Consider the following 230686-nt stretch of genomic DNA (forward strand, 5'->3'; position numbering starts at 1 on the left):
GTTGTCAGATCATTCAATGCCCTCTTTAGAGGGCCACCACTAGAGAAAGACCCTTATAGGGTCAGAGCAAACCACCCGTTCTACGGGTGGTTATGATTTGTGGGGACTCTACCCATTATGAAATGTAGTGAGGATGTTATCCGTTAAGAACTGGCCTCACGCTACTCTATTAAGTCGTTGATTTTTTGCTGTAGTGGTAGATAGTGGTTTTTAACAGCTAGTTTGGTTCTATAGTCGAACATATGTATTGATGAAAGAAGGAGAAAAATAGAGATTAAATAAGAAAAATATAAAAAAGTGGGTTAAAAATGGAAAATTTGTTGTTAAAGGTGGGGAATTGTGGTAGAATTTACCATATAGTGGTGGATAAGGAATAGTAAAGGGCGGTGATACGTATGTTCATGGGAGAATATAATCACACCATTGATACAAAAGGGCGGATGATTATACCTGCCAAAATACGTGAACAACTAGGCGATTTGTGCATTGTCACAAAGGGCTTAGATGACTGCTTAGCTATTTACACCCAAGAGGCGTGGAAGAAAATTTCTGATGCCTTACAATCACAATCCTCCACTAAAGCTAGCGTACGTGCCTTAAAACGTTTTGTTTTCGGTAGTGCTGCTGAGCTTGAATATGATAAACAAGGTCGTGTCCTCATTCCTGTACCACTACGTGAATATGCAAGCCTTGATAAACAGGCCGTTATTGTCGGTGCTGGGGATCACGTTGAAATTTGGAGCCGCGAAAAATACGATTACTATGATGATCAAGTGGCTGAAAGTATGGAAGAATTAGTCGAAGGGCTTGAAGGGATTATGTTATAGGAGGCTATGATGGAATTTAATCATACCAGCGTACTTTTACGTGAAACGGTGGACTCCGTCGTAACTAATCCAAAAGGCATTTATGTGGACTGTACCCTTGGTGGGGCAGGTCATGCTCATGCAGTGGGCGAAATGCTTGACCCAGAAGGCATGATAATCGGTTTAGATCAAGATGAGGACGCATTGAGTGTAGCTCGACAGCGATTGTCTGATTTAAATTGTCAGGTATTAACAATACCAACAAACTTTTCTAACTTAAAAGAAGCCCTGCAGAATGCGGGCATCTATGAAGTAGATGGTTTTATATTTGATCTTGGCGTATCAAGTTATCAGCTAGATACCCCAGAGCGTGGTTTTTCATATATGAATGATGGACCACTCGATATGCGCATGGATAAAGATGCACCACTTACAGCAGAGGAAATTGTCAATGAGTACGATGCTGAGCAATTGCTGCAAATCATTCGCGATTATGGGGAAGAACGATGGGCTAAGCGCATTGTTGAATTTATCGTTAATGCGCGTCAAGAAAATCGAATTACCACTACTGGTGAGTTAGTTAGAATTATTAAGCAAGCAATACCTGCGAAGGCGCGTCAAGATGGGCCACATCCGGCGAAACGGACGTTCCAAGCCATTCGCATTGAAGTAAATAGAGAATTAGCTATCTTGCATGATAGTTTTGTAGATGCTGTATCTATGTTGAAACCAAAGGGGAAAATTGGGGTTATCACATTCCACTCATTGGAAGATCGAATTACGAAACAAACTTTCAAAGAGTTAAGTACAGCGTGTATATGTCCTCCAGAATTGCCGATGTGTGTATGTAATCATAAAGCAGTTGTGAAGGCAAAGAATAAGGCTATAGAGCCAAGTGCAGGGGAGATTGAGGTTAATCCGAGAGCTAGAAGCGCGAAGTTACGCGTAGCCGTCAAGTTGTAGAATTGGAAGGGGTTAGTGTTTATGTTAGCGAGAAAGGCTGTTGTGGGCCAAGTAAAAGGCGATATGTTGGTCGCTACACAAGGGAGAAAACGTAGTGCAAATGTGGCTCTAGATTTGAGCCCTATGATGTGGCAAGTTGTATATGGTATTGCCGCATTAGTTGCATTTTTGCTTATCATGATGGTTATGAATGCATACAGCACAAAATTAGGCTACGAGGTAGTTAAAACACAGCAAGCTGTAGTACAATTAACAAAAGATAATGATGCATTGGATGTAGAGGTAGCTTCCTTGAAGTCTCCTGTTCGTATCCAACAGATCGCAGAAGAACAACTAGGGATGGTTTTGCCTGATTCTTTTGTTTATAGCACAAAAAGCGCTGTTACTGAACGTAATGTGCAAGAGAAACAGCAAATTATAGACTAGCAGGCAAAGCAGCTCGTATTGGGCTGCTTTCCTTTGCGTGTAAAGGAGATTGTATATGAAACAATTACAAGATATAGTGAAAACCTTGCAAGCGCCGCAAGTAACAGGTAATGCAGCTGTTGAAATTTTAGACATTACAGCGGACTCTCGTGCTGTTAAAGCCGGTAGTTTATTTATTGCTTTAGATGGTGCTACTGTAGATGGTCATAACTATGTAAATAAAGCTATCGAAGCAGGTGCAGTAGCTGTACTTGTGTCTAAACCAGTGGAGGTTAGTGGTGATATTTGTGTTATCACTGTTGAAGATACGCGCACTGCTATGATGTCTTGTGTGCCATATTTCTTCGACTATCCAGCAAATTCCATGCGCATGATTGGCGTTACTGGTACGAATGGTAAAACAACAACGAGCCATATGATTCGTCATATTTTAAAAGCCAAAGGTTATAAAGTAGGTGTTATTGGCACTGTTCATATTATGATTGGAGATACTTCGTATCCAATTCATAATACGACACCTGATGTAGTAGATTTGCAACATATTCTTCATCAAATGGTAGAGGAAGGTGTTACACATTGTGTAATGGAGGTTTCTTCTCATGCTTTAGCGCTAGGTCGAGTATCTGGTGTTGAATATGATACAGCAGTATTTACTAACTTGACGCAAGATCATTTAGACTTCCACAAAACCTTTGAGAACTATTTGGAAGCTAAATGTAAATTATTTGAACAAGTAAGTGAACCTGACCAAACTAAATCTGGTAAGGGCGCTATTATCAATATCGATGACGCCTATGGTCATCGGGTTGTTGAAAAAACTAAAGCACCTATCATTACCTATAGTATTGATGGGAACGGCACATTGAATGCTCACGATGTTGATATGACTCCTAAATCTAGCCGTTATACTGTATCTTATGATGGTCATGACTATACGGTGGCTATGAATACAACAGGTTTATTTAATGTATATAACACATTAGCAGCTATCGGTGCTTGTTTGTTAGAAGGTATCTCCATGGAAGATATCGATAAAGCATTAAAAACATTTAGTGCTGTACCTGGTCGCTTTGAGTTAATCGAAGAAGGTCAACCATTTGCAGTTGTTGTAGACTATGCACATACACCGGATGGTTTAGAAAATATTTTACAAACTGCAAAAGCTATTCAAGAAAATCGTATTATCGTAGTCTTTGGCTGTGGTGGTGACCGAGACGCTACTAAACGTCCTATTATGGGCCGCATTGCTGCACAATATGGTGATGTGGTGTACGTTACATCTGATAATCCACGTACAGAAGATCCTGTACAAATTGTTAAAGATGTGGAAGCAGGCGTTAAAGAAGGCCTTCGTGAAGGCTCTCATTATGAAGTTATTGTTGATCGTCGGGAAGCGATTCAACATGCAATACAAAATGCAAAACCTGGGGATATTGTACTGATTGCAGGTAAGGGGCATGAGGATTACCAAATCTTAAAGGATAAAACGATTCATTTCGATGATCGTGAAGAGGCGCGAGCAGCCCTCAAGGAGATCTAATATGGCAGAATTTACATTGTCTCAAGTGGTTGAAGCCACTGCGGGGACGAGTGCACATACCGACAATATTAAGTTTTTAGATGTGTCTACTGATACAAGAACTATTGAATCAGGATTTTTATTTGTAGCCTTAAAAGGCGATACCTTTGACGGTCATGATTTTATCAATACGGCCATTGAAAAGGGTGCTACAGGTGCTATTGTAGAAAAAGGTCGTGCCGTAGAAGGTATTGTTTGTATTGAGGTAGAAAATACCTTGGTAGCATACCAAAACTTGGCACGTTACCATCGTCGCCGTTTCGATATTCCTGTAGTAGCTATTACTGGTTCCTCTGGTAAAACTACGACAAAGGAAATGGTAGCAGCTGTACTAGGTACAGAATTTAACGTTTTAAAAACAGAGAAAAACTTTAATAATGAAATTGGCTTGCCAAAAACATTGTTGCGTTTAACTGCAGAACATGAAGCTTGTGTAGTAGAAATGGGGATGCGTGGTCTTGGTCAAATTGAAGAGCTCGCATTAATCGCTGAACCAACTATGGGTATTATTACGAATGTTGGTACGAGCCATATCGAGCTATTAGGATCTCGTGAAGCCATTGCAGAAGCAAAGGGTGAGTTAATTCGTTGCTTGCCAGAAAATAGTGTGGCGATTCTCAATGAAGATGATCCATATGTTAAGGCTATGGATAGCCTGGCTAAAGGTAAAACTATTACCTATGGCATTGAACGTAATGCTACATGTATTGGCAGTCATTTGCGCTATAAAAAAGACGGTATCAAGTTTACTTGCAAATGTTATGACGAAGTCTTCGATATTTTCTTGCCTATGATTGGTGAACACAATGTTTATGATGCATTGGCAGCCATTGTAGCAGGCCGTGTGTTGGGGATTAAATCCAATACAATTCGTAAAGGCTTAAGCGAGTTTACAGGCACTCCTATGCGCCAAGAAATCGTACCATTTGAAGATATCGTTATCTTGAATGACGCATATAATGCAAATCCTTCCTCAATGGCTGAAGCAATTAAAGCTTTGGGGCAATTAGAAGGAAAACGTAAGATTGCTATGCTCGGAGATATGCTTGAACTTGGCGATTTCTCTGAGGATGCACATCGTGAAATCGGTCAATTATTGGCTGAAGAGGGGTATAGTGTAGTATTCACCTTCGGTGATGCAGCTGCTTTTATAGCTAAAGAAGCAAAAAAAGCAGGATTAACTACATTCCGTTGTAATAGCCATTTAGAAATGGCCAATGCCTATAGCGATATTCGTGAAAAAGGGGATGTTATCCTTGTAAAAGGTTCCCGTGGTTTGCGAATGGAGCGCGTTGTTGAAGAATTAAAAGATCGAGAATAAAAGGTAACGGCTAGTTGTATCTAGCCGTCATCTGTTTATTAATAAGTAGAGGATTCATATGATATATCATATTCTGTTAGCCTTTGTAGTGACCTTTATCATTACAGTCGTGCTAGGTAAAATCGGTATTCCTATGTTGCGTTCTTTGCACGCACAACAAAGTATTCGTGAAGAAGGTCCTGAAAGCCATCAAGCAAAAGCTGGTACACCGACAATGGGTGGTGCTTTCATGATGATTGCTTTAGTTCTTGGTGTCGCTATTTTTGCACCTTGGAATGTAGGCACAGGGATGTTATTATTCCTAACATTAGGTCATAGTTTATTAGGTTTCTTTGACGATTTTGTAAAAGCCGTTAAAAAACGTAATCTTGGTTTAACAGCTAAGCAAAAATTATTGGGCCAATTTATTTTGGCAGCTGTATTCTGTTACTGCATTACTGAAATTATGGTTGTTCCTACCACATTGTGGATTCCTGTAGCAGATGTACAACTTCAATTAGGTTGGGGTTACTATGTATTGGCGTTCTTAATTATTGTAGGTGCTACCAATGCTGTAAATCTTACCGATGGCCTTGATGGTCTTGCAAGCGGTACATCCGCAGTGGCGGCGATTGCCTTCTCCGTTATTGGTCTTATGGCTGCATCTATGACGAATTCTATCGGCGCTGAAAGCGTTGCTTACTTTGGTGCTATTGTAGCCGCTGTATGCCTTGGCTTCTTAGTATATAATGTAAATCCTGCTAAAGTATTTATGGGCGATACAGGTTCATTAGCATTAGGTGGTGCTTTTGCAGCAATGGCTATTTTAACTAAAACAGAATTGTTACTTGTTGTAATCGGTGGCATTTTTGTTATGGAAGCATTATCTGTTATTATCCAAGTTATTTCCTTTAAGACTCGCGGTGTACGCGTATTTAAAATGAGCCCTATTCATCATCATTTTGAATTGTCTGGATGGGCAGAACAAACCGTAGTTAACCGCTTCTGGTTCGCTGGTGCAGTATTAGCCGTTATTGGTGTAGTATTAGCGACCATAACTTTATAAGATAATACTTAACGGAACCCGTAAATAATGGTATGCTTATAGGATAGGAATACATTATTTTGTAGATAATTTAGGTGAAACAGATGGAATACGGAGATAAACATATACTTGTACTTGGCGCTGGTGCCAGCGGTATAGGCGCATCCTGGGTATTAGCCCAAGTGGGTGCTCATGTTGTGTTAAATGATTATAAGCCTGTAACGTTGCCTGCTACGGAGGAAGGACGTTTAGTTTCTGCTGGGGTAGAAATTATTACAGGTCGTCAAGATGAATCCTTGCTAGATGGCGTGGGTCGCATTGTTATTTCTCCAGGTATTTCTTTAGATATTCCCATTGTAAAAGCAGCTCAAGCTCGCGGCATTGATGTGGTTAGTGAAGTAGAGTTAGCTTACGAAATATCTAAATCACCTATCGTAGCCGTTACTGGTACAAATGGTAAGACTACGACTACAACCTTATTAACTAAAGTGCTAGAAGGTTCTGGAAAGCCAGTTCGCGTTGGTGGGAACATTGGTGACTCTCTAAGTGAAGTGGCCTATTCCATGCCAGCAGGTGGTTTTTTAGTTGCCGAACTATCTAGTTATCAATTAGAGACAATCAAGCATTTTAGACCGATTGGGGCTATTATGCTCAATATTACGCCAGATCATTTGGCGCGTCATAAGACGATGGAAAACTATATTGCGGCTAAGGAACGTATCTTTGAAAACCAATTGGAATCTGATTTCTTGGTTCTCAACATTGATGATTCTGTAGTAGCTGATATGGAGCATCGTGCGCCTAGTCACATTCTACAAATTAGCCAAAAACAATCTGTTGAGAATGGTGCATATTATGCTAATGGTCAGTGCTATGTAGTAAAAGATGGCGTAGAGATCGCTGTTATTGGCGATGAAGATATCCATATCCCAGGTAGTCATAATATCGAAAATATCCTAACGGTTATTGCTTTAACGTATGCGTTAGGCGTACCTGTAGAGGAAATCCATCGCATTATTAGCGAATTTCACGGTGTAGAACATCGGTTGGAACGGGTTAAAACAATCGATGGGATTACATTCTATAATGACTCTAAGGCGACCAATGTTGATTCTGTAGTTAAAGCTTTGGAATCTTTTGATAAACCAGTTATTCTGCTGGCTGGTGGTCATGATAAAATGACACCTTTAGAAGAGTTTATGCAGCTTGTTAAAGAAAAGACAAAAGCTGTCATTTTCATGGGAGAAGCAGCAGAACGATTTGAAGCGGCTGCAAAAGAGGCTGGTGTAGAACCTATTTACCGTGCTTCGTCTATGAAAGAAGCTGTAGAACAAGGTTATAAATTAGCTGAGTCTGGTGATATTGTATTACTATCTCCAGCTTGTGCAAGCTTTGATTGGTACAGCTGTTTTGAAGAGCGCGGTGACGACTTTAAAGCTTGTGTTCAGATGTTGCAAGAAGGGGGACACCATTAATGAAAAGAATCATAATTTCTGGTGGTGGCACTGGTGGACATATATATCCAGCAATAACTATATATAAGGAAATCATGAAACAACACCCTGATGCAAAGGTATTATATGTAGGGACAAAGCAAGGCTTAGAAGCTACATTAGTTCCTAAAGAGGGTATTGAGTTCACTACGATTCCTGTACAAGGGTTGCAACGTCAATTATCATTGGGTACATTAGTCACATTAGGTAAAACTGCGTTAGGCATAGTTAAAGCTAATGCTATTATTTGTAAATTTAGACCTGATGTGGTAATTGGTACGGGTGGTTATGTATGTGGTCCTATTCTCATGGCAGCTGCATTACATAACATTCCAACCTTAATTCAAGAGCAGAATGTCATTGCAGGCATTACTAATAAAATTTTGAGCCGTTTTGTTGATGTTGTAGCGATGGGCTATAAGGATGCAGCAGCATCTTTTTCTAAAGCAAAACGCGTAGTGTATACTGGTAATCCAGTTCGTCCTGAGGTGTTAGTTGACTCAAGAACAGCGGGGCGCAATTATTTCAACCTAAGTGATGATACTTTTACAGTCCTCATAGCAGGTGGTTCTCGGGGGGCGCGAACCATCAATAATGCCATGATTGATGTACATAAACATTTCCAAGGTAAGGAAGGGATTAAATTAATCCATATTACAGGCGATGGAGAGTATGAATCTGTACTATCTCAATTGGGCATTACCGATGGGGAAGGCTTGGGTGAATCATCTTTAATTTTGCCGTATTTACATGATATGCCTAAGGCTTTGGCTGCTGCTGATTTAGCTGTGTTTAGGTCTGGTGCCATAGGCCTTGCTGAATTGGCAGTTCGTGGCATTCCATCTGTCTTGATTCCGTATCCATATGCAGCGGAAGATCATCAGACGTATAATGCGCGTATCTTTGTACAAGAAGGGGCAGCTCACATGATTGTTGATAAAATGTTGAGTGCTCACGACTTAATCGGGGAAATTGAGATGTTTATGGCCAACCGTGATTTGTTGGCACAAATGGGAGAACGAGCATTGCAGTTGGGCAAACCAAATGCAGCTCATGATATTGCAAAACTTGCATTATCTATTGCAAAGTAACAAGGAGAGCTTTTATGTTAGACGGTATTCACAAGATTCACCTCATTGGTATTGGTGGATCTGGCATGCGTGCTATAGCGAATATTTTAATTCAAAAAGGTTATGACGTATCTGGTTCAGACGTAGCTGAATCTGCCGTTATTTCTAAGTTTAGAGAAATGGGTGCTACGGTTCATATCGGTCATAATAAAGAATATGTAAATGGTGTAGATGCAGTAGTTCGTTCTACAGCGATTCGTGAGGATAATCCGGAAATCGTTGCCGCTAAAGAACAAGGGATTACTATTTTACATCGCTCTGATATTGTAAAAGCTGTGTTAGACGTAACGGATGGCATCGCAGTAGCCGGTGCACACGGTAAGACATCTACTACATCTATGATTGGCCAAATTCTAGTAGAGGCTGATGCAGACCCTACGGTAATCATCGGTGGTGAAGTTGATTATCTTAAAGGCAGTAGCTGTCTTGGTAAAGGCCACTTCTCCGTAGTTGAAGCGGACGAAAGTGATGGGTCTTTCTTGAAATTACGTCCACATACTATCGTTATTACTAATATTGAAGATGATCATATGGATCACTACAAAACGATGGAGAATTTGCTTAATGCGTTCTGTGAGTTCGTAGAAACATTACCAGAAAATGGCAAGGCTATCGTATGTGGTGATAATGAAAGTATTCGCTATGTCATGAGTCGCGTAAAACGCAACTTTATTACTTATGGCTTAGATGATAGTAATGATTATGTAGCTAAAAATATTCATTATGTAGATTCTACGTTGGTATACGATATATATCATAAAGGTATTAATATTGAGCGCGTTCGTTTGCGTGTACCTGGTGACCACAACGTATTGAATTCTTTAGCAGCATTTATTGTGGCTCATGATTGTTGTGGCGTAGAAGCACGTGTTATTACTAAAGGCTTAGGCAAATTTATAGGCGCAAAACGCCGTTTTGAAACGAAAGGCCATGTAGCTGGCGTGTGGGTTGTAGATGATTATGCTCATCATCCTACAGAAATTAAAGCTACTTTGAAAGCAGCAAAAGAACTTGAGAAACATCGTGTCATCTGTGTATTCCAGCCACATCGCTTTACTCGCACAAGCTTGTTAAAGGATGAATTTGCTACTGCTTTCACAAGCGCTGATGAAGTATATATGACAGATATTTATAGCTCAGGTGAAGATCCAATCCCTGGTATTGATGGGACTACGATTCCAAATGCCATCAAAGAGGCTACCGGTCAAGACGTAAATTATGTACCATCTGTTGATGATTTACCTGAAGTATTGGCAAAAGTAGTAAGACCAAATGACTTGGTTATTACAATGGGCGCTGGTTCTATCAATCAATATGGCCCAAAATTATTAGCGATATTGGAGGAAGGCTTACAATGAAAGATAAACAAATAATCGTATTGATGGGTGGTCCTTCCGAAGAAGCTGAAGTATCTCGTCGCACAGGCGCTGCTATTGCAGAAGCACTTGTGAGCAAAGGGTATAAGGCTCAAACATTAGAACTTAATCCTCGTACTGTATTGGAAGATATCGATTCCTTAGGCGGTGAAGTCGTATTTAATGCTATTCATGGTCGCTATGGTGAAGATGGTGCTTTGCAAGGCCTTTTAGAAATGGCAGAAATCCCATATACTGGCTCCGGCATCATGGCTCATGCTGTGGGCATGAATAAAAAAGTAAGTAAAGACGTATTTAAAGGCGCTAATATTCCAACTGCAAGATCTGAATCCTATAATGGTAATCTTGAATCTGCAGAGGCAATTATCGATCATATTCGTAAAGAATTTACTATTCCTGTAGTTGTTAAGTCTGCTACGCAAGGCTCCAGCATTGGCGTTACAATCGTTCGTGAGGAATCACAATTAGAAGCAGCAGTAACAGAGGCTCTTAAATATGATCCAATTCTCGTAGTAGAACAATTCCTTGATGGTCGTGAGTTTACGGTGGCTGTTTTGGATGGTAAAGCATTGTCAGTCATTGAAATTCGTCCACATTCTGGCGAATATGACTACAAGAGCAAATACACTGTAGGTGCTACAGAATACTTGGTACCAGCACCTATTAGCGACGAAATGACTGCTGAAATGCAACGCATTGGGGAACTTGTGTATCGCGAGGTGCAAGGCAGTGGGGTTATTCGTGTAGATATTATGACAGATCATGCAGATAAAATGTATGTTCTTGAGTACAATACCGTTCCTGGTATGACGGCAACGTCTTTAGTACCAAAAGCAGCTAATGAAATGGGAATTGATTTCCCTACATTATGTGAAAAAATTCTATTAACAGCTAGTATAGGGAAATTTTAAAAGCTAAATAGAACAGAAGGAGTTATCTATGGATGATAAGCAGAACCATCCATCCAGCTCTGGGGAGATGCAGTCTTCTACACCTGTTCAAGACGAACGGGCTGTATTTAGAAAACGAGTGTTAAAAATCGGTGGTGCAGTTACTCTCGTGTTGGTGGGGTTGTTTACACTACCTATTCCTTTTGGATCCTTAAAGATTACGGGTTCGGATAAGGTAACTGTACAAGATGTAATGGTGGCAGGTGATATACATGAACCTGTCAATATTTTGCAAATTAGTACAGAAAAATTGAAATCTAGATTGGCAAAGGATTTACGGGTTGAAGAGGCCCAAATACGATATCAATTGCCACTGACTATGGAGGTTCACATTGTAGAACGTAAGGCCGTTGCTGTAGTACCGGCCCAGTTCGGATACTTAACTATTGATAGTAAAGGTCAAGTTATCGCATCAGAACCAGCTATACAAGACACATCTGTACCAATGATTTCTGGTGTGAAAGCTGGAAATATTTTATTAGGCGATACAGTTGTAGATAAGCCGATTCTAGCGGCTCTTGAGTATTTGAATTCTCTTGATGAAAATACGTTCAAGAATATTGCAGAGGTTAATATTGGTGATCCTGATGCGATTATGGCTTATACCGTATCTGGTGTACAGATTCGCTTAGGTGATGGTAAAGACTTACCTAAAAAGGCAGAGCTAACACAGTCGATGTTACAAGATATTAAGAAAACTCATGGTAATGTACAGTATATAGATGTTAATATTTCATCACCGTACATTAAGACTGATGTAATTCCTGAAGGAAAGAAACATCAAAATGGGGCACCGACTACGGAAACTTCATCTACTAAGAAAGATGATACAAAACAAGATAAACAAGGTCATGTTGAAGATAAAAGGTAGATGATTGTCGTGAGACACGAACGGTGGGCAATAGCCTTAGTCAGTTGTATATTAGGGTTTATGGTTGTAACTCAATATAAAATGACACAAGATAATATAGAAGAAAACATTCGCTTGCAACGGGCTGGTGATTTAGCCGTTCAACTACGTGAAGCCCAAAGCGAGCGGGATGCTTTATTGAAGCAAATAGAAACGCTTAAACAAAATGGTACTACTACAGACGTTAAAGTTGATGAACAGCTCATGATGAGAGCGGCCTTAACAAATGTTAAAGGTTCTGGAGTTAGCGTGTTGATCGAAGATAGTTTAAAACCAATTCAAAGTGGTGAAAATCCTAACTTATTTGTAATTCATGATGAAGATATTTTACGTATCGTTAATGAGTTACGCGCTGGTGGGGCTGAGGCGATAGCTATTAATGATCAACGGTTGATTGGTACATCAGAAATACGTTGTTCCGGTCCTACTATTACAGTTAATGGGAAAGTCTTTGGGGCTCCCTTCGTTGTAAAAGCTATTGGTGATCCTAAAACGTTAAACTCTGCGCTTACTATGCGTGGTGGCGTAGTCGATTCGCTTAAACATTGGGGGATTAAAGTAACTATCAAGGAAGAGAATGAGATAGCTATCCCAGCTTTTACAGGAACCTTCCGAGAAGAACATATGAAGCCTAATGAGTTAGGAGGTAAAGAATGAATATTTATATCTTTGCCATCGCTGGGCTCATTGTAGGGGCTATATTAGGTTGGATAGCACCATTTCATATTCCTATCAGTTACGCGAACTATACATCTGTAGCGGTTCTGGCAGCGTTGGATGCAGTGTTTGGCGGTAGTCGAGCTGCATTGGAACGAATTTTTGATCTTAGTAATTTTGTGATTGGGTTCTTTTCAAATGTAGTTTTAGCTGTTATTCTTGTATATGTAGGCGACCTAATAGGTATTAATTTATATTATGTAGCTCTCATTGGGTTTGGGTTGCGAGTATTTATTAATGTAGGTGCTATACGCAAGATTATTATGACTAAGCGATTCTAATAAATCACATTCTATATAGTGGAAAGTTTTCAAATTTTAGTGTAAAATAAATGTAATTGTTATAAGATAGTCAGTATATAAATCGATACATTGGGACGTATATTGATACGATAAATAACGATAAGAGGAGGAAGTTCAATGTCTGATTTTGCAAATATTAAAGTTATCGGTGTTGGTGGCGGTGGTAACAACGCTGTTAATCGCATGGTAGATAACCAAATTAAAGGTGTTCAATTCTTAGCAGTTAATACGGAAAACCAAGTGCTTGAATTGTCTAAAGCAGATGTAACAATTCAAATTGGTGAAAAAGTAACTAAAGGTCTTGGCGCGGGTGCTAATCCACAAGTTGGTGAAGAAGCTGCTCAAGAAAGTCGCGAAGAAATCATCAAAGCTCTTGAAGGTGCTGACATGGTATTCGTAACTGCAGGTATGGGTGGTGGTACTGGTACTGGTGCTGCTCCAATCGTTGCAGAATGTGCTAAAGAAGTTGGTGCATTAACTGTAGGCGTAGTGACTAAACCTTTCGCGTTCGAAGGTAAACGCCGTCGTGCTGCCGCAGAAAAAGGTATTGAGTTCTTGACTCAAAAAGTCGATACAATTATCGTTATCCCTAATGACAAACTACTACAAGTTGTTGATAAAAAATGTACTATTACTGATGCATTCAGTAAAGCCGATGATGTTCTTCGCCAAGGTATTAAAGGTATTTCTGACTTGATTCAAATTCCTGGTTTGATTAACCTTGACTTTGCTGACGTTAAAACTATCATGACGGAACAAGGCGAAGCTTTGATGGGGATTGGTGTTGGTGAAGGTGAAAACCGCGCTGTTGATGCTGCTAAAATGGCTATTAACAGCCCATTGTTGGAAACTTCTATCGATGGTGCAAAAGGCATTTTGCTTAATATTTCTGGTAGCTCCGATTTGAGCATCTTTGAAGTTAATGAAGCAGCTGAAATTATTTCTGAAGCAGCAGATCCTGATGCTAATATTATCTTCGGTTCTGTTATCGATGAAAGCTTGGGCGATAAAGTACAAATTACAGTTGTTGCAACTGGCTTCAATTCTAGTGCAAAAAGTGTACCAGAATTCGGTAAAACAACGACTACATCTCGTCCAGCATCCACTACAAATTCTAACAGTGGTATCCCTGATATCCCTGTTTTCATGAAACGCTAATTTATAGAGTGTATAACTATAACATCTGTAAATAGTAACTTAGTAAGACATACTAGTAGGTATGTGTATAGGAGGTACAAATGAAAAAATTAGTATTATTAACTCTAGCAGCAACAGTTGTAGCAGGAAGCGCATTTGCTGCAGCACCTGTAACAAAAATTAGCGATGGTTCCACTAAGGTACAAGCTGATTATGCATTTAAACAACATGTATCCAAAGGTGGCGGTCACAGCAACGATGGTTTCGGTGTTTCTTTGCAACATGATCTTTCCGATAAAACGGCAGTACAATATTCTTACGATAAAGTAAATGCAAAAAATGGTGATATCAAAGATCATCAATTAGCATTAGTTTACAAAGTGCATCCAAACGTAAACATTTATGGTGCAGGTACTGCAATTCGTACGCATGACACTGAATTGGGCTTCCAAGCTGGTGTTATCGGTCATGTACCTTTAACAGAAAAAGTAAATGGCTTTGCTAAAGCTGGTTGGGGCAACGATATTAAGCAAACTTACCAAGTAGGTGCTCAATACGAAGTACGTCCTGATATCGACTTAAATCTATACTATGGCTATGATAAATATAGCGTAGATAGCAATGATAAAACTGCAAAAGGTTTACACGCAGGTGTAGGCTACTCCTTCTAAGGAACTGGGGGACCACTCTTATGAGTGGTCCTTTTTTGTTATAAATTTACTGTTTTTTGTATATTATTAATTTTGAATCCTTTGTATAGGATATTTGATATATTCTATACAAAGCTTATTTAATGATTAAATTGATTGTAATTAGTAAAATTTCTTATGTATACAATATATTTTATGAATACACGTTGTATAATTAAAGCAGTTTAGGTATTATAAATGTGTAATATTCATTTTAGATAGGATGGTGTAAGTTATGACAAGTGTTGCTGCAAAGCATGCAAAAGGGAAAAAATTAAAAGACGTGATCTTTGTTACTGCTGGACAAGCATTAGCTGATGCTAAAGAAAATGGTCGCGAGAACGTTGTAAACGGTACTTTAGGTGCTATTCATGATGAAGATGGCAAATTAGTTTTTCTCAAAACCGTTAAAGAAGAATATTTGGGTCTTTCTGACACTGAACATATTGGTTATGCTCCAATTGCAGGTGTTCCAGAGTTTTTAGCAGCTGCTGAGAAAGAATGTTTTGGTAATTCTCGTCCAGAAGGTCACATCCGTAGCATCGCTACAGCTGGTGGCACTGGCGGTATCCATCACTTAATTCATAACTATACTGAGCCTGGTGATGAAGTGTTAACTGCTGACTGGTACTGGGGTGCTTATAAAGTAATTTGTAGCGACATTGGTCGTACACTTGTAACGTACTCTTTATTTGATGAGCAAAATAACTTTAATCACGAAGCATTCAAAAATCGTGTAAACGAATTAGCCGCAAGACAAACAAATGTAGTAATCTTGTTTAACACACCTGGTAATAACCCAACTGGTTACTCTATTGAAGACAAAGATTGGGACTCCATCCTTAATTTCTTGAAAGAACTTGTTGCGATTGGTCGTAATAATGTCATCATTGGTATTGATGTGGCATATCTTGACTTCTCTGGTGATAGAGAGGAAGTACGTGGATTCTTTAGCAAATTTGGTCACTTGCCAAAAGCTATCCTTACATGTGTGTGCTATAGCTTGTCTAAAGGCTTTACTATGTACGGTCAACGTGTAGGTGCTATGATTGGTATTTCTGATGACGAAGAAATCGCTGATGAATTCTTAGAAATCAACAAAAATACTAGCCGTGCAACATGGTCTAATATTTGTCGTCCCGCAATGCGGACAATGGCAAATATTGTGGCAGATCCTGTTAAATTTAAAGCCTATGAAGAGGAGCGTAATAGCTATTACCAATTGATTCGCGATCGTGCTGACATCTTCAAACAAGAAGCCGCACAAGTAGGCCTTCCTATGTTGCCTTACCGCGGTGGTTTCTTCATTACAATTCCTACAGATTCTGCTAATGCTATCTGCGAAGAATTGAAGAAAGAACATGTTTATGTTATTGCTTTAGCTAAGGGTATTCGTGTGGCTGCCTGTGGTATTCCTAAATTCCAAATGACTGGTTTAGCTACGAAAATCTATAATGTCATGAAACGTCTCGGCAAATTATAATAGATAATTAAAACTTATACAAAAATCCACTTGATACTTGTATCAAGTGGATTTTTCTTATATTAGTGAATATCTTTATGTTCTTTTATGTCTTTGTCAGCTTGTTTAGCCAAGTTTTCGAGCGCTTGTTTAGGAGCTGTTCGTTCACCTGTTTCAGGATCTACGAATTCAACACGGTCCAATGTATCTGTAATTTGGCCTCGAATAAAACTTAAGTAAATTTCATAAAGTTCTTTTTTTTCTGCTAATTCCTCTGGCGTTAATTCTTGACCGGATTTTTTCTTTGCTGCTAGTTCATTTATGCGTTTTAATGTATCGTTAATGTTACTCATATTGACCTCCTGTATTCTATATTAGAATAATATCATTTATTATAACATAGAACAAAATGAATACGTATGGTAAGATATAAGTTGTACGCGTCTGTACTTTCACAAGTGAGAAAGGAGAGCTGTATGCGTGTAACAAAAGCAATAAAGGCAGAGCAATTAAAACTATTACAAGAGCATTATTTTGATGCAAAACCTGCCCTTGAGTATACAAATGAATTTGAATTATTAGTAGCTGTTGTTTTGTCCGCTCAATGTACGGATGAACGGGTAAATATCGTAACTAAACGATTGTTCCCTGAGTTAAATCATCCGGCTAAGATGTTGGCTATTGGCGTCACTAAGCTAGAAACTCTTATTAAGGATTGTGGTCTTTATAAATCGAAGGCTAAAAACTTGATTGCTACATGCCAGATTTTAGTTGACCAATATCATGGAGAGGTACCTCGTGAGTTTGATCAACTCGTTGAATTGCCTGGTGTAGGTCGCAAGACAGCGAATGTGGTAGTATCAGTACTGTTTGGTACACCAGCCATTGCGGTGGATACTCATGTCTTTCGTGTATCAAATCGACTAAAACTAGGTATTGCAAAGACGCCAGAAGAGATGGAGTTAAAATTGCAAAAGGCTATTCCAAAAGAGGATTGGGCTGCTGCACATCACTGGTTAATTTATCATGGTCGTAAAGTATGTAAGGCTCGCAAGCCTTTATGTGACGACTGTTTCTTAAATCATCTATGTCCTTCTGCAGGAAAGGTTTAATATGAAAGCAAATAACGAAGAATTTATTACCCTTTGTGCCGCTAATGGTATTGAAGGTATCGATATTGTAAATGAATTAATGCGTTTCAATGTATTAGATCAATTGATTTCTAGCAATGCTAGTTCCCGTGAGTGGGGCGTTACACCAGAGGATTTATATGCCTTAGCTGAGAAATCTACAGTGGAGTCCTTTGGTCCTGTGCCATATGATTTGAATACACTCCAAAATCTATATGGTCCTTCTTTTAAGGTTGAACTCTTTGATTTTATCAGTGATACCGGCATTTTGGATGGTCTAGATGTAGGCACTATTTGGGAAACTCCTGTTCGTGAAAGTATTGAAGCTCATAGCAAAACAGGGGAGCTTGTTCTATATGCCTATGTAGAAGAATATGCTGGTATGGTAGAAGAAATTCTTCAATCTTATGAAGATAAAAAGGTTGTTCTCTACACAGCATCTCCAGTATGCTATAGCATCTTATCTCGTCTGTATCCAATGGCTCAAATCATTAATCATTGGCCACATCGCAGTTACTTTGACCATATCTTTACAGGTACTGTGGGTATGTTCCAATCTTCTGAAGATATTGTAGAAGAAGTGGCTAATGGTTTACATAACTTGGTACCAGAAGGGACTGCGCAATTGTTCTTACCTGCTACGATGGCACAAAATCAATTGGGCTTAAATAATATGGCCTTACAATTCTTTTTGAACCAAAAACGTGTGGAAGTTATTCGCGAGTGGACTCCTTTAGGCGCCTATGAAATTGTATACGGTAAATATGATGTTAAAAAAATGCGTGTTGGACTTCGTGAACGTGTAGGTGATGAGTGGAAGGCGATTAATTATATTCCATTACCTCATGGTGTATTTGCTCAATTACCAGTATTTACAGTGTTGAATTATGGCTTATCTTTGCGCTCTATTTCATTGCCGGGTGGTCAAACCGATGTGGCGTTAGGTCAAGATGGTATTTACTGTATCGATAGTCGAGTATCTGAATTAGGTCGCAATGCTCTAGTTGAAAGTGGAGCATACTTCCTTACTTTCAAACGTCATACTGATCATGTAGACGTAGATATTACGACAGATGCACCTACAGATGATGTATACTGGATGTTCCCTGATGCAGAACTTGCTTATATGTGGTATGCGTACTTCTGCAGTACCATTGGTCAAACATTGATTCAAGAAATTTCTATGCTTGTGCAAACAGCAGAATCCTTCGGCTATATGCTTAGCAGCGTACGTCGTCGCGTTTTAGATGTAAAAGATGAAGCTCAATTAATTGAATCTGTTCAGGCTGCAGATGAAGCGTATATTAACGCTGTCACAGTAGCAACAGAGAACTGGAGAGAATCAGTGGATACATTAGGGGCTCAAGTTATGCCTCCTACAACATCTATTGATATTGAAGATTACAGCGATTATAAAAACTAATTGTAAAACTTAAGCTTTTAGTTTAAAATATATCGTATCCTAAAAAATATGAACTACTAAATATAGTAGGTAAGAAACATACTACACGCATGTGTAAGAAAGGAGGCACCATGGCAGTTATCAATTTTGAAATCTTCAAAGTTATCGGCACTTTGTCTGAAGATAAAGATGGTTGGAAAAAACAATTAACATGTACTAGCTGGGGCAAATACAATCCTAAGTTTGATCTTCGCGCTTGGGATAGTGAATATACAAGCATGAAAAAGGGTATTACTCTGTCTTTAGAAGAGCTTATTGCGTTGCGCGATATCCTCAACGAAAGCGACTTGGAGACTATCCTAGCTGAGTCTATTGAAGAAAAACAAGCATCCAAGGAATAGTATTGGCAACTTGCATTTGTACAAGTGTCATGCTATAATCTATAAGAATAATATTGATTGTCGGAAAGAGGTGTATAGAATGAAACAAGGTATTCATCCAGACTATAAAGAAGCTACAGTAACTTGCGGTTGTGGCAACACATTCAAAACTGGCTCTGTAAAAGAAGACCTTCGTGTAGACGTTTGCTCCAAATGCCATCCGTTCTTCACTGGTCAACAACGCGCAGCTCAAGCTCGTGGTCGTATTGAACAATTTAACAAACGTTACGGCAAATAATTTGTCATGTAATGTAGCATCTATTGGCAGGGCTATGGGCTCTGCCTCTATTTGTTTATGAGAGGAGCTCTTGTGAACACAGAACGTATTAAAAAGTTTGTCGGTGGACAAGCTGTGATCGAAGGTGTCATGATGAGAGGCCCTGGCTATACGGCAACAGCTGTACGTGAGCCAGCAGGCACTATTGTAGTTCAAAAAGAGGCTACAAAATCTATTGCTGACACATATCCAATTTTGAAAAAACCATTTCTTCGTGGCTGTGTAGCTCTCTATGAATCTCTAGTGATTGGCATGAAGGCATTGTCCTTCTCTGCCAAGGCAGCTGGTGATGAAGAGGAGGAAATGTCTAATAGTGAAATTGCCATTACCATGGTTATTTCCACAGTCTTTGCGATAGCTGTATTTTTGGCTTTGCCAACATTTATCGTAAAATTTATTCCTGGTGTACAGGATAATCATGTAGTATTAAATCTCATTGAAGGTGTCATTCGTTTAGTGCTATTCTTGCTCTACATTTGGGGGATTGGACTTACGAAGGATATTCAACGAGTTTTCCAATATCATGGGGCAGAGCATAAAACAATTCATACTTATGAATTAGATTTGCCTCTTACCGTAGAAAACGTTCGTAAACAAAGTCGGTTACATGCCCGATGTGGTACAAACTTCTTACTCATCGTTATGGTGGTGAGTATCTTTGTATTTGCTTTTTTAGGATGGCCTAATTTGCTAGAACGTATTCTGAGCCGCATACTGCTTATGCCCGTAGTAGCAGGTATTGCGTACGAGGTCATTCGTCTTGCTGGACGCAGTGAGCATTCCTTTGTGAAAGCCATTATTAAACCAGGTCTTGTATTACAATACATGACCACACGTGAACCAGAAGATGATCAAATTGAAGTAGCTATACGTGCTCTTGAAGAGGTTCGTCCTCCTGAGAGTGATGCATATGAAGAGGAATAAACATGTTAGTAGATAAATTACAAGTTATTGAAGATAAATTTATGGACCTTGAGCAGCGCATCAGTGACCCTGAAATCATTGCTCGCCAAGATGAATGGCGTAAATTGACACGTCAACATTCCCAATTATCTGAAACAGTTGAAACATTCCGTACTTATAAAAAAGTATTAGCTGGCCTTGATGAAGCTATGGAAGTTATCGAAGATAAATCTTTGGATGAAGAATTCCGCGAAATGGCTCAAGAGGAATTAAAAGAGTTAAAACCTCAAAAAGAGGAATTAGAAGAGAAGTTACAAATCCTATTATTGCCTAAGGATCCTAATGACGATAAGAATATTATCATTGAGATTCGCGGTGGTGCTGGCGGTGACGAAGCAGCCTTATTCGCAGGAGATTTGTTCCGTATGTACACAAAATATGCGGAAAGCCAAGGGTGGCGTTGCGAGATTATCGATGCGAATGAACCTGAACTAGGTGGCTTTAAAGAGGTTGTTTTCTCTGTAGAAGGCGAGAATGTATACTCTAAAATGAAGTTTGAATCTGGTGTACATCGTGTACAACGTGTACCTGCTACAGAAACACAAGGTCGTGTACATACGTCTACAGTTACAGTAGCTGTATTACCAGAGATGGAAGATGTCGATATTGAAGTTAATGAAAAAGATTTAAAAATCGACACTTACCGTGCCAGTGGTGCAGGCGGTCAGCACATTAATAAAACTGAGTCTGCTGTTCGTATTACTCACTTACCAACTGGTATTGTTGTAGCATGCCAAGACCAACGTTCTCAGCTTAAAAATAGAGATAAAGCGATGCGCGTATTGCGTGCTAAATTACAAGACCAAGCTGAACAAGAGGCGCAAGCTAGTATGGCGGCAGATCGTAAGAGCCAAGTTGGCACTGGTGACCGTAGTGAACGTATTCGTACGTACAACTACCCACAAGGTCGCGTAACAGATCACCGCATTAACTTAACACTTTATAAACTAGACGCTGTATTAAATGGCGATCTTGATGAAGTAATTCAAGCCTTAAATGCGGCAGACCAAGCGGCAAAAATGCAGGAGGCTAATACAAATGCATAAGGAGATTTGGACAATCGGTCGTATTCTCCAGTGGACAGAGCAGTACTTTCAAAGCAAGGAGATGGATACACCTCGACTTGATGGGGAAGTACTGCTTTCTCACGTTTTAGGTAAAGATCGTATTTATCTATATACTCACTATGACCAACCTCTAATTCAAGAGGAGCTAGATGCCTTTAGACCGCTTGTACAACAAAGAGCTAAGGGATATAGTGTAGCATCTATTACGGGGCAAAAGGACTTTATGGGCCTTACCTTTAAGGTGAACGATAAAGTTTTAATTCCACGACCTGATACGGAATCATTGATTGAACATGTACTAGATACGTATTCTGAAGATTGCAATATACGCATTCTTGATATATGTACTGGTCCAGGGACGATATTGCTAAGTTTATTACATTATTTGCCAAATGCAGTAGGTGTAGGTTTAGATATCTCTACAGATGCTTTGCCACTAGCTAGAGAGAATGCAGACTCCTTTAAGTTAACTGAACGAGTTGAATTTAAAGACTCTGATATGTTTTCAGCTTTGTGTGGAACGGATGAGAAATTTGACCTCATCGTTTCTAATCCTCCATATATTCGTACTGGTGATGCAAAGATGTTGTCTCAAGATGTGTTAAATGAGCCTCATATTGCGTTATTTGGTGGAGAGGATGGACTGGTATTCTATCGTATTCTCGCCAGAGAATGTGGTGCTTATTTAGAAACTAATGGTCGCGTAGCCTTTGAGGTTGGCTATGACCAAGCTGAGACGGTAAGAAAACTATTAGAAGCAACCGGTCAATATTCTAATATTCAATTTATAGCTGATCTAGGTGGACATAATCGCGTAGTTACAGCTGTGTATGAGGGCTAATATGGATACTAAAATTATTACAAATCCATCTGAACAAGATATAGATATGTTAGCTCGTGCATTACGCAATGGTGAATTGGTATCTATACCGACAGAAACCGTATACGGTTTGGGTGCCAATGGTCTTGATCCAGAGGCGATGGATAAAATCTATGCTGCCAAAGGCCGTCCATCAGATAATCCATTGATTTTGCATATTCCCAATAGTGAAAGTATTAAACCATTAGTCACTGAAGTTTCTACAACGGCTCAAACCTTGATGGATAATTTTTGGCCAGGACCTTTAACGATTACACTACCTAAGTCTGATTTAGTGCCAGACCGTGCAACAGGTGGATTACCTCGTGTAGCGCTTCGCTGTCCTGATCATGATGGATGTCGCGTGTTGTTACAGCGTGCAGGTATACCTATAGCAGCGCCAAGTGCAAATATTTCAGGCCGTCCCAGTCCAACTACGGCTCAAGATGTATATAACGATATGAATGGTCGCATTTCTTATATTTTAGATGCTGGTCCTTGCACAATCGGAGTAGAGTCTACCGTAGTAGAAGTGCATGACGATAAAGTTATTATTTTACGTCCAGGTGGTATTACAAAGGCACAGCTAGAAACTGTTGTTTCCAATGTCGAATACGATACAGCCTTAGTGAGTGCTGAAACTAAACCTAAGGCGCCTGGTATGAAGTATACACATTATGCTCCTGATGCACCTATGACTGTTGTCGTTGGTACTCCAGAATCTGTAGCTAATACGTTTAATGAACTTTCTAAAGGTATAGAAGGGCCTATTGGCTGTTTAGTTAGTCATGAGACCTATGAGCTCATTAAAGACGATTCGCATTTCATGTGCCATTGTTTTGGACATCATGGAGATGCACTAGCATTAGGCCATGACTTTTACAAAAGCCTATTACATTTTAACGAAAATCATGTTACCCTAATCTTAGCAGAAGGTGTGAATGATGACGGTTTTGGTGTTGCCATTATGAATCGAATGGAAAAAGCATCCGGTCATCATATCATTTATAAGTAAATTTTCTAACATTATAAATGTCCACTGATAATAGAAATATGTCTTTACATATTGGATATTTTTGCTATAATGTATAAAGTAATCACAAAATGTGATTAAGTAAGGATGTTATTATGAATATTTTATTTGTATGTACCGGTAATACTTGCCGTAGTCCTATGGCAGAAGGAATTACACGGGCCCTTGCAGCGGAGCAACATAAGGATGTAACGACTGTATCAGCTGGTCTATTTGCCGCTTATGGAGCAAAGCCAACTGAACAAGCCGTTGTAGCTGTCCGTTCCATTGCTGATATTTCTGACCATGAATCGAGACCTTTAACTATGGAGCTCGTCAATGCAGCAGATCTAATCATCGGTATGACGAAAGATCATAAATCTGTACTACTTCGCCAATTCCCGTTTGAGGAAGGTAAAATCAAAACGATTTCCGAGTGGGGTGGTCAAGATGGTGATGTTACTGACCCATATGGCGCTGATCAAACCATATATAATCAATGTGCGGAGCAAATTTATCATTTAGTTGAGGAAGGCCTTAAAACAGCCCCTCAGAAAGCATAGGAGATGATATTATGAAGGTTGCAATCGGTTGTGATCATGGCGGATTGAATTTAAAAGCATCCGTTAAAGAAGTATTAAGTACATTGGGACATGAAGTAGAAGATTTTGGCTGTCATACAGCGGAATCTTGCGATTATCCAGATATTGCCGTACCTGTAGCAAATGCAGTCGTGTCTGGTAAAGCAGATCGCGGTATTCTAATTTGTGGTACTGGCATCGGTATTGGTATTGCAGCAAATAAGATAGCGGGCATTCGAGCTGCTCTTTGTCATGATACATTCTCTGCGCACGCATGTCGTGAACACAATAATGCAAATATCCTTACAATGGGGGAACGCGTTATTGGTCCTGGCCTTGCTAAAGATATCGTTACTATTTGGATGGCAACGGAATTTGAAGGTGGTCGTCACGAACGCCGTGTAGAGAAAATTAAAGCATTAGAGAAATAATACATCATTACCTATAGATATTCGTTTTGTACGAGGAGGATACTCATGAGTTTCTTAGAAAAACAAGACCCTAATATTCAAGCTGTTATCAATCAAGAATTGGCACGTCAACGCGATAAATTAGAAATGATCGCTTCTGAAAACTTTGTTTCTCAAGCAGTAATGGAAGCTCAAGGCAGCGTATTAACTAACAAATATGCAGAAGGGTATCCTGGCAAACGCTATTATGGCGGTTGTGAAAATGTTGACGTTATCGAAACATTGGCTATCGAACGTGCAAAACGCTTGTTTGGCGCTGAACATGCTAACGTACAACCTCATTCTGGCTCCCAAGCTAACTTTGGTGTGTACTTTGCATTATTGCAACCTGGCGACACTATCGTGGGTATGAACTTGTCCCACGGTGGTCATTTGACTCATGGTTCTCCAGTTAACGTATCTGGTACATATTTCAATGTAGTACCTTACGGTGTAGATGCAGAAACACAACAAATCGACTATGATGAATTCCGTAGAATTGTATTAGAAGCAAAACCTAAATTGATTATCGCTGGTGGCAGTGCATATAGCCGTCAAATCGACTTCAAGAAAATGGCTGAAGTAGCTCACGAAGTAGACGCTATCTTTATGGTAGATATGGCTCACTTTGCAGGTCTTGTAGCTGCGGGCTTACATCCAAATCCTGTAGAATATGCTGATATCGTAACTACTACAACTCATAAAACATTGCGTGGGCCTCGTGGTGGTTTGATTCTTTGCAAAGAAAAATATGCTAAAGCAATCGATAAATCTATCTTCCCTGGTATCCAAGGTGGTCCTTTGATGCATGTTATCGCTGCTAAAGCTGTTGCCTTAGGCGAAGCATTACAACCTGAATTCAAAGTATATGCGCAACAAATTATCGACAATGCAAAAGCATTGGCTGCAGCATTGCAAGATAAAGGCTTAACAATCGTTTCCGGTGGTACAGATACTCACGTTATGCTTGTAGATGTTCGTAGCACTGGCTTAACAGGTAAAGAAGCAGAACACTTACTCGATGAAGTAGGTATTACATGTAACAAAAATACAATCCCATTCGATCCAGCTAGCCCATTTGTAACAAGCGGTATCCGTCTTGGTACGCCAGCGCTTACAACTCGTGGTTTACAAGTGAAAGATATGGAAGAAATTGCTGATATTATTGCAGCAGTTCTTAACAATCCTGAAGATAAAGCTGTTCATGAAGAAGCTAGCAAACGCGTAGCTGCACTTTGTGAAGCGTATCCATTGTACTAATCTAATAGATTAATGACAGTCATTACATATTCATAGGCCTACAAGTCTATAAGTAATATAAAAGGGATGTGCCTTGTCACATCCCTTTTAATATTTTTATGGCACTATTTTACATTCTATGATAGAGTTAATATGATAGTTAAATTGCTACAAAGAGATACGTATATTGTTTTATAGGAGGACAGTCATGAAAGTTAATGTTATGACACATCCGTTGATTCAACACAAAGTTACATTGATGCGTGATGTACAAACAGGGTCAAAAGACTTCAGACAACTACTTGATGAAATTACTATGTTGATGGGGTATGAAATTACACGCAACTTACCACTTGAGGATGTAGAGGTAGAAACACCATTAATGAAAATGACTGGTAAACGTATTGCAGGTAAAAAATTAGGTATTATTCCAATTCTTCGTGCTGGCCTTGGCATGGTAAATGGTATGCTTAGCTTAATTCCAACTGCAAAGGTTGGTCATATCGGCTTATACCGTGATCCTGAAACTTTAAAACCAGTAGAATACTACTGCAAATTGCCAACTGATGTAAGCGAACGCGATTTCATCGTAACTGACCCAATGCTGGCAACTGGTGGTAGCGCAGCAGCAGCTATTACTTTGTTAAAAGAAAAAGGTGCTCAACACATCAAATTGATGTGTCTCGTAGCGGCTCCAGAAGGCGTTGAAGTTGTAAATAAAGAACATCCTGATGTGCCTATTTACGTAGCAGCACTTGATGAAAAACTCAATGATCATGGTTACATCTTGCCTGGTTTAGGCGATGCTGGTGACCGTATCTTCGGTACAAAATAAATTAAAATAAACGACATACTTTTAGGCATAAAACTTGTATTAAATTGCCTCAAAAGTATGTCGTTTTCTGCTATTTAGGGTTGAATAAAATTCACATAGGGTATAAAATAAATGTGTAAAGGTATTTTTTTATTTTAGGTGGGACGAATTTTGTTCACATGGGACGAAAAACGATTCATACAATCCCAACGGGTAAAGGAGGGACCCGATGAACGAGTTTCTAATGATATGTGAACGTATTGTTCCTGAAATCGTTAGCGTATTAAAGGAGCGATACAAGATACTAAACCACCTTGTTTATGAAGAGCCTATAGGCCGCAGGACATTAGCTACAGCGACGGACCTTCCAGAGCGAACCGTACGAAGTCATATTGAGTTGATGCGTGCAAATGGTCTAGTAGACATTTATAAACCGGGGATTTTTCTCACTGACGAAGGACAATCAATTGTTCCGAAGTTACGAAATTTTTTAAACGAACTAGATCGTATTAACGAACTAGAAAGCCGATTGACGGAAGCACTTTCCATCGATAGGGTTATCATTACACCTACAGAAGGAACGTTAATGGTTAAAAAGCTGGGCTTCGCTGCGGCAAAACTGTTACAGGAGTTATTAGAGCCTGATTCAGTAGTGGCTATTAGTGGTGGTAGTACCATGGCAGCGGTAGCGGAAGAAATGCCGATTTTACCATTTAATCCTACTGTAGTACCAGCTCGTGGTGGTGTTGGGGCGGTAGTGGAATACCAAGCTAATGTCATCGCTTCTGTACTGGCTGAACGACTTCGTGGGACTTACAAGATGCTTCATTTACCAGATGGGCTTTCACAAGACTCATTGCATATGCTCATGACTTGTGAACCGCAAATCAAGGAAATTAGCGACCTCATTAGTAGGACTGACGTATTGTTATTTGGCATTGGTACAGCCATGCGCATGGCCGATCAGCGTCACATTGCTGATGAGGTACGCAAGCAATTGGTAGATAATCATGCTGTAGGCGAGGCGCTGGGACAATATTGTGATATGGATGGCAAGTTGATTTATTCCACTAATAATATTGGTTTATCCTTGCCTGATGTAGCAAAGGTGCCAAATGTCATTGCTGTAGCAGGTGGACAAGAGAAGGCGAGCGCAATTATAGGTGTCATGCGAGCTTGCCAGAAAGGTATACTCATCATTGATGAGCAAGCCGCCGAAGGCATGCGTCAATTGTTACAAATTTCTGCCTTATAGGCGAATGAGTAGTTATAAATTTTAGTTTGAATTTGGTTAGAATTTTTGTTATTAGGAGGATCTAACAATGGCAGTAAAAGTTGGTATTAACGGTTTTGGTCGTATCGGTAAATGTGTAGTTCGCGCAGCGATTAATAATCCTAACGTAGAAGTTGTGGCGATTAATGCAACTGGTGATAATGAAGGTACTGCATTATTATTAAAATACGACTCTGTACATGGTACAATTCCTAACGAAGTAACATTTGATGAAGACAACATTTATGTTGATGGTAAAAAAATCCGCGTATTCCACGACCGCGATGCATCCAAATTGCCTTGGTCTGAAGAAGGCGTAGAAATCGTAATTGAATGTACAGGTAAATACCGCGATGCAGAAGAAGCAAAAGTTCATTTAGAACAACCTACAGTTAAAAAAGTATTGATTTCTGCTCCTGGTAAAAACGAAGACTTGACTATGGTTATGGGTGTTAACCAAGATATGTACGATCCTGCAAAACACCACATCATCTCCAATGCATCTTGCACAACTAACTGTTTGGCTCCATTCGCTAAAGTATTGTGCGATGAATTCGGTATCAAACGCGGTATGATGACTACAATTCATTCCTATACAAATGACCAAAAAATTCTTGATGCACGTCATAAAGACCCTCGCCGTGCTCGTGCAGCAGCTATGTCCATCATCCCTACAACTACTGGTGCAGCTAAAGCTGTAGCTTTGGTATTGCCTCAATTGAAAGGTAAACTTGATGGTTTTGCATTGCGCGTTCCTACTCCAGACGTATCTGCTACAGACCTCGTTTGCGAACTTGAAAAACCAGCTACTAAAGAAGAAATCAACGAAGCATTCCGGAAAGCAGCAGCTGGCGAATTAAAAGGTATTCTTGGCGTATCCGATGTGCCATTAGTATCTTGTGACTTCGGTTCTGATCCTCGTAGCTCCATTGTTGACGCTGATTTAACAATGGTTATGGACGGCAACATGGTTAAAATCGTTTCTTGGTATGACAACGAATGGGGTTACTCCGAACGTCTTATCGACATGGCAGCATTCGTAGCAAGCAAAGGCTTATAATCGGGAGGCTTTGATGAAACAAACAATCGAAGGTTTACAAGTAGCTAATAAAACAGTTTTTGTTCGTGTTGATTTTAATGTTCCTATGAAAGACGGTGTCATCACTGATGACACTCGTATTCGTAGTGCTTTACCTACTATTAACTATTTAGTAGAACAAGGTGCAAAGGTTATCCTTGCTTCTCACTTTGGTCGTCCAAAAGGGGAACGCAAGCCTGAAATGTCTTTAGCCCCATGTGCTAAGCATTTATCTGAACTTATCAACAAACCTACAGGATTTGTTGAACATTTATCTGCGCTTATCAACAAACCTGTAGGATTTGTTGATGACTGCATTGGTCCTAAGGTTGAAGAAGCTGTAAAAGCATTGCAACCTGGCGATGTATTAATGCTTGAAAACTTACGTTATCACAACGAAGAAACTAAGAACGATCCTGAGTTTGCTAAACAATTGGCCTCTCTTGCGGACGTAGCCATCAACGATGCATTTGGTGTATCTCACCGTAATGCAGCATCCGTAGTTGGTATTGCTGATTATATCCCTATGGCGGCAGGCTTCTTGCTCAAAAAAGAAATTGATGCATTAAGTGCAGCTGTTGTACATCCTAAAACACCTATGGCGGCAATCATTGGCGGTGCAAAAGTAACAGATAAAATTTCTGTTATTTCTAATCTTTTGCCTAAAGTTGATGTAATGATCATCGGTGGCGGTATGGCAAATGCTTTCATTAAAGCACAAGGTTGCAACATTGGTAGCTCCTTATTTGAAGAAGGTCAAGAAGCTATCGCTACAGATCTAGTTATGGAAGCTCGTGTGGCAGGTGCTAAATTATTAACACCTATCGATGCTGTAGTAGCAGATGCTTTCAGCAATGATGCTAATACTAAAATCGTTGACGTCGATCAAATTGAAGACGGCTGGATGGTATTAGATATTGGTCCTAAAACTCGTGAACTTTACGTAGAAGCATTGGTGCCAATGAAGACTATTATTTGGAATGGTCCTATGGGCGTATTTGAAATGGAAAACTTTGCAGCTGGTACGAATGCAGTAGCGAAAGCTGTAGCTGAATCTGATGCGATGACTATCGTTGGCGGCGGCGACTCTGTAGCAGCCATTGAAAAAAGTGGCTTGGCAGATAAAATTAGCCATATCTCCACAGGTGGTGGTGCATCTTTAGAATTCCTAGAAGGCAAAATCCTACCAGGTATTGCTGCATTGTCTGAGGCATAATATGAGAAAACCTATTATTGCAGGAAATTGGAAAATGAATGGCACCATTGCGTCTGGATCAATTCTGATCGAAGCGTTTAACAGCGTGTTACAAGATATGGAATTATCCTGTGATGTAGTTGTTTGCCCGCCTTTCACAGCTATTGAGCGTGCTGTAGCGCTAACGCGTAACACAGCGATTGAGGTAGGCGCACAAACTATGGATTATCATGATGCTGGTGCGTTCACTGGTGAAATTTCACCACTTATGCTTACTGAGGTAGGCGTTAATTATGTCATTATCGGTCATTCTGAGCGCCGCGAATATTATGGCGAAACAGATGAGACGGTAAATGCCAAAATTAAGAGTGCATTCCATCATAATTTAAACCCTATTGTCTGTGTTGGTGAAAGTTTAGAACAACGTGAAGCCGGTCATACTCTTGATTGGATTACATCTCAACTAAAAGGGGCATTGGCTGATATTCCTAAAGAACAAGTGAGTCAACTCATTATTGCGTACGAACCAATTTGGGCTATTGGTACTGGCAAGACCGCAACAGCTGAACAAGCTGAAGAGGTGTGTAAAGCAATTCGCGATTACATTCGTTCTTTATATGATGATGACGCCGCTGATGCCGTGCGTATCCAGTATGGCGGTAGCGTTAAATCTGAAAATGCACTAGAAATTCTAGGAGAACCAAATATTGACGGTGCTCTTGTAGGCGGTGCATCCCTAGTAGTTGATGAATTTATTGATATTATTAAAGCGGCGAATCAAGTAAGCGCTTAATATGAGGTTAGAAATGGCTAAATTAGAGGCTCCCGTAATGCTAGTCATCTTAGATGGCTTTGGCATGGGGGATCAATCAGATACAACCAATGCTGTAGTACAGGCGAAGCCGCTCTGTTTTAATCAATTATGGGATACGTATCCACATACAAAATTGGAAGCATCAGGGCTTGCGGTAGGCCTTCCAGATGGTCAAATGGGGAACTCTGAAGTCGGCCATTTAAATCTTGGCTCTGGGCGTATCGTGTATCAAGATTTAACTCGTATTACTAAAGACGTTGAATCTGGCGAGTTTTATAATCGCCCTGTTATGAAGGAACTATACGAAGTTGCTAAAAAACAAAGCTTACATCTTATCGGTCTAGTATCTGATGGCAATGTACATTGCTCCTTAGATCACATTAAGGCAGTCATTAAAGGGTCTCATGATCATGGTATTGAGCACGTTTATGTACATGCCTTGCTCGATGGTCGTGACGTAGCTCCTCAATGTGCGCAAGGTTATTTAGAGGACTTAGAAGCATATATGGCCGAGCTACACTGTGGCAAGATCGCTACTGTGAGCGGTCGATACTATGCAATGGATCGCGATAATCGATGGGACCGTGTTGAGTTAGCATATAATGCTATTGTACATGGTCAAGGTGAAACGGCAGATTCTGCTTGCGAAGCAGTGCAACAGTCCTACGACAAAGATGCAGCTGATGAGTTTGTTCTTCCTACAGTTATTGATGCTGAAGGGACTATCAAAGATGGAGATGCTGTTATCTTTTGTAATTTCCGTCCAGACCGTGGGCGTGAGCTTACAAAAGCCTTAGTGTTGCCTGACTTTGATGGTTTTAAACGAGAGCAACTGTCCTTGTATATGGCGACTATGACCAAGTATGAAGATGGGTTACCAGTACATATTGTATACGAAAAAGATACCTTGTCTCATACATTAGGCGAAGTGCTAAGCACTGGTGGTTATCGTCAATTGCGCATTGCTGAAACAGAGAAATACGCTCATGTTACGTATTTCTTCAACGGTGGTAAAGAGGAGCCATTTGAAGGTGAGGACCGCATACTTGTGAAATCTCCGCAAGTGGCAACCTATGATTTACAACCTGAAATGAGTGCTTATGAGGTAACTGATAAGGTCGTAGAAGCCATTCAAGATGAAACGTATGATATGATTATCTTGAACTTTGCAAATCCAGATATGGTGGGGCATACAGGTAGCTTTGAAGCAGCTGTTAAAGCAATTCAAGCAGTTGATACTTGCTTAGGTCGTATTGTTGAGGCTATACGCAGTAAGAATGGTCACTTGTTAATTACGGCAGACCATGGTAATGCTGAGCTCATGGTTAATCATGAAACTGGTAAGGTTCATACGGCGCATACTACAAACTTAGTTCCTTTAATTTTAATGAGTGACACACTAAAAACAGCTACATTAGAAGCTGGTAAATTATGTGATATTGCTCCTACATTATTAGACTTGGCTGGCATAGAACAACCAAGTGCCATGACAGGACATAGTTTAGTACATAAAGCATAATTTTGAGGTCTAACTTTCACTATAGTTAGACCTAATCGATACATAGCGGTGGAAGATTTTTAATAACTCCACATTAGATTTATGAGGTGATAAAATGGCAGTAATTGAACAAGTCATTGCAAGAGAAATTTTAGATTCCCGCGGTAACCCAACTGTTGAAGTTGAAGTATGTTTAGAAGATGGCACTATTGCTACAGCAGCTGTTCCATCTGGTGCTTCTACTGGTATGTTTGAAGCCGTAGAATTGCGCGATGGCGATAAATCCCGTTACCTTGGTAAAGGTGTTTTAAAAGCTATCGACAATGTAAATGCTAAAATCGGCCCTGCACTTATCGGTTATGATGCTACAGAACAAGTGGCAATCGATAACTTAATGTTGAAATTAGATGGCACAGATAATAAATCTAACCTTGGTGCTAACGCAATCCTTGGTGTATCTATGGCAGTTGCTCGTGCAGCAGCTGAATCCTTAGATTTGCCATTGTTTGCATACCTTGGTGGTTTCAACGCAAAAGAATTGCCAGTTCCTATGATGAATATCTTGAACGGTGGTGCACATGCGGATAACAACGTAGATATTCAAGAGTTTATGATCATGCCTGTAGGCGCTGAATCCTTTGCAGAAGCTCTTCGCAGCTGTGCAGAGGTATATCATACATTGAAATCCGTACTTCATAGCAAAGGTCTAAGCACTGCAGTAGGTGACGAAGGTGGCTTCGCTCCTAACTTAGCATCCAACGAAGAAGCATTGGAAGTAATTTGTGAAGCTATTAAAGCGGCAGGTTATGAACCTGGTAAAGACTTTAAATTAGCTCTTGATTCTGCATCTTCTGAATTCTATGAAGATGGTAAATACAATTTAGCTGGCGAAGGTAAAGTTAAAACAGCTGCTGAAATGGTAGACTTCTACGAATACTTAGTAGGTAAATACCCAATCGTATCCATCGAAGATGGTCTTGCTGAAGAAGATTGGGAAGGCTGGAAAGTATTAACAGATCGTCTTGGCGACCGCGTACAACTCGTTGGTGACGATTTATTCGTAACTAACACAAAACGCTTAGCTCGTGGTATTGAGCTTGGTGTAGGTAACTCTATTCTTGTAAAAGTTAACCAAATTGGTACCCTCACTGAAGCTTTCGATGCTATGGAACTTGCTAAACGCGCTGGTTACACTTGCGTAGTATCTCATCGCTCTGGCGAAACAGAAGATACATTCATCGCTGACATTGCTGTAGCTGTAAATGCTGGTCAAATTAAGACTGGTGCACCAGCTCGCTCCGAACGTGTAGCAAAATACAACCAATTGCTTCGCATTGAAGAAATGTTATACGAAACAGCTCAATATAAAGGTAATGACGTATTCTACAACTTAAAATAAGATACGTTATATCTAATAGTCCAATAAGGGCGCCCTTTGGGGCGCCTTTTTTGTATGCTCAAAAATAGAAAAGTTTTCGCTTCGTGGATTTTTAAAAATAAAAAAGGAATTTTGGGGATGATGTCGAAACCTATAACGCCATACGCTAGTGTGAGGTAAAAACATACCGCAAGGTATTGGAGGTGACCATGTATGTAGACGTGACATTAGACGATATTATTTTGTATGCCTTAGAACATCATGTGAGCGATATTCACTTTGATCCTGTTAAAAGTGGTGTGCATGTTCGACTACGACAAGATGGACTGTTACAAAATTACATGACAGTATCTAATGAAGATGCGGAGCTTATTATTAATCGCATCAAGGTTTGTAGTTCATTAGATATTAGCGAGAAAAGATTGCCTCAAGACGGACGTTGGGCTTGGAGTCATAAAGATAAAGCCATAACAATGCGTGTATCTACTTTGCCCAGCTTATACGGCGAGACTTTAGTCTGTCGCCTTATGGGTAATGAGGGCAGTCATAAAGACCTTAAAGCTTTAGGCATGCGTACAGATATTTTTGAACACATCGGGCAATTACTAAAACGTCCTTATGGCTTATTGCTCATCTGTGGGCCTACGGGCAGTGGCAAGACGGCTACTCTATATGCCATGCTCCGCATGTTAAATTTAAAGGAAACAAAGCTCATATGTCTAGAGGACCCCGTAGAGGCTGAAATCAAAGGGGCCATCCAAATTGGTATCAATGAGAAGATTGGCTTTACCTTTGCAAAAGGCCTTAGATCTGTACTACGCCAAGATCCCGATACGATTATGATTGGTGAGATTAGGGATAAGGAGACTGCGGAGCTCGCTGTTAAAGCTGCTTTAACGGGACATCGCGTATTGTCTACCATTCACACAAATACTGCTATGGGCGTAGTAACGCGGCTCATGGATATGGGGGTAGAACCATATTTAATTCGAGCTACCTTAATGGGGGCTATTGCACAACGGTTAGTTAGAAAATTCGATGGTACAGCGTACCATGGGCGGACAGCACTCTTTGAATTTTTAGAGATTCCAGCTAATTCGGCCTGTTGGGACCAATTAGAAACACATCTATTACTATCATTAGAGGATTCTGCCCGTGAGGCCGTATCTCAGCATGTTACATCTATTGAGGAGGTGCATCGTTGTGGACTCATGCTGTAATAGTGAAAGTTTAGAAACTATTGTAGAACAAGCAATACAGTTATCATCAACAGATATTCATCTACAATGTGGACAGCCTATATACTTGCGACATGGTGATGGATTGAAGGCTACTAGCTTTGTGTGTACGACAGACTTAATCGAAGATATTTTACGGCGATGTGGTATAGCCTCCTACGAATGGCAATCCATTGATGAAGCATGCTCTTGTTGTGGTGTGCGCATTCGCGTTCATCTATATCGGGCTAATCAAACCATATGTGGTACCTTGCGCTTACTCTGTCATCAACAACTTTCACTAGATGATAACAGTGAAGGGCAACTGCTACAAAAATTATGTGAGGCCCATGATGGTTTATTGCTCGTCTGTGGTCCTACGGGCAGTGGTAAAAGCTTCACCTTAGCTTGTTGTATTGATTATATTAATCAGACAATGGAGCGTCATATCATAACCTTAGAAGACCCTATCGAGTTTGAATTTAAGCCTAAAAGATCTTTAATTCATCAAAGGCAATTAGGTGCCGATATTAAGTCTATGTCTGACGGTATTCGAGATGCCTTGCGGGAGGACCCAGATGTCATTATGGTAGGAGAACTTCGTGATCGCGAAACCTTGGAAGCTGCACTTCATGCGGCAGAGACGGGGCATCTTGTGATGGCTACTATGCATACACAAAGGGCTGTAATGGCTGTTCATCGTATGATATCTCTTTTCCCAGGAGAGCAACAAGAAGAGGTACGTAGTCAAATATCTCAAGTGTTACGTGCCGTTATATGTCAGCGACTACTAAGGTGGAATAAGAAGTTCATTACGATTCGTGATATTTTACTAAATACCCATGCAGTAGCAAATTTAATTCGCACTCGTAAGGAACCTCAAATTATTTCCATTCAAGAAACACAATTACCTATGAAAACACTAGAAATGGCTGTGAGAGATGTGAAGGCACAATATGGCTCTCAACAACAACTACATACGCTATTAGATCAACAATTATCGTAGGTGAATACATGGAGGCTTATGAATATGTCGTAAAAAATGAGAATAATGAAACAGAAAAAGGGGTGATGTGGGGCGATTCAGAACAGGAGATTGCAACACGGCTAAAACGCGATGGATACAAGATTTATAAAATATCTTTACAAGTAGAAAAGAAGAAACATAAATGGAATCATGCTATGGTGGTCGATGTAACCTATCAACTAGGATTACTGATAGAGTCTGGTGTGCCTTTACGAAGGGCTTTACAGTTACTCTGTCAGGGAAAACGAGGTTTGCTATATACGGCCTTGTATGAATCGATTGATAGAGGCCAAACCTTATCGCAAGCATTACGTAGTGAAGGTTGTCCTGCTATAGCCTTAGCACTACTAGAAAGTGGAGAGGCAGCAGGCACTTTAGGTGAAAGCTTACAATACATTTCACGTCACTACGATTGGGAACGACAACTCCGACAAAAGGTTATGAGTGCTATTTCTTATCCTATATTTCTTCTTCTCATGATGAACGTATTCTTTCTCGTTACCATCCTGTTTATCATTCCATCCTTTGAAAAGGTTTTTACTACCATGCATATTACATTACCATTGATGACGCGAGCCCTCTTTGCATTAGGACAAGGGTTAAAGGAACATCCTTTGATGGTAATAGGTATACATAGTGTTGTAATAGGTTCAATAGTATTTGCTTATAAGCAGCATAGTATGAGATGTAAAGTACATCGTTGGCTTTGGCAGTTGGCTCACCGATACCAATGGAGTACTTGTGTGTACTATACGAGCATGTTGAAGGTGTGGGCTCTGTTGCTAGACTCAGGGATTTCGATTATTCATACCATGAACATTACTCGTCCCTTATGGGGCAATCTATATGGCACTAAATGTAGTGAGCAGGTGGAGGCAAAACTATTAACTGGCCATTCTTTTGAAGAAAGTTTACGCAATGGTCATATAGGGAATGATTTTATATGGCAAATGGTTTCTATTGGGGAAGAAAGCGGTGAGTTAGTAAAGATGTTAAACCATTGTGGTCACTACTATGAGTCTATACTTTCAAAATATATTGCTCGCTTAGAGCGATTATTAGAACCTATATTATTAACCGTCATGGGCATTGGTGTAGCCGTATTAGTCGTTTCTGTTATGTATCCCTTATTTACGTCTATCGCCAAACTAGGAGGCCAATAGACATCGTTTTACAAGTAGTATATAGCATCGAATTGTAGTAAATAATGTAAAAGGAGGATATTATGAGTTCCGTTATACATATGGTTCATGGGTTAAATCATCGATTAGAAATGTGCGGACAATGGATAGTAGATCGATTACATATATGTCGTGTTCGAGAAGGACTTAACAAGTCGAGAAAAGGTGGTTTTACCCTTGTGGAATTAATGGTTGTCGTTGCAGTTATCGCTATTTTAGCAGCCATTGCGATGCCGCAGTTCTTATCTGCCGCAGATAGAGCGCGATCTGCAAAAGAAACGGCAGATATTCAAATTATTAAAAATGCCACCCAGCTCTACATGATTGATAAGAATGTAGATACTCCACCAACAGTAGAAAATCTTTACAAAGAAGGCTATCTCACTGAACATGTTAAGACAGCAAAAGGTAAAGAATATACCATTACCTATGAAGCTGTTAGCGGTGGTACTGCAAAAGCTGTAGTTGTAACAGCACCTAGTGTACCTTAATCGATAGGTATGTATTATTTAATGGGCATATTGTTTATTAGGTACATAGTGTTTAATTTAATCGACATATAGTGTTTATTAGGCACATACATATTGATTGCCTGGTATTGGCATCGATTAAAGGTACTTAATATATGGAAGGACAAGGTATGAAAGGGACTAGTTATGTAATAGGACTCATCGTATATATAGCATCGGTAGTATTACCTATTCTATTATCATTGAAGGCAATATCCTTTATTCACGTTGCTTTGTATGCTGCGTTTTCACTCATCATCATAGCAGGTGCTACCATCGATATGCATTACTATATATTGCCCGATGAAGGGGCTATGGCCCTTGTACTAGGTGGAATTATATATAGCTATATAAATGATAAATCTATGTTAATAACCCTATTAAGTGTTATGAGTGTAGGGGCTATTACATATGGACTACGTCTAATGAGTCATAAAGGCTTTGGACTTGGTGATGTGAAATGGTTTTCTGCCATTGCCACATGGCTTACGCCATGGGAGATTGTATGTTTCTTTTACGTATCATTTTGTGTTGGTTCTCTCTATCTCTTACTAACAGGTTATCGTAATCGATACATTCCATTTGGTCCCTTTCTATGCTTTGGAGGTTGGTGCGCCTTGCATGGTGGTCTATATATGGAGGTAATATACCAATGGCTAAGGTACAACCTATAAATGGCCAGTTAGGCTCCTTACTAGCTGAGTGGATGATTACCATAAGTTTAGTATTACTTCTCATATCTATTGCCTTACCCCTTGTGACAACACCTAGTCGGTATACCTTAAATGGAGCTACTCAAGAGGTTGTGTATATGCTAAAAAAGGTTCAGCTTTGGTCCATGCTTGGACATAAGTCGAATGGGAAAGGTAGAATGCTCTTCATATTAAATAAGGATAGTTACACTATTGAAGAAGACGCCAATCATCATACGGTAAACATATCATTACCTCCTAATATTGAGAATACAAAATCTATGACTGTTATTTCCTTTTCAGCTCTTGGTTTACCTTATGACGGAACAGAAATTGTTCTGACAGATCGTGAAAGTGGTGAGAAAAATCGCATATGGGTATCGGTACAAACGGGGCGTATCAGATGGGAAGAAGTACACTGAAGGGTTTATGTATGGCGATGCTTTAATCTCGGCAGCTATTATTATGTTTATGTTACCTATTGTATTATCTGTGTTCTGGATGGCGACGATAACGATATATAAGGCTTATTATTGGGACCATATATTGCAAGATACTATAACGTATGTAGAGGAAGGTAAAGCAGCATATTATGAAACGGGAACACTTCAAACAGGCGTACATAACTCACAATTTATTATGAGTCCTAGTGAGGCTATTACGTATAAAACATATGTGGAGCCCGTAGTAGTGCAGGGCATTTCACTACAACGTTTAACGGTAGAGGCCATAGATAATGAAACGGTTGTCTATTCACTATCCATTGATTTGGAGGAAATACGATGAATAGTAAAGGTAATCATGAAGGCTTTATATTGTACTCGACCCTTATTAGTATGACGATTTCTGTTATCGTCCTTACCTTGCTCTTAGGCATTGTATTCTATGCGGTTATGTGGGACGCCAAATTACTAGATAGCGTAGCGATGATGGAGGATGGTCGTTATACACGGCGTATGGTGGTAGCTCAAATGATATGGAATCCTGTAGAGGTTACCGTAGAAGATAAGAATATAAGCTTATATATTCATGATACAAAGCGTACGACCTTGACCGTACAAAGACATGCTCTTTACAGAAAACTCACGGATGGTAGCCTACAACCCGTAAGTGGTAGTCGCATCATAGGAACAAGAGACAAGCGTAATGTAGGGTATACGCAGGAACACCCATTTAGTCTAGATAATAATAAAACAGTTCATCTGCGATGGTACATTAACAATCGCTTTACTAATAATAAGCTCTATACTAGCGGATATGGTGGATTAGCTCTGTATGAGGTCGCTATAGGGCAGAGTACTGTTTATGATTGGTATAAAGATAATGAGGAGACAAGCCATGAACGGAGGAGCCCATAATGCGGGCTTTATTACATATGTAGCTATACTTACGATGTCCTTATTATTGCTCTTAGCCTTTATGGGGCTTCGTATTAGTCAAATTTGTGAAAGCAATGCCGTCGATGAAATCCATTTAGAAGAGGCTCATTATGCAGCTCAAAGAGGGGCTCATTGGTTTGTAGGGTATTGTAAGGCAGGTAATACTTGGGACTTTCAACAAAAACTAATAGTGTCAGATGAGGGGGATGTAGAAATTACCATTGAACCGGATCGTTCTATGGATAATCCTCGTCATGTTATGAGTTATGGGAAATTAAAAAATCGGGAAATAGTGAGCCGCGTTCATATGTATGTCACAGTAGATCAAGATAAGCGTATGCATGTGGTAAAGGTAAAACCTTATTGAGGTGAGGCTATGAAACGTAAAAAGAAAATTCATTCTGGTGTTTGTATTACGGATGAGCGTATTGTATGTGTTACAGCTCATATTGAAAATAAAACAATGGTCATTACCGATGCATTAGAGATGAAACGGAGTGGACTCATTGATGAAGACGTTACTAGATTTATAGAAACCTATGATTTAGACGAAGGGGCCTATAGCATTGTAGCTAATATAGATACGCAAATGCGTGTAGCACCTTATGATCCTCACGATTTTGATATGAAGGAATTTATTAAGTGGAATGTAGAGGATTACTTTAACTTTGATGGAGATAGTTTCCAAATGGATGCGTGTCGTCGAGAATATCCAAGACATAGTTATCATATGTTTATGGTAGCCGTAGATCGTCATTCTCTCGAGCTGTTAAAACAAGGCATACGAGATACGTATGCGCCAGTAGATGTTATCGATTTTTGGCCCATTCCTATTTGTTACTGCTTGATGCGGCGTAGTGGGACGGTAACTGGTGTTGTTGAAGAAGGGGCTATGCATCTATGGCTATGGTGGAATGATATTTGTATTGAGGAATGTATGGTTCCAATTACCGGTAGTGATGTATCGGAAGCAATGGAAAAGTTAGAAGCTAGATTGCAAACATTTGGTATCGATGAGATTCAAGGTATACGCATGTATGGTTTAGATACCTTATCTGATGAAGAGCGAAATGATATGGAAGAAATTATTTCTATGTATGGTGAAAACGAATATATTCCGTTATTGTTCTTAGGTCGTGGTCGCAATCGTTGCAAAAAGGGCCAATTAGATTGGGATATGGCAATTGGTATGGCCGCAAGGGGGCTTAAGTGGATTGGCTTGGGATGGTAAAGATAAATGTATAAATTTAATGCCTCGTTCTTTACGATGGCATAGTCTATGGCATACATATCGGTACTATCTGTATGGTATAAGTCTTATATATTTTATGGTAGGCTTAGTATCTATATATATGTGCTGGACTAGTTACGGTGTATATGATCGGCAAAAGGTAAAATATCTAAATGTACGAGCAAATCCTCAGTATCAAGTAGTTGAGCAAAAATATAGTGAGTTAATGGCTATTAAACATAAAATTCTCAAGAATACATCTGATAGTAATAAAGCTAATATCTATCAAAATAGTATAGTTCTATATATTCTTGATACGGCTATGGACCAACATATTAGTTTACAGCGTCTAAGTATAAAAAATGGTCATGTAAGTATTGATGGTATCGGTGTTAGCGATGAAGCATGTCGTAAATTTATAGCTGTTTTGCAGCAGAGATTATCGGGAATGGAGTGTCATGGAACAGTTAAAGCAGATAAAGGGGTTTATTCATTCCATGTGGATGGATCTAAGAGAGAGCACCACTCAACCAATCAACAAGATACTAATGACCATAGTCCTGTGGGGGATAGTAACTAGTCTTTCCGTATATGGACATGTACATTTGAGTCAAAAAACTAGTCTCCTACAAGAACAGCAAGAGACTTTTGTTATACAAATGAATGCGGAGTCAGATTATATAGTATCTAAGGAAGCTAAATTATTAGAGACTTTCAGGGAGAACAAGAATTCCCAAAACAGCCATACAAGTATCTTTGATTCCTTACAAGGAGAACCATTAATGATTGTCAGTACTGATGAGCATGAAGGCATATTAGAATTAACATTACTAGGTAGTACGGAGCGACTCATAAACTGGATTAATACTGTTGATGAAAAAGAGTCTTCACGACATATAGAAATAGAAGATATAGAGCGCAAGGGCAATGTAGTTTACGTACATTGTGCTGTGAAATCAAGGATATAGGTACAGTAGAAATATTGCGTTCTTTATAGGGACAGATTATAGATATTATGTCTATAGTCTGTCTTTGTTTTTGAGCCATTTTATAGTACAATGAAGGATATGAAATAATAAGGGGCACATAATAAATGATAATTAAACGCAATATTATGCTCATCGGATCTATGGGAAGTGGTAAAAGTCACTTCGGCCGAAATCTTGCAGAACGTAAAGGATGGCAATTTGTAGATACCGATCGCGTATTAGAAAGTCGTTTTGGGTTGCCCATTGCTGAAATATTTAAAAAGATAGGGGAAAAAGCATTTCGTCGTGCTGAAATGGATGTACTAAAAAAGGTATGCTTGTATCATGAAGCCGTTATTTCTGTAGGTGGCAATTTCCCTATTGAACATCGCACATTAAAGGTATTGAAAAAATATTCCTATATCATTGGTATTCGAGCAGCACAATTCCGTATAGTGAGTCGTGTCAATCGCCGTATTGGGAAGCGGCCTACCATGGATTATACTAATGTTAATGCCTTTGTACACGCTATGATACAGTCTTGGAAGCCAGTGTATAAGCAGTGCGATTTTGTACTGGACACAACAAATGGTCGGACCTATGATTTTATGCAGCGTATTGAGGACGAATTAGAGGCCTCAGATGTGCAATTTAAAGCAAGACGTCAACCCAATGAAACAGACGAAGTAGATGCTACAGTAGCATCTAGAGATACACAATTTAATAATCATCAACGTAGAAGAATAGAGGATACCAAATTAATATCCCCTAAAGCTAGCTCTAGTATAGGAATGTTCAATAAGGGAGATTCTAATAAGGTATCATCTAAAAAAGTCCGTTATGATAAACGTCGCAATCAAAAGGCGTCTAATGTAGGAAACAAGAATCGAAAGACTGAGACTATATCCAATCAACGTACACCACAAGGGGGTAATGGATATGAGAAGAATCGCAATACTAACAAGCGGCGGAGACGCACCTGGAATGAACGCCGCCATAAGAGCCCTAACTAGAAAAGCCATACATGAAGGTTTTGAAGTATTTGGCATTGAACGAGGCTATTTAGGAATCATTGAGGAAAAAATATTTCCTTTATCTAACCGTGATGTAGGTGGCATTATTACCCAAGGTGGGACGATGCTAAAAACGGCTCGCTTTCCTGAGTTTCAAAATGAAGAGGTTCAGAAAAAGGCCTATGATATTTTAAAAGCTCATGATATAGATCATCTTATCGTTATTGGTGGCGATGGTTCTATGCGTGGCGCTACAAGTTTGGCAAAACTCGGTATGTCTACCATGACTATTCCTTGTACCATTGATAATGATATGGGGGGGACTCAATATACATTAGGTTTTGATACGGCTTTAAACACTGTAGTTGATGCGGTTGGTCGTATTCGCGATACATCTAACTCGCATGAGCGGGTAGCCATTGTAGAGGTGATGGGGCGTAAAGCTGGTCATATTGCACTTAAAGCTGGTCTTGCGTGTGGTGCAGAAATCGTATTGGTTCCTGAAAATCCTATGCCTTTACATGATGTATGTCGACATTTAAAGGAAACACAAATTCGTGGTAAAGAATATAGTGTGATTCTCGTAGCGGAAGGTGCTTATAATAGTGGTGACGTAAAAGCCTTTATTAAGGAACATACGGAGTTTGATCCAAGCTTGACCGTATTGGGATATTTACAACGCGGTGGCGGGCCATCTGCATTTGATGCAATTTTAGCAGCCCGTATGAGTGAAGTATGTCTTAATCTATTGATGAATGGCGTGGATAATCGATTATTGGGCTATATAGATGGTCATATCCGTCCTATTTCTTATCAAGAGGCAGAACTCTTAGATTTCCCTATTAATGAAAAAGACTACACCCTATTATCAATATTGAGTAGTTAATTTATATAATAAAATGGCCTGTTAGGGGCCATTTTCTATATATGTTATAATTTATCGTTAATGAAATTATATTGCATAAAAGTAATTGGTGCTGTATAATTTAAAAATACTATATGTGTTGATATAGAATACTGTCTCTTTTACATATATCTTCATCTTTATTTAAGGAGATCATAATGAAAGAATTTTTCCAAAAGCATCGTAAACGCATAGTAGCGGGTGCCGTTGCTCTTTGTGTTCTTGGTGGTGGTACGTATTACTACATGGATAGCCAAAATGCTAGCCAAACACAAAATTTATATACTACTGGTAAAGTAGAAAAAGGTGATGTAAAAACGAGTATTAGTGCGACGGGTACTATTAACCCTGTAAACTATGTAGATGTATCTACAAATGTAGCAGGTAAACTTGAAAGAGTTTTGGTAAAAGAAAATGATCACGTTACAGAGGGACAAGTTATCGCTTATATTGATACGCGACAACTACAGGCTTCCGTTGATGATGCTCGCGCAGCGTTATCTAAGGCTGAGCTCGATATGAATCGCTACAAAGCTTTGGCTGCCCAAAATGCTATTGCGCAACAAACCTATGATGATGCGGTAACATCTTATGAACGTGCTTTATCTACGTTTAATCGTGTATCTGCCGATCTAAGTGATGCTACGATTACTGCACCTATGTCGGGTACTGTTGTAGGTACGCCACTAAAAGCTGGTCAAACGATTAGTACTGGTATTTCTACCCAAATGATTATTGCCACAATTGCGGACCTAAATAATCTAGAAATTTATCTTACTGTAGACGAGACAGATATTGGTAGCATTAAACAAGGGGCTAAAGTAGAATTTACTGTAGACTCTAAGCCTGGTGAAACTTTCACAGGTTACGTATCTGAAATTGCAAAAGGTACAAAAGGTAACATGGGTGCTACGAGTAATAGCGTAGTGTACTATACAGTTAAAGTTCAAATTCCTGAAAATATTGCAGGTAATTTCTTACCATCTATGACGGCTCGTGCTACTATCTTTGGTGAAGATATTAAAAACACCTTAGTAGTTCCTCTTACTGCAGTACGTACAGATAAACAAGGTGAATACGTATATGTAATGAAAGACGGTCAACCAGTTCGTACAGCTGTTTCTACAGGCGTAACTGGAGATACTAATGTACAAATTCTAAAAGGTTTATCTGAAGGTGATGAAATCATCGTAAGTGGTGATGTCACTGCTCCTAAGAATAATAGCCGTGGACCATTCTAATAGTAGGTGAATATGAATCAAACAGTAATCGATATACAAGGGATTACGAAGACCTATGTAAATGGTAAATTATCGGTGCCTGTATTGTATGGTATCGACTTACAGGTCAATAAAGGCGAATTCGTATCTATCATGGGTCCTTCTGGCTCAGGTAAATCTACCTTTATGAACATTCTTGGTTGTTTAGATCGGCCAACGACAGGTTCCTATCGTCTAAATGGAGATGAGGTAGCTACTTTATCTGATGATGAATTGGCCTTTGTACGAAATAAACAAATAGGCTTTGTATTCCAAAGTTTTAACTTATTAACAAAATTAACGGCTGTAGAAAATGTAGCGCTTCCTATGATTTACGCAGGGATGGATAAAAAAACACGTAATGAACGTGCTGCGGCCTTATTAGCGTCTGTTGGTCTTGGTGACCGCATGGATCACTTGCCATCCGAGTTATCTGGTGGTCAGCGGCAACGTGTAGCCATAGCTCGTGCATTGGCAAACAATCCAGCCATCATTATGGCCGATGAACCGACAGGTAATCTTGATTCTAAGTCTACTATCGACGTTATGAACATCTTCAGAGGGCTTTATGACGAGGGCCGTACAATTATTCTCGTTACTCATGAGCCTGAGATTGCTACGTATGCAAGTCGCAACGTAGTATTACGAGATGGGTTAATTGTAGAGGACTCCCAGAATCATAATATGACACCTGTACAGGAGGTGACTCATGTATAAAGAGAGTTTCTTGATGGCATGGGCATCCCTCATTGCTAATAAAATGCGTTCCATTTTAACCATGCTAGGTATTATTATCGGTGTAGCTGCTGTAATTGCTTTAGTATCTATTGGTAATGGTGTAAAGCAAGATATTCAAAACTCCATTTCTAGCTTAGGTTCAAATTTATTGATGGTTATGCCAGGTGCGCCGCGTACTCCAGGGGTACGACCATCGCCAGGATCTATGAAATCCTTAAAGGTAGCTGACTACGAAGCGATTGCAAAACTAGATGGCGTTAAAGCTGCAAGTCCAATGACAAATGGCGGATATGTAGTTATTTATCAAAATAAAAACTGGACTACTTCAGTATCTGGTGTTAATGCTAATTATTTAGATGTTAATAACTGGACCATGAAGTCTGGTCGATTCTTATCTGAAAAAAATGTACAGAATCGTGAGCGCGTAGCTGTAGTGGGTAAAACAGTTGTTAAAAATTTATTTGGTGATGAAGATCCTGTAGGTAAAGAGATACGTGTTAAGAATATTCCATTCCGCATTATTGGGGTACTCAATAGTAAAGGTAGTGGCGCTATGGGTAATGACCAAGATGACATGGTGATTATTCCTTACACAACAGCTATGGAACGGGTAGACGGCATTGATTATTTACGAATGATATATGTGGTAGGCAAAGATGAAAATGGTATCGATCGCTTGCAGTCCGATATTGAAAACTTATTACGTGTACGACATGGTATCAAAGATACAAATCTTGATGACTTTAACATTCAAAATATGAACTCCATTATGGAAACTATGGAAGAAACAACGGGGACATTGACATTGTTCCTAGGTGCTGTAGCGGCTATTTCTCTCGTAGTTGGTGGCATCGGTATTATGAATATCATGCTTGTATCCGTTACTGAACGGACTCGAGAAATCGGTGTGCGTAAAGCATTAGGTGCAACTTATAATGTCATTGTCACACAGTTTCTTATCGAAGCTATTGTAATCAGTTTGATGGGTGGTATCATAGGTATTATTCTCGGCGTTGGGTCTTCTAAGTTAATTGGTATGGCCTCGGGGATGAGTACTGTTATTTCTATTCCAACCATCGTAATGTCCTTTGCCTTCTCCGTGGCAATCGGTTTGGTATTTGGTATTTATCCTGCCCGTAAAGCAGCAAAACTTAATCCAATCGATGCATTACATTATGAATAGTTTTGAACTTGGGATAGTGTTTTGTTAAGAACATGTCATATAATTAGATAGAGTTGTTCGCATATGGTGCGTTGCATGATACAATATGTATGATGTAACGCACTATTTTTGTATGTTTTATATAAAATATCCATGGGATGTGTAAGTATATTGATTGGAGAAACACATGGCTACAACATTATTAGAATATTTCAACGAATTACGAAATCAGAATCCATTTTCTTGGGTAAAAGATTCTGAAATTACAGCAGTTGAAGCAGGTCATGCAGAAATGACTTTACAAACAAATGATACAGAGTATTGTAATTTCCGAGGGGATTTACATGGTGCCGTTTGTATTGGTTTAGCAGATAGTGTAATGGGGACCGCTTGTTTTACATTGGGCAAATCTGTTAGCACTATTGATCTTAATGGCAACTATGTGAAAGCTGTTAAGGGTGGTACTGTATTGCGTGGTGTAGCCAATGTAGAACATAATGGTAAAACAACTATGGTTGCTACTGCACGTATATATAATGAATTAGGTGAACTTGTCCACTTGGCACGTGGTACATTTTTTGTACTAGAAGAGAAGTCATTACCTGATTTACCATGGCGTTTTATTGAAGAAGACAACCCTGATTTGGTATAATATAGTTTAGACTTTTAACTATAGGAGGATGCTTGAATGGAACAAGAATTACAACGTATTAAGGCAGAAGCCCTTGATGCCATCAAAGGCGCTGCTGATCAACAAGCGTTGCAAGATATACGTGTTAAATATTTAGGTAAAAAAGGTGAGGTAACGGCATTATTAAAAGGTCTTGGTAAATTATCTCCAGAAGAACGTCCTAAGGCTGGCGCCCTCGTTAATGCTGTTCGTGAAGCATTAGAAGCCGAAATTGATACGGTTAAAGTTCGTATGGAAACGGCAGAGTTAAACGCTCGTTTAGAGCAAGAACGCATCGATATTACATTGCCTGGTCGTGCACCAAAAACTGGCCATATTCATCCATTAACAAAGGTTAATGAAATGATTGACGACTTCTTTATGAAAATGGGTTATACCGTTGAAGAAGGTCCAGAAGTAGAGCAAGATTACTATAACTTTGAGTGCTTAAACTTGCCTAAAGATCATCCAGCACGCGATATGCAAGATTCCTTCTATATTACAGAAAACTTCTTGTTACGTACACATACATCTCCAGTACAAGCTCGTACTATGCAACGTCATGAGCCTAACAGCCCAATTCGTATGATTGCGCCTGGTAAGGTTTATCGTTGGGACTATGATGCGACACATTCCCCAGTATTCCATCAAGTGGAAGGTCTCATCATCGACGAGCACATTACATTTGCTGATTTGAAAGGTACATTAGAGTCCTTCTTGCGTCACATGTATGGTGATGAAACTAAGGTGCGTTTCCGCACGAGCTTCTTCCCATTCACAGAACCATCTGCAGAGGTAGATATTTCTTGTGTAATGTGTGGTGGTGATGGTTGTCGTGTATGCTCTCATACAGGTTGGCTTGAAATCTTAGGCTGCGGCATGGTTCATCCTGACGTATTGCGCATTAATGGGTATGATCCTGAAAAGGTTAAAGGCTTTGCCTTTGGCATGGGCGTAGAACGTATTGCAATGCTATTATACGGTATTAACGATTTACGTCTATTCTTTGAAGATGATGTACGATTCTTGGAACAATTTTAGGAGGAACTCATGAAAGCAAGCTTACAGTGGATGAATGAATACGTGCCTGTAGATATGAATCGTCCTGCTCAAGAATTGGCCGATGAATTAACACAAGCTGGTATTCCTGTAGAAGATGTCATTCCTATGGATAATGGCATTAAGAAAATTTATACTGGTAAAATCGTAGAAATTACGAAACATCCAGATGCAGATAAATTACAAGTATGCCAAGTAGAATGTCTTACTGAAGAAGGTGAGCCTGTTACTAAGCAAATCGTAACGGCTGCTACTAATCTTGCAGTAGGTCAAATTGTGCCTGTAGCGTACCATAAATCTCGCTTAGCGGATGGCACAGAAATTAAAAAAGGTAAATTGCGCGGTGTAGCTTCTGAAGGCATGTTCTGTTCCGTAGCAGAATTCGGTATCTCTAGTGATTTAGTGTTACCAGAGGAAGCGCAAGGTATTTACATTTTCCCTGAAAATACTCCAATTGGTCTTGATGTAAAAGACGTATTGGGTATGAACGATACTGTATATGAATTCGAACTCACGGCTAACCGTGCAGATTGCTTCTCTATGGTTGGCTTATCCCGTGAATTCGGCATGATGACAAATCTAAAAGCTCTATTCCCGGTTATCATGGTCAACGAAAATGGTGAGTCTATCGAAGGCAAAGCATCTGTAGAGATTGAGGCAGATGATCTTTGTACTCGTTTCACTGCTCGTGTAGTAACTGATGTTAAGGTAGAACCATCTCCATTATGGATGCAAAACCGTTTGCGCAACAGTGGCATTCGTCCTATCAATAATGTAGTAGACGTTACAAACTACGTTATGTTAGAGCTAGGACAACCTATGCATGCATACGACTATGACCATGTAAAAGGTCATAAGTTAGTGGCAAGACGTGCCAAAAATGGCGAAGTACTTGTAACACTCGATGGTTCTGAACGGGAATTAAATGATTCTATGCTTATCATTGCCGATGCAGAACGTCCTGTAGGCGTAGCTGGTATTATGGGCGGTTTTGACAGCGAAGTAACGAATGAAACGACTACAGTTATGTTTGAGGCTGCTGTATTTAATGGTCCATCCATTCGCCGTACTGCAAAAGCTCTTGGCATGCGTTCCGAAGCGTCTGGTCGTTTTGAACGTGGTGTAAACCATAAATATACTGCCTATGCTATCGATCGAGCAGCTCAATTATTACAACAAATCTGTCCTAGTTGTAAAGTTGATGTAGGCGTTATCGATGTATATAAAAACCCTGTAGAACAACATACTGTAACTTTCACAGCGGAACAAATCAATGATTACTTGGGTACTAATATCGAAAAAGACGAAATGGTTCGTATTTTGACTGCTCTTGAATTCGTTGTAACAGAAGAAGGGGATAGATTATCTGCCCTCGTTCCAACATGGCGCGGTGACGTAACAGTAATGCCTGATATTGCTGAAGAGGTAGCTCGTATTTATAACTACGATAATATCGCTCCAACAATTCCTGTAGCCGTATTATCCTCTGGTGGTATGACTCCTAAAAAAGCTCTTACTAAACAGGTAACACATGCATTGGCTAAACTTGGTATGACTCAAATCATTACCTTTAGCTTTATGCATAAAGATGGTCTTACAAATATGATGCTTCCTGAAGGGGATAGCCGTTATACTGCCATTCCAATTTTGAATCCTATTTCCGAAGAGTTCCCTTATATGCGTACTACATTGGTGCCAGCTGTTATCGATGCAGCAAAACGAAATATTGCGCAACAAAATAAGGATCTTTGGTTATTTGAAACAGCTAATGTATATGAACCTAAAGCATTGCCTTTAACAGAAGTGCCTCATGAGCGCCCTATGGCTTGTGGTATCTTGATGGGCAAGGTAAATCAAGCTGGTTGGAACCAAGCAGAGCGTACAACTGACTTCTATGATGTAAAAGGCATCGTAGATGCATTGTTGGCGGAACTTGGCGTTACAGGTTACGATATTAATCGTGGCACTGAACCATACTTCCACCCAGGTGTAAGCGCTCAATACGTTGTAGATGGCAACATAATTGCTCAATACGGTGAATTACATCCACAAGTGAGCAAAAACTTTGACTTGCCTGGTAAAGTATATATGTTTGAAATCGATTTGGAAGCAGTATTATCCTTGACGATTCCAGCATTCCGCTATACATCTTTCAGTAAATTCCCAGGCACTAGCCGTGACCTTGCTATCGTAGCACCTGTATCTGTGGCTAGCGATGAAATTTTATCTATCATTAAAAAGCATGGTGGAGAATATTTAGAAAATGCATCTATCTTCGACGTTTACGAAGGTGAACATATCGAAGCTGGTTATCGCAGTCTTGCGTACAACTTACAATTCCGCTCTATGGAAGGTACGTTGAACGATGAAGATATTGACGGTAATATTAAAGCTATTATCGATGCATTAGCAGAAATTAACTGCAGATTACGTTAATCTCAAGCAGTATATTGAAAGGGTTTACCGTATGGTAAACCCTTTTAGTACTATAGTTATACCTTTAGTTAGGTAGAAAGGATTGTCCATGGAATTATTGGCTCCTGCCGGTACGATGGAAAACTTTATGGCCGCTTTAGAATCTGGAGCGGATGCGATTTACCTCGGCGGTAAAGGATTTAATGCCCGAGCTCATGCAGCAAACTTTGGTATTGAAGAATTGGCTGAGGCTATTCGATTGGCTCATATTCTAGATGTGTCCGTATATGTAACAGTAAATATCCTCATAGGTGACTCTGAACTAACGGCTCTCGAGGTGTATTTAAAGGACTTAGAACGAATTGGTGTGGATGCTATTATCGTTCAAGACTTAGCAGTTGCTAAATTGGCGCAACGAGTGGCTCCAAAATTGCATTTACATGGTAGTACGCAAATGACGGCTGCTACTCTTGATGCAGTTCGTTTTTATGAAAGCCTCGGTTTTACCCGTGTTGTATTGGCTCGTGAATTGAGCCTCCCTGAAATCGAACATATTTGTAAGAACTGTACAGCTGAAATTGAAGTCTTTGTACATGGCGCCTTATGCGTATGCTATTCTGGTCAATGCTTGATGAGTTCCTTCATTGGTGGTCGTAGTGGTAACCGTGGTGCTTGTGCACAACCTTGCCGTTTACCTTATGAATTACTAGATTCATCGGGTACTAGTTTACTACCTAAACACGAAGCTTATTTATTGAGCCCTAAAGATCTTAACTATAGTGAGCATATGAATGAGCTCGTAGCAGCTGGCGTAAAATCCTTTAAGGTAGAAGGGCGTATGAAGAAGGTTTCCTATGTACGCCAAGTTATTGGGACCTATCGCCATATTTTAGATACGGCTCATATGGATGCTGCTGATGCCGCTGCATTGGCGTCTGGCTTTAATCGTGGCTTCTCTACAGATTACTTAACAGATCATGTAGGGAAATCCATGATGACCGTGGTGGCCCCAAATAATCAGGGAAAACCAATTGGTAAGGCAGAGGTTAAAAAAGGACAAGTTCATTTATTCCTAACAGAACCAATTGAAAAAGGATCACTTTTAAAGGTAATGCAAGCCTCTGGTAGTATTACTTACTATCAGATTGATCAGAACTGGTCTACCCTTGATGATAAACATTTTGTAGGTAATCCCGATGAAGGCTTTGCAGCGGGACAAGTATTCCTTGCATCACCACCTAAAGCTCAAAAGCAACGAGGCTTACAAGATTTCACTGCTAAATTAGAGGTACATGGTTATCTATCTATTAATACAGACCGAGAACAACCTTGCACAGACCTTACCTTTGTATTGAATGATGGTCGTACTGTGACAGTATCTAATGAGTTTGAACCTGTTTATGCGAATAATAAACCGACTACATTAGAGAAGGTTACAGACCAAGTAGGTAGATTAGGAAATACATTGTTTACGCTTGGCTCTATGTCTATTCCTGATGGGCCTTATATGTGGCCAGCTAGTGTGTTAAATGCATTGCGCCGCGATGCTGTAGAGGCACTAGAAAACTTGTTGATTACAGACCATGAAACGGCTTGGGCTGAGCTAGCTGCAGAGCCTCAAGATATGTCATCTATGGTTGCTAAGGGTAAGCTTCAATATTCTGAGCCTATGGTGAGTGCTCGCGTTGATGAGCTAGAGGCTGTGAAAGCAGCCATTGAAGGGGGCGCTAAGAAGATTATCTTCGGTGGTGACCGTTTACAACGTAAGCCTTATGAACTTAGCATCTACGAGCAGGTAGCTAAGCTTTGCAAAGACCATAATGTACTTTGTGCATTTGCTACCCCTCGGGTTGTGAAAGATGATGAAGTAAAGGCGTATATGAATACCCTTAAGGCCATAGTTGAGGCGAAACCAGATAGCATTTCTATTCACGTCCCACAATCATTATTGTGGCTTCGTGACTTAGGGTATACAGGTGCTATTGAAGCTGATACAGGTCTTAACATATTTAACGGCTTTGCCTTACAAGTATGGGAAGATTTACATATGAGCAGCGTAGCACCGTCCCTAGAGTTAACATTGGCGCAACTCGTAAGCTTACAAAAGTCTACTAATTTGCCATTAGAGATCATGGTTCATGGTTATACGGAAATGATGATTTCTGAATACTGTGCCATCGCTAGCTTTGTAGGGACCGGTAAAAAGGAAAACTGTCCAATGCCGTGCGTAACAGAAGATTACGCATTAAAGGATCGTAAAGGGGAAGTATTCCCGCTTCGCACAGATCCATATTGCCGCATGCACATCATGAACAGTCATGAAATGGATATGCGTGCTTACGTACCAGAGTTACATCGAAAAGGGCTACATATTTTGCGCATCGATGGACGTCATATGGATCCAAAGAGATTACGTACTATCGTAGCAGATTATGTATCCATTCAAAATGGAACAAAAGAGGCTCCACCAAAGAGTGTAGGCAAAGATGATACGCCTATTACAAGGGGCCACTATTTTAGAGGTATTTTATAAAAGAGGTAGTACATTGTTTAACGAAGATGTATTAGACTTTCACCATATAAAAGAACAATTACAACAGCATTGTAGTTCTGCTATAGCTAAAGAATTGGCTATGACCATTGAGCCTATGATTGATTCAAAACAAATTCAAGAGCATCTTGATGAAACGGCAGAGGCAATGCGGTCATTGCAAACAGAGGTAGAACAACCGCTAGGTGGAACACGAGATATTCGTGAGTCCTGTAAAAAGAGTCGCAAAGACTTTGTCCTTACTCGTGAAGCATTGTGGGATATTTATTTAACCATTGGTGCCTATAAGCGGATGACAAAGTTCTTTAGAACGAAATATATGGAATATCCATTGCTATCCTTATGGGTACAGGATATGCCAAATACAGATCGCATTGAAAACCGATTTAAACGCGTCTTTGATGATAAAGGGGAATTGCTTGATACAGCATCTCCTAAGTTGGCGAGCCTTAGAAATACGATTATCAAAACTCGGGAAAAGATTAAAAATGATATTCAAGCTATCTTACACGACAAGGATAATCAGAAGTATTTCCAAGAAACAATTATTACACAGCGTAACAATCGCTATGTAATCCCTGTAAAACAGGAATATCGCCAATATTTTGATGGTCTTATTCACGACCGTTCTGCAACGGGTCAAACACTCTATATTGAACCGATGCGTTTGGTGAATCTAAATAATGAATTACAAGAGGCTTTGATTGGTGAAGAGCAAGAGGTATTGCGTATTTACCGTGAATTGTCTGCCCTTGTTAAACAGCATAGTAATGATTTGATGGATGCTTGTGAAAAGGTGTCCCATATCGAATTTGTATATGGTAAGGCGAGCCTTGCTATTTCTTATAAGGGTGTACCAGCTATCTTGAGTACTGATAGAACAGTTAATCTCATGAGAGCTCGTCATCCATTAATTCCACCGAATGTGGTGGTGCCTACCAACATTTTATTAGGCACATCATATCGGATTCTATTGATTACTGGTTCTAATACAGGTGGTAAAACAGTATCCCTTAAAACATTAGGGTTATTGAGTTTAATGAACCAATGTGGTCTATTTATCCCTGCTGATCACGGTTCAATGTTGCCAGTATTCCATAATATCTTTGCTGACATTGGGGATGAACAAAGTATTGAGGCTAGCCTTAGTACGTTCTCTGCTCATATGACGCAAGTAATTTCCATCATTAAACATTGTGGTCCTAATGATTTGGTATTACTAGATGAGCTTGGTTCTGGTACTGATCCAGAGGAAGGTAGTGCATTAGCGGTATCTATCCTTGAATTCTTCCGTAAAAAGGGCGCTCTTATGATGGTAAGTACTCATTATAATGAGCTTAAAAATTATGCGTACCATACGGAAGGTATTGAAAATGGCCATGTAGAATTTGATGAGCGCACCTTAAAACCAACATATCGACTTCATATCGGTGTAGCTGGTAGTAGCCATGCATTGAGCATTGCGGCCCGTCTAGGCTTGCCAAAAGATATCGTAACGCGCGCGGCAGAGTATAAATCTCAATTTGGTAGCCATGAAATGGAAGAAGTTCTTTCAGATTTGAATGAGCAACTTCGTAAAGCGTCTGAACGGGAAAGAGCCTTAAAGAAAGAGCTCGATGAAACACGTCGCATGCGTGGTCAATTAGAGAAGGAAAAGAAACAGTTTAACGAAAAACGCAAACAAATCTTAGCTAAAGCTCAAGCTGATGCTGAAGCTATGAAGCGCAGTTTACGTGTTGAAGGGGAAGCGATTATCAAGCAATTGAAGTCGCAATTCTCTGAAACGAATAAGGATAAACGTCAGTCTGCTATCAATGTGGCGCGTAAAGGCATCTCTAATGTTCATGTGCCAGATGCACCAGTCGATGATGATCGTAAGACATTAACTGCGGATGAAGTTAAGGTTGGACAAGTTGTATTCGTAACGACCTTACGTTCTTTAGGTACCGTATTATCTATGAAGGGTAATCGTGTAAATGTAGACATTAATGGCTTAACTGCAACAGTTAAGGTTAATGAATTGCAATCTACCACACGTGAAGAGGGCAATAAATTAGAACGTGAACAAAAAGCGGCTATGCCTAAAACACGAAAACGTATGGGTGGTTCTGCTGTACAACGTCAAAAAGAGGTTCGTACAGAAATCAATATTCTTGGTCAAACAGTAGACGAAGCAACTGTATCTGTCGGTAGATTTATCGATCAAGCCTTGCTAGGTGGCGTAAACCAAGTGCGTATCATTCATGGTAAGGGAACAGGTGCATTGCGTGAAGGGGTTCACCAATATTTGCGTACCTTGCCTCATGTAGCCCACTTTGAAACAGCAGGCTATGATGAAGGTGGTGCAGGGGCTACCAACGTAGTGCTTAAGTAACAAATAAGTCACTTGTACAATATAATAATAAGATCATATTTAGAATGGTATTTGAATATGGAACAAAAAAGGTAGTAAGTTCAAAAGAACTTACTACCTTTTTTAGACGTCGCTATTAGTATTAACGGTCTTTTTTAGATTTTTTGTTTTTCGATGAATTAGATTTTGGTTCAGATACTTCTTCCTTAGAAGATTGATCTTCTTCTTTTACTTTTTCATCTTTTTGTTTATCTTTGTCGTCTTTTTTATCTGCTTTATCGTCCTTTTTGTCGTCTTTTTTAGGTTGTACTTTCACAGGATTGAAATAACCTTCAGCGATTGCTGATTGAGCACTAGAAGGAACAGGGAAGTCAGAAGCAGGGGTATTGGCAAGCGCATTTGCCATGAATTGGCCCCACATAATAGCAGGTGTGTCACCACCGGTCATGCCTCGTAATGTTTCCGAGCCATAGTCATCACCAATCCAAACGGCAGCTACTAAATCAGGCGTGTAACCAACGAACCAAGCATCCTTGGAATCATCTGTTGTACCAGTTTTACCTGCTGCAGGACGACCGATTGCGGCATTACCACCAGTACCGCCATTTATAACGGATTCTAGCATATTTGTAATGATTGCTGCATCTTTTTCGTCTACAACGCGTTTTTCTTGGATGGAGTGTTCCTCCACAACTTGACCGTTGCGATCTACAATTTTAAGGATTGCCGTAGGTTGAACTTTGATACCGCCATTAGCGAGAACGCCGTAAGCTTGTACCATTTCAAGAGGGGTAACACCATGTGTTAAACCACCAAGTGCTGTAGACAAGTTGTAATCTTGATCAGTTAGAGTAGAGATACCCATTTCTTTAGCAAGTTTAATAACCTTAGTCATACCCACTTCGTCAGCAATTTTTACTGCTGCTACGTTACGAGAATGTTGTAATGCGTAGCGGTATGTCATGCTACCTTCGTAGTCATTTTCATAGTTTTTAGGGCTCCAGCTACCGAAGCTAACAGGACTGTCTTCAACGATAGAACCAGGAGTTTTACCAGACTGAATAGCCGCCAAGTAAACGAAAGGTTTCATAGCGGAACCTGGTTGACGTTCTGCTTGTGTAGCACGGTTGAAAGCGTCATCACCGCGACCGCCTACCATGGCTACGATGTAACCATTGTGAGGGTTCATTGCTACGATAGCACCTTGCGGTTGGTGCAAACCATTTTTATCAGTATAGAAGTCTGGTAAGTTTTGCATCGCTGCAACTGCAGCATTTTGAGCATCCATATCGAGAGTTGTATAGATTTTCAAACCATCTTTATAGATTGCATCATCGCCATATTTCTCAGAAACTTGAGCAATTACGTAATTGATGAAGTAAGATGCATTAGATTTTTCGTGGGTTTGTTCTTGTTTAGCCACTAAGCCTAAATCTGCTTGGCGTGCTTCATCAGCTTGCTCTTGTGTAATGTAACCGTATTTTACCATTTGGCCTAACACGACTGATTGACGTTTTTTACTAGCTTCCAAATCGTTGAATGGGGAGTAGTAGTTAGGACTTTGAGGTAAACCAGCGATGAGAGCTGCTTGAGCAAGTGTCAATTGACTGGCATCTTTACCGAAGTATACGTGAGATGCAGATTGTACACCATAAGCACCTTGACCAAAGTAAATTTGGTTCATGTACATTTCAAGGATTTCATCCTTTGTGTAATGCTGTTCAATTTTAAGTGCTAATAAGGCTTCAGAAATTTTACGTTTAAATGTTCTATCTTGTGATAGGAACGCATTACGAGCTAACTGTTGAGTGATTGTGGAACCACCTTCAGATACGCCGCTATGTACGATGTTTACCCATATAGCACGCAAGATACCAATTGGGTCGATACCATGATGTGTATAGAAACGAGAGTCCTCTGTAGCTACAAAGGCGTTCTGTAAATCTTTTGGCACATCCTTCAATGGAATTGGTAATCGATTTTCAGAGGAATGAACCGTCGTAATGAGATTGCCGTGCACGTCATAAATTTGAGACGATGCAGAAGGTCGTACATTAGATACATCTGGTAGATTAGATAACGTGGCACTTATGAATCCACAGCCACCACCGGTTACGATGAGTATAAAGAGAAGAGCACAAATCCAAAATAGACGCTTAGGACTCGTTTTCTTCGGTGTAGAACCATTGCCGTTTGAGCGGCGATTGGATCTCGAATTTGAGTTACTACTCATAGAGTCACCTCTTTTTTCTTTTAGTAAATATAACGTAAATTCTATTACGCAGTTATAAATATTATATCATAAATGGCTTAAAACCAATACTATATATATAATTGTGAAAGTTTTTAGATAATGGTATACTAGATAAATAGTATTTCTAGGAGGATTATCATGATTAGTGCTCAAGAACAAGTGCGCCAAATTAAACACGGCGTAGCAGATTTAATTAACGAACAAGATCTTGTAAAAAAAATAGAGAAATCCATTAAGGAAAATAAACCGTTAGTTATAAAGCTAGGTTTGGACCCAACGGCTCCAGATATTCATTTAGGTCATACAGTACCACTTCGTAAGCTACGCTTATTCCAAGAATTCGGCCATCAAGTAGTGATCGTTATCGGTGGTTTTACAGCACGTATTGGTGATCCGACTGGTAAAAGTGTAACTCGTCCACCACTTACAAAAGAAGAAGTATTGAAGAATGCTGAAACGTATAAAACACAAATTTTCAAAGTGTTAGATCCTGAAAAAACAATCGTCCGCGACAATAGTGAATGGCTAGAATCTATGAATTTTGCTGATGTACTACGTTTAGCAAGTTCTTACACTGTAGCACGTATGATGGAACGCGATGATTTTAGTAAACGTTTCAAAGAAGGTCGTCCTATCGGCGTACATGAATTCATGTATCCGTTGATGCAAGGTCATGACTCCGTAGCATTACAGGCTGATGTAGAATTTGGTGGTACGGATCAAACTTTCAACTTGTTAATGGGCCGTCATTTACAAGAATTAGAAGGTCAAGAACCACAAGTAGTTATTACAATGCCATTATTGGAAGGCCTTGATGGCGTTCAAAAAATGAGTAAGTCTTTAGGCAACTACATCGGTATCGATGAAGAGCCAAAAGAAATGTATGGTAAAGCAATGTCTATTCCTGATGAATTGATGATGCGCTACTTCATGCTCGTTACAGATATGCCAATCGAAGAGCAAGAGGACATGGAAAAACGTCTTGAAAGTGGTGAATTACATCCACGTGATGCAAAAATGCAATTGGCTCGTACCATCGTTCGTTTGTACCATGGCGAAGAAGCTGCTCTCGAAGCGGAAGAAGAATTCAAACGCGTATTCCAACAACGCGCGTTGCCTACAGACATTCCCGAGTATGCTATGGATGCGCCAACTGAACCAATCTTTGTACCACAATTCTGTACAGATGCTGGTTTAACTGCCTCTAATGGTGAAGCACGTCGCTCTATTAAAGCTGGTGCTTTCAAAGTAAATGGTGAAAAATATACAGAAGAAAACCTTACCCTTGAAGAGGGCATGATTGTTCAAGTAGGTAAACGTAAATTTGTAAAAATTAAATTTAACTAATATAAAACTGTGATGGGGTGCAGAACCTCGTCACAGTTTTTTCTGTCTATTTTCCTTATAAGATTTTCCTCTATTGTATCTATTAATAGTAACTTCAAAATTGACGTACAAGTTAATGTATAATGAATATAAAAGATAAATATAAAATACAAATTTGATACATAAAACATTTATACACATATCGTATACATTTTACTATAAAATAAGAGGACCATATATGGACAAGAAACTATCTAATTTCCTAGAAAAACGAGAACATACTGTTCTTACAGATATCGATGTTATAACTGCGGCAGTAGCGGTTCCATTATTAGAAATCGATGGGGAAGATCATGTCGTGTTTACTGTACGCAGTAACAAACTCCGCCGTCAACCCGGTGAAATTAGCTTTCCTGGTGGACACTGTGAACCTAATGATAAAAGCAGTGCTCATGCTGCCATGCGTGAATGCTCTGAAGAACTTGGAATTAATCTAAATCAAATTGAATTACTTGGTAATTTAGATTGTCTCGTATCTGCGATAGGTGTCAAATTATATGCTGTAGCAGTACGATTACATACAAGCGATTTAAAACCAAATCCTGATGAAGTAGGAGAAGTGTTTACCGTACCTTTACAATATCTGCTAAATATGGAACCTACCGTAGGTCATCTAGATATAGCTACAAGACCATTAAAGGACTTTCCATTCTATTTACTAGAAGGCTACAATATCGATTGGAAAATTAGACAAAACTACTCGGTCTATTTCTATCCCTATGAACAATACACCATATGGGGACTAACGGGGCGAGTGCTGAAAAACTTTTTAGACATATATAAGGTGGTTAAATGAAACCTGAATTTGTTCCATGGTTATGGATTATTTATGTGGCTTATGTTTTATATAAGAGACATAAAGAAAATAGTCGTTTAGAAAACTATGAAATCATATTTGCTATTATTAGTTTATTTATTGTTAGTGGCGGATTTTTACTTTTAACGTTTTCTAATCTTACGGCTGATTCTCAGTTTATTATAAATATCTTAATTGCCATAGTATTACTTGTCATGAAAACATTATATGGAGTGTAATAGATGGAAATAATAAAATTTCTTGGTTATATAATGATTCCTTTAAGTGTTGTGATTTCAATTGCATTAATGATATTGGGAAAAATTAAACATATAAAATATTTAGATCCTAAAGTGCCATTAGGCCGATTGTTTTATTTTTTTGGTAATGCATTTTCATTTATGTGTTGTGTTTTACTAATTAACTTTTTTAGTTATGCAATGCAGTCTAAAGATATTATTGAAGGTATTAAATACTTAATCTTGGGATATTCTTTTGGGATTTATGGATTTACATTCTTTTTTATGACTGGCATGAGAAGAGCCTATGATATAGGGTTTCCATATTGGGTATACCCTATTTTTATAATAATTACTTTATTAAGTAGCCTCATAAATGAAGAGCTTTCTGAGTTTCTTGGTTTAGGTATGTATATATTCTTATTGCAACCAGGAGAAACAAGAGAGCAATCTAAGGTAGAGTAATCGAAAGAGTTAATTTTTATGAAAAAATCTTTACATTTATTAATATTTAAACCTATTTCAACTGGTGCAAATTACATAATGGAAAATGAAACTATTAAGTCTTTATTTTCTTTTTTTTGTGTGCTATGGTTTATAAATCGACTATTACTGATGCTTGCTGGTGGAAATGTTAAATATTGGGGTGCCGTATATTCATTATCTATTGATCAATATATTGGATTTAATTTATTTCCATATATTCTTGACTTTATTAGTCTTATTTTAATTAGTTTTTTTATAGCTTGTCTCTGCTGGGCTAATTTTATTCTTTGGACAGAGGTAAGTTTTATTAAACTATTTAAGATATCATTAATAATATCTTGTTTACAGCAAATCCCTGGTTTTATAAGATTAATCTTATTATATCCAATGCAGTTTTTATATTTGTCCAAACCATTTTTGGCACAGATTATATATGATTCTTTAAATTTTATAGCCAATTTATCAGAGATTTATATTGTATTTCTCTTCATTGTATTGTTATATAAGCAAACAAAAGTTAATAGATTGGGTATCGCTATTTTTGTTATTGTAGTACTTTTATGTGTTACAGAACTTCAAAATATTTTTATTCAGTCAATCTCTTAACTCCACTTTGAAAGGAATTATAATGATACAAACCTTTATTAATCTCTTTATATATCCTCGATCTGTTGGAATTAGTCAAGTAATTGAAGCTACAACTTTCAAAAGTGCTTTAGGTTTATATACTTTAACTTGGGTGCTGTTACGACTTGTTTTGGGTGATATAGGTGTTGATGTTCTTCATATAGCACCATTTATTAATGATGTTGAGATACTTTCATACTTTAGTACTATAGTTATTTTTGGTATTGATTATATATATCTTTTACTGAGATTAATCATAGCCGTTGTATTATTATGGATTTTGTATCGATTCTGGTGTACCATATCCCTGAAAAAACTTATAATAATATCACTTTACTTTATGGGGCTATGCTATTTATTTGCTAGCATTAAACTTAATTTACAGTCTTATTTTTTTAGTTTAGATTATCTTGATGATGGTAATTGGAGCTTTCTCATCTGGAATGTTGTGGGCTTATTAGGGAATATAGTAATATTTTATACTGGCATATTACATTTTATGACCTTATATCGTTTAACTAATATAAACAAATTCATATTTTTAGTTATCACTATGATAATATTTATTTTATACTCTACATTAGAGATTACTATTACATTTTAATCACTATATTTCAAAAGATGATTGTCTATTATTAGGCAATCATCTTTTTTAGTTTGTATTCAGTTTAATTAGCATATTAATGCCTATAAAAATTGACAGATTTTAAATTAAGGTATACTATTTATGTGTAAAAGGTTTAATGTGTTGCACTAATTGACTAGGAGGTTCTCACATGAATCGCGAAACAGCATACGTACTTTGGTTTGATGAATTACAACGTGAAGATGTTAATTTAGTAGGTGGTAAGTCTTCTTCCTTAGGGGAATTGACGTCCTCCACTAATGTACCTGTTCCTTATGGCTTTGCTACAACTGCTCATGGTTATCGTGAGTTTATGAAAGCTACAGGTTTAGAAGATAAAATCCGCGCTGAGCTTGATGCATTAGATGATGTAGAAAATTCTGCATTATTGCGCGAAGTGTGTGCTAAGATTCGCCGTATGATTTGTCAGGAAGAAATGCCACAAGCTTTGGCAGATGCTATCCGTCATGCTTATGAAGAACTTGGTAAAAAAGTAAACGAAGAAAATCCGTTCGTAGCGGTTCGTTCTAGTGCAACAGCAGAAGACTTGCCAGACGCAAGCTTTGCAGGCCAACAAGATACGTATTTAAATGTACGTGGTGCTGATGTTATCATCGAGAAAGTAAAAGAATGTTATGCATCTACTTTCACAGACCGTGCCACATATTACCGTGTAAAACAAGGTTTCGATCATATGACAGTAGCATTGAGTGCTGCCGTTCAAATGATGGTATTCTCTAAAGCCGCTGGCGTAATGTTCACTGTTGACCTTGTAACAGGCAATGATAACAACATCCTTATTGAAGGTTCTTGGGGCCTTGGTGAGTATGTTGTACAAGGTACAGTTACACCAGATAATTTCCATGTAGATAAAGATAAAATGGAAATTACTGATCGTATGATTAATGACAAACATATCCGTTTAGTTCGCAAAGCTGATGGAGACTGCGTTGAAGAAGTTGTTCCAGCAGATGAAGCTAAAAAACAAGTTATTACAGATGCTCAGGTTTTAGAATTAGCTAAATATGCAAAAGCAATCGAAAAACATTATGGTTGTTACATGGATATGGAATGGGGCGTAGATGAGCGAGATGATAAGATTTGGATTTTACAAGCTCGTCCAGAAACAGTATGGTCTCGTAAAGAAAAATCAGAAACAACTGAGAAAGCTAACACTTTAGATACTGGCAATCGTGAAATTATTGTAAAAGGTTTACCAGCTTCTCCTGGTAATGCAGCCGGTAAAGCTCACGTTATCATCAACCCTGAGGATATTGATGAGTTCAAAGAAGGCGAAATCCTTGTCACTGCTATGACTGCTCCTGACTGGGTACCAGCTATGAAAAAGGCTAAAGCTATTGTTACTGATGCTGGTGGTATGACTTGTCATGCGTCCATCGTTAGCCGTGAGCTTGGTATTCCTTGTATCGTAGGTACTAAGAGCCGTAGCCATGAAGCAACAACATCCATTAAAGATGGTCAAATGATTACTGTTGATGCTACAAATGGCATCGTATACGATGGCGTATTAGAAGATATCGTTAAAAAACCAGAAGCACAAGCTACTGCAGGCGTTGTTGCTGAATCTGTTCCTGTAACAGGCACTAAAATTTACATGAACTTAGGCGATCCTGATTTGGCTGAAAAACATGGCGTGTTGCCATGTGATGGTATTGGTCTAATGCGTGAAGAGTTCATTTGGACTACTTTCATTCACGAGCATCCATTACACCTTATCGAAACAGGCCGCAGTGATTTTGCTGTAAATACATTGGCTGAAGGTATGCGTAAAGTGTGCCAAGCCTTAGCTCCTCGCCAAGTAGTAGTTCGCTTGAGCGACTTCAAATCTAGCGAATACCGCGATCTTAAAGGTGGCGACAAATACGAACCACATGAATCCAGTGCATTACTTGGCTGGCGTGGTGCATCCCGTTACTATGATCCAAAATACACACCTGCTTTCAAATTAGAATTAGAAGCAATCAAAAAAGTACGCAATGAATTTGGTTTCAAAAACTTACAAGTTATGATTCCATTCTGCCGTACTGTAGAGGAAGCTGAATTAGTAACTAATTTAATGGCTCAAGAAGGTCTTGCTCGCAGTAAAGACTTCAAAGTATGGCTAATGGCTGAGATTCCATCTAACATCATCTTAGCTGATCAATTCAATAAATACGTAGATGGTTATTCCATCGGTTCTAACGACTTGACTATGCTCGTTCTCGGTTGTGACCGTGATAACGAAACAGTTCAACATATCTATGATGAACGTAATCTAGCAGTTCGCAGAGCAATTCGTCATCTCATTGAAGTGGCGCATAAAGATGGCAAAACTGTATCCATCTGTGGCCAAGCACCAAGCGTGTACCCTGAACTTTGCGAATTCCTCGTGAAGAGCGGTATCGACTCCATTTCTGTTAACCCAGATGCGGTTGTGAGCACTAAGAAAATGGTGGCTCAAATCGAACAAAGAATTATGCTCGATGCTATGACTGGTCGTGGTCGTCAAGAATCTGACGAACTAAATTGGTAATAATATAGTTATGGTGAAAGAGGAGGCCCGTAGGTCTCCTCTTTTTCTGAATGGTAACTTAGGATATAATACAAACAGAGATGAAAGGGGGTTACCGTGTGAAACTGTCGAAACGACAAGAACAAATTGCTCAAATCGTTCGTGAAGAAGGACCTGTGACAGGCAGTGCCATTGCTGAACATTTAGAGGTTACACGATCTGCATTGCGTTCAGATTTATCTGTATTAACTATGTTAGGTGTGCTAGATGCGCGACCAAATGTAGGTTATTACTACGTAGGACTTTCAAAGGAAACACAAACGGCTGAGCGATTAAAGTCATTTCTGGTAAGTGATGTATTATCTCAAGCAGTCGTGGTTAGTGGGGAAACTAGTTTATATGACACGATTGTTACTATATTTACAGAGGATGTAGGTACGATTTTAGTGTGTGACGACTCGTATTTAGTAGGTGTCGTATCTCGAAAAGATTTACTGCGCGCCTCTATGGGACAAACAGATTCGCACGCCATGCCTATATCTATGATCATGACCCCTGTTAGTAAGGTTATAACTGTGGAGCCTACCGATACGTTAGTAGAGGCGGCACAGAAGATGATAGATTATGAAGTAGATTGTTTACCTGTTGTCGTTCGCGAGGACGTAGGGAACAAGAAACGCTTAAAGGTCGTGGGCCGCGTGTCAAAAACGACGGTAGCAAAAGTATTTTTAGAATGTAGCATACATTGAGGTTGATAGAATGGCAGAAAAAATTATTTATGCAATATCGGATTCTCTAGGGGAAACCGCAGAGGCTGTAGCGCGAGCTACGGCGAGTCAATATGATAAGGAACAAATTGAAATTGTGCGCATTCCTTATATCGATAGTGAAAGCCAAATCGACGAAATCGTAGACGATGCAAAACGAGGTCATCACGTTATTTGTCATACTATCGTGTCCGAGTCTTTGCGCAAATATCTCCATGAGAAGGTAGCAGAGTACAACATTCCTGCTGTAGACATCATGGGGCCTGTACTCGATGCAGTAGGCACTGTGGCGACTACAAAACCACGTATGACAGCAGGCATGGTTCATAAGCTTGACCAAGAGTATTTTAAAAAGGTGGAAGCCATTGAATTTGCCGTAAAATATGACGATGGTAAAAATCCATCTGGTTTTGAAAAGGCCGATGTAGTTATTATTGGTGTATCTAGAACTAGTAAGACTCCATTATCTATGTTCTTGGCGTATAAAAAAGTTAAAGCTGCTAATTTGCCGTTGGTACCTGAAGTACCATTGCCAGAGGAGTTATTCAAAATTCCAGCAAAAAAAATTGTAGGCCTTATTATTGACCCATTCAAATTAAATAATATTCGTAGTGAACGTTTACGCGCTATCGGTCTTGAAGACGAAGCAAACTATGCATCCATTGAGCGTATTCAGGCTGAACTAGAATATGCGAAAGCTATTATGCGCCGTTTGCACTGCCAAGTATTAGATGTTTCTAATAAATCCATTGAAGAAACAGCTTCTCTTGTGATGCAGTTAATCGATAAAAACCGCGCATCGGAGGGTAGATGAATATACGAGAACAAATAGAGGAACGGGAGGCTTTGCTCCTGTCCCCCTATGCAGCTAAAAGCCGCGATGCCATCCGTGATGTAGAGGAAGCTCCCGATCCACTTAGAACAGCGTTCCAACGCGATCGGGACCGCATTATTCACAGTAAATGTTTTAGACGGTTAAAGCATAAGACACAGGTGTATATTGCACCAGGCGACCATTATCGGACGCGTATGACTCATACCCTTGAGGTAGGTCAAATTGGGCGCACTGTGGCACGTGCATTGCGTTTAAACGAAGATCTTGTAGAGGCTATTGCCATGGGCCACGATGTGGGACATACGCCATTTGGTCACGTCGGTGAATATGCATTGCGCGACATGGTGGGGCACTTTAATCATAATGAGCAAAGCTTGCGTATGGTTGAAGTCTTAGAAAAGCATGGCGACCACCAAGGTCTTAATTTAACGACTGCTGTACGTGATGGTATTGTAGGTCATACAGGGGCACATATCCCTGATACTTTGGAAGGTCAAATCATTCGTATCGTAGACCGCATTGCTTATTTGTGTCATGATTTTGACGATGCACAACGGGCAGGTATGTTGACCGCTGAGGAGTTACCTTTTGAAGTGCGCGAGCATTTCGGTATGACTCCATCTAGTATGATTACAGCCATGGTAGAGGATATGGTACGAGAATCCTTAGACAAGCCAGCCATATCTATGTCCAGTGATGTGGAAATGACTATGAATCTATTCCGCCAATTTATGTTTAAAAACGTTTACTTGGCACCAGCGTTAATTCCTGATCGTAAAAAGGCATCCCATGTAGTAAAAAATTTATTTACTCACTTTATGGAGCACCCAGATGATATGGAAGGGTGTGAAAGTGGTAAGGAATTTTATTCTACACTCGATGTAGTAGACTATGTAGCAGGCTTAACAGATCAATATGCTATTAAGCTCTTTAAACAATACTATATTCCAAATATTACCTTATAAATAACAAAAAAAGCAGTTAGTTCAAATTGAACTAACTGCTTTTTTTGGGGCTCTAGAACCCCAAAGAGTACATGTACTTTTTATTTTACGCGCGTGTAACTTTATTAGAACGAAGGCAGCGAGTGCATACGTTTACTTTTTTAGTAGCACCGTCTACAACCGCCCGTACTCTTTGAATGTTCGGTTTCCAAGTTTTTCTTGTGCGAATGTGAGAATGACTCACGTTCATACCGCTAGATGTGGATTTGCCACATACTTCGCAAAGGTTTGCCATAGTTTCCACCTCCAAGCTTAATCTATAACATAACAAAAGTATATTATCATAAAGAGTAGGTTAAAGCAAGTATTTTTATCGTACATATTGCTCTTTTTATGAAATATACTACAATATAAGGTATACTATATATCATATTCTATGATATGAGTGGGCTTTTACACAAGGATATACAGAAATTGGATATATCTCATGTGTTTATCGTATATTTAAAGGAGTTTCTATGGATGAACGGTTGACGACCATAAAGGGGATTGGTCCTGGTCGAGAGAAACAATTACATAAGTTGGGAGTTACCAATATAACATCCTTGTTAACGTATTTCCCAAGAACCTATGAAGACCGCCGTACGATTTATAGAATTGGTGATTTAAAATCTGGCATGACTGGTGGAGTAGTAGGTACTGTTATAGCAGTTCAAGAGAAACGTCCTCGCCCTCGATTGTCTATTTTAGAGGTAGTCATTGCAGATGGTACAGGTCCTTTAAAGATTGTGCTATTTAACCAAGGCTATAAGAAGAACTTTTACAAAAAAGGGCAGCGTTTATATGCATATGGCAAAGCGGAATTTCAATATGGCTCTATGCAGATGAATACGCCACAAATAGAAAACTTGGGAGATGGTGGGGAGCCTGATCGAGGTATCGTTCCTATTTATGCGTTGGCTGATGGGGTATCTCAATTTGTTGTGCGTTCGTCGGTACGAAATTGGTTTGCCGCTAATCATGATTTACCTGAGATTTTACCTAAAGAGGTTCGGGAGGCTCACCATTATATGAGTCGGTATGATGCATTTAAGATGATGCATTTCCCCGATTCCTCTGAGCGTTACGAAGAGGCTCGTCATCAACTCGCTTATGAAGAGTTATTTGTCATGCAAGCGGGCTTAGCGTTGTTGCGTAATAAAGAGCAGTGCCATAGAGGTCCGAAGATGGGACCTAATGGAGAGTTAATGGCTAAATGCATTGAAAATCTACCATTTTCGTTGACCGGTGATCAACAGCGTGCATTAGAGGATATTCGTATCGATATGGAAGATGAACGTCCTATGCAACGGTTATTACAAGGTGATGTAGGCTCTGGTAAAACTGTTGTAGCTACGTTGAGTTTATTGAAAGCCATTGAAAATGGGTACCAAGGGGCGTTAATGGCTCCAACGGAGATTTTGGCGGCACAACATTACGAAGGTATAACAGAAGTGTGTGGTAATTTGGGGATTACCATAGAGCTGTTAACGGGCTCTACTACAAAAAAAGAAAAAGAACGTATCTATGAAGGGTTAGCTGATGGATCGATTCATATGATTATTGGCACCCATGCTCTTATTCAAGAAGGTGTTAACTTTCACAACTTAGGACTTGTTATCATTGATGAACAACATCGCTTTGGTGTAGAACAACGGGCTCGGTTGCAACAGAAGGGTACGTATCCTCACGTGCTTATCATGACGGCTACACCGATTCCTCGAACCATGACATTATCTGTGTATGGTGATTTGGCAGTATCCTTGATTAAAGAGATGCCACCAGGTCGTAAGCCTGTAAAAACCTATGCTGTAGATAGTTCTTATAAAGATCGACTACGGGCTTTCTTTGGTAAGGAGATGGCGGAAGGGCGCCAAGTCTACGTAGTATGTCCACTCGTTGAAGAGTCAGAAAAATTAGACTTGCAAGCTGCAGAAGAATTGTATTTAGAACTAAAAGAGTACTTTTACAAGGCCTATGAAGTGGGACTCGTTCATGGTCGAATGAAACCTAGTGAAAAGGATGAAGTAATGAATGCATTTCACAATGGAAACATTTCATTACTAGTTTCCACTACGGTTATCGAGGTTGGTGTCAATGTACCTAATGCGACCATCATGTGTATTGAAGGGGCTGAGCGATTTGGCTTGTCTCAATTGCATCAGTTGCGTGGCCGTGTAGGTCGGGGTTCTCATCAGTCCTACTGTATCCTCGTAAGTGATTCAAAAAATGACGTAAGTCAAGAGCGTTTGAAGCTGATGGAACAAACTCAAGATGGTTTTGAACTAGCGGAGCAAGATTTATTGCTTCGCGGATCAGGTCAATTATTTGGATTAGCTCAATCGGGCTTACCTGATTTACGGGTTGCTAATATCATTAAAGATATTGAAATTCTAGTGGAGGCGCGCAAGGATGTACTAGACTTTGCAAGTCAATTTGGTATGGAAACATTAGAATCTGTCATGAAAGAAGAATTAGAAAAAAGATTTGGTGAAAAATTCCTAAGAATATTGTATAATTAAGAGGTAGGAATAATAAGTACATAAGTATCGATAATATTAGATTTTATCTGGCTTTTTCCCTTGTGTATATGTTCCTCATACCGTATAATAGAACAAACAATTTATTTCATTTTTTCATCTATGGAGGTTAATATGCCAATTATCCATGTAGAGCTCGTTGAAGGGCGCACAAAAGAACAAAAGAAACAATTAGGTGAAGCTATCACTAAAGCTGCGGTTGATATCGTGAATGTTCCTGCTGATGCAGTAAAAGTTATCTTCGTAGATATGAAAAAAGATGATTATATGGAAGGCGGCATTTTGCGGTCTGAACGCTAAGCTACGACTGACCGCCTAGTCCATAGGGACTAGGCGGGTCGTAGTTTTGTTTTATTATACGGAAAGGAATTAAATAATGAGAGACGATAAATTCGGTATGCGTGGACTCACTTTTGATGATGTATTATTAGTACCAGCGGCTTCTGATGTGCTGCCAAGTCAAGTAGAGTTGAAAACTCAACTGACTCGCGACATAACGTTAAATATCCCGATGATTAGTTCTGGGATGGATACGGTTACTGAATCTCGTATGGCTATTGCTATGGCTCGTGAAGGGGGCCTTGGTGTTATCCATAAGAATATGTCTATTGAAGAACAAGCCCATGAAGTTGACAAGGTAAAGCGCTCTGAACATGGTGTTATCGTTGATCCTATTTTCTTAAGCCCTCAAAATTTACTATCTGATGCAGCAGAAATTATGGAAAAATATAAAATTTCTGGTGTACCTATCACAGAACATGGTAAACTAGTAGGGATCATTACAAATCGCGATATGCGTTTTGAAACTGATTTAACTCGCCAAATCGGAGATTGCATGACAAAGGATTCCCTTGTTACTGCACCAGAAGGTACATCTCTTGAAGAGGCGAAAGCAATTTTAAGTGAACATCGTATTGAAAAATTACCTCTCGTAGATGGCGATGGTAACTTAAAAGGTTTAATTACTATAAAAGATATTGAAAAAGCGACAAAATATCCAAATGCAGCTAAGGATACTAGTGGTCGATTATTAGTTGGTGCCGCAGTAGGTGTATCTCAAGATATGTATGATCGTCTTGATGCCCTTGTATCTGCTAAAGCTGACGTGATTATCGTTGATACTGCTCATGGCCATTCTGCAGGTGTACTACGTACATTGAAGGACATTAAACAAGCCTATCCTCATATTCCAGTAATTGCTGGTAATGTGGCTACTGCAGCAGGTACTGAGGCTCTCATTGAAGCAGGTGCTGATGCTGTTAAGGTTGGTATTGGCCCTGGATCTATTTGTACAACTCGCGTTATTGCTGGTATTGGGGTACCTCAAATTACAGCGGTCTATGAGGCTGCTCAAGTAGGTCGTCGCTATGGAATTCCTATCATCGCTGATGGGGGCATTAAATACTCTGGCGATATTGCTAAGGCTATTGCAGCTGGTGCCAATGTAGTTATGATGGGCAATATTTTAGCTGGTACTGATGAAAGCCCAGGGGAACAAGTGATTTACCAAGGTCGTTCCTATAAAGTGTACCGTGGCATGGGTAGCTTAGGGGCTATGAAGCTTGGTAGTAAAGATCGATATTTCCAAACAGAAGCTAAGAAATTAGTTCCTGAAGGTATAGAAGGTCGCGTACCGTATAAAGGTATGTTGGCCGATACAATTTTCCAAATGGTTGGTGGTTTGCGTGCAAGTATGGGGTATTGCGGATGTCATAACATCCAAGAAATGATTGAAAATACTCAATTCATTCAAATTACAGCGGCTGGTTTGAGAGAAAGTCATCCGCATGATGTAAGCATTACCGTTGAGGCACCAAATTATAGTGGTTGATAATGGAGTATTACATTGAATAAACGTATTTCTGTTTTATCTGTGCCTATCGATTGTGTAACAATGGATGAGGCAGTCCAACGAATTTTACAATTGACTGAACAGCCGGGGCTACACTTAGTAGCCACGGCTAATGCAGAAATGGTTATGTTGGCAAATGAAAACCCTACATTGCACACCATATTGAATGATGCTAGTCTCGTCGTGCCTGATGGGGCTGGCATTTTGTGGGCTGCAGAACGTCAAGGTGAACATGTACCTGAACGTGTAACAGGTGTAGACGTAACTAAGGAGTTGTTCAAAGTTGCGGCTACCCATCATATTCCTGTATACTGCTTAGGGGCGGCACCTGGTGTTGCTCAGCGTGCAGTTGATAATTTGGCGGCTCAAGTGGGTGAGTTAAATATAGCAGGAATTCATGATGGATTCTTCGATAGCGCAGAGGAACAAGAAATCATTAATACTATTGGTGAATCTAAGGCGAAATTAGTATTTGTTGCCTTAGGTGTACCAAAGCAAGAGCAATGGATTGCAGAAAAGTTGAGTCACCTTGATGGCGTAGTGGCTATTGGTATTGGTGGGTCCTTTGATGTCTTGGCAGGTAATATTCCTCGGGCTCCAGAATGGATGCAACGGAATCGACTTGAATGGTTGTATCGATTATATTTAGAACCTCAACGGATTGGCCGCATGTTGGCTATTCCAAAGTTTATGTGGACCGTTATTAGAAATAAATAGGGAGTGTTGAATCGTGCCTACAGGACCAATTATTAAGGAAGGATTTCCACTGATAGGGGCTATGCTCGTTATCACAGTGGTATTAGGATTTTTAGGGCATTATGTAATTGCGATTATTTCATTTATTTTGGCATTATTTTTCGTCAATTTCTTTAGAAATCCTAAACGTGTAATCCCTCAAGATCCAGAATTGATTTTGTCCCCTGCAGATGGGAAAATCATGGATATTTCTGATGTATATGAAGATATTTACTTACATAAAGAATGTAAAAAGGTGACTATCTTCCTATCTGTTTTTGACGTACATGCTAATCGTGCGCCTATAGATGGTAAAATTACGTACCGTCACTATACGATGGGCAGTTTCTTGCCTGCCTTCAAAGATGATGTAGGCTTTGAAAATGAACGTCATACTATTTGTATTGAGAATGATCGTACCTCCGTTTTGGTAACACAAATCGCAGGCCTTTTAGCAAGACGTATCGTATCTTGGACAGATCTCGATAGCGAGCTTGAACGCGGTCAATTGTACGGAATGATTAAGTTCGGTTCCTGTACTGAGCTCTATATGGATAAGAATGTAGAGTTATTCGTGGAAAAAGGTCAACATATTACAGGTGGAGACACTGTTATCGGGAGGTTGCGTCATGAATAAATCTATTATTCCAAATTTGTTTACTAGTGCTAATTTAGCCTTTGGTGTGCTAGGTATCACATTCTCTGCCACAGGGAATACCTTCTATGCTGCTATCTGCGTACTATTATCCTTAGTTGCTGATGGTTTAGATGGTCGTGTAGCGAGAGCGTTAGGTGTGGCAGGACCTATGGGTCGTGAACTAGACTCTTTGTCAGATGTTGTAGGCTTTGGTGTAGCACCAGCTTACATGCTCTATATGAAAGAACTCTACGGTTTAGGCTGGGTTGCCTATGTACCATTATTAGTATTTGCTGTATTGGGCGCATTCCGCCTTGCTCGTTTTAACATTAAAACCGATGAAGTACATGGTTACTTTGAAGGTTTACCAATTCCAGCTGCAGGCTGTTTGGCGGCAACGTACGTATTGTGTGGCGTATCGGTGCCTCAATTTGTATTGGTAGTTTGTATGATTGGTGTAGGCATCCTCATGGTTAGTGAAGTAAAATATCCTGACTTTAAAGGTAAGAGCGAAATTTATATTAATAAGCTTTCTTATGTGCTTACAGCAATTTTCGTGATAGCATGTCTCGTGTATGATTGGCATACTTGGGCTGTTATGATTTTTGCAGGCTATGTAATGTTTGGGCTCATCAATGGGGCTTTAAATATAGTACGTAAATAGGTGTGTGGAGGAAAATAGTATGAATTACCTACTGGATCTATTACTGATCCCTATGCAGGTAATAATCGTAATCTATACGGTTTATTATTTTATACTCGCTGTTGTTGGTATGTGGCGGTCGCGAGTACATAAAAACTATACCCCTAAAAATTCCTTTGCCATCGTTGTATGTGCTCATAATGAGGAAGCAGTAGTTGGTGAGTTAGTAAAAAACTTACGTGGCTTAGATTATCCTGATGAGCTGTACGATATCTTTGTGGTAGCAGATAACTGTACAGATAAGACAGCTGAAGTTGCTAGTGCTGCTGGTGCTAATGTGCATGTGCGCGAAAACAAACAAGAAGTAGGTAAAGGTTATGCCATGGGGTGGATGTTTGATCGAGTAGAGAAAATGGAAAGGAAATACGATGCCTTCCTTATCTTTGATGCCGATAATTTAGTACATCCACAATTTATGTTAGAAATGAATGATCACCTTGAAAAAGGTGAGTCTGTAATTCAAGGTTACTTGAACTCTAAAAACCCAACGGATTCTTGGGTAGCAGGTACGTTCTCCATCGCGTTCTGGATGGTAAACCATATGTGGCATTTAGCAAAATATCGCATTGGTTTGTCTACCGCTTTGGGTGGTACAGGTATGTGTATCCGTACATCTATCATTCGCGAGTACGGTTGGGATTGTAATAGCTTGACTGAGGATATGGAATTCTCCATGAAGTTATTAACTCATGGTATCCGTACATGTTGGGGCCACGATGCCATCGTATACGATGAGAAGGTAACGACCATGATGGCCTCCTGTAAACAGCGTTTACGTTGGGCTCAAGGCCAATTTGACTGTGCTGGTCGATATATTCCTAAATTGTTTGCTACAGGCATTAAAACTGGGAATATTATGATTTTGGATGGTATTTTCCAAGTGAGTCAACCCTATTTCTTATTGTTGACTACTGTATACTTGGTGTTGTCTTACATCAATGCGTATACTCCAATTTATACAAATATTTTGTATCAAATCATGCCAATGTCTGTTTGGACTATTATCGGTGTTGGTCAATATTTATTCCCATTAATCGTGTTATTGAAAATTAAGGTGCCACCAAAGATTTGGTTCTACTATTTACTATATCCATTATTTGTTTATTCTTGGATTCCAGTAAATATTTTAGGTTGGTTCCGTCGTCACAACAAAGTATGGTCTCACACAGTTCATACGAGAGCTGTTGGCTTAGATGACGTTAAATTAACGCGTATGGGAAATATGAATAAGAATAAAAAATAGAATCTGTAGGAGTGACTATGCATATTTTAATGTGTAATGATGATGGTATTTTAGCAGATGGTTTACGCCATCTTGCATCGTACTTAAGTCAATATTATCGAATTACCGTTGTAGCACCTGCGAATGAGCAAAGTGCTAAATCCCATGCATTGACGACTGAGGTTCCATTAAAACTAGATGCGTACAATGGCGAGGATGAAAATCCTCGCCTTTATGCTCTAACGGGAACGCCGTCTGATTGTATGAAGTTTGGCCTTAGTTATTTATTGACTGATGATATGCCTGACCTTGTAATTTCTGGTATTAATCATGGTTTTAACTTAGGCTCTGATGTATTGTATTCTGGTACTGTATCAGCTGCTATGGAAAGTTGTTTTTACGGCATTCCAGGATTAGCTTTGTCTGTTGAGCGCTATTCGGCTGAACGAGGCGCTGAAATGCATCCCTTTATTCATGAATTAATTGATAAAATTTATGTTAAGGGCCAGTTTAGCGGTTTGCTTAATGTGAACTTCCCATTGCGTGGCATTTGCGATTGGGATCATTTTAAAATGGTGAGCCAAGGCTTGCAGACTTATAGTAATATTATCGATGCTCGTATTAACTCAAGAGGGCAGGATTACTATTGGCTAGCAGGTGAATTAGATTATGGTGCTGAAAGTGTGCCTACCGATGTAGAATATGCTCGTAAGGGATATATTACAGGGGTAGCACTTACGTGGAAACAACAATGTGATTCCGATATGGAAGTTGTTAAAAATATTTTAGAGAAAATATAAAAAACAGGTTGACATTGTTTAGGGATGTCTGTATAATAACAAATGTTCCGAGACGCCGGAGTGGCGGAATGGCAGACGCACTTGACTCAAAATCAAGCGGGTAACACCGTGTGGGTTCAAGTCCCACCTCCGGCACCAACTTTAGGCGGTAAGACTTTTGTCTTACCGCCTATTTTTTATATTTATTGAATTTATATACTTAATATACATTTTTCTTTTTGAGGTGACATTATGGATCAAGGTGTAATTGACTATATTGCTAATGTCTTTGATATTCCAAAGCTAACACAACATGTAAGTGCTGTTCAAATGCCATTACCTTTATTTCGTTTAGCAGAAATCCCGTTAGATGCGGGCGTAAATCAATGCCAAGGATTTTGTTATAACTCTAAAAAAGATGTTTTTGTTTTAGCTTGTATTAACTCTGAAAATACAAAGCAAATTATTTACGAAATTAATCCTACAACTTTTAAGGTAGTTGCAAAATATGAATATAGTCATAAAAAGCTGTTAGGTCACATGAATACCTTAACTTATAATCCTAACAATAATCGCTACTATACGACAAATGCCGTTGTAGATGGTTATATTGTTACGCCTATAGAGGCGGATAGTATGATTGTAGAAGCACCTATTAGATTAAAAGAAAAGGTATTTAACTTTGCCTTTGATAAAGACCGTAATGCATACGTATCTATTGTGCCGTTAACAAATTCTCATCGTACAATTAATTATTATGACTCTAATTTTAATAAGATTAAGACTTATAAGATTGACGTAGAGCATACAGATTTAAACAATAATGGTGCTTATGCTGGCAATGGTAATACTATTTTTACAACCTTAACAACCTTTGTTTTTGTCGATGAAGAAGGGGTTGTGAAAAATATTAGCCCTTATACATCTGGTATGGAGGTTGAGGATATGGATTATCGTAATGGTCAAATGTATATGGCTGTAAATCGTAAGGGGAAAGTTGAAATTTACGGCTTGCCTAGTTTACCATTCTCTGTAAATGCCTAGATATTATCTATGTTTTAATCCCTTTTAAGAGTGTATAATAATAGTGTTAGGGTATTTTAGGAGCTATTATGAAATTAGGGAACGATATTATAGAAATTGAACGTATCCGCCAAGCTATAGAGCGGTCTAGTTCATTTGTGGAGCGTGTGTATACGCCTCATGAGATAGATTATTGTGAAAGTCGTAATAAAGGGCGTTATGAATCCTTCGCAGGTATTTATGCCGCAAAAGAGGCATTTATTAAAGCGCTAGGGACGGGGATGCGCCATGGATCTTGGCAAGATATAGAAATATATCACGATGAATTAGGGGCGCCTTTGATCCGTTTACAAGATACTTTCAAAAATATCTATGAAACCTTAGGCTATACTAATATTCACGTATCAATTAGTCATTGCAAGGAATACGCAATGAGTACGGTTATACTTGAAGGAGCATAAGATGAATATTTTAACAACTGAAGATGCTCGATTTATAGATCGAGAGGTTCCTAAGCAATTAGGTGTCTCTTTAGAAATTCTTATGGAAAATGCAGGACGAGGCATTGTTGATGCTTTATGGGGACAATATGATTTGTTTTCCTTAGATAACGCCCGTTCTATCAATAGTTTTGTTCTATTTATCTGCGGTACAGGGAATAATGGGGCAGATGGTCTTGTAGCGGCTCGCCATTTAATGGAACAAGGTGTACCTGTACAAATTGTACTAGTAGGAGATACTAGCAAATGTAGTGATCTTTTTGCATTGCAATTAGAGCGGTGTGAGGCCATGGGTTGTATCATCGATATGTATGATGAATTTAACGATTGGTCTAATGTAGCTGTTGCTGTGGAAGGTATTATGGGAACAGGCTTAACTGGAAAGTTGAGAGATTTAACTGTAGATGTACTCCATGATATTGATACTATGCGCAGTCAATATAATTTTGATTTATGGGCCATTGATGTACCTGCTGGCTTAGATGCTACAACAGGTCAAATAGCTGAAGGTACATTGGCCTATGATTACACAGTTACCTTTGGCGCCATTAAACAAGGATTATTACTATATCCTGGCAAGGCTGTAGGGGGGATAGCTGTTGTTGCTCCGTTAGGAGCACCTTGGCAGCAAGTGCTAGGAGATCGTGATATTACTGTAACAATTGATTCTGATTTAGCGGAAAAACTTATTAACTATCGGATTCCTATGGCTCACAAAGGCGTCAATGGGAATGCCTTGATTATTGGTGGCTCTAATGATATGATAGGGGCTCCTATTTTAGCTGCAGAGGCTGCAGTTCATAGTGGCGCTGGCAAGGTGACTTTAGGTGTACCAGAAGTGATTAAACCAGTCGTACAAGGTCGCATTATACCGGAAGTAATGGTCACCTCTACAGAGGCTCATAAAGCTATGTTAGAAGGGCGTCAAGTGGTTGCTATGGGACCAGGCCTAGGACGTACTAGTGATATTCCTGATTTTGTAGATTTTATTTTAGATAGCTACGAAGGTCCATTGGTTCTTGATGCAGATGCTCTTTATGCATTGGGTCATGTAGGTTCTGTTGATAAAGATGCCTTGCGCGATGGGGATATTGAGTCTATATACGCGGTGAAACGAGATCTATCTTATTGTGTTATGACACCTCACTTAGGTGAGTTTAGTAGGCTCATTGATTTGCCTATCAAATGGATTGAGCGTCATTATATTACGCTAGCAAGAGAATTTGCTAAGGCACACCAAGTTGTTTTAGTATTAAAAGGGATTCCTTCTGTTGTAGCATTGCCAGATGGAACTGTATATGTTAATACGATTGGTAACGCTGGTATGGGTACTGGCGGTATGGGGGATGTACTAACCGGTGTAATCGCTGGATTCATTAGCCAAGGTTATTCTTTACAAGATAGTGCAGTTCTCGGCGTGTATGTGCATAGTCGTAGTGCTGATATTTTGAACGACACTAAGGCTTGGGGGTATACACCTAGTGATGTGAGCACTTCACTAGGATGTGTAATTAGTGAACTGTTGGGAGAATAAGAATGACAAATAAAATACAACGCTTTATAGCTTTTTTGCTAGTATTATGTATTCCTATCTTTGCCATTGCAGGTTGTACAAATAAAGATGTAGCTAATGCTGCTAATCAAGCAACGTCAAGTACTCATGGAGGTTACTCCATTGATACTAAGACAACTACACCTGAAGGTAAGCTAGATGTATATATGCTAGATATTGGCCAAGGAGATGCTATATTGCTTAAGGTGGGCGATGAATATAGCATGATCGATACTGGCGATATTGAACATCGAGAAAATATTGTAGCTCAGCTAAAAGCCATGGGGGTTACAAAGTTAAAAAATATTATAATTACGCATCCTCATGCAGATCATATGGGTGGTTTCTATGCCATTGCCAAAGCAATGCCTATTGAAAATGTATATGATGATGGTATTTCTGTTGATAACAATATGTTCAAAACCTATGAAAAGTGGATTGAAAAAAATAAAATCAAACGTTCTACTTTGAGAAGTGGTGATGTAGTTGATTTTGGTCATGGTGCCGTATTTGTTGTGTATGCTCCTTGGACGGAGGTCTTAACTGATAAAAAAGGCGAACCAGATCTCAACAATAACTCTATTGTAGGTAAGTTAATCTTTGGTAAATTCTCAATGCTCTTTACGGGAGATGCCGAATTACAAGAAGAGAAAAAACTGGTAAAAGAGCAGAACTCTAAACTGTTTGCTCGCGTTCTTAAGGTAGGTCATCACGGTTCTCGTACAAGTAGCTCTGAAGATTTTTTGAAATCTATTAGACCAGAAAGTGCATTAATTTCAAATGGCATGTATAATAAGTATGGTCATCCTCACGATGTAACATTACGTCGTTTACAGGAAAACAATATTGCCATTTACCGTACGGATACGATGGGACGTATTCACATTAGTACGGATGGGAATGAATGGCAGATTACAACTGAACGATAGTGTCGATTGTATAGCATAAAAAATAATTTTAAGCAACTGTTTATTGTGTCTTTGATATAAAGACTTTATATAGTAATATGTATAATCGGCATACTTATCTTCATGTTTGTATGAAATAATCTATCTATAATCTAACATTAGTTTATGGATAGATTGGAACGATGAGATTTTGATAGACAAAGATATCATCGACTCATCTCTATGGTTTGGACACTATGTATGTCAGTTAGATTGGAGTGAATGTATTGCGTAAACTATTTTTTATGTGCCTTGCAGTCTTGATGGCGATACCTTTATTATTGACTCAAGCGAAGGCCGCTAATCTTGAAGATGCACGATGGGTGACTAGAACAGATGCACCTGTACCATATGTTCGTATGGTTATGGATTTGTCAGCGCCGGTGAAAGCGTCCGCATCGATTAGCAAAGATGGGAAAACGACGACTGTTACCTTGAAAAACACGAAGCTAAAGACTGCTAAAGAGAACATTACAATGGACTCAAGCATAGCTAGTTCTGCTAAACTCTCAGAAGACGGCAGAGATGTTAAGGTTACAATCAAGACACCTTCATCTATCGATACGAGTGATGTAAAGGTATTTTCCCTGAAAAAAGATACGGTTAATAAGAAACCATATCGCATCGTTGTAGATGTTCAGAAAAAAGGTGTAACACCTAAACCTGCTTACTATGGTAAACGCCCATCTCCTTCTGCACATCCTGCGAAAAATGTACCGGCTGGATCCGGTAAATACTCAAGTAGCGGTGGTTTATCTGGTAAAACAATCACTATCGATCCTGGTCATGGTGGTAGCGACTCCGGTGCCATAGGACCACATGGCTTACAAGAGAAAAATGTAACATTACCAATTTCTAAGTATTTGAAATCCGCTTTGGAAAGCCGTGGTGCTAAAGTAGTTATGACACGTACTACAGACGTAGACGTATATGGCCCTAATGCAAGTGGTGTTGAAGAATTAGGTGCTCGCGTTAATATTGCGAACCGAAACAATTCTGATGTTCTTGTAAGTGTTCATATCAATGCTTTCACTAACCCAAGCGTGGGTGGTATTGCAACATACTACTACAGTAAATCAGGTAATGATGCTAGATTGGCACAAAAGGTTCAAACTCAAATTGCTAATACACCTGGTTTCAATGGTGACCGTGGCATTCAAGAGGGGAACTTATACGTGTTGAGACATTCTAATATGCCTGCAATTCTCGTAGAGCTTGGCTTTATCTCCAATCCTAACGAGGAGCGAGCATTACAGTCTGCTCAAACACAAGAAGACTTTGCTAATCGCATTGCAAATGGTATTGCTAATTACTTTGGAGGTTAATCGATGAAATTACGTAAACAAGTTCTTTCGATCCTCTGTGTAGGCATGCTAGCATTTGCAGCAGGTTGTACACCTGAACAAGCTCCTACAACAGGTAAAAGCGAGCCTGTGCAAGAGGCGAAAGTCAATAAGGATGCAGAAACTACAAAAGTATCTCAAGAAAAGGTTAAGATGGTATTCTTTGTACCAACAGAGGATGGTTCTGGGGTAAAACAACAGACCGTTGAGATGGAGGCGAATAAAGTAACGCCGAAAGCAGCTCTTCTAGCGATGTTAAAAGCTGACAGAGCTCAAAAATATCCAATATTCACTAAGGATATTGAGATTACATCTGTTACTGTAAAGGACGGTATTGCTTCTGTTGAAGTAAACAATGCCTTCGTAAAAGGTAATGGTGGGGACTTAACTGTTAAATTACAAATGGCTGCCATTGTAAATACATTGACATCCTTTGATAATATTAATGGTGTACTCTTCGTCAGCGAGGGTAAAAAGGTTCCTACAGTAGGCTCCTTTGATACTAAAGATCCAGTTAAACGGATGACGAACTTAATCAAAAAATAATTCCCTTAGGAACATTGATAGCAGATAGTTGATATATCAACTATCTGCTATTTTTGTTGTCTTTTATATATGTTACAATACAATGAGTATAATAATCAGAAACTAGGTGATCAGATGCAATTAAAAGATGTAGGGGAATTTAATTTCATTCGCCAAATTCAAGATAATACAATATATGACTCTAGTACCGTAGTGTATGGTATTGGTGACGATTGTGCAGTATATAGTGCCGCACCAGATATGGATCAACTCATTAGTACGGATACGATGGTAGAAGGGGTTCATTTTAGCTTTCACTATATGATGCCTTATGATGTAGGACATCGGCTTATGACGGCAAATTTAAGCGATATAGCGGCTATGGGTGGGACCCCAAAACAAATCGTCTTATCTGTTGCAGCCCCCCCACATATAGATACAGAAATTTTAGATGAAATATATAGAGGCATTAAAGCTCAATGCCAACGATATAAGCTAAATATATTAGGTGGTGACACAGTGCGCACGGAAGGTCCTCTGGTGTGGACCGTAACGATTATTGGCGAGGTACCTAAAGGAACTGCAGTTATGCGCAGTGGTGCTCAAGTAGGCGATGTTGTAGGCATTACTAATTATGTAGGCTATGCTGCCACTGGGTTAGGCGCACTTTCATACAATCTAGAAGGCTATGATATGACCAAGATAGGTCATCAACGTCCAGATCCTCAAATTGAATTAGGGGAACAATTGAGACAGTTAGGTGTTCATAGTATGAATGATATTAGCGATGGTCTTGGTAGTGAATTAAATGAAATTGCATCTGCTAGCAATGTTTCTATCCTTGTAGAGGAATCAGCTATTCCACTGCATGAAGAAACCTACGCATTAGCGAAGCATTTACAAACTAAGCCAGTAGATTATGCTCTATATGGTGGAGAAGACTTTCAACTAGTATTTACGGCCCCTAAGTCATTAGTTCCGAAATTAGAAAATCTAGCAGGTATTACATTGATTGGAGAGGTTGTAACTGGACCTCCAAAGGTTGAGATGGTAACACAGGATAGAACGATTAAGACCATAGAAGCGAAAGGATATAATCATTTTCATGAATCATAAGGCACAGGTCCAATTAGAGACACATACAGTAGAAGATACACAACAATTTGGACAGACACTCGGTAAATGGGTACAACAGAATGGAGATTCTTTATGTATTGCCTTAATTGGTGATTTAGGGACGGGTAAAACTCATTTATCCCAGGGCATAGCTAAAGGCTTTGGCATAACAGAGGAGATTACGAGTCCTACCTTTGCCATTATGAATATCTATGATGTGAATCGAACGCATTTATATCATTTTGATGTGTATCGCTTGGATGATATTAGTGAACTGGAAAATATTGGCTTTTACGAATATACAGAAGATTGTGTATCCATTGTGGAATGGGCGGATAAATTCCCTGATGAATTGCCTGATGAAACATTGTGGATTTATTTAAAGCCCATTGGTGATACAAGCCGATCTATTATTTTAGGTAGTGATTACCTTACAGCGGAAGATTTAGTAGAAATAGGAGGCCCATATGTGGTTGGGAATTGAGACGAGCTCACTCGTATCGAGTGTGGCCTTGATGGACGAACATAACCTTATAGGGGAATTGACCATCCAAGCTGGATTGACTCATTCCGAGCAATTAGTACCTCATATTGATATGTTGTTACGTGCCTCTCAAGTTGAAAGAAATGAATTAAAAGGGATCGTAGTTAGTATTGGGCCTGGTTCCTTTACGGGCTTACGCATTGGCATGGGGACAGCAAAGGCAATGGCTTACGCCTTACAAATTCCTTTATATGGTGTTATGACTATGGATAGCTTAGCGCGTAATGTATCCTATACAGATCATACAATTTGTACCGTTATTGATGCACAGAAGAAACATGTCTATGCGGGCATTTATCAATACGTAGGTCACGAACTAGTGTGCAAGGAAGAGCCATTTGTTATACCTGCAAGTGATTTGTTAGACCGCTTTAGAGCAAATGATGATAAAGTATTATTCCTTGGGGATGGCATTAAACGCATTGAAAAACTGTTAGAGGAAAAGGATACTAATTTAACGATTCTAGATATATCACAACGTATTCCAAAGGCTAGTTCGTTACTGTTAGCTGGTCGTAAGTTAATAGATACAAATGAAGTATCTGATCCTATGGATATGGTACCGTATTATATTCGCCGCTCAGAAGCGGAAGTATTATGGGAAGAACGCCATAAGGATAATCCTGACATGTTGAGCCAAAATCCTACCGTAGTAGTGACAGAGGCAGCAGGTGCAGAATGATTGAGATACGTTTAGCCACTATTGAGGATGCTCAAGCTATTTATGAGATCGAACAGCAGTCCTTTTCTGTTCCTTGGAGGTTAGAATCTGTTCTCGCTGAGCTGGAAGGTGCAGCAAATAAACTATATATGGTAATTTGTGAGGAGAACCACATTGTAGGATATGCAGGTGCTTGGCTTGTATACGATGAAGGTCAAATTACGAATATTGCCATTTTGCCTTCTGCCCGTGGTAAAGGATATGGATCAAAACTTACAAAGCAATTAATTGATGAATGTTTTTCGCGAGGCATGCACGAAATCTTTTTAGAGGTGCGCATATCTAATTTAGCTGCATTGGCTATGTATAGAAATTTAGGTTTTTCTGTAAAAGGAATTCGTAAAGAGTACTATTCAGAGCCTACGGAAGATGCGTACATTATGTCTCTCGTTTCAGAGGAAATAGAATGAGTATATACACATTAGCCTTGGAAAGTAGCTGTGATGAAACATCAGCCTCTGTCTTAAAGGATGGACGAACTGTTTTATCTAATGTTATTTCTAGCCAAGTGCCGATTCATAGAAAATTTGGTGGCGTTGTACCAGAAGTCGCATCGCGTCACCATATAGAACAAGTTATACCTGTTATAGATCAAGCGCTACGAGATGCGAATGTGACCTTACAAGATATCGACCACATTGGCGTTACCTATGGTCCCGGCCTTGTTGGTGCACTGTTGGTAGGTGTAGCAGCAGCAAAGGGTTTATCCTTTGCTACGGGCATCCCTTTGGTGCCAGTTCACCATATGGAAGGTCATATTTTTGCTAATTTCTTAGCTAATCCAGAATTAGAGCCTCCATTTTTGAGCCTCGTCGTATCTGGTGGTCATACAATGCTAGTTCATGTAAAAGGGTACGAAGAATTTGATATTCTTGGCCAAACACGAGATGATGCAGCTGGTGAAGCTTTTGATAAAATTGCTCGTGTCATGGGCTTCCCATACCCAGGTGGTCCTCATATTGATGCTCTTGCTGTGGAAGGTGATGCTTATGCCATCGAGTTTCCAAAGGCTTTGAGCGAACCTGGTAATTTTGAATTCAGTTTTAGTGGCTTGAAATCAGCAGTACTAAACTATTTAAATAGCAAACAACAAAAGAATGAGCCCATCAATCAAGCCGATGTGGCAGCGTCCTTCCAAAAGGCCATCGTTGATGTGCTTGTAGAAAAAACAAAAGATGCAGCTCACACATTAGGTGAAACACGTATTACTATTGCTGGTGGTGTATCTGCTAACAAGGGGTTACAACAAGCATTAGAAGCTATGTGCCAAGAAGAAGGCTTTACTTATTACAAGCCTCATAAAATTTTGTCTACTGACAATGCGGCCATGATTGGTTGTCGAGCCTATTATATGGCACAAGCTGGTAAATTTGGCGATTTAACATTAAATGCAAAACCAAGTGTTGAAATTGGTCATGTATCTTGGAAAGAGGATTAATTGTGGATATTGGTCAAGATATTTTAAATACAACACCATTAGGACCATTACAAACCTCATTACTTGAGCATATTAGTAAACTTATATCCTTTGGCGAGTCTTTGACCCGTCAAAGGATACAGATTTTTACGCCCCTGCTTAAGAAATCACATGGTGATATACAACAGGGTGCTGATATGTTATGTATAGAACGCAGTGAAGCTGGAATCGTTACACGTCACGTAAAAGGCAATCATACTTGGCATGTGATGATGGAAAATGGGCAGCCACTCATTGGGGGAGACCATGAGTTTAGGCAGCATGTTTTTCCTGTAGTAGACAATGGAGGACGTATCATTGGTGGTATTTCCTTTACACTGTCTCCATCTATCAAGGTAGAGCAATATGAACAAGAATATACTTTATCTGATACGATGCAACGTCTTATGCTGACTGCTACGGACGAACAAATCCAATCTTACGAACCGATCTCTTATTTTGATGGTTTAATTATCTTTGATGATTCTCATAAAATTCTATACGGCAATGATGCTGCATTACAATTAGTAGACTTGTTAGGCTTTGATCGACGCTTAGTAGGTTCATCTATTTATAGCAGTACTTTAAAAATATCGGCTATTCAACAAGTCTTGGCAGATAGAACTATATATACTAGTGAAGAAATATATCAAGATATGGTGATTCGCCAGCATATGATTCCTATTGCTATGGGCCGTAATGAAACGAGATGTTTTTTAGTGTTACATGATTGCACTCGTGAAAGCAAGCAACAACAAGAATTGTTGGTGAAAAACTCAATTATCAAAGAGGTCCATCACCGCGTAAAAAACAACTTACAAACTGTAGCTGGTCTATTGCGTATGGAGGCAAGACGTTCAAGCTTGCCAGAGGTAAAACAGGCTCTTCAAGAGGGAATTAATCGTATTGAAAGTATGGCTCTAGTTCACGATATAGTGTCTCATTATGATGAGGACTATATTGGTATACGATCAATTTATGATGAGCTATGTCGATTATTGCGTATGAGTATGGTCAGACAAGATCAAGAGGTTACCTTTACTTATAGTGGGGAAGATATATTGATTTCTTCTCATATGGCAAGTTATGTATCTCTTATCATTAATGAATTAATCACTAATAGCTTAGAACATGGTCTAGAAGGGGAGCATGGAGAAATTCATCTTCATGTTAATAACATAGGGGGAAACATTAAATTAGCTTTCACAGATAATGGCAAAGGATTGCCTAATGATTTTTCTATTTCCTCTAATAAACGATTGGGGCTTACTATTATAAACAATTTAGTTACTCATGAATTAAAGGGAAGTTTATCCATAGAAAATACTGGTCATGGTGTATTGGCCACAATACATATGAAGAAGGAGGCGTAAATGCGCGTTTTAATCGTCGATGATGAATCTCTTATACGCATGGATTTGCGAGATATTATTGAGTCTTGCGGTCATGAGGTCGTAGCAGAGGGAACCAATGGCGTAGAAGCTATACAACTCTGTAAACATCATAAACCAGATATCATTTTAATGGATGTTAAAATGCCAGAATTAGATGGTATTGAAGCTGCTCGGCAGATTGGCTTTCACCATGAAGCACCTGTTGTGTTGTTAACTAGTTATAGTCAACAAGATTTAATCGATAAAGCTAGAGACTCAGGTGTATATGGGTATCTAATTAAACCTGTACGAGAGGAACAATTGGTACCTACTTTAGAAATGGCATTAGGTCGTTATAAAAGTGATGCTCAGCTACGTGAGAAGATGGCTGAATTAGAACAGTCCTTAGAAGATCGTAAAATCATTCAAAAGGGAACGGGACTATTAATGGAGTTATATTCCATATCTGAAGAGGAAGCCTATAATCGTATTCGCGCCCTAAGTATGAAGAAACGTGATAGTATTGTTAATATCTGCAAAGCCTTGATTCATCAAGTTTCAAAATAGTAGAAAAGACTAGTATGAGGATTAAAACTTATACTAGTTTTTTTGCTTCTAAATTCACATAAAGACTAAAAAGTCAAAAAATCAAAAATTTTACTTGCAATTATTTTGACATAGGTTATAATAATACATGTGATTAGCACTCGATGAGTTAGAGTGCTAATAAAGTATAAATAATATCTAGTAAATAAGGAGTGACATCATATGTTAAAACCATTAGCTGACCGCGTTCTTATCCGTTTAGAAGCAAAAGAAGAAAAAACAAAAAGTGGTATCTTCCTTCCTGATACAGCAAAAGAAAAACCTCAAGAAGGTGTAGTCGTAGCTGTAGGTGCTGGTAAAGTATATGACAATGGTCAACGTGTAGCTCCAGAAGTTAAAGTTGGCGACACTGTTATGTTCGCAAAATATGCTGGTAGCGAATTAGAAATCGATGGCGCTACTCACTTAATTATCAGTGAGCGCGATATTTTAGCAGTACTATAATAACTAATTTGTAGTCTACTAAGACTATAAATACTGATGATATATTCTATATTGCTTAAGGGCACATATATTTCGTTACATTCGATAGTGTTACTATCTAGGAGGTAATACATATGGCAAAAGAAATCTTGTTTAATGAAGAAGCTCGTCGCGCTTTAGGTCGTGGCGTTGATCAATTGGCAAATGCTGTAAAAGTTACATTAGGTCCAAAAGGTCGTAATGTTGTTTTAGATAAAAAATTCGGTTCCCCAACAATTACAAATGATGGTGTAACTATTGCTCGTGATATCGAACTTCCAGATCCATTTGAAAACATGGGTGCACAATTAGTAAAAGAAGTTGCTACTAAAACTAATGACGTAGCAGGTGACGGTACAACTACTGCAACTGTATTGGCTCAAGCTATGATTCAAGAAGGTATGCGTAACGTAGCAGCTGGTGCAAACCCAATGATCTTGAAAAAAGGTATTGAAACAGCTGTAAAAACTTTGGTTGAAGAAATCAAAAAACGCTCCATCAAAGTTTCTGGTAAAGCTGAAATCGCTCAAGTTGCTAGCGTATCCGCTGCTGATGAAGAAATCGGTGGCTTAATTGCTGAAGCTATGGAAAAAGTTGGTAACGATGGCGTTATTACTGTAGAAGAATCTAAAGGCTTGCAAACTGCATTAAATGTAGTAGAAGGTATGCAATTCGACCGTGGCTACATTTCTCCTTACATGGTAACTGATCCTGATCGTATGGAAGCTGTTATGGATAATCCATTCATCTTGATTACAGACCGTAAAATCAGCGCAATTGCTGATATGTTGCCAACACTTGAAAAAGTGGTAAAAGTAGGTAAAGAACTTCTTATCATCGCTGAAGATGTAGAAGGCGAAGCACTGGCTACTTTAGTAGTTAACCGCTTGCGTGGTACATTCAAAGCTGTAGCTGTTAAAGCTCCTGGTTTCGGTGACCGTCGTAAAGCTATGCTTGAAGACATCGCAATCTTGACTGGTGGTACTGTAATCACTGAAGATATGGGCCGTAAGCTTGATTCCGTGGAACTTGAAGATCTTGGTACAGCTCGTCAAGTACGTATTACTAAAGATGAAACTACAATCATCGACGGTGTAGGCGATAAAGAAGTAATTGCTAAACGCGTAAATCAAATCCGTGCACAAGTTGAAGAAACAACTTCTGAATTCGACCGCGAAAAATTACAAGAACGTCTTGCTAAATTGTCCGGTGGTGTTGCAGTTATCGAAGTAGGTGCTGCTACAGAAGTTGAAATGAAAGATAAAAAACTTCGTATCGAAGACGCATTGAATGCAACTCGCGCTGCAGTTGAAGAAGGTATCGTAGCTGGTGGTGGTACTACATTCATCGATATCATCCCTGCATTAAATACATTGGAAGCTACTGGTGATGTTCAAACTGGTATCAACCTTGTAAAACGTGCTGTAGAAGAACCACTTCGTCAAATAGCTTACAATGCTGGTCTTGAAGGTTCTGTTGTAGTAGAAAAAGTAAAAAATACTGACTCTGGTATCGGTTTCAATGCTTTGACTGAAGAATATATCGACATGGTTAAAGCTGGTATCGTAGACCCTGCTAAAGTTACTCGTTCTGCTCTTCAAAATGCTGCATCTATCGCATCTCTTGTATTGACTACTGAAACAATCGTAGCTGACAAAGTAGAAGAAAATGCTGCAGTTCCAGCAATGCCTCCAATGGGTGGCATGGGCGGTATGATGTAATCAACTGCTTAACGCATAATAAATAGACCTATAATAATCCTAATGAATTAGAAATAATATGGTTTCTGTTCATTAGGATTATTTTTATATTAACTATGCAAATATCGAGAAAATTGATTTTGTATACAAATTATGATATAATTCTATAGAATTTAATTTAGGTTTATTTGATATAATAAATTATTAGATACAGTTCTACGGTTCTATATGATGTAGATCGCTTTGGCTTATATAGCTAATTTAAATAATAATGTAGATAATAGTCTCATCCCTTGATGAGTCTTTTATTTATGTAGAGAGGTTGTTATGAACACAAAAACAGTTCCCTTTACGGCTGAACAATTAGAAAATATTATTGCCCAATATCCGACTCCATTTCATATTTATGATGAAGAGGGCATCATTGAAAATATGAAATCCTTCATTAACGCATTTTCTTGGAATAAGGGCTTTAAGCAATATTTTGCTGTAAAAGCAACTCCTAATCCATATATCATGCGTGTATTACAAAAGCTTGGTGTAGGTGCCGATTGCTCTTCCTTGGCAGAGTTATTGTTATGTGAAAAAGTGGGCATTACAGGTCATGATATTATGTTCACATCTAATGACACACCATATGTGGAATATAAAAAAGCACTTGAATTAGGTGCTATCATCAATCTTGATGATATTACTCATATTGAATATTTGGAAAAAAATCATGGTTCTTTGCCTGATACATTCTGCGTACGTTATAACCCCGGCTCCTTAAAAGAAGGTGGTAATACAATTATCGGTCTTCCTGAAGAAGCTAAATACGGTATGACACGTGAACAAATTTTTGAAGCTTACAAACAATTGCAAGCTAAAGGTGTAAAACACTTTGGTATCCACACAATGGTTGTATCTAACGAGCTTGATATTGATGGCTTAGTAGGCACTGCTGAACTTTGCTTCAATCTAGCAGTAGATATTAAAAATGAACTTGGTATCAATGTTGAGTTTATCGATCTTGGTGGTGGTGTAGGTGTTGCCTATAAGCCAGATCAAACACCTGTAGATTTCAAGGCACTTAGCAAGGGTGTAGAGGAAGCTTATAATAGAATTCTCGTAGCTAATGGTCTCAGTGATGTTGCGTTAGCTTACGAATGTGGCCGTATGGTTACAGGCCCTTTCGGTTACCTTGTTTCTACGGCGATTCACAAAAAGGACATTTATCGTCAATATATCGGTCTTGATTCTTGTATGGCTGATTTAATGCGTCCTGCATTATATGGTTCTTATCATCACATCACTGTAATGGGTAAAGAAGACGCCCCTAAGGATCATGTATATGATGTAACAGGTTCTTTATGTGAAAATAATGATAAATTTGCTATTCAACGTGAATTACCAAAAATTGATATGGGCGACCGAGTTATAATTCATGATACGGGGGCGCATGGTCATTCTATGGGCTTTAACTATAATGGTAAATTGCGTTCTGCAGAGTTATTGTTACATAAGGATGGTTCTGTTACACAAATTCGTCGTGCTGAAACATATGATGACTTGTTTGGAACTCTTGATTTTTCCAACCTCTAATTTAATATTGAGAATCGAATAGGATGAGAATGAATATTAAATAAAACCTATCAATATATGTAATAATTGATATTCTTTTAATTCCTGTATATTTTAGTAGGAATATCTTGCTATCATTTAGATAAGAATGTATAATAATTGTAGATTGTTATGCACATACTTGCTAAGTTGGCGAGAATTACGGCGGTATTCACGTTAGTGCGTACCGCCTTTTTATATGTGTCAGTATATACGTTTTACATATAACGCATGTATGTTCCTATGGTACATACAAATAAAAAGGAGTGAACATTTTGGCTGAATTACTTCAGATAAAAGATTTAAAGGTATCCGTTGAAGACAAACAAATCTTAAAAGGTATCGACTTAACAATTAATAAAGGTGAAATTCACGTAGTAATGGGGACTAATGGTGCTGGTAAATCCACACTTGCCAATGCAATCATGGGTAACTCTACATATACAGTAGATAGCGGTTCTATCATTTTTGATGGTAAAGATATTACGGAAGATGCAGTAAATGATCGTGCGAAAGCAGGTATCTTTATGTCCTTCCAACATCCAATCTCCATTCCTGGCATTACTGTAGAAAACTTCATTCGTACAGCTAAATCCACAATTACTGGTAAAAACGTTCGCGCTTTATCTTTCAAAAAAGAATTGAAAGAAAAGATGGATGAATTGTCCTTCGACACATCTTATGCACAACGTTATGTTAATGAAGGTTTCTCTGGTGGTGAACGCAAGAAAAATGAAATTCTTCAAATGTCCATTTTGAATCCTAAATTGGCTATTCTTGACGAAACTGACTCCGGTCTTGACGTAGATGCGGTTCGTATTGTGTCTGAAGGGGTACAACGTTTCCACAACGAAGAAAACGCTGTATTAATCATCACTCACCACAACCAAATCTTACAAAAATTGAACCCTGACTATGTTCATGTATTGATCAACGGTAAAATCGTTAAAACTGGTGATGCTTCTCTTGTACGTGAAATCGAAGAAAAAGGTTACGACGCATACAAAGCATTAGCATAGGAGGCATAATGGAAGAAAGAAAGAAAACCCAAGTCGCGGATATGGACCGTGGTGTCTACGACATTAAGAATGACTTTGAATATTCTTATATCGCTGATGCTGGTTTAACGGAAGACATTATCCGTGAGATTTGGTCTAATAAAAATGAACCGGAATGGATGCTAGAGTTTCGTTTGAAATCTCTTGAAATCTATAATCGTATGGGCATTCCTAACTGGATCCCTGATATTTCTGGCTTAGATATGGCTAATATCCATACTTATGTTAAGCCAAAAGTAGATATGAAAGAAAACTGGGACGAAGTTCCAGAAGAAATTAAAAGCACTTTTGATCGTTTAGGTATTCCAGAAGCGGAAAAAACATCTTTAGCTGGTGTTGGTGCTCAGTATGACTCTGAAGTTGTTTATCACAGTATTCAAGAAGACCTTGTAAAACAAGGTGTTATCTATACTGATATTGAAACAGCTCTTCATGAGCACGAAGAAATCGTAAAAAAATACTGGATGACATTGATTCCTCCTACTGACCATAAATGGGCAGCTCTTCATGGTGCTGTTTGGTCTGGTGGTTCCTTCGTATATGTTCCAGCAGGCGTACAAGTAGATATTCCATTGCAATCCTACTTCCGCTTGAATGCACCAGGTGCTGGTCAGTTCGAACATACGATGATCATCGTAGAAGAAGGTGCTAAATTGCACTTTATCGAAGGTTGTTCCGCGCCTAAATATGACGTATCTAACCTTCATGCAGGTGCCGTTGAATTGTTCGTAAAAGATAATGCTACATTGCGTTATTCTACAATTGAAAACTGGTCCAAAAATATGTACAACCTTAATACAAAACGTTGTGTTGTAGGTAAAGGTGGTACTATTGAGTGGGTATCTGGTTCCTTCGGCTCCAAAGTATCTTGCTTGTATCCAATGAGTATCCTTAACGGTGAAGGTGCACATGCTGAATTTACAGGTGTAACATTCGCTGGTGAAGGCCAATTCCTTGATACAGGTTGTAAAGTGGTCCACAACGCACCATATACAACAAGTAATGTAAACTCTAAATCTATTTCTAAATCCGGTGGCGCAGCTATCTACCGTGGTCTTTTGAAAATTGGTCCTAATGCTGAACATTCAAAAGCAACGGTTTCTTGTGAATCCTTGATGCTTGATGCTGAGTCTCAATCTGATACAATTCCAGCAATTATTGTTGAAAACGATAATGTGGACTTAGGTCATGAAGCTAAAATCGGTCGTATTTCCGATGAAGCGATTTTCTATCTCATGACTCGTGGTATCAGTGAAGAAGAAGCTCGTGCAATGCTTGTTCGTGGCTTCGTAGAGCCAATCTCTAAAGAATTGCCACTTGAATATGCAGTAGAAATGAACAACCTAATCAATCTTGAATTAGAAGGTTCTATCGGTTAAGGAGGAATTATGAGCGAATTACTATTTAATGAACTCCCTAGACCGACGTTCAGATGGTTACGTGTTAACCATACTGTAGGCTCTCTAGCTGGAGAAGATACAGCAGTACAATCTATCGTTGTTGAAGCGAATGAAAATATACTTTCACCATTGCCTGTAGGCACAGCATTATTAGAAGGCAAATATGAAGGCGCTAATAAAGAAGCGGTTCAAGGTTTGGTGGAAAAAGCAGAAGGTTATGCTATTAACGTTCCTGCAAATGCGAAAGAGGTTGTAGGTATCCGCATCGATGCTACAGCTCGCGTAGCAAATCGATTCCAATTTATCGTTGGTGAAGGTGCTGAACTGGAAGTTCAATTCTTTGTTACTGGTTCTGGTGATGCAGTAACTAATGTAAGCTACCTTAACGAATATGATGTTAAAGCAACTGGTAAAGTTGTAGTGAAAAAGGTAAATCTTTTACCTGAACACGTACAACATATCGAGCATCGATACACTAAATTAGAAGATAACGCTGACGTTGAATATATCAATATCGAAATCGGTGGTAGCGAAAATATCTTGAACTACTATCATGATTTAGTAGGTAAAAAATCTCGTATTATTCACGACATTGCTTATCTTGGTAATAAAGAGCAAAAATTTGATATTTCTATGATTATGAGTCATGGCGGCAAAAAATCTGTCAGCGATATTCATAACTTAGGTGCTCTTAGTGGCAATGCTAAAAAATCCTTCCGTGGTACCCTTGATTTCCTACATGGTGCAACTGCATCTGAAGGCGCGGAAGAAGATACTTGCTTGTTGTTAGACCCTACTGTAAAATCCATTTCTTTACCACTCTTGTTGTGTAAAGAGGATAATGTAGTAGGTAACCATGCAGCAAGTGCAGGCCAAATTGATCATAATAAATTGTTCTACCTCATGAGCCGTGGCTTTAGTGAAGTAGAAGCTAAACATATTATCGTTGAATCTATGATTCGTCCTATTATTGATCGCATTGGTGATGAAACGATTGAAGAAGCAGCATTAGCGGCTGTACGTAATAAGATTTAAAGAGGCGTTTTATGAGACCTATTGCAGAAGCATATAAAGATTTTCCTATATTACATAAAGAGCATAATGGGCACCGCGTTATCTATTTAGATAGCGGTGCGACTGCACAAATCCCTCAAGTTGTAGTGGATCGTGTAGTTGAGCATATGACTCAGCATAATGGTAATCCACATCGTGGTTCCCATGTTTTGGCTATTGAAGCTTCTGAAGCATATGAAAACGCTCGTGATCGTGTAGTGGAATTTATCAATGCCCGTGAGCGAGAAGAGGTTGTATTCACACGTAATACGACAGAATCTATGAATTTAATTGCCCATAGCTATGGTCTTAATAACCTTAAAGCAGGCGATAAAATCATTATTACTGTTGCTGAACATCACGCAAACCTTGTTACATGGCAATATGTGGCTGAAAAGACAGGGGCTACATTGGAATATATGTACCTTGATGAAAGCGGTCATTTAAAAGACGGTGAAATCAATAAAATTGATGAAACTACTAAGATCGTTGCTTTTGCCCACATTAGTAATGTTTTGGGCATGGAGTTCCCTGTAAAAGAATTGACAGAAAAAGCACACTCTGTTGGTGCTGTTGTCGTTCTTGATGGTGCTCAATCTACACCTCATAAAAAAATTGACGTTCAAGAACTTGATTGTGATTTCTTTGTATTCTCTGGCCATAAAATGTGTGCATCCCAAGGTATTGGTGTACTCTATGGTAAAAGAGAATTATTAGAAGCAATGCCTCCATTCTTATTGGGCGGCGATATGATTGAATATGTAAAAGAGCAATCTGCTACGTTCAATGAATTGCCATACAAATTTGAAGCTGGTACACCAAATGCAGATGGTGCTGTTTCCTTGCATGCTGCTATCGATTATTTAGAATCCTTTGGTATGGATGCGATTGAAGCGTATGAAGAAGAGTTGGTTGCTTACATTTTACCTAAATTATTAGAGCTACCGCATGTTAATGTAATCGGTTCTACAAATCCGAAAGAGAAGCATGGTGTAATTGCTTTCACTATAGATGATGTACATCCTCACGATGTAGCAACTATCTTAGATGCAAAAGGCATTTGTGTGCGCTCTGGTCACCACTGTGCGCAACCATTAGGGGCATTCTACAATGTATCTGCATCTACGCGTTTAAGTATGTACTTGTACACTCGTAAGGAAGACCTTGATGCCTTCCTCGAAGTATTGAAGACTGTTCGTTCAGTCATGGGCTTTAAAGATTAGGAGATTACCATCAATGGAAATGGATCAACTATATACGGAACTTATTTTGGAACATAACCAAGATAAACGTAATAAACATGAGTTAACTGAATTCACAACTTCTGAACATGGCCATAACCCTAGTTGTGGTGATGATTTAACATTACAACTTAATGTAGTAGATGGCATTGTAAAAGATGCAGCATATACTGGTTCTGGTTGTGCTATTAGCCAAGCTTCTGCATCTATGATGATTGATATTATCAAAGGTAAATCTGTAGAGGAAGCTCTACGCTTGGTTGAAGTTTTCCTAGGTATGATCAAGAAAGAGATTACTGATGAAAGCGAGTTAGAACAATTAGAAGATGCTATGGCATTACAAAATATTTCTAACATGCCAGCTCGTGTTAAATGTGCAGTTCTTGCATGGCATACATTAAAAGAGGCTTTAAAGAAGTAATATGAAAAAGACAATATTATTTGACTTAGACGGTACTTTGACAGACTCTCAAGAAGGTATTTTAAAAAGTATTAAGTTTGCCTTAGAATATTTTGGCTATGACGTACCTGATGAAGAAACATTGCAATTGTTCTTAGGGCCGCCATTGGTAGATGCCTTCCAAGAACATTGTGGCATGACTTTTGAGCAAGCTGAAGAAACATACTTCAAGTTCCGTGAACGGTATGGAACGATTGGTAAGTTCGAAAATACAGTATATCCAAATATTGTAGACTTATTGGCTAAATGTAAAACTGAACAATATACGATTGCTTTGGCTACGGCAAAGCCAGAACATTATGCTAAGGATATCTTAGATCATTTTGAATTAACACCTTATTTTGATGTAATCGTTGGTGCTAATTATGAAAGTGGATTGTTACATAAGAAAGAAATCCTTGAAAAAGCTCTTGAACTTTGTGGTCATCCATTAACTGATGAAAATGGTAATCGTATGGTATTCATGGTTGGGGATCGTAAGTATGATGTAGAGGCAGCCAATGAACTTGGTTGTATCTCCGTCGGTGTTACTTATGGTTATGGTACAGAAGCTGAACTAAAAGAAGCTGATGCCGAATATCTCTGTGATGACGTTGATGAAATTGCAGATGTTCTCGATCTTGAAGCGTTAATGGTTCGTAGATAATAATATATAAAAAAGCTAGAGGATAACTGATATGTACTCCCTTTACTGGACAACCAGTAAATAGGATATATATCATAACCTCTAGCTTTTTTTATTTCTTTAAGCCACTTTTTTTAGCTAATGTTTTAATAACCTTAGCACTTTGTTTTTTCAATTTGCCGCCTGTTTGTTTGAGTTGAATTCTTGTGCGAGATACGCGACCAAGAGTAGTGATTTTAGTTTTACGACGCGGCTTCATGTCTCGTTCGTTGCCAAAGTCACCGCGTTGTACACTCGTTGCTTTTACCTTTTCTGCTCTGAAAGATTTACGCAATGCTTTCATAATCAATGTAAGTGGTAAGGATTGCTCGAAAGAGTACAAATCAACTGCTACATAACCTAATGCAGGATATGTGTGCAATGTAAAGTGAAAGCCTGGTGCAACAGAAAGGAGGGCGATCTCCTCGTCCATAACCTGACAACTGATTTCATCAACATCAAGTTCAGCTAAATCAAATGCAGTAGCTACACTTTCTTGTACAGCTGTAGCGGATGAAATTGCATCTTCGTCACAGGAATATAAATCAATTAACAGTTCTTGTCCTAATGCTTCTGCCATAATAACACCTTCTTTCGGAATATAATATCTCATTTATTATACATAGAATTAAAGATTAAGTCCAATTATAGAACAATGAATTAAAAAAATGAATTAAAAAATAAAATAAAAGTCAAAACTATTTAGTGTAATTTGACTTATTAAATATATATAGAAAAACTCAGGTATAATAAAGCTTTTCCTAATTTTAAAATGTATAAAAGTAGATAATAGGTCAAATGTGAGTACTATGAAGTTTGACTTTTATATTGACTAAAGTCAAATAGTCAAATATAATAGAATTGTATTAAAGAACAAATAGTCAAAAACTATAGTAAATATATTTTAAAGGGGTGTTTTTTATGAGCATGATAGCTGATAAAATAGAAAAATTTATATTGGACCGTATGCGTGAAGAACAAGAAAAGCTAATTTTAAAGCGTAACGAATTAGCTGATGAACTAAATTGTGCACCATCCCAAATTAGTTACGTATTGAGTACTCGCTTTTCTAATGAGCGCGGTTTCGATGTTGAATCTAGACGTGGTTTAGGTGGTTATATTCGCATCAAAAAACTAAACCCAGAAAGCTCTGATTCTTTACCTGCCGTAACAACATATCGTATTTATGAAGGTCAAAATACGGTGGAACGATTAATTGATATGCGAGATGTAGATCAATCGTTGTTCCAACTACTTCAATCTGAAAAGATTACTCGCCGTGAAGCTCAATTAATGCATAACTCTTTTGCTACTTTGATTGAAAATGTAGATATTGAAGAGCGCAATGAGGCTGTTCGTCAGCTTTACGCAACAATGGTGGATACACTACGGAAGGAGTGATGATCGATGTTATGTGATCATTGCCATAAGAATGAAGCTACCATTCATATGACTAATATCGTCAATAATCAAAAGACGGAACAACATCTTTGTGGTACTTGTGCTACCGAGTTACAACAAGAGGGCAAATTATCTCCCTATAGTTCTTTTATGAATGATATGTGGGATAATAGCTTTTTTACCAATGATTTTTTTAAAAACATGGTTTATCCAGATAACTTATTAAAATCTCATCAATCTAAGAGATGTCCTCAGTGTGGTATTACTTATGACGAATTTAATCGAGTAGGTAAGTTTGGCTGCGGTCAATGTTATGAGACTTTTAATAGTGAAATAGATCCCTTATTACAACGTATTCAAGGGAGTTCTGAATATGAAGGAACTGTACCTAGTCGTGGAACTAATGTGTTTAAAGCTAAATATGAAGTGAAGCGATTGCGTCATCAATTAGATACAGCAGTTCAAGCTGAAAAATTTGAAGAGGCTGCTATCTTAAGAGATAAAATTAAAGAATTAGAAGCCATTATCGATGGCGGTAAAGAGTAGGAGGTTCTTATGTTAGATACTATATTGGACTCTCCTTTAAGTCAGTGGTTACGCCACGATACAGAAGCGACAGATCACATTGTAATCTCTAGTCGTATTCGTTTGGCTCGAAATTTTGATGGCCTATTATTTACAAATCGTAATGATACATCTGCTTTAGAAAAAGTGAATGCAATATCTAGAGGATTGCTGCATCCTTTGAAAGATGCAGACGGACATCAATATTCCAATATTAGTCTAGAGCAGTTAAGTCAAAGTGAGAGGGCTGTATTAGTAGAGAAACACTTAATGAGCCCTGCTCTTGAAGAAAAATTACCATATCGTAACCTGGTTGTATCTGATGATGCATCCATTGTAATTATGGTGAATGAAGAGGATCACTTACGGATCCAATCAATGGCTTCTGGACTTCAATTGCAACAGGCTTATGACCATGCAGTGCAAATCGATAAGGCTATTGAGGCAAAGCATCCCTATGCTTTTGATGAACGCTTTGGTTATTTGACGGCATGCCCTACTAATGTAGGAACCGGATTGAGAGCATCTGTAATGTTACACTTGCCGGCCTTAACTATGTCTGGGCGAATTACACGACTCATTCGTAGCATAATTCAATTAGGATACTCTGTACGAGGTTTGTACGGTGAAGGCTCCGAGGCTTTAGGCGCTATTTACCAAATTTCAAATCAACGTACTATGGGGATAAGTGAAGAAGCAACGATTGAGCAATTAACCAAGATTGTAGAAGGCATAATTGCAGAAGAGCGTAAATCTCGTCAATCTTTATTACATAATGATAAAGAAGGTTTAGAAGATGTTCTGTGGCGATCCTACGGCGTTCTACAATACGCGCGCCGTGTTAATGGTAAAGAAGCATTAACAAAACTAAGCGATATTCAATTAGGCGTAGATTTAGATATTTTACCACCTTGGGGAAATGATACCTTTAATGAGTTGGTGGCCATAACTCGACCTAATTTCCTTACTAAATATTTAGGTAATGAAGATTTAACAGAGGCCGATCGCGATAGCTATCGAGCTAAAGTAATACGTCAAAAACTTTCAAAATAGTATAAATTTCACAAATACTCAATTGATATTCCAATGGTGTTTCCCACCATTGTTTACATATATTTGAAGAGATATAATTACAATTTACATAGATAGATGAGGTGATATTATGATGCAACGGTTCACAGATGATGCACAGCGAGTCCTTTCTTTAGCACAAGAGGCCGCTTTAGAGCTAGGGCACGACTATGTGGGAACTGAACACGTACTCATCGGCCTTACAAAGGTTAAAAATAGTGTAGCAGCTAAGGCTTTAGAAGAGCTTGGCATTGTTACAGAAAATATTTTTGAAGCCGTAGAGGACCATGTAGGTCGCGGTAATAAAAAAGCGACCTCTATATACATGACACCTCGCGTTAAATATATACTTGAACTGGCAGTTCAAATGGCAAACCGCATGAATCATAATTATGTAGGTACTGAGCATATTCTACTAGGTTTACTAAGTGATGGTAGCGGTGTTGCAGCTGCTATATTACAATCTATGGATGTTAGAACTAATGATGTAGTAGATGCTATTCGTAATATTCTTGGTTCTAATTCTAAGGGCCATAATGATGGTCAAGAAGGCTCAAATGGAGATGGCGAATTAGGTGATTTATCTGATTTTGCCACAGATCTTAATGAGTATGCTAAACAAGGTAAAATTGACCCTGTTATCGGTCGAGATACTGAGATTCAACGGGTTATTCAAATTCTAAGTCGTAGAACTAAAAATAATCCTGTTCTCATCGGTGAGCCAGGGGTAGGTAAAACTGCCATTGCCGAAGGTTTAGCGCAACGTATTGTTACCGGTAATGTACCTGAAATATTACGGAATAAGAGAATTATTTCGCTTAGCATTGGTGCCATGCTTGCCGGTGCTAAATACCGTGGTGAATTTGAAGAACGGTTGAAAAAAGCTATCGATGAAGTACAACAACATGATGATATGATAATCTTTATCGATGAAATTCATACGTTAGTTGGTGCCGGTGCCACTGAAGGTGCTATGGATGCAGCTAATATTTTGAAGCCTGCCTTAGCACGTGGTGAGTTCCAAGTTATTGGTGCTACAACTCTTGATGAATATAAAAAACACATTGAAAAGGATGCTGCTTTAGAGCGTCGTTTCCAACCTGTTCAAGTAGGAGAACCTAATGAAGAGGATGCTCTTGAAATTCTTAAGGGCTTACGAGATCGCTATGAAGCATTCCATAAGGCTAAAATAACGGATGAAGCGTTAAAAGCAGCTGTGTCCTTATCAAGTAGATATATTACAGACAGATTCTTGCCTGATAAAGCTATTGATGTGGTGGATGAAGCTGCATCTAAGGTGCGTATGCAAGTATTTTCTACAGCACCAGATGTTAAGGCTCTAGAAGAACGTCTAAAGGTAGTCAAAAACGAGAAAGAAGCAGCCGTTACATCCCAAGACTTTGAAAAGGCTGCTAAACTACGCGATGAAGAGAAAACTCTAGTAAAAGATATTAGTGATAAAAAATCTGCAGCAAAAGAAGATAGTGATCAAAAGTTAGTAGTTACAGAAGATGATATAGCAGCAATAGTGGCGCAATGGACGGGGATTCCAGTGGCTAAAATAGCAGAAGAAGAATCTGAAAACTTGCTCCACTTGGAAAAAGAGCTTCATAAACGCGTAGTAGGTCAAGATGATGCTGTTACAGCTGTAGCTAAAGCTGTGCGCCGTGCAAGGGCTGGATTAAAGGATCCTAAACGTCCTATTGGGTCATTCTTATTCCTAGGTCCAACAGGGGTAGGTAAAACTGAGTTAGCAAGAGCACTTGCATCCTCCTTGTTCGGCGATGAATCTGCTATGATTCGACTTGATATGTCTGAATATATGGAAAAGCATACTGTATCACGTTTAGTTGGTGCCCCTCCAGGCTATGTGGGCTATGAAGAGGGCGGTCAATTAACAGATGCGGTGCGTCGTAAACCATATAGTGTTATTCTTCTCGATGAAGTAGAGAAAGCACATGCAGATTTCTTTAATATCTTGTTACAAGTTCTTGATGATGGTCGCCTTACTGATAGCCAAGGTAGAACTGTAGATTTTAGAAATACAGTTATCATCATGACGAGTAATTTAGGTGCTAAAGCATTACATAAGAACTCTCCAGAGTTTGGATTCTTAGCTCCTAAAAAATCTGAATCTTCTACAAATCAATCTAATAGTATAGATTTTAAAGAAGCTAAGAAATCTGTTATGGATGCTGTAAAACGTCATTTCAGACCTGAGTTTTTAAATCGTATTGATGAAATGATTGTATTCCAACCATTAACTGAAGAGGACTTACAACAAATTGTCTCTATCTTGATGAGTGATGTTACAAAACGCCTTAAAGAGCGTGAGCTTCAATTAGAAATCACAGCTGAGGCGATGCAATTACTCGTTAAGGAAGGTTCTGATTTTACAATGGGGGCTCGACCACTAAAACGAGCTATTCAACGATTAATTGAGGACCCTGTATCAGACCTTATTTTGAAAGGAGATGCTACAGAAGGAAAAACTATAAAAGCAGATGTCAAGGATAACGAGATCGTTGTCAGCGTATAGAAAAAACACAAAATATACAGTTAATGACTACCTTTCATATAAAAAATATAAGTTAAATGGTATACTATAGGATAATGATAGTTAACCATGTAGTAAAATTATGCATAAAAGGTCATGAATGGTTATCATTCATGACCTTTTTTTTCCTATTAAAATATTTTGAGGCATTATGGCAAAAGCAAAATCAGTATTCTTCTGTCAAAATTGTGGGGCTGAGTCTTCTAAGTGGATGGGTCGTTGCCCACAATGTGGTGAATGGAATACATTAGTTGAAGAAATTATTAAAGAAACTAAACATAGCCGTACACCTTCCCGTGGTGTAGGGAATCAAACGACTAAGCCTACAGCTTTACCAGATATTGAAATTTCGTCTATAACACGTGTATCTACAACCTTTGGTGAAATTGATCGCGTATTAGGTGGCGGCATAGTACCTGGTGCATTAATGCTTTTAGGTGGCGATCCAGGTATTGGTAAATCTACACTATTATTGCAAGTTTCTCAAAAGGTTGCAGATACTGTAGGTACAGTTCTCTATGCATCAGGGGAAGAATCTCAGTTACAACTTAAGCTTCGGGCAGAACGACTACATATCAATAGTGAACGTTTACAAGTTATTGCAGATACAGATTTAGATTATATACTTGAGCAAGCTGATGCAATGACGCCATCCTTACTTGTCATTGATTCTATTCAAACCATGTATACTGGTGATATCGATGCTGCCCCAGGCAGTGTTAGTCAAGTTCGAGAATGTACATCTCGACTCCTTCGATTTTGCAAAGAACGCAATATTCCTACGGTTATCATTGGTCATGTCACAAAAGAAGGCAATATTGCAGGTCCACGTATGTTAGAGCATATGGTAGACGTAGTGCTTTACTTTGAAGGGGAACGATCTTATCAGTTCCGCATATTGCGATCCATCAAAAATCGTTTTGGCTCAACATCTGAAACTGGTATTTTCGCTATGGTTGAAGAAGGCTTGCAAGAATTATCCAATCCTTCAGCTTCATTATTGGCAGAACGGTCTGATGAGGAAAGTGGCAGTGCAGTCATGATTTACTTAGAAGGGGTTCGCCCAATCTTAGTAGAGGTGCAAAGTTTGGTGGTTACCACGGCCTTTGGCATGCCTAGACGCACAGCGATTGGTTACGATCTTAATCGATTAATCGTATTATTGGCGGTTTTAGAAAAACGCTGTGGCTTTACATTAGGTAATAAAGACGTGTACGTTAACGTTATTGGTGGACTTAAAGTAAACGAGCCAGCTTGTGACTTGTCTATGGCAGTAGCAATAGTATCTAATTTAAAAAATCGTATTGTTCCTACAGATATGGTTATCTTAGGAGAGGTCGGTTTAACAGGAAATGTTCGAAGCATTCCGCGCATCGAGCAGCGTATTAATGAAGCTAAAAAACTAGGCTTTAAAAAGTTTATTATTCCTGAAGGCAATTATAAGCAAATCAAGGATAATGATAGTTCTATCAAGATTAGAGGCGTCAAATCTATTCAAGAGGCGATGCAGCTCGTGTTTTCTTAATTAGGAGGTGATTTGATGATTTATCGGATTTTGCGCTATGTAATAGCCATCCTTGTAGGTACAGCTGCCTATGTAGGGATGGATACATTAGATCCTATTATCGATCCGTATTTAGTTTCTCAGTTTGAAACTATGGGAGATATGTCATTAACAGTTGCACGTATTGCAGTATTAATTGTTGGTACATTGTTAGGTGTTATTATTGGCTATTTGATTTCATCATTTATTTTGAAACAAGGGTTAGTAATTGCAAAACGTTTAGAGCGCTTACTCACTCATATTCCAAATCAAGAATTGATTGCAGGCACCATCGGTTTATTATTCGGTCTTATTATTGCAAATTTAATTGGTGTTGCATTCAATCAAGTGCCTATTATAGGACCTTACATTCCTATTATTCTAAGCGCTATCTTTGGATATAGTGGTCTTAAGCTCATGGCCCGTAAAGGACCTGAAATGTACTATAACTACGTACAACAATGGGGCGGAGAGGGCACTAAAAAAACAAGTCGCTTTAAAATGTTCTCCACTCATAAATCAGATAAAGCTTCTAGCACGCCTAAATTATTAGACACATCTGTTATCATTGATGGTCGTATTAAAGAACTATGTAATACAGGCTTTATTGAAGGACCTCTAATGGTTCCACTCTTTGTATTAAACGAGTTACAAATTATTTCGGACTCTGCAGATGCTACAAAACGCAACCGCGGTCGTCGAGGTCTAGATATTTTGAAAGATATGCAAGATGCTAATAAGGTTGCTATTGAAGTTGTAGAAGACGATTATGATGATCTTACAGAAGTCGACTCGAAGTTGATGCGTCTTGCCTTAGATAAGCAATGGAAGTTGATGACCAATGATTTTAACTTGAATAAGGTAGCTCGCGTACAAGGTATTGAAGTACTTAACCTCAATGAATTGGCAAATGTGTTGAAACCAGCTCTTATTGCAGGTGAGTGGATTCGCGTACAAGTTATGAAAGAAGGTAAGGAAGTACACCAAGGTGTAGCTTATCTTGATGATGGTACGATGATTGTCGTAGAAGACGGTAAACCTTATGTAGGACAAAATGTTGAGGTTATGGTTACATCTATACTACAAACGAGTGCAGGTCGCATGATCTTTGCCCGTGTAGATGGGGGACAAAATGGACAAGGTAATTAGCTGTATCGTTCTTGCCGCAGGGGCGGGACGCCGTATGGCATATAAAGAGAATAAAATATTTATCCCCCTTGGTCGTTATTCTATTATTCAGCGCACTTTGCAGAATGTTGCTAAATTACAAGGCTTAAGCGAGATTATTCTCGTTGTAGCCGATGGTGAACAAGACTATATGGCGGAACATATTAAGGTCTTGAACCTTACAGTACCAGTTCATATCGTTCTTGGTGGTGCTGAACGTCAAGACTCCGTTGCTTGCGGTCTTAAGGCGGTCGATGAATCTAGTAATATTGTCCTTGTTCATGATGGAGCACGCCCATTAGCCTCTACAGAAATGTTTAGTGCTGTCGCTGAGGCTGCTAACACATATGGTGCTGCCACAGTTGGTGTGCCTGCTACTGATACGATTAAACGTGTTAATACAGAACATACCGTTGTTGAAACATTGAAACGCAGTGAGCTATACCAAATTCAAACACCACAAGGCTTTCAAAAAGATTTATTTAAGGCGGCCCATCAAAAGGCTCATGATTTAAACTATTTAGGGACTGATGATGTATCTCTTGTGGAATATTTAGGAAAGCCTGTACATATAGTAGAAGGTGATTACTGCAATATTAAGGTGACAACGCCCAATGATATTGCCGTAGCAAAACGGTATTTAGGAATTGAGGATAAGCGTATGCGCGTTGGATTTGGTTATGATATTCATCAATTAAAAGCAGGCCGTCCATGCATCTTAGGGGGCGTTCAAATTGAATCTGAGCTTGGCCCAGATGGTCATTCCGATGCGGATGTTCTCATTCACGCATTAATGGATGCTATGTTAGGTGCTGCTGGTTTAAGAGATATTGGCTATTACTTCCCACCTGAAGATGAGCAATATAAAGGGATTTCTAGTATGCTTTTACTAGAAAAGGTAAATTCCTTATTGAAAGAACGTGGGTTACAAGCCTATAATATTGATATTATGGTTATTTCTGAGACTCCTAAATTAAAACCTCACATTGATACGATGAAGGCTAATTTACAGTCCGTATTGGAAATACCATTAGATCGCATTAGTATTAAAGCGACAACGAATGAAATGCTTGGTGCTATTGGGCGCCGCGAAGGCATTGCTGCACAAGCTGTCGTTTCTGTATATGAAGGAGAGGTATAATCATGAGTTCCATGAAAGTTCGTTTTGCTCCAAGCCCTACGGGTCCATTCCATATTGGTGGCGCTCGTTCTGCTTTATTTAACTGGCTATTAGCACGTAAAGAAGAAGGCACATTTGTATTGCGTATTGAAGATACAGATTTAGCTCGTTCTACCCGTGAAAGTGAAGAAAATATCAAGGCTTCCTTACAATGGCTCGGTATGAACTGGGATGAAGGCGTAGACGTAGGTGGTGAAAATGGCCCTTACCGTCAAACAGAACGTCTTGAACTATATAAAGAAGTAATACAACGTCTATTAGATGAAGGCCATGCTTACGAGTGTTATTGCTCCGCTGAAGAGTTAGATGCTGTACGCCAAGATCAAATGGATCGTGGTGAAACGCCTAAATATAATGGTCATTGTAATCACTTAGATGAAGAAACAAAGGCCAAATATATTGCAGAAGGTCGTAAACCAACAATTCGTTTACGTGTACCTTTGAATAAAACATATACTTTCGACGATATGGTTCGTGGTCGTGTATCCTTTGAATCCAACGGTGTAGGTGACTTTGTTATCGTTAAATCCGATGGTATTCCTGTATATAACTTTGCGGTAGTAATGGACGATCACATGATGGGCATTACTCATGTTATTCGCGCTGAGGAACATTTATCTAATACACCACGCCAAATGGCTATTTACGAAGCTCTTGGTTGGGATATTCCTACATTTGGTCATATTTCTTTGATTCTCGGTAAAGATTACAAGAAAATGTCTAAGCGTCACGGCGCTACATCTGTTGAACAATACAAACAATTGGGTTACTTACCAGAAGCACTTGTAAACTTCTTAGCACTTCTTGGTTGGGCGCCTGAAGGGGAAGAAGAGTTCTTCACACCAGATGAATTGATTCAAGCATTCTCTATGGATCGCGTCGCTAAGAACCCAGCAGTATTTGATATTGATAAATTAAACCATATCAACTTCCACTATATGAAAAAATTGAGCGACGAAGATTTATTCCATCTTTGCTTGCCACATTTGAAAGAGGTTGGTTTGGCTCCAGATAGCTTAAATCAAGCGGATATCGATTGGTTGACATTACTATGCTCTACATTCCGCGATCATATTAGCTATGGTGCTCAAATTAAAGATCACGTAGGCATGTTCATGGGCGAAACCGTATTCCTTGAAGAAGGTCACGAAGAGGAATTGCGTGCTGTGTTGAATGAAGAAACAGCTCCTACAGTTCTTAGCGCTTTCCGCAATGCATTAGCTGAACTCGATGAAATTACACCTGAAGTTGTAAAAGCAACTATTAAGGCAGTCATGAAAGAAACTGCTTTGAAAGGTAAATTTGTATTCATGCCAATTCGCGTTGCTTTAACAGGTCAAATGCATGGTCCTGATTTGAATAATATTGTTACATTGCTTGGCAAAGAAAAATGCTTACATCGTTTAGATAATGTAAGTGCTTTAACTAAATAGTAATATAAGTTAATTTAAAAGCTCTCATAGCTATGGTTATGAGAGCTTTTTTATGTATATTGAGATTATTCTATGGAAATGCTATAATAATCGGCGTCTTTTATTTTTATTTATTATGAAAGTGAGTGCTTTTATGAGTGTTATTCGTTCTATTAATCACTTATTCAATAGTTATCTATCTTGGATCGTACTATTGATGGCTGTATTAGCCTATTTATTACCGACAGTTTTCTCTTGGATGACCCCTTACATTGCGTACATGCTACAATTCGTTATGTTTGCTATGGGTTTAACTTTGACAGCACAAGTATTTCTTGATGTATTCAAACAACCAATGAAGGTTATCCTCGTATCTGTTATCCAGTTCTTATGGATGCCTTTGGCAGGCTTCTTGGTAGCTTTAGGATTTAATTTCCCACCAGAAATTGGCATTGGTTTTATTTTATTAGGTGCTTGTCCAGGTGGTACAGCGTCCAATGTAATGACCTTCCTTGCCAACGGTAATGTGCCATTATCTGTATCTGCAACAACTGTATCTACGTTGTTAGCTCCAATTTTAACACCTTTATTTGTTGTGTTATATGCAGGTGCTACATCCTCCATTGATATTCAATTCATGCCGATGTTTATGTCTATCGTAAAAATCGTATTAGTACCGATCATTTTAGGTATCGTATTGAATTACTTCATTGGATCTAAAATTGAACCGGTTAAAGATGTATGTCCAACAATTGCTGCTATTGCAGTATTGCTCATTTTGGCTGCTGTTACAGCAGTGAACCAAAAACAAATTGCTGAAACAGGATTTATCATCTTCGTTGCTTGTTTAGTACAAAATGTAAGTGGTTACGTAGTAACTTACTTTGTATGTAAAGCCTTAAGCATTGATCTTTCCTCTCGTCGCGCAATGCAAATCGAAGTAGCGATGCAAAACTCTGCGTTGTCCGTATCTCTTGCACTTAAACATTTTACACCACAAGCTGCAGTAGCAGGTGCAGTGTTCTCTATTATTCATAACTTTACAGGCTCTATTTTCGCAGGTATTTGCCGTAAACATGATGATCAAGAGAAGTTGGAAAACGCTTAGTTTTAATTGATATAGATTATATCAATTACTATTAACATATCAATTATTATTAACGTGTTTTATATAAATGTTATTGTTGATAGTGATAATAGTAGTCAAATATATTGATAATATTAATCCTCATCATTTGAAAATTAATTACCTAAAAACCTATGTATAATAGGATGATAATTAATTTTGAATGGTGAGGATTTTTCTTATGAATATTGACTTTCCATAGCATTATTTGGTAAAATAAATTTATATCTAAATATAGATAAAATTAAAAGCTAAGACTGAAAGAAGTACTCTACAACTAACTTTTTAGCGAGAACCGATGGTGGGAGGGTTCATGGATAGGTAGACGAAATGCATTTACGAGCTGACACTCCGATTATAGGTAGGTTTGTCCGGTGACGCGCCGTTATGCGATGAGTGGGTGCCACGGTTGGTACCTAACAGAGTGGAACCGCGGACCATCGTCTCTGTATGAGATGAGAGGTCTTTTTTATTTACAAAAATGGAGGCATCGGTAACGATGAGAGAAATTACAGTTTATAATACTATGACACGCCAAAAAGAGGTATTCAATCCTGTTACACCAGGTGAGGCAAAAATGTATGTATGTGGTGTTACACCATATAATCATCCTCATATTGGCAACGCACGTCCTTTCGTAACGTGGGACGTAATTCGTCGATACATGAAACATGTAGGTTATAAAGTAACTTATGTACAAAACTTTACTGATGTAGATGATAAAATCATCAACACATCTAATGGTGAAGGTGTATCTTGGGATACTATTGCAAATCGTTATATCGACAGCTATTTCGAAGTGATGGATGCCCTTGGTGTACAACGTGCTGATATTTATCCACGTGTTTCTACACATATCGAAGATATTATTGCTATGATCTCTACATTGATTGAAAAAGGCTATGCTTACGAACTCGATGGTGATGTATATTATAGCGTTGATAAATTTGAACATTATGGAGAGTTATCTGGTCGTACCTTAGACGATATGGAAGCTGGTGCTCGTATCGAAGTTGATGGTCGTAAGAAAAATCCTATGGACTTTGCGTTGTGGAAAGCGGCAAAACCAGGAGAACCTTATTGGGAAAGCCCATGGGGCAATGGTCGCCCAGGTTGGCATATCGAATGTTCTGCTATGAGCCAAAAGTACTTAGGTACAGAATTCGATTTCCATGGTGGTGGTAGTGACTTGATCTTCCCACATCATGAAAATGAAATCGCTCAATCTGAAGGTTGTTCTGGACAACATCCAGTGGTTCGTTACTGGTTGCACAATGGCTTTATTACTATCAACTCTGAAAAAATGTCTAAATCCTTGAATAACTTCTTCTTGGTAAAAGATATTTTAGAACAATATAGCCCTGACGCTTTGCGTTACTTCTTGTTGAGCACGCATTATCGCAGTCCATTGGATTTCTCTGATGAACGTTTAGAAGAAGCAAATAAATCCTTAGAACGTTTAAGCACTGCTATTGAAAATCTATTGTACCTTGAAAAATGTGAACCAGGTCCTTGTGATGAGGCTCAACGTTTATTAGAAAAAGCTAAAGAGTATGAAGAAGAATTCGAAGCAGCAATGAGTGATGATTTCAATACTGCTTTAGCTACATCTAGCATGTTTGGTCTTGCTAAAGAAATCAACATCTATTACCAAGCTGTGACAGGCCGTGAAGGCGTTGTTTGCCAAGAAGCTATTGCCGAAGTTAAACGTATCTTCAAATTCATGACAGATGTGATCGGCGTTCTCGAAAAAGCATGGGAAGGCAATACTGGTGCTAACGCTGCTGAATACGAAGAATTAATGCAAGTTATCTTGTCTGTACGTCAAGCGTGCCGTGAACAAAAACAATGGGCATTAGCTGATTGCATCCGCGATCGCTTGTCTGAAATCGGTATTACTATTGAGGATTCTCCTCAAGGTGCACGGTGGAAAAAACGTGAAGTTTAAACAATTTCAATTCTTAAAGAATGAAGCGATAAAAAAACTGACGGCTCTTGAACAAGAGCCGCTTCGTTTGCGCAATCGAACTGTAGAGGAATGCCTTAGTGCTGATGCAGTCATGCTTGCCTATATTGGTGACGCAGTGTACTCCATGTATGTGCGTGAGCGAGTAGTGCAAATGAATATTACGAAGGTACAAGTATTACACACCATTGTTACTGAATTTATTTGTGCTAAGTCACAAGCGAAAGTGTTGCTTGCGATAGAAGATACTTTTACAGAACAAGAGCAAGCTATTGCTAGACGTGCTAGAAATAGTAATGTCAATGTACCAAAGAGTAGTACTGTTCAAGAATATCGCAGTAGTACAGCATTTGAAGCTGTACTAGGTTTTCTTTATGAAACGCGTCAAGATGAGCGCTTACAACATATTATGGGGCAAGCCTTTTCTATAACTCTTCGAGGTATGTAGTATGGATAATTATATTGTAGGCCGCAATGCGGTTAAAGAAGCCCTTAAAAGTGGTCGTTCAATTCAACGTATTATGGTCAGCGAAGATAAGGTGAAAACTGGTTTAGCTGATATCGTTGGCCTTGCTAAATCTCAAGGTATTGAAGTTAGACCTACACCTATTAAACAAATGAATAAGTATGACTTAGATGTACCACATCAGGGGGTTATTGCCCTAGTATCGGCAGTACAATTTAAGGAATTGGGCGAAGTTTTACAAGAAACTACACATGAAGTACCTTTGCTCATTTTAACAGATGGTGTAGAGGATCCTCATAATATGGGGGCTATCATTCGTACTGCAGAATGTGTAGGGGCTACGGCTGTACTCATTCCTAAGCGTCATAATGCACCTATTAATGCGACAGTTGCTAAAACTTCAGCTGGGGCTATTGAACAAATTCCCCTAGTACAAGTGGGCAACGTAGCTCAAACTATTAAGCAACTACAAAAACAAGGTTTTTGGGTAATGGGTGCCCATATGGAAGGTGATCGTACCTTGTATGAGGCGGATATGACGATTCCTACGGTTATCGTCATTGGTAACGAAGGAAAGGGAATTAGTCGCGTTGTAAAAGAGGCTTGTGACTTCCTTGTAACAATCCCTATGTATGGAAATTTAAATTCCTTAAATGCATCTGTTGCAGCGGCTGTTCTCATGTATGAGGCAGTACGTCAACGCCAAGCGAAATAACTATGTTAAAAGATATCTTAATTATAGATGGCTATAATGTGATCTTCGCCTGGACTCATCTAAAAAAATTAGCACATGAATCATTAGAGCATGCTCGAATGGAATTGAGAGATAAGTTATTAAATTACGGAAAATTTAAGGGATATGAAGTAATCCTTGTATTTGACGGTAAATATACGAAATCTGGTGGTTCCATTGAAGTTATTACTAATGGTTTCATAGAGGTCTATACTGACGATGGAGAAACGGCAGATTCCTTTATAGAACGTGAGGTATTTTTGCGTAAAGGCAAATATACCAATGTATATGTTGTGACTTCTGACGGGGCAGAACAGAATCAAATTCTTGGGTCTGGCGGGTTGCGAATCCCTGCACGAGAGCTACAGAATATGATTCGTCTTGCTAAGGAAGAGGAACGACAGCAATATGCTCATGAACATAGACGAGATCAATTTAGCTTGCGACGTAATGAAGTAGGGGGCTTATTATCTCCTGAAGTGGCTGAAAAGCTAGAGAAATTGCGACGGGGCCATTGATAGTTGAAAATCAAATACACTTCCAGTATAATAAATATATTGGTTTTTCTCGCTCAATTGTAAGGAGGAGCTTATGAAATTAATTCATACACGCAAGTCCGATTACAATTTCAAGGAAATGACCGATGAGCAAGTTGTGGTCATAGCTCAAGAAGAGCAAAATGTGTTTGCAATCGATTATATTGTAAATAAATATAAGAACTTTGTTCGAGCTAAGGCCCGTTCCTATTTTTTAGTAGGTGCGGATCGAGAGGACATTATCCAAGAAGGTATGATTGGACTCTACAAGGCGACGCGCGATTTTAAACATGATAAATTAGCGTCTTTCAGAGCCTTTGCAGAATTGTGTATAACTAGACAAATCATCACGGCCATTAAATCGGCTACAAGACAAAAACATGCGCCTTTAAATTCCTATATATCTCTTAATAAACCGGTATATACAGAGGAATCAGAGCGTACATTGATCGAAATGCTATCCTCCGCAAAGGTTACAAACCCGGAGGACCTCATTATCAGTAAAGAGGAATTGGATGATATTGAGCGCAATATCGGTCATATTTTAAGTGATCTCGAGTGGGAGGTCTTGGAAGGATATCTAGACGGACGTTCTTATCAAGAAATGGCTGAGGTCACAGATCGCAGTGTTAAATCTATCGACAATGCACTGCAAAGGGTTAAACGTAAATTAGAGAAGTATTTAGAACATCGTGTATTGGGTTCGCCTAGAGCCTCACAGGAAGGATGACAGTCGTGACAAATTTTTTAATGATCCTAGAAGTAATCGTATCAATTTTATTAATCGTAGTAGTTGTGGCACAAAATAGCAAAACCTCTGGCATGGGCGGTGCTGTTTCTGGTGCGGCAGACTCCTCTTTTGGTGGTAAGGCCCGTGGTGTAGACGGTTTCTTATCTAGATGTACAATTATTTTAGGGATTATCTTTGCTGTGTTGAGCTTAGTATTAGGGGCAATGATTAATCAATTCTAATGATGAAAGCCTGCTTTGCAGGCTTTTTCTTTTTACATCCTAAGGGGGTGAAAATTTGAAGAAAAAAGTATTGGACTTTTATAAATCTATCCAACCACATGCATATCATATTGAAGATGCAGCAATGGATAATCATATTCGAGGTGGTAAAGACCTAGAAATGTTTATTAGGTCTGCTAAAATGCTTGCTCGGGAAGGTGTATTAACTTGTACGCGCCCCGATGTATATCAATATGAAGAGCAGCAGCATGAAGAATATGAAGGGATTTACAAAGGATATCGTAAATCTTACGGCTTTGTTATCATGTTCGATGATGAAGATATTTATGTGGCTGAACAAAATAAGGGCACTGCCATGCATAACGACAAAGTGCGTGTTCGCGTAGTGCCATCTGACTATACAAAACATAAACGAGAAGGTATTATTGTTGATGTTATTGAGCGTGCTAATGAAACTGTAGTTGGCACCTATGATAGACAACAACACTTTGGCTTTGTTGTGCCTGATGATGAACGTATCGGTACAGATATATTTGTAGATTTAAAAAATACCTTAGATGCTCGTAGTGGCGCTAAAGTATTAGTTAAAATTACAAAATGGCCTGAAGGCGATAAAAAGCCAGAAGGCATTATAACAGAAGTTCTAGGCTATAAAGGCGATGTGGGCCTTGATATTAACTGCATCATGGCGAATCATAAGATTCCTTTTAATTTCCCTGAAGAGGTTATTAAGGCTAGTAAGAAAATAGATACTGTTATCCATGAAGACCCAAAACGTTGGGACCTTCGTGACTTACAAATGGTTACTATTGATGGTGAGGATGCAAAAGATCTTGATGATGCTGTGAGTGGTCGTAAATTACCGAATGGTAATTACGAATTAGGCGTACATATTGCGGACGTAAGCCACTATGTAACATCTGGCCAGCCTATCGATAATGAGGCCTATAAGCGGGGGACATCTGTTTATTTAGTAGATCGTGTAGTACCGATGTTACCTGAGGTATTATCAAATGGTATTTGTAGCTTAAATGCTCATGAAGATCGTTATGCTATGACCTGTATGATGGAAATTGATGATTCTGGTACTGTCGTTAATTATCGTATTAGACCTTCTATTATCCATGTTGGACGACGTTGTAGTTATAAAGAAGTATATAAAGCACTAGAAGAAAACATCATTCCCGATGATTTACAAGACTTTATGCCTATGTTACGGGACTTAGCAGAGATTTCGAAAATTTTAAATCGCATGCGCCGTCGTAGAGGTGCTTTAGACTTTGATTTTCCTGAATATAAGGTTTTGCTTGACCTAGATGGTACGCCATTACGTATCGTTAAACGGGATCGCACAATGGCAGAGCGCCTTATCGAAGAATGTATGCTTATCGCTAATGAAACGGTAGCGACTCATTTGAAAAATACACATCGCACTTCGGTATATCGTATTCATGAAAGTCCAAGTGAAGAAAAGTTAGATTTATTCCAAAAGGTATTAAATTACTTAGGTCAAGATCTCGTTCTTAGTGCTAATGGCGTAACACCTCGAGATTTCCAAAAAATCTTAGACGAGGTGAAGGGGCAGGATATTGAGCAAGTAGCTCAAATTATGACCTTGCGATCTATGCAACAGGCTAAATATAGTATTAACAATGTGGGACACTTTGGCTTAGCATCTACATGTTATACGCATTTTACATCTCCAATCCGACGTTATCCAGATTTGATGGTTCATCGTCTTTTAAAAGCAGATATGCATTGGAAAAATGGATATTCCAAGCGAGATGTAGAGGAGGCTTTTTTAGCTGGTGCTGTTGAACATTCCTCTATTCAAGAGCAAGTGGCAACAGAGGCTGAACGAGAAACTACAGACCTTAAAAAGACTCAATATATGGTTCCATTCGTTGGCGAAGTCTTTGAAGGCAGTATTGCAAGTATTACATCCTTTGGTATGTTTGTTGAGTTAGAAAACGGTATCGATGGCCTCGTGCATATTAGCATGATGAACGATGATTACTATTTCTTTGACGAAGAACATTTTGTTCTCGTTGGCAAACGTACAGGTAAAACATATCATCTAGGTGATAAGGTTACTGTTACCCTTGTGAAAGCCGATGTAGAAAAGAAACAAATTGACTTTGTTCTAGGTGAAGTAGATAATTTGATGGCTATCCAAGAACAATTGCGCAATGGTTCCGATTATGCTTCTAGTCGAGATAGCTTTGGTAGTCGTAAAGATCGAAAATCATCAAGTAAGAGAGGGAAAAAATCTTCACGACGAGATGATAATAAAACTGGTCGTTCTCGTTATGATGCTTTCAGTAAAAAATCTGGAAAAGGCAAATCAAGCCGTAAGAAGTCGAATAAATCTACAAAACGTAGTCAATCTAAGAAATCTAAAAGTAAACGTAAACGATAGAGGTAAATATGGCAAAGAAATCAAGTCCATCCCTTATTGCTGACAATCGTAAAGCGCGGCATGATTTTCATATTCATGAAACCTATGAAGCAGGTATTGCTTTAACAGGTACTGAAATTAAATCTATCCGTCAAGGTAAGCTTAATCTGAAAGATAGTTTTTGTCGTATAGATAAAGGGGAAATTTTGTTGTATGGCGTTCATATTAGTCCCTATGAACAAGGCAACCGTTTTAATCATGAGCCAGAGCGTACACGTAAATTGTTGATGCATAAAGGTGAAATCAATAAATTACATGCTCAAGTGAAGGAAAAGGGTTTCTCTCTAGTACCGCTTAACTTTCATTTTAGCCATGGCTATGTGAAGGTTACAGTAGGCCTTGTAACAGGTAAGAAGTTATATGATAAACGTCAAGATATGGCAGAACGCGATGCTAAGCGTGACATAGCTAAACGAATTAAAGAGCAGCAAAAATACTAAACTATGAAAAGAACCAAGTCTTTAGGGCTTGGTTTTTTTAGTTTCCATGAGAACTGTATTTACCTATTGTGATAACGGGCTATTCATATTAGTCGTTAAGTCTAAATCTATTTTTATTTGTTAGCTGAATAAATAATTCTGGTTGATAAAAATACATGTAGAATTTATAATGTAAACAATAAGAGGTGTTTGTAGTTAACATTATCTATGTAGAGGAGAAAACCATGAATCAGAACATTCGGTACATTACAGAAATCGCTATCTTGACAGCGATGATTACAGTATTAGGAGCCATCAAAATACCTAATATTATTCCTGGTATAGAATTTCAATTATCTGCCCCGTTAGCGGTAGCTATATGTGCCGTGTTTGGTTTCAAAAAATATATTATCAGTGGTTGTTTGTCTAGTTTAATTGGATTAGCGTTAGGTACTCAATCTATTTTAAATGTTATGATTGCTATGCAATTTAGACTTATCGTAGGACTTATCCTTTGGATGTGTCAAAACCATATGATTGGCATTATGATTTCCGGTCCCATTGCATCTGCTTTAGCACGTTTATCGTTGTCCTTGTATATTGGCAAGGCTGCTTTACCAATGATTGCCTTAGCCGTTCCAGGAATGATTTTTACAGTTATTATGGCACCAGTATTTGTGAAAGTATTCCGTAAAATTCACAGCCAAGTACCTCAAAATGATCTTCTTAAAGGGAAGGTATCATAATGGCTGAATTATATAGTGTACGCATGCGTGCTGCTCAAGGTGGTCCCCATGAAAAAGGGGGCCACCATATTTCTGGGGCAGAGCGTATTGTGCAGTTAGAAAAAGTAGGAGCTATAGCTCAATCGTTAGCTGATCGCGCCTTGCATCACAGTAAAGGCACAGCTGATTTTATAAATATTACAGTAGATGTAATCCCATCTAATGAGATAACATATATCGATTGTTTACAAGTAGAAGAACATAGGGCTAATACGATTGCAGAGGCTCATCAATTAGCTATCGAGCTTTTACAAGGTACTCATATTACAGAAGTGGCTATTCAAAATGCTATGACTTTCTTAAAAGAATTAGATTCTTCTATGCGTGGTGCTATGTTAGTAGATGCTACAACTGGTAAACGAATTGATATAGGTAATCGAGGTGTTCGTGTCAGTCATATGGATTCCTTTGATTCTGAATCATTAGGGAAGAATGAACATATGCGAGAGGCTTTAGTTTTAGCATCTAAGGTGCAATCCGCTGAGGGGATTGTAGGTGAATTATGTTGGTCTGACGATCCAGATTATACGGTAGGGTATGTTGCATGTAATGGAATATACCATCGTATTCCTAAGATGAAAGAATTGGGCTCACATATAGGGGGCCGTGTATTTTTTGTGCGGTCTGCGATAGATAGGGAAAGTGTAATTGAGTACTTGGAGAAGGCTCCCGTACTTGTTCAACGGAGAAATAATGTATAAGTTATTTAAAGAACAGCTTAATCATAAAATCAACAATCATAATTTGCGGACCTTAAAAGAATACTGCCCTCTAGATGCAGTGCGCGTGAAGCGAGATGATAAAGAATACTTAATGATGGCTTCTAATAATTATTTAGGACTTACCTTTGATCCTCGTGTCATAGAAGGGGCTGTAAAAGGGGCTCAACAATATGGTACTGGCTCAGGTGGTTCTCGACTTGTGTCTGGAACATTTCCATTATTTAGAGAGCTTGAAAATGCATTAGCAAAATTTAAGAATACTGAAAAAGCTCTCGTATTTAATACAGGTTATATGGCTAATGTAGGAACAATTTCGGCTATTGCTGATAAGAACACTATTATCTTTAGCGATGCTTTAAATCACGCTAGTATCATTGATGGCTGTCGTTTAAGTAAAGCCTCTATAAAGGCGTATAGTCATAGCGATGTAGAGGAATTAAAGTTCCTACTGAAACAAGCGGATCACAGTGCACGAAAACTCATCGTTACTGATGGCGTCTTTAGCATGGATGGCGATATTGCACCACTAGATAAGCTATATGAACTGAGCCGTGAATATAATGCAATGCTCATGGTAGATGATGCACATGCTACAGGGACCATCGGCAATGGCCATGGTACAGCTGCTTATTTTGGTCTCGAAAGAGAGATAGATATACAACTTGGCACATTGAGCAAATCCCTTGGGTCAGTGGGGGGCTATGTTGCTGCTAATAGTACGATTGTTGACTATCTAGTTAATACGAGCCGTAGTTTTATATTCTCTACGGCCTTATCTCCAGCAGATATCGGGGCTGCTCTCGGTGCATTACACATCATTGATTCTGATCCATCTGTTTTGGAACGGTTGCAAGACAACGTAGGCTATATGTCTGATCGATTAAATTCTATGGGCATATATGCTACAGCTGATACGCCAATTTTCCCGATTCTTATTGGGAAAAATGAGGATACCTTAGCTGTATCTAATTATCTATATGAGGCTGGAATCATTGGTACCGCTATTCGTCCGCCTACAGTCCCTGTTGGTGAAAGTCGGATTCGCTTGACTGTTACAGCGGCACATAGTAAAGCTCAAATTGACTATGTGTGCGATACATTGTATAAAGCTATAAAAGAATTGTCTTAGATAATCTGTACACATTTTCTTTGATAGATATTATTAAGCTACTAAGCAAAGATTTATAAGCGTTGATAAGGCTTACTATAATTGACAGTTATAGTAATTAGGCTTATAATTATTAGACCGACGCACGGGGATGTAAAGGTTTCGACAGGGGTGCGTGTGGTATAGATAGCGAGTCGGCGTTCCATGAGGCCGTTAAACGGTGGGAAAACATTTAAACGCAGAAGAAAATTTTGCATTAGCTGCATAAGCTACGTCCCTCATACTTGTGCCTACCAAGTGTGAATGGACGTCAAACCGTAGGCTGGCTTAATTTAGTTGTTCATATGAATTAGGCGAGACAATATGAACTGGGGTTGTGTAGCTTGTCTGTGAGCGGTAGCAACCTGAGATCTAAATCATAGACTGTGCTCGGAGAAGTCTATATGGCAACACTTCTGGACAGGGGTTCGACTCCCCTCATCTCCACCAATATTCAAGCTAAAGCTAGAAGATACGTACTTACTGTATAAATGCAGTAGTTACCTAATCTTCTAGCTTTTTTTAATGTTCGTATATAATCGTTAAAATACGCATTTATTCGTTTGAAATTTCCCCTTTTTTTTCCCATAATTTCCCCGTAGAACACTACAAGATCAATTACGAACAATGTGTTCTCAATAAATTATGAAAAATGTGTTCACAAAAAGATATAAAAGTCAATGGTTTTTATCTTTTTTGTTGTATACAATGAATAGTAATTTGATTTGATTTTATCTGCGTTTTACGTAGGTAAAGAGGAGCTGAAAAATTGACTTTGTCTATAGAATCCTGTAAAATATATATAGATATTTATGAAATTATGTAACATAAATGATTAGTTTCGTGTAAAGGAGTACATATAATGAAGTTCCGTTATTCTCGTATGTTAGCGGCTCTCGTTGTATCAGCTGTTATGGTTGCTGGTTGTGGCAGCAATCAACAGCAGGCAGGCGATGTGAGTGTCAATGCATACAAAATTACTGCCAGTGATGCACAGGTAAATCAAACCTTTGCTGGTACAGTAGTGGCAGAAAACTCTGTAGCGGTACATGCTCGTGTTACTGGTTATGTAGTGGAAAAATTTGTTAAAGGTGGGGAGCAAGTAGTAGCAGGTCAACCACTATATCGCATTGACTCTCGTCAATATGAAGCGAGCCTTGCCAATGCAGAGGCACAAGCAGCACAGGCTAATGCTAACCTTAAAAATGCTGAAGTAGATTTGCAACGTTACGAAACATTGGCTCAACAAGATGCAATTGCTCAGCAACGTGTCGATACGCAACGTAGTACTACTGAACAAGCAAAAGCAGCCTATGAAGCATATCAAGCATCTGTTAAAATCGCTCAAGATAACTTGGGTGATACTATGGTATATGCACCATACTCTGGTACATTGCGTATGGATGATATCGATATGGGCACATTTGTACAAGCTGGTTCTACAACATTGGTTACGATTGATTCCATCGATCCAATCTTTGTTGAGTTCAGCATGACTGAGCAAGAATACCTTGACTTCATGAAAAATCCAACTGGTGATGATTCCAATGGTCCTAATATTCAATTAAAGCTTGCTGATGGTGAAACCTATAATGAACTTGGTTCTATCGTACAAGCGGCGAGAAGCTTAGATCAATCTACAGGCAAGCTCGTATTGAAAGCATCCTTCCCAAATCCTAATCATTTATTGTTGCCAAATATGTATGCAACCGTTATTTCTCCAGGGGAAAAACTTAAAAATGCTATCCTCGTACCAAATCGTGCGATTCTTCAAATTATGGATAAAAACTTCGTCTATGTTGTGAATGCTGATGGTGTCGTAGAGCAAAAAACTGTTGAACTTGGTGGTACCACTGGTGGTGAAACTATTATTAAATCTGGTTTAGCACCTGGCGATACAATCATCGTAGATGGCTTAACTAAGGTTAAGAATGGTGTGAAAGTAAATGCTAAACTACTTTCAAAAGAACAATTAAAAGCTACAAAATAGAAGGGGGCTAGATCGTGTCGAAATTCTTTATTAATCGACCTATCTTTGCCATTGTAATAGCCATTGTTATTACCTTGGTAGGTCTCATTTCTATGATGAACCTTCCGATAGCTCGATATCCACAAATTTCTCCACCTACAGTTCGTGTAAACACTGCCTATACAGGTGCAACGGCTCAAGTTGTTAATGATACGGTAGCCAGTGTTATTGAAACACAAATCGTAGGCGTACAAGATATGGACTATATGACATCTAGTAGCTCTAGTAATGGTAGTTACTCTTTGACTGTTCAGTTCAATCAAGGCACAGATGCCGATATGGATACGGTTAATACACAAAACCGTGTACAAGCAGCACTTGCTCAATTACCTGCAGAGGTACAAGCAGTTGGTGTTACAACTACTAAATCTTCTGGTGATATGGCTATGGTATTTTCCTTGAACTCACCTGATGGTACTTATGATTCTACATTCTTAAAGAACTATGCTACCAACTATATGATGGATGCTATTAAAGCCATTAAGGGTGTCGGTTCTGTACAAGAGTTCGGTTCTGATTATGCTATGCGCATTTGGTTAGATCCAGCGAAGATGCAAAATCTTGGTGTTACCATTTCTGAAGTAACAGCAGCTATTAAGGGACAAAACTTACAGGCTGCTGCAGGTACAGTTGGTCAAAATCCTACTAATGGGGAACAAGCATTTCAATACCCTATCAAAATTGAAGGTCGTCTTGTAACACCTGAACAATTTGGTAATATTGCTATTAAAAGCTCTAATGGTAAGGTATTGCATCTAAAAGATGTTGCTCGCATTCAAATTGGTGCTAAAGGATATGACTTTATTGCTAAGTCCGCACATAAAGAGGTAGCAGGTTTTGCTATTTCCTTACAAAATGATGCGAATGCATTAGAAACTATTGCGAATGTTAAGAAGGTACTAGATGAACAATCTAAATCTTTCCCACCAGATATGCAATATAACGTAGTTGTAGATAATACTAAATTCGTAAGTGCTTCCATTAAAGAGGTAGAGCATACCTTTGTAGAAGCATTGTTACTCGTTCTTATCGTAGTATATGTGTTCCTACAATCTTGGCGATCTACGATCATTCCTATGATTGCTGTTCCAGTATCCTTGCTAGGTACATTTGGTGCTTTCGTATTACTTGATTTCTCTATCAATACGTTAACATTATTCGCCATGGTATTGGCTATCGGCCTCGTTGTTGACGATGCTATCGTAGTAGTAGAAGCGGTAGAGTATGAATTAAAATATAATGGCTTACCTCCGAAAGAGGCGGCTATTAAAGCGATGGAAAATGTACAAGGCCCTGTAATTGGTATCGCCTTTGTATTGGTAGCTGTATTCGTACCAGTTGCCTTCATGGGTGGTATGACAGGTATTCTTTACAAACAGTTTGCATTAACAATCGCTGTATCTGTTGTTATTTCTGCGATTGTTGCCCTTGTATTAACACCAGCACTATGTGCTACGATGTTAAAACCTCACACACCTAAAGAGCGTGAAGATTGGGTACATCGTCAGTTAAATAAATTCAATGCAGGCCTAGAACGTTTCAGCAATTGGTATGGTATCCAATTGGCTCGTTTAAGCCATCGTTTGAGCTTAACCGTTATTGCATTGCTTATCTTTGCGGGGGGAACAGGCTTAGTATTCCACTTCTTGCCTACATCCTTTGTACCTGAAGAGGATAGCGGTTATTACATGATTGCTGTTAATGAGCCGCCAGGTGCCACATCTGAGCGTACTATGGCGACCCTTGAAAAAATTGCTTCCTTCTTAGAAGGTAAAAATGATCCTGAAAAGCCAAAAGATGAGCAATTATTCCAAGAGGTATTTACTGTAGCAGGCTTTGATCTCTTAGGTGGTGGTCAAAAATCAAGTGCAGGTGTAATCTTTGCTACTATGTCTGACTGGAAGTATCGTACAACACAAGCAACATCAATTAATGCCATGGTTGGTCAAACATTTGGCTTTGCTGCTGAAAAGGTACCAGAAGCAACTGTAATTGCTATGAACCCACCATCTATTCCTGGTCTAGGTTCTACAGGTGGTTTCAGCATGTACCTCATTAACAAAGCTGGTGACAGCCCACAAGTTATGGCGGAACGTGCTAATGAATTCTTAGCAGAAGCTCGTAAGAGTCCAGCAATTCGATCTATTTACACTACATTTGATACATCTACACCATCCTTACAATTTGATGTGAATCGTGAAAAAGCGGCTCAAGATGGCGTGGCATTAGCTGATATCTTTACTACATTGCAAGGTTTCTATGGTAGTATTCAAGTCAATGACTTTACTACATATGGTAAAAACTATAAAGTAGTAGTTCAAGCTGAAGACGCTTACCGTCAAAATGCGGAACAGCTTAATATGCTAGCTGTTCGTAATAGCAAGGGCCTTATGGTTCCAGTTTCTAACTATATTACGAAAGAACAAACAGGTACACCGTCTAGTATTACTCGTTTTGATAATGCGATGGCTGTACAAATCGGTGGTTCTCAAGCGAATGGTTACTCCTCTGGTGATGCGATTAATGCATTGAAAGAGGCGGCAGCTAAAACATTACCAGCCGGTTATACATATGACTGGGCAGGTCAATCTCGTGAAGAGTTGAAAGCTGGTTCTCAAACCATCATGATTCTTGGTTTAGGTCTAGTATTTGTATTCTTAATTTTGGCTGCCTTGTATGAATCTTGGAAGGTACCATTTGCCGTATTGTTCTCCGTACCATCTGGTATGATTGGTGCTTCTTTAGTTCCATTCTTGTTGAACTTTACAGGCAGATATTCCTTAGCTAATGATATTTACATGCAGATTGGTCTCTTAACCCTTGTTGGTTTGGCTGCAAAAAATGCGATTTTGATTATTGAGTACGCTAAGATCCGTGTTGACGAACGTGGTATGAACGTTGTTGATGCCGCTATCGAAGCTGCAAAAATTCGTTTACGTCCAATTTTGATGACATCCTTTGCGTTTATCTTTGGTGTATTGCCATTGGCAGTATCTACTGGTGCTGGTTCTGGTGCTCGTACATCCATGGGTATTACTGTAGTAGCAGGGATGACAACAGCAACATTGTTTGGTATCTTTATCATTCCAATGCTGTTCATCATCATTGAAACACTTGGTCCTGGTTTGTTTACAAATCGTAAAAAAGACCATGAATAATTTCCTACATTAGCTGATAATGAGGAATGATAAAAACACGTCATTACATAGTAGTGGCGTGTTTTTTTGTATGTTTTATGGTATAATAATATAGTTAAAAATCGGATTGACCTAGGTCAATATAAAATGTGAAACTAAAAATAAAAGAGGTATATTATGAGTGATGTAAAAACATATGTAGCAGGTCATAAAAGCCCTGATACAGATTCTATTTGTTCTGCTATTTCCTTTGCTAATTTGTTAACACAAATGGGTACACCAGCAACTCCAGTATGTGCAGGTGAAGCAAACAAAGAAACAACATATATTTTGAACCATTTTGGTTTTGAACATCCACAAATCGTTAAAAATTGGGAAGAGTTTGCTCCAGAAGGTGGCAACTTGTACTTAACTGACCACAATGAATCTAAACAAATTATCGATGGTTACAAATCTATGAATATGTGTGGTGTTGTGGATCATCACCGCATTGGTGACTTCGAAACTGATGGTCCTGTATTCATGCGCTTAGAACCAGTAGGTTGCTCCAATACGATCATTACTAAATTGTACATGGAAAATAATCAAGAAATCCCTAAAGCTATTGCAGGCTTGATGTTATCCGCTATCATTTCTGATACTGTATTATTCCGTTCTCCAACATGTACTGAAACAGATAAAGAAATGGCTCACAAATTGGCTGAAATCGCTGGTGTAGATATCGAGTCCTATGGCCTTGATATGTTAAAAGCTGGCGCAGATATTTCTGATTTGACTAATGATGATATCGTTCGTACAGATATGAAAGAATTCTCCGAAGCTGGTAAAACGATTTCTATCGGTCAAATTTCTGTTATGGATACAACTGACGTTTTGGCTAAACAAGGTGAATTAGTACAAGCGTTAGAAGCTCTTCGCAGCGCTAACAACTACGATGCATCTTACATCATGATTACAAACATTCTTGATGAAAGCACTACATTGTTATTCAGCGGAGATGTAGAAGCGGTAGTGACAAAAGCATTCGAAAAAGAAGTTAAAGACAACGGTGTATTCTTATCAAACACTATGTCTCGTAAAAAACAAATCGTACCACCAATCCTTGGTGCTATGAAATAGTATACAAAGGAAAAGAACGTTGCTTGCAACGTTCTTCTTCTCTATGTATAGAGTTTAAATGACTTTAGTTATATATGTAGCTATAACAAATGTTATTTTCATATGTAAAGCTTTAGCTCATAAAGCTCTGGTTGAGTTATTTTTATAACCATTATGTAAGGGCGATTGGGGTGTTCCGATGAATTCATTATTAACAGGTTTAAATAAAGAGCAACAACAAGCCGTACAACATACGGAAGGCCCTTTATTGATTTTAGCCGGTGCTGGATCTGGTAAAACAAAGGTTTTAACAGTTCGTATTGCACATTTGTTGGCACAAGGTGTCAATCCTTATGAAATTTTAGCCATTACCTTTACCAATAAAGCGGCTAAAGAGATGAAAAGCCGTGTAGAAGGTTTAGTAGGGGATGTAGCTAATCGTATTTGGCTCAGTACGTTCCATAGCTTTTGTGCTAAGTTTTTACGATTTGAGTTAAATAATTTCTTAGGGTATAACAGTAACTTTACTATCTACGATACGTCTGATTCTCAAGCTGTTATTAAGGCGGCTTTAAAAGCATTAAATCTCGATGACAAATACTATCCTGTAGGTGCTATGATAGCAGCCATTTCAGACGCAAAGAATAAATTGCTTTTTGCTTCTGATTTTAGAAAACAAGCGAGAGATTTTTACCAGCAAAAGGTGGCCGATGTTTACGAGTATTACGAACGAGAGTTGCGTAAGAATAATGCTCTAGATTTTGATGATCTTTTATTGGTTGCTGTAAAATTATTGCAGTCTAATGAGGCTGTTTTAGATAAATATAGCAAACGTTTCCGTTACGTTATGATCGACGAGTACCAAGATACGAACCATGCTCAATATTTATTGGCTAAATTATTGGCTTCTCATTGGAAGAACATCGCCGTAGTAGGTGATGCTGACCAAAGTATTTACGCTTGGCGTGGTGCAGATATTCAAAATATCTTAGACTTTGAAAAGGATTATCCGAACTGCACATCTATTAAACTAGAACAAAACTATCGTTCTACTAAGATTATCCTTGATGCAGCCAATGCTGTTATCGAGAATAATGAAGGTCGACCAAAGAAAAATCTTTGGACTGACAAGACGGAAGGCGCTAAGATTCAGCACTTTACGGCCCAATCTGAACATGAGGAGGCTGCTTTTATCGGCGATACAATTGCTAAAAAGCACGATATTCACGGTGTTCCTTATGGGGATATGGCCATTTTATATCGTACGAATGCTCAGTCTCGTGTACTTGAAGAGGCACTTATCAAACGTGCTTTGCCATACATAATGGTGGGGGGCACAAAGTTCTACGATCGTAAAGAAATCAAGGATGTATTAGCGTACTTGCGCGTGTTATATAATCCTTTTGATGATTTGAGTCTATTGCGTATTATCAATGTCCCTAAACGAAGTATCGGCGCTACTACTGTGGCCAAACTACAGGACTATGCCCGCGCTAATGGAACGTCTTTATTTATGACCTTAACGCAGCTACACTTGGTAGATTCTATTAAGGGTAAGACAAAAGAAAAGTTAGAAGAGTTTGGCATTCTTATTTTTACACTTGTAGCTGAAATGGAAGACAGAACAGTACTAGATATTCTAGAGTCCATTATAGATAGAACAGGCTATTTAGCCCAGTTGGAAGAAAGTACAGATCCACAAGATCAAGCACGTGCGGAGAATATCGGTGAGCTTTTATCTGTAGCTAAAGACTTCCAAGATACAAATCCATCTGGTACTGTAGAGGATTTCTTAGAACAAGTGGCCCTTGTTAACGATGTTGATTCCTTCGAGCAAGAAGAGTCTAAGGTAACATTGATGACATTGCATGCTGCTAAAGGTTTGGAATTTCCTATTGTATTCTTAGGAGGCTTGGAGGAAGGTTTATTCCCACATAGTCGAACCTTAATGAACCCTGAGGAGATTGAAGAGGAGCGTCGTCTAGCTTACGTAGGTATTACACGGGCAGAGAAGGAATTATATATTTCTAATGCTACGACACGGACCGTATTTGGTCGTACAAGTAGTTATTTACCATCTCGCTTTATCGACGAAATTCCTGAAGAGTTAGTAGATGGTTTGCGTGCTAAGCGTAAAGTACCTGATGATATTAAGCGTCATGTGCCGCAACATATGAGTGTCACAAGTCGACCAGTTACGAAGCCAATTGTTCGCAATGAAGTGATTGCTGACTGGAAGATTGGCGATACTGCCATTCATAGTAAGTGGGGCAATGGCAAGGTTATCAACGTTGCTGGTGAGGGGGCTGGCATGAAGCTGACTATTGAATTCCCAACCCAAGGTGTACGTGTGGTTATGGCTAAATTTGCACCTGTCAAAAAGGGATAAAACTTGTGTATAGCAGTTAACCTCTCTACCTTGCTTGTAAGAAACGTATAGAGTGTTACTGCACAGTAAAAGGGATGTAATATGAATCCGAAAGATAGAATTAAAGAGTTACAACAAGAGCTTACTCATGCACAGTATTTATACTATGTAAAAGATGCTCCTACGATGAGTGACTTTGAATATGATAAAAAATATCGTGAGCTTGTAGATTTAGAAACAGCTCATCCAGAATATATTGTGCCATCTTCTCCAACACAACGTGTAGGTATGAAGGTGGAAGGCTCCTTTGAAAAGGTTGTTCATGGACGTCCTATGTTGAGTCTTTCCAATGTATTCAATGCTGATGAAGTTCGAGCATTTGCTAGTCGCGTAGAAAAGGAATTAGGACATAAGCCATCTGCGTACGTAGTAGAGTTAAAAATTGATGGATTGGCTGTCAATTTGCACTATGAAAATGGCATGTTTGTACGTGCCGTAACGCGAGGTGACGGTCGCGTTGGGGAAGATGTAACCGCTAATGTACGTACTATTAAATCCATTCCTTTATACCTAGAGAATGCACCAGAGTTTATCGAGGTTCGCGGTGAAGCGTATATGCCTCATAGCGAATTTAAACGCATAAATGAAGAACGTGATGAAGAGGGGTTACCAACCTTTGTGAATCCTCGTAATGCTGCGGCAGGCTCTTTGCGTCAACAAGATCCTGCTATTACAGCAAGTCGTAACTTAGCTTTCTTTGCCTATGCTATTGGCTCTGAAGAAGGTGCTAGTATTCATAGTCAAGAGGAGTTACTTAAAAGCTTAGAAAACTTTAAGTTCTCTGTAAATCCTCACTATCGCGTGTGTCAAACTATTGATGACGTTATTGAAACTATCAATTATTGGGAAGAAAAACGCCATGACTTGCCATATGATACTGACGGTATGGTTATTAAAGTAAATAGCTTTGATGATCAAGAGGCACTTGGCAGTACTGCAAAAGATCCTAAGTGGGCTACTGCCTATAAATATCCTCCTGAAGAGGTAGAAACCATTCTTAAGGATATTACGATTAATGTTGGTCGTACAGGCGTTCTCACGCCTACTGGTGAGCTTGAATCTGTATTCGTGTCTGGTACCAATGTGAGTCGTGTAACATTACACAATCAAGACTTTATCAATGAAAAGGACATCCGCATTGGTGACCATGTCATCATTCACAAGGCAGCAGAAATCATTCCGGAAGTTATTCGCGTAGTTCCTGAAAAACGTACTGGTTCCGAAGTGCCTTTCACAATTCCTAATACATGTCCAGTATGCGAATCTCCTACAGTTCGTCGCGAAGGAGAAGCGGCTGTACGTTGTACGAATAAACATTGTCCTGCTATCGAGAAAGAGCAAATCATTCACTTTGCCTCTCGAGATGCTATGAATATTGACGGTTTAGGCCCTAGCATTGTAGAAAACTTAATTAATAATAAGCTAATTGCCAATGTGGTGGATCTATATCATTTAACGGTAGATCAACTAGTTACCATGGACCGAATGGGCAAGAAATCTGCAGAGAACTTAGTAAAAGCTATCGGAGATTCTAAATCTCGTGGTTTAGACCGCGTATTATATGGTCTTGGTATTCGTCTAATTGGTTCTAAAGCAGCTGCAACAATTGCTAATGTTGTGCAATCTATGGAACGGTTCATGACTATTACTAAGGAAGAACTCGTTGCGGTGGAAGAGATTGGTCCCACAATGGCTGATAGTATCGTAGAATATCGTCAAGATCCTGCTCATGCGGCTATTATTGAAGGGTTAACACAAGCTGGCCTCAAGATGACTGTAGATGTTGTAGAAGCTGCAGGCAATCAAATGGACGGGGAAATCGTTGTTCTCACAGGTAAGCTTGAGATTATGGGCCGTAGTGAAGCCGGTAAAATCCTTGAAGCTCATGGGGCAAAGGTTACAGGCTCTGTGTCAAAGAAAACTACACTTGTTGTAGCTGGTGAAGATAGCGGTAGTAAGCTTACGAAAGCCAATGAATTAGGCATTCGCGTCATGAACGAAGAAGAGTTTGTAGAGCTTTTACGCAATCTCGGAGAAATCCAATAGATATACATTCTTATAATGTTTTGAAAATATATATTATTTGCTTTATAATAAATAATTATGAAAGGATGTGTTCCGATGAAAATCAGCCAAGAGGAAATAAAAAAAATCGCCTTGCTTTCACGCTTGGAAGTTAAGGAAGAACATATGGCACATGTAGAAAAAGAGTTGTCCGATATCTTGTCTTATGTTGCTGAACTAGATGCATTAGAGCTTGATGGTGTGGAGCCTATGGCCCATGCAGTACCATTGCATAATGTGCTTAGAGAGGATGAAATGAAACCATCCCTCGATCATGATTTAGCTTTATCTAATGCTCCAGAAGCAGAGGATGGGTACTTTAAAGTACCTCGCGTTGTACAAGAATAGGAGGTTTCGCTGTGGCAACAATTCATGAATTACACAAGAAACTAGTGAATAAAGAAATCAGCGCCGTTGAATTGACGAATGCTGTCATTGCACATAAAGCGAAAGTGGAACCGACTGTACATGCGTACTTATCCGATTCTCATGACCGCGCTTTAGCTACAGCTAAAACTGTAGACGAATTAATTGCTAAAGGTGAAGCTATTTCTCCATTAGCAGGTATTCCTGGTGCCATCAAAGATAATATTTGTATTAAAGACGAGCCTGCAACATGCGCGTCTAAAATGTTAGAAAACTTTGTTCCTCCATATAATGCGACTGTTATCGAACGTTTACAAGATAATCATTATATTAGCCTTGGTAAACTAAACATGGACGAATTTGCTATGGGTGGCTCTACAGAGAATTCTGCATTAGCAAAAACAACTAACCCTTGGAATACTGATTGTGTACCAGGTGGTTCCTCTGGTGGTAGTGCTGCTGCTGTAGCAAGTAGTACTGCTATTTGGGCTCTTGGCTCTGATACAGGCGGTTCCATCCGTCAACCAGCGTCCTTCTGTGGCGTTGTAGGTTTGAAACCAACTTACGGTAATGTATCTCGTTATGGCCTTATCGCCTTTGCATCCTCTTTGGACCAAGTTGGCCCTATTACACGGGACGTAACTGATGCTGCTTTAGTATTAAATGCAATCTCTGGTTATGATGCGAAAGATTCTACATCTATTCCAGGTGCTCGTGTAGATTACACTACGGCGCTCGTAAATGATGTAAAAAATCTTAAAATTGGCGTGCCTAAAGAATTCTTCGGTGAAGGTCTCAATAGCGAAGTTCGCAAAGCTATGGAAGAGGCTATCGAAACGTATAAAAAATTAGGTGCTGAAATCGTAGAGGTTTCCTTGCCTAACTCTAAATATGCTTTGTCTGCGTACTATATCATCGCATTGGCAGAGGCAAGCTCTAACTTGGCTCGTTATGACGGTGTAAGCTATGGTATGCGCGTTGCTGCTGACAATTTAGTAGAAATGTCTACTAAAACTCGTACAGAAGGTTTTGGTCCTGAAGTACAACGTCGTATCTTGTTAGGTACCTATGTATTGAGTGCTGGTTACTATGATGCTTACTACTTGAAAGCATTGAAAGTACGCCGCCTTATTAAAAATGAATTTGATGAAGCTTTCTCCAAAGTGGATTTAATCTTAACACCAACTGCACCTAATACGTCTTATAAATTTGGTGAAAAAGCAAATGATCCATTAGCAATGTACTTAGAAGATATCTGTACAGTACCAGCAAACCTTGCAGGTATCCCAGGTATCAGCATTCCAGCAGGTATGAGCAGCAGCAATTTGCCAATCGGTATGCAATTGCTTGGTCCTGCCATGGGTGAAGAAACATTGTTACGTGCGGCTTTCACATTTGAACAAGCGCGTCCAGACTGTCAATTAGTAGCACCAACTGGGGAGGTTTCTCTATGAGTAGTAAATACGAAACAGTCGTTGGTTTAGAGGTTCATACAGAGCTTAAGACGAAGTCTAAAATCTTCTGTGGTTGTACCACTGAATTCGGCGGCGATCAAAATACACATGTATGCCCAGTGTGCCTTGGCTTACCTGGTGCGATGCCTGTGTTAAATAAACAAGTAGTAGAATTTGCTATTAAAGTAGGTTTAGCATTGAACTGTGAAATCCTTAACTTTAACAAATTTGACCGTAAAAACTACTACTATCCTGATTTGCCTAAAAACTATCAAACATCTCAATATGATTTGCCAATTTGCTTGAATGGTCACTTAGACATCGAAGTAAATGGTGAAACTAAACGCATTGGTATTACGCGTATTCATATGGAAGAAGATGCAGGTAAGCTCGTTCATAGTGGCAACACTATTTCCGATTCCAAATCTTCTAATGTTGACTACAATCGTACTGGTGTACCTCTTCTTGAAATCGTATCTGAACCAGATATTCGTTCCGGTGCAGAGGCGAGAGCATACGTTGAAAAGTTACGTTCTATTTTGCAATATTTAGAAGTATCTGACGGTCGTATGGAAGAAGGTTCTTTGCGTTGTGACTGTAACGTATCCGTACGCCTTCGTGGTACTACAGAGTTCGGTACACGTACAGAAACTAAAAACGTTAATTCCTTAACTGGTATCCAAAAAGCTATCGAGTACGAAGCATTGCGTCAAGCAAAATTAATCGAAGCTGGTGGTAAAGTAGACCAAGAAACTCGTACATGGGATGATGCTCAAGGCATTACTCTTGGTATGCGTAAAAAAGACGCAGAAAACGATTACCGCTACTTCCCAGAACCAGATTTGGTACCAATCGTAATTACAGACGAAAAAATTGAAGAAGAACGCCGTGCATTACCAGAATTACAAGATGCTAAAATTGAACGCTTTGTATCTGAATACGGCTTGCCTCGTGAAGATGCAACGATCCTTACTGTAGCTCGTAAGACTGCAGACTTCTTAGATGCAACTGTAAAAGCTGGTGCAGATCCTAAAACGGTTGCTAACTGGATGCTTGGTGACTTGTCCAAGATGATCAATGAAAATGGCTTAACATTTGCTGAATCTAAAGTAAGCCCTGAAAACTTAGCTGGTATGATTGCCCTTATCGATAAAGGCACTATTTCTGGTAAAATTGCGAAAAAAGTTATTGTATCCATGTGGGAATCCGGCAAGGATGCAGATACTATCGTAAAAGAAGAAGGTCTTGTTCAAATTACAGATACAGGCGCTATTGAAGAAATTGTTAAGCAAGTGATTGCTAACAATCCACAACCAGTGGCAGACTTCAAGAGTGGTAATGGCAAAGCTATTGGCTTCTTAGTTGGTCAAGTTATGAAGGAATCTAAAGGCCGTGCTAACCCTGGTATGGTTAATGAATTACTTCAAAAATTCTTGAATGACTAATCTGTGCGTTAGCATACATTAGCTATAAACAATACCAATACAATACATCCCCTATAGATATATGAATTTATATCTATAGGGGATATTTATTTGTATTTTTTTAGTTAAAATATGATATAATAAGTTGTATAAAATTAATTATTATTTGGTCATATAGAGGAATTAACTATGTCTGATCAACAGAATATACATAACAATCAAAATACATATAAAAATAGTCAACAAGGTAGTAGTTTTGACGGCAACACGCGAACTACTGAACCTAATACGCGCGTATTATCCGCTGATGAGCGCCGAGACTTTGATGGGGTAACTATCGAAGAGGTAGGTGATTCTGTGCACGTTGATTCAACGCCAACTTATATGGATGAAGAGCGTCAACGTTACGAACAATATAATCAATATGGGCCGCAAGTTAAGGTGTATAGCTTTAATAGTACCAGTTGGCTTAGTCGCATCATCTTGATTATCATTTTAGCCGTTGTATTAGCGGCAGTAGTTTTCTTTGGTGGCATCATCCTATCCGTAGTAGGTGTTGTCATTTTAGTGGGTGCTATTGTTTCCTTTATCTTTGGGCTCTTTTAATGGTATAATACATATATTATGACTAGACGGTGGCTGAGCCATTCGATGATTTAAAGGGGACATATGAACGTAGTTTTATCCACATTAAACTCAAAATTTATACATTCCTCCCTGGCTTTGCGTTATCTCAAAGCCTATGGGCAGGCTCACGGACAGGCATACGATATAGTAGAATATACTATTAATATGCCTGTTTTACATATTCTTAGCGATATTACAGAGCGCAATATAGATGTATTGGGCTTTGCTTGCTATATCTGGAATATTGAAATGACCTTACATGTGGTGGCCATGGTAAAAGCAGTTCGACCAGATATTAAAATTATCTTAGGCGGTCCAGAGGTATCTTTCACTGCTGATGAAATTCTAAATCGTTGCCATGCTGTAGATTATGTTGTACAAGGCGAAGGGGAAGAAGCCTTTTATAAACTCATTAGCGAACTAACAAATGGCAAGGATGGCCTTACAGAGGAAATTGCTGGCGTTCGTGGCCGCCATATTTCGGGCCAGCTTATGGGCTCTACTGAAACAGTAGAGGTAAAGGATCTAAGTACTATACCGTTCCCATACGTGGAAGAAGATATGGTCGATTTAGAACATAAAATCATCTACTATGAATCCTCTCGAGGATGTCCATTCTCCTGTCAGTATTGTTTATCTGGCAACAAAAATACGGTTCGATTCTTTCCACAAGAAAGAACATTAAAAGAATTACAATGGTTTATCGACCATAAGGTAAAGCAAGTTAAATTTGTGGATCGCACTTTTAATTGTGCACCACATCATCATCGTCCATTGATGGAATTTATGCGTGATGCTGATACAGAGACTAACTTCCATTTAGAAATGGAACCTGAGCTCATGACGGAATGGGAAACAACTATTCTCTGTGAAACACCACCAGGGCGTATTCAAATCGAAGTGGGTGTACAAAGTACTCATAAGAAAACCTTAGATGCTATTAACCGATATAACGATTGGCCGTATATTCAAAAGGCAATTCGTCCTATTATTGAGGCGGGCCGCACACATGTACATATGGATCTAATTGTAGGCTTACCTTACGAAAATAAAGCGCGATTTGGATTATCCTTCAATGATTTATTTAGTTTACAACCTCATGCGCTGCAAATAGGATTCTTGAAATTACTTAAAGGATCTGGTGTACGCCGCATGGAGGAATACCAATATATTAGTGATCCTTTAGCGCCATATGAGGTACTCACTACTCATGTATTACCTTATAAAGATATACGCTTCTTAAAGTACTTTGAAGATGTATTTGAACGCTTCTATAATAGTGAGCGTTTTAGAACCGTCTTTGGCTATATTGGTAGCAAGCTCATAAAGGAACATACTGACACATCTATAACTGGTGAAGATGCAGCAACAAATCATATACCACCTATGAAAAAGTATGATCCTTCTAAAGTGGAGCCTAAAAAAGATGCCTTTTCTTATTTCTGTGAAATGACACAGGCTTGGCTTGATTCTGGAAATCATAAGGTTAATTTAAAAGACATTGATCAAATCGAGTTCTTATATAATTTCTTCTTGTCTAAGGGCGATAATGTGGCGGCTGAATTACTACAGTACGATACTCTTGTAAGTTATCGTGGTAAGGTTCGGAGCGAAGCCGTTGGTTTGCCGAAGCAGACAAAGGAACTTTTACAAGAAGGAGAATCATTCTGGCGCAACGAAGAGATTGCATCTCAGTATATTCCAAACTATACCTTCAAAGAATGGCGTAAGATTCGCCAACAATATGTGGAAATGCCAATGTCTGAAGACACGGCACATGTATTAGGTATAGAGAATGTACCTAATGCACCATTTACAGTCGTTATCGACGTTAATAAAGAGGTAAAACCTTTTATACGTTCTGAAATAGAGGCTTGTTAAATTTCACAAGCGATGATTGGTTAGTTAAATAGGAGTGTTATGACCGATACAACGAGACCAAAACGATACCGCATGGTATCTAAATATTATAAAGAAACCTATGGGGAAAAGGTTTATAAACTGCCTGTGGCGTTGCCGCTAACTTGTCCTAATCGAGATGGCTCAGCCGGCGTAGGGGGCTGCACCTTTTGTGGTGAAATTGGTGCCGGTTATGAAAATCGTCCTGCGTGGATGACAGTGCGTATGCAACTCGAGGAAAACATTGCTCACATAGGCCCTAAATACAAGGCGAAAAAATTCATACCTTATTATCAAAACTTCAGTAATACATACTTGAGTCTTGATGATTTTAAAAGCTATATGGAGCAAGGTTGTATCGACGAGGCCGTAGGTATCGCCATTGCAACGAGACCAGATTGTATTGCCGATGAATACCTAGACATATTGGCAGATATCAGAGATCGTTTTCAAAAGGATATCTATATCGAATTAGGCCTACAAACTGTTAATTATGATACGTTAGAGAAAATTAATCGAGGCCATGATTTAGCCCAGTTTATTGATGCCGTACTGCGCATTAAGCGCTACGGATTTAACGTTACCACACATATGATTGTTAATCTTCCATGGGATACTATGAAAGATACAATCGAAGGGGCCCGTATCTTATCAGCCCTCGGTGTGGATCAAGTTAAATTACATGCCTTATATATCGTTAAAAATACATTGATGGCCAAGTGGTACCAAGAAGGTCAGTTCACCTTAATCAGTGCAGAAGAATATGCTGACCGCGTAGTCAACTTTGTCCGTCATTTACACCCTGACATTGTATTGCAGCGTCTTGTTGGACGAGCACCTGAAGATAATACGCTCTTTACAAATTGGTCTATGGGTTGGTGGCGCGTACAAGATTTAATTGATGATAAGTTAGACGAACTGGATGCACATCAAGGTGATCTTTGTGATTACCTCAATGGTAAAGCAGTTCGTAAGTTTATAGACTAGGAGGTTGTATGAGCGAACAAGTATTTACATTTCCTACATATGACCTAGCACAATCCATACTAGGTCAACATAATCGTTATTTACATATGATGCTTGAGGTTATCTCTGCTGATGTAGTAGCTCGTGGAGATACGGTAGTTATCAAGGGGGATGAGGACCAAGTCAATGCCCTCTATCGCACTCTTGAAGAATTAGTGTTCCTCTACCGTGAAGGCAGTACTATTACAGAGTCTCAAGTACGCATTGCCGCTAAACTTGTAGCGAACGGTAAAGCCGATGCGGTACATAATATGTTTGAAGATACGCTATCCGTTAATATGCGGGGTAAAAATATTACGCCTAAAACGGAAGGTCAGAAGTACTATGTAGATAGCATTCGTAAAAATACCATAACCTTTGGTATTGGCCCTGCAGGTACAGGTAAAACCTTTTTAGCAGTAGCTTTGGCAGCTTTCTACTTGAAGAACCGTAATGTAGATAAAATCATTTTAACTCGTCCTGCTGTAGAGGCTGGGGAGCGCTTAGGTTTCTTACCTGGTGAATTACAAGATAAAGTGGATCCATATTTAAGACCTCTTTATGATGCATTACATGAAATGTTTGGCATCGAGCAAGTACAACGCTTTATGGAGCGCGGTACCATTGAGGTAGCACCACTAGCGTACATGCGTGGTCGTACCTTAGAAAATGCCTTTGTTATTCTTGACGAAGCGCAAAATACGACGGCTGAACAGATGAAGATGTTCTTAACTCGTTTAGGCAACAATTCTAAAATGGTCGTAAACGGCGATAAAACGCAAATTGACTTGCCGCCACGTGTCGTATCAGGTCTTGGTGAGGCTGAAAAGGTATTGCGACATGTATCGGGCATTAATATGGTTTACTTTAGCGATCAAGACGTTGTGCGTCATGATTTAGTAGGCCGCATTGTAAAAGCTTACGATGCGTACCATGAGCGTAAATTAGCAGGTGATAATACAACGACGACTGATGCATCTGCAGAGAATGTAGCGAAAGGGTAAGTATGTACATACATATTAGCTATGATGAAGGAATTCAAGAGGATTCTAATATAGAGGCCATTATCCGTAAGGTTTGTGACGAAGTGAGTCGCGTATACGGTCTTGAAGAAGATGAAATGAGTATTTTGCTGTGTGATAATGCAAAGATTCACGAGCTTAATAAAGAATATCGCGGTATCGATAGACCTACTGATGTATTGTCCTTTGCCCTTAATGAAGGGGACGATTACGAAGGCAGTGAAGAGGAACATCATTTACTAGGTGATATGATTATTTCCTTAGAGCGCACTCGTGAGCAGGCTATTGAATATGGACATAGTTTTGAACGCGAATTGGCGTACTTAACGACTCATAGTTGTTTGCATATTTTAGGCTATGACCATATGAACGACGAAGATAAAAAAGAGATGCGTACAGAGGAAGAATTTATCCTTGGCAATCTTGGTTATGTGCGGGAGGATGCACCTTATAATGAATAACAACGAACATTTCAAATCTGGCTTTGTAGCCGTTGTAGGTCGACCAAATGTTGGTAAATCTACCTTAATTAATGCTATTATTGGTGATAAAATAGCTATCGTATCCGATAAGGCTCAAACAACTCGTAACCGTATCATCTGCGTATATACAGACGAAGCAAAACAAATCGTATTTATGGATACACCAGGTGTGCATAAACCAAAACATAAATTAGGTGAATTCATGGTAGATGCAGCTATCGAGTCTTTAAAAGAAACAGAAGCCGTTTTATTTGTAGTAGCAGGCAATGAAAAACGCGGTCCTGGGGATAACTTTATTATTGAACAATTACAACGCGTAAAAGTTCCTGTATTCTTGGTAGTTAACAAGATCGATACTCTTAAAAAAGAAGAGCTTTTAGAAGCTATCGTATCTTATCAAAATGCTTATCCATTTGCTGGTGTTATTCCAATTTCTGCAAAAGATAAAGAAAACTTACCAGAGATTCTTAAGGTACTAGAAGAAACTTTACCTGAAGGTCCACAATATTTCCCAGAGGACATGATTACAGACCAACCAGAACGCCTTATCATTTCCGATATCGTACGGGAAAAAATCTTGTTAGCTACTCGTGATGAAATTCCTCATGCTATCGCGGTAGACGTAGATGAAATGAAAACTCGCGATGATGGTACGACCTATATTCGCGCTACCATTTATTGCGAACGAGACTCTCAAAAGGGTATCATCATCGGTAAAAAAGGTGCTCTATTGAAACAACTCGGTGCTGAGGCGCGTGCAGATATTCAAAAGCTATTAGCCACAAAGGTATACTTAGATCTTTGGGTTAAAGTTAAAAAGGATTGGCGCAATAAATCTGGTATGTTATCTGAACTTGGGTATCGAAAATAATTTGATATAATATAGAAATAAAGTATTTCCAGAGTTAGATGAAAGGAATAGTAATGGATAGTGTAGATGGCCTGTTACCCATAGGGTTTGGTCTTTTATGTATTGTTTTAATTAACTTTTTTGTGGTCGCAAAGTTCTCCTTTGCCCGCCTTCGCAAAGAACATGTAGAGGATATGGATATCCTCTTAGAAAAGGATAGAGAGTTTTTATTAAAGCTATATCAAAATCCTGAGTATTTCTTAAATACTACGCAGTTTTTGATTTTATTCTTTATCTTAGCCCTTGCAGGCACTGGTACATTTGTATTCGATAATATTGTAGATCAGTTAGTCGCTGTTCTTAATGTACATAGTAAGTGGATGCACTTTGTACTAGATATCGTATTATTGCTATTAATTAGCTTAATCGTTTTAATCTTTGGTGAAATCGTACCTAAAGCATTGGGCCTTTCGTTCCCAACAAAGTACGTAAATACCTATAGCCGCATCGTAGTAGCGGCAGGTAAATTAGTATATCCATTTATTTGGATTGCTAGTAAAATCTCCAATGTTATTTTAGGCTTTTACAAAACAAAATATTTAACAGAGCTAGACCTTGTGTACTCTGAGGAAGAAATTCGAATGATGATTTCTCGAAGTCACGAAGAAGGTCAGTTAGACCAAGTAGAGTCTGAACTCATCGATAATGTATTTAACTTTGTTGATCGTATGGCAAAAGAGGTTATGGTACCTCGCCAAGACGTGGATTGCGTATTTGTGGAAGATGGTTATGATGAAGCGATGAAGGTTATTCGCTCTAAAGTCCATACTCGTTATCCACTCTGCGTAGAGGATAAGGATCACATCATCGGTCTCGTTCATATTAAAGACTTAATGGAACGTCCTAACCAAGCACGTAAAGATTTACGCAATGTAAAACGGGATATTTTGACTGTTCCTGAAGTCATGAAGTTGTCCACATTGTTACAGTACATGAGAACACGCCGTATTTATCAAGCTGTAGTAGTAGATGAATATGGTGGTATGGTTGGTCTCGTAGGTCTTGAAGATATTATTGAAGAATTAGTTGGTGATATTCAAGACGAGCATGAGCCGCATTTACCGGCTACGATGTCCTATGCAGATGGTTCCTTTGAGTTTGATGGCAAGGTCCTCGTAGATGAAGTAGAAGAGATTATGAATATTGAAATTGATAATTCTGACTCTGATACAATTGGGGGCTACGTCTTTGGTTTGTTAGAACGTACACCAATCGTTGGTGATACAGTAGATGCTCATGGCTATACCTTTGAAGTAACTCAAATGCAAGGCTATCGTATTTCTCGCATCAAAGTAACACCTATACCAGTAGAGGAAGCAACGGAAGAAGAAAATGAAGAAGCTTAATGGTGGCTTCAATACACCGGCCATCGTAATCAGTCGAAAAAAGTATAAGTTATACTCAGTGTTTACGTTTATTACCCCTAGTTTGGGGATTATTAGAGCATCAATACCACATAAGCGAATGATGACTATGCGTAACAGTTCATATCTACGTCCTTTTAGCGCTATGTATATTACAGTCGTACCTGATGGAGAATATGTAAATGTTACGCAAATCGATGGTTCCTATGTGGTAGAATCGTTAGACGTAAATCTAGATAACATCGCTTATGCTGCCGTAGCGAGCGAGCTCATTCAAGAGCTATTTGCTATGTATGATGTAGACAGTAAGGTCTTTGATACCGTTGTAAATTACTCCAAGCAAATTCGTCGCCGCAATGTACAATTAGGAACGATCATGCTTGGGTGGCAACTATTATCTCTTGCCGGTATTGTGCCAAGTGCCAATGCTTTTACTCATCAAGATGGCATTGATCCATTCTGGTTGCAGGTACGAGAAACGACAAATCTTAGTATTTCTCCTTCTGTAAAAGCTGGATTACCACACATTCTCGCTTACCAGTGGGGCGAAGATACGCCTATAGAACTTCCTAAAACAATATGGAAGGAACTAGAAAAATTACTATTTGCATACTGTGAGCAAGAAATCGGTAAACCATTGCAAAGCGTAAAGTTTTTGAACTCTATCATTTAAATATAAAGGCACCAAGCATAATCTTGGTGCTTTTTCTGTATCTATAGTCACATATGAAAAAATATAATAGTAATAGACAAATGTACATTCCTAGTTGACTATATAAATAAATATTATTTATAATGAAATAATATTTATATTATATGTTATATGTTATATGGGAGGTCATTATGCAGCTTTTGGGTAATCTCAAAATCCACTTTTTAGCGCTCGTATTAACCGTAGCCGCTGAATATGTGGGCATCAAGAAACTAGGTCCTGTTGTACTATTACCATTATTGTACACATTGATTCTAGGTTTATTAATTTCTATTCCTAAGTTCAAAATTCTTACGATTGAACAAATGGAAAAATCTGCTGATTATATCGGTATTGCCGTTATGATCTTGATGGTAAAAGTAGGTCTTGGTATCGGTCCAAATCTCGGTATTCTAACAAGTGCTGGTTGGGCATTATTATTACAAGAACTTGGTCACTTCTTCGGTACTATCATCTTCGGTTTACCTGTAGCTTTGTTAGTTGGCATGCGCCGTGAAGCAGTAGGTGCTTGTTACTCTGTAGACCGTGAGCCAAACGTAGCGATCATCATCGATAAATTCGGCTTTAGCTCTCCAGAGGGCCGTGGCGTTATGGGCATGTACATCTGTGGCGTTCTTATCGGTGCTATGTGGTCCTCTGTATTAGCAGGTATGTTAGCTCAATCTGGTTGGTTCCATCCTTTAGCACTTGCCATGGGCGCAGGCGTAGGTAGTGCTAGTATGATGGCCGCTGCTACCGCGCCTATCGTTGCAGTATACCCTGAGTTTGAACAACAAATTATGGCACTCGCTGGGGCAGCAAACTTGTTGACTACAGTACTAGGCGTATACTTCGGTCTATTTATTTCCTTACCAGTAATGGAAAAATCTTACAACTTCTTTACTGGTCGTACACGTGAACAAGATTTAGCAGAGGAGGCAGCACGTCATGAGTAAAAGCGAAAAAATTACACAATTTGTCATCGTCATCTGTATTGCTGCTATCATTACTGCAGTAGGTAATGTAATGGACGGTAAACACCTATTTGGTGATAGCTTGGTAGGTGTAGCTATCTTAGCTGGTCTTGCTACTATTGGTGCTATGATTTCTTACTTGCCATATGCGAATAAATTCCCTATGGTATTCTGGGTATCTCTAGTTGGCGTTCTTGCATCCTTACCTGGTATGCCTGGTCAAGAATGGATTATTGCTAAAACTAACCAAGTTACATTCCTTGCTACTACAACACCTGTACTTGCTTATGCAGGTCTATCCTTAGGTAAAGACCTCGGTGCTTTCCGCCGCTTGTCTTGGCGTATTATTCCAGTTGCATTAGCAGTAACAGCAGGTACTTTCATCTGTGCAACAGCATTAGCACAATTCGTACTTCACTTAGAAGGTTTAATTTAGGAGCTGATTAGCCGTATGACAAAAGAAGAAGTAAAACAACGTGTTTGTGAAGCCATTGTAGCGGCACAACCACGTTTACGTGAAATAGCTGAGTCCATTATGGCTGAGCCTGAACTCGGTTATAAAGAGGTAAAGACCTCTAAGAAAGTACGGGATATGTTTGATGAGCTCGGCATTCCCTATACTACTGAACACGCTCTTACAGGCGTAAAAGGGCGTATGAAAGGCCGTGATAGCAAATATACAGTTGCTATGATTGGTGAACTAGATGCCATTCTTTGTCCGCGCCATCCTCGTGCTGATGATTTAACGGGTGCAGCACATTGCTGTGGCCATAATATTCAAATTACCAATATGTTTGCCGTAGCTATGGGCTTGCAATCTGTTATGGATGAACTTGCTGGCGATGTAGTTTTATTTGCTGTTCCAGCCGAAGAAATGATCGAAGTTGATTACCGCAATAAATTGCGTGAACAAGGCAAGATTAAATACATGGGCGGTAAACAACAGCTTATTTACGAAGGTGCATTTGACGATATCGACATGGCTATGCAAATGCATGTGGAAACGGCCAAGACACCTGCTGGTGAAATGGGCCTAGGTAGTACATCTAATGGTTTTGTTGCTAAATTAATCGAATACCATGGTAAAGTAGCACATGCAGCAGCGGCGCCTCACGAAGGGATTAATGCACTTAATGCTGCCTTGATGGGCGTTATGGGTGTGAACTCCATTCGTGAAACTTTCAAAGAAAGCGACTATTTCAGATTCCATCCAATCATCAACCAAGGCGGTACATTGGTTAACTGTGTGCCTGACTATGTTCAAGTTGAAAGTTACGTTCGCGCCTCTAATATTGAGGCCATCGTAAATGGCAACCATCGTGTAAACCGTGCGTTAAAGGCTGGTGGCGACGCAGTAGGAGCCACTTGCGTTATTAAGGATTTGCCAGGTTATTTACCGATGAGAAACGATGCTCGTATGAACGAAATGTTACGCCAAAACTCTAATCCATTATTTGGTGAAGAAAATGTATTCCAAGGCGATCATATGACGGCAAGTACAGATATGGGTGACGTATCTCACTTGATGCCTGTTATCCATCCTTGGGTTGGCTGTATTAATGGTGTACTGCACAGCGCAGAATACGAAATCTCTGTACCGGATGTAGCATACATAAAAACAGCACAAGCATTGGCTATGACAATCGTAGATTTATTATACGATGATGCTGTAGGTGCTAAAGATGTATTAGATAACTTTACACCAGCATTAAACAAACAAAGCTATATTGAACTCTTAGATAATATTGCTAAGGGTGAATAAAATAAACCACCTATCGAAGATGATTTGATTATCTTTGGTAGGTGGTTTACAATTTATTTATATAACTATAATGATTTGTTTAAGTCTATTCCTTATATACTAACGTATATATTAGTATATTTTCGAGGAGATTATGAACGAGAATCTTGCTTTACTACTAGCTATCTTATATCTAATCTATAGATTTAAGACATATAAAAAAACAAATAAAATAATAGAAGACAGAATAGAAAATGTTCACAAGCCATACTTTAAACGTGTACAAGATGTTTTAGGGTGTTCTGAAGAAGAGGCAGAAAAGGTCGGATTAGCATTAAACAAATATTTTGTACCCTTAGAAAGTAAATTCTATAAAATTGATGATAGTACTTACTCATTTATTGATGCAGGTGGCCTTAAAGGAACATTTTCAATAGATCAAAACTATAATTTATTGACATTAGTTTATAACAATGTTGATTTACTAGCTTTACATCAGAAGAATTAAGGAGTTTTTATGCCCATTAGAAAGCTTATGAAGATAACTTGTACAGTAGTTTTATCGTTATTTGTAATTATTCTACTTTTCCTTGGTCTTAGAATTAATTCATACAAGATCTTTATAACATCTCTTGTAGATGGAGAAAAACAAATAGGGCTAAACAAAAATATGACAGGTTTTGCTACAGATTTTCCCTATATATATTCTAATGGTGATTTCGGTATAGTTGTTGTTAACGTATTACCCTATGGAACAGTACGTATTATTCCAAACTATGATGGGTTTAGTACTACATTTGTATCACCTCAAGATGCAAATTTAGAATCTCTACAAAGAGCTTATGGTGAAAAGCTAATAATTTTAGAGAGTATTGATCAATTTACAGAAGATGAAAGAAAGATTATATCTGAGATAACTAAAAAGGACTCCAAGCCAAGATATGATCGTGACACTTGGGTTACTAGATCATACTAATTTATGGTAAGTATATTCTTAAATAAATTTGGAGAATAAATTATGTACGAGATAGTAACAATTTTAGGAATTATATATTTGTTATATCGTATTAGATTCTTTTATAAAGAGGGTAATTATAATCAGGTAAAAAGTTTTGTCTCTATATTAATTTTTATAACAACAGTCTTGGTTTTGAAACAATTTTATGATTATAAATATATTAGTTTTGATACGTATTATTTTATTTCGATAGTAATCGGATTAATATTTTATGTATTACTAATGGGAAGTATTGTATATAAATATAGAAGTTCGGATGATCAAAAAGAAAAAAAGCGTTTAGTTAAAGCTTTTTTGTTAGGATGTCTGCCAATTCTAATTTATGGATTAATCATCTTTCTTATTTTTTATTAATATAGATAATAAATTTAGTATATAATCCTTGTAAAAATATTCCAGCAGATGAAGAAGTAAAAATTAGGTGTAATAGAACCAATGAAATTAATATATTATTTTGCTACTATATCCTTGTTTTTAGCATTTGCCTATAGTGTAATTCAACATATCCGAAGATCTAATCAGGACATAAATGAAAAATATAGACTGATTAGTTTTGGTATATTTTTATTTATATTTTTTACGGATTTAAAGTTTCTAGATACTATAAATAAAGAATTTAAGTACTTAATTGAGTTTTTATTGTTAGCATTCAGTACATACCTGTTTTCACTAATTTTTAAAAATAGTGATAATAAATGGATTTACTATTTATTTTCTTTCTTTACTGTATTGTTATTTTTAATGTCTATTTTATTCTCAATCTAACTTCCTATTAATCAAACATTGCTTATTAGTGTATTTATAGATCCTGCATATTAAAAATATAATAAGATTGATTGTATTATGAGGACATTGGTATGACTTTTATAATAAACGAATTGAGTAATCAAATATGAATATAAAAAAGATATATTAAGGAAAAAGAAAAGTATATCAAGGAGGAAGAAGATGAATGGAAAAACAAATAGTAAATATATTTTTACTTTTAGGTTTTAATTATCTTATGATTAAATCTTGGGGTACACGGAAGGTTACAATTTTAACACTAATTGGCAACTATTTCTTAATCAGTATTTTAATAGAATCGTATTTTGGGTTACCTAAATTCATTGAGGACTTTAATGCACTATTTATGCTTGGAATAGGTATGGTAGGTACTTATATCTTATGGCGTAAAAATAAAGCTGGAACACTAACGGAGTATGAAAAAAGAGGATGGATTCTGACTCGTACTTTCTTAGCATTATTTGTCTTATCTGTATTAGTAGGTGTATTAGTTTTTATATTTATGGAATATATTTATGGGATATATATTTAGACTTAGTCTCATTGTTTTAGGAGGTTCATAATATTCCGTTTTTGGTTAGTGGAAGAGCAGTTAGAGAAAGATTATAAAATGAGCAAAAAATATTTATTTTATATACTTACTTTTATAGTAACAATATCAATTTTAGGTATTATTAGTTATTCTTTTAGGTATCAGTGGTTTATAAACTCTATTGTTGATCAAAATCATAAACTTGGATTAAATCGTAATATAACAGGTTTTGCTGCCGATTATCCTTATATTTATACATATGGAGATTATGGAATTTTAATTCTTAATACTTTGCCTAACGGAAGTGTTAAGATTTTACCGAATTATAAAGGGTTTACCTATATAGATGGTGCTTATAGTATTGATGATAGTAGTCTTGATCGCTTAAAAAACGTGTACGGTGATAGACTACGTGTTTATTCATCTATTGATGACTTTTCTGAAGATGAACGATTGATTATAGATGAAATAACGAATAAGCAATCTAAGAGATTTGATAAAAATGATTGGCTTTATAAATCCTTTTAAATGAAAACTGTAAGTTTTATGACATACTATAAAGGTCTTGAATACTGTGGAATTGCAGTCACTTTTGGCCAAGTTGGCTCTAAGTTGTTGGATAATAACTCTCTATTTGAGAGTTTGCATGTCAAGTCCTCATAATTTAAGCATGGCTCAAAGAGTTTTGTTTGCTATTCCTGATAGTTTGATAGTTAATCAGACAATTTCACCAACTATTAATATTACTAATTAAGAAATTAAAAATGAATGGAAGAAATAAAAGACATGGAACTTTTATTAATTGGTTTACTACTATCTAACTATATGTTAATTAAAAATCAACGTAATAATCTCAAAAAATTTATTATTGTTTTTTTATTTAGTAATATATGGGGAGGATTAAATCTTTATTCTATGTATGAGCATATTAATGGTATTGAAAAAATCAATATATTATGCACATTACTTCTTATTTTGGTTGGTGAATATATATTTTATTATCGTTATAAAAAAGGAACATTGAAAGGGATATCTAAAATATATTTTGATATAAATAATTCTTTGTCTATTATTATAGTTGTTTCTTTTAGTATTATTGGAATAGTTTTTCTACTTTGGGAACTATTGAGGTGAAAATTATGAAAAAATTATTTTTTTATGCATTTGCATTATTCAATTTAATTTCACTTATATATAGTATGGCGTATGATTATATGACCGGTGCTGTAATTCATTATGATTTCTATGGAGCATTCTTTATTTGTTGGTTGATATTCTTTGGTATACTAAAACTTGTTCTTAGAGTATAAATTTATTTTTTAACTTAAAGTTAAATTTTTATATTATTACTAGCTTATTGAGAGGAAAATATAATGTGACGATTGATAGTATATGGATTTGCAGTATTAGCTATACTTAATATCTTATATGGAATAGTAGATGATATTTTAACAGGTAGTCCAATCCATTATGATTTTTATATAACTTCTTTTATTTGCTTCTCAATGTTTTTTATCGTATTAAAATTAGCTTTACGTGTATAAAATAATAGTTTGACATTCTTCCCTCTGTATTGCTACAATATTGTGTATAATATATGCGATGAAGCAGAGTAGTAAACCTCTCTAGCGAGTGAGGATGGTGTAAGCTCACATTTGGTTGAAGGCGCTGTAGAGCATTGGCAGGAACGCAGGTATTTGTTAGTAAAGGCCAACATAGAAAAAAGAGGGCGCAAGCCAAATAGGGTGGAACCGCGGGTATACTCGTCCCTGTAACGTTTTTCGTTACAGGGACTTTTTTGTTTGTAACGAAATGGTTGATTTTATGTCGGTTGTGTAAAGTGGAGGCAGCAATGACATTTCAAGAGATTATTTTAAATCTACAAAAATTCTGGAGCGATCAAGGTTGTATCGTTCAAAATCCATATGACATCGAAAAGGGTGCAGGTACAATGAACCCTGCTACATTCTTACATGCTATTGGTCCTGAACCATGGGCTGTATGTTATGTAGAACCTTCTCGTCGTCCAGCAGACGGTCGTTATGGTGATAACCCTAACCGTTTGTTCCAACATCATCAATTCCAAGTTATCGTGAAACCATCTCCAGATAATATTCAAGAATTGTACTTACAATCTTTGGCTGCATTGGGCATTCACGCTGAAGATCACGATATCCGCTTTGTTGAGGATAACTGGGAGTCTCCAACATTGGGCGCTTGGGGCCTTGGTTGGGAAGTATGGCTCGACGGTATGGAAGTAACTCAGTTTACATATTTCCAACAAGTTGGTTCCATCGACTGTAAACCCGTGTCCGTTGAAATTACATACGGTTTAGAACGTTTGGCTATGTACATTCAAGGCGTAGAAAATGTATATGATCTTAAATGGAATGAAAACGTTACATACGGTGATGTATGGCATGCCAACGAAGTTGAGCAATCCGTATATAACTTTGAATTAGCAGATACAGATATGCTCTTCAAATTGTTTGATATGTACGAAGCAGAAGCAAAACGCGTTTGCGAAGCGGGTTATGTATTACCAGCTTACGACTATGTATTGAAATGTTCCCACACATTCAACTTGCTTGATTCCCGTGGCGCTATTTCTATCAGCGAACGTACAGCTTTCATCGGCCGTGTACGTGCATTAGCTCGTATTTGTGCACAACAATACCTTGCTAAACGCGAAGAATTAGGATTCCCACTTTTGAAAGGAGATAAATAAGATGGCAAAAGATTTATTATTTGAAATCGGTGCAGAAGAAATTCCTGCCGGCTTTATGCCAAATATCTTAGGTCAATTGAAACAATTGGCTGAAACAAAATTAAATGATGCCCATCTTCCTTTTGAAAGCATCGAAACATATGGTACACCACGTCGGTTGGCTCTTATCGTAAAAGGTATTGCTGATACATCTGCTGAGATCAGCGAACGTCATAAAGGTCCATCCGCATCTATCGCTTATGATGCTGACGGTAATGCTACAAAAGCGGCTATCGGCTTTGCGCGTGGTAAAGGTCTAGATGTAGCAGATCTCGTTGTAGAAGACGGCTATATTTACGCTGAAACTAAAACTGCAGGCGTACCTGCAAAAGATATCGTAAGTGAAATGTTGCCACAATTGATTACAGGCCTTAACTTCCCTAAATCCATGCATTGGGGCGATTTAGATGCTAAGTTTGTACGTCCAGTACGTTGGCTTGTAGCATTACTTGATGAAGAAGTTATTCCTGTAGAGTTTGCTACTGTTCAATCCGGTAATGTATCTCGTGGTCATCGTTTCTTAGGTGCTGATGAAATCACTATTAAGAATGCAGCATCCTATGTAGACACATTAAAAGAAAATTTTGTTATGGTTGATCAAGACGCACGTCGTGAGTTGATCTCCAAACAATTACATGATATGGCAGCCTCTAAAAATGCATCCATCGTTTGGGATGATGATTTGTTAGAAGAAATCAATTATCTTGTTGAATGGCCTACAGCATTGTGCGGTGGCTTTGAAGAGTCCTACTTGGCACTTCCTGATGCTGCTATCATTACACCGATGAAAGACCATCAACGCTACTTCCCATTGGTTGGTCAAGATGGTAAATTGTTGCCAATGTTCTTAACAGTGCGCAATGGTTCTGACCATTCCATCGAAGTAGTTCAAGCTGGTAATGAACGCGTATTGCGCGCTCGTCTAGATGATGCTAAATTCTTCTTCAATGAAGACCGCAAGAAACCTCTTATCGATCGTCAAGATGGTTTAACTAAAATCGTATTCCAAGAAGGTCTTGGTAACTTAGCAGATAAAACTGAACGCTTGCTTAAATTGGGCCGTGTATTTGGCGAAGAATGTGGCTTGCACGAAGATGCAGCTGTTGTATTAGAACGCGCTACAGAGCTTGCTAAAACTGACCTTACTACAGGTATGGTTACAGAGTTCACTGAATTACAAGGTGTAATGGGTAAAGAGTACGCTTTACTTGATGGTGAATCTCCTGAGGTAGCAGAAGCTATTTTCGAACAATATTTACCACGCTTTGCAGGCGATGTATTGCCTCAAACAGAAGCAGGTAAAGTATTGTCTATCATCGATAAAGTAGATAACATCGTTGCTACTTTCAGCCGTGGCTTAATCCCTACAGGTTCTCAAGATCCATATGCATTGCGCCGTCAAACAATTGGTATTTTGAACATCTTGCTTGGTAGCGAATGGAATATCAGCTTGCGTCCAATCTTCAAAGCATCTATGGAATTATTGAATGTAGCTGCTGATAAACAAGAGGAATTGCTTAACCAAGTTGAAGAGTTCTTCACACTTCGTTTGAAAAACATCTTCCTTGATCGCGAAGTGCCTCATCATGTGATCGACTTGTTGTTGTCCAACAACGAATTGTCAGTTGCTGATGCAGAAGGTCTTGTAAACGCATTGTTAGCAAATCGCATCGATGAAAATGTTGAGCTTGTTCAAGCTTATACTCGTATGTACAATCTTGTAAAAGATGTAGAATATACAGGTGTTAATAGCGACTTATTGAAAGAAGATGCTGAAAAAGCATTGTTCGAAGCTGCTTCTAAAGCATCCGAAGCTAGCCTTGCAGCATGGGAAGCTGGCGACTACGCAGCTGTAGTAGCAGTTCCAGCAACTCTTGTGCCAACAATTAACCAATTCTTTGAAGATGTAATGGTTATGGACAAAGATGAAGCTATTAAAGCTAACCGTTTGCAACTTGTTCGTTTGGCGTACAGTGTAATGGCTATTATTGGCGATATTAGCGCATTAAAATAATATATTAGTAAAAGAACGATTCGACTTTCACCATGATATATAAGAGAAGAGGTACCTTACGGTGCCTCTTTTTTTGCTTTTACGAAGAATATACAGATTATATGCAGGATTTTTGGATGCTGTGGCGAATACCTTATAATATACAAAGTTGTATGAGGAGAATACCGATCATGAATCATGATGAATTATATAAAGCCTTATGTAAGGTGCCAAGCGGCAAAGAAAAGTCTCGTGATAGAATTATTATTGAATTATATATGCGGTCACAAGGAGCATCACAGAAACAGCTAGTAGATGCTCTTAATATGCGTCCTGCAACGGTATCTGAGCAGACGGATATTCTCATTGAATTAGGGTATGTCACAAAACATATCGACTTTATGGATAAACGCATATCGGTGGTAGGTTTAACAGATGAGGGGAAACGGTTAGGCAAATCACTATTACATTCGTATGACCAATTTTTGAATGTCTTGTTCTCCGACTTATCTGAAGAGGAACAAGAGGAGTTATATCGTTTATTAGGCAAGCTAAAACGGCCTATTTTACGAAAATAATTTTATTCTCAAAATTATATAGAAAATACTTGCTAAGGGTACGTGATTTATGGTAATATATTTCTGTTAATTTGAGACAGTCCGCTGCCTATAAGGTGTAGGTATTGAATGTCTGCAAACAGGAGGAAACAATGAACATTATTAACGTACTTGAACAAGAACAACTTCGTACAGACATCCCTACTTTCCGTGCTGGTGACACAGTTCGCGTACACGTAAAAGTAGTGGAAGGTACTCGTGAACGTATCCAAGTATTCGAAGGTTTGGTAATTAAACGTCAAAACGGTGGCGTACGTGAAACTTTCACAGTTCGTCGTATTGCATCCGGTGTAGGTGTAGAACGTACATTCCCACTTCACAGCCCACGCTTAGCTAAAATCGAAGTTATGCGTCGTGGTGTTGTTCGTCGTGCTAAATTGTACTACTTACGTAACCTTACTGGTAAAGCTGCTCGTATTCGCGAAAAACGCTAATGTTCATAAAAGGCTGCCGTTGGCAGCCTTTTATTTTTGCTAAAATTTAGATATGAAAGGAAATACTATGGCAGATTCACCTATCGTACATTGGTTCCCTGGGCATATGGCGAAAGCCACACGTATGATTACGGAGTATATCAAAAAGGTAGACGTAGTTATTGAGTTACTAGATGCGCGTATTCCTCGTTCTAGTGCTAACCCTGTAATCACAGAACTCGTTGGTCAGAAACCTCATATCGTACTGTTAAATAAAGTAGATTTAGCAGACCCTAAAGCTACAAAGGAATGGACTGAGTTCTTTACTAAACAAGGCATCACGGTACTAGCTATCGATTCTAAATCTGGCAAGGGTAATAAGAAGTTAATATCCACTGTAGAGCGTTTGAGCAAGTCTATCATCGACCGTTGGGTCGCAAAAGGCATTCGTAGTCGTTCTGTACGTACCATCATCTTAGGGATTCCTAACGTTGGTAAATCTACGTTGATTAACTCCTTAGCTGGCTCTGCAGCAACACGTACAGCTAACAAAGCTGGTCATACCCGTGGTCAACAATGGGTTAAAATTGGTAAAAACCTTGAATTGCTCGATACACCAGGCGTATTATGGCCTAAATTAGAGGACCAACGCGCGGCGGCTCGCCTTGCTATGACGGGTGCTGTTTCTGATGATGTGTATGACTTAGAGCATGTAATGAAACAGTTATTAAATCATTTATTGACGAATACGCCAAATATTTTGGTAGAACGTTATAAATTAAAAGAAGAAGAGATGACAGATGTAGATACTATTCTTGAAAGCATCGGTCGTCGTCGCGGCTGTCTCGTTAGCGGTGGTGTAGTAGATTTTGATAAAGCACGCCGCATTATCTTGCAAGACTATCGCAATACTAAACTAGGTACAATTACTCTCGATAAAGTTGATGAAGAACCATACTATCCTGAAAATGGTGAGGACACACAAAATGGATAAGGATACATTTAGTAAATTGAAAGTAGCAGATATAAAAGCTCTTTTTGAAACTGAACAAGCCTTGGAGATTTTGCCTTTAGCCCGAGAGGACGATCGTAGTTCTGTACAAAAATTGGCCGCTTCTTACATTAAGCGCCAAGAAAAAGAGCTAAAAGAACAGCAACGCCTCATGAGCATGTATGACTATGAAGGCATGTTCTACGATCAAGGTATGTATCACGTAGCTGGTGTTGATGAGGTAGGTCGTGGCCCTATTGCAGGACCTGTAACGGTAGCGGCCGTTATATTGCCGCCTATGACATTAATTCCAGGTTTGAATGACTCTAAAAAGCTGACCGAAGAAAAGCGTGAAGCCCTCTACGATATCATCATGAAAGAGGCCGTAGCCGTGAGCTGTATTTCCTACGGTCCAGATAAGATTGATGAACTCAACATCTACGAAGCTACGCGTCAAGCTATGTATGAGGCGATTCGCACGCTTAGCGTACCAGCGGAAGCAGTAGTGGCGGATGCTATGAAACTACCTGACTTAACGATTCCTGTGGAGTCTATTGTAAAAGGTGACAGTAAAAGTGCTAATATTGCAGCTGCATCTATTATTGCTAAGGTTACGCGAGATCGTTATATGAAACAGCTCGATGAGGAATACCCTGGTTATGGTTTTGGTATCCACAAGGGATACTATACTGAGCTTCATAAAGAAGCGGTAGAACAACAAGGGGTAACACCACTTCATCGCAAGAGCTTTGAACCTATTAAATCTATCGTTCGTTGGGTTAAGCCAGAGTAATTCGTAATACATTTATTTTATGATTCGACTATTAAGTTAAGCTTTATATTTGTATTAATTGTATTAGTTGTATCATTATAAATTGCATATAGTTCATAACCGTAAAGAGGTTCCTATTGGTCACCTATGTGACTATTAGGAACCTCTTTTGTATTTACTTTTACAGCATTCATATTCTACGCTACAAGTAAGTATTACCTGTTGAAAGTTTAGAGATACTTTGAATAGTACAATTCAGAAGGTTATTGTAGCTAATACACCTAAATAGGAGGTATATATGAAGACTATTAGTACAGGTAAAGCATTTAATGAACTAGACTCAAAAGAGCTTGGTAAATGGGGGGAACGCATTGCAACCCAGTATATTGAAAAGTTAGGTCTTACCGTAGTAGATACAAATTATCGAACGCGATTAGGGGAAATCGATATCATTGCAAAACGTGATTTAGTGTATCACTTTATTGAAATTAAAGCTCGCCGTGGCATGCAACATGGATTGGCACGTGAGGCAGTTACTAAAAAGAAACAAAAGCATATTAAACGGGCAGCCATGTTATTTTTATATGATCTACATCAAAAGAAACGGCACTGGAAAGAAATATCCTTTGATGTAATAGAGGTGTATCTTCACGAGGACTTTCAAAGTTCTATCCATTATTTGCCGCAGTGTTTTTAGTGAGGTTTCTTATGTATGCAAAACTATATGGAGCCACCTTACATGGCATAGATGGATGCATTATTACGGTAGAGGTCGATATATCACAAGGTTTACCTGTATTTGATATCGTAGGACTGCCTAATCAGTCCGTAAAGGAAGCTCGGGAACGTGTGAGGGCGGCTATTAAAAATAGTGGCTATGACTTCCCTATGAGGCGTATCGTAGTCAATCTAGCACCTGCTACAATTCGTAAAAGTAGCGCAGGACTCGATTTAGCGATTGCGTTAGGGGTTCTCATTGCATCGGGGCAGATCAAGGGGCGTAAAGCTAATATTTCAGCTTTGTTGAATAGATGTTTATTTATGGGCGAGCTAGCCTTGGATGGTTCATTGCTACCGACCTTTGGCACCTTGGCGATGTCGTTGGCAGGGTTAGAAGCTGATTACTCCACTATATATACAGGCGTAGAAAATGGACATACTCTAAAAGCTATTCCAAATCTTACTGTATATGGCGAGTCTTCATTACAAGATATTATTACCGTCTTAGAAGACCAGGTGAAATCTAAATCTATTTCAACTTCCAAAAACGTAAAAATAGGGAAACATCAAGATGAGATATTAACAGATACGATGGATAATAAAAACCATAATACTATGTATGATGTAGATTTTGGTGATGTACAAGGTCAAGAGCTTGGTAAACGTGCCATGCTCATCAGCGCTGCAGGACATCATCATTGTATTATGATAGGTCCGCCTGGTGGTGGTAAAACGATGATGGCTGAACGTTTACCGACCATATTGCCTCCTATGACTTGGAATGAGATGGTTGAGGTAAGTCGCATCCAAGATGTGATCGGTTTACTTGGTGATAAGGGACTCGTTAAAACAAGGCCTTTTAGGCATCCACATCATACGGCGACTTTAGCGAGTATGGTAGGCGGAGGTATACAAGGACGCCCTGGAGAGGTCACACTTGCTCACGGTGGTGTTTTATTTATGGATGAAGCACCAGAGTTTCAGCGCCAAGTTATTGATGCGCTAAGGCAGCCCTTAGAATCTCGCACAATTACTATCAATAGGTCTCAAGGTAATTATATGTATCCCGCCAATTTTATTTGTATCTTGGCCGCAAATCCCTGTCCCTGTGGTTATTATCATGACCCACATAGGGAATGCATATGTTCTGAAACGATGGTTAAAAACTATCAGCAACGATTGTCAGGGCCTATTATGGACCGCATTGATTTACATATTCCCGTTGAAAGGCCTACACTAGAACAATTATTAGATAATTCGACGTCTACTATGACAAGTGAAAGCATGATGCAACAAGTTATTTTGGCAACTGCTTTGCAACAGAAACGTTATGAAAACTTAGAATTTAATTCTAATGGAGCCGTACCTCATAAGGCCATAGGTGAGCTATGTCATATTACGGATAAGGCATGGAGTGTATTAGGCAATATATTTGATCACTTTCATTTAAGTGGACGTGCCTTTGATCGCATATTAAAGGTGGCTCGTACTATAGCGGACCTTGAGGGAAATCCACAAGTGGAGCCTAATCACATTTCCGAGGCTATGTTGTTTAGAACAGGTAAATAGGTGTAAAGATGACTAGATACGATGATACTATTTATATTGCAGGCTTGCAAAGTTTATATAATGTGGGAGCCACACATGTACGGCGTTTTATAGAGGATTTTGGATCGCCCTATGATGCTTGGCAAGCCGTTAAGAAAATTGAAAATTTAAAGCCTTATACACATATTTCTACTGCTGATAAACGTGCTATAGCATCATCGGCTAAGGATGAAAAGTTAGATTATATCATTCATAAAATAGACGAATATAAGATGGATGTTACTACCTTTTTAGATAAAGATTTTCCATCTATTTTGAACCATATTTATAATCCACCGGCTATATTGTTTATGCGAGGTAATAGAGCCCTTTTAGATAAACGGCTAAATCGGATTGCCCTTGTAGGGGCACGGCGCTGCTCATTATACGGACGGAATGTGGCGAGAATGCTTGGTAAAGAGCTCGGCAAATATAGCACTATTATCGTCAGTGGCGGCGCACGAGGTATTGATGCACATGGTCACGAAGGGCTATTAGCTAGTCAGGGGTATGGGATTGTGGTCATGGGTTGTGGCTTAGATATAGTATATCCACGAGAGAATACAAAATTATTTGACAGAATCTTACAAAACAATGGTTTGCTTGTATCTGAATACCCACCTGGTACGCCACCATCTGCTAAACATTTCCCCGCTCGAAATCGTATCATTAGCGGCCTTAGTAGAGGTGTAATCGTAGTAGAGGCAAAAGCAAGTAGTGGATCATTGATTACAGCTGATATGGCTGTTAGCGAAGGGCGAGATGTATTTGTAGTGCCTTGTAATTTATTAGACCATACGGCAGATGGCAATAAATTTCTCATGCGTAATGGAGCCTTTGTATTAACTGGTTATGAGGACATCGTCAAGGAATATCATTTAACCTTGCGAGATATGTTTAGTACTAAAGAAAAACTTTTACCACTAAATAAAAGAGACACTATGGGTGTAAAAGATAGTAATCAAATGGCGAATAATGGTCAGGGTGTTGATACACAAGGGCTCTCTATGTTAAGCTTTAATGTGGATAGGAGTCTAATCTTGAGCGAAATACCTCATGATCGTTGTATCACCGTTAGTGATATTTTGAAAGCGACCTCTATTCCATTACAACAACTGCAGCCCTTATTACTAGAGTTAGAAATGGAAGGGGCTATAGAGAATCATCCGCCGAGAGGCTATATTAATATGACTAGGAGTGATATACTTGTCCATTAAACGATCAATCGTTATTGGCGAGCCAAAAGCAGCTAGTACTAGTAAAGATACTAAAAAGAAAAGTACTAAAAAAGAGAGTACTACGATAAAGCGTAAGGTTGCTAAAGAAGCCCTTACTCCAATGGGAATTGTACGGGATAAATCTGTAGTACAAACCTCCGTGCCACCAGAGCAACGGGAACCACGCGTATATAATCCTGATGGCAAAGTATTGGTTATCGTAGAGTCTCCTGCTAAATCTAAAACAATTGAAAAATTCTTAGGTCCTAACTATGTTGTAAAGGCGAGTATGGGCCACTTACGAGATTTGCCAAAGTCTCAAATGGGCATCGATATCGAACATGATTTCACGCCCCGTTATAGCAATTTGGTAACTCGTAAAAAGGTTATTGATGAACTCGTTTCCTACGCCGATGAAAGCAGTGCCGTATTGCTCGCAACTGACCCTGACCGCGAAGGGGAAGCTATTTCTTGGCATTTAGCGTACATTTTAAATGTAGATCCTACATCTACATGTCGTATTACGTTTAATGAGATTACTAAAAATGCTGTAGCAGAGGCCTTAGAGTCTCCACGTACTATCGATATGAATATGGTTGATGCCCAACAAGCACGCCGTGTATTAGACCGTATCGTAGGCTATAAATTGAGCCCTTTATTATGGAAAAAGGTTTGTAAAGGCCTTAGTGCCGGTCGTGTGCAATCCGTTGCAGTTCGACTTATCTGTGAACGAGAGCGAGAAATTCAAGCTTTTGTGCCACAAGAGTACTGGACTATTGAAGGCAATTTTGAAACGCCTAAAAAAGAGGCTTTCACAGCAGAATTGACTCATATTAAAGGTAAAAAAATCGATATTACTACTGAAAGTGAAGCACAAGCCGTAGTAGATGCTATTGGCGGAGCCGATGCAGTAGTGAGAAATATTGAGAAACGCAAGCGTTCTCGTAAAGCAGCACCTCCGTTTACAACGTCTACGTTGCAACAAGATGGTGTGCGTAAATTGAACTTTGGTGCGAAGCGTACCATGATGATTGCACAACATCTTTACGAAGGTCTTGAAATTGGTTCCTATGGTCACGTAGGTTTGATTACGTATATGCGTACAGACTCTACGCGTATCTCTAAAGAGATGCAAGAAACGGCTAAGGACTTTATCCTTCGCAATTATGGGGAAGACTATTATCCGTCTAAACCAAATGTGTACGGTTCTAAGGGTTCTGCTCAAGATGCGCACGAAGCAATTCGTCCCACATCTCTCGAGTTAACGCCTAAGATGGTTGAGCCATTCTTGAGTCGTGATGAACTTAAGCTGTATACGTTGATTTGGAATCGTTTTATGGCGAGCCAAATGGCACCACAACAAAATGAATCTACAACCATTGAGTTGGTAGTTCAAAATGATTATACATTTAAAGCAACGGGCTCTCGTGTTATCTTCCCTGGCTTTAGCGCCGTTTATGAAGATGTGAAAAAAGAGGATGCTCCTCAATTGCCTGCCCTTAAAAAGAATGATGCAGCCCATACGGTAGAGGTATTGCCTGAACAACATTTCACGCAACCACCTCCTCGTTACTCTGAGGCGAGCCTTATCAAAACACTAGAAGAACTCGGTATTGGTCGTCCTAGTACGTATGCACCAATTTTAGATACAATCGTTAGTCGTAACTATGTAGAGAATACAAATAAACAATTCGTTCCAACCGAGCTAGGCTTTGTGGTGGTAGACTTCTTGATCGCGTACTTCGAAAAGATCATCAATACTGGCTTTACGCGAGACCTTGAAGAAGAGCTTGATGCAATTGCATCTGGCAAGGATACGTATGTAAAAGTATTATCTGACTTCTACGAGGTATTTGCGCAAGAACTAGAAGATGCGAGCGATGTAGATCGCATTGAAATTGCATCTATGGAAAGTGATGAAACTTGTGAACTTTGCAATAGTCCAATGGTATATAAATTTGGTCGCTATGGTAAGTTCCTAGCATGTTCTAACTTCCCAGAATGTAAAAATACTAAACCTATTACAGTAGGTACAGGTGTAACTTGCCCTAAATGTAAGGAAGGGGAAATCGTAGAGCGTAAGTCTCGTCGTGGTCGTCTATTCTACGGCTGTAATCGATATCCACAATGTGACTTTACATTATGGGATAAACCAACCCATGATTTCTGTGAAACATGTGGTTCTATTATGGTTGAAAAGACATATAAAAATGGTACAACTAAAAAGTTCTGTTCCAATGAAACATGTCCAACTAGACCACCAAAGAAAACAAGAAAGAAAAAAAGCGAAGCTAGTGAAGAAACTGTAAAAGAGTCTAAAGATTCTAAAGAATCTAAAGGAGCTAAAAAGTCTAGCAAAGCTAAAAAAGAGGAAACAACAGTTGAATAATAAAAATGTTATTGTTATTGGTGCGGGCCTAGCAGGTTCTGAGGCGGCTTGGCAACTCGCTAATCGTGGCATTCATGTAGACTTATATGAAATGCGTCCTGTGAAGAGTTCTCCTGCGCACCAAACAGATCAATTTGCAGAGCTCGTATGTAGTAACTCCTTGCGTGCTGGCAATATTGAAAATGCAGTAGGTCTTTTAAAAGAAGAAATGCGTCGTTTAGGTTCCCTTATTATGGAATGTGCTGACGCAACTGCTGTACCTGCCGGTGGTGCCTTGGCCGTTGATCGTCATTTGTTTAGTGAAATGGTGACGAAGAAGGTAAAGGGACATCCTAATATTACGGTTCACAATGAAGAGGTAACTGACATACCTGCTGAAGGCACTGTTATCTTCGCTTCTGGTCCACTTACGTCTGAAGCATTAGGCGATAAGATTAAAGCCTTAACAGGTGAAACAGGTTTTTATTTCTACGATGCAGCAGCGCCCATTGTTACGGCAGAATCTTTAAATTACGACAAAGTATTTGCCGCTTCTCGTTACGACAAGGGCGATGCAGATTACCTTAACTGTCCTATGACAGAAGAGGAATATAAAGCATTTTGGCATGAGCTCACTACAGCTGAAGCTGTGCAACCGAAGGATTTTGAAAAGGAAATCTACTTTGAAGGTTGTATGCCAGTAGAAATCATGGCCAGTCGTGGGGAAGACACATTGCGCTATGGTCCACTTAAACCAGTTGGTTTAGTAGATAAACGGACTAATGAGGAATCTTATGCAGTAGTACAATTGCGTAAGGAGAATAAAGAAGGCACCATGTTTAACTTGGTAGGCTTCCAAACTCATTTAAAGTGGGGCGAACAAAAGCGTGTATTTGCTATGATTCCAGGTCTTGAAAATGCTGAATTTATCCGTTATGGCGTCATGCACCGCAATACATATATTAACTCTCCTGAGTTATTGAATCATGCATTCCAACTTAAAAAGGAACCACGCCTATTCTTCGCTGGTCAAATGACAGGCGTAGAAGGGTATTTAGAATCTGCTGCCAGTGGTCTCATGGTAGGTTTTCAAGTAGAACGTTATTTAGTGGAACGCTCATTTATTGATTTCCCTAAAACTACGGCAATCGGCTCTCTCAGCCACTATATTTCTAACTATGAAGGGTCTAACTTCCAACCAATGAATGTCAACTTTGGCATCATGGATCCATGGCCTCAAAAAATACGTAAGAAAAAAGAGAAAAATGCATTGATTGCTAATCGAGCATTAGAAGATCTCGATGCATTAAAAGGTAAAGAAAATTTATAAGGTAAAGTTTTTTATGTATTAGTCTAACTTGTTCGGTCAATCGTACTTGATAGGTCAATCGTAAATTATAACTTACATAAAAAAATCCTTCATTCAAAGGGTATACCTAGGAATGAAGGATTTTTTATTATTTACTGTTTTATTTACGCTTTTTGGCTTTAACTGTTGGCTCTGTAGCAACAATTACTGTTTGATTTTTCTTTTCTAGATAGCCTAGATAGATAAATACACAGATGCCCACAATGATTGCTACGAGGCTAGTCATTTGAGCAGATTTTAAACCTAATGTTAGATTAACATAATCGCCACGCAAGAACTCTAAGAAGAAACGAGCTGTTGAGTAGAGAATAGCGTATAGGACAAATACTTGACCTTTAGCATGTTTGAAGGAACCAAATAATAAAAGGGCAACAAAGATTAGAATATCGATCTGACCTTCCCACACTTCCGCAGGCCATAGTGGTTGATTGCCGTAGGTGCGGTACGCAAGGGTACTTTCAGGATAGATAATACCATAATTACCACCCGTAGGATGACCGAAAGCATCGCCGTTTAAAAGATTTGCCATACGGCCTACAGATTGTGCCAAAATCAATGCTGGTGCAAATAGATCGGCAAAGGCCCAGAAGTCGATATTGTTTTTACGAAGATACCAGTAGCCCGCAATTGTGCCTAGTACAACACCACCTTGGATAGCCATACCACCTTGCCAAACGAAGGGGATTTCTAATAAATGATTACCATAATAATCCCAGTCAAAGAAGAATACGTCCCATAGGCGAGCACCGATGAGGCCAGCTACAGCAACTGTAATGGAGAAATCAATGATGTGCTCATGCCAACCACGACCATCTTTCTTTAACAGTACATACGCCACTGAGGCGCCGCAGATGATAGCCAAGGCCAACATAACGCCATAGGCTCTAATGGGGAAGTCCCCTATAAAAAATAAATATTGATGCATATAAAACTCCTTATGTGATAATTTTTATTAGTACATAAATTAAATTATAAATTACATACACTCTTCATGCAAGAAAAGAGATGAACTCTATATAATATGGTATAATATAGAGATTGGTATTGTATCCCAGTATGGGAACTAGAGTTAGGAGAGTACATGATTCGCAAATCTACTATTTTTAAATCGTTAACAGCTTTAGTAATGTCCGCATTATCAACGACTGCCGTACAAGCAGAGGTATTGGTACCGTTAGAGCAATTTCTAGCGACAACAACGCGTCATTACGAAGCAAATCAATATAAAACAGCATATACGGTGTATGTGCCTCAAACAGAATTACAAGGTAATATGGTTGTATTAAATCCATCAGCCGTTGGTGAACCTGTTAAATTGCCTATTACTAAACAAAATGGTATTACTTATGTTGATATCGAGTCTGATCCAGCAATGCTTGGCGTTAGTTATACAAAAACTAATGGTCAATTAACATTAGGTCCTGCACCGCAAGCATCAATGGTAAAAGCCCCTTATACATTGCAAACTCCATTGTCTTGGGCATTTGACCCATGGCCGACAGAGGGGGCACCATACCAAGCTAAACTTAATACGAGTGGGGATAACATCATTTCTCCTAGCTGGTTTAAATTACATAGTTTAGGTCTTGAGGCTAGCCCAAATGTAAACATTGATTATGTGAATGCCTATAAAGGTAAGGGTTACCATGTATGGCCATTGATTACGAATCGTTTTGATCCAGATTTTACAAGTGGCATTTTAGCAGACCAATCAGTATGGAAAAAATATGCTCATAACCTTGTTCAATATGCTTATATTTATGGCTTTGATGGTTATAACTTCGACTTTGAAAATATCGACTATGCTGACCGCGATCGTTTAACAGCGTTTGTAGCGTATTTGTCTAACCATTTACACCAATACAATATTAAAACATCTATCGATGTAACGGGGTATTCTGATAGTCCTGAATGGTCTTTGGTATATAACCGCAGTGCCTTTTCTAATTCCGTAGACTATGTGGTTCTTATGGCGTATGATGAAACATGGGCTAAGAGTACTACAGCTGGTCCTGTAGCAAGTTATCCTTGGGTTCGTAACCATACTGAAAGATTGCTTTCAGAGGTTCCATCTCATAAGTTAGTGCTTGGTGTACCATTCTACATGCGTTTGTGGCATGATACAAATGGCTATGCTAAGGGCGAAACATTGGCTATGAAGAATACTGGTACTTACTTTGCTAACCACAAAGATAAAATGACTTGGGATGATCGTTTGAAACTATATTATCTATCTATTCCAACAAGTTCTGGCTCTGATCGTATTTGGTTTGAAGATAACACATCTTTAGGCTTAAAATTAGACCTTGTAAAAGAATTAAAACTCGGTGGCTTTGCTGCATGGCGTAAAGGTTTTGAAGATGAATCTACTATCTCAATGATTCAAGGTAAAGACTTAGGTCGTGGCATTCCTAAATCCGATACCGTAGATGTTCCTGAACCTGTAGTAGAGGAAACAAAACCATTAACTAAGCTTGAACAATACAAATTGCGCTTAGAGGAAAAAGAAAAGGCTAAAGCTGCTAAAGCAGAAGCGAAACGCAAGGCTAAAGAAGAAAAAGAAGCAGCAAAACGCAAAGCTAAAGAAGAAGCTGAACAAGCAAAAGCTGAGAAAAAACGCCAAGCAGAGGAAGCTAAGGCAGAGAAAAAACGCTTATCAAAATCCGTACAAGTAGTAAAACGCTAGTGTTTGACTGCTTTTACTTGAAGTAGTAAAATAAAAACATTGATTATAAAACGGCAACTAATGAGGTTGTCCATATGAGGAGGCTCCTACATGAACGAAAAATATGTAGCCCAAGATCTTGAGAAAAAGTGGCAACAGTATTGGGAAGATAACCATACATTTAAAACAGAATATGATGAATCTAAAGAAAAATACTATGTATTAGAAATGTTTCCGTACCCATCTGGTAATTTACACATGGGTCACGTGCGTAACTATTCCATTGGTGATGTAGTAGCTCGTTTCAAAAAAATGAAGGGCTTCAACGTGTTGCATCCAATGGGGTGGGACTCCTTTGGTATGCCTGCAGAAAATGCGGCTATCAAACATGGCATTGCACCTAAAACATGGACTCTTGATAACATCGAGAATATGAAATTGCAACAAAAAGCACTTGGTTTGTCCTACGACTGGGACCGCGAAGTAGCAACTTGCAAAGAAGATTACTACAAATGGACACAATGGTTCTTCCAACAGTTTTATAAAAAAGGCTTAGCATACAAAAAAGAAGCTAAAGTAAACTGGTGTGAAACGTGCCATACTGTATTGGCAAATGAACAAGTAATCGACGGCGCTTGCTGGCGTTGTGACAATACTGTTGAGAAAAAAGATTTGTCTCAATGGTTCTTGCGCATCACTGAATATGCGGATCGCTTGTTAACGGATTTGGATACTCTTGATCACTGGCCACAACGCGTTAAATTGATGCAAAAAAACTGGATTGGCCGCTCTGAAGGTACAGAATTCTCCTTCGAAGTACCATCCATTAATGAACGTGTAGCTGTATATACAACTCGTGTGGATACGATTTATGGCGTAAGCTATGTTGTATTGGCTCCTGAACATCCATATGTAGAACGCATTATTGAAAATGCTCCTAATAAAGCTGAATTAGAAGCTTTCATTACGCGTATGCGCAATATGAGCGACATCGATCGTACATCTACAGATACACCTAAAGAAGGTATGTTTACTGGTTCCTATGCAGTAAATCCTATGTCTGGTGAACAAGTTCCAGTTTGGATTGCAAACTATGTATTAGTAGACTATGGTACTGGTGCTGTAATGGGTTCCCCTGCACATGATGAACGGGACTGGGAATTTGCTCATAAATATGATTTGCCTATTAAACAAGTTGTTGCTCGTGAAGGTGAAGAATATAGTCTTGAAAAATGGCAAGAATGGTACCATGAAGATGGTATCCTAGTTAACTCTGGTGAATTTAATGACCAAACATCTGAAGAGGCTCGTAAAAATATTACAGCTGCACTTAATGAGCGAGGCATTGGTGAAGGTAAAGTAAACTTCCGTCTTCGTGATTGGTTGATTTCTCGTCAACGTTACTGGGGCGTGCCGATTCCTGTAGTATATTGTGAAAAATGCGGTGAACAACTCGTTCCTGAAGAAGAGTTGCCAGTACGCTTGCCAGAGGATGTTAAATTTGAATCTGGTGCCGTATCTCCATTGGCTACATCTGAAAGCTTCTTAAATACTACATGTCCTAAATGTGGTGGCCCTGCACGTCGTGAGACAGATACAATGGACACATTTATCGATTCCTCTTGGTACTTCTTGCGCTATACAGATGCGAAAAATGACCAAGCTCCATTCGATAAAAAAATCGCTAACTACTGGATGAACGTTGACCAATATATCGGTGGTATTGAACATGCTATCTTGCACTTGTTGTACTCTCGATTCTTTGTGAAAGTTATTCACGATTTAGGACTTATCGAAGCTAACGAACCATTCCGTGGCCTGTTAACACAAGGCATGGTACTTAAAGAAGGCAGCAAAATGTCTAAATCCAAAGGTAATGTAGTTTCTCCTGAAGAAATTATCAATACTTATGGTGCAGATACGGCGCGCTTGTTCATTCTATTCGCAGCTCCTGTAGATCGTGACCTTGATTGGTCTGACCAAGGCGTTGAAGGTTCTTATCGTTTCTTAGGTCGTGTATGGCGTATTGTTGATGCGTACAACGAAGAAGGTAAGAAAAATGTAACTGGTGAACTTACAAAAGACGAATTCGCATTGCGTCGTGAGTTACACCGTGTTATCAAAAAAGTTACGGAAGACCTCGATAATAACTTCAACTTCAATACAGCTATTTCTGCTATCATGGAACTTGTAAACGCTATGTATGCTCATAAGGATAAAGCTAAGACTATCAATAGCGCCTTAGCTAATGAATTGACTCGTTCCTTATTGCTTCTTTTAGCACCATTCGTTCCTCATATTACAGAAGAGTTGTGGCATGAATTAGGTGAAACTACATCCATCCATACTGAAAATTGGCCTGTATACGAAGAATCTGCTCTTGTAGTAGACGAAGTAGAAGTAGTATTGCAAGTAAATGGTAAAGTTCGTGATAAACTTACTGTTTCCGTAAATATTACGAAAGAAGAATTAGAAACAATGGCTAAAGAATCTAGCCGTGTTCAAGAGTTTACAGAAGGTAAAAATATCGTAAAAGTTATTTATGTTCCTGGTAAACTTGTAAATATCGTTGTTAAATAACGATATCCTATTCGTTTAATACTGTAAGCCCCCCAACTACATAGGTAGAAGGGGGCTTATTTTTAAGTGAGGTAATTATGGCAAAACGTAGCGATTATATTTCTTGGGATGAATACTTCATGGGCGTTGCCATTTTGGCAGCACAACGTTCTAAAGACCCAAATACACAAGTTGGTGCATGCATCGTTAGCAATGATAATAAAATCTTATCCATTGGCTATAATGGTATGCCTTTAAATTGTAGTGATGATGATTTCACATGGGAACGCGATACAGCAGATGATAATAAATACTTTTATACTGTACATAGCGAACTCAATGCCATACTTAATTATCGGGGCGGTTCTTTAGAAGGTTCTAAAATATATGTAACACTATTCCCTTGTAATGAATGTGCAAAAGCCATCATTCAAAGTGGCATTAAAGCTGTTATCTACCGAGATGATCTTTACAAGGATACAAAAGAGGTTAAGGCATCTAAACGGATGCTAAAAACAGCAGGTGTAGAAATTATTGAATATAAACCTACAGGACGGACTTTACATATTACCGTATGATAAACTATAAAAGCATATTATTATAAGAAAAGCTCTTATCTATTAATAATGGATAAGAGCTTTTGCTATATTTTTACTATGTTAGATTGTATACCTAAATTATACTTGTAAACGACCGTCAATCATAATATCAACGGCTTGACCATCACGAGTATATCCCTTAATATTCATGTGTTCATGACCAATCATAAAGTCCACATGTGTTAAGGAGTGGTTAAGGCCGCGTTCCTTTAATTCCTCTTCAGATAAACCATCGCTGTTTTTAAGGCATGTAGGATAAGATGCACCAATTGCTAAATGGCAGGATGCATTTTCATCAAATAATGTTTCGTAGAATATTTGGTTAGATTGGCTAATTGGGCTAAAGTGATCCACTAATGCTACTTCGCCAAGGTAGTGGGAGCCTTCATCAGTTTCTACTAATTCTTTTAGAACTTCATAACCTTCTTTTGCAGTGTATTCTACGATTTTACCATCTTTAAAGGTGAAGGAGAAATCAGAAATTGTATTGCCATGGTAAATTAATGGTTTTGTGCTGTACACAACGCCATTTACACCATTATATTGAGGAGCAGAGAAAACTTCCTCTGTAGGTATATTAGCGTTGAAAATAGTACCATCTTTAGAGGATTCTTCACCACCTAGCCAGATATGACCTTCTGGCAATTCTAATAAAAGGTCGGTGCCGTTTTCACAAGTGTAACGCAATGATTTTAAGTCTAATTTATTCAATGCTTCACAGCGATGACGCAATTTTGCCATGTGATGACGATATGTATCTTTTGGTTCAATACCTTCAATGCGACAAAGTTTTAATAATGTTGCCCACAATTGATCGATTTTTTCTTCGTCAGTACCTTCATAGCCAAGTAAATTTGCCCATAGAACGGTCGGTACTGATGCTACACACCATGTAACAGAAGAGTTCATGATAGCTGTGTGATAGAAGGATAATGCTTTATTTAAATTGCGAGACTGTAAGGAAATACGATCTGTTGGGATACCTTCTAATGCTTTAGGATTAGCACTGATCAAAGATAAAAATGCTGCCTTATCATCGATGTATTGCTTGTAGAATTCAGGAATCCAGTTAGCCGGTTTTTCTAAGACAGATTCTTTAGCATGTAATAAGCGTTGACGAGCGATAGGGGAACATCTCCAGTTAAGAACTACTTCTTTTGCGCCTAGCTCATAGGCTTCTTCAGTAACAATTACTGCAAAATCTTTATTTTCTACATCAACAGAAATAACTAATGTTTGGTCTTGTTGTAAATTTACGCCGTACTTTAGTAATGTATGGGCGTATTTTTTTAATGTTTCTTGATTCATAAATTCTCCTTTTATTCGACATCAATTGTTAAACTCCTGCTAGTGTGACTAATAGAGTCAGTGGTAGGAGTTTTATTTTTCATAGGGAAATCCTTCAGTAGGAGGTGCACTATGAAATATAAATTGAAGCCGTATATGATAATTATATTAATCCTATGTATTTTAGTAGGAATTTATTTCCTATGGCCTATTATAACAGATGAAAGCGATTCTGTCCTTGTTGAAGGGGGAGTAGATGGAAGTTCTTCTATATCAAATGTAGCAGAAATATCTAATAAACCGATTGCTTATATTACAGGTGCCGTAGTTTCACCTGGTCTATATGAGCTTGAAAGCTCAGCAACAGTAGGAGATGTTATCAAGCTAGCAGGAGGACTGTTACCGTATGCAGATGTTGAGTCTATTAATATGGCTAAATCAGTTACTGGAGGAGATCATATTCATGTAGTATTTAACTTTCACGGAAATCCTGAAGCGTTATTACGTGGTAATAAGATAAATATTAATACAGCTACTGCTAAAGAACTAGATGCGTTGCCCGGCATTGGTCCTGCTATGGCTAAAAGAATAGAAGAATATCGCTCACAAAAAGGTCCCTTTACATCTGTTGAAGGCATCAAGGGGGTGAAGGGCATTGGTGACGGCGTATTTAAGAAGATTAAAGACAAAATTACAATCTAAATCAATAAGTAGACATGAAAATTTTCAGTATGTTGATCCGTGTTTAAATTCTTTAGATTTGGTCAATAAGAAACAATCTATAACGCATAGCCAATGGGCACATATTATATTGGGTTCTATAATTATGGGTACAATATTAGGCTATGGTCAGTATTATCCAGTACTTAATCAGATGCGCTACATCTTTGCTATCGGGTTAGCTATTATAGTTGTAGGTATTTTCAAGGCATTTCAATTGTCTGATAGATGGCATTCACTTAGCAAGTTAATGGTCTTAGTATTTGTTTTAGTTGGTTTATCTTATTGTCAAACAGATTTACGGATTATACATTTTAATAGTTATACATCATATTATTTACAGCAAGAAGGGGAATACCTTTGTACGGTTGTTGCTGCACCTGAAACAGTAAATTTGAATGGACAGGAGTATTACAAATACATTATTGAAATTCATGGCCTACATCCCTATAAAAATACTGCAAAAAATGACTATATTAAAGCACAGGGGCGTTTACAGGTATACTCAAAGGTATCTACTACGAACTATCTCATACGACTAGGAGAATATGCAATTATTGAAGGTACGCCAAAGCCCTTATTTCTCATTGAAGAGGAAGGTCGTATTAATCTTCGAGGCCGCTATATGAGCTCCAATACTCGAGGACGTATCTATGATGGTATATACCGAGTTGCTAACAATAAAGACTTACAGGCATTTCACTATAAAGAAACCTATTTTGAAAAACTATATAGGAAAGGCTTATTAATTGCTGGTGTATTACGCGAATCTATAGATAAAAATATTGGTCACAATCTAGAGGGACCGCAAAAAGTATTAGCTCAAGCATTAGCTTTAGGTGGTCATTATAGTGAACTGGGAGAAGACCAAATGAAGGCTTTCTCCTATACAGGCCTAATCCATATTTTATCCATATCAGGATCGCATATTGCTTTGTTGTTAGCCCTTGTGTACGGATTTGGACGATTTATTAAATTAAAGAAGCGTACATGTTTAATCTTTGGTATTATAGTTGCTTGTATATATTGTGGTATCGTAGGCGGCGATGCACCTGTTCTACGTGCTACGATGATGAGCATACTCATGTGTATCGCCAATATAAAGGGTCGACTATATCAGGCTAAACAAGCATTATGTATATGTGCTATTTTATGTGTCATATATGATCCGTTCTCCTTATTTGATGTAAGCTTTCAACTATCCTTTGGAGCGACTTATGGTTTACTCATATGGGGAAAGGTATTATATGAGCGGATACAGTGGTTACCAAGATGGATAAAAACACCGCTTGTATTATGTGTGTCTGCCCAGTTGTTGATTTTACCGTTACAGCTCTATTACTTTCACTATATTAGCATTGCTAGTTTGTTAGCAGCCTGTATAGTAGCGCCCCTATTAGATATATCCATAGTTTTAATATTTATAAGTACTTTAGTCAGTTACGTACTCCCTATATCGTTAATGTGGTCTTTAGTAGATGTACTATTGCAATTATCTTTATATTTAAATCATGTGTTAGGTCGTAGTGGCAGTCTACTATGGCTTGGTATGATGCATCCTTATTGTGCTTATATATATTATGTGCTATTAGGTTTATTTACGTACTTTTTGACGCATAGAAAAAGATATACTGTACATATAGTAATATCATTAACTTTACTGATTTTAACCTTTGGTGCTTCCTATTATGTTACGCATCATCATCAGGAAACAGTAGTTCATTATATTCCAATGAAGCAATGCAATGTTTTGCTTTGTATAGAACCAAATCATGAAGGGGCACATCTATTAATCGATGCGCCAGATCATATTAAGACTGCACCGAATGAAAGGATTATTAATCAAGCCATTAGAGCCTATGGCGTACATCCTAAAAGCGTAATAGTTGAGTACTTTCATAGTAACGGTTCTGCAAAGGTGGTATATAAAAATAGTATGAACCAAATCGTAGTATATAATGGACAAAGTAGAGAAAAAAATCTAAAATTAAATGATAAGACTAATTCATTATATATAACGAGTCGATCCAGTGTAATGACTGAAATTGGACGTATTTCACCTACTAGTACGGTTCTATTTGGAAGTCCCCACGGTGCGTTACGCGATGTGGATCCTTCGTCAGAACACATGTATATAATGGGGTACAGCTATATCGAGGATATGTATCTGTGAAAGGAGGAACTATGGCACATATTCAGCTTATTTATGGTGATGAGCCACAATTAATTGAAGAAGAAAAACGCAAATTTTTAAGTGCCTATCCAGACCTTCCAGTGACCGTATTAGATGATGAAGCTGGCCCACAGAAGATTAGTGAAAAGCTATGTGAAGATTCACTATTTGGGGATCAAAAGGTATTCTGTTTAGTTAACTTGCCTATCATTCGTAAAAGCGGCAAAAATAGCGATTCTTGGATTCCATTGTATGATCTCATCATGGAATATAATGGGGATAATCCTATTCTTTTGATTTATCATGATATGATTGACAAACGGATTAAACAGAATAAAGAGATTCTAGATAAAATACCAAATCATCAATGCAAGCGCCTTGAAGGGGCAGACCTTGTGATGTGGATACGTCAGTACTGTACATCTAATGGGTTTAAAATGACACCGGATGCACAGGAATATGTAGCGCATCTCATCGATTTGTGGCAAGATGTACCAGTTTCTTTCATGAGAACTGAATTTGACCGTTATTTCTTGCAAATTACAGGGGAAAAAGTCATTACCAAAGAATTCCTAGAAGAAAATGGCAGTGACTATGGTGCTAAAAATATTTTCACCTTTAAAGAGGCTCTGTTAAAGCGAGATATTGATACATTGCTTGAACTATTTCCGTTTATGTTTGGCTATAAAGAATTAGACCGTGCTATGAGCTATATTGAGGGGCAATTACGTTTACAGCTACTGGTTAATGAATGTCGACAAGCGGGAATGTCTGTTCAAGCCATACAAAACTTATGTAAGGATCATGATTCGTCATTTAAACCGTATCCGATCAAACTTGCTTATGAAGCGAGCTCTCGGATTTCTACGAAAGCATTACGAGCTTTATTAAAAGGTTTGTATGAGATTATCCTAGATAGTCGTAGCAGTAAGGGCGATATTTGGAGATTTAGAGATTTATGTATTACCTATTGTGGGTATAAGGGATAAAAATGAAAGTACGTTATCGTGTTGTACCAAAACAGAATAAGAAATCATCCTTCTATGTGAACTGTCATAGCCAACATGTGACGATACAAGCTGCAGACTCTGCATTTTCTACTCTGCTGAGCCTACGTGACAGATTATCTGCATGGTATAAGGAGAAGAATATATCTTTTGATGATATTCCAACAAATACTGATACAGCATGCTGTTTTGCTTGGAAAGTAGATACTGAAACTGGGGAAGGGTTAGATACCTATTATTATGGTGGTGGCTGTGGTGCTGGAGAATGGATCGAGGCTGCAGAGGCGCAACGGGAGGCTGAAGAGGCTAAAAACCAAGCTCCTAGAGGTAAATCCTTTGCTGGCTATGATTATGAAGATGACTATGCCGAGTTTGATGATTTTGCACCGTTCGTAGAAGCTGTGGAACTTGGTTATTTCAATAATAGTCCAGTCGTCCTTTCTCGACCTCATCAAACAGCTGCAGCATCTAGTGGTAATGATACCGTAGCATCTGTTAGTAGCGCACCTAAAATAAGTAAAGGTTTTGCTCCTAAGAGCACTACCAAATCTACAGCTAAAGGCAGTGATGGAGATGGAAAATATCCTCGTCGTGCACCGAAGGATGCTCCTACAGATGAGGGTATGATTGTAGGCCCTAAAATTGAAGGGGTCACTTCTAAAATTATGGGGACCTTAGATACACCTAGTGTCATCTTTGAAGGCGTATTAGTAGGCTTAGATAAACGTGATACTAAGACTGGTAAAAGTATCGTTAACGGCAGCATTGTTGATGATACGAATAGTATTAAGTTCATCAAGTTTGCGAATAGTCCTGAAGAAGGAGATGCACTACTTAAACAGTTAAAAGGTTTGCAACGCGTTCGCGTACAAGGCAGCGTAAACTTTGATGATCGCTTTGATAAAGACTATATCCTATCTATTCGCAGTATTGAAGCTTTGGAAACGACTAGTGTAGAACGCACTGAAAACCGTCCAGATTCTCGTGTAGAGCTTCATTTACACACTAAGATGAGCGATAAGGATGCCCTTGTATCTGTTAAAGATTTATTCAAAACAATAAAAAAATGGGGTCATCCAGCAGTAGCTATTACTGACCATGGCGTTGTTCAAGCCTTTCCAGAGGCGCAAGCTCTTGGTAAGGAGTTGGGCGTTAAGGTTATTTATGGTGTAGAAGGTTATCTCATTGATGATGAAATTGTTGCTCGTGATGAAGAGCCTGTAGTAGATAAGAAGAAGAAAAAAGAAAAAGATAAACGTTACCATATTATCTTATTAGCTAAAAATATGGTAGGTTTGCGCAATCTGTACAAGATGATATCTATTTCTCACCTAGAACATTACAAGGTTCGCCCACGCTTACCACGTTCCGTTATTGAAGAACATCGTGAAGGCATTATTATCGGTTCTGCTTGTGAAGCTGGTGAACTTATGCAATCTATTGTTCGTGGCGCTACAAAGGAAGAACTATTAGAGGTTGCATCTTTCTATGATTATTTAGAAGTTCAGCCACATACGAATAATATGTTCTTGGTTCGTAAAGGCCTTATGCCAGATGAGCAAGCCCTTATCGATATGAACAAAACAGTAATCGAATTAGGTGAGGCCTTAAACAAACCTGTTTGTGCAACGTGTGACGTTCACTATTTAATGCCAGAAGAAAAGATTTATCGTGAAATCATGTTGACTGCCTGTGGCTATCCAGATGCAGATGAACAACCAGATTTACATTTACGTACCACCGATGAAATGTTGGCATCCTTCCCTTACTTAAGTGAAGAAAAAGCTTATGAAATAGTTGTTACAAATACTCGTGCAATTAATGATAGTATTGAAAATATTAAGCCAGTTCCTGATGGTACCTATTCCCCTAAGATTGAAGGGGCCGATGAAGCTTTCACAGAAATGTGTTATAGAAATGCAAAAGCCATTTATGGTGATCCATTACCTCGCGTAGTACAAGAGCGACTCGATTATGAACTAGATTGTATTATCTCCAATGGCTATGGTGTATTGTATTACATCGCTCATAAGTTGGTAAAAAAATCTCTTGATGATGGTTATCTCGTTGGTTCTCGTGGTTCTGTAGGTTCTTCCTTTGCAGCAACCATGTCTGAGATTACAGAGGTAAATCCATTACCGCCACATTATGTATGCCCTAATTGTAAGCATTCTGAATTCTTTGAAAAGGGCGAATACGCAGGTGGTTTTGACTTGCCACGTAAAGACTGTCCTGAGTGCGGTCATGCGCTACAAACAAATGGCCATGATATTCCGTTTGCCATCTTCCTTGGTTTTGAAGGTGATAAGGTTCCAGATATCGATCTAAACTTTTCTGGTGACTACCAAGCAAAGGCACACAAGTATACGGAAGAACTATTTGGACGTGACAATGTATTTAAAGCGGGTACAATCGGTACTATTGCTGATAAAACAGCATTTGGTTATGTTAAAAAATACGCCGAAGTTCGAGATATTCAAGCTCGCAGTGGTTTCTTTGAACATTTAGCAAAAGGCTTTACCAATGTTAAGAATACTACTGGCCAACACCCTGGCGGTATCATGGTATGTCCTCGCGATATGGATGTGCATCACTTTACACCTATACAACATCCAGCGAATAAGAAGGAAAGTGGTGTATTAACAACACACTTTGACTATCACTCCATCGAAGGCCGTATGACTAAGCTCGATATTTTGGGCCATGATGATCCGACTATCATTCGTATGTTAGAGGATTTGACAGGTATAGATGCTAAAACTATACCGTTCGATGACCCTCGTACTTTAAGTCTATTCTCTTCCACAGAGGGGATTGGCTTAACACCTGAGCAATTACAAGGTGACCAAGTAGCTAGCTTGGCTGTGCCAGAATGTGGTACGAAGTTCGTACGGGGCATGCTTGAAGACTCTCGTCCTCAAACATTCTCTGACTTAGTTCGTATCTCTGGTTTCTCTCATGGTACTAACGTATGGCTCGATAATGCGCAAGATCTCATTAAAAATGGTACTTGTAAATTGAACGAAGCCATCTCTACTCGTGACGACGTAATGAACTTCTTGATTCATCGCGGTATGGATCGAAAGCATAGCTTCTTCGTTATGGAGAATGTACGTAAAGGGAAGGGCATCGAAAAACGGAATAAACAAGGTCAAGCGACGACAGAGTTTGAAGCAGAAATGCGGGAAAACAATATTCCTGAATGGTTTATTGAATCTTGTAAGAAGATTTCCTATCTATTCCCACGGGCCCATGCGGTAGCCTATGTAATGATGGCCTTCCGTATAGCCTGGTTTAAGGTATACCACCCATTGGCTTTCTATGCAGCGTATTTCTCCATTCGGGCGAAGGCCTTTGACTTGCGCATTATGACGGGAGACCTTAAAACGCAAATGACTGAGTTCAATCGTATTAAGGCTCTTGATCGCGGTGCCAGTCCTAAAGATAAGGACCTTATGAGCGCCTTAGAAGTATCTATGGAAATGTACCAACGGGGCTATCGTTTTGTTAATGTAGATATTCAACACTCCGAAGCTAGACGCTTTAGTATTAAAGATGGTGCTTTATTACCGCCATTCCTAGCTATTGACTCCTTAGGTGAAACAGTAGCTGATGCTATCGTAGCTGAACGAGAAGAACGTCCGTTTACATCTCTAAAAGACTTGCAACGTCGTTGTAAGGTATCTAACACCATCATTGATCTAATGAAAGAACTCAAATGCTGTGGTGAACTACCTGAAGATGAACAAATGTCACTCTTTGGGGCATAATAAAATACAAGATAAGCATTAAATACAAAATAAGCACTATACCTAAAAGTGGATATAGTGCTTATTTTTCTATATTTTGTTACAATACAATTAATTTATATCATTGATATTAGGGAGTATTGGAATATGATAGAGCAACTTCAAAAACAAGCAAATGAAATAGAATTTTGGAATGTTGAGTCAGAGGATATGCCTGAACTAGAAGAATCAGATATTCCAGGTGTATACTTTAACGAATTCCGAGAATATGTTGATGAAGAGGGGAATGTGCTGTCACCATCAGATCTTGATACAATACGGTATAAAGACGATTACGAGGACGATTATTATAGATAAAAGAGGTGTCATCATTTGATGACACCTCTTTTTTTGAAAGTTTTGCAGTTTATTTATTTTGACAGGGTTTGAATATTTGGCAGATTTTAGAACAGAGATTTATATTTCATCCAATTTGTTTTGGCCATTTCTTTAAGTTCTGTACCGCGGCCATCAAGGATTGCATTAATCAAATATTTACTGAAGCCTTTCGCTTGTTGGTAAGCAATTTTTGGAGGCATAGCAAGTTCTTGTTTATCTACGCGAACATTGACGATAACAGGACCATTATGGTTAAGAGCCTCCATAATTTTTTCGTCTACTTCACTAGAATTTTGAATGCTCACACCTTTAATACCAGCAGCTTCTGCAAGTTTTCCGAAGTCTGGATTTACAAAGTCTGTAGCATAGTCTAAGTAACCAGAAGCTTTCATTTCCATTGCAATGAAGCTAAGTTCTTCATTATTAAATACGAAGATTTTAATTGGTAGATTTAATTGTTTTAACGTTAGCATTTCACCCATCATCATAGTGAAGCCACCATCACCGGAGAGGGAAATGACTTGACGGTTTGGGCATGCATTTTGAGCGCCGATGGCATGCATCATAGCATTGGCCATGGAACCATGGTTATAGGAACCTAAGATGCGGCGTTTACCATTTGTTTTCAAATGACGAGCAGTCCAAATAACTGGAGTACCTACGTCAAAGGTAAAGATGGCATCTTCGGCAGCTAATTTATTAAGACGATTTACAAAGTATTGAGGATGAATTGCTACACCATCTGATTCAGCCGCAGCATAGCTATCCAAATTCTCTCTGAATTTTGTATATTCCTTACGTATTGTATCAATAAATTCAGTATTTTCACGTTGACCTACGAGAGGTAACAACTCTTTTAATGTATCTTTTACTGTACCAATAATCCCTTGTGTAAGAGGTACACGGCGACCTAACGCACTAGGATCTCTATCCACTTGAATTACTTTTGCATTTTCTGGATAGAATGGACGGTAAGGGAAGTCTGTACCAAGCATAATGAGTGTATCGCAGTGCTCAATAGCACGATAACCAGATGTATAGCCTAATAGGCCTGTCATACCAACATCATATGGGTTATCCCATTCAACCCATTCTTTACCTCTGAAGGCATGTACTACAGGAGCTTGTAAGCGTTTTGCTAATTCTACGACCTCATCATGTGCACCTTCACAACCTGCACCACAGAAGAGGGTAATGCGTTCACCTTTTTCTAAATGAGCGGACATTTCTTCGATATCTTCCCGTTGTGGAACGATATGAGGTAAGCGAGGGTGATGCCATACTGGTAATTCATCTATTTCCGTTTCCATTACTGCTACATCGCCAGGAAGGACGATAACAGCAACATCTTGGTTGCCAACTGCTGCATTCATAGCACGGAAAAGAATTTCCGGCATTTGTTTTGGATTAGAAATAAGTTCACAGAAACAAGAACATTCTTTGAATAAGTTTTCTGGATGTGTTTCTTGGAAGTAATTTAAGCCTACTTCAGATTGCGGAATATGAGACGCAATAGCCAATACTGGAACACGATTGCGATGACAATCGAAGAGACCGTTGATCAAATGTAAATTACCAGGACCAGAACTACCTGCACAAACTGTAAGTTTTCCAGTTAAAGAAGCTTCTGCACCTGCAGCAAAGGCTGCTGTTTCTTCATGTCTAACATGTTCAAAAGCAATCTTACCATTGCGACGTAAACTATCGTTTACAGAATTTAAACTATCGCCAGTGATACCATAAATGCGTTCGATACCTGCATTGGCTAAGACTTCTATAAGTACATCAGAAATTCGTTTTTTTGCCATATTATCACCTATATTTAATAAATAATATCAATTAAGTATTGCTATGAAACCATATATTATAATATTAGACCTCTTCGCAGTGTAATTATGTGATAAATATTACTATTTTATGTATACATAATTTATATATGTTTATATATTTATGATTAATAAATTTTTAATTTATTATATATTGAACTATAATAATAGGTATTTTATTCCTTCTTTACTTTTTAATATTCTTTCTCAATACAAAACTCTTATTGTTGCATAACGTTAATAAAAGTGTTACTATTAATTCAGAAACAAAATAGATGAGTCTTTGGGGATAGGTGAAATTCCTTACCGGCGGTATAGTCCGCGAACCTTTTAGGTATGAATCGGTGTAATTCCGATACCGACAGTACAGTCTGGATGAGAAAAGACGAGGCACATTTGACGTGCGTATTTATGATTACCCAAGGACTATGTATATAGTCCTTTTTTTATTGAGGTGATATGGTGGATGACGTAGCATATATGAAACGCGCCATTGCACTGGCAAAATTAGCCACAGGTCACACCTCGCCAAATCCTTTGGTGGGTGCCGTAGTGGTTAAAGACAATACAATAATCGGTGAAGGTTATCATCACAAAGCTGGTACAGCTCATGCTGAGGTTCATGCCCTAAACCAAGCTGGTGATAATGCTAAGGGTGCTACTTTATATGTAACATTAGAGCCATGCTCTCATTATGGTAAAACTCCACCTTGTGCGCTGCGTATTATCGAGGCTGGCATAGCTAAAGTCGTAGTAGGTAGTACAGATCCTAATCCACTAGTAGCTGGAAAGGGCATGGATTTACTCCGTGAAGCAGGCATAGAGGTTGTTTGCCCTGTATGTAGTGAGGAATGTGCTGAACTAAATGAACATTTCTTTACATATATACAGACAGGTAAACCTTTTGTAACTATTAAAAGTGCCATGTCACTAGATGGTAAGATTGCCACTTTTACAGGTCAATCTCAATGGATTACGAATGAGTCCTCCCGCCGAGATGGACATGTACTGCGTGCCACACATGATGCTATGCTCATTGGCATTGGTACAATTTTGGCAGACAATCCTCAATTAAACTGTCGTTTAACTGATACTGAATTATCAGAGGCTTTATTAGATACAAGCATACTTGATGAACCGATTCATGTTCATCAGCCTGATGTAATTATCTTAGATAGTCTAGGTAGAACACCTACCACTAGTCGTGTGTTTGAAGTAGAAAATCGTAAGGTTCATATCTTTGTATCTACAGGTTGTCCAAAGGATCGAATTCAAGCTTTAGAAAACGCAGGTGCCATTGTTACGGTTGTCGAATCAGTTGCTACCCGCAAAAGTAAAAGTACAGATATTGTAATAGATATTAAAAAACTATCTATTGATGATATTCTTACGAATTTGGGTGATTTTGGTTATACTTCAGTGTTAGTTGAAGGTGGTTCTGCTATTATAAGTTCATTTGTAGAAACATCGAACTTTGATAAGGTGGTTACCTATATTGGTAATACAATAATCGGTGGAACAGAGGCTACACCTGCTGTAGGTGGTCGTGGCTTTGAAAGTTTAGAATCTTCTCCACAGTTAACTTTTACAAAAACTAACATATTAGATAATAACATTCGCATCGAAGCGTATCGTCAAGGAAGGAGGGGCACTTATGTTCACGGGAATCGTTGAAGAAATTGGCCGTGTAGAGAGCATTAAAAAGGGCCCTAAATCCTTAGCCATAACAATTCGAGGGAATAAAATATTTAGCGATTTAAAAATAGGTGACTCCGTAGCTGTTAATGGTGTATGTTTGACGGCTACAACGATTGGTAATGGCGTATTTACAGCTGATGTTATGCCTGAGTCAATCAATATGACTACTTTTACAAATTTGAAAGTTCATCAACCAGTCAACTTAGAGCGTGCTATGCTCGCCAACGGTAGATTTGGTGGTCACATTGTGGCAGGTCACGTAGATGGGACGGGCCGCATCATTAATCGCGAACAAACGGATAATGCTATTATCTTTACCGTAGAGGCCCCGAAATCCGTAATGGATTACGTTATTTATAAGGGTTCCATTACAATCGATGGTATTAGCCTCACAATTATGCGACGAACAGACAGCAGTTTTTCCGTTTCTATCATTCCTCATACCTTGGGTGAAACAATTTTAGGCTTTGCCCATATTGGTACGGAAGTTAATTTAGAAACGGATATAGCTGGTCGATACATTCGTCATTTTATGAATCTCGGCAGTGAACCTACCGAAGATAAACCTAAGAAATCTATGCAATCCCTCTTAGTAGAGAATGGATTTATATAAAAGTAAGGAGCGTTCCTATGAGCGAACAATTACATTCTATTGAAGAGGTCTTAGAAGACCTTAAAGCTGGCAAACCTGTTATTATTGTTGATGATGAAAGCCGTGAAAACGAAGGCGATCTTATTATTGCTGCAGAGTTTGCTACACAAGAAAATATTAACTTTATGGTTAAATACGCGCGAGGTATTGTATGTACACCAATGCGTCGCGAAGCATTGGAAAAGCTTGGCATTCCAGCAATGGTTGCTAAAAATACAGACAATCATGAAACTGCTTTTACCGTTACTGTTGACCATGTAGATACTACAACAGGCGTATCTCCAGCAGAACGTGCGTATACAATTCAAAAATTATTAGATCCAAATGCTAAACCTGAAGACTTCCGTCGCCCAGGCCACGTATTCCCTCTTGTTTATAAAGAGGGTGGCGTATTAGTTCGCCAAGGTCATACAGAAGCATCTATCGACCTTTGTCGCTTAGCGGGCTTACAAGAGGCAGCTGTTATTTGTGAGATTACAAAAGACGATGGCGATATGGCACGTCTACCAGATCTCATGGAGTTTGCGAAAGAGCATGATTTGAAAATTGCTTCCGTAGCAGAGCTTATTGAATACCGTAAACAGCATGAAGACATGGTTGATCTTGGTGCTTGTTCTAAATTACCTACTAAATTTGGTGATTTCAGTATTTTTGTATTCAAAAATGAATTAGATAAAAAAGAGCATTTAGCTATCGTCAAAGGTAATGTGCAAAACTGTAGCGATGTTCTTGTACGTATTCACTCTGAATGTTTAACTGGCGATGTGTTCGGCTCTAAACGTTGTGACTGCGGTGAACAATTAGATAATGCGTTACGTGCTATCGAAAAAGAAGGTCAAGGCGTTGTAGTATACATGCGTCAAGAAGGTCGTGGCATTGGTTTAACAAATAAAATTAAAGCCTATGCATTACAAGAGCAAGGCCTTGATACTGTAGAAGCTAACGAACAATTGGGCTTCCCTGCAGATATGCGTGAATACTCCTTAGCAGCGCAAATCATTCGTTTCTTAGGGATTAAGAGCATTCGCTTGTTAACGAATAATCCTGAAAAACGCCATGGCTTAGAACATTGGGGGATCAATGTAACTAGTCGTGTACCGCTCATCATTGCGGCAAACAAATTTAATGCAGGTTACTTGAAAACAAAAGAAGAAAAAATGGGTCATATGTTAGATGACTAATAGTCATCTGTTAGCATATTACTCAATCGTTACATATACATTTCCTAAATGGAATATAGGAGGGCATTATCATGATGGTTCAAGAAGGTAACTTATTAGGTACTGGTAAAAAATTTGCTATTATTGGTTCTCGTTTTAACGAGTTCATTACATCTAAATTAATCGGTGGCGCTGAAGACTGCTTACTTCGTCACGATGTTAAACAAGAAGATATCACTGTAATCTGGGTTCCTGGTGCTTATGAAATTCCTTTGATTGCCAAAAAAGCTGCTTTATCTGGTAAATACGATGCAGTTATTTGTGTTGGTGCCGTAATTCGTGGTGCTACCACTCATTATGACTATGTATGTAATGAAGTAGCTAAAGGTATTGCTCATGTTTCTTTAGAAACAGGTGTTCCTGTTATGTTCGGTGTAGTAACTACAGAAAACATTGAACAAGCTATCGAACGTGCAGGTACTAAAGCGGGTAACAAAGGTTATGATTGTGCTATGGGCGCTATTGAAATGGTTAACCTTATCGATCAAATCTAAGAATTATATACAAAACACCCAGTGTCTTATGATACTGGGTGTTTTTATAATATCGAAAATATGTTCTTTTACATTAAAAACAGTCTAGACGAACATATATTCTCTATAATTTGAATGTACATATTTGACGTGATATACTATATAAGCAACATAAAAATATATCTAAATAGATTAAGTAAACATAAGGATTGATAGAATGGATTATATTAAACGTTTTACTACCCGAGAAGGGGTTCGTATGTCTTTAGCTGTAACAACAGATACAGTTGAAACTGCTCGTGTACGTCACGATTTATGGCCTGTAGCAACTGCGGCTCTTGGTCGAGCTATGACAGGTGCTATTTTATTAGCAGGTGATTTTAAAAACCATGAAAATGTAAGCCTACGCATCAAAGGTGATGGTCCACTAGGTGTAGTTCACGTAGATGCTTTTTCTGATAATACGGTTCGAGGCTACGTAGATGAACCTCATGTTGACGTACCTTTGAAGCATGCTGGTAAGCTTGATGTAGGCGCTGCAGTAGGTCATAATGGGGAAGTACAGGTTACGAGATTTACACAATTGGCCCAAGACTATACCTCTACAAGCCCAATTCAAAGTGGTGAAGTAGCAGAGGACTTAGCTTACTATTTATATGCTTCTGAGCAAGTACCGTCTACCATCAGCCTTGGCGTATTGGTAGATCCAGATTACCATACCGTTGTAGCCGGTGGTTTTATCGTACAAGCTTTGCCTGATGCTACTGATGAAGCATTGGCACAAGTAGAGAAAAATATTAATGAACTAGGTCCTGTTACAGAATATTTGAAAGTACATCCAGATGGTAAAGGTCTGATGGAACGTGTATTAGATGGTCTAACTGTTAATGAGGTATATAATAAGCCTGTTAACTTCCAATGTCGCTGCGGTCGCGACCGCTTTGCCGGTGTTCTTATGACATTGCGTGAAGACGATAAAAAGGCTATTCTAGAAGACGAAACTACAGAGCTTGTATGTCATTACTGTAATGAAAAATATCATTTCAGTCGTGAAGAATTACAAGATATGTTCGAACCAAAAGGTCCCGTACAATAATTACTATTAAGAATAAAATAACCTTTATAAAAATTACAGGCTATATGGTTTTTCCTATAGCCTGTTTTTGTATTCTATGAGAAAATAAAAGATAAGAGTTATTAATATTAGGAGGTCACAATGAGTGCAATTGGCATAATTGGTGGTACTGGCGTTTATGATCCATCCATCTTTGAAAATATTCATGAAGAATCCTTAATGACACCATATGGTGAAATAGATTATGTACAAGGTACATACCACGGAAAAACAGTCATCTTTGTTGCTCGTCACGGTAAAGATCACACAATTCCTCCACACAAAATCAATTATCGTGCTAATATTTGGGGGCTCAAAAAATTAGGCGTAACATTTATTATCTCTACGACTGCGGTAGGTTCCTTGAATGAAAACTTTAAGCCTGGTCATTTTGTTTTAACTGACCAATTCTTAGATTTCACTAAGAACCGCATCACTACATTCTATGAAGGTGGTGACCGTCCAGTAGCACATCTTGATGTAACAAATCCTTACTGCCCTGAATTGCGTAATATTCTTCAAAAGGTTGGCACAGAACAAGGTCTTACAATTCATAACGGTGGTACTTATGTATGTACAGAAGGTCCTCGTTTTGAAACACCAGCGGAAATTAAAATGTTCCATATGCTTGGTGGGGATACAGTAGGCATGACAAATGTACCTGAAGTAAACTTAGCTAATGAAGCTGAAATGGCTTATTCCACAATTTCTATGATTACAAACTATGCAGCAGGTATTTCCGATGCTGCCTTGACTCATAGTGAAGTAGTAGAAATGATGGGGGATATGGCGGCTCAACTTAAATCTCTTATCTTAGGTGCTATTGATGCAATCGATGTAGATGCTCGCTATGATGCTCATAATCGCATGCACGAATATGGTGGTTTTAAATTATAATCCATTCATACTAAAAAACAATAGTTCATCGAAGGAGACGCTATGATTAATATTGAATGGCGTAAAGATACGCTAGTATTATTAGATCAAACTAAATTACCAACAGAGATTTCTTATGTGCACTGTACTGATTGGCGTCAAGTAGCTGAGGCTATTAAGATGCTTCGCGTTCGTGGGGCTCCAGCTATCGGTGTAGCAGCTAGTTATGGTTTAATCTTAGCGGCTATGGAAGCAGGTCGCCAAGAGATTCCATTTAGTGAGCAATTAACGAGTTTATATGACTTTAGTGAAACATTAAAGGAAACACGTCCTACAGCAATCAATTTGGCATGGGCTGTAGATCGTGTTATGTCTCTTGTAAAAGCAAATGTGGCAAGTATGTCTTCTATGAGTGAAGTAGTAGACCTTATTACTAAAGAAGCTATTATCATTCACGAAGAAGACGTATCTTTGAACCGTCGTATGGCCGAAGCAGGGGCTACATTATTTGAAGGTAAGAAAAATATTCGCATCTTAACCCATTGTAATGCTGGTGCACTAGCTACTGGTGGTTTAGGTACTGCCCTTGGTGTTGTCCGTAAGCTCCATGAGAATGGTCAACTAGAACGGGTGTATGCCGATGAAACACGTCCATTATTACAAGGTGCTCGTCTAACTGCTTTTGAGCTTCATGAGGATGGTATCCCTGTAACATTAGAAACAGATAATATGGCTGCTTATGCTATGCAGCAAGGCCTTATTGATGCTGTAATCGTCGGTGCGGACCGCATCACTACAAAAGGTGATGTAGCTAATAAAATTGGTACTTATGGTGTAGCAGTTCTCGCTAAATTTCATAATATTCCGTTTTATGTGGCGGCACCATATAGCACATTTGACTTTACTTTGGAAAATGGTAGCGACATTCCTATCGAGATGCGTGACGATTATGAAGTAACGTCTCTACATGGTGTTCAAACAGCGCCTAATGGCATTGGCATACTCAATCCTGCATTTGATGTAACACCTCATGATCTTGTGACTGCTATCATCACCGAAGAAGGTGTATTGACTCCAAATTATGAAGAGTCAATCGGTAAGCTACGCCAAATTGTAGAATCTAAATAACAAACAAATCCAATTGGGTTTACTATCAAATCTTTATTTTAATTATATCAACTCATATTAGTAAAAGGAGTTATTATGGAATCCTTAATTCGAGATATTAACTTAGCAGCAGAAGGGCGTAAAAAAATTGATTGGGTTTCTAACTTTATGCCTACCTTAAATACATTAGGCGATCGTTTTGAAGCGGAAGAAACTTTCAAAGGCCAAACTATTGTTGTTAGCGTTCACTTGGAAGCAAAAACAGCTTACCTCGCAACTGTTTTAAAACGCGGTGGTGCTGATGTTATCGTAACTGGTTCTAATCCATTGTCTACGCAAGACGATGTTGCCGCTGGCCTTGTAGATATGGGTATCACTGTATATGCTTGGTATGATTGCACAGATGAAGAATATTTTGATTTCCTTCACAAAGCATTAGATCATAAACCTCATATCATCATCGATGACGGTGGTGATCTAGTAAACTTGTTACATACTACACGCCAAGACGCTAAAGAACGTCTTATCGGTGGTAGCGAAGAAACTACGACAGGCGTACATCGTTTATACGCATTAGAGAATGCTAAACAATTAACATTCCCTATGATTGCTGTAAATGACTCTTACTGTAAATATCTTTTCGATAATCGTTATGGTACTGGTCAATCCGTTTGGGATGGCATCATGCGTACTACTAACTTAACGGTAACAGGTAAAAATGTTGTCGTTGCTGGTTACGGCTGGTGCGGTAAAGGCGTTGCTATGCGCGCAAAAGGCCTAGGTGCACACGTATATGTAACAGAAGTGGATCCAATTAAAGCAGTTGAGGCTGTATTTGATGGCTTTAAAGTATTACCTATGATTGAAGCTGCCAAAGTGGGCGATATCTTCTGTACTGTAACAGGCTGTAAAGATGTTATTGTAAAAGAACATTACGAAGTGATGAAAGATAAAGCGATCATGTGTAATGCAGGTCACTTCGACTGCGAAGTAAATATAGCTGAATTAGCTGATCTTGCTGTAAGCCATGAGCGTGTTCGTCAAAATATCGAAGGCTATACGATGGCTGATGGCCGTAAACTATATGTATTGGCTGAGGGTCGCTTAGTTAACCTTGCAGCTGGTGATGGTCATCCAGCAGAAATCATGGACTTATCCTTTGCTATGCAAGCCCTTGCTGCAGAGCATATCTTGAAAAATGGCAAAGAAATGGAGCCAAAAGTATATGTATTACCTCATGAATTAGATGTGGAAATTGCTAAACTTAAATTGAACTCCATGGGCTATGATTTAGACTCTTTAACACAAGAACAAATCGACTACTTAACAAAAGTAAACTAAAATTGAATGGAAATATAATAGTAAATGATAGGCTTAGGTATATCATTACTACTATAAACTTTCAGAATTAATAACTATAACCGAGCTATTATGGCTCGGTTATACCTATGAGGGAAGACTATGTCTGATTTATTGATTACTAATGTAGACGTCCTCACCGATGAGGGTGTTCTTAAAAATCATGCTATTGAAATTGAAAATGGCTATATTACAGCTATTTTAAAGGATAGTGAAGCTATTAAAGCAAAAGATTCTGCTAAGGATGTACTAGATGGTAAAGGCCAATTGGCAGCGCCAGGTCTTGTAAATACGCACACTCATATTGCGATGGGGTTATTTAGAAACTATGCAGATGATCTTGAGCTTATGGAATGGCTTGAAACTGCGATTTGGCCGACAGAAGCTAAACTAAACGATGATTATGTACGTTATGGCACACAACTTGGCATTGCGGAAATGCTGCGTACTGGCACTACAACCTTTAGCGACATGTATTTCTTTATGAATACTACGGCTGAGGTAGTAAAAGAAACGGGCATTCGCTCTGTATTATCTCGTGGCTTAGCAGGTGTTTCTCCAACAGCAGATCAAGCATTAGTTGAGAATGCTGATTTATTCCGCACATGGAATGGCTTTGATAATGACCGCATCAAGGTATTATTAGGACCACATGCGCCATATACTTGTCCAGATGCTTATATGGAGAAGGTTATCTCCTTATCTCATGAATTAAATTGTGGCATTCATATGCACTTGTCCGAAACTAAAGGGGAAGTGGAGAATGTTATGAAAGCTACAGGTAAAACTCCAATCGCTCATATGCATGACCTTGGTTTATTCTGGAATACTACATTAGCTGCACACTGTGTTCATGTTACAGATGAAGATATGGCAATTATGGCTGAAAATAATGTAGCAGTAGCACATAATCCACAATCTAACCTTAAATTAGCAAGTGGTATTGCACCCGTTCCTGAAATGATTGGTAAAGGTATTACTGTTGGGCTTGGTACGGATGGTTCTGCATCTAATAATAATGCGGATATGCTTGAAGAAGTACGCCTTGCGGCTACTTTACATAAAGCACGTCTCTACGATCCTAAAGCAATTCCTGCACAAGCAGCTTGGCATATGGGCACTGTAGAAGGAGCGAAAGCACTTGGTTATACAGACCTTGGTGTTTTAGCGAAAGGCTATCGTGCAGATATCGTACTATATGACGTATCTGGTATGCATTGGATGCCACGTTACAACGACTTAGCGGCACTGGTATACTCTGCAAACAGTTCTGATGTAAATACTACAATTGTAGGTGGCAAAGTTCTTATGAAAGACAAAGAATTGCTTACTATTGATGAAGAAAAACTTCGCGCAGAAATCACTAAGGCTCAAGAGTATTTCAGTAACTAGTATATTAGTAAAGAACTATATCTGTAACTGATTTGCTTTTTGTTGTCTATTGTAGTATTTTTCAGGTTTGTATTTAAATAATATAAGTTTGTATGCGAGGTAGTGCTATGCTAAAAAGAATACTTCAATACCTTTCACTTTGTATCGCCTTAGTTAGTTTATTGATATTAGCTGGTTGTAGTAGTAATAGTGCGTCTTCTCAGTCTAAAGGACCTGAAGGGGAATGGATTGCTTACTCAGGCTATACCGTTCAAAATGTAGTAAGTGCTGTTGACACGCCTATTTTTACGATGAATCTTACAGCTCGAAATGATAGTAAGACGATTTATACTGCAGATATGAAAGCCTATAACTATCAATATACGACACCTGAAAAGAGACCTGTAATTGAATCTACTCAAATGGTAGGGGATATAAAGGAAGCTCGTCTAAATTATATTACGGCACTTACACTTGTAATGAGTGCTAACGATATAGTAGGTAACGCAGATAGCTCAAATTCAAATACAATCAAGATGGATATTAAGGACATACCAAATACTGATCTTATTTATGATTCAAAAACAGATACTATTAAATTTATGGATCAAACCTTTAAACGAGTTAGCGATACGAACAATTTACAAACATTGGCCGATGCGTATAAGCAAGACCTTCAAGTAGCTTCTAATAAATATTTAGAAGACGTTGGTAATGCTGCTAATCCTAAAACAAAATTTATAACAACCTATAGCTTTGATGACTCTATCATCAAGGATAATAAGAAGTAATAAATAAAAGTAAACCCACTCATATTATGATATATTCCTTTATTAGATCCTTAATAAAAGGGGGACATATCATATGGAGTGGGTTTATTTTGTAATATTTTACTTTGAAGGCTATTTTATTACTTTCACCAAGAACATTGGTACAGGGATATAAAATTCATCTTCTTCGCTGTAAATACGAGATCCTACGGTGGTATCAATGGTAACAGCGCTAGCACCTAACTTCGTGAGTAGTTCTTTATCCCATTGAGGGCGTGTAAAGGATGAAATTTCAAGCATATGATAAATCGTATGGCACCGCTCTTTTAAGTCATTGCTTACATGTTCATGGGCATGATGAACAGATTGTGGTAAGTCATGGTGATTGCGAGCATGTTCCGCATCATAATTGAGGATTAAACCGCCTGGACGAATGATGCGTAACCATTCAGCATAGGCTTTATCTGGGTGTGGTAAGTTCCATGTTACATTGCGGGCTACAACGATATCAAAGGTATTGGAGTCAAAGCTGAGATTTTCGGCATCCATGACGGAGAAGGTAGCATCACAATCAAGGGATTCTGCCAGTTGATTTGCTTCGTCTATCATATTAGGCGTAATATCGATGCCGTGTACTGTATGTCCTAGTTGAGAGAGGATAATACTAAAGAAGCCTGCACCACAACCAATGTCTAAAATACGTAAAGAGCGATCAGAATCAAAGATATGACTCGTTAGTTCATCTCTCCATAATTTAAGTTTAGGGCTCTCTAATTCTTTAGCTCGTAAGGTTCCAAAATCGTGAGCTCGATCTGTCCAATAGGATGTAATAAATTCTTTATCATCCTTCATAGGATGGTTCTGTTCAAAAATATCGTTCATACGTTAGTTCTCCTCATATTTTATAATCTTTATAGTACCATAAACAATGAATAAACTATACAGCAAAAATCACATTTATACTATAAATACATAGGGATAGATATGTTATAATATTTTTATATTTTGTTTAATGAAAGGGCAGCGATATGATATTACAAACTGGACAACGTACAGATATACCTGCCTTTTATGGTCAATGGCTGATTAATCGTATACATGAAGGTTTCGTAGACGTTCGAAATCCTTATAATTCACTACAAATAACGCGTTATACTATTAATCGCGAAGTAGTAGATGGTATTGCTTTTTGTACGAAAAATCCCTTGCCATTTATACCATTAATAAATGAAATTGAAGAGTATCGGCAATATTGGCATATGACGATAACACCTTATGGCCGTGATATTGAGCCCTATGTACCGCAATATGAGTCTATAATAGATGGTTTTAAACATATTTCCAATGAGCTTAATCCTCAGTCTATTGTGTGGCGCTATGATCCAATTATTTTAACCAATGAATATACCATAGATTTTCATTTTGAAAGCTTTTATAAAATGGCAAAGTCCTTAAAGGGCTATACTGATACAGTGATTGTTAGTTTTTTAGATATCTTTGATAAGGTAGCTCATAATTTTCCTGAAGGATATAGACCGAGTTTAGATATTCAAACAAAGATCATTAAAGAATTAGTATCTATAGCGCATTCTCATCAGATGATACTTAAAACCTGTGGAGAAGGGGACGTTTTCAAAGAATTAGGTGCTAATACAGAGGGCTGTCTTACACTAAACTGTTATGAACGTGCTTGGAACGTAACATTAAAAGCACCGAAACGTACACCAGCTAGACCAGAGTGTAATTGTTATTTACATGGTGATATAGGTGCCTATGACACTTGTAGTCATTTCTGTGGTTATTGTTATGCCAATACGAATCAAGCTGCTGTTCGCCAAAATCGAATGCAACATGATCCAAATTCTAGCTTACTCATTGGATCACTTTCAAAAACAGCAATTATCAAAGAAAGCACGGAAAAGATCTGGATTGTAGACGAAACTTTTACACAAGAAAGCCTATTTTAATTAGAATTACGAAGAATTACGAAGCTCAAATCATTGACGTATCGTGTAAAATATAAACAAAAGGGGTTGGGTCACCTCAAGAATATAAGAGAGTTAAACGACTTTTAATTGTTTATGTATTATTACAAGGAGGTGGATTATGATCACCTATAAGACTGACAGTAAAGAATCCTTAGAATCTTTTGAATCGTCTATGCCAGTACTAGCTATGTGCTACGATTTTGATAAAACCTTAACCCCTGATGATATGCAGGCACAAGGTTTTATTCAATCTGTTGGCTATAACGAAGAACAAATTAAACAATTCTGGCAAGAATCGAATGAATTGGCTAAAAAGAATGACATGGATAATAACTTAGCCTATATGTACAAGATGATTCAAGAGGCTGTAGGTCATTTCTATATAACGAAAGAAAAGCTTATGGAATATGGCAATCAAGTAGAATTATATGAAGGCGTTCGTACTTGGTTTGAACGTATACGGGACTATGGCTTAGAACATGGCGTACGCATTGAGCATTACATCATTTCTTCTGGCTTAAAAGAGATGATTGAAGGCACCGAAATGGCAAAAGAGGGGGCTTTCACCAAAATCTATGCTAGTGCATTTATGTTCGACGATAAGGGTGTAGCTGTATGGCCAGCTCAAGCTATTAACTATACAAATAAAACACAATTTTTATTCCGCATACAAAAAGGGATTCTCGATATTAATGATACAGGCGTTAATGATTATATTAAGCCTGAAAATCAACGAGTGCCGTTCCGGAATATGATTTATATTGGGGATAGCGATACAGATATTCCTTGCATGAGCCTTGTAAATGCCAATGGTGGTCATTCCATTGGTGTATATGATCCTATTAAAAAGGATAAAGATAAGGTCTATAAAATGATGCTTCATCATCGTATTCGGTATTATGCACCAGCAGACTATTCAAATGGTTCAAAGCTAGATACCTTAGTAAAGCAAATTATACGTAAAACAGCTGCCTATGAAGTATTAGAGGGCGAATATATTCATTGTAAATACGAAGCAGAGGAGTAACATGGATAAATCTAAATTAACTAGCGAATGGATTCAAATATTCAACCGATTAGGTTCCGAAGGCAAATTGAAACCTACTGTACCATATCACGATTTATTTTCTCGTAAAGAGCTAAAAGGGTTTCCTTTACATACATTGCCTATGTGGACTGTAAACTTCCCAACAGGTCATATTACATGCTGTGATCCATTGGTAACATTACCGAGCAAACCCGATACCTATATTAGAACGGTAGAACCAGGTACGTATCTATTGGAAACTAAAATCATTGAAATGGAACCAAATCAATATCGTTATGTGGCGAGCCGCGTTATATTTAATGGAAATGAGCCGGTAAACTACGAATTAGCCTTAAAAGGTACAGAAGATATTGAAATTCTAGATGATGGTGAAAGCTTTATCGGTTTCCCGGTAGACTCTGGTCTTGCTACAGTTGTGGATGCTGAAACGATTGAGACCTACAGAAAGTTCTACGATCAATGGCATACTAACTATCCTGATAAGAACATTTATGATGATTACTATAGCGATTTATTTCAATTAAATGCTATGGCATATCCTCAATACCAACGATCTAAAGGGGACTGGATTAACTTTACCATCCCTGAAACAGAATTGACTGTGCCAATGATTCAATCAGGCTTTGGTGATGGTTTATACCCTGTATACTGGGCATTTGATAAAGATGGACAAATCTGCCAACTTATTATGGAATATATTGATTGCAGCGAAGCGTATCAGTAATCACTAATTTATAATGTATTTCATAAATTTTAGGAGAAAATACTAATGAGGAATCAGCTTTCTAAAGAATGGCTAACTATATATGATCAATTAAATAGTGAAGGAAAATTAGAGGCGCCTGTCAATTATGATGATATATTTAATGGTGAAGAACTATTTAATAAAAAGTTATATAGATTACCAATGGGTGATTTTATATTTACAACAGGACATATCTTTGCATGTGATCCCGTTGTAAATTTAGGTACTTTAGAAAATCTTCCTTATTTTAGGAGTGTTGAACCTGGGACATATCCCGTTGAAACATTAGTTGCTGAATTAGGTCCAAATGATTATGGTTATGTTTTAACTAGAGTGTTATTTAAAAGTACAAAACCAGTACGATATGAGTTAGCGCTTATTGGCGATGAAGACCTTTCTGAATTAACAGGTGAGGAAAGTTTTGTTGGCTTTTCTGTAGATAGTGCTTTGGCAACCATTGTTGATGTAGCTACAGCAGAGGCTTATAAAAAATTTGAAGATCAATGGTATCAAAACAATCCAAATGGTAATATTTACTTAGATTTATTAGAGGAAAAGTTTAAACAAAATGCATTAGATAATCCTCAATATCAACAACCTCTCGGAGATTGGATTATTTTTGAAATTCCAGATACCAATTTATCATTTCCTATGATACGCTCAGGATACGGATGTGGTCTTTATCCTGTATATTGGGGTATTGATAGGGGTGGAGATATTTGCCAAATAGTTGTAGAATATATTAGCTGTGATACAACTAATCATCAAATATAATTGAATAGAAATAAGGCGCTTAGATAACTAAGCGCCTTTTATAGTATCTTATTTAGTTTAGAGCTTTAAATACCAAAGATCCAGTTTACAAGTACACGAATAATACTTAGGGTAAGAACAATTTCCGCAAGGAATCTTAAGGAACTTTCCATACCATTACCTAAATGCTTTAAACCGCCAATTTTGGCTTTGCTTACAATATCACACCAGCACATATAATACCTCCATAAGAGTTGATATGAGTAAATTAGATAGTTTATATGCTTATTTTACAACCTAATTCTAAAAAATTCAATATAAAATTGCTAATATATGAATTACTTCAAATAAAAATCATTTCCATATTAGCTCATTAAGTATGAAATGATTCTCTTAATTATAGTATTAAAATATGGTATTATGAGATTAATTATTATTGTTTTGTATACTGGAGATCTATATATGAGAAAGTTTGTATTAGGCTTAGCTATAGCATTGGCTGCATGTAATATTGCATCTGCAAAAGAATATATTACATTAGAATCCCCAGCTGGTAATACTATCGTCGATGAAAAAGGGAGTTGGATACTGGGCCCATATGATAACTTACACGTAGATTATATGAAAGCCTCTAATGAATTTGTATATGGATCATTTTATGAAAATGGTCAAAAACGATATGTAAATTTAAGTGACATAGCTTATTTACCGGCAGGCTATGAATATGAATTTGATTACTATTATGCTAGAGCCTTAACTGATGGGGGCTTTAAACTAGTTAATTCCAATGGTACCTATGCCATTAATGACGTAGTACATAACTATAGCGCTATTAATGATAAGTTGATATTAGGACAAAAAGGGGACTACTGGTATTTATATGATAAAATTAATGGTACTCAAATCATTAGTAACCCTATAAAAGGTGGATGGGAGAGTATTGAATTTTACTGGTCAAAAAATGATAAGAAGAATTTATTTAAAATACATACTGCAGATGGCTTAATTAAATACGTAACAGATGAAGGAATATTACTAAGTGAAAGTGAAGCTCTGAACCTAATACATACAAATAACTATGAGAAGTCCGGGACTGGTGAAGGAACTGGAATTGGTGGGAATGAAATGGGCGATAGCATTTTTAGTAGAGCACCATCAACTGAGTATGTATTGTTTACAGAAGTAAATAAAAAAGGTAATACTTTGTATGGAATGAGAACCAATGAGAATACAATAGTAATTCCGGCAGTATATACATCAATCAAACATTTAGGTAAAAAGTTTGATTACTTTATAGCTTCTGATAAAAATCATAAGTATGGTATTATTGATTCATTAAATACTACAGTTGTTCCTTTTGAATTTGATTCCTATGAAAGATTAAGTGATCGTAGTTTTGTATTAAAGAATCATAAAGGTGTTCAAATTTTTAATGCGCATTTAGGGATTTTATTTAATCATAGTTATGATAAGGTAGATATATCAAAACCTAATTATGTATTAAACAAAGTAACGACTGCATCCAAAGGCCAAAGAAAATATGTAATAGATACTAACACAGGCTATGAAGTATTCCAATTGCCGAATTATGATGACGATATAACATCATTTTATAAAGACTTATATGTTTATAAGTCTAATGGCCAATATGGTCTAATGGATTATGAAGGCCATATAGTCGTTGAACCTAAGTTTGATAAGGTCACCATAGATGAGCCATTATTAGCTGCATATATTAAAGATATAGAATCCTTTGATAAATAATGAGGGCATATATTGTTATTTTTAGAAGTAACGTACATAAACTAGCTTATAGAAATATAGGCTAGTTTTTCTTTTTTTTTATAATTACTTCCGATAACGATATATTATCGGAAGTAATTATAATAAGAAAATTGGGCCTAAATGGCCCAATCCCTTATGTTATATAGTTTTTTAGCTTATTTACGTTTAAATGTATATGGTTCGTATTCTACATCATTATTGCGGTTTATCCACCAGTTCCAACCAACTCTCGCTAACTTCCAAGCGATGAACCCTACGATGATCCCTAATACTAAGCCTGTTAATACATCTGTTGGATAATGTACAAATAAGTAAACTCTAGAGAATGCTACTACTACTGACAATACCAATGCTAAAATCCCTAAATATCGCTTCTGAGGCGCTATTTGGCTCAAGCCTAGGTAAATGGTCATGGCAGATGCAAATGAACCAAAACTATGGCCAGATGGGAATGAAAAACTTGTTGCTTTTGGTAAAGCTGACTCTAATGGTACCGTAACATTCGGAAAATCTACAAATGGTCTTAAACGAGCCACATTAGGTTTTAATCCTTGATCACCGATGATAAATACAAATCCTAAGGCAATAATTATGGCTACGCCTAATACGCGGTATTTTTTTTGAATCATCAATAATAATGCAATTAAAATCCATAATGCGCCATTACTAGTGATTTTAGATAGAATTGCCATTATTGGCGTTAAAAAACTATATACAAGGTGTTCATGTACATAGAAAATCACAGAGTGATCAAATTGTAAAATTGAGTCCATAACTTCCTCTTCTATTTTAGTAAATGATAATTATTGAGAATGAACTGATAAATTTTCTTTGTCATTGAGATATCTATTTTTACATACTGGACTATGTATCAAATGATTTCTCATGTATAGTTCAAATAATAGCCTAAACTATTTGTATCATATGGTCAATAGTTTAGGCTATATTTAATAAAATCTTTAATTATGATTTCTTTTTGTCCTGTTTTTTCGGTGGATTTGGTGGTGCTGCAGGTGTTGCAGGCATTGTAATAATCGTATCTACTGGATCATATACGGACTCAAAGGAATCTGTTTGCGTAACCCAGTTACCATAGGTAATGGTTCTATACGTATTCATTGTTAAACCTACATGCCCCTCCTGCACTTCTTTTTCTTTTAATGAAGGATCTACCTTAGTAATCGTCTTGTTAGGAATTTCGCCATAATCACCTACAGAAATAGACACATTTTTAGGTTTATCTTGAGCCGTACCTATAATGTAGATCGTTAACGTTCCGTTGTTCATAACACTAAGGATATAAATAGATTGTTGGTAAGGATTTCTAAACTTAAAGTCCAAATAGCCCCAAGCTACTGTAGCATCACGACCAGCTTGAATATATCCTACTGGCTCAAAGTGTGGTGTACGCTCGATAATATTCATACCGGATAGTAAAGCTGTATTAAATATGGTAGAACTTACTTGGCAAATGCCACCGCCAATACCTGGAACTAATTTACCATCAATCATAACAGGTGCATCATCATAGCCAGCCTCTGCAGTACGTTCACCTACAACATCGTTAAAGGAGAACTGTGCACCCGGTTTAATTAGGGTACCGTTTATTTTATCAGATGCTAATTGAATATTATGGGTTCTACTTTCATTACTAGGATCATACTCTGTAGTGTAAGAAGCTAATACCGTATTCAAAGGTTTTAGATCGGCATCACTTACTTTTACGGTATTCTGTGTAGTAAATACCATAGATAAGGAGTTAATACTATCACTGGCCTGCAAATCATCTTTTAATTTCTTAAGGGTAGCATCAATATCGATACGCTTACCCTCTTTTGCAGGATGTAATACAACTTGTCCATTTTCAATGGTAAGGTATGCATCATGTCCTGGTGTATCAATTGTTTTAGCCAATTCACTTAGATAGGTTTTAGCTTTTACCTCATCAAGCTTATATTGTGGCTTAAAATGATGACCGTAGAATAAGGCATTAAATCGATTTGAAAGTAGTGTCCACATATTATCTTCATAGCCATATGTAGAAATAGCTTTTACCATAGCATCTGTATCGATTTGGATCCCTAAATCATGATAGGTAGCTTGTTGTTTTTTATTATTGCCCATATCAATAGATATAGTTTGAGGGATTTTACTATTTAACTCTTGTAAGCGAGCCTGTAATTCATTCTTAGGCGTATTAGATAGATCTGTATCATTGTAATATACACCATAAGAAATATTTTCTGTTGGAATGTATGAACAGCCGCTTGTCCCCAAGAGAACAAGCATAGTTCCTACTAAAATATATTTCTTTGTCATTATTTATAAACTCTCCCGAATTAGTTATCATATTCTCTAATTATAGCATATTACTGTCTAATCTATGGTACAATTATATTGATAATTTTAGGGTAAGGGTGAACTATGTCAAAGTCTAAAGAGCAACAGAAACATTTCTATTTGCGCAATAATGATGCGCTTATGAATAGTACCAAGTTGTCTATGAAAGCAAAACAAAGCATATTATTATCTAAGGCTGAAAATACTGTTGATGCCTACGAATCGGATTGGGACGATTTCGTAGATTGGTGTACTTATCAAAAGGTATCTTATTTTCCAGCTACACCAGAAACAATTGTGAACTACATAAATGATCTAGCCGATTATGCTAAGGCTAATACAATATCTCGTCGCATTAGCGCCATATCGGAGAATTATAATGCTTCTGGTCATAGAGATAATCCTTGTATGGCACCTATAGTAAAACAAGCCTTACGAGGGATTAGACGATTAAAAGGTACTTTCCAACAAGGTAAAACACCAGTTCTTCTAGAAGATATTGAAGAAATTCTAGAGTGTATGGATAAACTAGATGTGCCTGAGTTGCAATTATTACGTGATAAAGCGATTCTCTTAATTGGATTTATGGGCGCTTTTCGTCGTAGTGAAATTGCGGCCATTACAGTAGAACATCTTCAGTTTTCTCCACAAGGTGTTGAAATCTTTGTACCATCGTCAAAAGCAGACCAAGAAGGTCAAGGTGCTGTTGTAGCGATTCCTCATCTATCCGGTTCTCCTCTAGACGCAGTACGTGCTTTACAGCAATGGTTACGTGCCTCTGGTATTACTGAAGGGCCTGTATTTAGAGGTTTTACTAAAAATATGTCACTTCGTAAAACAGGCATATCCGATAAAATGATTGCAGAAATTGTAAAGAAATATGTTTCTCTCATTGGTCTTGATCCATCTATGTATGGAGCCCATAGTTTACGACATGGCTTTGCAACAACTGCTGCAGCTTATGGTGTGGAAGAACGTAATATTATGAGACAAACACGTCATCATAGTGTTAATATGGTTCGTCGTTATATTAATGAAGCCAATAAGTTTGTGGATAATCCTATTTCTACTATTTTTGAAAAACGATTTAGATGATAATTATAAATCAGTTTATTAAGATAATATCCATAAATCGTATAATAACATACATTAGATAACAAAAAGCAGCTATCTCTATTGAGTAGCTGCTTTTTCGTTTGGGTTATACCCATATATATTTAGTTTTGAGCCACATAGTCCAAAGCTCTAACAGGACTATCATTTTTCTTAACCGGTACTTTTAAAACTGTACCAGGAACTAATGCACCAGAGTCATCAATTTTGTTGAGTTCCTTCATAGCATATACCATTTCACGAACATCCATATCTTTATGAGCTGTGCGAGCTGCAATATCCCACATCGTATCACCTACTTGTACTTTTACTTCACGGATAGCATGTGTATTTGCTTCTGTTACAGGATTTGTCATATTATAGCCGAATAAGATTGTTAAGCACATTCCTACCATCATCAATATATTTTTCATCTCATACCTCACATTTACATCGAACATAATATCTGAGAACATTTGTTTGTTTACATGCTTATATTAGCACACGAACGAATGTTCGGTCAAGTGTTTTAGAACAAATGTTTGCAAAAACTTTTAAAATTGCCTATAATAGGTATATAAGATAAGTAATTATCTTATGTTTTTATTATATAGTACGAAATGAGTAAATTTTTCCGCATATACATATTGATATTATTTTGACATTACATTGACTATGGAGGTTTATCGTGAGACGCCCTGCTACAGATATTAATACAAAACAGCGCCGTATATTAGAATTTATTAAGGACTCTTTACATAATGAATATCGTTGTCCTACTGTTCGAGAAATCTGTACCCATGTAGGCCTTAGTTCTACTTCTACTGTGCAATCTCATTTGAATGCTCTTGAAAAGTTTGGTTATATTAAACGTGATCCTAATAAAAATCGCGCTATTACAGTACTAGAGGATGCAAAACCTTCTATTTCTGTAGATGGTAATGAAATATCAAGTTCTGATAATTTTGAGTTCTTAGGCGCTGGTCTAAAACAAGTTCCTCTTATTGGTACTGTTCAAGCAGGTATGCCTATTACAGCGGTAGAAAATTTAGAATCTACTCTTACATTACCTGTTCAATTAACTGGTGATTCTGACTGCTTCTTGCTACGCGTTCAAGGCGAATCCATGATGAATATTGGTATGTATGAAGGTGATATGCTCATTGTACGCCATCAAAATACGGCTAATAATGGTGATGTTGTTGTGGCACGTATCGATGATGAAGCTACAGTAAAACGTTTTTATAAAGAAAATGGTCACATTCGTTTGCAACCAGAAAATGATGATTTCGATCCAATCATTGTAGATGATTGTCATATTGAAGGTCTTGTCATTGGTCTTGTACGAGACAGAATATAGAAAAAACCGGCAACTTATGGTTGCCGGTTTTTTCTTGTATCTATTAAATTTATATATTACGTAAACTATTCTCTCTACGAAGCATAGCAAAAATAGCACCTGATATATTGTGCCATACACTAAAGATAGCTCCCACTAGAGTTGCTAAAGGATTTAATGCAAAATTTGTTGCCGCCAATGTGACTGCTAAACCACTATTTTGCATCCCTACCTCAATCGCTAATGCTGTAGTTTTATCATATCTTAATTTAAGTATATATCCTACACCTAATCCTAAAAGCATGCCGAGTATATTATGTATGCCTACAACTAGTAATGTTTCTAAACCAGAAATTAAAAGTTTATCTCTATTAATGGCTATAATGGCTGCTATTAATAATATGATAGCAATCATAGAAACAATAGGACTTACACTAGTTAATGTGTTAATCCGTGATTTACAAACATATTGGATGATTGCACCTAATAATATAGGAACTATAATTACTTTTACCATAGTTATTATCATTGGTAGTAATGCAACATTTACCCATGTACCTCCCAAATATAGGATTAGTAAAGGCGTTACAATTGGTGCTATTAATGTTGAAGTAATCGTCATTCCTACAGATAAAGGAACATCACCTTTAGCAATATAGGTGATGACATTGCTGGCGGTTCCACCTGGACAACAGCCAACTAATATAACACCAATTGCTAAATCTGAAGGTAATGTAAAAATATGACAGATTCCCCAAGCTAATAAAGGCATTATTGTATATTGAGCCAGTACACCTATACAAATATCCTTTGGATGTCTGAGAATACTACACAAATCTTCAAATTTAATAGTTAGTCCCATGCCAAACATAGCGATTCCAAGTAAAAATGGTGTATAAGCTATGGCCCAAGAAAAATATGAAGGCACTATATAAGCAATACAAGAAAAAACTATGATTAGTATAATTAAGTATTTGGATATCAGTTGATTTAGTGTTATTAGTTGCTTCATAACTTCTCTCTCCTAATTTGGATCATATGAGAAGTTATCAATAAGACGTGTAGAGCCAATATATACTGCCATGGCAACTAGAACAGGATCATTAATCTCTTCAACTGGTTGCATAGTATTAGCATCTACAACTGAAATATAATCTATCTTGGCCAAGGGCTCAGTATTTATAATTTCTGTCATAGTATTAATGATACTATCAGCAGAAGCTCCACGTTTAATGGCTTGTTTTCCTGTTTGAATAGATTTATATAGTATAGTTGCAGCTTTACGTTCGTCACTAGATAAATATGTATTACGAGAGGATTTTGCTAAACCATCTTGTTCACGCACAATAGGAACACCAATAATATTTATAGGAAAGTTTAAATCAAAAACCATTTTACGGATAATGGCTAATTGCTGTGCATCCTTTTCACCAAAATATGCATTTGTAGGCTGAATAATATTAAAGAATTTTGCTACAACAGTACATACACCTTTGAAGTGAATTGGTCTGCGAATGCCACATAATGTATTAGATAAATCAAGAATATCTACAAAGGCTTTTTTATCTTGATACATTTCCTCTGGACTAGGTGTAAATATGAGGTCCACACCATGTGATTCACATAGCTTTTTATCGCTATTGATATCACGTGGATATGTGCTTAAATCTTCATTTTCTCCAAATTGAATGGGATTAACGAAAATAGAGACAATTACCTTATCATTATTCTTTCTTGCTTGATCTATTAATGAAGCATGCCCATCGTGTAAAAACCCCATAGTTGGGACGTAACCAATAGAATATCCTTCTTTTTTCCATTTACTAATCGTATTGCGTACATTTTCAATTGTAAGTACATGTTCCATAATGATTCCTCCGTTTATTGTAAATACGAAGATAGGCCTATACAGTCTACTGTAATTCGATCAAAGACAATTAATTCTGATCAACTAATAAACCATGTTTCTCATAGTTCTTTATATGACTTATCTTATTATTTGTATCTACAAATACAACGAGAGGCTTATGGCTCTCAACTTCAATTTCATTTAGCTGTGCATAACACATGATAATAATTTTATCATGTACTTGGACATGCCGTGCAGCAGCGCCATTTAAACATATAACACCACTACCGGCTTCGCCAGCTATTGTATATGTACTAAATCGTGCTCCATTATTAATGTTTACAATTTGAACTTGCTCATACTCTCGTATTCCAGATGCATTCAATAGATCTGTATCTATAGTAATGCTCCCCACATAATCAAGTTCTGCTTGTGTCACAGTAGCTCTGTGAATTTTACCTTTTAACATTGTTAGTTCCATGTTAAACTCCTTGTGTTTTAATGTAATCGCCTTATGGTCGATTCGAAATATCACAAATTTCTGTTTATCATGAATTAACAGTAGACTAGAGTATAGTTGAAAATACTATCTCCAGTGCAATTATATCATAATAAAAAGTTTACAGATTATATTTTTGATTATTAGGTTATAACTGTTAGTAACAAATATAAAACATATAAAATAAAACCAGTAGCTACATAGTAGTTACTGGTTTTATGATTATTTATATATTATTGTAAATATTCTGTTAATGCTTTATCAATATATGCAGCTTCATCAGCAGTTGGCTCACACATTGGTAAATTAAATTCACCAACTGGCAAACCAATTTTACGTGCTGCATATTTTACAGGAATTGGATTTGTAGTGATAAACATAGCTTTAATAATCTCAGATAGGCCTTGATGGAGACGAATAGCTTCATGATTATGACCAGCTTCAAAAGCTTGAATCATAGCATTCATATCTTTACCAGCTACATGAGATACTACGGAGATTACCCCACATCCCCCTACGGATAACATTGGTAATGTAAGACCATCATCACCACTGTATACCATGAATTCATCTCCAGGCATTAAGCGTTTGATTTCAGAAGCAATCATCAAGTTACCGCTTGCTTCTTTGACGGCACATACATGTGGATATTCATTATGTAATTGAACTAATGTAGTTGGGAAAATACCAGTCCCAACACGACTTGGTACATTATATACCATAATCGGTAATGTAGTAGCTTCTGCAATAGCTTTAAAATGTAAATATTGGCCTTGTTGGTTAGGTTTATTGTAATAAGGTACTACAACTAGCAAACCATCAATACCGTCGATGTTAGAGACTTCTTTTACAAAATTTACGGAAGATTTTGTATCATTAGTACCAACATTGGCAATAATTGTACCTTTATGGCCACATTCTTTAGCGATAGCCGTAAATAAAGCTAATTTATCCTCTTTAGACATAGTTGGATTTTCACCTGTTGTACCACATACAACAAGACCATCAGAACCATTATCTAATAAATGATTAGCAATAGTTACACAATTTTCAATATTAACGGATCCATCACTATTAAAGGATGTCACCATAGCTGTTAACACTCGACCAAAGGTTTTCATATCTGTCCTCCCCTGGAAAGATTAAAATGCTTGTTTTTCCACCAAGTACTCAGCAATTTGCAATGCATTAAGAGCTGCACCTTTACGAATTTGGTCCCCTACAATCCAGAAATTCATGCCTTTGTCATTGTACAAGTCTTTACGAATTCGACCGATTTCACAATCATTTTGATTAGATGTATATAATGGCATAGGATAAATTTGTTCTGCAGGATTATCTTTTAGTTGTAAACCTGGGAATTTTTCACAAGCCGCTTTGAAAGCTTCTACAGATACTGGTTCAGCTGTTTCTACTAATACAGACTCAGAGTGAGAGCGATATACAGGAACACGAACTGTAGTAGGAACTACTTGAATAGTTTCGTCATGAAGAATTTTTTGAGTTTCATAAACCATCTTCATTTCTTCTTTTGTATAATCGTTGTCTAAGAACACGTCGATTTGTGGTAATAAGTTAAATGCTACAGGATAATGTTTAGGTGCAGAACCTGTAGGCAATAAGTTTGCTGTCATTTCTTCGCCAGCAGTAAATTGTCTTACTTGGTTCTCAAGCTCTTCAATACCTTCTTTACCTGCGCCAGATACAGCTTGGTATGTGCTTACAATAACGCGTTTAATAGGAGAAATATCATGAAGCGGTTTTAAGCCAAGGCTCATAATAATTGTAGAGCAGTTAGGATTTGCAATGATACCTTTATGTTTCAAAATATCTTCTGGATTAACTTCTGGTACTACGAGTGGAACCTCAGGATCCATACGGAATGCACTAGAGTTATCGATAACAATAGCACCGCGTTTCGCCGCTTCTGGTGCCAAAGTTTTAGATATGGAACCACCAGCGAATAATGCAATATCTACATCATCAAAAGATTCTGGTTTTGCTTCTTCTACAACATATGTTTTACCATTTACAGTCAGTTCAGTACCAGCAGAACGAGCAGAAGCCAATAATTTTAGGTTTTCGTAAGGGAAGTTACGTTCTTCAATAAGTGTAATGAATTCAGCACCTACTGCACCAGTAGCACCTAGAATTGCAACATTAGGTTTTTTCATTGATAAATCTCCTTGCTCAAAATTATAAATAATGTTCTAAACCGTAAGTTAAACCTGTTTTAGAACTAATTTTTTTACATGCTAATACTACGCCTGGCATAAAAGATAAACGACTTAAGCTATCGTGACGGATAGTTAATGTTTCGTCATAACCGCCAAATAATACCTCTTGATGCGCTACATAACCTGGTAGACGTACACTATGAATAGTAACATCATCAACCTTGGCACCACGAGCACCTGGTAAGCTTTCACGAGTTAAATCTTCATCGGCAGTTACCTTAGCGGCTTGTTTAGCATCATTAATCAATTTTGCTGTTAGAATCGCTGTGCCAGAAGGGGCGTCATATTTGTGATTATGATGTAATTCTATAATTTCCACATTAGGGAAATATGGAGCTAATTCCGCAGATACTTTCATCATCATAACAGCACCTAGTGAGAAGTTTGGAGCCACTAGACAATTAGCATTATTAGCACGACCAATTGCATCGAGCTCATCTCGTTGCTCTGTAGTTAAACCAGTAGTACCAATAACAACATGAATCCCTGCAGATAACATTTTCTTAGCGTTTTCATAGATAACAGCTGGATTTGTAAAATCTACGATAACATCAGGTTTATTTGTATCGAGAACCTCATCGATGGAGGCATTCATCTTGATACCCACTTGTTCGATTCCTGCTACGGAGCCTACATCTTCACCTGCCTTAGTTGGGTCAATACCACCTACTAATGTTAATTCAGGATCGTTATGTACAGCTTTGACCACTTCACGACCCATTTTGCCGCCAGCGCCATTTACCATTACTCGAATCATATATACCTCCAAAAAAGCCAGTGGATGCATCCACTGGCTTTATAGATTATATAGCTATATATACTCTTACTAAAAGCTCAATGATAGCACTCCACCAATACAAGATTGATGACAGTTGTCTATCTATTAAATAGACAACCAGAACGATGAGTTGCAATCATCGAACTTCGGCAAGCATCCCTTTTATCATGGATCAATGCATGCCTACTCCTCATGATTACTCTTAATACTCGCACCTCTATCAACATATTCATTTAATACTATTAGTATATGTAATTATGCGATTTTAGTCAATTAAAATGGTCAATAAGTTCTTTAGCTGCAGCTAAAGCTGTAGTGGACATTCCTCGACCAGACATCATAGAAGCTATCTGAGTAACTCGTTCCTCCTCATTTAGTACTGCTAAGGTAGAGATTGTGCGGTCATCTTGCTCTATTTTAGAGAGATGATAATGTTGTTTTGCAATACTAGCTGTTTGAGGTAAATGAGTTATACAAAATACTTGATTAGTTTTAGATAGATTCAGGATTTTTTCTGCTACCTTAAGTGCAATATCACCACTGATGCCAACATCGATTTCGTCAAATACCATGGTTTTGAAAGTATCACTACGGAATACTGATTTAAAGGCTAAGGCGATACGAGCTAACTCACCACCAGATGCTACTTTATGTAACGGAAGTAATTGTTCCCCTTTATTAGCAGAAAATAGCATTTCAATGGATTTAGCTCCTAACGAAGATAGTTCTTCCCCTTCTTCAATATGGAATTGAATATCACCCTTAGGCATTCCTAAATCAACTAATTCTTGATGTAAAGCTGTAGCAATCACTTTAGCATTTTTGAGTCGAACCTTGTGTAAAACTGTGAGTGCTTCTTCTGCTATCGTTTTCGCTTCTTCAAGACGAGCTTCTAATTCATCTTGAGCGAATACAAGTCCTTCTAGTTCTTCTAAACGTGCTTGAGCCTTTTCTTCATATGCTAAAATTTCTTCTACGGAATCACCATATTTTTTCTTTAACCCATAGATGGTAGTATCTCGATCTTGACAATATTTATAGCGTTCTTCATCATAGCTGATGGTGTCTCTGTAACGGTCTAAAGACTGTGCAGCTTCTTCTAGTTGGAAATACGCAGAGTCAACCATTTCAGATACTTCTTTTAATTCTGTATCGTATTTTACAAGGTCATTCACCTCAACCTTTATAGAATTAATCGTGTCTAATAAAGGCTGACGACCATTGTAAAAAGCATCATAGCAAGATCCCAGAACTTTATCAATATGTTCAAAACTATCTAGACGCTTAAGCTCTTCAGCAATAGAAATGTCTTCACCAATGCTTAAACCAGCATCTTCAATCTCATCGATTTGATATCGTAACATATCGAGCTCTCGAGCGCGCTCAGACATATTCTCTTGTAAGTTATCTACTTCTTGCTTAGCTTGTTTGTAGACTTTATAAGCCTCTCTATAAGCCTTATAAGCAGTTTTTCCGTCTTGATTAAAAGTATCTAAATATTCATGATGTGTATCAGCATCAAGTAATCGTTGGTTACTGTATTGGCCATGAATATCTGCTAAATATTGACCAATTTCTTTTAATGCTTTTAATGGTATCGGTTGATCATTAGCTAAGATCGATGATTTACCATTACGGTTAAAAGAGCGTGATAGAATTAATTGGCCTTCTTCAACCATTATATTTTTAGACTCTAATAATTCTTGAATACTTTGGTGATGAGCAATATCAAATATTCCGTCTATAACAAAACTATCTTTACCGTGACGAATAAACTCGCTGCTCGCGCGTTCTCCTAATAGGATACTAAAGGCATCCATAAGAATGGATTTCCCTGCCCCAGTTTCGCCGGTAAAGATAGTTATGCCATCATTAAATGAAATATTCATTTGCTCAATCAACGCAAAGTTGCGAATGCTCATTTGCGTTAACATATGATTAGTCCTTCATTAAATCTTGGATTTTCGCTAAAATCGCTGGAACTTCAGCTTCAGATTTTGCAATTAACAAAATAGTATCATCCCCTGCTAAGGTACCGATAATTTCAGTCCATTTTGCATGGTCGATAGAAAATGCTACAGATTGAGCAGAGCCAGGAATTGTATGTAATACAACTTGGTTTAGACTGTGATCAACCTTAATTAAAGAATCTTGGAATAATCTGTTAATGCGACTACGAGATAAAACTACGTTTTCCTCAGGTGATAACGCATAACGATAATGTCCATCGCCTGTAGGAATTTTGATTAACATTAATTCCTTAATGTCACGGGAAACTGTAGCCTGTGTTACTTCAATACCTTCTTCTAATAAGGCCGCTGCTAGTTCCTCTTGTGTTTCAATCGCCTTGGACTGCACGATCTCTTTAATTTTGTTATAGCGATAGCGTTTCATTGTGAACTCCCTTTTTTAAAACTTGCACATAAAAGAGAATAATATCTTTCTGATAATATTATACCATATATTCATAATTAATATATGGTATAAATCGCATATATCATACTCGTTATGCATATTATACTAATATTTAAAATATTGTTAATTTTCTATATATTGATAACGTACAAACGCTTAGCCTATAAGGTTCATCTATTTATAGGGAATTAATAATTTAAAAGTTGAAAAATATACATGTATAAATAAAAGCCCCTATAAAGGGGCTTTTACATGTTTATTATGAGTTTTATTCATAATGAATAAAGATATATAGCTATTTATCTTTTTTGTAATATAAACAATTCTGGTGGGTTATTAATTTGATTCATTGGATGCCAATGACATACATTATACAATTTCTGTTCTAAATCTGATAAATATGATGTGAGGAACTGCATTTCTTCCATCCCTTCAGGCGTTCCAGGATAAGCAACAATTGTGATAACTCCCGACTTAGATAACTTTTGTAACCCCTTATCTATGGCATCTATAGTTTGATGCGGTTTAGTTATAACTTTATGATTACTACCAGGCAAATAACCTAAGTTAAAAATCATTAAATCGATAACCTCATCTTTTAATTGATGAGCTAAGGCTAGATCATGAGAGTCATGAATAAAGGTTAGACTTACATCAGGTGCAATATCATTAGTCTTTAGTAGTTCTTTACTACTATTGATGGCTTTCATTTGGATATCAATGCCAAATAAATGACATCCTTTTTGTGCACGTTTGGCTAAGTACAATAAATCATGGCCATTGCCACATGTAGCATCAACTACTACTTTGGCTTTTTTCATCGACCGATCCCAGATTAAATGTTGAAATTGAACAGCATTGTTAATGTTAATCACGAAACCACCCCACTTGAGATTTGGTTATAACAATTCGTCTCTACGCGACGCTAATTTTTTAAATAATGTACCAAAGAAACATTGATCTTTGAATCGTACAAATAAGCAGTAAACAGGATTGGAACTTATATGTAAGGTTTCTTTATTTGTAAAAGTATAGTCAAAAGTACCATCAATACAAATGTGTAATTGTGGTTCTCGCTCAGGCATTGTAATTTGAATCGTATCATGCTCCTCTAATACAAGAGATACACCTTGGATTAGATGTGGTGCTACTGGTGTAACTATGATAGATCTATTATCTGGTTTCATAATAGGTCCCCCAGCAGATAAATTATATCCCGTAGAACCTGTAGCAGAAGAAATGATTAAACCATCAGATGGATACATTTGAGTATGCTGATTATTAACAGACATATGAATTCGTGCCATTTTTGCCGGTTCTGCACGAGTGATAACAATTTCATTAATAATTGGTACTAACTCCTCTTCATTCCCATCATTACGGTCAATATAAGCATATAAGTGACCGCGCTTTTCTATTTTGTAGTCACCTTGAACTATACGTTTTATATGACTTTGCATTTGGTGAATTTCTATTTGATTTAAGAATCCTAGTTCACCTAAGTTAATACCGCACACTGGTACATTATACGGATAGATTTGTCGTGCTAAATGGATGATTGTACCATCTCCACCAAAACTAAAAGCAATATCTATTTGTTTAAAGATTTCTGGACGGCTTACAATATGAGTTTTTGGAATCTTAAGTACTCGTGCAGGTGCATCTGATTCGAGATCATCTGGCAAAAATACTTCAATACCTTCTTCTTTACAAATATGAGCAGCCATTTTTAGAACTGCCATAATGTTGCTTTTCCCCATATTCGGGAAGAATCCGATACGCATAGTAATCTCCTATAATGAATGAGCTTCAGTAACGACTGCATCAATTAATTCATCGTTAATAGTTAAAGCTCCTTCTTCGTACTTTTTAAAATAACCTAAGAACTCAATATTTCCTTCCATTCCTTTGATGGGTGAGAAGGTTAAACCATGGATATACAATCCACAGTCATAAGCAACTTGTAGTATTCGGTGTAAAACTTCTTTGTGAATGTTACTATCTCGTACTATACCACCCTTACCAACATTTTCTTTGCCCGCTTCAAATTGAGGTTTAATTAAGGCAACAAGTGATCCCGTATCTTTTAATAAGGTGGTAGCAACTGGTAGAACTTTGTCTAACGAAATAAAGGCTACATCAATAGAAATAAAATCTACAAGTTCACCTAATTGCTCTGGTGTAACAGTACGGATATTTTGTTTTTCCATGTTGATAACACGCGGATCTTGACGTAATTTCCAAGCTAATTGGTTGTATCCTACATCAATGGCAAACACTTTAGATGCGCCATTTTGTAATGCACAGTCAGTAAAACCGCCTGTACTAGCACCTATATCAACCATGACAGCGTCTTGTAAATCGATAGGATATATTTGGATAGCTTTTTCCAATTTAAGTCCACCACGACTTACATACGGCAAGGTATTGCCTTTTACAAGGATATTAGCATCAACAGGTACTTTTGTGCCTGCTTTATCAATGCGCGTAGTATCCATAAAGATAAGTCCCGCCATGATAGCGGCTTTTGCTTTTTCTCTGCTTTCAAAAAGTCCTCGATTGACAAGGAGTATATCTAACCGTTCTTTACTGCTCATAGTACACCATTATAAATATAATAAAACTGAATATAGGCTACGAGAATACCAAGAATTAAACCACCAAATACCTCCACAGGTGTATGTCCTAATAACTCTTTAAGCGCTTCTTTACGCGTTATTTGAACAGGAATATTTTTCTTCGTAAAATATTCCACAATTTGATTAAGTATTTGAGCTTGTTTTCCTGCCTGTAATCGAACACCGGATGCATCATACATAACAACTATAGAGAATACTAAGGACAAGATAAAGAGATCTGATACACCATTCTTAAGGTAAATAGCCGTAGTAGTAGCAATGACAAAGGATGTATGGGAACTAGGAAATCCACCAGAGCCTACTAGACGTTCTGGGCGAAATTTACCATGTCTTACCAGTTGCCATACAAATTTGATCGCTTGAGCAGTAAACCAGCCCCAAAATGCGGCTTGCGCTATGTAGTTATGTGCTATTTGTGGTAATATATCAATCATTCTTTGTACCTTTTAGAGGTAATACATATTAATTCGTACGTTTTAAAAGATAATCAATTAATGCTGCTAAGATAGATGTATCATAAGAAACGGAGTTTAATGCATCATGAGCTTGTTTTCCTACTGAAGAGGCTTGCTCTTTTGCGCCCTCTAAACCAAGTAAAGATACATAAGTAGATTTATGTTGGCGAACATCACTGCCAGGAGTTTTTCCTAATTCTTCAATAGTACCTGTTACATCTAGAATATCATCAGTGATTTGGAATAACAATCCTAAACAATTAGCATATTCCATTAATGCTGTTTGTGTAACAGTATCTGCGTTGCCTAAAATAAGACCTAACTCTACAGAGGCATTAAATAAAGCGCCCGTTTTACCGCGATGTAGAACTTTTAACTCTTCTAATGGAATGTGTTTATCTTCACTAAGCATATCAAAGGCTTGACCGCCGACCATACCTTCTGGGCCTGCAGCAATTGCCACACATTGTATAGCATCGAGTTTATCTTGAGCAGAGGCCTTATTATTAGCAGTCATTAATTGAAAGGCGTACGTCAATAAACCATCGCCCGCTAAAATAGCTAAACCTTCACCATAAACTTTATGATTTGTTAAATTACCTCTACGATAATCATCATTATCCATGGCCGGTAAATCATCATGTACTAAGGAATACGTATGGATACACTCCATTGCACAAAGAAACTCTTTATAATCAGCAGGATCTTTATGAAGCATTTCTAATACAGCTTTAGATAAGATTGGTCGGATTCGTTTACCACCTTGCATTAAGCTGTAATTCATGGATTCATACAGAGGTTTAAATTCTTGATTTGGACTAGTTAATACCTCATCTAACCATTGTTCAATATTTTGTTTGCTAGCCGCTAAATATTCTTTGAACATAGAATCTCCTTATTCGCTGATGCGGACTTCTTCGATAATTTGTTGTACCTCAGCTTCAACGGAATCAAGCATTTCTGCACATTCCTTAACTAAGGTTAGCCCTTTTTTATATTGATTTAAGAGTTCAGAGATAGTCATATCACCATCGTCCAACTGCTTAACAATATCTTCTAAGGCTTTATATTTTTTCTCATAACTTTTTAGTGATGCGGCCATCTTTGTGTGCCTCCTTTACCGTGGCAGTAACATAACCATCTGCTAATGTAACTCGTATATCATCATTCGCTTGCAATTGAGATACCGAAGTTATAGGTTCATTATTATGCTCTACCTTGGCGAATCCCTTAACCATCATTTGTAATGGATTTAAAGACTCTAACTGTTGGGCTAATAATGCTAAACTATGCTTTTCAGTATTACATCTCTCTTTAGTAATATTTGTTAATGTTTGTGAAAGTTCTTGTAAATGTGATTTTTGCTTATGTAAAAACTGAAGTGCTGGTATACCAAGTCTGCGATTAAAGAGTAATGTCAAATCTGTTCGTTTTTGTTGTAGTGTATAACGTATATATTCGTGTAAATACTCTTCTTTTTCTGTTAACTGATCTTGCAATGTAGTAAGTGGCAAAACCGCCATCTCTGCAGCATGACTAGGCGTTGCTCCGCGAGCATCTGCCACATAATCACATAAGGTGTAATCAGTTTCATGGCCTACAGCGGAAATAACTGGCGTATTAGCCGTATAAATAGCTTCTACTACTGCTCTATCATTGAAGCACCACAAGTCCTCCATAGACCCGCCACCACGACCAACAATAATAAGATCTACATCAGGATCTGCATCGGCAGTAGCAATACCTTTGGCAATAATGGGGCCCGCAGTATTACCTTGTACAGGAACAGAGAATAATTTAAATTGAACTAATGGGTTACGTCGCTCGCTGACATGTAAAATATCATGTAATACGGCGCCAGATTGCGACGTGACTATTCCAATGCAGCTCGCCATATACGGTAAACTTTGTTTGTGTCCATCATCAAAGTATCCTAAAGCAGTTAATTCTCGTTTTAAAGCGTCAAATTCAAGCTGCAACGGGCTTTTAGAACCTATTTGCATATCAGAGGCAATTAGATTTAAACGGCCCATTTTATTGTAAAAATTAACAGATGCTTTTACAGTTACTAATAAACCATTTTGAATGGCATTAGCCAACCCTTTTTGCATAACAGTGCTAGACCACATAGTTACATCAATGGCAGACTCCTCATCTTTCAAAGAAAAATACATGTGTCCACTACTATGACGTTTAGCATTGATGATAGTACCGCTTACATAAACATTTTTTAGTAGATATTCCCGATCTAAGGTGCGCTTTATGAGATTGTTCAATTGTGTAATGGTTAATACATTCACGATGATCCTCTAGATTCTTGTAAATAAGCAGCGCCAAAAGCATTGCCTGTAGCATTATCAACAGAATATTGTGGCTGCGCCACATGCAATGTCATACGATTCCGTTTACAATAGGTTTCCATTCGCTTACGAAGTAAACTATTGCTCATCACACCACCTACAGCGATAAGTGTATGAACTGGTTTTTCTTTAATATGATAGGTAATCATTTTTTCTAAAGCATTTCCCATAGAAGTAAAAACAGCTCTAGCTAAATTTGATTTATCCATATCACTCATGGTTTCATTTATACGTCGCATAGCTGCACTGCAAGGACCGGCAAAACTAATCCATCCATCTTTCATAGATGATGGTAGTGGCTCATACTCTGTAGTTTGTAATGCTAATGACTCTAGATGTTTGCCTGCAGGGAATGGTAACCCCATAGCGACACCGATGCGATCAACATATTGACCGCCTTGCAAATCTTTAGAACCGCCAATGATATGAGATTCAAAAATTCCTTCACCTTGATAATGGCAATAGACTAACTCTGTAGTACCACCTGATAAATGTAAAGCCAAAAATGGCTCAGTTGGAATATGTTCTAAATCTCTCAGTGCTGCTAAAATATGATTTTCTTGATGCGCAAAGATATGTAAAGGCACATTTAACATATGACTCAAGGTTTCCCCTTGGCCTAAACCAACCATAAAGGCGGGCATATAAGAATTTTCCTCACGTCGTGGAAAGCCACTAACACCGATACCGCTAATTGGTACTTGAGGTAACTCTAACATTAGCTTAGGCAATGTCTTTGTATGCTGAAAGACCATATTTGATTGTTGTAGTCCTCGCTCACCAGGTTTAACCTCTAATAGTTTACGTGCCTCTCCTACTATGTGAAAGTCACTATCTATAATAGCACAACTAGTGGTATAGCAACTGGTATCAATGCCTAAGTAATATCGTTTCATTATCTACTCTTGTTATATGCATCTAAGATGGCATTAATTAATTTATAAGAAGCATCAGAGCCAAATTCTTTTGCTAGCTGAATGGCTTCATTAATGGCAATAGATGGTTCTAATGGTTCTACTTCGTTAGTCATTTCCCATACAGCAATACGTAAAATAGCGCGATCAACTTTATCTAAATTTGCTACTTTACGAGATTTACAGAATGGTTGTAAATCTGCATCTATTTTATCAGCTGTTGCTATTACACCTTGAATAATACTATTGGCATATGCTTTATCCATAGCTTTTTGAATATGACCTTCAGGAAATTGAACATCATTTTTATTACTATGAAATTCATTAGCATATAACATTTGGAATGCGTATTGACGTGCTTCTCGTCGATTTCGCTTAGTTACCATGTAAAACTGGCTCCTTTTCTTTTACAATACCTTCAATATGCACATCAACCTTTACATGATCTAGGTCAAGCATATTTTTTAAGGTTTGTTTGATTTCTGATTGTAATTGTTTAGATAATTCAATGAGATTATATCCGTACAATGCTTTAATATAAATGTTTATTTCAATAAAACCTTTACGATGTTTTACGTTAATACCCGGTAAGCTGCGTTGTCCAAAAGCATGAGTAATACCTTCTACTAACTCATCGTAAAAGCGTGGGCTTAAAGAATGAATACCAGGAATAGTACTCAAAGTTTTCGTTGCCACATCAATGATGACAGAATCAGCAATATCAATAGTATCCGTATCTAAGCCATAATTTAATTGATTGTCTGAACTCATATAGACACCTCCTATGGTAGTTGTGGCGTAACTAAATCATCAAAAATGATATCTTGTACAACTACATCAATAGTTTGAACCTCAATTTCTGTGTAAGATACTAAGGCTGTATTAATTCGTTCTTGTAGTCGTAAAACCACGTCAGGAATACGGTATCCATATTGAATGCAGACATAGAGTGTAACTGAAATAGCCCCTTCATCGTTAAAGGAAATCTTTACACCTTCATGATCAGACTTAAGTCTAAAAAAGGTATTAACTCCATCGTTAAAGGTGGAGCTCATGTGATGTATACCCTTTGTTTCAAGTGCTGCCATTGTAGCAATTGTTGCATATACATCTTCATTAATCTTAATTTTACCCGACTCTAGTTCAGTATTTTTTTTCGTCATACTGGCCTCTTTCAAAAAAAGCACTTGTCCCTATATATAATTACATAGACGACAAGTGCTTACAGTGCAAATGTTACGATATATGGGAATAAGATTCCATGAAAAGATCTAGTCCCAATACATATCAATGAGTATTAGGCACGTTCGATGTATTGACCTGTACGAGTATCAATACGAAGTACATCGTCAACTTCAATGAAGAGAGGTACTTTTACAGTGTAGCCTGTTTCTAATACAGCTGGTTTGTTGCCACCAGTTGCAGTATCGCCACGAATACCAGGATCTGTTTCAACTACGCGAAGCTCTACAGCTACAGGCAAGTCAAGACCGATTACGATACCTTGGAAGAACATAATGGATACTTCCATATTTTCAAGAAGGAAGTTTTTAGCTTCGCCTAATTGTTCAAGGGTAAGTTCAACTTGATCATAAGTTTCGTTATCCATGAATGTATAAGCGCCATCAGACTCATATAAGTATTGCATACGACGACGATCAACATGTGCTTTAGGCACTTTTTCACCTGCATTGAATGTACGCTCTACTACAGAACCAGTTTGCAAGTTTTTCATTTTAGTACGTACGAATGCAGCACCTTTACCTGGTTTAACGTGTTGGAAATCTACTACTTGCCATACATTACCGTCGATTTCAACGGTTACACCTGGGCGAAAATCATTACTGGAAATCATCTAACTCTTCTCCTTCTAAATACTTATTTCAATTAACTCTTTTGGACTATGTGTCAACACCTCATAGCCGTCAGATTTGACGATGACACTATCCTCTATTCTCAATCCGATAGTACCGGTAATATAAATACCTGGTTCCACCGTGATGATCATATTTTCTGTAAATACCGTATCGGATTTAGTATTGGCTACTGGTTCTTCATGAATTTCAAGGCCTAATCCATGACCAGTACCGTGATTAAATTCCTTGGTATATCCATGCTCTTTAATATAATCACGACAAACTGCATCTAGTTCTTTACCAGTAATACCCGCTCGAACAGCTGCAACGCCGCGTTTTTGTGCTTCTAAAACTATACTATACAATTTCTTTTGTAAGTCAGAGGCAGGGCCCATTACAATGGTTCTTGTCATATCAGAATGATAACCTTTATAAACAGAACCGAAATCTATAGTTACAAAATCACCTGCTTCAATAACCTTATCACTAGCTACACCATGAGGCATGCTAGAACGACTACCTGAAGCAATAATAGTGGCAAAGGAAGGCTCCTCAGAACCACGTTTTAACATTTCTGTTTCTAAAATGATACGGACTTCGTTTTCCGTCATTCCCACTTTAAGTTGTGGTAACAATGCAGCAAAAGATTCATCACCAATATTGGCAGCGATGCGTAATAACTCTAATTCATCTTCTCGCTTTACTGCTCGAAGTTTGGCAAAATTAACAGATGTAAAGTCAAAGTTTTCATCTAATGTATCACATAAAGATTCATAAGTATCTACAGGCATTTGTTTGCCCTCTATAGCGAATAAACCTTCGTGAATATGATGTTCATTGAATATATCTACAAGTGTATCCATAACAGTTGTTTCATATTGAATAACCGTATACCCTTCACATTGTTTTGTAGCTTGTTCAGTATATCTGAAGTCGGTAATCATAAAAGCTTTATCTTCTGTAATAATTGCAAAGCCTGTAGTACCAGTAAAACCAGAAAAATAATGTAAATTTATAGGGCTTAACAAAATAACGCCTGTTAATTCTTGCTCTTTAATATACTGTTGTAGCAGATTTAATCCATTCATAATCGTGCTCCTAGTCTATAAATTACAATTAATCTTACCATAAAATGCCTATATTGAATAGAATTTTATGCTATTTTTTAAAGCCCTCTACGTCATCAATAGTCAAGTCCATTACAGAGCCGACTTCTTCAATACCATTTAAATCTATATGGCCTATAGTAAGACGCTTTAAATACGATACGGTACCACCAGCAGCACCTATCATGCGTTTTACCTGATGATATTTGCCTTCTTCAATAGTAATGGTGGCCGATTGATCTGATAATAATTCAATTAAAGCCGGTTTACATTGAGTTCCATCACCTAATACAATACCCTCTTTAATGCGCTGGATGCCCTCCTCAGAGAGTTCTCCTTCAAATTCTACGTAGTAAACTTTAGGTACATGCTTATGACCGTTGATGATTGAGTGTCCCCATATTCCATCATTCGTAAGCAGTAAAAGGCCTTCTGTATCTTTATCTAATCGCCCAACGGGAACTACGCCCATTTTTAAATACTCAGGCGGCAATAAATCCATAACGACGGGATGAGTAGAATCTTCTACAGCCGTAACATAGCCCTTAGGTTTGTGAAATTTAACGTAATATAGTTGAGTGGTATTAACAGTTTGACCGTCTACGGCTACTGCATCAATGTCGATATCGATATGAATATCTTTTTTTGTAGTAATCTCACCGTTAATAGTAACTCTTCTATCCTTTATAATTTGATGAACTTCTTTCCGACTACCAAATGCTTTATTAGCTAATAATTTATCGAGTCGCATTATTCATGTCCTTGTAATACATCTACATGAGCAGTATCATTAAGCAAATTCAAAACATTATGATCAAATTCGCCCATTCCATTGTAGAAAATACGATTAATAGCCGTGTTGCCTTGACTAAAGTTCCAACAATGACTAATAGAGATATCTAATAATTTACATAGTAATGTTCGTATTGTACCACCATGACAAGCAATGAGAAGCGTTTCTTCCTCATCATTAGCATTAATAAATTCCTCTAGGCCTGCCCACGCACGGTCTTGCAAATCTTTAAAGCTTTCACCATTAGGCACCTTAACTAGATGAGGCCTCAAATACATTTCATCGATTAAACCAGGCCAACGAGCTTCAATATCGGAGAATAGCATGGCCTCCCAATCACCAAAATTTAATTCTCGTAAACGTTCATCTACAGTAATCGGTGTTGTACGATCACCACGAATAGCTTCGGCAGTAACTAAAGCACGACTTAAATCACTAGATAATATACGATCAAACTTTACATCTTTAAGGGCTTGACCACATGCTTTTGCTTGGTTTAAACCATTTTCATTGAGTGGAACATCGGTAATACCTTGGTATTTCCCCATTTTATTCCAATCTGTTTCACCGTGGCGCACAATATATAATGTCTTCATGATCTACCTATACTTTCAAAATTTCTGTTAGTGTATCAACTAATCTAACATTATTATCATGGTCTTTAATAGCAATGCGAACCCATTGATTACTTAAGCCCATATAGGAATCACAATTGCGAACAATTATGTTATGATTCTTTAGAGCTTCATTAATTGTATCTGCCGTCACCCCATCTTGTTCGATATGGAACAAGATAAAGTTAGCTGAAGGCGGATAAACAGTAATACCTGCTATAGCATCTAATGCGTTATACATGTAGTGTTGTTCTTCGCACAATACTTGTTTGGTACGCTTTACATACTCTACATCGTTTAAAGCAGATTCTGTATATGCTTGGGCCAATGTATTAACAGACCATGTAGGAATAAATTTATTTAATTGGTCAATGATTTGAGGATTGCTGAAGGCAGCTCCAATTCGTAGACCTGGAACAGCATAAAATTTTGTAAAGGAATGAACGACGATGATATTATCGAATTCATTTATTAAGGAACGCATAGAGTATTCATTATCTTGTAATGTATCATTTCCCACAAAGTCGATAAAGGACTCATCAATAACAAGTAAGCTATTAGCATCTTTAAGCATACTTGCAACAGTGCGGATATGATTTTTATCAAGTAATGTACCATCCGGATTATTTGGATTTCCTAAAAATACGATGATACGACCATCTTGCCCTTTTAGTTCAGCGGCAAAGGTTTCGAGCGCTAAATAAGGAACCTCAAAATAAGGTTTTCCATTGTCATCCTCCCGTGGTCGATAATAAATATCGCGTACAGAAATTCGACTAGCCTCTAATGCTTCTTTATATTCGGAGAAGCCTGGCGCTGGTACAAAAGCACCTGTATACCCAGGTAAACGGCATATTGCATATAATAGCTCTGCCGCCCCATTACCAACTACAATTTGATGTTTATTCATACCATAGGTATCTGCAATAGCATTTAACACATCATCATTGGTAGCATCTGGATAATGTGAAATATAACGTAATTGAGCCTCTAATGAAGACAATCCTCGTTGACTAGGACCTAGTGGATTGATATTAGCACTAAAATCAATAACCTCGTACGGTTCAATTCGTTGTTCATGGGCAAATTGAAATATATTGCCCCCATGTATGTTAGACATTCTATTCTCTTTCTATAAAATACGTTACCGTTTAATATAAGTTAATCCTTCATTTGTAGTTTCTACTATATCTACGTAAGATAATTGTGGCAACTTACGTATAATTTCATTTTTACAATCATCAATTCGTCCATAATCAACAGGAAATAATAATCCCATTATGGTACCGCTATGAGCGATGATTGTACCAACACTGTTATAGTAATTACCTATATCGTGAAAGTCATATAAATTCGGTTTATACAAGATCCTTTGATTACCAAAGGCACTTAATGTAGCCGCTTGACCTATGAGATTAATATCATGAGTAATAAGACCATGTTTAAATAACTCTAGAGACTCTCGTATAATCGATTCCTTTTCTAATATTTTATTTTGTAAATCCGCTTGTTTATTAAAGCTTACAGTATCAATACTGCCCCCTTCATCAAATACGAGTATTTTTAAAGGCGGGCACATACCTAGTGGTTGAGATATGGTTCCTTTAATATAATCAAACTGCGTAACACCTTGATAAAAAGAAGCATCTGTAGGCTCAACAGACAAACAGATTTGTTCTAGCTCTTTAAATGATAATTTGTAATCCATTGCTAAAGCGGTAGCCATAGCTGTTACAGAAATATCAGCTGAACTAGATGCCATGCCCTTCCCCTGTATAATATCAGAACGCACATATACAGGAGGACATATACTAGAATTTTTTTTAGAATTTACTAATTGTTTGACTAGCTTTCTAGCTTGAGCTGACTTAGGTTGCAGCGCACAATAAGTTTGTGAAAAGGGATGCACCACATTACTTAATGCGTAGGAGTATCGATTGATCGGACATGTGACTAAAAATGATTGTCCATCAATAGAACCTTGTAGAAATTCCCCACATGTTCCTGGGGCTCTTACATAATAGGTCACATTAAACTCCTTTCACATTAAACTAAATGAAGTATTAAATCACTCATACTGGTAAATAAATAGATAAAAATATGAGCCAATTAGAACATAGTTGGATTTGCCACAACTGTAGCAGATAATATGGATAGAATAATAAGGTATACTAAAATCAATAATACTTCGGTTACCTCTACAACAAATCCATATGTATCACCAGTAGTGCCACCTAATTCTTTTACAATATAACGGTTTAAGAAACGGTTTATAATATAAGTAATTATCATACTAATACTATTGATTTGGAAAACTCCTATTGTCGCATATACTAATACGCCTAAACCTACAACATACCCTACATCAGGAACCGCAAAAATTGCAAAAGCACCGTATAACAAGGTGTATAATAAAATGCCAATTAATAGTAATACAATAGGCATAAAGAATGTAGAAATGGTATTGTAGGATATAACATGTTTAGGTGCTAAATTAGCAAATGCTGCCCCCATTCCTTGCTCTCTAGCGTAAGGATAGGAACGAATGCTAAATACCATAGACCAACGACTCATTAAAGGCATCATAATAAGTGCCATAGGAATAAATTCAGCGGTAGGAATTGCAGCTAATAATTGCCATTTTAAAAGAGTGACAAATACGAAGGCAACAACCCCAAAAGAACCTACGCGGCTATCTTTCATGATTTCTAGTTTTCGTTCTCTTTCACGACCAGAAAACAAACCATCACTAGTATCCATCAGCCCATCCGCATGAAGACCACCGGTCAGTAAAAACTCTGCCACAACGATGATCAACATCAACGGCATGATAGGAATAAATGGAGATAATACGCCATAGAGTAATGCTAAAATGAGGCCAATAATAAGGCCTACATAAGGAAAGGCTATAACAGATTTACCAAAGTCTTCTACGGTCCACTCTGTTTGGTTTACAAGTTTTAAACGTGTTAAAAATTGTAATGCTATAAAAAAAGGTGTCATTATACATTCATCCCATAGGTAATAACTGTACTAATGATAACCATTAGTATAGTCGTAACATACATCATATAAATTGTTCGCGTAATATGATTACGATTTAGTTTTTCAATAGGATCTCCCATATATTCACGGAAGGTCATTTTTTTGAAATACTGATTGTAACCACCTAAACGGATATGTAAAGCTCCTGCAACCGGTGCTTCAGCATAGCCTCCATTTGGACTAGGATGTTTTTTTGCATCACGCAAGCCAATTTGTACTGCTTTTTTAGCATCAAAGCGTAAAATGAACGCAGAAATAACAAATAATATAAAGGTAATGCGTGCAGGAAGCCAGTTTAATGCATCGTCAAAGCGAGCTGCGACACGGCCAAAATATAAGTACTTTTGATTTTTATAGCCTAACATAGAGTCCATAGTATTGGCAGTTCTATATAGAATAGCCCCCATAGGACCACCTAAGATAAAGAAGAATAAAGGTGCAATAATACCATCCACAGTATTTTCAGCAATTGTTTCTACTGTAGCACGAGTAATTTCACTTTCATCTAAATCTTCTGTATCACGGCCTACAATCCAAGATAGTTTTTGACGAGCTTCTACAATATTATCTTGTTTGATAAGTTGGCTAATAGTAAAACCTGCTCCAGCTAATGATCTTGGAGAAATTGCAATGTACAGTATGATGACCTCTAGAGCATACGCCACCCACTCATTAACAACGGCACCAAGCCATAATATTAGAGATACTATAATATATACTGATACAAGTATTAAACCAACAGCAATACCACCGTACCATAATTTTTTTGTATCATTGTCAGTATCCTTATAAAGAACAGCTTCAAAAAAGGATATAATGCGACCAATTATGGCAACCGGATGGTACTTACTATTGGGATCACCAATAATTAAATCCAGCAAGAATGCTAAAACTGGAATACATACAAAGCTATACTTTGAAAACCAGTGCAAAATATCTAAATGTTCCATATATCTCCCCTACTAACCCAAGGTAGACATAATATAATCCATATCTAAATGTTCCTCCACAATGTCAGCTAAACGATCATATGCTGCATTTTTATGGTCAAAATAATGGAATACTACATCTAATGGTTCTAACCCCTTACGTTCACGCAATTGATTGATAATAAATCGTCTAAACTCATCATTATCAAATACACCATGAATATATGTGCCCATTACTTGATGATTGCCATCGATAAAACCATCGATAACATTAACAGCCTCTTCGCTACGGCTTGTAATAGTAAAGCAACGCGTTACTGTATCTACTAATGGTGTAGTGTCGCCCATATGGATTTCATAGCCTACTAAATTTTCACCTGTGAAAGTACCATTTAAGAATTTCAAATTAGACACATTAAATTGTACTTGGTGCGTCGTTTTTTGATCCTTCATAGTCGTTGAAGATTCTACAAGGCCAAGTCCTTCTATCTCCTCAATATCCCCTTCCATATGATGCGGATCATAAATGGTTTTACCCAACATTTGGTTGCCTCCACAAACACCAATAACTGGAGTTCCTTGAGCAGCCAATTTTTTAATTTCCTCAGCAAAACCTGTATCGCGTAAATACGTTAAATCTGCCAATGTATTTTTAGAACCTGGTAGAATAATTAAATCAGGTTTACCAATAACATCTCCAGGGCCTACAAATCGAACAGATACATCTGGCTCGTAATTAAGAGCATCAAAGTCTGTAAAATTAGAAATTTTAGGTGTTTGCATTACTACAACTTGAATTTCTTTAGAACCACTATTGCGTTTATTTTCTAATGCCACAGAATCTTCTTCATCAATATCAAGATTTTCAATAGCAGGAATAACACCTACCACTTTTTTACCTGTTTTTTCTTCAATGAAAGTAAGGGCTGGTTCTAATAATTTAATATCCCCACGGAATTTATTGATAACAATACCTTTAATGAGGTCACGTTCTTCTGGCTCTAGTAGTTCTAAGGTACCTACGATAGACGCAATGGCGCCACCACGATCGATGTCAGCAATTAAATATACAGGAGCTTGCGTTATTTTTGCAATGCGCATGTTAACAATATCATTAGCTTTAAGATTAACTTCTGCAGGGCTACCTGCACCTTCGATAACCATAACATCGAAATTAGAATCTAAGAAATCGATAGATTCTTTTACTTTATCAAGAGCAGTTAAAGAGTATTTTGTATGGTATTCTTTAGCACTATAGACGCCTACTGGTTTACCCATTAAAACAACTTGAGATGATTGATTCCCTGTTGGTTTTAATAAAACAGGATTCATTTGAACAATTGGATCAATACCAGCTGCTTCCGCTTGTGCTACTTGAGCACGACCAATTTCATCGCCCCATTTTGTAACGTATGAATTGAGGGCCATATTTTGCGCTTTGAAAGGAACCGTTTTAAAACCTTTTCTGTAAAAGATACGGCATAATGCAGTACAAAGAATACTTTTACCTACATTAGAACTTGTTCCTTGGAACATGATTTTCTTAGCCATTTATATGAACCTCCTGTGATTTTAATTCAATGGTAACACCGCTAATTGTTAAGTATAGTTTATCTGCAGCCGTTGCTACAGTACGATTTACTCGACCAGCAATGTCTCTAAAATATCTAGCAAGTTTATTGTCAGGCACAATGCCTAAACCAATTTCGTTAGTTACGAATATAACTGTTTTACCTTCACATGATTTTATAGAAGCTAACAATGTTTCTAATTCCGTAAGAACAGTAGCCTCTAATTGATTGGCATCTTGTTGTCCTTGTATAGAACCATGGGCCATCATGTGATTAGTAGTAAACATAGTTAAACAATCTATAAGAATTACATCAGCAGTTTGGCTAATATTTTGCCATTCTTTAGCTAAATGTAATGGTACTTCAAAATTATTCCATATCTCACCACGTCGCTCTTGATGTTTTTTAATACGATCAATCATTTCTTCATCAAAAGCTTGTCCTGTTGCTACATACGCCTTTCGACCTGCTGTAGCAAGTGCTAAACGTTCAGCAAATTCACTTTTTCCACTACGTGCTCCACCGGAACACAATATAATTTGGGATTTCATAATGCACCTATACAAGAATTTATAATTTCAGTATCATTATAAGTATAACAAAGGAGCGATACTATGGAAATTATGAATATGAAACTAAAAATGATGGCTACGTTATGGGATAATACATATCGTGTTGCCATTGATGATGGACAAGGAAAATATATTGGTACTGTACGAGTAGTAGTCAATGTGCCACTACCACCAGAAGCATTACCTGAAAATGCACCACAAGTAGAACCTCAACTATTAGTACTAGTAGAAGATTTTGATTTTGGTGCTGATAAAATTATAAACTTCGAAGCAACACTAGCCGATTTATTAAGAGAGAAATTTCGCTACGAAATTCCTCATATCTTCTTCTACTATCCAAGCCCTCAAGATGTGTTAAATCAAACGATTTCACAATAAGGTCTATAACGAGCAAAAAGCTATGTAAAATACATAGCTTTTTTTTATTTATTCAGCTCCAAGTTCCTCTTCTACACGACACATGATAAAGCATAGGTCGGATAGACGATTTAAGTATTTTAAATTAGATTCGTGAACACTTTCACCGGCATCTAATACACGCCATAAAGCACGTTCAGCGCGTCTAGTAATCGTTCTAGCTACGTGTAAATAAGAAGAAGATTGTTTTTCACCTGGAATAACAAAACTAGATAATGGTTCTAGCTTTTCATCGAAGCGATCGATGACTTTTTCTAAATGTTTTACATGTTGCTCAGTAATTACGGGAGCCGTATTTAGACTAGCAATATCGGCCATTAATGTCCATAAATTGCGCTCAATATCATATAATTCTGCTGCAACACGAGGATTTTCAGCATAGGAGCGAGCCAAGCCTAAGAAAGCTTGTAATTCATCGATTGTACCATAAGCTTCTACGCGTAAAGATGACTTCTGTACACGTTCACCTGTGTATAAACCAGTTGTACCAGCATCACCTGTTTTTGTATAAACACTACTTGCCATATTATTACCTCCTATAGATATACATGGATGTAGAAATAAAAGCTAAATGATCTCAACCTAGAGATTATTTGTATTCTGGGAACCAAAGGCTAACTTCACGAGCAGCAGCCTCTGGAGAATCAGAAGCATGTACTACGTTAGCGTCCATTGTTAAGGCATAGTCACCACGAATACTACCAGGGGCAGCATCTACAGGATTTGTTGCCCCGTTTAAAGCACGTACGGATACAATTGCATTCTCACCAGCTAAAACAAAAGCGAGAACTGGACCAGATGTAATAAATTCAACTAATTCACCAAAGAACGGTTTTTCTTTGTGCTCAGCATAGTGCTCTTCAGCGAGTTCACGAGGTACCTGTAATAATTTTAGCGCTTTAATAACAAGACCTTTACGTTCATAGCGACTAAGAATTTCACCACTTAATTGACGCTTAACAGCATCTGGTTTAATTAAAACTAAAGTTTCTTGCATGATATCCTCCTGTAGATATTAATTAGAATTTTGCCTTTTCTTTATATTTAGGATTCATGGCTTGTTTTTTTAGCTTTTCAATACGTTCTTCTGTACGAGGATGTGTACTAAAAAGATTACTCAAGCTTTCACCAATACCCATCATAGGGTTAATAATAAACATATGGGCTGTTGCATTACTTGCATTCGGCAATGCACCATGTTTAGAATAGTAATCGATCTTAGCAAGAGCAGAAGCCAAGGCTAGTGGATTACGACACATGTCTCCACCACCTTCATCAGCTAAGAATTCTCTGGCACGAGAAATGCTCATCTGAATAAGACCTGCTGCGATAGGAGCAATAATTATGGCACCTATTAATGCTAAAGGATTAGAACCTTCTCGATCATCGGAGCGACCAAAGATTGCAGAAAATTGAAGTACGTGAGCAATCATAGAAATAGCCCCCGCCATCATCGCAGCAATGGTACTAATTAAAGTATCGCGATTCTTAACATGTGTTAATTCGTGTCCTAATACACCTTCTAATTCATCATCAGTTAATAACCGTTGGATACCTTCAGTAACTGCAACTGCAGCATTACTTGGATTTCTACCTGTAGCAAATGCATTAGGCACTTCACTAGGAATGATATATACCTTTGGCATTGGTAAATTACCATTTTTAGCCAATTTTTCTACCATTCCATATAGTTTCGGATTAGATTGTGCAGTAACTTGTTGAGCATTATATTGAGCTAATACGATTTTATCGCTAAACCAATAGGACATAAAATTCATGCCCATAGATACAACGAACATAGCCATCATGCCTGTTCTACCGCCGATCATATCACCTAAGACCACTAAAATGGCCGTTAGAGTCGCTAATAAAAGCGTTGTTTTCATACTGTTCATAGTTTCCTCCAATTATAGTTATGGACTGTGCCTAACACTATAATTATATCATAAACTATATAATGGACGCTCCTGTTGTATCTGCTTCTAAGCAATAGGTTTTATTATCAATACCATTAGCAGTAAATACGGCCCCCATCGCATCGGCGACATCTTGTACATGTGCTTTATCTACATAAGCAATTAGTGTAGAACCAGAACCACTAATAGTGGCACCATAAGCACCAGCAGTTTTTGCAGCCTCAAATACTTTATCACAATGTGGAATCAAGGTCTTACGGTAAGGTACATGTAAATTATCATCTAATGCGACAGATAAATTACTTAATTGATGCGTAATAAGGCTTGTAACAAATAAAGACGCATGACTTACGTTTTGTGCGGCCTCTTTAAATGGCACATGATTAGGTAAAACAGAACGAGCATATTCAGTAGATACCATGACTTCAGGTACTACAACAGCAAAATGTAACTCAGAGGGTACAGAAATAACTGTGTTAAGTACTTTAGTTTTTAACCCAGTTGCACAGCATAGATTGCCATAAATAGCAGGTGCTACATTATCTGGATGACCTTCCATGCGATTTGCAATAACAAGTAACTCTTCCTTTGAAAGAGGATGTTTTACTAACGCATTCGCAAGTAAAAGTCCCCCTACAATAGCCGTACTACTACTACCTAAACCACGAGATGGTGGAATTAAGGTTTCAGACGTAATATGACCGTATTGAATTGGTTCTTGAACTGTAGCAAAAACTTGATCCATTGCAAAACCAATAAGGTTCTTTTTTGGATTTTCGGCGCGTAAAATATCTGCACCGAAGCCCTCAAAAGTATATGTATATTCTGTAGCATTAACATCGGGTGTAAAGCTAAAAATATTATAAAGGTTTAAGGCTAAACCTAAGCAATCAAAACCAGGACCACAGTTAGCACTAGTGGCAGGTACTTGTACGCGAACAGTGTTCATAGTTTAAGCTTCCATAATACGAATTACACTATTAACAGACTTAACAGAACGTAAGCTATTAAAGGAATCGATAAGATTTGAAATATAAGAACTAGGACATTTAGATGTTACAATAGCCAGTACTGCAGTTTCTGGATCCATATTACGTTGAACGATAGATAGAACAGAAATCTTTTGTTCTGCTAATTTTGCAGAAATTTTTGCTAATACACCTGTTTTATTATCCACAGCTAAACGTAAATAGTAGCTAGATTGAATTTTACCTGGAGAGTAAATATCTTTTTGATCGTAATAGAATGGTTTCAAACGACCTGTTTCATTATAAGAAACATTTTTAGCTACTTCCATAATGTCAGATACTACTGAGCTACCTGTTGGTAAGCTACCTGCACCACGACCATAAAGCATTACATCGTCAATACCATTACCTTTAACATAAATAGCGTTATAGGAGCCACGAACAGATGCCAATGGATGTGTGGTAGGAATAAATGCAGGATACACATTTAGGGACAAACCTTGAGAAGTTTCTTTAGCAATACCTAATAATTTGATATTGTAACCAAACTCTTTACCGAATTTAATATCCTCTGTATCAATACTTGTAATACCTTCTACCGTTACATCTTCAAAGAAAATACGACGGTTAAAGCTAATAGATGCAAGAATAGCTAACTTACGAGCTGCATCAAGACCTTCTACGTCGGCAGTAGGATCAGCTTCAGCATAACCTAAATCTTGTGCTTCTTTTAAAACATCTTGATAACTTAAACCTTCTTCAGACATTTTAGTCAAAATAAAGTTTGTCGTACCATTCATAATACCGATAAGTTCAGTAATGCGGTTACCTGCTAAAGACTCATACAATGTACGAATAATAGGAATACCGCCCAATACAGAAGCTTCAAAACGTAAATCTACTCCATTCTTACTAGCTAACTCTAATAAATATGGACCAGATTCAGCCAATAAATCTTTATTAGCTGTCACAACATTTTTCTTTGCTTTTAGAGCACCCTCAACACATTCTTTAGCAAAGGTTGTACCGCCCATTAGCTCAACAACCATTTGAATATTTTCATCTTGTAATACATCATCAATATTTGTTACATAGTGAGCTGTTTTAGGCAAAGTAATATGGCTATATTTTTCTGGATTACGCACATAGATTTTAGAAATTTCAACATTTACTCCTGTACGATTTTTAATAAGTTCAGCATTATCTTGCAATAAATTGAACGTGCCTTGTGCAACAGTACCGAAACCTAATAAAGCAATTTTTATAGTGGTCATAATAGTCCTACTCTCTTAACTAGCCTATGCTTGGCCTAAAATCTCTACTTTAATAATGCCCTTCATGGAGCGGATATCCAATAATAAGTCTTCTAATGAGCCTTGTAAGTCCTTTGTTTCAAAAGAAATACTACTATTTGCAATACCTTGTAAGGGAATATCTTGATTGATTGTTAAAATACTGCCATTACGCTCAGCAATAGCTTTCAAAACACTGGACAACATGCCCGATTCATTAGACATGGAAACATAAATACTAACTATTTTCCCTTGAGCAATTTCAAAGAATGGAAATACATAGTCTTTGTATTTGTAATACGCAGAACGGCTTAAATCCATTTTTTCAACAGCTTCATTGATTGTTTTAACTTCACCTAATTTAAGAATTTCTTTTACTTTGATCGTCTTTTTAATCGCTTCTGGTAAAATATCTTCTTGCACCAGATAAAACTTATCTTTTTTTGGTTTAGACATAGAGTACACTCCCTTATTGTTCTCTTGAAGTTTCTTGGGCTACAAATTGGCGCCCATATAATGTTAATACTGCATACATACCGATAAAAAATGGCAAATATTCAGCCACAACACGCCATGCTACAGCAACAATACCAACTGTTCCATTTGGTACAAAGGCACTAAACAATACTACAAATAGTCCTTCTGCAATCCCTGTTCCCCCTGGAGTTGGTGCAAAATATAAAATAAGATTTAATAGAATCATGCGATCTAAAATATCGATGATAGGAATATCTGGTGTAAAAGCGTACATTAATGCTGGTGCAATACAATACAAGCATAATAAACTTAAACCAGATTCAAAAAATACTATGACAGATTGAATTGGCTCTTTATAGAGTAAACCAAGACCTTGATTTAACGTTTCTAACTTAGAAAGCCAATCCTTCGTTTTATGAGCTTTAAAGCGCTGTGCTAAATTATAGACAAACTGTCTCATATATTTAGTCTGTAAGATATATGTTCCTAGTAGAGTTGCTATAACGGCAAGCACCGCAAATAACAACAACATATCTCGTGAAATATAGGGAATCTCAATAGCATCACGTAAAAATACTAAAGGCAACATAATGACTAAAAACATAATGGAAAATACGGTTCGTATTAATACGATTGGCGTACCTTTAGATATGGGTACACCATAACTTTTTAGTACTAGTACTTGTGCTACGGCACCCCCACTAGCACCAGGTGTTAACATGGCCATAAAATAGTTACTAAAGATAACACGCAGTACCGCTTGGATAGATAGTTTGTAGCCACCAATTTTTACAA

224 protein-coding genes, 1 tRNA gene, 1 other RNA gene, 2 riboswitches and 1 other annotated feature (1 of these 229 cut by a window edge) are annotated in these 230686 nt (G+C 38.1%); of the genes, 178 read left to right on the forward strand and 48 right to left on the reverse strand.

Going from position 1 to position 230686, the window contains the following annotated elements:
- The first annotated feature begins 395 nt into the window (after positions 1-395).
- From mraZ to KH364_RS02445, 16 genes are all read left to right on the forward strand, one after another.
- Entirely contained in the window at positions 396-827 is a 432-nt protein-coding gene (gene mraZ / locus KH364_RS02370) for a division/cell wall cluster transcriptional repressor MraZ (RefSeq protein ID WP_009351750.1), read from the forward strand.
- A gap of 9 nt (positions 828-836) precedes the next feature.
- On the forward strand, positions 837-1769 hold the full coding sequence (rsmH, locus tag KH364_RS02375) for a 16S rRNA (cytosine(1402)-N(4))-methyltransferase RsmH (protein ID WP_105082092.1): 933 nt from the start codon (positions 837-839) through the stop codon (positions 1767-1769).
- Positions 1770-1790: 21 nt separating this feature from the next.
- Positions 1791-2195 (forward strand): cell division protein FtsL, encoded by a 405-nt coding sequence (gene ftsL / locus KH364_RS02380; RefSeq protein ID WP_054748650.1) that lies wholly within the window; start codon positions 1791-1793, stop codon positions 2193-2195.
- Positions 2196-2250: 55 nt separating this feature from the next.
- Positions 2251-3735: a UDP-N-acetylmuramoyl-L-alanyl-D-glutamate--2,6-diaminopimelate ligase gene (locus KH364_RS02385; protein ID WP_273298395.1), complete on the forward strand. Its 1485-nt coding sequence runs from the start codon at positions 2251-2253 to the stop codon at positions 3733-3735.
- A 1-nt stretch (position 3736) separates the two neighbouring features.
- Positions 3737-5095, forward strand: a complete 1359-nt coding sequence (murF, locus tag KH364_RS02390; RefSeq protein WP_273298397.1) for a UDP-N-acetylmuramoyl-tripeptide--D-alanyl-D-alanine ligase — start codon at positions 3737-3739, stop codon at positions 5093-5095.
- 58 nt (positions 5096-5153) lie between these two features.
- On the forward strand, positions 5154-6140 hold the full coding sequence (gene mraY, locus KH364_RS02395) for a phospho-N-acetylmuramoyl-pentapeptide-transferase (RefSeq protein ID WP_105082089.1): 987 nt from the start codon (positions 5154-5156) through the stop codon (positions 6138-6140).
- Positions 6141-6223: 83 nt separating this feature from the next.
- On the forward strand, positions 6224-7594 hold the full coding sequence (gene murD / locus KH364_RS02400) for a UDP-N-acetylmuramoyl-L-alanine--D-glutamate ligase (RefSeq protein WP_273298400.1): 1371 nt from the start codon (positions 6224-6226) through the stop codon (positions 7592-7594).
- Positions 7594-8703, forward strand: a complete 1110-nt coding sequence (murG, locus tag KH364_RS02405; RefSeq protein WP_273298402.1) for an undecaprenyldiphospho-muramoylpentapeptide beta-N-acetylglucosaminyltransferase — start codon at positions 7594-7596, stop codon at positions 8701-8703. Before murD ends, murG begins: the two co-directional genes overlap by 1 nt.
- Positions 8704-8717: 14 nt before the next feature.
- Positions 8718-10100 carry a UDP-N-acetylmuramate--L-alanine ligase gene (murC, locus tag KH364_RS02410; protein ID WP_273298404.1) on the forward strand — a complete coding sequence of 461 codons (1383 nt, stop codon included), beginning with the start codon at positions 8718-8720 and terminating at the stop codon, positions 10098-10100.
- A complete protein-coding gene (locus KH364_RS02415; protein ID WP_273298405.1) occupies positions 10097-11029 on the forward strand; it encodes a D-alanine--D-alanine ligase in 933 nt (310 codons plus the stop codon). The genes murC and KH364_RS02415 overlap by 4 nt, the downstream gene beginning before the upstream one ends.
- A 28-nt stretch (positions 11030-11057) precedes the next feature.
- On the forward strand, positions 11058-11939 hold the full coding sequence (locus KH364_RS02420; RefSeq protein ID WP_105082085.1) for an FtsQ-type POTRA domain-containing protein: 882 nt from the start codon (positions 11058-11060) through the stop codon (positions 11937-11939).
- Complete coding sequence (locus KH364_RS02425; protein ID WP_105098331.1) at positions 11940-12635, forward strand: DUF881 domain-containing protein; 696 nt, start codon at positions 11940-11942, stop codon at positions 12633-12635.
- Entirely contained in the window at positions 12632-12976 is a 345-nt protein-coding gene (locus tag KH364_RS02430) for a small basic family protein (protein WP_273298407.1), read from the forward strand. The genes KH364_RS02425 and KH364_RS02430 overlap by 4 nt, the downstream gene beginning before the upstream one ends.
- A 138-nt stretch (positions 12977-13114) precedes the next feature.
- Positions 13115-14155, forward strand: a complete 1041-nt coding sequence (ftsZ, locus tag KH364_RS02435) for a cell division protein FtsZ (RefSeq protein WP_009351669.1) — start codon at positions 13115-13117, stop codon at positions 14153-14155.
- Positions 14156-14235: 80 nt separating this feature from the next.
- Entirely contained in the window at positions 14236-14805 is a 570-nt protein-coding gene (locus tag KH364_RS02440; protein WP_273298408.1) for a porin family protein, read from the forward strand.
- Between the two features lie 253 nt (positions 14806-15058).
- The gene (locus KH364_RS02445) at positions 15059-16306 is read left to right on the forward strand and encodes an aminotransferase class I/II-fold pyridoxal phosphate-dependent enzyme (protein ID WP_273298410.1); all 1248 of its coding nucleotides are present in this window, start codon (positions 15059-15061) and stop codon (positions 16304-16306) included.
- A gap of 62 nt (positions 16307-16368) precedes the next feature.
- Here the strand turns inward: KH364_RS02445 and KH364_RS02450 are convergent, their stop codons facing one another.
- On the reverse strand, positions 16369-16638 hold the full coding sequence (locus KH364_RS02450) for a DUF896 domain-containing protein (protein WP_273298411.1): 270 nt from the start codon (positions 16636-16638) through the stop codon (positions 16369-16371).
- A gap of 123 nt (positions 16639-16761) precedes the next feature.
- On the opposite strand from KH364_RS02450, the gene nth reads away from it, so the two are divergent.
- The 40 genes from nth to KH364_RS02650 all read left to right on the forward strand — a co-directional run bounded on the left by nth (position 16762) and on the right by KH364_RS02650 (position 56103).
- The gene (nth, locus tag KH364_RS02455) at positions 16762-17397 is read left to right on the forward strand and encodes an endonuclease III (protein WP_265138888.1); all 636 of its coding nucleotides are present in this window, start codon (positions 16762-16764) and stop codon (positions 17395-17397) included.
- A 1-nt stretch (position 17398) separates the two neighbouring features.
- Positions 17399-18838 (forward strand): hypothetical protein, encoded by a 1440-nt coding sequence (locus tag KH364_RS02460; protein ID WP_273298413.1) that lies wholly within the window; start codon positions 17399-17401, stop codon positions 18836-18838.
- Between the two features lie 110 nt (positions 18839-18948).
- Positions 18949-19218, forward strand: a complete 270-nt coding sequence (locus KH364_RS02465; RefSeq protein WP_005386267.1) for a PC4/YdbC family ssDNA-binding protein — start codon at positions 18949-18951, stop codon at positions 19216-19218.
- A gap of 79 nt (positions 19219-19297) precedes the next feature.
- Positions 19298-19495, forward strand: a complete 198-nt coding sequence (gene rpmE, locus KH364_RS02470) for a 50S ribosomal protein L31 (protein WP_004696185.1) — start codon at positions 19298-19300, stop codon at positions 19493-19495.
- Positions 19496-19552: 57 nt separating this feature from the next.
- On the forward strand, positions 19553-20458 hold the full coding sequence (locus KH364_RS02475) for a DUF1385 domain-containing protein (RefSeq protein WP_273298615.1): 906 nt from the start codon (positions 19553-19555) through the stop codon (positions 20456-20458).
- Between the two features lie 2 nt (positions 20459-20460).
- Positions 20461-21543 (forward strand): peptide chain release factor 1, encoded by a 1083-nt coding sequence (gene prfA / locus KH364_RS02480; RefSeq protein WP_265138892.1) that lies wholly within the window; start codon positions 20461-20463, stop codon positions 21541-21543.
- Positions 21536-22405, forward strand: a complete 870-nt coding sequence (prmC, locus tag KH364_RS02485) for a peptide chain release factor N(5)-glutamine methyltransferase (protein ID WP_273298422.1) — start codon at positions 21536-21538, stop codon at positions 22403-22405. The genes prfA and prmC overlap by 8 nt, the downstream gene beginning before the upstream one ends.
- 1 nt (position 22406) lies before the next feature.
- Complete coding sequence (locus tag KH364_RS02490) at positions 22407-23438, forward strand: L-threonylcarbamoyladenylate synthase (RefSeq protein ID WP_273298424.1); 1032 nt, start codon at positions 22407-22409, stop codon at positions 23436-23438.
- Between the two features lie 113 nt (positions 23439-23551).
- Positions 23552-23998, forward strand: coding sequence for a low molecular weight protein arginine phosphatase (locus KH364_RS02495; RefSeq protein ID WP_273298426.1), 447 nt, complete (start codon positions 23552-23554; stop codon positions 23996-23998).
- Positions 23999-24009: 11 nt separating this feature from the next.
- Positions 24010-24447 (forward strand): ribose 5-phosphate isomerase B, encoded by a 438-nt coding sequence (gene rpiB, locus KH364_RS02500; protein WP_273298428.1) that lies wholly within the window; start codon positions 24010-24012, stop codon positions 24445-24447.
- A gap of 45 nt (positions 24448-24492) precedes the next feature.
- On the forward strand, positions 24493-25725 hold the full coding sequence (gene glyA, locus KH364_RS02505; protein WP_273298430.1) for a serine hydroxymethyltransferase: 1233 nt from the start codon (positions 24493-24495) through the stop codon (positions 25723-25725).
- Between the two features lie 187 nt (positions 25726-25912).
- Positions 25913-26539 (forward strand): uracil phosphoribosyltransferase, encoded by a 627-nt coding sequence (gene upp, locus KH364_RS02510; protein WP_009351648.1) that lies wholly within the window; start codon positions 25913-25915, stop codon positions 26537-26539.
- Positions 26540-26747: 208 nt separating this feature from the next.
- Complete coding sequence (locus KH364_RS02515; RefSeq protein ID WP_265138902.1) at positions 26748-27773, forward strand: sugar-binding domain-containing protein; 1026 nt, start codon at positions 26748-26750, stop codon at positions 27771-27773.
- 67 nt (positions 27774-27840) lie between these two features.
- Entirely contained in the window at positions 27841-28851 is a 1011-nt protein-coding gene (gap, locus tag KH364_RS02520; protein ID WP_273298433.1) for a type I glyceraldehyde-3-phosphate dehydrogenase, read from the forward strand.
- 13 nt (positions 28852-28864) lie between these two features.
- The gene (locus KH364_RS02525) at positions 28865-30085 is read left to right on the forward strand and encodes a phosphoglycerate kinase (RefSeq protein ID WP_273298435.1); all 1221 of its coding nucleotides are present in this window, start codon (positions 28865-28867) and stop codon (positions 30083-30085) included.
- Between the two features lies 1 nt (position 30086).
- The gene (gene tpiA / locus KH364_RS02530; protein ID WP_265138905.1) at positions 30087-30857 is read left to right on the forward strand and encodes a triose-phosphate isomerase; all 771 of its coding nucleotides are present in this window, start codon (positions 30087-30089) and stop codon (positions 30855-30857) included.
- Between the two features lie 13 nt (positions 30858-30870).
- Positions 30871-32397, forward strand: a complete 1527-nt coding sequence (gpmI, locus tag KH364_RS02535; protein ID WP_273298438.1) for a 2,3-bisphosphoglycerate-independent phosphoglycerate mutase — start codon at positions 30871-30873, stop codon at positions 32395-32397.
- A 94-nt stretch (positions 32398-32491) separates the two neighbouring features.
- Positions 32492-33775 carry a phosphopyruvate hydratase gene (gene eno, locus KH364_RS02540; RefSeq protein ID WP_009351620.1) on the forward strand — a complete coding sequence of 428 codons (1284 nt, stop codon included), beginning with the start codon at positions 32492-32494 and terminating at the stop codon, positions 33773-33775.
- 188 nt (positions 33776-33963) lie between these two features.
- The gene (locus KH364_RS02545; protein WP_265138907.1) at positions 33964-34974 is read left to right on the forward strand and encodes a GspE/PulE family protein; all 1011 of its coding nucleotides are present in this window, start codon (positions 33964-33966) and stop codon (positions 34972-34974) included.
- Entirely contained in the window at positions 34958-35977 is a 1020-nt protein-coding gene (locus KH364_RS02550) for an ATPase, T2SS/T4P/T4SS family (protein WP_009351692.1), read from the forward strand. Before KH364_RS02545 ends, KH364_RS02550 begins: the two co-directional genes overlap by 17 nt.
- A gap of 8 nt (positions 35978-35985) precedes the next feature.
- Positions 35986-37161, forward strand: coding sequence for a type II secretion system F family protein (locus KH364_RS02555; protein ID WP_273298441.1), 1176 nt, complete (start codon positions 35986-35988; stop codon positions 37159-37161).
- Positions 37162-37223: 62 nt separating this feature from the next.
- A complete protein-coding gene (locus tag KH364_RS02560; protein WP_273298443.1) occupies positions 37224-37670 on the forward strand; it encodes a prepilin-type N-terminal cleavage/methylation domain-containing protein in 447 nt (148 codons plus the stop codon).
- 149 nt (positions 37671-37819) lie between these two features.
- Positions 37820-38362, forward strand: a complete 543-nt coding sequence (locus tag KH364_RS02565) for an A24 family peptidase (RefSeq protein ID WP_273298445.1) — start codon at positions 37820-37822, stop codon at positions 38360-38362.
- The gene (locus tag KH364_RS02570; RefSeq protein ID WP_273298446.1) at positions 38341-38802 is read left to right on the forward strand and encodes a hypothetical protein; all 462 of its coding nucleotides are present in this window, start codon (positions 38341-38343) and stop codon (positions 38800-38802) included. The genes KH364_RS02565 and KH364_RS02570 overlap by 22 nt, the downstream gene beginning before the upstream one ends.
- 7 nt (positions 38803-38809) lie before the next feature.
- Positions 38810-39166: a hypothetical protein gene (locus KH364_RS02575; RefSeq protein ID WP_273298447.1), complete on the forward strand. Its 357-nt coding sequence runs from the start codon at positions 38810-38812 to the stop codon at positions 39164-39166.
- On the forward strand, positions 39163-39738 hold the full coding sequence (locus KH364_RS02580; protein ID WP_265138916.1) for a hypothetical protein: 576 nt from the start codon (positions 39163-39165) through the stop codon (positions 39736-39738). The genes KH364_RS02575 and KH364_RS02580 overlap by 4 nt, the downstream gene beginning before the upstream one ends.
- Entirely contained in the window at positions 39719-40126 is a 408-nt protein-coding gene (locus tag KH364_RS02585; protein WP_265138918.1) for a hypothetical protein, read from the forward strand. The genes KH364_RS02580 and KH364_RS02585 overlap by 20 nt, the downstream gene beginning before the upstream one ends.
- 9 nt (positions 40127-40135) lie before the next feature.
- The gene (locus tag KH364_RS02590; RefSeq protein WP_273298449.1) at positions 40136-40990 is read left to right on the forward strand and encodes a hypothetical protein; all 855 of its coding nucleotides are present in this window, start codon (positions 40136-40138) and stop codon (positions 40988-40990) included.
- A 121-nt stretch (positions 40991-41111) separates the two neighbouring features.
- Positions 41112-41570, forward strand: a complete 459-nt coding sequence (locus KH364_RS02595) for a fimbrial assembly protein (RefSeq protein ID WP_273298450.1) — start codon at positions 41112-41114, stop codon at positions 41568-41570.
- Positions 41571-41772: 202 nt separating this feature from the next.
- Positions 41773-41958, forward strand: a complete 186-nt coding sequence (locus KH364_RS02600) for a hypothetical protein (protein WP_273298452.1) — start codon at positions 41773-41775, stop codon at positions 41956-41958.
- Between the two features lie 125 nt (positions 41959-42083).
- Complete coding sequence (locus KH364_RS02605) at positions 42084-42971, forward strand: shikimate kinase (RefSeq protein ID WP_273298454.1); 888 nt, start codon at positions 42084-42086, stop codon at positions 42969-42971.
- Complete coding sequence (locus tag KH364_RS02610) at positions 42943-43857, forward strand: ATP-dependent 6-phosphofructokinase (RefSeq protein WP_009351695.1); 915 nt, start codon at positions 42943-42945, stop codon at positions 43855-43857. The genes KH364_RS02605 and KH364_RS02610 overlap by 29 nt, the downstream gene beginning before the upstream one ends.
- Positions 43858-44033: 176 nt before the next feature.
- Positions 44034-45116 (forward strand): efflux RND transporter periplasmic adaptor subunit, encoded by a 1083-nt coding sequence (locus tag KH364_RS02615; protein ID WP_265138926.1) that lies wholly within the window; start codon positions 44034-44036, stop codon positions 45114-45116.
- A gap of 12 nt (positions 45117-45128) precedes the next feature.
- Entirely contained in the window at positions 45129-45851 is a 723-nt protein-coding gene (locus tag KH364_RS02620; RefSeq protein ID WP_105098303.1) for an ABC transporter ATP-binding protein, read from the forward strand.
- Positions 45844-47055, forward strand: a complete 1212-nt coding sequence (locus KH364_RS02625) for an ABC transporter permease (RefSeq protein WP_009351697.1) — start codon at positions 45844-45846, stop codon at positions 47053-47055. The genes KH364_RS02620 and KH364_RS02625 overlap by 8 nt, the downstream gene beginning before the upstream one ends.
- Before the next feature lie 166 nt (positions 47056-47221).
- The gene (locus tag KH364_RS02630; RefSeq protein WP_273298456.1) at positions 47222-47686 is read left to right on the forward strand and encodes a PaaI family thioesterase; all 465 of its coding nucleotides are present in this window, start codon (positions 47222-47224) and stop codon (positions 47684-47686) included.
- A 36-nt stretch (positions 47687-47722) separates the two neighbouring features.
- Complete coding sequence (gene pheS / locus KH364_RS02635) at positions 47723-48745, forward strand: phenylalanine--tRNA ligase subunit alpha (protein ID WP_273298457.1); 1023 nt, start codon at positions 47723-47725, stop codon at positions 48743-48745.
- A 9-nt stretch (positions 48746-48754) separates the two neighbouring features.
- Positions 48755-51199 carry a phenylalanine--tRNA ligase subunit beta gene (gene pheT / locus KH364_RS02640; RefSeq protein WP_273298458.1) on the forward strand — a complete coding sequence of 815 codons (2445 nt, stop codon included), beginning with the start codon at positions 48755-48757 and terminating at the stop codon, positions 51197-51199.
- Positions 51200-51287: 88 nt separating this feature from the next.
- Positions 51288-53711: a U32 family peptidase gene (locus tag KH364_RS02645; protein ID WP_273298460.1), complete on the forward strand. Its 2424-nt coding sequence runs from the start codon at positions 51288-51290 to the stop codon at positions 53709-53711.
- Positions 53665-56103, forward strand: coding sequence for an endonuclease MutS2 (locus tag KH364_RS02650; protein ID WP_273298461.1), 2439 nt, complete (start codon positions 53665-53667; stop codon positions 56101-56103). Before KH364_RS02645 ends, KH364_RS02650 begins: the two co-directional genes overlap by 47 nt.
- A gap of 121 nt (positions 56104-56224) precedes the next feature.
- Here KH364_RS02650 and KH364_RS02655 read toward each other — a convergent pair whose 3' ends face one another.
- Complete coding sequence (locus KH364_RS02655; protein ID WP_273298463.1) at positions 56225-58315, reverse strand: penicillin-binding protein 1A; 2091 nt, start codon at positions 58313-58315, stop codon at positions 56225-56227.
- A 159-nt stretch (positions 58316-58474) separates the two neighbouring features.
- On the opposite strand from KH364_RS02655, the gene tyrS reads away from it, so the two are divergent.
- From tyrS to KH364_RS02700, 9 genes are all read left to right on the forward strand, one after another.
- Positions 58475-59683, forward strand: a complete 1209-nt coding sequence (gene tyrS, locus KH364_RS02660; protein WP_273298465.1) for a tyrosine--tRNA ligase — start codon at positions 58475-58477, stop codon at positions 59681-59683.
- 217 nt (positions 59684-59900) lie between these two features.
- A complete protein-coding gene (locus KH364_RS02665; RefSeq protein ID WP_273298466.1) occupies positions 59901-60518 on the forward strand; it encodes a CoA pyrophosphatase in 618 nt (205 codons plus the stop codon).
- Entirely contained in the window at positions 60515-60757 is a 243-nt protein-coding gene (locus KH364_RS02670) for a Zn-dependent protease with chaperone function (RefSeq protein WP_273298467.1), read from the forward strand. The genes KH364_RS02665 and KH364_RS02670 overlap by 4 nt, the downstream gene beginning before the upstream one ends.
- Before the next feature lie 3 nt (positions 60758-60760).
- Positions 60761-61222 (forward strand): hypothetical protein, encoded by a 462-nt coding sequence (locus KH364_RS02675; RefSeq protein WP_273298468.1) that lies wholly within the window; start codon positions 60761-60763, stop codon positions 61220-61222.
- An 18-nt stretch (positions 61223-61240) separates the two neighbouring features.
- Positions 61241-61849: a hypothetical protein gene (locus tag KH364_RS02680; protein WP_273298469.1), complete on the forward strand. Its 609-nt coding sequence runs from the start codon at positions 61241-61243 to the stop codon at positions 61847-61849.
- 797 nt (positions 61850-62646) lie between these two features.
- Complete coding sequence (gene ppsA, locus KH364_RS02685) at positions 62647-65028, forward strand: phosphoenolpyruvate synthase (protein WP_273298470.1); 2382 nt, start codon at positions 62647-62649, stop codon at positions 65026-65028.
- A 98-nt stretch (positions 65029-65126) separates the two neighbouring features.
- Positions 65127-65756: a helix-turn-helix transcriptional regulator gene (locus KH364_RS02690; protein ID WP_009351664.1), complete on the forward strand. Its 630-nt coding sequence runs from the start codon at positions 65127-65129 to the stop codon at positions 65754-65756.
- A 10-nt stretch (positions 65757-65766) separates the two neighbouring features.
- Positions 65767-66588, forward strand: a complete 822-nt coding sequence (locus KH364_RS02695; protein WP_054748506.1) for a pyruvate, water dikinase regulatory protein — start codon at positions 65767-65769, stop codon at positions 66586-66588.
- Positions 66585-67574 (forward strand): deoxyguanosinetriphosphate triphosphohydrolase, encoded by a 990-nt coding sequence (locus KH364_RS02700; RefSeq protein WP_273298472.1) that lies wholly within the window; start codon positions 66585-66587, stop codon positions 67572-67574. The genes KH364_RS02695 and KH364_RS02700 overlap by 4 nt, the downstream gene beginning before the upstream one ends.
- An 85-nt stretch (positions 67575-67659) precedes the next feature.
- Here the strand turns inward: KH364_RS02700 and rpmB are convergent, their stop codons facing one another.
- Complete coding sequence (gene rpmB, locus KH364_RS02705) at positions 67660-67848, reverse strand: 50S ribosomal protein L28 (protein WP_008601135.1); 189 nt, start codon at positions 67846-67848, stop codon at positions 67660-67662.
- Positions 67849-68071: 223 nt separating this feature from the next.
- Between rpmB and recG the strand changes: the two genes are divergently transcribed.
- The 31 genes from recG to KH364_RS02860 all read left to right on the forward strand — a co-directional run bounded on the left by recG (position 68072) and on the right by KH364_RS02860 (position 97388).
- On the forward strand, positions 68072-70114 hold the full coding sequence (gene recG, locus KH364_RS02710; protein ID WP_273298475.1) for an ATP-dependent DNA helicase RecG: 2043 nt from the start codon (positions 68072-68074) through the stop codon (positions 70112-70114).
- Positions 70115-70246: 132 nt separating this feature from the next.
- On the forward strand, positions 70247-70432 hold the full coding sequence (locus tag KH364_RS02715) for a 4-oxalocrotonate tautomerase (protein ID WP_004696087.1): 186 nt from the start codon (positions 70247-70249) through the stop codon (positions 70430-70432).
- A 76-nt stretch (positions 70433-70508) separates the two neighbouring features.
- A complete protein-coding gene (gene guaB / locus KH364_RS02720) occupies positions 70509-71963 on the forward strand; it encodes an IMP dehydrogenase (protein WP_273298476.1) in 1455 nt (484 codons plus the stop codon).
- A 15-nt stretch (positions 71964-71978) separates the two neighbouring features.
- Positions 71979-72701, forward strand: coding sequence for a WecB/TagA/CpsF family glycosyltransferase (locus KH364_RS02725; RefSeq protein WP_009351364.1), 723 nt, complete (start codon positions 71979-71981; stop codon positions 72699-72701).
- 13 nt (positions 72702-72714) lie between these two features.
- Positions 72715-73356 carry a phosphatidylserine decarboxylase family protein gene (locus tag KH364_RS02730; protein WP_009351347.1) on the forward strand — a complete coding sequence of 214 codons (642 nt, stop codon included), beginning with the start codon at positions 72715-72717 and terminating at the stop codon, positions 73354-73356.
- Complete coding sequence (pssA, locus tag KH364_RS02735) at positions 73349-74020, forward strand: CDP-diacylglycerol--serine O-phosphatidyltransferase (protein ID WP_273298477.1); 672 nt, start codon at positions 73349-73351, stop codon at positions 74018-74020. The genes KH364_RS02730 and pssA overlap by 8 nt, the downstream gene beginning before the upstream one ends.
- Before the next feature lie 19 nt (positions 74021-74039).
- Positions 74040-75302 carry a glycosyltransferase family 2 protein gene (locus KH364_RS02740; RefSeq protein WP_009351363.1) on the forward strand — a complete coding sequence of 421 codons (1263 nt, stop codon included), beginning with the start codon at positions 74040-74042 and terminating at the stop codon, positions 75300-75302.
- Positions 75303-75319: 17 nt separating this feature from the next.
- On the forward strand, positions 75320-76081 hold the full coding sequence (gene surE, locus KH364_RS02745) for a 5'/3'-nucleotidase SurE (RefSeq protein ID WP_273298479.1): 762 nt from the start codon (positions 75320-75322) through the stop codon (positions 76079-76081).
- A 54-nt stretch (positions 76082-76135) separates the two neighbouring features.
- A tRNA-Leu gene (locus KH364_RS02750) sits at positions 76136-76219 on the forward strand.
- A gap of 93 nt (positions 76220-76312) precedes the next feature.
- Positions 76313-77104, forward strand: a complete 792-nt coding sequence (locus tag KH364_RS02755) for a hypothetical protein (protein ID WP_265138949.1) — start codon at positions 76313-76315, stop codon at positions 77102-77104.
- Between the two features lie 68 nt (positions 77105-77172).
- Complete coding sequence (gene acpS, locus KH364_RS02760; RefSeq protein ID WP_009351374.1) at positions 77173-77544, forward strand: holo-ACP synthase; 372 nt, start codon at positions 77173-77175, stop codon at positions 77542-77544.
- A gap of 1 nt (position 77545) precedes the next feature.
- The gene (locus KH364_RS02765) at positions 77546-79117 is read left to right on the forward strand and encodes an NAD(P)H-hydrate dehydratase (RefSeq protein WP_273298481.1); all 1572 of its coding nucleotides are present in this window, start codon (positions 77546-77548) and stop codon (positions 79115-79117) included.
- A 2-nt stretch (positions 79118-79119) separates the two neighbouring features.
- Positions 79120-80064: a ComEC/Rec2 family competence protein gene (locus tag KH364_RS02770; RefSeq protein ID WP_009351344.1), complete on the forward strand. Its 945-nt coding sequence runs from the start codon at positions 79120-79122 to the stop codon at positions 80062-80064.
- Positions 80065-80309: 245 nt separating this feature from the next.
- Positions 80310-81407 (forward strand): N-acetylmuramoyl-L-alanine amidase, encoded by a 1098-nt coding sequence (locus KH364_RS02775; RefSeq protein ID WP_105082044.1) that lies wholly within the window; start codon positions 80310-80312, stop codon positions 81405-81407.
- 3 nt (positions 81408-81410) lie between these two features.
- Complete coding sequence (locus tag KH364_RS02780) at positions 81411-81971, forward strand: GerMN domain-containing protein (RefSeq protein WP_273298484.1); 561 nt, start codon at positions 81411-81413, stop codon at positions 81969-81971.
- Between the two features lie 114 nt (positions 81972-82085).
- A complete protein-coding gene (thiL, locus tag KH364_RS02785) occupies positions 82086-83066 on the forward strand; it encodes a thiamine-phosphate kinase (RefSeq protein ID WP_273298485.1) in 981 nt (326 codons plus the stop codon).
- Positions 83056-83550: a tRNA (adenosine(37)-N6)-threonylcarbamoyltransferase complex ATPase subunit type 1 TsaE gene (gene tsaE, locus KH364_RS02790; RefSeq protein WP_273298487.1), complete on the forward strand. Its 495-nt coding sequence runs from the start codon at positions 83056-83058 to the stop codon at positions 83548-83550. Before thiL ends, tsaE begins: the two co-directional genes overlap by 11 nt.
- Complete coding sequence (gene tsaB / locus KH364_RS02795) at positions 83534-84292, forward strand: tRNA (adenosine(37)-N6)-threonylcarbamoyltransferase complex dimerization subunit type 1 TsaB (RefSeq protein WP_273298488.1); 759 nt, start codon at positions 83534-83536, stop codon at positions 84290-84292. The genes tsaE and tsaB overlap by 17 nt, the downstream gene beginning before the upstream one ends.
- The gene (gene rimI / locus KH364_RS02800; protein ID WP_273298616.1) at positions 84292-84741 is read left to right on the forward strand and encodes a ribosomal protein S18-alanine N-acetyltransferase; all 450 of its coding nucleotides are present in this window, start codon (positions 84292-84294) and stop codon (positions 84739-84741) included. The genes tsaB and rimI overlap by 1 nt, the downstream gene beginning before the upstream one ends.
- Entirely contained in the window at positions 84738-85769 is a 1032-nt protein-coding gene (tsaD, locus tag KH364_RS02805) for a tRNA (adenosine(37)-N6)-threonylcarbamoyltransferase complex transferase subunit TsaD (protein ID WP_273298490.1), read from the forward strand. Before rimI ends, tsaD begins: the two co-directional genes overlap by 4 nt.
- A 2-nt stretch (positions 85770-85771) precedes the next feature.
- Positions 85772-87160, forward strand: a complete 1389-nt coding sequence (locus KH364_RS02810; RefSeq protein WP_273298492.1) for a sensor histidine kinase — start codon at positions 85772-85774, stop codon at positions 87158-87160.
- A complete protein-coding gene (locus KH364_RS02815; protein ID WP_009351351.1) occupies positions 87161-87727 on the forward strand; it encodes a response regulator in 567 nt (188 codons plus the stop codon). It abuts the gene before it with no gap.
- Positions 87728-87928: 201 nt separating this feature from the next.
- Positions 87929-88210 (forward strand): co-chaperone GroES, encoded by a 282-nt coding sequence (gene groES / locus KH364_RS02820; protein WP_004696047.1) that lies wholly within the window; start codon positions 87929-87931, stop codon positions 88208-88210.
- A 113-nt stretch (positions 88211-88323) separates the two neighbouring features.
- Positions 88324-89949 (forward strand): chaperonin GroEL, encoded by a 1626-nt coding sequence (gene groL, locus KH364_RS02825; protein ID WP_105082038.1) that lies wholly within the window; start codon positions 88324-88326, stop codon positions 89947-89949.
- Positions 89950-90255: 306 nt separating this feature from the next.
- On the forward strand, positions 90256-91512 hold the full coding sequence (locus KH364_RS02830) for a diaminopimelate decarboxylase (RefSeq protein ID WP_273298497.1): 1257 nt from the start codon (positions 90256-90258) through the stop codon (positions 91510-91512).
- A 293-nt stretch (positions 91513-91805) separates the two neighbouring features.
- Positions 91806-92549 carry a Fe-S cluster assembly ATPase SufC gene (sufC, locus tag KH364_RS02835; RefSeq protein ID WP_009351391.1) on the forward strand — a complete coding sequence of 248 codons (744 nt, stop codon included), beginning with the start codon at positions 91806-91808 and terminating at the stop codon, positions 92547-92549.
- An 8-nt stretch (positions 92550-92557) separates the two neighbouring features.
- The gene (sufB, locus tag KH364_RS02840) at positions 92558-93967 is read left to right on the forward strand and encodes a Fe-S cluster assembly protein SufB (protein WP_009351348.1); all 1410 of its coding nucleotides are present in this window, start codon (positions 92558-92560) and stop codon (positions 93965-93967) included.
- A 9-nt stretch (positions 93968-93976) separates the two neighbouring features.
- Complete coding sequence (locus tag KH364_RS02845; protein WP_273298498.1) at positions 93977-95023, forward strand: SufD family Fe-S cluster assembly protein; 1047 nt, start codon at positions 93977-93979, stop codon at positions 95021-95023.
- An 11-nt stretch (positions 95024-95034) separates the two neighbouring features.
- Positions 95035-96264 carry a SufS family cysteine desulfurase gene (locus tag KH364_RS02850; RefSeq protein ID WP_009351384.1) on the forward strand — a complete coding sequence of 410 codons (1230 nt, stop codon included), beginning with the start codon at positions 95035-95037 and terminating at the stop codon, positions 96262-96264.
- Between the two features lie 13 nt (positions 96265-96277).
- Entirely contained in the window at positions 96278-96703 is a 426-nt protein-coding gene (sufU, locus tag KH364_RS02855; RefSeq protein ID WP_009351377.1) for a Fe-S cluster assembly sulfur transfer protein SufU, read from the forward strand.
- A gap of 1 nt (position 96704) precedes the next feature.
- On the forward strand, positions 96705-97388 hold the full coding sequence (locus KH364_RS02860; protein WP_273298499.1) for an HAD hydrolase-like protein: 684 nt from the start codon (positions 96705-96707) through the stop codon (positions 97386-97388).
- A gap of 91 nt (positions 97389-97479) precedes the next feature.
- Here KH364_RS02860 and KH364_RS02865 read toward each other — a convergent pair whose 3' ends face one another.
- Positions 97480-97986, reverse strand: coding sequence for an S-adenosylmethionine decarboxylase (locus tag KH364_RS02865; protein WP_009351352.1), 507 nt, complete (start codon positions 97984-97986; stop codon positions 97480-97482).
- A gap of 341 nt (positions 97987-98327) precedes the next feature.
- On the opposite strand from KH364_RS02865, the gene KH364_RS02870 reads away from it, so the two are divergent.
- The 56 genes from KH364_RS02870 (at position 98328) to trmFO (ending at position 161457) form a co-directional block, all read left to right on the forward strand.
- Positions 98328-98807, forward strand: coding sequence for a CtsR family transcriptional regulator (locus KH364_RS02870; protein ID WP_054747582.1), 480 nt, complete (start codon positions 98328-98330; stop codon positions 98805-98807).
- A gap of 6 nt (positions 98808-98813) precedes the next feature.
- Positions 98814-99353, forward strand: coding sequence for a UvrB/UvrC motif-containing protein (locus KH364_RS02875; RefSeq protein ID WP_024062236.1), 540 nt, complete (start codon positions 98814-98816; stop codon positions 99351-99353).
- Between the two features lie 9 nt (positions 99354-99362).
- The gene (locus KH364_RS02880; RefSeq protein WP_273298504.1) at positions 99363-100424 is read left to right on the forward strand and encodes a protein arginine kinase; all 1062 of its coding nucleotides are present in this window, start codon (positions 99363-99365) and stop codon (positions 100422-100424) included.
- 109 nt (positions 100425-100533) lie between these two features.
- Positions 100534-102981 (forward strand): ATP-dependent Clp protease ATP-binding subunit, encoded by a 2448-nt coding sequence (locus KH364_RS02885; RefSeq protein ID WP_273298506.1) that lies wholly within the window; start codon positions 100534-100536, stop codon positions 102979-102981.
- Between the two features lie 169 nt (positions 102982-103150).
- Positions 103151-104524 (forward strand): DNA repair protein RadA, encoded by a 1374-nt coding sequence (gene radA / locus KH364_RS02890; protein WP_273298508.1) that lies wholly within the window; start codon positions 103151-103153, stop codon positions 104522-104524.
- 15 nt (positions 104525-104539) lie between these two features.
- Positions 104540-105691, forward strand: a complete 1152-nt coding sequence (locus KH364_RS02895) for a TRAM domain-containing protein (RefSeq protein WP_273298510.1) — start codon at positions 104540-104542, stop codon at positions 105689-105691.
- Entirely contained in the window at positions 105675-106850 is a 1176-nt protein-coding gene (ispD, locus tag KH364_RS02900; RefSeq protein WP_273298512.1) for a 2-C-methyl-D-erythritol 4-phosphate cytidylyltransferase, read from the forward strand. Before KH364_RS02895 ends, ispD begins: the two co-directional genes overlap by 17 nt.
- Before the next feature lie 2 nt (positions 106851-106852).
- Positions 106853-108322: a glutamate--tRNA ligase gene (gene gltX / locus KH364_RS02905; RefSeq protein WP_273298514.1), complete on the forward strand. Its 1470-nt coding sequence runs from the start codon at positions 106853-106855 to the stop codon at positions 108320-108322.
- 133 nt (positions 108323-108455) lie between these two features.
- Complete coding sequence (locus KH364_RS02910) at positions 108456-109409, forward strand: bile acid:sodium symporter family protein (RefSeq protein WP_273298515.1); 954 nt, start codon at positions 108456-108458, stop codon at positions 109407-109409.
- A gap of 262 nt (positions 109410-109671) precedes the next feature.
- Positions 109672-109878: a binding site (T-box leader), on the forward strand.
- 48 nt (positions 109879-109926) lie between these two features.
- A complete protein-coding gene (gene cysS, locus KH364_RS02915; protein ID WP_273298517.1) occupies positions 109927-111375 on the forward strand; it encodes a cysteine--tRNA ligase in 1449 nt (482 codons plus the stop codon).
- Complete coding sequence (locus KH364_RS02920; RefSeq protein WP_054747591.1) at positions 111365-111841, forward strand: ribonuclease III domain-containing protein; 477 nt, start codon at positions 111365-111367, stop codon at positions 111839-111841. The genes cysS and KH364_RS02920 overlap by 11 nt, the downstream gene beginning before the upstream one ends.
- Position 111842: 1 nt before the next feature.
- Positions 111843-112574 carry a 23S rRNA (guanosine(2251)-2'-O)-methyltransferase RlmB gene (gene rlmB / locus KH364_RS02925; protein WP_105098257.1) on the forward strand — a complete coding sequence of 244 codons (732 nt, stop codon included), beginning with the start codon at positions 111843-111845 and terminating at the stop codon, positions 112572-112574.
- A 2-nt stretch (positions 112575-112576) separates the two neighbouring features.
- A complete protein-coding gene (locus tag KH364_RS02930; protein ID WP_273298520.1) occupies positions 112577-113110 on the forward strand; it encodes an NYN domain-containing protein in 534 nt (177 codons plus the stop codon).
- A 73-nt stretch (positions 113111-113183) separates the two neighbouring features.
- Positions 113184-113858, forward strand: a complete 675-nt coding sequence (gene sigH, locus KH364_RS02935; protein WP_024066834.1) for an RNA polymerase sporulation sigma factor SigH — start codon at positions 113184-113186, stop codon at positions 113856-113858.
- A gap of 5 nt (positions 113859-113863) precedes the next feature.
- Positions 113864-114100, forward strand: a complete 237-nt coding sequence (gene secG, locus KH364_RS02940; protein ID WP_273298523.1) for a preprotein translocase subunit SecG — start codon at positions 113864-113866, stop codon at positions 114098-114100.
- A gap of 55 nt (positions 114101-114155) precedes the next feature.
- Positions 114156-116519, forward strand: a complete 2364-nt coding sequence (gene rnr / locus KH364_RS02945) for a ribonuclease R (protein ID WP_273298525.1) — start codon at positions 114156-114158, stop codon at positions 116517-116519.
- 8 nt (positions 116520-116527) lie between these two features.
- Complete coding sequence (gene smpB / locus KH364_RS02950) at positions 116528-116998, forward strand: SsrA-binding protein SmpB (RefSeq protein WP_273298527.1); 471 nt, start codon at positions 116528-116530, stop codon at positions 116996-116998.
- Between the two features lie 224 nt (positions 116999-117222).
- Positions 117223-117723: a hypothetical protein gene (locus KH364_RS02955; RefSeq protein WP_105098253.1), complete on the forward strand. Its 501-nt coding sequence runs from the start codon at positions 117223-117225 to the stop codon at positions 117721-117723.
- Positions 117723-118463, forward strand: coding sequence for a 6-carboxyhexanoate--CoA ligase (locus KH364_RS02960; protein WP_273298529.1), 741 nt, complete (start codon positions 117723-117725; stop codon positions 118461-118463). The genes KH364_RS02955 and KH364_RS02960 overlap by 1 nt, the downstream gene beginning before the upstream one ends.
- The gene (gene bioF / locus KH364_RS02965) at positions 118456-119613 is read left to right on the forward strand and encodes an 8-amino-7-oxononanoate synthase (protein WP_273298531.1); all 1158 of its coding nucleotides are present in this window, start codon (positions 118456-118458) and stop codon (positions 119611-119613) included. Before KH364_RS02960 ends, bioF begins: the two co-directional genes overlap by 8 nt.
- A 126-nt stretch (positions 119614-119739) precedes the next feature.
- Positions 119740-120081: a transfer-messenger RNA gene (ssrA, locus tag KH364_RS02970) on the forward strand.
- 412 nt (positions 120082-120493) lie between these two features.
- The gene (locus tag KH364_RS02975; protein ID WP_009351379.1) at positions 120494-121621 is read left to right on the forward strand and encodes an efflux RND transporter periplasmic adaptor subunit; all 1128 of its coding nucleotides are present in this window, start codon (positions 120494-120496) and stop codon (positions 121619-121621) included.
- A 14-nt stretch (positions 121622-121635) separates the two neighbouring features.
- Complete coding sequence (locus KH364_RS02980) at positions 121636-124818, forward strand: multidrug efflux RND transporter permease subunit (RefSeq protein ID WP_273298534.1); 3183 nt, start codon at positions 121636-121638, stop codon at positions 124816-124818.
- Positions 124819-124974: 156 nt separating this feature from the next.
- Complete coding sequence (locus KH364_RS02985; RefSeq protein ID WP_009351320.1) at positions 124975-125916, forward strand: manganese-dependent inorganic pyrophosphatase; 942 nt, start codon at positions 124975-124977, stop codon at positions 125914-125916.
- Between the two features lie 178 nt (positions 125917-126094).
- Positions 126095-128284: a DNA helicase PcrA gene (gene pcrA, locus KH364_RS02990; protein WP_009351371.1), complete on the forward strand. Its 2190-nt coding sequence runs from the start codon at positions 126095-126097 to the stop codon at positions 128282-128284.
- A gap of 81 nt (positions 128285-128365) precedes the next feature.
- Positions 128366-130369 carry an NAD-dependent DNA ligase LigA gene (gene ligA / locus KH364_RS02995; protein ID WP_009351357.1) on the forward strand — a complete coding sequence of 668 codons (2004 nt, stop codon included), beginning with the start codon at positions 128366-128368 and terminating at the stop codon, positions 130367-130369.
- A 75-nt stretch (positions 130370-130444) separates the two neighbouring features.
- Positions 130445-130735 carry an Asp-tRNA(Asn)/Glu-tRNA(Gln) amidotransferase subunit GatC gene (gene gatC, locus KH364_RS03000; RefSeq protein WP_054747600.1) on the forward strand — a complete coding sequence of 97 codons (291 nt, stop codon included), beginning with the start codon at positions 130445-130447 and terminating at the stop codon, positions 130733-130735.
- Between the two features lie 11 nt (positions 130736-130746).
- A complete protein-coding gene (gene gatA / locus KH364_RS03005; protein WP_105081201.1) occupies positions 130747-132207 on the forward strand; it encodes an Asp-tRNA(Asn)/Glu-tRNA(Gln) amidotransferase subunit GatA in 1461 nt (486 codons plus the stop codon).
- On the forward strand, positions 132204-133652 hold the full coding sequence (gene gatB, locus KH364_RS03010; protein WP_273298539.1) for an Asp-tRNA(Asn)/Glu-tRNA(Gln) amidotransferase subunit GatB: 1449 nt from the start codon (positions 132204-132206) through the stop codon (positions 133650-133652). Before gatA ends, gatB begins: the two co-directional genes overlap by 4 nt.
- Before the next feature lie 168 nt (positions 133653-133820).
- On the forward strand, positions 133821-134237 hold the full coding sequence (locus KH364_RS03015; RefSeq protein WP_009351350.1) for a hypothetical protein: 417 nt from the start codon (positions 133821-133823) through the stop codon (positions 134235-134237).
- 63 nt (positions 134238-134300) lie between these two features.
- Positions 134301-136139 carry a B12-binding domain-containing radical SAM protein gene (locus KH364_RS03020; RefSeq protein ID WP_273298542.1) on the forward strand — a complete coding sequence of 613 codons (1839 nt, stop codon included), beginning with the start codon at positions 134301-134303 and terminating at the stop codon, positions 136137-136139.
- A gap of 39 nt (positions 136140-136178) precedes the next feature.
- The gene (locus tag KH364_RS03025; protein ID WP_009351340.1) at positions 136179-137144 is read left to right on the forward strand and encodes a TIGR01212 family radical SAM protein; all 966 of its coding nucleotides are present in this window, start codon (positions 136179-136181) and stop codon (positions 137142-137144) included.
- Positions 137145-137152: 8 nt separating this feature from the next.
- Entirely contained in the window at positions 137153-138166 is a 1014-nt protein-coding gene (locus KH364_RS03030; RefSeq protein WP_273298545.1) for a PhoH family protein, read from the forward strand.
- Positions 138167-138168: 2 nt separating this feature from the next.
- Complete coding sequence (gene ybeY / locus KH364_RS03035) at positions 138169-138645, forward strand: rRNA maturation RNase YbeY (RefSeq protein ID WP_009351321.1); 477 nt, start codon at positions 138169-138171, stop codon at positions 138643-138645.
- On the forward strand, positions 138638-139537 hold the full coding sequence (era, locus tag KH364_RS03040; RefSeq protein ID WP_273298547.1) for a GTPase Era: 900 nt from the start codon (positions 138638-138640) through the stop codon (positions 139535-139537). Before ybeY ends, era begins: the two co-directional genes overlap by 8 nt.
- A gap of 53 nt (positions 139538-139590) precedes the next feature.
- Positions 139591-140922: a hemolysin family protein gene (locus tag KH364_RS03045; RefSeq protein WP_273298549.1), complete on the forward strand. Its 1332-nt coding sequence runs from the start codon at positions 139591-139593 to the stop codon at positions 140920-140922.
- Positions 140909-141613, forward strand: coding sequence for a DNA repair protein RecO C-terminal domain-containing protein (locus tag KH364_RS03050; RefSeq protein ID WP_273298551.1), 705 nt, complete (start codon positions 140909-140911; stop codon positions 141611-141613). Before KH364_RS03045 ends, KH364_RS03050 begins: the two co-directional genes overlap by 14 nt.
- 170 nt (positions 141614-141783) lie before the next feature.
- Entirely contained in the window at positions 141784-142587 is an 804-nt protein-coding gene (locus KH364_RS03055) for a DUF3100 domain-containing protein (protein WP_009351322.1), read from the forward strand.
- Positions 142580-143041: a hypothetical protein gene (locus KH364_RS03060; RefSeq protein ID WP_273298553.1), complete on the forward strand. Its 462-nt coding sequence runs from the start codon at positions 142580-142582 to the stop codon at positions 143039-143041. Before KH364_RS03055 ends, KH364_RS03060 begins: the two co-directional genes overlap by 8 nt.
- A gap of 6 nt (positions 143042-143047) precedes the next feature.
- Positions 143048-144367 (forward strand): amidohydrolase, encoded by a 1320-nt coding sequence (locus tag KH364_RS03065; RefSeq protein ID WP_316056839.1) that lies wholly within the window; start codon positions 143048-143050, stop codon positions 144365-144367.
- Between the two features lie 133 nt (positions 144368-144500).
- Entirely contained in the window at positions 144501-144854 is a 354-nt protein-coding gene (locus tag KH364_RS03070) for a hypothetical protein (protein ID WP_273298557.1), read from the forward strand.
- A gap of 9 nt (positions 144855-144863) precedes the next feature.
- Complete coding sequence (locus KH364_RS03075) at positions 144864-145322, forward strand: hypothetical protein (RefSeq protein ID WP_273298558.1); 459 nt, start codon at positions 144864-144866, stop codon at positions 145320-145322.
- Positions 145323-146316: 994 nt separating this feature from the next.
- Entirely contained in the window at positions 146317-146682 is a 366-nt protein-coding gene (locus KH364_RS03080; RefSeq protein ID WP_273298560.1) for a hypothetical protein, read from the forward strand.
- A 78-nt stretch (positions 146683-146760) separates the two neighbouring features.
- Entirely contained in the window at positions 146761-147210 is a 450-nt protein-coding gene (locus tag KH364_RS03085; RefSeq protein ID WP_273298561.1) for a hypothetical protein, read from the forward strand.
- Between the two features lie 258 nt (positions 147211-147468).
- Positions 147469-147816, forward strand: coding sequence for a hypothetical protein (locus KH364_RS03090; RefSeq protein ID WP_273298562.1), 348 nt, complete (start codon positions 147469-147471; stop codon positions 147814-147816).
- A 718-nt stretch (positions 147817-148534) separates the two neighbouring features.
- A complete protein-coding gene (gene glyQ / locus KH364_RS03095; protein WP_054747626.1) occupies positions 148535-149410 on the forward strand; it encodes a glycine--tRNA ligase subunit alpha in 876 nt (291 codons plus the stop codon).
- Position 149411: 1 nt separating this feature from the next.
- The gene (glyS, locus tag KH364_RS03100) at positions 149412-151463 is read left to right on the forward strand and encodes a glycine--tRNA ligase subunit beta (protein WP_265139023.1); all 2052 of its coding nucleotides are present in this window, start codon (positions 149412-149414) and stop codon (positions 151461-151463) included.
- A gap of 170 nt (positions 151464-151633) precedes the next feature.
- A complete protein-coding gene (locus KH364_RS03105) occupies positions 151634-152020 on the forward strand; it encodes a MarR family winged helix-turn-helix transcriptional regulator (RefSeq protein ID WP_119208995.1) in 387 nt (128 codons plus the stop codon).
- Positions 152021-152151: 131 nt separating this feature from the next.
- Positions 152152-152493 carry a 50S ribosomal protein L19 gene (gene rplS / locus KH364_RS03110; protein ID WP_004695921.1) on the forward strand — a complete coding sequence of 114 codons (342 nt, stop codon included), beginning with the start codon at positions 152152-152154 and terminating at the stop codon, positions 152491-152493.
- A 67-nt stretch (positions 152494-152560) separates the two neighbouring features.
- Positions 152561-153466, forward strand: a complete 906-nt coding sequence (gene ylqF / locus KH364_RS03115; protein WP_273298563.1) for a ribosome biogenesis GTPase YlqF — start codon at positions 152561-152563, stop codon at positions 153464-153466.
- Positions 153459-154256 (forward strand): ribonuclease HII, encoded by a 798-nt coding sequence (locus KH364_RS03120; RefSeq protein ID WP_273298564.1) that lies wholly within the window; start codon positions 153459-153461, stop codon positions 154254-154256. Before ylqF ends, KH364_RS03120 begins: the two co-directional genes overlap by 8 nt.
- Before the next feature lie 277 nt (positions 154257-154533).
- On the forward strand, positions 154534-154932 hold the full coding sequence (locus KH364_RS03125) for a YraN family protein (protein WP_009372034.1): 399 nt from the start codon (positions 154534-154536) through the stop codon (positions 154930-154932).
- 11 nt (positions 154933-154943) lie between these two features.
- The gene (locus tag KH364_RS03130; RefSeq protein ID WP_273298565.1) at positions 154944-156524 is read left to right on the forward strand and encodes a YifB family Mg chelatase-like AAA ATPase; all 1581 of its coding nucleotides are present in this window, start codon (positions 154944-154946) and stop codon (positions 156522-156524) included.
- Between the two features lie 8 nt (positions 156525-156532).
- Entirely contained in the window at positions 156533-157759 is a 1227-nt protein-coding gene (gene dprA / locus KH364_RS03135; protein ID WP_273298566.1) for a DNA-processing protein DprA, read from the forward strand.
- Entirely contained in the window at positions 157749-160148 is a 2400-nt protein-coding gene (topA, locus tag KH364_RS03140) for a type I DNA topoisomerase (protein ID WP_273298567.1), read from the forward strand. Before dprA ends, topA begins: the two co-directional genes overlap by 11 nt.
- The gene (trmFO, locus tag KH364_RS03145) at positions 160141-161457 is read left to right on the forward strand and encodes a methylenetetrahydrofolate--tRNA-(uracil(54)-C(5))-methyltransferase (FADH(2)-oxidizing) TrmFO (protein ID WP_273298568.1); all 1317 of its coding nucleotides are present in this window, start codon (positions 160141-160143) and stop codon (positions 161455-161457) included. The genes topA and trmFO overlap by 8 nt, the downstream gene beginning before the upstream one ends.
- A 139-nt stretch (positions 161458-161596) precedes the next feature.
- Here the strand turns inward: trmFO and lgt are convergent, their stop codons facing one another.
- A complete protein-coding gene (gene lgt / locus KH364_RS03150; RefSeq protein WP_273298569.1) occupies positions 161597-162421 on the reverse strand; it encodes a prolipoprotein diacylglyceryl transferase in 825 nt (274 codons plus the stop codon).
- A 156-nt stretch (positions 162422-162577) separates the two neighbouring features.
- On the opposite strand from lgt, the gene KH364_RS03155 reads away from it, so the two are divergent.
- The 3 genes from KH364_RS03155 (at position 162578) to KH364_RS03165 (ending at position 167298) form a co-directional block, all read left to right on the forward strand.
- A complete protein-coding gene (locus tag KH364_RS03155) occupies positions 162578-164182 on the forward strand; it encodes a glycosyl hydrolase family 18 protein (protein WP_273298570.1) in 1605 nt (534 codons plus the stop codon).
- A 90-nt stretch (positions 164183-164272) separates the two neighbouring features.
- Positions 164273-166741, forward strand: coding sequence for a leucine--tRNA ligase (leuS, locus tag KH364_RS03160; protein WP_273298571.1), 2469 nt, complete (start codon positions 164273-164275; stop codon positions 166739-166741).
- A gap of 77 nt (positions 166742-166818) precedes the next feature.
- On the forward strand, positions 166819-167298 hold the full coding sequence (locus KH364_RS03165; RefSeq protein ID WP_009352594.1) for a dCMP deaminase family protein: 480 nt from the start codon (positions 166819-166821) through the stop codon (positions 167296-167298).
- Positions 167299-167397: 99 nt separating this feature from the next.
- On the opposite strand, the gene KH364_RS03170 is transcribed toward KH364_RS03165, so the two are convergent.
- Positions 167398-168627 carry an aminopeptidase gene (locus KH364_RS03170; protein ID WP_273298572.1) on the reverse strand — a complete coding sequence of 410 codons (1230 nt, stop codon included), beginning with the start codon at positions 168625-168627 and terminating at the stop codon, positions 167398-167400.
- 111 nt (positions 168628-168738) lie between these two features.
- On the opposite strand from KH364_RS03170, the gene KH364_RS03175 reads away from it, so the two are divergent.
- The 5 genes from KH364_RS03175 (at position 168739) to KH364_RS03195 (ending at position 176612) form a co-directional block, all read left to right on the forward strand.
- Positions 168739-169308, forward strand: a complete 570-nt coding sequence (locus KH364_RS03175) for a ComEA family DNA-binding protein (protein ID WP_105081182.1) — start codon at positions 168739-168741, stop codon at positions 169306-169308.
- Positions 169265-171499: a ComEC/Rec2 family competence protein gene (locus KH364_RS03180; protein ID WP_273298573.1), complete on the forward strand. Its 2235-nt coding sequence runs from the start codon at positions 169265-169267 to the stop codon at positions 171497-171499. The genes KH364_RS03175 and KH364_RS03180 overlap by 44 nt, the downstream gene beginning before the upstream one ends.
- Positions 171500-171510: 11 nt before the next feature.
- The gene (locus tag KH364_RS03185; protein WP_273298574.1) at positions 171511-172488 is read left to right on the forward strand and encodes a DNA polymerase III subunit delta; all 978 of its coding nucleotides are present in this window, start codon (positions 171511-171513) and stop codon (positions 172486-172488) included.
- Between the two features lie 2 nt (positions 172489-172490).
- A complete protein-coding gene (locus KH364_RS03190) occupies positions 172491-176276 on the forward strand; it encodes a PolC-type DNA polymerase III (RefSeq protein ID WP_273298575.1) in 3786 nt (1261 codons plus the stop codon).
- Positions 176277-176402: 126 nt separating this feature from the next.
- Entirely contained in the window at positions 176403-176612 is a 210-nt protein-coding gene (locus tag KH364_RS03195; RefSeq protein ID WP_273298576.1) for a hypothetical protein, read from the forward strand.
- 86 nt (positions 176613-176698) lie between these two features.
- Here the strand turns inward: KH364_RS03195 and poxB are convergent, their stop codons facing one another.
- Positions 176699-178441, reverse strand: a complete 1743-nt coding sequence (poxB, locus tag KH364_RS03200) for a ubiquinone-dependent pyruvate dehydrogenase (protein WP_273298577.1) — start codon at positions 178439-178441, stop codon at positions 176699-176701.
- A 293-nt stretch (positions 178442-178734) separates the two neighbouring features.
- A riboswitch (FMN riboswitch) is annotated at positions 178735-178850 on the forward strand.
- 68 nt (positions 178851-178918) lie between these two features.
- Here poxB and ribD point away from each other — a divergent pair.
- From ribD to KH364_RS03250, 10 genes are all read left to right on the forward strand, one after another.
- Positions 178919-180133, forward strand: coding sequence for a bifunctional diaminohydroxyphosphoribosylaminopyrimidine deaminase/5-amino-6-(5-phosphoribosylamino)uracil reductase RibD (gene ribD / locus KH364_RS03205; protein WP_273298578.1), 1215 nt, complete (start codon positions 178919-178921; stop codon positions 180131-180133).
- Positions 180114-180770, forward strand: coding sequence for a riboflavin synthase (locus tag KH364_RS03210; RefSeq protein WP_009352570.1), 657 nt, complete (start codon positions 180114-180116; stop codon positions 180768-180770). The genes ribD and KH364_RS03210 overlap by 20 nt, the downstream gene beginning before the upstream one ends.
- 17 nt (positions 180771-180787) lie before the next feature.
- Entirely contained in the window at positions 180788-181990 is a 1203-nt protein-coding gene (locus tag KH364_RS03215) for a bifunctional 3,4-dihydroxy-2-butanone-4-phosphate synthase/GTP cyclohydrolase II (protein WP_009352549.1), read from the forward strand.
- A 71-nt stretch (positions 181991-182061) separates the two neighbouring features.
- Positions 182062-182523, forward strand: coding sequence for a 6,7-dimethyl-8-ribityllumazine synthase (ribE, locus tag KH364_RS03220; RefSeq protein ID WP_009352542.1), 462 nt, complete (start codon positions 182062-182064; stop codon positions 182521-182523).
- Positions 182524-182719: 196 nt separating this feature from the next.
- Positions 182720-183598: an Hsp33 family molecular chaperone HslO gene (gene hslO / locus KH364_RS03225; RefSeq protein WP_273298579.1), complete on the forward strand. Its 879-nt coding sequence runs from the start codon at positions 182720-182722 to the stop codon at positions 183596-183598.
- A gap of 120 nt (positions 183599-183718) precedes the next feature.
- On the forward strand, positions 183719-184513 hold the full coding sequence (mtnP, locus tag KH364_RS03230; protein ID WP_273298580.1) for an S-methyl-5'-thioadenosine phosphorylase: 795 nt from the start codon (positions 183719-183721) through the stop codon (positions 184511-184513).
- Positions 184514-184555: 42 nt separating this feature from the next.
- A complete protein-coding gene (gene mtnA / locus KH364_RS03235) occupies positions 184556-185620 on the forward strand; it encodes an S-methyl-5-thioribose-1-phosphate isomerase (protein WP_273298581.1) in 1065 nt (354 codons plus the stop codon).
- Between the two features lie 75 nt (positions 185621-185695).
- The gene (locus KH364_RS03240; protein ID WP_273298582.1) at positions 185696-186940 is read left to right on the forward strand and encodes an adenosylhomocysteinase; all 1245 of its coding nucleotides are present in this window, start codon (positions 185696-185698) and stop codon (positions 186938-186940) included.
- A 120-nt stretch (positions 186941-187060) separates the two neighbouring features.
- On the forward strand, positions 187061-188350 hold the full coding sequence (locus tag KH364_RS03245) for an amidohydrolase (RefSeq protein WP_009352548.1): 1290 nt from the start codon (positions 187061-187063) through the stop codon (positions 188348-188350).
- A 107-nt stretch (positions 188351-188457) separates the two neighbouring features.
- Positions 188458-189120, forward strand: a complete 663-nt coding sequence (locus KH364_RS03250; protein ID WP_009352596.1) for a hypothetical protein — start codon at positions 188458-188460, stop codon at positions 189118-189120.
- A 111-nt stretch (positions 189121-189231) separates the two neighbouring features.
- Here KH364_RS03250 and KH364_RS03255 read toward each other — a convergent pair whose 3' ends face one another.
- Positions 189232-189981 carry a class I SAM-dependent methyltransferase gene (locus KH364_RS03255; protein WP_265139067.1) on the reverse strand — a complete coding sequence of 250 codons (750 nt, stop codon included), beginning with the start codon at positions 189979-189981 and terminating at the stop codon, positions 189232-189234.
- 146 nt (positions 189982-190127) lie between these two features.
- On the opposite strand from KH364_RS03255, the gene KH364_RS03260 reads away from it, so the two are divergent.
- The 4 genes from KH364_RS03260 (at position 190128) to KH364_RS03275 (ending at position 193654) form a co-directional block, all read left to right on the forward strand.
- Positions 190128-191066 carry a DUF1848 domain-containing protein gene (locus tag KH364_RS03260; RefSeq protein WP_273298583.1) on the forward strand — a complete coding sequence of 313 codons (939 nt, stop codon included), beginning with the start codon at positions 190128-190130 and terminating at the stop codon, positions 191064-191066.
- A 139-nt stretch (positions 191067-191205) separates the two neighbouring features.
- Positions 191206-192114, forward strand: a complete 909-nt coding sequence (locus KH364_RS03265; protein ID WP_273298584.1) for an HAD family hydrolase — start codon at positions 191206-191208, stop codon at positions 192112-192114.
- Between the two features lies 1 nt (position 192115).
- Positions 192116-192859 carry a DUF4241 domain-containing protein gene (locus tag KH364_RS03270; RefSeq protein WP_273298585.1) on the forward strand — a complete coding sequence of 248 codons (744 nt, stop codon included), beginning with the start codon at positions 192116-192118 and terminating at the stop codon, positions 192857-192859.
- 45 nt (positions 192860-192904) lie between these two features.
- Complete coding sequence (locus KH364_RS03275) at positions 192905-193654, forward strand: DUF4241 domain-containing protein (protein ID WP_273298586.1); 750 nt, start codon at positions 192905-192907, stop codon at positions 193652-193654.
- 65 nt (positions 193655-193719) lie between these two features.
- Here KH364_RS03275 and KH364_RS03280 read toward each other — a convergent pair whose 3' ends face one another.
- On the reverse strand, positions 193720-193869 hold the full coding sequence (locus KH364_RS03280; RefSeq protein ID WP_009352573.1) for a hypothetical protein: 150 nt from the start codon (positions 193867-193869) through the stop codon (positions 193720-193722).
- Positions 193870-194095: 226 nt separating this feature from the next.
- Between KH364_RS03280 and KH364_RS03285 the strand changes: the two genes are divergently transcribed.
- A complete protein-coding gene (locus KH364_RS03285; protein WP_009352590.1) occupies positions 194096-195397 on the forward strand; it encodes a WG repeat-containing protein in 1302 nt (433 codons plus the stop codon).
- A gap of 176 nt (positions 195398-195573) precedes the next feature.
- Here the strand turns inward: KH364_RS03285 and KH364_RS03290 are convergent, their stop codons facing one another.
- Together KH364_RS03290 and KH364_RS03295 are read right to left on the reverse strand one after the other, a co-directional pair.
- Complete coding sequence (locus KH364_RS03290) at positions 195574-196191, reverse strand: phosphatase PAP2 family protein (protein ID WP_273298587.1); 618 nt, start codon at positions 196189-196191, stop codon at positions 195574-195576.
- Between the two features lie 190 nt (positions 196192-196381).
- The gene (locus KH364_RS03295; RefSeq protein WP_273298588.1) at positions 196382-197737 is read right to left on the reverse strand and encodes a VanW family protein; all 1356 of its coding nucleotides are present in this window, start codon (positions 197735-197737) and stop codon (positions 196382-196384) included.
- A gap of 105 nt (positions 197738-197842) precedes the next feature.
- On the opposite strand from KH364_RS03295, the gene KH364_RS03300 reads away from it, so the two are divergent.
- The gene (locus KH364_RS03300; protein ID WP_273298589.1) at positions 197843-198853 is read left to right on the forward strand and encodes a site-specific integrase; all 1011 of its coding nucleotides are present in this window, start codon (positions 197843-197845) and stop codon (positions 198851-198853) included.
- Between the two features lie 122 nt (positions 198854-198975).
- Here KH364_RS03300 and KH364_RS03305 read toward each other — a convergent pair whose 3' ends face one another.
- Positions 198976-199284 (reverse strand): LysM domain-containing protein, encoded by a 309-nt coding sequence (locus KH364_RS03305; RefSeq protein WP_273298590.1) that lies wholly within the window; start codon positions 199282-199284, stop codon positions 198976-198978.
- Between the two features lie 254 nt (positions 199285-199538).
- Here KH364_RS03305 and lexA point away from each other — a divergent pair, with 254 nt between their 5' ends.
- The gene (lexA, locus tag KH364_RS03310; protein ID WP_273298591.1) at positions 199539-200210 is read left to right on the forward strand and encodes a transcriptional repressor LexA; all 672 of its coding nucleotides are present in this window, start codon (positions 199539-199541) and stop codon (positions 200208-200210) included.
- Between the two features lie 49 nt (positions 200211-200259).
- On the opposite strand, the gene KH364_RS03315 is transcribed toward lexA, so the two are convergent.
- The 29 genes from KH364_RS03315 to cobU form a co-directional block, all read right to left on the reverse strand.
- The gene (locus KH364_RS03315; protein WP_273298592.1) at positions 200260-201201 is read right to left on the reverse strand and encodes a bile acid:sodium symporter family protein; all 942 of its coding nucleotides are present in this window, start codon (positions 201199-201201) and stop codon (positions 200260-200262) included.
- 12 nt (positions 201202-201213) lie between these two features.
- Complete coding sequence (gene panC / locus KH364_RS03320; protein WP_273298593.1) at positions 201214-202056, reverse strand: pantoate--beta-alanine ligase; 843 nt, start codon at positions 202054-202056, stop codon at positions 201214-201216.
- A 70-nt stretch (positions 202057-202126) separates the two neighbouring features.
- Positions 202127-202519 carry an aspartate 1-decarboxylase gene (gene panD / locus KH364_RS03325; RefSeq protein WP_105098017.1) on the reverse strand — a complete coding sequence of 131 codons (393 nt, stop codon included), beginning with the start codon at positions 202517-202519 and terminating at the stop codon, positions 202127-202129.
- Between the two features lie 251 nt (positions 202520-202770).
- On the reverse strand, positions 202771-203658 hold the full coding sequence (gene dapA / locus KH364_RS03330) for a 4-hydroxy-tetrahydrodipicolinate synthase (protein ID WP_024062662.1): 888 nt from the start codon (positions 203656-203658) through the stop codon (positions 202771-202773).
- 21 nt (positions 203659-203679) lie between these two features.
- Positions 203680-204711, reverse strand: a complete 1032-nt coding sequence (locus KH364_RS03335) for an aspartate-semialdehyde dehydrogenase (RefSeq protein ID WP_273298594.1) — start codon at positions 204709-204711, stop codon at positions 203680-203682.
- 22 nt (positions 204712-204733) lie between these two features.
- Positions 204734-205531, reverse strand: coding sequence for a 4-hydroxy-tetrahydrodipicolinate reductase (gene dapB, locus KH364_RS03340; RefSeq protein WP_273298595.1), 798 nt, complete (start codon positions 205529-205531; stop codon positions 204734-204736).
- A 76-nt stretch (positions 205532-205607) separates the two neighbouring features.
- Positions 205608-205780: riboswitch (Lysine riboswitch) on the reverse strand.
- A gap of 41 nt (positions 205781-205821) precedes the next feature.
- Entirely contained in the window at positions 205822-207486 is a 1665-nt protein-coding gene (recN, locus tag KH364_RS03345; protein WP_273298596.1) for a DNA repair protein RecN, read from the reverse strand.
- Between the two features lie 4 nt (positions 207487-207490).
- Complete coding sequence (gene argR / locus KH364_RS03350; protein WP_004695825.1) at positions 207491-207946, reverse strand: arginine repressor; 456 nt, start codon at positions 207944-207946, stop codon at positions 207491-207493.
- A gap of 320 nt (positions 207947-208266) precedes the next feature.
- On the reverse strand, positions 208267-208788 hold the full coding sequence (locus tag KH364_RS03355) for a class I SAM-dependent methyltransferase (RefSeq protein ID WP_273298597.1): 522 nt from the start codon (positions 208786-208788) through the stop codon (positions 208267-208269).
- 78 nt (positions 208789-208866) lie between these two features.
- A complete protein-coding gene (locus tag KH364_RS03360; protein WP_009352557.1) occupies positions 208867-209751 on the reverse strand; it encodes an NAD(+)/NADH kinase in 885 nt (294 codons plus the stop codon).
- Positions 209752-209760: 9 nt separating this feature from the next.
- Positions 209761-210564 carry a TlyA family RNA methyltransferase gene (locus KH364_RS03365; RefSeq protein WP_054747471.1) on the reverse strand — a complete coding sequence of 268 codons (804 nt, stop codon included), beginning with the start codon at positions 210562-210564 and terminating at the stop codon, positions 209761-209763.
- Positions 210561-211040: a divergent PAP2 family protein gene (locus KH364_RS03370; RefSeq protein WP_273298598.1), complete on the reverse strand. Its 480-nt coding sequence runs from the start codon at positions 211038-211040 to the stop codon at positions 210561-210563. Before KH364_RS03370 ends, KH364_RS03365 begins: the two co-directional genes overlap by 4 nt.
- 28 nt (positions 211041-211068) lie before the next feature.
- The gene (locus KH364_RS03375; protein WP_273298599.1) at positions 211069-211947 is read right to left on the reverse strand and encodes a polyprenyl synthetase family protein; all 879 of its coding nucleotides are present in this window, start codon (positions 211945-211947) and stop codon (positions 211069-211071) included.
- Between the two features lie 9 nt (positions 211948-211956).
- On the reverse strand, positions 211957-212163 hold the full coding sequence (xseB, locus tag KH364_RS03380; protein ID WP_009352545.1) for an exodeoxyribonuclease VII small subunit: 207 nt from the start codon (positions 212161-212163) through the stop codon (positions 211957-211959).
- Positions 212138-213361, reverse strand: coding sequence for an exodeoxyribonuclease VII large subunit (xseA, locus tag KH364_RS03385; protein WP_273298600.1), 1224 nt, complete (start codon positions 213359-213361; stop codon positions 212138-212140). The genes xseB and xseA overlap by 26 nt, the downstream gene beginning before the upstream one ends.
- Entirely contained in the window at positions 213358-214317 is a 960-nt protein-coding gene (locus tag KH364_RS03390; RefSeq protein ID WP_273298601.1) for a metallohydrolase, read from the reverse strand. The genes xseA and KH364_RS03390 overlap by 4 nt, the downstream gene beginning before the upstream one ends.
- The gene (gene nusB / locus KH364_RS03395) at positions 214317-214721 is read right to left on the reverse strand and encodes a transcription antitermination factor NusB (RefSeq protein WP_273298602.1); all 405 of its coding nucleotides are present in this window, start codon (positions 214719-214721) and stop codon (positions 214317-214319) included. The genes KH364_RS03390 and nusB overlap by 1 nt, the downstream gene beginning before the upstream one ends.
- Positions 214711-215106, reverse strand: a complete 396-nt coding sequence (locus KH364_RS03400) for an Asp23/Gls24 family envelope stress response protein (RefSeq protein ID WP_009352553.1) — start codon at positions 215104-215106, stop codon at positions 214711-214713. Before KH364_RS03400 ends, nusB begins: the two co-directional genes overlap by 11 nt.
- 11 nt (positions 215107-215117) lie before the next feature.
- The gene (locus KH364_RS03405) at positions 215118-215498 is read right to left on the reverse strand and encodes an Asp23/Gls24 family envelope stress response protein (protein WP_105098006.1); all 381 of its coding nucleotides are present in this window, start codon (positions 215496-215498) and stop codon (positions 215118-215120) included.
- A 134-nt stretch (positions 215499-215632) separates the two neighbouring features.
- A complete protein-coding gene (efp, locus tag KH364_RS03410; protein ID WP_009352604.1) occupies positions 215633-216190 on the reverse strand; it encodes an elongation factor P in 558 nt (185 codons plus the stop codon).
- A 15-nt stretch (positions 216191-216205) separates the two neighbouring features.
- Positions 216206-217279, reverse strand: a complete 1074-nt coding sequence (locus KH364_RS03415) for a Xaa-Pro peptidase family protein (RefSeq protein WP_273298603.1) — start codon at positions 217277-217279, stop codon at positions 216206-216208.
- 70 nt (positions 217280-217349) lie between these two features.
- Positions 217350-218048 (reverse strand): pseudouridine synthase, encoded by a 699-nt coding sequence (locus tag KH364_RS03420; RefSeq protein WP_273298604.1) that lies wholly within the window; start codon positions 218046-218048, stop codon positions 217350-217352.
- Entirely contained in the window at positions 218048-218686 is a 639-nt protein-coding gene (cobC, locus tag KH364_RS03425) for an alpha-ribazole phosphatase (protein WP_105081158.1), read from the reverse strand. Before cobC ends, KH364_RS03420 begins: the two co-directional genes overlap by 1 nt.
- A 7-nt stretch (positions 218687-218693) precedes the next feature.
- Complete coding sequence (locus KH364_RS03430; protein WP_273298605.1) at positions 218694-219824, reverse strand: threonine-phosphate decarboxylase; 1131 nt, start codon at positions 219822-219824, stop codon at positions 218694-218696.
- Between the two features lie 24 nt (positions 219825-219848).
- Positions 219849-220733, reverse strand: a complete 885-nt coding sequence (locus tag KH364_RS03435; protein ID WP_316112805.1) for a GHMP kinase — start codon at positions 220731-220733, stop codon at positions 219849-219851.
- An 80-nt stretch (positions 220734-220813) separates the two neighbouring features.
- Positions 220814-221707, reverse strand: coding sequence for an adenosylcobinamide-GDP ribazoletransferase (gene cobS / locus KH364_RS03440; RefSeq protein ID WP_273298607.1), 894 nt, complete (start codon positions 221705-221707; stop codon positions 220814-220816).
- Positions 221707-222699: an adenosylcobinamide-phosphate synthase CbiB gene (cbiB, locus tag KH364_RS03445; protein WP_273298608.1), complete on the reverse strand. Its 993-nt coding sequence runs from the start codon at positions 222697-222699 to the stop codon at positions 221707-221709. Before cbiB ends, cobS begins: the two co-directional genes overlap by 1 nt.
- A 12-nt stretch (positions 222700-222711) precedes the next feature.
- Complete coding sequence (locus tag KH364_RS03450; RefSeq protein WP_273298609.1) at positions 222712-224229, reverse strand: cobyric acid synthase; 1518 nt, start codon at positions 224227-224229, stop codon at positions 222712-222714.
- Complete coding sequence (cobU, locus tag KH364_RS03455) at positions 224222-224800, reverse strand: bifunctional adenosylcobinamide kinase/adenosylcobinamide-phosphate guanylyltransferase (RefSeq protein WP_273298610.1); 579 nt, start codon at positions 224798-224800, stop codon at positions 224222-224224. The genes KH364_RS03450 and cobU overlap by 8 nt, the downstream gene beginning before the upstream one ends.
- Before the next feature lie 63 nt (positions 224801-224863).
- Between cobU and KH364_RS03460 the strand changes: the two genes are divergently transcribed.
- Positions 224864-225199 (forward strand): hypothetical protein, encoded by a 336-nt coding sequence (locus KH364_RS03460; RefSeq protein ID WP_009352614.1) that lies wholly within the window; start codon positions 224864-224866, stop codon positions 225197-225199.
- A 48-nt stretch (positions 225200-225247) separates the two neighbouring features.
- Here KH364_RS03460 and KH364_RS03465 read toward each other — a convergent pair whose 3' ends face one another.
- From KH364_RS03465 to KH364_RS03495, 7 genes are all read right to left on the reverse strand, one after another.
- On the reverse strand, positions 225248-225763 hold the full coding sequence (locus KH364_RS03465; protein WP_009352615.1) for a cob(I)yrinic acid a,c-diamide adenosyltransferase: 516 nt from the start codon (positions 225761-225763) through the stop codon (positions 225248-225250).
- A 64-nt stretch (positions 225764-225827) separates the two neighbouring features.
- Positions 225828-226235 carry a nucleoside-diphosphate kinase gene (gene ndk / locus KH364_RS03470; protein ID WP_273298611.1) on the reverse strand — a complete coding sequence of 136 codons (408 nt, stop codon included), beginning with the start codon at positions 226233-226235 and terminating at the stop codon, positions 225828-225830.
- Between the two features lie 22 nt (positions 226236-226257).
- Positions 226258-227133, reverse strand: coding sequence for a zinc metalloprotease HtpX (gene htpX, locus KH364_RS03475; RefSeq protein WP_009352580.1), 876 nt, complete (start codon positions 227131-227133; stop codon positions 226258-226260).
- Between the two features lie 55 nt (positions 227134-227188).
- The gene (thrB, locus tag KH364_RS03480; RefSeq protein WP_273298612.1) at positions 227189-228103 is read right to left on the reverse strand and encodes a homoserine kinase; all 915 of its coding nucleotides are present in this window, start codon (positions 228101-228103) and stop codon (positions 227189-227191) included.
- A gap of 3 nt (positions 228104-228106) precedes the next feature.
- Positions 228107-229396 carry a homoserine dehydrogenase gene (locus KH364_RS03485; protein ID WP_273298613.1) on the reverse strand — a complete coding sequence of 430 codons (1290 nt, stop codon included), beginning with the start codon at positions 229394-229396 and terminating at the stop codon, positions 228107-228109.
- 24 nt (positions 229397-229420) lie between these two features.
- Positions 229421-229870: an ACT domain-containing protein gene (locus KH364_RS03490; protein WP_004695770.1), complete on the reverse strand. Its 450-nt coding sequence runs from the start codon at positions 229868-229870 to the stop codon at positions 229421-229423.
- 13 nt (positions 229871-229883) lie between these two features.
- Positions 229884-230686 carry the 3' portion of a lysylphosphatidylglycerol synthase transmembrane domain-containing protein gene (locus tag KH364_RS03495; RefSeq protein WP_105081151.1) on the reverse strand. The gene runs 190 nt beyond the window's last position, so 803 of the gene's 993 nt are visible here — the last part of the coding sequence; its start codon lies beyond the right edge, outside the window; it ends in the stop codon at positions 229884-229886.

Origin of the sequence: Veillonella sp. oral taxon 158 (genome assembly GCF_018376515.1) — a bacterium.
Lineage (GTDB): Bacteria > Bacillota > Negativicutes > Veillonellales > Veillonellaceae > Veillonella > Veillonella rogosae.

Excerpts from the sequence above, each read along its gene's own strand:
- KH364_RS03170 (WP_273298572.1), bottom strand. The coding sequence starts at position 168,627 with ATGAATCAAGAAACATTAAAAAAATACGCCCATACATTACTAAAGTAC.
- KH364_RS02675 (WP_273298468.1), top strand. The coding sequence starts at position 60,761 with ATGGAAATAATAAAATTTCTTGGTTATATAATGATTCCTTTAAGTGTT.
- cobC (WP_105081158.1), bottom strand. The coding sequence starts at position 218,686 with ATGAAGACATTATATATTGTGCGCCACGGTGAAACAGATTGGAATAAA.
- cysS (WP_273298517.1), top strand. The coding sequence starts at position 109,927 with ATGAGAGAAATTACAGTTTATAATACTATGACACGCCAAAAAGAGGTA.
- cobS (WP_273298607.1), bottom strand. The coding sequence starts at position 221,707 with ATGACACCTTTTTTTATAGCATTACAATTTTTAACACGTTTAAAACTT.
- murC (WP_273298404.1), top strand. The coding sequence starts at position 8,718 with ATGTTAGACGGTATTCACAAGATTCACCTCATTGGTATTGGTGGATCT.
- KH364_RS02610 (WP_009351695.1), top strand. The coding sequence starts at position 42,943 with ATGAACGCCGCCATAAGAGCCCTAACTAGAAAAGCCATACATGAAGGT.
- KH364_RS03390 (WP_273298601.1), bottom strand. The coding sequence starts at position 214,317 with ATGAAACGATATTACTTAGGCATTGATACCAGTTGCTATACCACTAGT.
- KH364_RS03090 (WP_273298562.1), top strand. The coding sequence starts at position 147,469 with ATGGAACTTTTATTAATTGGTTTACTACTATCTAACTATATGTTAATT.
- groES (WP_004696047.1), top strand. The coding sequence starts at position 87,929 with ATGTTAAAACCATTAGCTGACCGCGTTCTTATCCGTTTAGAAGCAAAA.
- KH364_RS03025 (WP_009351340.1), top strand. The coding sequence starts at position 136,179 with ATGACCGATACAACGAGACCAAAACGATACCGCATGGTATCTAAATAT.
- KH364_RS02440 (WP_273298408.1), top strand. The coding sequence starts at position 14,236 with ATGAAAAAATTAGTATTATTAACTCTAGCAGCAACAGTTGTAGCAGGA.
- KH364_RS03295 (WP_273298588.1), bottom strand. The coding sequence starts at position 197,737 with ATGACAAAGAAATATATTTTAGTAGGAACTATGCTTGTTCTCTTGGGG.
- KH364_RS03250 (WP_009352596.1), top strand. The coding sequence starts at position 188,458 with ATGCTAAAAAGAATACTTCAATACCTTTCACTTTGTATCGCCTTAGTT.
- KH364_RS02605 (WP_273298454.1), top strand. The coding sequence starts at position 42,084 with ATGATAATTAAACGCAATATTATGCTCATCGGATCTATGGGAAGTGGT.
- prfA (WP_265138892.1), top strand. The coding sequence starts at position 20,461 with ATGTTAGTAGATAAATTACAAGTTATTGAAGATAAATTTATGGACCTT.
- ybeY (WP_009351321.1), top strand. The coding sequence starts at position 138,169 with ATGTACATACATATTAGCTATGATGAAGGAATTCAAGAGGATTCTAAT.
- KH364_RS03215 (WP_009352549.1), top strand. The coding sequence starts at position 180,788 with ATGAGCGAACAATTACATTCTATTGAAGAGGTCTTAGAAGACCTTAAA.
- KH364_RS03255 (WP_265139067.1), bottom strand. The coding sequence starts at position 189,981 with ATGAACGATATTTTTGAACAGAACCATCCTATGAAGGATGATAAAGAA.
- KH364_RS02845 (WP_273298498.1), top strand. The coding sequence starts at position 93,977 with ATGAGCGAATTACTATTTAATGAACTCCCTAGACCGACGTTCAGATGG.
- glyQ (WP_054747626.1), top strand. The coding sequence starts at position 148,535 with ATGACATTTCAAGAGATTATTTTAAATCTACAAAAATTCTGGAGCGAT.
- KH364_RS03185 (WP_273298574.1), top strand. The coding sequence starts at position 171,511 with ATGGCACATATTCAGCTTATTTATGGTGATGAGCCACAATTAATTGAA.
- KH364_RS02565 (WP_273298445.1), top strand. The coding sequence starts at position 37,820 with ATGAAAGGGACTAGTTATGTAATAGGACTCATCGTATATATAGCATCG.
- thiL (WP_273298485.1), top strand. The coding sequence starts at position 82,086 with ATGCAATTAAAAGATGTAGGGGAATTTAATTTCATTCGCCAAATTCAA.
- KH364_RS02620 (WP_105098303.1), top strand. The coding sequence starts at position 45,129 with ATGAATCAAACAGTAATCGATATACAAGGGATTACGAAGACCTATGTA.
- KH364_RS02625 (WP_009351697.1), top strand. The coding sequence starts at position 45,844 with ATGTATAAAGAGAGTTTCTTGATGGCATGGGCATCCCTCATTGCTAAT.
- KH364_RS03130 (WP_273298565.1), top strand. The coding sequence starts at position 154,944 with ATGTATGCAAAACTATATGGAGCCACCTTACATGGCATAGATGGATGC.
- surE (WP_273298479.1), top strand. The coding sequence starts at position 75,320 with ATGCATATTTTAATGTGTAATGATGATGGTATTTTAGCAGATGGTTTA.
- KH364_RS03210 (WP_009352570.1), top strand. The coding sequence starts at position 180,114 with ATGTTCACGGGAATCGTTGAAGAAATTGGCCGTGTAGAGAGCATTAAA.
- KH364_RS02885 (WP_273298506.1), top strand. The coding sequence starts at position 100,534 with ATGATGCAACGGTTCACAGATGATGCACAGCGAGTCCTTTCTTTAGCA.
- lgt (WP_273298569.1), bottom strand. The coding sequence starts at position 162,421 with ATGCATCAATATTTATTTTTTATAGGGGACTTCCCCATTAGAGCCTAT.
- KH364_RS03400 (WP_009352553.1), bottom strand. The coding sequence starts at position 215,106 with ATGAGTTCAGACAATCAATTAAATTATGGCTTAGATACGGATACTATT.
- KH364_RS02515 (WP_265138902.1), top strand. The coding sequence starts at position 26,748 with ATGAACGAGTTTCTAATGATATGTGAACGTATTGTTCCTGAAATCGTT.
- poxB (WP_273298577.1), bottom strand. The coding sequence starts at position 178,441 with ATGGCAAAAAAACGAATTTCTGATGTACTTATAGAAGTCTTAGCCAAT.
- KH364_RS02930 (WP_273298520.1), top strand. The coding sequence starts at position 112,577 with ATGTTAAAAGATATCTTAATTATAGATGGCTATAATGTGATCTTCGCC.
- KH364_RS02960 (WP_273298529.1), top strand. The coding sequence starts at position 117,723 with ATGGCTGAATTATATAGTGTACGCATGCGTGCTGCTCAAGGTGGTCCC.
- KH364_RS03430 (WP_273298605.1), bottom strand. The coding sequence starts at position 219,824 with ATGTCTAACATACATGGGGGCAATATATTTCAATTTGCCCATGAACAA.
- KH364_RS03365 (WP_054747471.1), bottom strand. The coding sequence starts at position 210,564 with ATGAGCAGTAAAGAACGGTTAGATATACTCCTTGTCAATCGAGGACTT.
- KH364_RS02755 (WP_265138949.1), top strand. The coding sequence starts at position 76,313 with ATGGATCAAGGTGTAATTGACTATATTGCTAATGTCTTTGATATTCCA.
- KH364_RS02600 (WP_273298452.1), top strand. The coding sequence starts at position 41,773 with ATGATTGTCAGTACTGATGAGCATGAAGGCATATTAGAATTAACATTA.
- KH364_RS03450 (WP_273298609.1), bottom strand. The coding sequence starts at position 224,229 with ATGGCTAAGAAAATCATGTTCCAAGGAACAAGTTCTAATGTAGGTAAA.
- KH364_RS03405 (WP_105098006.1), bottom strand. The coding sequence starts at position 215,498 with ATGACGAAAAAAAATACTGAACTAGAGTCGGGTAAAATTAAGATTAAT.
- eno (WP_009351620.1), top strand. The coding sequence starts at position 32,492 with ATGGCAGTAATTGAACAAGTCATTGCAAGAGAAATTTTAGATTCCCGC.
- tsaE (WP_273298487.1), top strand. The coding sequence starts at position 83,056 with ATGAATCATAAGGCACAGGTCCAATTAGAGACACATACAGTAGAAGAT.
- KH364_RS03270 (WP_273298585.1), top strand. The coding sequence starts at position 192,116 with ATGGATAAATCTAAATTAACTAGCGAATGGATTCAAATATTCAACCGA.
- acpS (WP_009351374.1), top strand. The coding sequence starts at position 77,173 with ATGAAATTAGGGAACGATATTATAGAAATTGAACGTATCCGCCAAGCT.
- bioF (WP_273298531.1), top strand. The coding sequence starts at position 118,456 with ATGTATAAGTTATTTAAAGAACAGCTTAATCATAAAATCAACAATCAT.
- recG (WP_273298475.1), top strand. The coding sequence starts at position 68,072 with ATGGATGAACGGTTGACGACCATAAAGGGGATTGGTCCTGGTCGAGAG.
- gpmI (WP_273298438.1), top strand. The coding sequence starts at position 30,871 with ATGGCTAAATTAGAGGCTCCCGTAATGCTAGTCATCTTAGATGGCTTT.
- mtnA (WP_273298581.1), top strand. The coding sequence starts at position 184,556 with ATGATTAATATTGAATGGCGTAAAGATACGCTAGTATTATTAGATCAA.
- KH364_RS02850 (WP_009351384.1), top strand. The coding sequence starts at position 95,035 with ATGAGACCTATTGCAGAAGCATATAAAGATTTTCCTATATTACATAAA.
- KH364_RS02665 (WP_273298466.1), top strand. The coding sequence starts at position 59,901 with ATGGACAAGAAACTATCTAATTTCCTAGAAAAACGAGAACATACTGTT.
- KH364_RS03175 (WP_105081182.1), top strand. The coding sequence starts at position 168,739 with ATGAAATATAAATTGAAGCCGTATATGATAATTATATTAATCCTATGT.
- tyrS (WP_273298465.1), top strand. The coding sequence starts at position 58,475 with ATGATTAGTGCTCAAGAACAAGTGCGCCAAATTAAACACGGCGTAGCA.
- rlmB (WP_105098257.1), top strand. The coding sequence starts at position 111,843 with ATGGATAATTATATTGTAGGCCGCAATGCGGTTAAAGAAGCCCTTAAA.
- KH364_RS03370 (WP_273298598.1), bottom strand. The coding sequence starts at position 211,040 with ATGATTGATATATTACCACAAATAGCACATAACTACATAGCGCAAGCC.
- murF (WP_273298397.1), top strand. The coding sequence starts at position 3,737 with ATGGCAGAATTTACATTGTCTCAAGTGGTTGAAGCCACTGCGGGGACG.
- KH364_RS02700 (WP_273298472.1), top strand. The coding sequence starts at position 66,585 with ATGAATATACGAGAACAAATAGAGGAACGGGAGGCTTTGCTCCTGTCC.
- gatC (WP_054747600.1), top strand. The coding sequence starts at position 130,445 with ATGAAAATCAGCCAAGAGGAAATAAAAAAAATCGCCTTGCTTTCACGC.
- KH364_RS02490 (WP_273298424.1), top strand. The coding sequence starts at position 22,407 with ATGGATACTAAAATTATTACAAATCCATCTGAACAAGATATAGATATG.
- KH364_RS02495 (WP_273298426.1), top strand. The coding sequence starts at position 23,552 with ATGAATATTTTATTTGTATGTACCGGTAATACTTGCCGTAGTCCTATG.
- KH364_RS03050 (WP_273298551.1), top strand. The coding sequence starts at position 140,909 with ATGAAGAAGCTTAATGGTGGCTTCAATACACCGGCCATCGTAATCAGT.
- KH364_RS02875 (WP_024062236.1), top strand. The coding sequence starts at position 98,814 with ATGTTATGTGATCATTGCCATAAGAATGAAGCTACCATTCATATGACT.
- KH364_RS03335 (WP_273298594.1), bottom strand. The coding sequence starts at position 204,711 with ATGAAAAAACCTAATGTTGCAATTCTAGGTGCTACTGGTGCAGTAGGT.
- KH364_RS03420 (WP_273298604.1), bottom strand. The coding sequence starts at position 218,048 with ATGCGACTCGATAAATTATTAGCTAATAAAGCATTTGGTAGTCGGAAA.
- leuS (WP_273298571.1), top strand. The coding sequence starts at position 164,273 with ATGAACGAAAAATATGTAGCCCAAGATCTTGAGAAAAAGTGGCAACAG.
- upp (WP_009351648.1), top strand. The coding sequence starts at position 25,913 with ATGAAAGTTAATGTTATGACACATCCGTTGATTCAACACAAAGTTACA.
- mtnP (WP_273298580.1), top strand. The coding sequence starts at position 183,719 with ATGAGTGCAATTGGCATAATTGGTGGTACTGGCGTTTATGATCCATCC.
- ppsA (WP_273298470.1), top strand. The coding sequence starts at position 62,647 with ATGAATCGCGAAACAGCATACGTACTTTGGTTTGATGAATTACAACGT.
- groL (WP_105082038.1), top strand. The coding sequence starts at position 88,324 with ATGGCAAAAGAAATCTTGTTTAATGAAGAAGCTCGTCGCGCTTTAGGT.
- KH364_RS02985 (WP_009351320.1), top strand. The coding sequence starts at position 124,975 with ATGAGTGATGTAAAAACATATGTAGCAGGTCATAAAAGCCCTGATACA.
- dprA (WP_273298566.1), top strand. The coding sequence starts at position 156,533 with ATGACTAGATACGATGATACTATTTATATTGCAGGCTTGCAAAGTTTA.
- hslO (WP_273298579.1), top strand. The coding sequence starts at position 182,720 with ATGGATTATATTAAACGTTTTACTACCCGAGAAGGGGTTCGTATGTCT.
- KH364_RS03020 (WP_273298542.1), top strand. The coding sequence starts at position 134,301 with ATGAACGTAGTTTTATCCACATTAAACTCAAAATTTATACATTCCTCC.
- KH364_RS03305 (WP_273298590.1), bottom strand. The coding sequence starts at position 199,284 with ATGAAAAATATATTGATGATGGTAGGAATGTGCTTAACAATCTTATTC.
- KH364_RS03415 (WP_273298603.1), bottom strand. The coding sequence starts at position 217,279 with ATGAATGGATTAAATCTGCTACAACAGTATATTAAAGAGCAAGAATTA.
- KH364_RS02830 (WP_273298497.1), top strand. The coding sequence starts at position 90,256 with ATGAACACAAAAACAGTTCCCTTTACGGCTGAACAATTAGAAAATATT.
- KH364_RS03240 (WP_273298582.1), top strand. The coding sequence starts at position 185,696 with ATGGAATCCTTAATTCGAGATATTAACTTAGCAGCAGAAGGGCGTAAA.
- sufU (WP_009351377.1), top strand. The coding sequence starts at position 96,278 with ATGGAAATGGATCAACTATATACGGAACTTATTTTGGAACATAACCAA.
- KH364_RS03355 (WP_273298597.1), bottom strand. The coding sequence starts at position 208,788 with ATGAAAAAAGCCAAAGTAGTAGTTGATGCTACATGTGGCAATGGCCAT.
- xseB (WP_009352545.1), bottom strand. The coding sequence starts at position 212,163 with ATGGCCGCATCACTAAAAAGTTATGAGAAAAAATATAAAGCCTTAGAA.
- dapB (WP_273298595.1), bottom strand. The coding sequence starts at position 205,531 with ATGATTCGAGTAATGGTAAATGGCGCTGGCGGCAAAATGGGTCGTGAA.
- KH364_RS02575 (WP_273298447.1), top strand. The coding sequence starts at position 38,810 with ATGTATGGCGATGCTTTAATCTCGGCAGCTATTATTATGTTTATGTTA.
- KH364_RS02560 (WP_273298443.1), top strand. The coding sequence starts at position 37,224 with ATGAGTTCCGTTATACATATGGTTCATGGGTTAAATCATCGATTAGAA.
- gatB (WP_273298539.1), top strand. The coding sequence starts at position 132,204 with ATGAGTAGTAAATACGAAACAGTCGTTGGTTTAGAGGTTCATACAGAG.
- KH364_RS02585 (WP_265138918.1), top strand. The coding sequence starts at position 39,719 with ATGAACGGAGGAGCCCATAATGCGGGCTTTATTACATATGTAGCTATA.
- guaB (WP_273298476.1), top strand. The coding sequence starts at position 70,509 with ATGAGAGACGATAAATTCGGTATGCGTGGACTCACTTTTGATGATGTA.
- KH364_RS02815 (WP_009351351.1), top strand. The coding sequence starts at position 87,161 with ATGCGCGTTTTAATCGTCGATGATGAATCTCTTATACGCATGGATTTG.
- KH364_RS02870 (WP_054747582.1), top strand. The coding sequence starts at position 98,328 with ATGAGCATGATAGCTGATAAAATAGAAAAATTTATATTGGACCGTATG.
- KH364_RS03105 (WP_119208995.1), top strand. The coding sequence starts at position 151,634 with ATGAATCATGATGAATTATATAAAGCCTTATGTAAGGTGCCAAGCGGC.
- KH364_RS02460 (WP_273298413.1), top strand. The coding sequence starts at position 17,399 with ATGAAAGCAAATAACGAAGAATTTATTACCCTTTGTGCCGCTAATGGT.
- KH364_RS03375 (WP_273298599.1), bottom strand. The coding sequence starts at position 211,947 with ATGTTCAAAGAATATTTAGCGGCTAGCAAACAAAATATTGAACAATGG.
- cobU (WP_273298610.1), bottom strand. The coding sequence starts at position 224,800 with ATGAAATCCCAAATTATATTGTGTTCCGGTGGAGCACGTAGTGGAAAA.
- cbiB (WP_273298608.1), bottom strand. The coding sequence starts at position 222,699 with ATGGAACATTTAGATATTTTGCACTGGTTTTCAAAGTATAGCTTTGTA.
- nth (WP_265138888.1), top strand. The coding sequence starts at position 16,762 with ATGCGTGTAACAAAAGCAATAAAGGCAGAGCAATTAAAACTATTACAA.
- KH364_RS02420 (WP_105082085.1), top strand. The coding sequence starts at position 11,058 with ATGGATGATAAGCAGAACCATCCATCCAGCTCTGGGGAGATGCAGTCT.
- KH364_RS02445 (WP_273298410.1), top strand. The coding sequence starts at position 15,059 with ATGACAAGTGTTGCTGCAAAGCATGCAAAAGGGAAAAAATTAAAAGAC.
- glyA (WP_273298430.1), top strand. The coding sequence starts at position 24,493 with ATGAGTTTCTTAGAAAAACAAGACCCTAATATTCAAGCTGTTATCAAT.
- KH364_RS02975 (WP_009351379.1), top strand. The coding sequence starts at position 120,494 with ATGAAGTTCCGTTATTCTCGTATGTTAGCGGCTCTCGTTGTATCAGCT.
- rsmH (WP_105082092.1), top strand. The coding sequence starts at position 837 with ATGGAATTTAATCATACCAGCGTACTTTTACGTGAAACGGTGGACTCC.
- ribD (WP_273298578.1), top strand. The coding sequence starts at position 178,919 with ATGGTGGATGACGTAGCATATATGAAACGCGCCATTGCACTGGCAAAA.
- panD (WP_105098017.1), bottom strand. The coding sequence starts at position 202,519 with ATGGAACTAACAATGTTAAAAGGTAAAATTCACAGAGCTACTGTGACA.
- KH364_RS03195 (WP_273298576.1), top strand. The coding sequence starts at position 176,403 with ATGATAGAGCAACTTCAAAAACAAGCAAATGAAATAGAATTTTGGAAT.
- sigH (WP_024066834.1), top strand. The coding sequence starts at position 113,184 with ATGAAATTAATTCATACACGCAAGTCCGATTACAATTTCAAGGAAATG.
- nusB (WP_273298602.1), bottom strand. The coding sequence starts at position 214,721 with ATGGTAACTAAGCGAAATCGACGAGAAGCACGTCAATACGCATTCCAA.
- KH364_RS03015 (WP_009351350.1), top strand. The coding sequence starts at position 133,821 with ATGTCTGATCAACAGAATATACATAACAATCAAAATACATATAAAAAT.
- KH364_RS02715 (WP_004696087.1), top strand. The coding sequence starts at position 70,247 with ATGCCAATTATCCATGTAGAGCTCGTTGAAGGGCGCACAAAAGAACAA.
- KH364_RS03165 (WP_009352594.1), top strand. The coding sequence starts at position 166,819 with ATGGCAAAACGTAGCGATTATATTTCTTGGGATGAATACTTCATGGGC.
- KH364_RS03360 (WP_009352557.1), bottom strand. The coding sequence starts at position 209,751 with ATGCGTATCGGATTCTTCCCGAATATGGGGAAAAGCAACATTATGGCA.
- ligA (WP_009351357.1), top strand. The coding sequence starts at position 128,366 with ATGAATCCGAAAGATAGAATTAAAGAGTTACAACAAGAGCTTACTCAT.
- KH364_RS02655 (WP_273298463.1), bottom strand. The coding sequence starts at position 58,315 with ATGAGTAGTAACTCAAATTCGAGATCCAATCGCCGCTCAAACGGCAAT.
- pcrA (WP_009351371.1), top strand. The coding sequence starts at position 126,095 with ATGAATTCATTATTAACAGGTTTAAATAAAGAGCAACAACAAGCCGTA.
- ftsZ (WP_009351669.1), top strand. The coding sequence starts at position 13,115 with ATGTCTGATTTTGCAAATATTAAAGTTATCGGTGTTGGTGGCGGTGGT.
- KH364_RS02695 (WP_054748506.1), top strand. The coding sequence starts at position 65,767 with ATGGCAGAAAAAATTATTTATGCAATATCGGATTCTCTAGGGGAAACC.
- KH364_RS02570 (WP_273298446.1), top strand. The coding sequence starts at position 38,341 with ATGGCTAAGGTACAACCTATAAATGGCCAGTTAGGCTCCTTACTAGCT.
- KH364_RS03070 (WP_273298557.1), top strand. The coding sequence starts at position 144,501 with ATGAACGAGAATCTTGCTTTACTACTAGCTATCTTATATCTAATCTAT.
- KH364_RS03315 (WP_273298592.1), bottom strand. The coding sequence starts at position 201,201 with ATGAAGCAACTAATAACACTAAATCAACTGATATCCAAATACTTAATT.
- KH364_RS03485 (WP_273298613.1), bottom strand. The coding sequence starts at position 229,396 with ATGACCACTATAAAAATTGCTTTATTAGGTTTCGGTACTGTTGCACAA.
- efp (WP_009352604.1), bottom strand. The coding sequence starts at position 216,190 with ATGATTTCCAGTAATGATTTTCGCCCAGGTGTAACCGTTGAAATCGAC.
- KH364_RS03120 (WP_273298564.1), top strand. The coding sequence starts at position 153,459 with ATGGATAAGGATACATTTAGTAAATTGAAAGTAGCAGATATAAAAGCT.
- sufB (WP_009351348.1), top strand. The coding sequence starts at position 92,558 with ATGGAAGAAAGAAAGAAAACCCAAGTCGCGGATATGGACCGTGGTGTC.
- KH364_RS02385 (WP_273298395.1), top strand. The coding sequence starts at position 2,251 with ATGAAACAATTACAAGATATAGTGAAAACCTTGCAAGCGCCGCAAGTA.
- KH364_RS03125 (WP_009372034.1), top strand. The coding sequence starts at position 154,534 with ATGAAGACTATTAGTACAGGTAAAGCATTTAATGAACTAGACTCAAAA.
- KH364_RS03055 (WP_009351322.1), top strand. The coding sequence starts at position 141,784 with ATGCAGCTTTTGGGTAATCTCAAAATCCACTTTTTAGCGCTCGTATTA.
- KH364_RS02425 (WP_105098331.1), top strand. The coding sequence starts at position 11,940 with ATGATTGTCGTGAGACACGAACGGTGGGCAATAGCCTTAGTCAGTTGT.
- dapA (WP_024062662.1), bottom strand. The coding sequence starts at position 203,658 with ATGAAAACCTTTGGTCGAGTGTTAACAGCTATGGTGACATCCTTTAAT.
- rpmE (WP_004696185.1), top strand. The coding sequence starts at position 19,298 with ATGAAACAAGGTATTCATCCAGACTATAAAGAAGCTACAGTAACTTGC.
- KH364_RS03290 (WP_273298587.1), bottom strand. The coding sequence starts at position 196,191 with ATGGACTCAATTTTACAATTTGATCACTCTGTGATTTTCTATGTACAT.
- KH364_RS03030 (WP_273298545.1), top strand. The coding sequence starts at position 137,153 with ATGAGCGAACAAGTATTTACATTTCCTACATATGACCTAGCACAATCC.
- KH364_RS02650 (WP_273298461.1), top strand. The coding sequence starts at position 53,665 with ATGATACGCCTATTACAAGGGGCCACTATTTTAGAGGTATTTTATAAA.
- mraZ (WP_009351750.1), top strand. The coding sequence starts at position 396 with ATGTTCATGGGAGAATATAATCACACCATTGATACAAAAGGGCGGATG.
- ftsL (WP_054748650.1), top strand. The coding sequence starts at position 1,791 with ATGTTAGCGAGAAAGGCTGTTGTGGGCCAAGTAAAAGGCGATATGTTG.
- gltX (WP_273298514.1), top strand. The coding sequence starts at position 106,853 with ATGAGTTCCATGAAAGTTCGTTTTGCTCCAAGCCCTACGGGTCCATTC.
- KH364_RS02590 (WP_273298449.1), top strand. The coding sequence starts at position 40,136 with ATGAAACGTAAAAAGAAAATTCATTCTGGTGTTTGTATTACGGATGAG.
- tsaD (WP_273298490.1), top strand. The coding sequence starts at position 84,738 with ATGAGTATATACACATTAGCCTTGGAAAGTAGCTGTGATGAAACATCA.
- KH364_RS02430 (WP_273298407.1), top strand. The coding sequence starts at position 12,632 with ATGAATATTTATATCTTTGCCATCGCTGGGCTCATTGTAGGGGCTATA.
- KH364_RS02865 (WP_009351352.1), bottom strand. The coding sequence starts at position 97,986 with ATGGCAGAAGCATTAGGACAAGAACTGTTAATTGATTTATATTCCTGT.
- radA (WP_273298508.1), top strand. The coding sequence starts at position 103,151 with ATGGCAAAAGCAAAATCAGTATTCTTCTGTCAAAATTGTGGGGCTGAG.
- KH364_RS02645 (WP_273298460.1), top strand. The coding sequence starts at position 51,288 with ATGGAATTATTGGCTCCTGCCGGTACGATGGAAAACTTTATGGCCGCT.
- KH364_RS02670 (WP_273298467.1), top strand. The coding sequence starts at position 60,515 with ATGAAACCTGAATTTGTTCCATGGTTATGGATTATTTATGTGGCTTAT.
- pheT (WP_273298458.1), top strand. The coding sequence starts at position 48,755 with ATGAAAGCAAGCTTACAGTGGATGAATGAATACGTGCCTGTAGATATG.
- ylqF (WP_273298563.1), top strand. The coding sequence starts at position 152,561 with ATGGCAGATTCACCTATCGTACATTGGTTCCCTGGGCATATGGCGAAA.
- recN (WP_273298596.1), bottom strand. The coding sequence starts at position 207,486 with ATGTTAACGCAAATGAGCATTCGCAACTTTGCGTTGATTGAGCAAATG.
- ndk (WP_273298611.1), bottom strand. The coding sequence starts at position 226,235 with ATGCAAGAAACTTTAGTTTTAATTAAACCAGATGCTGTTAAGCGTCAA.
- KH364_RS02770 (WP_009351344.1), top strand. The coding sequence starts at position 79,120 with ATGACAAATAAAATACAACGCTTTATAGCTTTTTTGCTAGTATTATGT.
- tpiA (WP_265138905.1), top strand. The coding sequence starts at position 30,087 with ATGAGAAAACCTATTATTGCAGGAAATTGGAAAATGAATGGCACCATT.
- KH364_RS02580 (WP_265138916.1), top strand. The coding sequence starts at position 39,163 with ATGAATAGTAAAGGTAATCATGAAGGCTTTATATTGTACTCGACCCTT.
- ispD (WP_273298512.1), top strand. The coding sequence starts at position 105,675 with ATGGACAAGGTAATTAGCTGTATCGTTCTTGCCGCAGGGGCGGGACGC.
- KH364_RS02630 (WP_273298456.1), top strand. The coding sequence starts at position 47,222 with ATGGCTACAACATTATTAGAATATTTCAACGAATTACGAAATCAGAAT.
- KH364_RS02555 (WP_273298441.1), top strand. The coding sequence starts at position 35,986 with ATGGAGGCTTATGAATATGTCGTAAAAAATGAGAATAATGAAACAGAA.
- pssA (WP_273298477.1), top strand. The coding sequence starts at position 73,349 with ATGAATAAATCTATTATTCCAAATTTGTTTACTAGTGCTAATTTAGCC.
- KH364_RS02465 (WP_005386267.1), top strand. The coding sequence starts at position 18,949 with ATGGCAGTTATCAATTTTGAAATCTTCAAAGTTATCGGCACTTTGTCT.
- KH364_RS02765 (WP_273298481.1), top strand. The coding sequence starts at position 77,546 with ATGAATATTTTAACAACTGAAGATGCTCGATTTATAGATCGAGAGGTT.
- prmC (WP_273298422.1), top strand. The coding sequence starts at position 21,536 with ATGCATAAGGAGATTTGGACAATCGGTCGTATTCTCCAGTGGACAGAG.
- gap (WP_273298433.1), top strand. The coding sequence starts at position 27,841 with ATGGCAGTAAAAGTTGGTATTAACGGTTTTGGTCGTATCGGTAAATGT.
- KH364_RS02475 (WP_273298615.1), top strand. The coding sequence starts at position 19,553 with ATGAGAGGAGCTCTTGTGAACACAGAACGTATTAAAAAGTTTGTCGGT.
- KH364_RS03075 (WP_273298558.1), top strand. The coding sequence starts at position 144,864 with ATGCCCATTAGAAAGCTTATGAAGATAACTTGTACAGTAGTTTTATCG.
- glyS (WP_265139023.1), top strand. The coding sequence starts at position 149,412 with ATGGCAAAAGATTTATTATTTGAAATCGGTGCAGAAGAAATTCCTGCC.
- ribE (WP_009352542.1), top strand. The coding sequence starts at position 182,062 with ATGATGGTTCAAGAAGGTAACTTATTAGGTACTGGTAAAAAATTTGCT.
- htpX (WP_009352580.1), bottom strand. The coding sequence starts at position 227,133 with ATGAACAGTATGAAAACAACGCTTTTATTAGCGACTCTAACGGCCATT.
- KH364_RS03260 (WP_273298583.1), top strand. The coding sequence starts at position 190,128 with ATGATATTACAAACTGGACAACGTACAGATATACCTGCCTTTTATGGT.
- KH364_RS02780 (WP_273298484.1), top strand. The coding sequence starts at position 81,411 with ATGAAATTACGTAAACAAGTTCTTTCGATCCTCTGTGTAGGCATGCTA.
- panC (WP_273298593.1), bottom strand. The coding sequence starts at position 202,056 with ATGGAACATGTACTTACAATTGAAAATGTACGCAATACGATTAGTAAA.
- KH364_RS02740 (WP_009351363.1), top strand. The coding sequence starts at position 74,040 with ATGAATTACCTACTGGATCTATTACTGATCCCTATGCAGGTAATAATC.
- KH364_RS02595 (WP_273298450.1), top strand. The coding sequence starts at position 41,112 with ATGTGCTGGACTAGTTACGGTGTATATGATCGGCAAAAGGTAAAATAT.
- KH364_RS03280 (WP_009352573.1), bottom strand. The coding sequence starts at position 193,869 with ATGTGCTGGTGTGATATTGTAAGCAAAGCCAAAATTGGCGGTTTAAAG.
- rpmB (WP_008601135.1), bottom strand. The coding sequence starts at position 67,848 with ATGGCAAACCTTTGCGAAGTATGTGGCAAATCCACATCTAGCGGTATG.
- tsaB (WP_273298488.1), top strand. The coding sequence starts at position 83,534 with ATGTGGTTGGGAATTGAGACGAGCTCACTCGTATCGAGTGTGGCCTTG.
- rplS (WP_004695921.1), top strand. The coding sequence starts at position 152,152 with ATGAACATTATTAACGTACTTGAACAAGAACAACTTCGTACAGACATC.
- pheS (WP_273298457.1), top strand. The coding sequence starts at position 47,723 with ATGGAACAAGAATTACAACGTATTAAGGCAGAAGCCCTTGATGCCATC.
- KH364_RS03060 (WP_273298553.1), top strand. The coding sequence starts at position 142,580 with ATGAGTAAAAGCGAAAAAATTACACAATTTGTCATCGTCATCTGTATT.
- thrB (WP_273298612.1), bottom strand. The coding sequence starts at position 228,103 with ATGAACACTGTTCGCGTACAAGTACCTGCCACTAGTGCTAACTGTGGT.
- KH364_RS02525 (WP_273298435.1), top strand. The coding sequence starts at position 28,865 with ATGAAACAAACAATCGAAGGTTTACAAGTAGCTAATAAAACAGTTTTT.
- KH364_RS03265 (WP_273298584.1), top strand. The coding sequence starts at position 191,206 with ATGATCACCTATAAGACTGACAGTAAAGAATCCTTAGAATCTTTTGAA.
- murD (WP_273298400.1), top strand. The coding sequence starts at position 6,224 with ATGGAATACGGAGATAAACATATACTTGTACTTGGCGCTGGTGCCAGC.
- KH364_RS03465 (WP_009352615.1), bottom strand. The coding sequence starts at position 225,763 with ATGGCAAGTAGTGTTTATACAAAAACAGGTGATGCTGGTACAACTGGT.
- KH364_RS03080 (WP_273298560.1), top strand. The coding sequence starts at position 146,317 with ATGGAAAAACAAATAGTAAATATATTTTTACTTTTAGGTTTTAATTAT.
- smpB (WP_273298527.1), top strand. The coding sequence starts at position 116,528 with ATGGCAAAGAAATCAAGTCCATCCCTTATTGCTGACAATCGTAAAGCG.
- KH364_RS02680 (WP_273298469.1), top strand. The coding sequence starts at position 61,241 with ATGAAAAAATCTTTACATTTATTAATATTTAAACCTATTTCAACTGGT.
- KH364_RS02895 (WP_273298510.1), top strand. The coding sequence starts at position 104,540 with ATGATTTATCGGATTTTGCGCTATGTAATAGCCATCCTTGTAGGTACA.
- KH364_RS02545 (WP_265138907.1), top strand. The coding sequence starts at position 33,964 with ATGTATGTAGACGTGACATTAGACGATATTATTTTGTATGCCTTAGAA.
- KH364_RS02415 (WP_273298405.1), top strand. The coding sequence starts at position 10,097 with ATGAAAGATAAACAAATAATCGTATTGATGGGTGGTCCTTCCGAAGAA.
- argR (WP_004695825.1), bottom strand. The coding sequence starts at position 207,946 with ATGAAACGCTATCGCTATAACAAAATTAAAGAGATCGTGCAGTCCAAG.
- KH364_RS02955 (WP_105098253.1), top strand. The coding sequence starts at position 117,223 with ATGAATCAGAACATTCGGTACATTACAGAAATCGCTATCTTGACAGCG.
- murG (WP_273298402.1), top strand. The coding sequence starts at position 7,594 with ATGAAAAGAATCATAATTTCTGGTGGTGGCACTGGTGGACATATATAT.
- KH364_RS03045 (WP_273298549.1), top strand. The coding sequence starts at position 139,591 with ATGGATAGTGTAGATGGCCTGTTACCCATAGGGTTTGGTCTTTTATGT.
- rpiB (WP_273298428.1), top strand. The coding sequence starts at position 24,010 with ATGAAGGTTGCAATCGGTTGTGATCATGGCGGATTGAATTTAAAAGCA.
- era (WP_273298547.1), top strand. The coding sequence starts at position 138,638 with ATGAATAACAACGAACATTTCAAATCTGGCTTTGTAGCCGTTGTAGGT.
- KH364_RS03285 (WP_009352590.1), top strand. The coding sequence starts at position 194,096 with ATGAGAAAGTTTGTATTAGGCTTAGCTATAGCATTGGCTGCATGTAAT.
- KH364_RS02910 (WP_273298515.1), top strand. The coding sequence starts at position 108,456 with ATGAGTGTTATTCGTTCTATTAATCACTTATTCAATAGTTATCTATCT.
- KH364_RS03275 (WP_273298586.1), top strand. The coding sequence starts at position 192,905 with ATGAGGAATCAGCTTTCTAAAGAATGGCTAACTATATATGATCAATTA.
- KH364_RS03085 (WP_273298561.1), top strand. The coding sequence starts at position 146,761 with ATGAGCAAAAAATATTTATTTTATATACTTACTTTTATAGTAACAATA.
- KH364_RS02615 (WP_265138926.1), top strand. The coding sequence starts at position 44,034 with ATGAAAGAATTTTTCCAAAAGCATCGTAAACGCATAGTAGCGGGTGCC.
- KH364_RS03490 (WP_004695770.1), bottom strand. The coding sequence starts at position 229,870 with ATGTCTAAACCAAAAAAAGATAAGTTTTATCTGGTGCAAGAAGATATT.
- KH364_RS02450 (WP_273298411.1), bottom strand. The coding sequence starts at position 16,638 with ATGAGTAACATTAACGATACATTAAAACGCATAAATGAACTAGCAGCA.
- KH364_RS03300 (WP_273298589.1), top strand. The coding sequence starts at position 197,843 with ATGTCAAAGTCTAAAGAGCAACAGAAACATTTCTATTTGCGCAATAAT.
- KH364_RS03155 (WP_273298570.1), top strand. The coding sequence starts at position 162,578 with ATGATTCGCAAATCTACTATTTTTAAATCGTTAACAGCTTTAGTAATG.
- KH364_RS02880 (WP_273298504.1), top strand. The coding sequence starts at position 99,363 with ATGTTAGATACTATATTGGACTCTCCTTTAAGTCAGTGGTTACGCCAC.
- KH364_RS03460 (WP_009352614.1), top strand. The coding sequence starts at position 224,864 with ATGGAAATTATGAATATGAAACTAAAAATGATGGCTACGTTATGGGAT.
- KH364_RS03190 (WP_273298575.1), top strand. The coding sequence starts at position 172,491 with ATGAAAGTACGTTATCGTGTTGTACCAAAACAGAATAAGAAATCATCC.
- mraY (WP_105082089.1), top strand. The coding sequence starts at position 5,154 with ATGATATATCATATTCTGTTAGCCTTTGTAGTGACCTTTATCATTACA.
- KH364_RS03245 (WP_009352548.1), top strand. The coding sequence starts at position 187,061 with ATGTCTGATTTATTGATTACTAATGTAGACGTCCTCACCGATGAGGGT.
- KH364_RS02860 (WP_273298499.1), top strand. The coding sequence starts at position 96,705 with ATGAAAAAGACAATATTATTTGACTTAGACGGTACTTTGACAGACTCT.